The 230686-nt window shown below is 54.4% G+C and carries 205 protein-coding genes, 4 tRNA genes and 1 pseudogene (2 of these 210 only partly in view); 64 read left to right on the plus strand and 146 right to left on the minus strand.

Annotation, left to right across the window (positions count from 1 at the left end; all coding sequences use genetic code 11):
• The 7 genes from EYC82_RS03935 to EYC82_RS03965 all read left to right on the plus strand — a co-directional run.
• Positions 1–387 carry the 3' portion of a pseudouridine synthase gene (locus EYC82_RS03935; RefSeq protein ID WP_279248244.1) on the plus strand. The gene continues 186 nt to the left of window position 1, outside the view, so only the last 387 of its 573 coding nucleotides appear in the window; its start codon lies off the left edge, out of view; the stop codon is at positions 385–387.
• Positions 388–840, plus strand: coding sequence for an NUDIX hydrolase (locus EYC82_RS03940; protein ID WP_279248245.1), 453 nt, complete (start codon positions 388–390; stop codon positions 838–840).
• The gene (gene mnmA, locus EYC82_RS03945) at positions 837–1934 is read left to right on the plus strand and encodes a tRNA 2-thiouridine(34) synthase MnmA (RefSeq protein WP_279248246.1); all 1098 of its coding nucleotides are present in this window, start codon (positions 837–839) and stop codon (positions 1932–1934) included. Before EYC82_RS03940 ends, mnmA begins: the two co-directional genes overlap by 4 nt.
• Before the next feature lie 177 nt (positions 1935–2111).
• On the plus strand, positions 2112–2756 hold the full coding sequence (hflD, locus tag EYC82_RS03950; protein WP_279248247.1) for a high frequency lysogenization protein HflD: 645 nt from the start codon (positions 2112–2114) through the stop codon (positions 2754–2756).
• A gap of 28 nt (positions 2757–2784) precedes the next feature.
• The gene (gene purB / locus EYC82_RS03955) at positions 2785–4158 is read left to right on the plus strand and encodes an adenylosuccinate lyase (RefSeq protein WP_279248248.1); all 1374 of its coding nucleotides are present in this window, start codon (positions 2785–2787) and stop codon (positions 4156–4158) included.
• Positions 4159–4162: 4 nt separating this feature from the next.
• Positions 4163–5290 (plus strand): cupin domain-containing protein, encoded by a 1128-nt coding sequence (locus EYC82_RS03960; protein ID WP_279248249.1) that lies wholly within the window; start codon positions 4163–4165, stop codon positions 5288–5290.
• Positions 5280–5768, plus strand: coding sequence for a DUF7931 domain-containing protein (locus tag EYC82_RS03965; RefSeq protein WP_279248250.1), 489 nt, complete (start codon positions 5280–5282; stop codon positions 5766–5768). The genes EYC82_RS03960 and EYC82_RS03965 overlap by 11 nt, the downstream gene beginning before the upstream one ends.
• 319 nt (positions 5769–6087) lie before the next feature.
• Here the strand turns inward: EYC82_RS03965 and EYC82_RS03970 are convergent, their stop codons facing one another.
• Entirely contained in the window at positions 6088–6960 is an 873-nt protein-coding gene (locus EYC82_RS03970) for an HpcH/HpaI aldolase/citrate lyase family protein (RefSeq protein ID WP_279248251.1), read from the minus strand.
• 212 nt (positions 6961–7172) lie between these two features.
• On the opposite strand from EYC82_RS03970, the gene EYC82_RS03975 reads away from it, so the two are divergent.
• From EYC82_RS03975 to EYC82_RS04000, 6 genes are all read left to right on the plus strand, one after another.
• Complete coding sequence (locus EYC82_RS03975; RefSeq protein ID WP_279248252.1) at positions 7173–8855, plus strand: acyl-CoA dehydrogenase family protein; 1683 nt, start codon at positions 7173–7175, stop codon at positions 8853–8855.
• Between the two features lie 10 nt (positions 8856–8865).
• Positions 8866–10038, plus strand: coding sequence for a MaoC family dehydratase (locus tag EYC82_RS03980; RefSeq protein ID WP_279248253.1), 1173 nt, complete (start codon positions 8866–8868; stop codon positions 10036–10038).
• Between the two features lie 11 nt (positions 10039–10049).
• Entirely contained in the window at positions 10050–12050 is a 2001-nt protein-coding gene (locus tag EYC82_RS03985) for a methylmalonyl-CoA mutase family protein (protein WP_279248254.1), read from the plus strand.
• A 2-nt stretch (positions 12051–12052) separates the two neighbouring features.
• Positions 12053–13054: a methylmalonyl Co-A mutase-associated GTPase MeaB gene (gene meaB, locus EYC82_RS03990; RefSeq protein ID WP_279248255.1), complete on the plus strand. Its 1002-nt coding sequence runs from the start codon at positions 12053–12055 to the stop codon at positions 13052–13054.
• Positions 13055–13073: 19 nt separating this feature from the next.
• Positions 13074–14123, plus strand: coding sequence for an HpcH/HpaI aldolase/citrate lyase family protein (locus EYC82_RS03995; RefSeq protein WP_279248256.1), 1050 nt, complete (start codon positions 13074–13076; stop codon positions 14121–14123).
• Positions 14124–14199: 76 nt separating this feature from the next.
• Entirely contained in the window at positions 14200–14949 is a 750-nt protein-coding gene (locus EYC82_RS04000) for a S1 family peptidase (RefSeq protein ID WP_279248257.1), read from the plus strand.
• A 109-nt stretch (positions 14950–15058) separates the two neighbouring features.
• Here the strand turns inward: EYC82_RS04000 and meaB (EYC82_RS04005) are convergent, their stop codons facing one another.
• The 5 genes from meaB (EYC82_RS04005) to EYC82_RS04025 form a co-directional block, all read right to left on the minus strand.
• Positions 15059–16012: a methylmalonyl Co-A mutase-associated GTPase MeaB gene (meaB, locus tag EYC82_RS04005; protein ID WP_279248258.1), complete on the minus strand. Its 954-nt coding sequence runs from the start codon at positions 16010–16012 to the stop codon at positions 15059–15061.
• Positions 16013–16318: 306 nt separating this feature from the next.
• A complete protein-coding gene (gene scpA, locus EYC82_RS04010) occupies positions 16319–18478 on the minus strand; it encodes a methylmalonyl-CoA mutase (protein ID WP_279248259.1) in 2160 nt (719 codons plus the stop codon).
• A 110-nt stretch (positions 18479–18588) separates the two neighbouring features.
• Positions 18589–19002: a methylmalonyl-CoA epimerase gene (gene mce, locus EYC82_RS04015; RefSeq protein ID WP_279248260.1), complete on the minus strand. Its 414-nt coding sequence runs from the start codon at positions 19000–19002 to the stop codon at positions 18589–18591.
• Positions 19003–19014: 12 nt separating this feature from the next.
• Positions 19015–21831, minus strand: coding sequence for an ATP-binding protein (locus tag EYC82_RS04020; protein ID WP_279248261.1), 2817 nt, complete (start codon positions 21829–21831; stop codon positions 19015–19017).
• A 35-nt stretch (positions 21832–21866) separates the two neighbouring features.
• The gene (locus EYC82_RS04025) at positions 21867–23600 is read right to left on the minus strand and encodes an acyl-CoA carboxylase subunit beta (protein WP_279248262.1); all 1734 of its coding nucleotides are present in this window, start codon (positions 23598–23600) and stop codon (positions 21867–21869) included.
• A gap of 276 nt (positions 23601–23876) precedes the next feature.
• Between EYC82_RS04025 and pabB the strand changes: the two genes are divergently transcribed.
• Entirely contained in the window at positions 23877–25313 is a 1437-nt protein-coding gene (pabB, locus tag EYC82_RS04030) for an aminodeoxychorismate synthase component I (protein ID WP_279248263.1), read from the plus strand.
• Here pabB and thrH read toward each other — a convergent pair.
• From thrH to EYC82_RS04070, 8 genes are all read right to left on the minus strand, one after another.
• Positions 25254–25871: a bifunctional phosphoserine phosphatase/homoserine phosphotransferase ThrH gene (gene thrH / locus EYC82_RS04035; protein WP_279248264.1), complete on the minus strand. Its 618-nt coding sequence runs from the start codon at positions 25869–25871 to the stop codon at positions 25254–25256. The genes pabB and thrH overlap by 60 nt on opposite strands.
• A 116-nt stretch (positions 25872–25987) precedes the next feature.
• Positions 25988–26962, minus strand: coding sequence for an HTH-type transcriptional regulator CysB (gene cysB, locus EYC82_RS04040; protein WP_279248265.1), 975 nt, complete (start codon positions 26960–26962; stop codon positions 25988–25990).
• 114 nt (positions 26963–27076) lie between these two features.
• Positions 27077–27976 carry a 5'-nucleotidase gene (locus EYC82_RS04045; RefSeq protein WP_279248266.1) on the minus strand — a complete coding sequence of 300 codons (900 nt, stop codon included), beginning with the start codon at positions 27974–27976 and terminating at the stop codon, positions 27077–27079.
• Positions 27977–28029: 53 nt separating this feature from the next.
• A complete protein-coding gene (locus EYC82_RS04050) occupies positions 28030–30174 on the minus strand; it encodes an acetyl-CoA hydrolase/transferase C-terminal domain-containing protein (protein WP_279248267.1) in 2145 nt (714 codons plus the stop codon).
• A gap of 47 nt (positions 30175–30221) precedes the next feature.
• On the minus strand, positions 30222–31562 hold the full coding sequence (locus EYC82_RS04055) for an alanine/glycine:cation symporter family protein (RefSeq protein WP_423243912.1): 1341 nt from the start codon (positions 31560–31562) through the stop codon (positions 30222–30224).
• A 23-nt stretch (positions 31563–31585) separates the two neighbouring features.
• On the minus strand, positions 31586–32596 hold the full coding sequence (locus EYC82_RS04060) for a 1-aminocyclopropane-1-carboxylate deaminase/D-cysteine desulfhydrase (RefSeq protein WP_279248269.1): 1011 nt from the start codon (positions 32594–32596) through the stop codon (positions 31586–31588).
• A 2-nt stretch (positions 32597–32598) separates the two neighbouring features.
• Positions 32599–32934, minus strand: coding sequence for a preprotein translocase subunit YajC (yajC, locus tag EYC82_RS04065; RefSeq protein WP_279248270.1), 336 nt, complete (start codon positions 32932–32934; stop codon positions 32599–32601).
• Positions 32935–33094: 160 nt separating this feature from the next.
• On the minus strand, positions 33095–33877 hold the full coding sequence (locus tag EYC82_RS04070) for an exodeoxyribonuclease III (RefSeq protein WP_279248271.1): 783 nt from the start codon (positions 33875–33877) through the stop codon (positions 33095–33097).
• Positions 33878–34035: 158 nt separating this feature from the next.
• Here EYC82_RS04070 and EYC82_RS04075 point away from each other — a divergent pair, with 158 nt between their 5' ends.
• Positions 34036–34566: a MarR family winged helix-turn-helix transcriptional regulator gene (locus EYC82_RS04075; RefSeq protein ID WP_279248272.1), complete on the plus strand. Its 531-nt coding sequence runs from the start codon at positions 34036–34038 to the stop codon at positions 34564–34566.
• 153 nt (positions 34567–34719) lie between these two features.
• Here the strand turns inward: EYC82_RS04075 and EYC82_RS04080 are convergent, their stop codons facing one another.
• The 10 genes from EYC82_RS04080 to moaC all read right to left on the minus strand — a co-directional run bounded on the left by EYC82_RS04080 (position 34720) and on the right by moaC (position 40960).
• Positions 34720–35172, minus strand: a complete 453-nt coding sequence (locus EYC82_RS04080; protein WP_279248273.1) for a nuclear transport factor 2 family protein — start codon at positions 35170–35172, stop codon at positions 34720–34722.
• A gap of 3 nt (positions 35173–35175) precedes the next feature.
• Complete coding sequence (locus tag EYC82_RS04085) at positions 35176–35937, minus strand: glutathione S-transferase family protein (RefSeq protein WP_279248274.1); 762 nt, start codon at positions 35935–35937, stop codon at positions 35176–35178.
• 9 nt (positions 35938–35946) lie between these two features.
• The gene (locus EYC82_RS04090) at positions 35947–36816 is read right to left on the minus strand and encodes an amidohydrolase family protein (RefSeq protein WP_279248275.1); all 870 of its coding nucleotides are present in this window, start codon (positions 36814–36816) and stop codon (positions 35947–35949) included.
• A gap of 85 nt (positions 36817–36901) precedes the next feature.
• On the minus strand, positions 36902–37993 hold the full coding sequence (locus tag EYC82_RS04095) for an MBL fold metallo-hydrolase (RefSeq protein ID WP_279248276.1): 1092 nt from the start codon (positions 37991–37993) through the stop codon (positions 36902–36904).
• A 9-nt stretch (positions 37994–38002) separates the two neighbouring features.
• Entirely contained in the window at positions 38003–38479 is a 477-nt protein-coding gene (gene bcp, locus EYC82_RS04100) for a thioredoxin-dependent thiol peroxidase (protein ID WP_279248277.1), read from the minus strand.
• Positions 38480–38539: 60 nt separating this feature from the next.
• Positions 38540–39085, minus strand: coding sequence for an NUDIX hydrolase (locus EYC82_RS04105; protein ID WP_279248278.1), 546 nt, complete (start codon positions 39083–39085; stop codon positions 38540–38542).
• A gap of 85 nt (positions 39086–39170) precedes the next feature.
• Positions 39171–39647: a flavin reductase family protein gene (locus EYC82_RS04110; RefSeq protein WP_279248279.1), complete on the minus strand. Its 477-nt coding sequence runs from the start codon at positions 39645–39647 to the stop codon at positions 39171–39173.
• Positions 39648–39730: 83 nt separating this feature from the next.
• Positions 39731–40213, minus strand: a complete 483-nt coding sequence (gene moaE / locus EYC82_RS04115) for a molybdopterin synthase catalytic subunit MoaE (protein WP_279248280.1) — start codon at positions 40211–40213, stop codon at positions 39731–39733.
• Position 40214: 1 nt separating this feature from the next.
• The gene (locus EYC82_RS04120) at positions 40215–40469 is read right to left on the minus strand and encodes a MoaD/ThiS family protein (protein ID WP_279248281.1); all 255 of its coding nucleotides are present in this window, start codon (positions 40467–40469) and stop codon (positions 40215–40217) included.
• Complete coding sequence (gene moaC / locus EYC82_RS04125) at positions 40466–40960, minus strand: cyclic pyranopterin monophosphate synthase MoaC (RefSeq protein WP_279248282.1); 495 nt, start codon at positions 40958–40960, stop codon at positions 40466–40468. The genes EYC82_RS04120 and moaC overlap by 4 nt, the downstream gene beginning before the upstream one ends.
• Before the next feature lie 155 nt (positions 40961–41115).
• Between moaC and EYC82_RS04130 the strand changes: the two genes are divergently transcribed.
• Positions 41116–42132 (plus strand): LLM class F420-dependent oxidoreductase, encoded by a 1017-nt coding sequence (locus EYC82_RS04130; RefSeq protein ID WP_279248283.1) that lies wholly within the window; start codon positions 41116–41118, stop codon positions 42130–42132.
• 31 nt (positions 42133–42163) lie between these two features.
• Here the strand turns inward: EYC82_RS04130 and EYC82_RS04135 are convergent, their stop codons facing one another.
• The 5 genes from EYC82_RS04135 to EYC82_RS04155 all read right to left on the minus strand — a co-directional run bounded on the left by EYC82_RS04135 (position 42164) and on the right by EYC82_RS04155 (position 45847).
• Positions 42164–43111 carry a D-Ala-D-Ala carboxypeptidase family metallohydrolase gene (locus EYC82_RS04135; protein WP_279248284.1) on the minus strand — a complete coding sequence of 316 codons (948 nt, stop codon included), beginning with the start codon at positions 43109–43111 and terminating at the stop codon, positions 42164–42166.
• 79 nt (positions 43112–43190) lie between these two features.
• Positions 43191–43278, minus strand: a tRNA-Ser gene (locus tag EYC82_RS04140).
• Between the two features lie 55 nt (positions 43279–43333).
• Positions 43334–44155, minus strand: a complete 822-nt coding sequence (queF, locus tag EYC82_RS04145; RefSeq protein ID WP_279248285.1) for an NADPH-dependent 7-cyano-7-deazaguanine reductase QueF — start codon at positions 44153–44155, stop codon at positions 43334–43336.
• 4 nt (positions 44156–44159) lie between these two features.
• Positions 44160–44933, minus strand: coding sequence for an ABC transporter permease (locus EYC82_RS04150; protein ID WP_279248286.1), 774 nt, complete (start codon positions 44931–44933; stop codon positions 44160–44162).
• Positions 44930–45847, minus strand: coding sequence for an ABC transporter ATP-binding protein (locus EYC82_RS04155; protein WP_279248287.1), 918 nt, complete (start codon positions 45845–45847; stop codon positions 44930–44932). The genes EYC82_RS04150 and EYC82_RS04155 overlap by 4 nt, the downstream gene beginning before the upstream one ends.
• Before the next feature lie 71 nt (positions 45848–45918).
• On the opposite strand from EYC82_RS04155, the gene EYC82_RS04160 reads away from it, so the two are divergent.
• From EYC82_RS04160 to EYC82_RS04170, 3 genes are all read left to right on the plus strand, one after another.
• Positions 45919–46302, plus strand: coding sequence for a PA2817 family protein (locus EYC82_RS04160; protein ID WP_279248288.1), 384 nt, complete (start codon positions 45919–45921; stop codon positions 46300–46302).
• Positions 46303–46368: 66 nt separating this feature from the next.
• Positions 46369–46444 (plus strand) — tRNA-Glu (locus EYC82_RS04165).
• 200 nt (positions 46445–46644) lie between these two features.
• Positions 46645–46720: transfer RNA gene (locus tag EYC82_RS04170), tRNA-Gly, on the plus strand.
• 32 nt (positions 46721–46752) lie between these two features.
• Here the strand turns inward: EYC82_RS04170 and msrB are convergent.
• Complete coding sequence (gene msrB, locus EYC82_RS04175; RefSeq protein WP_279248289.1) at positions 46753–47148, minus strand: peptide-methionine (R)-S-oxide reductase MsrB; 396 nt, start codon at positions 47146–47148, stop codon at positions 46753–46755.
• Between the two features lie 78 nt (positions 47149–47226).
• On the opposite strand from msrB, the gene EYC82_RS04180 reads away from it, so the two are divergent.
• On the plus strand, positions 47227–47691 hold the full coding sequence (locus EYC82_RS04180) for a hypothetical protein (protein WP_279248290.1): 465 nt from the start codon (positions 47227–47229) through the stop codon (positions 47689–47691).
• On the opposite strand, the gene EYC82_RS04185 is transcribed toward EYC82_RS04180, so the two are convergent.
• From EYC82_RS04185 to EYC82_RS04205, 5 genes are read right to left on the minus strand one after another with little or no spacing between them, the layout of a single operon-like run.
• Complete coding sequence (locus EYC82_RS04185; protein WP_279248291.1) at positions 47692–48825, minus strand: ATP-NAD kinase family protein; 1134 nt, start codon at positions 48823–48825, stop codon at positions 47692–47694.
• On the minus strand, positions 48818–49963 hold the full coding sequence (locus EYC82_RS04190) for a 4-phosphoerythronate dehydrogenase (RefSeq protein WP_279248292.1): 1146 nt from the start codon (positions 49961–49963) through the stop codon (positions 48818–48820). The genes EYC82_RS04185 and EYC82_RS04190 overlap by 8 nt, the downstream gene beginning before the upstream one ends.
• Before the next feature lie 24 nt (positions 49964–49987).
• Positions 49988–50572, minus strand: a complete 585-nt coding sequence (locus EYC82_RS04195) for an elongation factor P hydroxylase (protein WP_279248293.1) — start codon at positions 50570–50572, stop codon at positions 49988–49990.
• Complete coding sequence (gene tusA / locus EYC82_RS04200) at positions 50572–50814, minus strand: sulfurtransferase TusA (RefSeq protein WP_279248294.1); 243 nt, start codon at positions 50812–50814, stop codon at positions 50572–50574. The genes EYC82_RS04195 and tusA overlap by 1 nt, the downstream gene beginning before the upstream one ends.
• A 12-nt stretch (positions 50815–50826) precedes the next feature.
• Entirely contained in the window at positions 50827–51069 is a 243-nt protein-coding gene (locus EYC82_RS04205) for a YheU family protein (protein WP_279248295.1), read from the minus strand.
• Positions 51070–51142: 73 nt separating this feature from the next.
• Here EYC82_RS04205 and EYC82_RS04210 point away from each other — a divergent pair, with 73 nt between their 5' ends.
• Positions 51143–51658, plus strand: coding sequence for a glycine cleavage system transcriptional repressor (locus EYC82_RS04210; RefSeq protein WP_279248296.1), 516 nt, complete (start codon positions 51143–51145; stop codon positions 51656–51658).
• A 5-nt stretch (positions 51659–51663) separates the two neighbouring features.
• Here EYC82_RS04210 and EYC82_RS04215 read toward each other — a convergent pair whose 3' ends face one another.
• From EYC82_RS04215 to prmB, 3 genes are read right to left on the minus strand one after another with little or no spacing between them, the layout of a single operon-like run.
• Positions 51664–51888, minus strand: coding sequence for a hypothetical protein (locus EYC82_RS04215; protein ID WP_279248297.1), 225 nt, complete (start codon positions 51886–51888; stop codon positions 51664–51666).
• 14 nt (positions 51889–51902) lie between these two features.
• A complete protein-coding gene (gene aroC / locus EYC82_RS04220) occupies positions 51903–53018 on the minus strand; it encodes a chorismate synthase (protein ID WP_279248298.1) in 1116 nt (371 codons plus the stop codon).
• Positions 53019–53062: 44 nt separating this feature from the next.
• Complete coding sequence (gene prmB, locus EYC82_RS04225) at positions 53063–53986, minus strand: 50S ribosomal protein L3 N(5)-glutamine methyltransferase (RefSeq protein WP_279248299.1); 924 nt, start codon at positions 53984–53986, stop codon at positions 53063–53065.
• 143 nt (positions 53987–54129) lie between these two features.
• Here prmB and folE point away from each other — a divergent pair, with 143 nt between their 5' ends.
• A complete protein-coding gene (gene folE, locus EYC82_RS04230) occupies positions 54130–54672 on the plus strand; it encodes a GTP cyclohydrolase I FolE (protein WP_279248300.1) in 543 nt (180 codons plus the stop codon).
• A 2-nt stretch (positions 54673–54674) separates the two neighbouring features.
• Here the strand turns inward: folE and EYC82_RS04235 are convergent, their stop codons facing one another.
• From EYC82_RS04235 to sdhC, 13 genes are all read right to left on the minus strand, one after another.
• Complete coding sequence (locus EYC82_RS04235; protein WP_279248301.1) at positions 54675–55256, minus strand: DUF4892 domain-containing protein; 582 nt, start codon at positions 55254–55256, stop codon at positions 54675–54677.
• 20 nt (positions 55257–55276) lie between these two features.
• A complete protein-coding gene (locus tag EYC82_RS04240) occupies positions 55277–56140 on the minus strand; it encodes an alpha/beta fold hydrolase (protein ID WP_279248302.1) in 864 nt (287 codons plus the stop codon).
• A complete protein-coding gene (locus tag EYC82_RS04245) occupies positions 56140–56646 on the minus strand; it encodes a SixA phosphatase family protein (RefSeq protein ID WP_279248303.1) in 507 nt (168 codons plus the stop codon). Before EYC82_RS04245 ends, EYC82_RS04240 begins: the two co-directional genes overlap by 1 nt.
• A 164-nt stretch (positions 56647–56810) precedes the next feature.
• A complete protein-coding gene (gene htpG, locus EYC82_RS04250) occupies positions 56811–58736 on the minus strand; it encodes a molecular chaperone HtpG (protein WP_279248304.1) in 1926 nt (641 codons plus the stop codon).
• Positions 58737–58940: 204 nt separating this feature from the next.
• Positions 58941–59813 carry a succinate--CoA ligase subunit alpha gene (sucD, locus tag EYC82_RS04255; RefSeq protein ID WP_279248305.1) on the minus strand — a complete coding sequence of 291 codons (873 nt, stop codon included), beginning with the start codon at positions 59811–59813 and terminating at the stop codon, positions 58941–58943.
• Positions 59813–60982 carry an ADP-forming succinate--CoA ligase subunit beta gene (gene sucC / locus EYC82_RS04260; RefSeq protein ID WP_279248306.1) on the minus strand — a complete coding sequence of 390 codons (1170 nt, stop codon included), beginning with the start codon at positions 60980–60982 and terminating at the stop codon, positions 59813–59815. The genes sucD and sucC overlap by 1 nt, the downstream gene beginning before the upstream one ends.
• A gap of 112 nt (positions 60983–61094) precedes the next feature.
• Positions 61095–62531, minus strand: coding sequence for a dihydrolipoyl dehydrogenase (gene lpdA, locus EYC82_RS04265; protein WP_279248307.1), 1437 nt, complete (start codon positions 62529–62531; stop codon positions 61095–61097).
• 55 nt (positions 62532–62586) lie between these two features.
• Positions 62587–63813 carry a 2-oxoglutarate dehydrogenase complex dihydrolipoyllysine-residue succinyltransferase gene (odhB, locus tag EYC82_RS04270; RefSeq protein ID WP_279250649.1) on the minus strand — a complete coding sequence of 409 codons (1227 nt, stop codon included), beginning with the start codon at positions 63811–63813 and terminating at the stop codon, positions 62587–62589.
• A 26-nt stretch (positions 63814–63839) separates the two neighbouring features.
• Complete coding sequence (locus EYC82_RS04275; RefSeq protein WP_279248308.1) at positions 63840–66695, minus strand: 2-oxoglutarate dehydrogenase E1 component; 2856 nt, start codon at positions 66693–66695, stop codon at positions 63840–63842.
• 192 nt (positions 66696–66887) lie between these two features.
• A complete protein-coding gene (locus tag EYC82_RS04280) occupies positions 66888–67592 on the minus strand; it encodes a succinate dehydrogenase iron-sulfur subunit (RefSeq protein WP_279248309.1) in 705 nt (234 codons plus the stop codon).
• Between the two features lie 12 nt (positions 67593–67604).
• Entirely contained in the window at positions 67605–69377 is a 1773-nt protein-coding gene (gene sdhA / locus EYC82_RS04285; RefSeq protein ID WP_279248310.1) for a succinate dehydrogenase flavoprotein subunit, read from the minus strand.
• A 2-nt stretch (positions 69378–69379) separates the two neighbouring features.
• Entirely contained in the window at positions 69380–69742 is a 363-nt protein-coding gene (gene sdhD, locus EYC82_RS04290; protein ID WP_279248311.1) for a succinate dehydrogenase, hydrophobic membrane anchor protein, read from the minus strand.
• On the minus strand, positions 69736–70110 hold the full coding sequence (sdhC, locus tag EYC82_RS04295; RefSeq protein WP_279248312.1) for a succinate dehydrogenase, cytochrome b556 subunit: 375 nt from the start codon (positions 70108–70110) through the stop codon (positions 69736–69738). Before sdhC ends, sdhD begins: the two co-directional genes overlap by 7 nt.
• 451 nt (positions 70111–70561) lie before the next feature.
• Between sdhC and gltA the strand changes: the two genes are divergently transcribed.
• Together gltA and EYC82_RS04305 are read left to right on the plus strand one after the other, a co-directional pair.
• Positions 70562–71851 carry a citrate synthase gene (gene gltA, locus EYC82_RS04300; RefSeq protein WP_279248313.1) on the plus strand — a complete coding sequence of 430 codons (1290 nt, stop codon included), beginning with the start codon at positions 70562–70564 and terminating at the stop codon, positions 71849–71851.
• Between the two features lie 79 nt (positions 71852–71930).
• Complete coding sequence (locus tag EYC82_RS04305; RefSeq protein ID WP_279248314.1) at positions 71931–73055, plus strand: beta-ketoacyl-ACP synthase III; 1125 nt, start codon at positions 71931–71933, stop codon at positions 73053–73055.
• A gap of 1 nt (position 73056) precedes the next feature.
• On the opposite strand, the gene hisC is transcribed toward EYC82_RS04305, so the two are convergent.
• The 27 genes from hisC to ttcA all read right to left on the minus strand — a co-directional run bounded on the left by hisC (position 73057) and on the right by ttcA (position 103723).
• Positions 73057–74115, minus strand: a complete 1059-nt coding sequence (hisC, locus tag EYC82_RS04310) for a histidinol-phosphate transaminase (protein ID WP_279248315.1) — start codon at positions 74113–74115, stop codon at positions 73057–73059.
• A gap of 72 nt (positions 74116–74187) precedes the next feature.
• Positions 74188–74263 (minus strand) — tRNA-Glu (locus EYC82_RS04315).
• A gap of 111 nt (positions 74264–74374) precedes the next feature.
• Positions 74375–75625 carry a putative porin gene (locus EYC82_RS04320; protein WP_279248316.1) on the minus strand — a complete coding sequence of 417 codons (1251 nt, stop codon included), beginning with the start codon at positions 75623–75625 and terminating at the stop codon, positions 74375–74377.
• Between the two features lie 324 nt (positions 75626–75949).
• Positions 75950–76696 carry a phosphate ABC transporter ATP-binding protein PstB gene (gene pstB, locus EYC82_RS04325; protein WP_279250650.1) on the minus strand — a complete coding sequence of 249 codons (747 nt, stop codon included), beginning with the start codon at positions 76694–76696 and terminating at the stop codon, positions 75950–75952.
• Positions 76697–76870: 174 nt separating this feature from the next.
• Positions 76871–78160: a phosphate ABC transporter permease PstA gene (gene pstA / locus EYC82_RS04330; protein ID WP_279248317.1), complete on the minus strand. Its 1290-nt coding sequence runs from the start codon at positions 78158–78160 to the stop codon at positions 76871–76873.
• Positions 78153–79538 carry a phosphate ABC transporter permease subunit PstC gene (gene pstC, locus EYC82_RS04335; protein WP_279248318.1) on the minus strand — a complete coding sequence of 462 codons (1386 nt, stop codon included), beginning with the start codon at positions 79536–79538 and terminating at the stop codon, positions 78153–78155. Before pstC ends, pstA begins: the two co-directional genes overlap by 8 nt.
• A 99-nt stretch (positions 79539–79637) precedes the next feature.
• Positions 79638–80792, minus strand: coding sequence for a substrate-binding domain-containing protein (locus EYC82_RS04340; protein ID WP_423243895.1), 1155 nt, complete (start codon positions 80790–80792; stop codon positions 79638–79640).
• Between the two features lie 136 nt (positions 80793–80928).
• A complete protein-coding gene (gene phoU / locus EYC82_RS04345) occupies positions 80929–81648 on the minus strand; it encodes a phosphate signaling complex protein PhoU (protein ID WP_279248319.1) in 720 nt (239 codons plus the stop codon).
• 4 nt (positions 81649–81652) lie between these two features.
• Entirely contained in the window at positions 81653–82924 is a 1272-nt protein-coding gene (gene phoR / locus EYC82_RS04350; protein WP_279248320.1) for a phosphate regulon sensor histidine kinase PhoR, read from the minus strand.
• Between the two features lie 9 nt (positions 82925–82933).
• A complete protein-coding gene (phoB, locus tag EYC82_RS04355) occupies positions 82934–83653 on the minus strand; it encodes a phosphate regulon transcriptional regulator PhoB (protein ID WP_279248321.1) in 720 nt (239 codons plus the stop codon).
• Between the two features lie 227 nt (positions 83654–83880).
• Complete coding sequence (locus tag EYC82_RS04360) at positions 83881–84933, minus strand: 2-oxoacid:ferredoxin oxidoreductase subunit beta (RefSeq protein WP_279248322.1); 1053 nt, start codon at positions 84931–84933, stop codon at positions 83881–83883.
• Positions 84930–86792, minus strand: a complete 1863-nt coding sequence (locus EYC82_RS04365; protein WP_279248323.1) for a 2-oxoacid:acceptor oxidoreductase subunit alpha — start codon at positions 86790–86792, stop codon at positions 84930–84932. Before EYC82_RS04365 ends, EYC82_RS04360 begins: the two co-directional genes overlap by 4 nt.
• A complete protein-coding gene (locus EYC82_RS04370) occupies positions 86789–88567 on the minus strand; it encodes an FAD-dependent oxidoreductase (protein ID WP_279248324.1) in 1779 nt (592 codons plus the stop codon). The genes EYC82_RS04365 and EYC82_RS04370 overlap by 4 nt, the downstream gene beginning before the upstream one ends.
• Positions 88568–88754: 187 nt before the next feature.
• Positions 88755–89348, minus strand: coding sequence for a transglycosylase SLT domain-containing protein (locus EYC82_RS04375; protein WP_279250652.1), 594 nt, complete (start codon positions 89346–89348; stop codon positions 88755–88757).
• 14 nt (positions 89349–89362) lie between these two features.
• The gene (ligA, locus tag EYC82_RS04380; protein WP_279248325.1) at positions 89363–91396 is read right to left on the minus strand and encodes an NAD-dependent DNA ligase LigA; all 2034 of its coding nucleotides are present in this window, start codon (positions 91394–91396) and stop codon (positions 89363–89365) included.
• An 11-nt stretch (positions 91397–91407) separates the two neighbouring features.
• Complete coding sequence (gene zipA, locus EYC82_RS04385) at positions 91408–92253, minus strand: cell division protein ZipA (RefSeq protein WP_279248326.1); 846 nt, start codon at positions 92251–92253, stop codon at positions 91408–91410.
• A 27-nt stretch (positions 92254–92280) separates the two neighbouring features.
• Complete coding sequence (smc, locus tag EYC82_RS04390; protein WP_279248327.1) at positions 92281–95778, minus strand: chromosome segregation protein SMC; 3498 nt, start codon at positions 95776–95778, stop codon at positions 92281–92283.
• A 182-nt stretch (positions 95779–95960) separates the two neighbouring features.
• Positions 95961–97166 (minus strand): c-type cytochrome biogenesis protein CcmI, encoded by a 1206-nt coding sequence (ccmI, locus tag EYC82_RS04395; protein WP_279248328.1) that lies wholly within the window; start codon positions 97164–97166, stop codon positions 95961–95963.
• A complete protein-coding gene (locus EYC82_RS04400; protein WP_341475050.1) occupies positions 97163–97636 on the minus strand; it encodes a cytochrome c-type biogenesis protein in 474 nt (157 codons plus the stop codon). The genes ccmI and EYC82_RS04400 overlap by 4 nt, the downstream gene beginning before the upstream one ends.
• Positions 97636–98175: a DsbE family thiol:disulfide interchange protein gene (locus tag EYC82_RS04405; protein ID WP_279248329.1), complete on the minus strand. Its 540-nt coding sequence runs from the start codon at positions 98173–98175 to the stop codon at positions 97636–97638. Before EYC82_RS04405 ends, EYC82_RS04400 begins: the two co-directional genes overlap by 1 nt.
• A complete protein-coding gene (locus EYC82_RS04410; protein ID WP_279248330.1) occupies positions 98165–100126 on the minus strand; it encodes a heme lyase CcmF/NrfE family subunit in 1962 nt (653 codons plus the stop codon). The genes EYC82_RS04405 and EYC82_RS04410 overlap by 11 nt, the downstream gene beginning before the upstream one ends.
• Positions 100123–100572: a cytochrome c maturation protein CcmE gene (gene ccmE, locus EYC82_RS04415; RefSeq protein ID WP_279248331.1), complete on the minus strand. Its 450-nt coding sequence runs from the start codon at positions 100570–100572 to the stop codon at positions 100123–100125. The genes EYC82_RS04410 and ccmE overlap by 4 nt, the downstream gene beginning before the upstream one ends.
• Positions 100572–100772, minus strand: coding sequence for a heme exporter protein CcmD (ccmD, locus tag EYC82_RS04420; protein ID WP_279248332.1), 201 nt, complete (start codon positions 100770–100772; stop codon positions 100572–100574). The genes ccmE and ccmD overlap by 1 nt, the downstream gene beginning before the upstream one ends.
• Positions 100772–101518 (minus strand): heme ABC transporter permease, encoded by a 747-nt coding sequence (locus EYC82_RS04425; RefSeq protein ID WP_279248333.1) that lies wholly within the window; start codon positions 101516–101518, stop codon positions 100772–100774. Before EYC82_RS04425 ends, ccmD begins: the two co-directional genes overlap by 1 nt.
• Positions 101519–101580: 62 nt before the next feature.
• Entirely contained in the window at positions 101581–102267 is a 687-nt protein-coding gene (gene ccmB, locus EYC82_RS04430; protein WP_479722992.1) for a heme exporter protein CcmB, read from the minus strand.
• Entirely contained in the window at positions 102264–102881 is a 618-nt protein-coding gene (ccmA, locus tag EYC82_RS04435; RefSeq protein ID WP_279248334.1) for a cytochrome c biogenesis heme-transporting ATPase CcmA, read from the minus strand. The genes ccmB and ccmA overlap by 4 nt, the downstream gene beginning before the upstream one ends.
• Entirely contained in the window at positions 102878–103723 is an 846-nt protein-coding gene (gene ttcA / locus EYC82_RS04440; RefSeq protein ID WP_279248335.1) for a tRNA 2-thiocytidine(32) synthetase TtcA, read from the minus strand. Before ttcA ends, ccmA begins: the two co-directional genes overlap by 4 nt.
• 230 nt (positions 103724–103953) lie before the next feature.
• Between ttcA and EYC82_RS04445 the strand changes: the two genes are divergently transcribed.
• Together EYC82_RS04445 and EYC82_RS04450 are read left to right on the plus strand one after the other, a co-directional pair.
• The gene (locus tag EYC82_RS04445; protein WP_279248336.1) at positions 103954–104934 is read left to right on the plus strand and encodes a malate dehydrogenase; all 981 of its coding nucleotides are present in this window, start codon (positions 103954–103956) and stop codon (positions 104932–104934) included.
• A 78-nt stretch (positions 104935–105012) separates the two neighbouring features.
• Entirely contained in the window at positions 105013–105633 is a 621-nt protein-coding gene (locus EYC82_RS04450) for a TetR/AcrR family transcriptional regulator (RefSeq protein ID WP_279248337.1), read from the plus strand.
• 79 nt (positions 105634–105712) lie between these two features.
• Here EYC82_RS04450 and EYC82_RS04455 read toward each other — a convergent pair whose 3' ends face one another.
• Together EYC82_RS04455 and EYC82_RS04460 are read right to left on the minus strand one after the other, a co-directional pair.
• Positions 105713–108166 (minus strand): ABC transporter permease, encoded by a 2454-nt coding sequence (locus EYC82_RS04455; protein ID WP_279248338.1) that lies wholly within the window; start codon positions 108164–108166, stop codon positions 105713–105715.
• Between the two features lie 27 nt (positions 108167–108193).
• On the minus strand, positions 108194–108856 hold the full coding sequence (locus EYC82_RS04460) for an ABC transporter ATP-binding protein (RefSeq protein WP_279248339.1): 663 nt from the start codon (positions 108854–108856) through the stop codon (positions 108194–108196).
• On the opposite strand from EYC82_RS04460, the gene EYC82_RS04465 reads away from it, so the two are divergent.
• From EYC82_RS04465 to EYC82_RS04495, 7 genes are all read left to right on the plus strand, one after another.
• Positions 108855–109496, plus strand: a complete 642-nt coding sequence (locus EYC82_RS04465; protein ID WP_279248340.1) for an arylesterase — start codon at positions 108855–108857, stop codon at positions 109494–109496. The two genes, EYC82_RS04460 and EYC82_RS04465, sit on opposite strands and share 2 nt — an antisense overlap.
• On the plus strand, positions 109493–110782 hold the full coding sequence (locus tag EYC82_RS04470; RefSeq protein ID WP_279248341.1) for an adenosylmethionine--8-amino-7-oxononanoate transaminase: 1290 nt from the start codon (positions 109493–109495) through the stop codon (positions 110780–110782). Before EYC82_RS04465 ends, EYC82_RS04470 begins: the two co-directional genes overlap by 4 nt.
• Before the next feature lie 206 nt (positions 110783–110988).
• The gene (locus EYC82_RS04475; RefSeq protein WP_279248342.1) at positions 110989–111843 is read left to right on the plus strand and encodes an ion transporter; all 855 of its coding nucleotides are present in this window, start codon (positions 110989–110991) and stop codon (positions 111841–111843) included.
• 155 nt (positions 111844–111998) lie between these two features.
• Positions 111999–114134, plus strand: coding sequence for a YgiQ family radical SAM protein (locus EYC82_RS04480; RefSeq protein WP_279248343.1), 2136 nt, complete (start codon positions 111999–112001; stop codon positions 114132–114134).
• A 44-nt stretch (positions 114135–114178) separates the two neighbouring features.
• A complete protein-coding gene (locus EYC82_RS04485) occupies positions 114179–114736 on the plus strand; it encodes a YtfJ family protein (protein ID WP_279248344.1) in 558 nt (185 codons plus the stop codon).
• Between the two features lie 61 nt (positions 114737–114797).
• On the plus strand, positions 114798–115949 hold the full coding sequence (locus EYC82_RS04490; RefSeq protein ID WP_279248345.1) for an efflux RND transporter periplasmic adaptor subunit: 1152 nt from the start codon (positions 114798–114800) through the stop codon (positions 115947–115949).
• Between the two features lie 7 nt (positions 115950–115956).
• On the plus strand, positions 115957–119133 hold the full coding sequence (locus EYC82_RS04495; protein WP_279248346.1) for an efflux RND transporter permease subunit: 3177 nt from the start codon (positions 115957–115959) through the stop codon (positions 119131–119133).
• 44 nt (positions 119134–119177) lie between these two features.
• Here the strand turns inward: EYC82_RS04495 and hrpB are convergent, their stop codons facing one another.
• Positions 119178–121736 carry an ATP-dependent helicase HrpB gene (gene hrpB, locus EYC82_RS04500; RefSeq protein WP_279248347.1) on the minus strand — a complete coding sequence of 853 codons (2559 nt, stop codon included), beginning with the start codon at positions 121734–121736 and terminating at the stop codon, positions 119178–119180.
• Between the two features lie 171 nt (positions 121737–121907).
• Here hrpB and EYC82_RS04505 point away from each other — a divergent pair, with 171 nt between their 5' ends.
• Complete coding sequence (locus EYC82_RS04505; protein ID WP_279248348.1) at positions 121908–122468, plus strand: NnrU family protein; 561 nt, start codon at positions 121908–121910, stop codon at positions 122466–122468.
• 19 nt (positions 122469–122487) lie between these two features.
• Here EYC82_RS04505 and EYC82_RS04510 read toward each other — a convergent pair whose 3' ends face one another.
• The 8 genes from EYC82_RS04510 to EYC82_RS04545 form a co-directional block, all read right to left on the minus strand.
• Positions 122488–123453: a transglutaminase-like domain-containing protein gene (locus tag EYC82_RS04510; protein ID WP_279248349.1), complete on the minus strand. Its 966-nt coding sequence runs from the start codon at positions 123451–123453 to the stop codon at positions 122488–122490.
• 79 nt (positions 123454–123532) lie between these two features.
• Complete coding sequence (locus tag EYC82_RS04515) at positions 123533–124381, minus strand: SDR family oxidoreductase (RefSeq protein ID WP_279248350.1); 849 nt, start codon at positions 124379–124381, stop codon at positions 123533–123535.
• A gap of 136 nt (positions 124382–124517) precedes the next feature.
• Positions 124518–125885 carry an MATE family efflux transporter gene (locus EYC82_RS04520; RefSeq protein WP_279248351.1) on the minus strand — a complete coding sequence of 456 codons (1368 nt, stop codon included), beginning with the start codon at positions 125883–125885 and terminating at the stop codon, positions 124518–124520.
• 181 nt (positions 125886–126066) lie between these two features.
• Positions 126067–127086 carry a glycosyltransferase family 2 protein gene (locus EYC82_RS04525; RefSeq protein ID WP_279248352.1) on the minus strand — a complete coding sequence of 340 codons (1020 nt, stop codon included), beginning with the start codon at positions 127084–127086 and terminating at the stop codon, positions 126067–126069.
• Positions 127087–127147: 61 nt separating this feature from the next.
• Positions 127148–128347, minus strand: coding sequence for a glycosyltransferase family 4 protein (locus EYC82_RS04530; RefSeq protein WP_279248353.1), 1200 nt, complete (start codon positions 128345–128347; stop codon positions 127148–127150).
• 71 nt (positions 128348–128418) lie between these two features.
• Positions 128419–129897 (minus strand): FAD-dependent oxidoreductase, encoded by a 1479-nt coding sequence (locus EYC82_RS04535; RefSeq protein WP_279248354.1) that lies wholly within the window; start codon positions 129895–129897, stop codon positions 128419–128421.
• A gap of 13 nt (positions 129898–129910) precedes the next feature.
• Positions 129911–130552 carry a hypothetical protein gene (locus EYC82_RS04540; RefSeq protein ID WP_279248355.1) on the minus strand — a complete coding sequence of 214 codons (642 nt, stop codon included), beginning with the start codon at positions 130550–130552 and terminating at the stop codon, positions 129911–129913.
• 31 nt (positions 130553–130583) lie between these two features.
• Entirely contained in the window at positions 130584–130934 is a 351-nt protein-coding gene (locus EYC82_RS04545; RefSeq protein WP_279248356.1) for a hypothetical protein, read from the minus strand.
• A gap of 293 nt (positions 130935–131227) precedes the next feature.
• Here EYC82_RS04545 and EYC82_RS04550 point away from each other — a divergent pair, with 293 nt between their 5' ends.
• Complete coding sequence (locus EYC82_RS04550) at positions 131228–132520, plus strand: spinster family MFS transporter (protein WP_279248357.1); 1293 nt, start codon at positions 131228–131230, stop codon at positions 132518–132520.
• A 9-nt stretch (positions 132521–132529) separates the two neighbouring features.
• Here the strand turns inward: EYC82_RS04550 and trpS are convergent, their stop codons facing one another.
• From trpS to tsaB, 5 genes are all read right to left on the minus strand, one after another.
• Entirely contained in the window at positions 132530–133540 is a 1011-nt protein-coding gene (trpS, locus tag EYC82_RS04555; RefSeq protein WP_279248358.1) for a tryptophan--tRNA ligase, read from the minus strand.
• Between the two features lie 46 nt (positions 133541–133586).
• The gene (locus EYC82_RS04560; protein WP_279248359.1) at positions 133587–134708 is read right to left on the minus strand and encodes a tRNA-queuosine alpha-mannosyltransferase domain-containing protein; all 1122 of its coding nucleotides are present in this window, start codon (positions 134706–134708) and stop codon (positions 133587–133589) included.
• Positions 134709–134715: 7 nt separating this feature from the next.
• The gene (locus EYC82_RS04565) at positions 134716–136026 is read right to left on the minus strand and encodes a M18 family aminopeptidase (protein WP_279248360.1); all 1311 of its coding nucleotides are present in this window, start codon (positions 136024–136026) and stop codon (positions 134716–134718) included.
• Between the two features lie 126 nt (positions 136027–136152).
• Positions 136153–136953 (minus strand): undecaprenyl-diphosphate phosphatase, encoded by an 801-nt coding sequence (locus tag EYC82_RS04570; protein ID WP_279248361.1) that lies wholly within the window; start codon positions 136951–136953, stop codon positions 136153–136155.
• Complete coding sequence (tsaB, locus tag EYC82_RS04575; RefSeq protein ID WP_279248362.1) at positions 136953–137654, minus strand: tRNA (adenosine(37)-N6)-threonylcarbamoyltransferase complex dimerization subunit type 1 TsaB; 702 nt, start codon at positions 137652–137654, stop codon at positions 136953–136955. The genes EYC82_RS04570 and tsaB overlap by 1 nt, the downstream gene beginning before the upstream one ends.
• 136 nt (positions 137655–137790) lie before the next feature.
• Between tsaB and mobA the strand changes: the two genes are divergently transcribed.
• Positions 137791–138363, plus strand: coding sequence for a molybdenum cofactor guanylyltransferase MobA (mobA, locus tag EYC82_RS04580; RefSeq protein ID WP_279248363.1), 573 nt, complete (start codon positions 137791–137793; stop codon positions 138361–138363).
• A 113-nt stretch (positions 138364–138476) separates the two neighbouring features.
• Here mobA and EYC82_RS04585 read toward each other — a convergent pair whose 3' ends face one another.
• From EYC82_RS04585 to rpoE, 16 genes are all read right to left on the minus strand, one after another.
• On the minus strand, positions 138477–138995 hold the full coding sequence (locus EYC82_RS04585) for a hypothetical protein (RefSeq protein WP_279248364.1): 519 nt from the start codon (positions 138993–138995) through the stop codon (positions 138477–138479).
• A 187-nt stretch (positions 138996–139182) separates the two neighbouring features.
• Positions 139183–139830 carry an adenylate kinase gene (gene adk, locus EYC82_RS04590; RefSeq protein WP_279248365.1) on the minus strand — a complete coding sequence of 216 codons (648 nt, stop codon included), beginning with the start codon at positions 139828–139830 and terminating at the stop codon, positions 139183–139185.
• A 111-nt stretch (positions 139831–139941) separates the two neighbouring features.
• On the minus strand, positions 139942–140748 hold the full coding sequence (gene mazG, locus EYC82_RS04595) for a nucleoside triphosphate pyrophosphohydrolase (protein ID WP_279248366.1): 807 nt from the start codon (positions 140746–140748) through the stop codon (positions 139942–139944).
• 14 nt (positions 140749–140762) lie between these two features.
• Positions 140763–142991: a RelA/SpoT family protein gene (locus tag EYC82_RS04600; RefSeq protein ID WP_279248367.1), complete on the minus strand. Its 2229-nt coding sequence runs from the start codon at positions 142989–142991 to the stop codon at positions 140763–140765.
• Between the two features lie 6 nt (positions 142992–142997).
• On the minus strand, positions 142998–143903 hold the full coding sequence (gene cysM, locus EYC82_RS04605) for a cysteine synthase CysM (RefSeq protein ID WP_279248368.1): 906 nt from the start codon (positions 143901–143903) through the stop codon (positions 142998–143000).
• A 101-nt stretch (positions 143904–144004) separates the two neighbouring features.
• The gene (gene recO / locus EYC82_RS04610; protein WP_279248369.1) at positions 144005–144796 is read right to left on the minus strand and encodes a DNA repair protein RecO; all 792 of its coding nucleotides are present in this window, start codon (positions 144794–144796) and stop codon (positions 144005–144007) included.
• 17 nt (positions 144797–144813) lie between these two features.
• Entirely contained in the window at positions 144814–145716 is a 903-nt protein-coding gene (era, locus tag EYC82_RS04615) for a GTPase Era (protein WP_279248370.1), read from the minus strand.
• A complete protein-coding gene (rnc, locus tag EYC82_RS04620; RefSeq protein WP_279248371.1) occupies positions 145706–146380 on the minus strand; it encodes a ribonuclease III in 675 nt (224 codons plus the stop codon). Before rnc ends, era begins: the two co-directional genes overlap by 11 nt.
• Before the next feature lie 6 nt (positions 146381–146386).
• Positions 146387–146785: a DUF4845 domain-containing protein gene (locus tag EYC82_RS04625; RefSeq protein WP_279248372.1), complete on the minus strand. Its 399-nt coding sequence runs from the start codon at positions 146783–146785 to the stop codon at positions 146387–146389.
• 26 nt (positions 146786–146811) lie between these two features.
• On the minus strand, positions 146812–147654 hold the full coding sequence (gene lepB, locus EYC82_RS04630; protein WP_279248373.1) for a signal peptidase I: 843 nt from the start codon (positions 147652–147654) through the stop codon (positions 146812–146814).
• A 3-nt stretch (positions 147655–147657) separates the two neighbouring features.
• Positions 147658–149457, minus strand: coding sequence for a translation elongation factor 4 (lepA, locus tag EYC82_RS04635; protein WP_279248374.1), 1800 nt, complete (start codon positions 149455–149457; stop codon positions 147658–147660).
• Positions 149458–149587: 130 nt separating this feature from the next.
• Entirely contained in the window at positions 149588–150982 is a 1395-nt protein-coding gene (locus EYC82_RS04640; protein WP_279248375.1) for a Do family serine endopeptidase, read from the minus strand.
• A 44-nt stretch (positions 150983–151026) separates the two neighbouring features.
• Positions 151027–151503, minus strand: coding sequence for a SoxR reducing system RseC family protein (locus tag EYC82_RS04645; RefSeq protein WP_279248376.1), 477 nt, complete (start codon positions 151501–151503; stop codon positions 151027–151029).
• A 1-nt stretch (position 151504) separates the two neighbouring features.
• On the minus strand, positions 151505–152470 hold the full coding sequence (locus tag EYC82_RS04650) for a MucB/RseB C-terminal domain-containing protein (protein ID WP_279248377.1): 966 nt from the start codon (positions 152468–152470) through the stop codon (positions 151505–151507).
• Positions 152471–152479: 9 nt separating this feature from the next.
• Entirely contained in the window at positions 152480–153088 is a 609-nt protein-coding gene (locus EYC82_RS04655) for a sigma-E factor negative regulatory protein (protein ID WP_279248378.1), read from the minus strand.
• A gap of 92 nt (positions 153089–153180) precedes the next feature.
• Entirely contained in the window at positions 153181–153765 is a 585-nt protein-coding gene (gene rpoE, locus EYC82_RS04660) for an RNA polymerase sigma factor RpoE (protein ID WP_279248379.1), read from the minus strand.
• A 267-nt stretch (positions 153766–154032) separates the two neighbouring features.
• Here rpoE and nadB point away from each other — a divergent pair, with 267 nt between their 5' ends.
• On the plus strand, positions 154033–155625 hold the full coding sequence (gene nadB / locus EYC82_RS04665) for an L-aspartate oxidase (RefSeq protein WP_279248380.1): 1593 nt from the start codon (positions 154033–154035) through the stop codon (positions 155623–155625).
• Here nadB and EYC82_RS04670 read toward each other — a convergent pair.
• The gene (locus EYC82_RS04670) at positions 155614–155988 is read right to left on the minus strand and encodes a protein YgfX (protein ID WP_279248381.1); all 375 of its coding nucleotides are present in this window, start codon (positions 155986–155988) and stop codon (positions 155614–155616) included. The two genes, nadB and EYC82_RS04670, sit on opposite strands and share 12 nt — an antisense overlap.
• Before the next feature lie 31 nt (positions 155989–156019).
• Positions 156020–156286, minus strand: coding sequence for an FAD assembly factor SdhE (locus EYC82_RS04675; RefSeq protein WP_279248382.1), 267 nt, complete (start codon positions 156284–156286; stop codon positions 156020–156022).
• Between the two features lie 123 nt (positions 156287–156409).
• On the opposite strand from EYC82_RS04675, the gene ygfZ reads away from it, so the two are divergent.
• Complete coding sequence (gene ygfZ, locus EYC82_RS04680; RefSeq protein WP_279248383.1) at positions 156410–157357, plus strand: CAF17-like 4Fe-4S cluster assembly/insertion protein YgfZ; 948 nt, start codon at positions 156410–156412, stop codon at positions 157355–157357.
• Positions 157358–157412: 55 nt separating this feature from the next.
• On the opposite strand, the gene ung is transcribed toward ygfZ, so the two are convergent.
• The 6 genes from ung to npdG form a co-directional block, all read right to left on the minus strand.
• Positions 157413–158108: a uracil-DNA glycosylase gene (gene ung, locus EYC82_RS04685; protein WP_279248384.1), complete on the minus strand. Its 696-nt coding sequence runs from the start codon at positions 158106–158108 to the stop codon at positions 157413–157415.
• A gap of 13 nt (positions 158109–158121) precedes the next feature.
• Positions 158122–160671, minus strand: a complete 2550-nt coding sequence (gene cofH / locus EYC82_RS04690) for a 5-amino-6-(D-ribitylamino)uracil--L-tyrosine 4-hydroxyphenyl transferase CofH (protein WP_279248385.1) — start codon at positions 160669–160671, stop codon at positions 158122–158124.
• Positions 160668–161399 (minus strand): 2-phospho-L-lactate guanylyltransferase, encoded by a 732-nt coding sequence (gene cofC, locus EYC82_RS04695; protein ID WP_279248386.1) that lies wholly within the window; start codon positions 161397–161399, stop codon positions 160668–160670. Before cofC ends, cofH begins: the two co-directional genes overlap by 4 nt.
• Positions 161400–161405: 6 nt before the next feature.
• Positions 161406–162347, minus strand: a complete 942-nt coding sequence (cofD, locus tag EYC82_RS04700; RefSeq protein ID WP_279248387.1) for a 2-phospho-L-lactate transferase — start codon at positions 162345–162347, stop codon at positions 161406–161408.
• A 26-nt stretch (positions 162348–162373) separates the two neighbouring features.
• On the minus strand, positions 162374–163141 hold the full coding sequence (gene cofE, locus EYC82_RS04705) for a coenzyme F420-0:L-glutamate ligase (RefSeq protein ID WP_279248388.1): 768 nt from the start codon (positions 163139–163141) through the stop codon (positions 162374–162376).
• An 83-nt stretch (positions 163142–163224) separates the two neighbouring features.
• Positions 163225–163905, minus strand: coding sequence for an NADPH-dependent F420 reductase (gene npdG / locus EYC82_RS04710; RefSeq protein WP_279248389.1), 681 nt, complete (start codon positions 163903–163905; stop codon positions 163225–163227).
• A gap of 225 nt (positions 163906–164130) precedes the next feature.
• Between npdG and EYC82_RS04715 the strand changes: the two genes are divergently transcribed.
• The 4 genes and pseudogenes from EYC82_RS04715 to fnr all read left to right on the plus strand — a co-directional run bounded on the left by EYC82_RS04715 (position 164131) and on the right by fnr (position 170381).
• Positions 164131–164913 carry an SDR family oxidoreductase gene (locus tag EYC82_RS04715; protein ID WP_279248390.1) on the plus strand — a complete coding sequence of 261 codons (783 nt, stop codon included), beginning with the start codon at positions 164131–164133 and terminating at the stop codon, positions 164911–164913.
• A 205-nt stretch (positions 164914–165118) separates the two neighbouring features.
• Entirely contained in the window at positions 165119–168349 is a 3231-nt protein-coding gene (locus tag EYC82_RS04720; RefSeq protein WP_279248391.1) for a DUF1631 family protein, read from the plus strand.
• On the plus strand, positions 168346–169518 hold the full coding sequence (locus tag EYC82_RS04725; RefSeq protein WP_279248392.1) for a helix-turn-helix transcriptional regulator: 1173 nt from the start codon (positions 168346–168348) through the stop codon (positions 169516–169518). Before EYC82_RS04720 ends, EYC82_RS04725 begins: the two co-directional genes overlap by 4 nt.
• Before the next feature lie 110 nt (positions 169519–169628).
• Positions 169629–170381: pseudogene (fnr, locus tag EYC82_RS04730) on the plus strand (fumarate/nitrate reduction transcriptional regulator Fnr).
• Between the two features lie 275 nt (positions 170382–170656).
• Here fnr and EYC82_RS04735 read toward each other — a convergent pair.
• The gene (locus tag EYC82_RS04735; RefSeq protein ID WP_279248393.1) at positions 170657–171673 is read right to left on the minus strand and encodes an aldo/keto reductase; all 1017 of its coding nucleotides are present in this window, start codon (positions 171671–171673) and stop codon (positions 170657–170659) included.
• A 149-nt stretch (positions 171674–171822) separates the two neighbouring features.
• On the opposite strand from EYC82_RS04735, the gene EYC82_RS04740 reads away from it, so the two are divergent.
• Genes EYC82_RS04740 through EYC82_RS04750 form a run of 3 tightly spaced genes read left to right on the plus strand, consistent with a single transcriptional unit; the run spans position 171823 to position 174634 of the window.
• The gene (locus EYC82_RS04740; RefSeq protein WP_279248394.1) at positions 171823–174045 is read left to right on the plus strand and encodes an intermembrane phospholipid transport YdbH family protein; all 2223 of its coding nucleotides are present in this window, start codon (positions 171823–171825) and stop codon (positions 174043–174045) included.
• 58 nt (positions 174046–174103) lie between these two features.
• Complete coding sequence (locus EYC82_RS04745) at positions 174104–174286, plus strand: YnbE family lipoprotein (RefSeq protein ID WP_279248395.1); 183 nt, start codon at positions 174104–174106, stop codon at positions 174284–174286.
• A gap of 12 nt (positions 174287–174298) precedes the next feature.
• Positions 174299–174634 (plus strand): YdbL family probable chaperone protein, encoded by a 336-nt coding sequence (locus tag EYC82_RS04750; RefSeq protein ID WP_279248396.1) that lies wholly within the window; start codon positions 174299–174301, stop codon positions 174632–174634.
• Between the two features lie 61 nt (positions 174635–174695).
• Here EYC82_RS04750 and dmpG read toward each other — a convergent pair whose 3' ends face one another.
• The 6 genes from dmpG to EYC82_RS04780 form a co-directional block, all read right to left on the minus strand.
• Entirely contained in the window at positions 174696–175733 is a 1038-nt protein-coding gene (gene dmpG, locus EYC82_RS04755) for a 4-hydroxy-2-oxovalerate aldolase (RefSeq protein WP_279248397.1), read from the minus strand.
• A 65-nt stretch (positions 175734–175798) separates the two neighbouring features.
• On the minus strand, positions 175799–176707 hold the full coding sequence (locus EYC82_RS04760) for an acetaldehyde dehydrogenase (acetylating) (RefSeq protein ID WP_279248398.1): 909 nt from the start codon (positions 176705–176707) through the stop codon (positions 175799–175801).
• A 125-nt stretch (positions 176708–176832) separates the two neighbouring features.
• Positions 176833–177624, minus strand: a complete 792-nt coding sequence (locus EYC82_RS04765; RefSeq protein WP_279248399.1) for a fumarylacetoacetate hydrolase family protein — start codon at positions 177622–177624, stop codon at positions 176833–176835.
• Between the two features lie 33 nt (positions 177625–177657).
• Positions 177658–178491, minus strand: coding sequence for an alpha/beta fold hydrolase (locus EYC82_RS04770; protein WP_279248400.1), 834 nt, complete (start codon positions 178489–178491; stop codon positions 177658–177660).
• A gap of 26 nt (positions 178492–178517) precedes the next feature.
• A complete protein-coding gene (locus EYC82_RS04775) occupies positions 178518–179744 on the minus strand; it encodes an acyl-CoA dehydrogenase family protein (RefSeq protein WP_279248401.1) in 1227 nt (408 codons plus the stop codon).
• A gap of 81 nt (positions 179745–179825) precedes the next feature.
• Complete coding sequence (locus tag EYC82_RS04780; RefSeq protein WP_279248402.1) at positions 179826–180689, minus strand: SDR family NAD(P)-dependent oxidoreductase; 864 nt, start codon at positions 180687–180689, stop codon at positions 179826–179828.
• A 213-nt stretch (positions 180690–180902) separates the two neighbouring features.
• On the opposite strand from EYC82_RS04780, the gene EYC82_RS04785 reads away from it, so the two are divergent.
• A complete protein-coding gene (locus tag EYC82_RS04785) occupies positions 180903–181694 on the plus strand; it encodes a trypsin-like serine peptidase (RefSeq protein ID WP_279248403.1) in 792 nt (263 codons plus the stop codon).
• Positions 181695–181706: 12 nt separating this feature from the next.
• Here EYC82_RS04785 and trhO read toward each other — a convergent pair whose 3' ends face one another.
• From trhO to EYC82_RS04800, 3 genes are all read right to left on the minus strand, one after another.
• Positions 181707–182654 carry an oxygen-dependent tRNA uridine(34) hydroxylase TrhO gene (trhO, locus tag EYC82_RS04790; protein ID WP_279248404.1) on the minus strand — a complete coding sequence of 316 codons (948 nt, stop codon included), beginning with the start codon at positions 182652–182654 and terminating at the stop codon, positions 181707–181709.
• Positions 182655–182663: 9 nt separating this feature from the next.
• Positions 182664–182984, minus strand: coding sequence for a BolA/IbaG family iron-sulfur metabolism protein (locus tag EYC82_RS04795; protein WP_279248405.1), 321 nt, complete (start codon positions 182982–182984; stop codon positions 182664–182666).
• Positions 182985–183058: 74 nt separating this feature from the next.
• Positions 183059–184099: an AraC family transcriptional regulator gene (locus tag EYC82_RS04800; RefSeq protein ID WP_279248406.1), complete on the minus strand. Its 1041-nt coding sequence runs from the start codon at positions 184097–184099 to the stop codon at positions 183059–183061.
• A gap of 129 nt (positions 184100–184228) precedes the next feature.
• Between EYC82_RS04800 and EYC82_RS04805 the strand changes: the two genes are divergently transcribed.
• A complete protein-coding gene (locus tag EYC82_RS04805; protein ID WP_279248407.1) occupies positions 184229–184999 on the plus strand; it encodes a hypothetical protein in 771 nt (256 codons plus the stop codon).
• An 18-nt stretch (positions 185000–185017) separates the two neighbouring features.
• Here EYC82_RS04805 and EYC82_RS04810 read toward each other — a convergent pair whose 3' ends face one another.
• Positions 185018–186403 (minus strand): sensor histidine kinase, encoded by a 1386-nt coding sequence (locus EYC82_RS04810; RefSeq protein ID WP_279248408.1) that lies wholly within the window; start codon positions 186401–186403, stop codon positions 185018–185020.
• 10 nt (positions 186404–186413) lie between these two features.
• Positions 186414–187100: a response regulator transcription factor gene (locus EYC82_RS04815; protein ID WP_279248409.1), complete on the minus strand. Its 687-nt coding sequence runs from the start codon at positions 187098–187100 to the stop codon at positions 186414–186416.
• A gap of 112 nt (positions 187101–187212) precedes the next feature.
• Here EYC82_RS04815 and EYC82_RS04820 point away from each other — a divergent pair, with 112 nt between their 5' ends.
• The 6 genes from EYC82_RS04820 to EYC82_RS18260 all read left to right on the plus strand — a co-directional run bounded on the left by EYC82_RS04820 (position 187213) and on the right by EYC82_RS18260 (position 193545).
• A complete protein-coding gene (locus EYC82_RS04820; protein WP_279248410.1) occupies positions 187213–187686 on the plus strand; it encodes an RDD family protein in 474 nt (157 codons plus the stop codon).
• 123 nt (positions 187687–187809) lie between these two features.
• Entirely contained in the window at positions 187810–189309 is a 1500-nt protein-coding gene (locus EYC82_RS04825; RefSeq protein ID WP_279248411.1) for a leucyl aminopeptidase, read from the plus strand.
• Positions 189306–189725 carry a DNA polymerase III subunit chi gene (locus EYC82_RS04830; RefSeq protein WP_279248412.1) on the plus strand — a complete coding sequence of 140 codons (420 nt, stop codon included), beginning with the start codon at positions 189306–189308 and terminating at the stop codon, positions 189723–189725. Before EYC82_RS04825 ends, EYC82_RS04830 begins: the two co-directional genes overlap by 4 nt.
• A 112-nt stretch (positions 189726–189837) precedes the next feature.
• Entirely contained in the window at positions 189838–192603 is a 2766-nt protein-coding gene (locus tag EYC82_RS04835; protein ID WP_279248413.1) for a valine--tRNA ligase, read from the plus strand.
• Between the two features lie 85 nt (positions 192604–192688).
• On the plus strand, positions 192689–192901 hold the full coding sequence (locus EYC82_RS04840) for a cold-shock protein (RefSeq protein ID WP_279248414.1): 213 nt from the start codon (positions 192689–192691) through the stop codon (positions 192899–192901).
• Positions 192902–193113: 212 nt separating this feature from the next.
• A complete protein-coding gene (locus EYC82_RS18260) occupies positions 193114–193545 on the plus strand; it encodes a cold-shock protein (protein WP_479722993.1) in 432 nt (143 codons plus the stop codon).
• 4 nt (positions 193546–193549) lie between these two features.
• Here the strand turns inward: EYC82_RS18260 and EYC82_RS04850 are convergent, their stop codons facing one another.
• Positions 193550–194209: a TetR/AcrR family transcriptional regulator gene (locus EYC82_RS04850; RefSeq protein WP_279248415.1), complete on the minus strand. Its 660-nt coding sequence runs from the start codon at positions 194207–194209 to the stop codon at positions 193550–193552.
• A gap of 160 nt (positions 194210–194369) precedes the next feature.
• Between EYC82_RS04850 and EYC82_RS04855 the strand changes: the two genes are divergently transcribed.
• The 7 genes from EYC82_RS04855 (at position 194370) to EYC82_RS04885 (ending at position 205234) form a co-directional block, all read left to right on the plus strand.
• Entirely contained in the window at positions 194370–196424 is a 2055-nt protein-coding gene (locus EYC82_RS04855; RefSeq protein ID WP_279248416.1) for a DUF3604 domain-containing protein, read from the plus strand.
• The gene (locus EYC82_RS04860; RefSeq protein ID WP_279248417.1) at positions 196421–197044 is read left to right on the plus strand and encodes a class I SAM-dependent methyltransferase; all 624 of its coding nucleotides are present in this window, start codon (positions 196421–196423) and stop codon (positions 197042–197044) included. Before EYC82_RS04855 ends, EYC82_RS04860 begins: the two co-directional genes overlap by 4 nt.
• Before the next feature lie 319 nt (positions 197045–197363).
• On the plus strand, positions 197364–199043 hold the full coding sequence (locus EYC82_RS04865; protein WP_279248418.1) for a WS/DGAT/MGAT family O-acyltransferase: 1680 nt from the start codon (positions 197364–197366) through the stop codon (positions 199041–199043).
• Positions 199044–199596: 553 nt separating this feature from the next.
• Positions 199597–200400 carry a TatD family hydrolase gene (locus EYC82_RS04870; protein WP_279248419.1) on the plus strand — a complete coding sequence of 268 codons (804 nt, stop codon included), beginning with the start codon at positions 199597–199599 and terminating at the stop codon, positions 200398–200400.
• 127 nt (positions 200401–200527) lie between these two features.
• On the plus strand, positions 200528–203290 hold the full coding sequence (gene rapA / locus EYC82_RS04875; protein ID WP_279248420.1) for an RNA polymerase-associated protein RapA: 2763 nt from the start codon (positions 200528–200530) through the stop codon (positions 203288–203290).
• Between the two features lie 53 nt (positions 203291–203343).
• A complete protein-coding gene (gmd, locus tag EYC82_RS04880) occupies positions 203344–204384 on the plus strand; it encodes a GDP-mannose 4,6-dehydratase (RefSeq protein WP_279248421.1) in 1041 nt (346 codons plus the stop codon).
• Positions 204377–205234 carry a GDP-mannose 4,6-dehydratase gene (locus EYC82_RS04885; protein ID WP_279248422.1) on the plus strand — a complete coding sequence of 286 codons (858 nt, stop codon included), beginning with the start codon at positions 204377–204379 and terminating at the stop codon, positions 205232–205234. The genes gmd and EYC82_RS04885 overlap by 8 nt, the downstream gene beginning before the upstream one ends.
• Before the next feature lie 18 nt (positions 205235–205252).
• Here EYC82_RS04885 and EYC82_RS04890 read toward each other — a convergent pair whose 3' ends face one another.
• The 3 genes from EYC82_RS04890 to EYC82_RS04900 are packed head-to-tail and all read right to left on the minus strand — an operon-like array spanning position 205253 to position 208925.
• Positions 205253–206434, minus strand: a complete 1182-nt coding sequence (locus tag EYC82_RS04890) for a glycosyltransferase family 4 protein (protein ID WP_279248423.1) — start codon at positions 206432–206434, stop codon at positions 205253–205255.
• A gap of 29 nt (positions 206435–206463) precedes the next feature.
• A complete protein-coding gene (locus tag EYC82_RS04895; RefSeq protein ID WP_279248424.1) occupies positions 206464–208578 on the minus strand; it encodes a glycosyltransferase in 2115 nt (704 codons plus the stop codon).
• The gene (locus tag EYC82_RS04900) at positions 208575–208925 is read right to left on the minus strand and encodes a hypothetical protein (RefSeq protein WP_279248425.1); all 351 of its coding nucleotides are present in this window, start codon (positions 208923–208925) and stop codon (positions 208575–208577) included. The genes EYC82_RS04895 and EYC82_RS04900 overlap by 4 nt, the downstream gene beginning before the upstream one ends.
• A gap of 546 nt (positions 208926–209471) precedes the next feature.
• Between EYC82_RS04900 and EYC82_RS04905 the strand changes: the two genes are divergently transcribed.
• Positions 209472–210470: a hypothetical protein gene (locus EYC82_RS04905; RefSeq protein ID WP_279248426.1), complete on the plus strand. Its 999-nt coding sequence runs from the start codon at positions 209472–209474 to the stop codon at positions 210468–210470.
• Positions 210471–210477: 7 nt separating this feature from the next.
• Here the strand turns inward: EYC82_RS04905 and EYC82_RS04910 are convergent, their stop codons facing one another.
• Together EYC82_RS04910 and EYC82_RS04915 are read right to left on the minus strand one after the other, a co-directional pair.
• The gene (locus EYC82_RS04910) at positions 210478–212115 is read right to left on the minus strand and encodes a YciI family protein (RefSeq protein WP_279248427.1); all 1638 of its coding nucleotides are present in this window, start codon (positions 212113–212115) and stop codon (positions 210478–210480) included.
• Complete coding sequence (locus EYC82_RS04915; protein ID WP_279248428.1) at positions 212112–213587, minus strand: YciI family protein; 1476 nt, start codon at positions 213585–213587, stop codon at positions 212112–212114. Before EYC82_RS04915 ends, EYC82_RS04910 begins: the two co-directional genes overlap by 4 nt.
• 234 nt (positions 213588–213821) lie before the next feature.
• Here EYC82_RS04915 and EYC82_RS04920 point away from each other — a divergent pair, with 234 nt between their 5' ends.
• Positions 213822–215846: an oxidoreductase gene (locus EYC82_RS04920; protein ID WP_279248429.1), complete on the plus strand. Its 2025-nt coding sequence runs from the start codon at positions 213822–213824 to the stop codon at positions 215844–215846.
• Between the two features lie 5 nt (positions 215847–215851).
• Here EYC82_RS04920 and EYC82_RS04925 read toward each other — a convergent pair whose 3' ends face one another.
• Entirely contained in the window at positions 215852–217102 is a 1251-nt protein-coding gene (locus EYC82_RS04925) for a phytanoyl-CoA dioxygenase family protein (protein ID WP_279248430.1), read from the minus strand.
• A 204-nt stretch (positions 217103–217306) separates the two neighbouring features.
• Between EYC82_RS04925 and EYC82_RS04930 the strand changes: the two genes are divergently transcribed.
• Entirely contained in the window at positions 217307–218086 is a 780-nt protein-coding gene (locus tag EYC82_RS04930; protein WP_279248431.1) for a hypothetical protein, read from the plus strand.
• A gap of 357 nt (positions 218087–218443) precedes the next feature.
• On the opposite strand, the gene EYC82_RS04935 is transcribed toward EYC82_RS04930, so the two are convergent.
• The 8 genes from EYC82_RS04935 to EYC82_RS04970 form a co-directional block, all read right to left on the minus strand.
• Positions 218444–218752 carry a putative signal transducing protein gene (locus tag EYC82_RS04935; protein WP_279248432.1) on the minus strand — a complete coding sequence of 103 codons (309 nt, stop codon included), beginning with the start codon at positions 218750–218752 and terminating at the stop codon, positions 218444–218446.
• Between the two features lie 113 nt (positions 218753–218865).
• Positions 218866–219486 (minus strand): DUF2894 domain-containing protein, encoded by a 621-nt coding sequence (locus tag EYC82_RS04940; RefSeq protein ID WP_279248433.1) that lies wholly within the window; start codon positions 219484–219486, stop codon positions 218866–218868.
• A 19-nt stretch (positions 219487–219505) separates the two neighbouring features.
• The gene (locus EYC82_RS04945; RefSeq protein ID WP_279248434.1) at positions 219506–220135 is read right to left on the minus strand and encodes an OmpA family protein; all 630 of its coding nucleotides are present in this window, start codon (positions 220133–220135) and stop codon (positions 219506–219508) included.
• Positions 220135–222045: a coiled-coil domain-containing protein gene (locus EYC82_RS04950; RefSeq protein WP_279248435.1), complete on the minus strand. Its 1911-nt coding sequence runs from the start codon at positions 222043–222045 to the stop codon at positions 220135–220137. Before EYC82_RS04950 ends, EYC82_RS04945 begins: the two co-directional genes overlap by 1 nt.
• A 3-nt stretch (positions 222046–222048) precedes the next feature.
• A complete protein-coding gene (locus EYC82_RS04955) occupies positions 222049–222786 on the minus strand; it encodes a DUF3348 family protein (protein WP_279248436.1) in 738 nt (245 codons plus the stop codon).
• 346 nt (positions 222787–223132) lie between these two features.
• Positions 223133–224440: an NADH:flavin oxidoreductase/NADH oxidase family protein gene (locus tag EYC82_RS04960; RefSeq protein WP_279248437.1), complete on the minus strand. Its 1308-nt coding sequence runs from the start codon at positions 224438–224440 to the stop codon at positions 223133–223135.
• A 224-nt stretch (positions 224441–224664) separates the two neighbouring features.
• Entirely contained in the window at positions 224665–226110 is a 1446-nt protein-coding gene (locus EYC82_RS04965) for an alpha/beta hydrolase domain-containing protein (RefSeq protein WP_279248438.1), read from the minus strand.
• Positions 226111–226236: 126 nt separating this feature from the next.
• A complete protein-coding gene (locus EYC82_RS04970) occupies positions 226237–227928 on the minus strand; it encodes an alkaline phosphatase family protein (protein WP_279248439.1) in 1692 nt (563 codons plus the stop codon).
• Positions 227929–228167: 239 nt separating this feature from the next.
• Here EYC82_RS04970 and EYC82_RS04975 point away from each other — a divergent pair, with 239 nt between their 5' ends.
• On the plus strand, positions 228168–229166 hold the full coding sequence (locus EYC82_RS04975) for a CE1 family esterase (RefSeq protein WP_279248440.1): 999 nt from the start codon (positions 228168–228170) through the stop codon (positions 229164–229166).
• A gap of 272 nt (positions 229167–229438) precedes the next feature.
• Here the strand turns inward: EYC82_RS04975 and EYC82_RS04980 are convergent, their stop codons facing one another.
• Positions 229439–230686, minus strand: partial view of a B12-binding domain-containing radical SAM protein gene (locus EYC82_RS04980; RefSeq protein WP_279248441.1) — the 3' portion only. It continues 387 nt past the right edge of the window; only the last 1248 of its 1635 coding nucleotides appear in the window; its start codon lies beyond the right edge, outside the window; its stop codon occupies positions 229439–229441.

Here is a 230686-nt window from a genome sequence, read left to right on the forward strand (position 1 = left end):
AGCCCGGAGCATACATTGTGGAAGACCTATTATGTACAGGTGGAGGGCGAGCCCGATCAGCGTGCGCTGGAACAGCTGACACGGGGAGTGACGCTCAAGGACGGACTGACGCGCCCCGCGCGGGTGTCACGGATAGCGACCCCTGACCTGTGGTTGCGCGACCCGCCGATAAGAGTGCGCAAGACCGTGCCTGACAGTTGGCTGCAGATATCTATTCACGAAGGGCGCAATCGACAGGTCCGCCGCATGACTGCCGCAGTTGGCCATCCCACGCTGCGATTGGTGCGCGTAAGCATCGGCCAGTGGACAGTTGACGGCCTGCCACCCGGCCATTTCAGCGAACTGGAGGCGCGCTTGCCAGTCAAAAACAGACGCGGGAGACGTTAAGTGGAGAACTGGGCTGTACATGCCACGGTGGCGTGCGTCGTAGAGCGAGATGGCTGTTACCTGATGGTCGAGGAGCGCGACAAAGCCACCGGGGAGATGGTATTCAACCAGCCTGCGGGACATCTCGAGGATGGCGAATCCCTTATCGAGGCGGTCCACCGCGAGACGCTGGAGGAAACCGGTTGGCGAATACAACTGCGGGGGGTTATCGGCCTGAGCCTCTATCGCGTGCCAACACGGGGCAATACGTATTTTCGCACGACCTTTCTCGCCGATGCACTCGATCGGGTCACGGGAGCAACGATAGATCCAGACATCCACGCGGTGCACTGGCTTTCCTATGAGGAAATTCGCAACTACTCTGATAAACTGCGTAGCCCAGTCGTACTTGAGGTCATTGAGCGCCACCGCGGCGGTCTCTGCTACCCCCTGGACCTGATACAAAATCGATGAGCCTGAATAGCGCGAGTAAAGTCATAGTTGGTATGTCCGGTGGCGTTGATTCCTCCGTTACTGCGCTTTTGTTGAAAGAGCAAGGCTATACGGTGGAGGGCCTCTTCATGAAAAATTGGGAAGAGGATGATGGGACTGAATACTGCAGCGCCAAGGAGGATTTTGCTGATGCGCGCGCAGTCGCTGACGCACTGGATATTCCCTTGCACGGTGCGAACTTCGCCGCTGAGTATTGGGATGACGTGTTCGCGCACTTCCTGGCGGAGTATGAGGCCGGTCGGACGCCCAATCCGGATATACTGTGTAACCGTGAAATCAAGTTCCGCGCGTTTTTGGAGTACGCCTTGCACCTGGGAGCTGATCACATAGCCACAGGACACTATGTGCGACGCGGAGAATCCGGGCAACGCACCACTCTGCTCAAAGGTTTGGATCGGAATAAAGATCAAAGTTATTTTTTGCATGCAGTCGGCTGTCGTGAGCTGGGCATGACGCTATTTCCTTTGGGCGAAACAGACAAGTCGGACGTGCGTGCTCTCGCTGAAAAAAACGCGTTAACGACAGCGAAGAAAAAAGATTCCACCGGCATATGCTTTATTGGCGAGCGCCGCTTTAGCGACTTTTTAAAGCAGTATTTACCCGCACGGCCCGGTCAGATTCACAGCCTCAACGGTGAGCGCCTGGGCACCCACCAGGGGCTTATGTACCACACCATAGGCCAGCGTCAGGGCCTGCGCATCGGCGGGCGAAGCAACCATGCCGAGGCCCCTTGGTACGTGGTGGAAAAAAATCTGGAAGACAATGTGTTGCGTGTGGCTCAGGGCAATGACCATCCCGCCCTGTTTAAATCAGGGCTCCGAGTAAGCGAGATATTCTGGGTAGCCGGTGAACCACCGGCCCTGCCAATGAAGTGCGCTGCGAAGGTACGCTACCGACAGCCCGATCAGGACTGCTTGCTGCAGGCACTCAAGCACGGCGGGTACCGCGTGACATTTAGCGCACCGCAGAGGGCTATTACGCCCGGCCAGTCCGTGGTCTTCTACCAGGGTGACCTGTGTCTCGGCGGAGGGGTCATAGAACACACCGAAACCTAGGCCATTTTGCCGGACAAGTGCTCTTGCGCTGCAGTGATAGCCACACCCACCGATCGACCATTGAGCGTTATTGGTGCATGCTACCGTTGGCGCGATACACCGCAGCGGCACTATCACTCACCATAGCCGCAGCCCCGTGGGCAGCTCTCGACAAACGTGTAAAGAGATCACAACTGAATGGATAAAAACGTTCTCTCACAACTGCAACAGCAGGCCGTCGCACTTGCCGGTGTGGCACAGGCAGCGCGACTGGTAGACCAGATATCCAAAACGGGAAGTTACCCCCCCGATTTTGTAGAGGCCTCGGTGCACAGCCTGTTTGTATTTGAACCCGACAGCGCAGAGGATTTGTACAACGGCATAAGCGGTGTCAAGCTAGGACTGCATAATCTATGCTCCTTGCTCGCCGACAAGCACGCCACAGAAAACCAAAATCTAACGCGCTATGTGTTCAGTCTGCTATACCTCGAACGTAAATTTTCCGCGAATCAGGAAATGATGTCAGTCGTAAGAGCTCGGCTGGAGCACACCAGCTTCCGGGCTGAACATTTCTCCAGTCATGTAAATGAACTCTGCCAAAGCGTTTCAGGCATTTATCAGGATACTCTAAGCAAGCAACGCTTTCGCATAAAGGTGACCGGAAGTCCGCAACACCTTCAGGACGACCGTAACGCGGATATCATTCGCGCCCTGCTGCTATCGGGCATAAGAGCTGCTTTCCTCTGGCGCCAGCTGGGCGGGCGCCGCTGGTCATTACTGCTGCGACGCAGGAAGCTTCTGCAAGCGTCCCAAAGCCTGTCACGCGGACTGGGCGTGGTGTAAACTGCGTGCTTTAAGCAAGGAGTCAATCATGGATCTCTCGACACTGACAGCGGTCTCCCCTGTCGATGGCCGCTATGGGGGTAAAACCGCTGAACTAAGGGAATTCTTCAGTGAGTTCGGCCTGATCAAGCGGCGCGTGCTGGTCGAAGTGCGCTGGCTGCGACACCTGGCCGCGCTACCTGACATCACTGAAGTACCGCCTTTTTCTGATGCCGCAGAGCAACAACTCGAGAGCATGGCCCTGTCATTCAGTCTCGATGATGCGCTTCGCATCAAGGAAATCGAGCAAACTACCAATCATGATGTGAAGGCTGTCGAATACTTTATCAAGGAACGGTTCGGTGGTAATGAAGAGTTACAGGCCATTGGCGAATTTGTGCATTTTGCCTGCACCTCGGAAGATATCAACAACCTGTCCCATGCGCTGATGCTGCAGGACGGTGTTACTCAAGTGATTTTGCCCGCTATGCAGGGCTTGTGTAACGATTTGCGAGCCCTCGCGATCAGCACGGCTGAGTCGCCCATGGTATCGCGCACCCACGGGCAAACGGCAAGCCCCACCACCATGGGCAAAGAAATAGCGAACGTCGTAGCACGTCTGGAGCGTCAGCTTAACCACCTGACGACTGTCGAATACCTGGGCAAGATCAACGGCGCCGTGGGAAACTACAATGCTCATATGAGCGCCTACCCCGAGGTGGACTGGCAGGCCGGAGCGCAGCAATTTGTGGAGGGGCTGGGCCTCACTTTTAATCCCTATACCACTCAGATTGAACCCCACGACTACATTGCCGAGTTGTTTGATGCCATTGCTCGCTTCAACACGATTATTATCGATTTTAATCGTGACATCTGGGCTTATATTTCCCTCGGTTATTTTCGCCAGCAAACTGTCGAAGGCGAGATCGGCTCCTCCACCATGCCGCACAAGGTTAATCCTATCGACTTCGAGAACTCGGAGGGCAACCTGGGACTGGCTAACGCGATCCTCGTTCACCTCGGTGCCAAACTACCCGTAAGCCGCTGGCAGCGGGATCTCACCGACAGCACAGTCCTGCGCAATATGGGTGTCGGTCTGGGCTACAGCTTGATCGCCTATCAGTCCACTGCCAAGGGAATTGCTAAATTGCGGCTGGATGAAGACTGCCTATCGCAAGACCTCGAAAACAGCTGGGAAGTATTGGCCGAGCCAATCCAAACCGTCATGCGTCGCTACGGCATTGAAAAGCCTTACGAAAAGCTCAAGGAACTCACTCGAGGGCAAGACATGAGCAAGCAAACGATCCAGCAATTTGTTCACGCACTGGATCTGCCCGAAGCCGCAAAAGACGAGTTACTCGCCCTGACACCCCACAATTATATTGGCAACGCAATCGCCCAAGCCAAAGCCATCGATTTATAAAACAATGAGTCCCCGTTGGCAGCTCAATCTCGACCGGGCGTCTTTTCTTGAGCAGTACTGGCAGCGCAGGCCTCTGCTGGTCAGGGGGGCTATTGAGGGGTTTGTGCCGCCCATTGATGCCAATGAACTCGCCGGCCTTGCTATGGAAGAGGAGGTGGAGGCGCGGATTATCGAACAACACAACGGGCGCTGGCAGCTGGAGCACGGCCCGTTTGCCGATAACGCCTACCAGCGGTCTGCTCCATGGACACTGCTGGTGCAATCCGTCGACCATTATATTCCCGACGTCGAGGGTCTGCGGAGGATGGTTGATTTCATCCCTCAATGGCGTGCAGACGACGTGATGGTGAGTTACGCAGCAGACGGGGGCAGCGTCGGACCTCACTATGACAATTATGATGTGTTTTTGCTGCAGGGCGAAGGCGAGCGCCTGTGGCAGCTGGGCCAAAACTGTGATGAGTCCAGCCGTCTGCTGCCCCATGATGAGCTGCGTATTCTGGAGAAATTTACAGTTAAGCAAGAATTTCTTTTGCAGTGCGGCGATATGCTCTACGTACCCCCAGGTCTCGCTCATTGGGGCGTAGCTCGGGGAGAATGCACGACTTTTTCACTGGGTTTCCGTGCTCCACGAATCCTAGATATGGTGTCACGATGGGCTGACCAGCTGGTCGAATCTATTGAGGGCGCCGAGTTTTATCAAGACCCGGAACGAGATACCTCAATCCGTCCTGGGGAGATTTCTGCCAAGGACGTGCACCAGGTTCGGGAAACCATGCGCAAAGCTTTGGAATCGGTGAAAGATGAGCATTGGTTTGGCGAGCTGGTTACTGAGCCCCGCAGCGAACCCCCTCCGCTGGATGGCGACGCGAGAGCGTATTGGGCCAGCGGTTTTTCTCAGGTCGAGTTGTTGGGCGCCGCACGTCTGGCTTGGCAACATCAGCCGAACAATGCTGTACAGGTCTATGCCAATGGTGTTAGCCGAACGTTCGCAGCCTCAGTTATTCCCATTCTTGAACAACTATGCGGTAACGGCTCGTTCCGGATCGAACAATCAAAGAACAATAAAGCACCAAATGATAGATCGGCGCTGTTTGAATTTCTGCTAGAAACCGGTGTGATCCATGTCCAATGAGGAATACGCATCCGGAGTCGAATATCCAAAACCCTTCGATGCGCTCGCGGTGTCGCTTTGCCGCAGCGCGACTCGGTGTATACGTATACTCAGTCCCAACCTCGATCCGGCTGTATTTAATACCGATGACCTGACTAATGCTGTCAGCGCCCTGGCCCGGGATACTCGTCAAACTGAGGTTCGCATTCTGGTAAGCGACACTCGTATGGCGTTCAGGAGCGGTCACAGGCTACTTGCGTTAGCGAGACGACTGCCCAGCTCTGTTCCATTACGCTCGCTGCAAGAGCATCCAGACTGGAACGGCGAAACTGTGGTAATCCGGGATCATGACGGGCTCCTTTACAGACACGGCAAAGATCATTCAGGTGGTTTCTACGAACCCGATTCCCGCGTGGCAACGCAGCGCCACCTCGAGTTTTTCGATGTCCTATGGCGCTTGAGTGCAGAAGATCCCGAGCTCCGATCCATGCGCCTCTGAACAATAGTACCCAAGCGTGAAAAATTCATGCTTTGAAGCAGTCGATGCTTATAACCGCCCACTGAGCGCGGCACCGATGATACCTGAATCCACGTCCCCACTAGAAACGCCAATCTGCGAAGCAGAAAAAATAACCACTGTAAAAACAAAAACGTTTAGACCATAGCCACCGAACCCAAACCCGATCAAACGCAAAAAAAGCAGCACGACCTGCGACTCATGCAGGCCTGGATAAACCGACTGCAGACCGAAAACTCAGCCGTCGATAACAAGCACGTTTTGACACCGCGTTAGAAAATGGTTTGAGTGCTAAACGCACTCAGGTCATTTGTTCGATTGCTTCCGCCAACGCAAGTTGCCGCCGAGCTTCTTCTACATGCAGATTTTCAACAAGCCGACCCTTGACCACAACGACGGCCTTACCCTGCGCTTGCGCTTCTTCAAAGCCAGCGATTACATCACGCGCTGCAGTGATCTCCGCCGCGTCGGGTGCGAAGGTGCCGTTGGTGACAGCGATTTGTTTGGGGTGTATCAAACTTTTGCCGTCGAAGCCAAGATCCCGCCCTTGCTCGCAGGAGTAGCGGAGCATTTCCTCGTCTTCGAGATCCAGTTGTACGCCATCGATTATGGTCAACTCGTGAGCCCGCGCGGCATACACGCAGAGGTTTAACGCACCGATAAAGCCGAGGCGATCGCGGGTATGGCGAACCCGCGTATCTTTCGACAGATCCGATGTGCCCATTACCATGCCGACGACGCGAGGATGCGCTGCGGCGATTTCACCGATATTCAGCATGCAATGGGGTGTTTCCGCCATCAGCCAGATGCCAATGTTCTTTGAGCAACCAGCTCCATCAATGGCCGCGATAGCGTCGGTAACATCGCTTGCAAAATTGATTTTGGGAACCAGCAAACCATCGGGGGCCGTAGCGAAGCCACTGACCGCGGCGATATCGTCATGCCCCCATTCGGTATCGAGTCCATTAATCCTTACGATAAGCTCGCGATGGCCATAGCCTCCTTCCGCCAACGCCGTACCGATCTGCTCTCGCGCCAGTTCCTTGGCATCGGGCGCCACGGCGTCCTCAAGATCGAGGATCAAGCCGTCTGCAGGTAACGACCGGGCCTTATCCAGAGCCCGGGCATTGGACCCCGGCATATATAACAGCGAGCGGCGAGGCCTGATCTTCATGGTCTGATTCCTTGGGTTAACCGTGGTTGTTTCGAGTAGTGGGACACACAGCATACAAAAGTGAGCGAACAGCGGGCAAGATAATCCAGTCATTTACTCGTGCCTTCTAGTTGTTTAATCGACACTGAGCCACTAAAATCGCGGTTTGATTCATTGAACCACTATCGCCATGTCGCGTCAGCCTCACCGGCGTCTTATCAGGCAGGATTTCTATGTCACTTCAATTCCCGGAACCAGACCATGCGCTGGGCCAGGCACAAGCCGCTATCGCAGCACTTTCCACTCTGATTGATCAGGCCCTTACCGGTCTGAAGCCGACCGTTAGCGAAAACGGTAAACTTTCACCGTCAAAGTTGGACCGTCATCAACTGGCCTGCTACGACATTGCCCTCTGCTGGTCCGAATGCACGGCAGCGACGTTCATGCTTTCCCACGCTGCACGGGTCAAGGCCGAGGGTCAATGTGATTTGTCCCTGCGGCTAACGGCGCTGTTTTGTGCTGAAACCCTGTCCTCTGCCCTTGGGCGTCTACGTCTCCGCCCGGCGGATTACGGACTCGAAATGGACGTTATTCTGGAGATAGAGACCAACGCAGCGCTCTGCGACTTCATTGCGACTCAGATGGCGTCGGCTAATATCGCCGAAATTGGCCGCCAACTGCAGGAAAATCAGGGCGACCTGGGCCCGGACTTACTGGGCGAACACCACACCATGATGCGCGATACCTTTCAACGCTTTACCGATGATGTGGTAATGCCGCTGGCGGAAAAAATTCATCGAGAAGACCTGATTATCCCCGAAACCATCCTCGACCCCTTGCGAGAGATGGGCATGTTCGGCCTGTCTATCCCCGAGAGCTACGGCGGCCTGCAGGAAAACGATGAGGAAGACACACTAGGAATGATCGTGGTGACCGAGGAGCTCTCAAGGGGATCACTGGGCGGTGCCGGCAGCCTGATCACGCGCCCGGAGATTTTGTCCAGAGCGCTTCTCAAAGGGGGCACTGAAGCTCAGAAACAGCATTGGCTGCCTCGCCTCGCTGTGGGCGACCCGCTGTGCGCAGTTGCCGTCACAGAACCCAACTACGGCTCGGATGTAGCGGCAGTAAAACTCAAGGCGGAAGCGACCGAGGGTGGATGGACACTGAACGGCGCCAAAACGTGGTGTACTTTCGGTGGAAAAGCAGGTGTTCTTCTGGTCCTCGCCAGAACTGACCCCGACGCCTCGCTCGGGCATAAGGGTCTATCAATGTTTCTCGTTGAAAAACCGTCCAGCGATGGCCATGAATTCGAAGTGATGCAAAATAGCGGCGGTAAGCTAACAGGACGGGCTATCGCGACCCTGGGCTACCGCGGCATGCATTCGTTTGAGCTATTTTTCGATGATTTTTTTGTGCCGGCAGACAATATGTTGGGAGGCGCGGCAGGTGAAGGCAAGGGGTTTTACTACGCCATGGCCGGCTTCGCGGGCGGGCGTATTCAAACAGCAGCCCGTGCGGTCGGTCTGATGAGAGCAGCGTTTGACAAGTCGCTCTCCTACGCCGGTGAGCGGGTAGTATTCGGTGAACCGATTGGTAACTACCAGCTAACCCAGGTCAAACTGGCCTACATGGGCGCCCGACTGCTAGCCTGCCGACAAATTACCTATGATGTGGCGAAGCTAATGGACTCCGGTGAGGGCGATATGGAGGCCAGCGCGGCGAAAATCTTCGCAAGCAAGACTTCAGAATGGCTAACCAGGGAAGCGCTGCAAATTCATGGCGGCATGGGTTACGCTGAAGAAACGCCGGTAAGCCGGTACTTTGCTGATGCTCGCGTGCTATCCATTTTTGAGGGCGCGGAGGAAACGTTGGCGCTGAAGGTAATCGCCAGAGCTCTTCTGGAAAAGACGGCATAAGGGGCTACCCGTGAGCATTACTGTCAATTTGCCGTCGCAGCAGGAACTATCTCCGACTGTCGACGTGGATTTAGAGCGAGTGCGCAGGCCGCAGTATGGTCGTTATCTGGATGAACTTGAACCCGGACAAACGTTTGAGCACCCGCGCGGCTTTACCTTCACACGCGGCAACATACTCCTATTCTCGCGCACCTTTATGCAGGCCAACCCACTCTACTTGAATGCCCAGTATGCCACTGAGCTCGGTTTTTCCGATCTGCCAGCCAGCCCGCAAATGGTTTTCAATGTTGTCCTCTCACTCGGCGTGCAAAACGATTCCGAGAAAGCCATTGCGAACCTCGGCTACTATGACGTGCAGTTTCTGCGCCCCGTGTATCCCGGCGATACACTGCGAGCCTTTACTCGGGTACTGGAGCGTAAGGACCGTGGACCGGACAAGCCCGGTATTGCGCGTATTCGCACAGTGGGTGTCAACCAGACCAATAATGTCGTGCTGCAATACGAACGCAAGGTCATGGTGGCCTGGCGCGGCGACCGATTGCCCACAACTCCGGCAGCCACACCCTCGATGCCATTCCCTGACGAGCCTTTGTCGCAGGTTGACCTTCCACTCTCGGGGGCTGCAGTAACCGGAGTTCTCAGCGGGCCGAACACCGCTGTCGAAGACTTCTCTTGCGGCGATATAATTGTACACGCCAACGGCCGCTCCATTACCGAAGAGCACATGGCCCTTACTTATCTTGTAGGCAACAGCCACCCATTGCACTTTGATGGAGAATACTCACGGTCGCTGAGTGGCAAAATGAGCGGCAACCCTATTGTATACGGGGGACTCGTATTTGCATGGCTGGAGGGACTGGCAAGCAGGGATATCAGCGAACGTTCGGTCTGGGAGCTGGGCTTCACAGAGGGCTACCACACCCAACCGGTCTTCGCAGGAGATACCCTGGGCGCGCTGAGTCGCGTCCTCGCGGTAGAAGAAGCTGCAGGTCTGCATGGCTATGGTATCGTGACAACTCAATTGATAGGGGTGAAAAATTTGACGGCCGCCGCTGCGCTCGATAAATACGCAGAGGATTTATTTATAAAAGAAGATAGCAAGCGCGCCCTCGGCAAAGAAAAAATCAGTGATAAGATATTTGAAATCGAAAGGCGCCTGTTGCTGACGCGCCGTTCTCAGTGAGGAATGAACCGGTGATCAAGGAAACGATTCAGCGTGACCGCCCATGGCTGATGCGTACTTACTCCGGCCACTCTTCGGCCCGGGCCTCTAACGAGCTTTACCGCACCAATTTAAGTAGAGGCCAGACAGGCCTTTCAGTCGCCTTTGATCTGCCAACACAAACCGGATATGACTCCGATCATCCCCTTGCCAGAGGTGAGGTCGGAAAAGTTGGTGTGCCCATCGATCATATCGGCGATATGGAAGCGCTGTTTGACGAGATCCCCCTGGGCCAAATGAATACTTCGATGACAATCAATGCCACGGCACCTTGGTTGCTGGCCCTTTACATCGCGGTCGCCGAGCGTCAGGGTGTTGATCCTGCGAGCCTGCAAGGCACCACACAAAACGACGTACTTAAGGAATACCTTTCGCGGGGGACTTATATTTTTCCGCCCAGCCCCTCGGTGCGCCTCACGACTGATCTTATTGTGTATACGGTCGAACATATACCGAAATGGAACCCGACCAATATTTGCAGCTATCATCTGCAAGAAGCAGGTGCCACGCCGACGCAGGAACTTGCCTATGCCCTGTCCAGCGCGATTGCCATTCTCGATGCAGTGCGCGATTCCGGTCAGGTCAGCGCAGATCGCTTCCACAACGTCGTGGGCAGGATTTCTTTTTTCGTCAATGCAGGCATCAGGTTTGTCGAAGAAACATGCAAAATGCGCGCATTTGTGCAGCTGTGGGATGACCTGGCGAGCGAGCGCTACGGGGTGGAAGACCCCAAAAAACGTCGCTTTCGCTATGGCGTACAGGTTAATTCGCTCGGCTTAACTGAATCACAACCAGAAAACAACGTGCAGCGCATTGTGCTTGAGATGTTGGCCGTCACACTGTCAAAAAATGCCCGGGCCCGAGCAATTCAGTTGCCCGCCTGGAACGAGGCACTTGGATTACCTCGCCCCTGGGATCAGCAATGGGCGCTACGTATGCAACAGGTTCTCGCGCTGGAAACGGATTTACTGGAGTACGGCGACCTGCTGGACGGTTCGCCGGTCATCGAGACAAAAGTGTCAGAGATGATAGCCAGTGCGCAACAAGAAATGAGCGAGATTGATTCACGCGGCGGTATGGTGGCCTGCATTGAGAGCGGCTACGTCAAGCGAGAACTGGTGGAAAGCCACACCCGTCGTATGCTTGGTATAGAGAGTGGCGAGCTGCCAATCGTCGGCGTGAACTGCTTCAAAGAAAGCGCACAATCACCACTTACGGCGGGAGATGAATCAGGCATCCTGCATGTGGATAGTGCGGTGGAGCAAGAACAAATCGCCTCGCTGAAAGCTTTTCGGGCAAATCGTTCCGAGATCGACGTAGCCGCCGCACTTGAGGCGTTGCGCGCGGCCGCCAAGAGTGGCGAAAATATTATGCCCGCCTCAATCACCTGCGCAAAAGCCGGCGTCACTACCGGCGAATGGAGCGAGGAACTGCGCCAGATTTTTGGTGAATACCGCGCTCCTACTGGCGTAGACATCAACCGCGCTCAGCAAGGCTCGAGTGAAGCACTCGACCTCACCAGAGTTCGCGTGCAGCGCACAGGTGAGGAACTGGGTCGTCCACTGCGCTTGCTGATTGGCAAGCCCGGCCTCGATGGGCACAGTAACGGCGCGGAGCAGATCGCCGTCAAAGGGCGTGATGCCGGATTCGAAATCGTCTACGAAGGCATTCGCCTGACGCCGGCCCAAATAGCGCGAGCTGCGCAGGAGGAAGGCGTACATCTTATCGGGCTGTCTGTTCTCTCCGGCAGTCACCTTGAACTCGTTGAGGCGATTCATTTGGAGCTCACTGCCATTGGCGCGAGCGATATACCGATAGTTCTTGGTGGAATTATCCCCGAGGACGATGCACAGCTCCTCATAAAAAAGGGCCTAAAAGCTGTATTCACGCCCAAGGACGTGGATATGAATGAGATCATGGATCGCATGGTGGATATTATTCGCGAAACAAACGGGCTGGAGCCCGACGTCTGATCTTGTCTTCTCAGTCCGACGATAGCCGCCAGGTCGACGAACTTGCCGCGGGCGTGCAGCGAGGAGAACGGCGCGCTCTGGCAGAGGCTTTGAACCTGCTGGATGATCGAAGAGACTCCTCCCGGGCGCGGTCGGCGGAACTGGTTCATCTGCTGCAGGGGGACACCCTTGCTCCTGGCGCGCACATGATCGGCATGACCGGCCCGCCGGGGGTCGGAAAGTCCAGCCTGGGCGCCTGCCTTATCACCGAGTGGCGACGGCGCGGATTGACTGTCGGCGTCTTGGCGGTGGACCCATCCAGCCCCCTCAGTGGCGGTGCTCTGCTGGGTGATCGACTGCGTCTCCACTCTAATCCCGACGACCGCGGCGTATTCTTTCGCTCACTCTCCAGTCGCGGCCATTATGGAGGTCTCAGCGCCGAGGTCTGGCCAATGTGCCAGGTAATGGCCTCTGCCTTTGATATCGTTATGATCGAAACCGTAGGCGTCGGGCAACGGGAAATCGATATATCTCGAATGTGCGATACCACCTGCGTCATCGCCCAACCTGGATCAGGTGACAGCATCCAGTCATTGAAAGCGGGCATTTTGGAGGTGCCTCACATACTGGTGGTCAACAAGGCCGATATGGGTGCCATGGCGACGCGCACAGCATCAGAACTCGCAGGCGCCCTGACATCAGAGCACCCGGATGGTGCGTGGCGCGTGCCGGTATTATCGACTTCCGCCACGCAGGGAAGCGGCATTTCCGAACTGGTAGATTGTCTTGAAGCTCACTTCCAGACCCTGTTGCAAAACAAGTTACTGAAACACCGGCGCAGAGGCTACCAGGCGTATTGGATTGTGAATCGCCTGCAGGAAGAGTTCGGTGCCCACGGCGTCGAGCGACTGGGAGGCGAAGCCGCTATTGTTGAACAAATTCAATCAGAAATACCTGATCTTTATCGGCAGTACGATGCACTGCGCCGGCAACTGGCCGATCGCAGCCCAACTATCAAATCATAGAAAGCAGCGGAGATACCTTATGCGCAGTCCACGTGATTTCTTTAAGCCCTTGGCATTGGGCGCACCGCAACCCCTGGCGGATATACCCGTGCGCCCCTCTCGCATGATTCATTTTTTTGACCCCAGTAATCCCAAGATGGCGGAGAAGGCGCCGAGTATCGCAAGCAGAGTGGATATTTTGCTCGGCAATATGGAGGACGCTGTCGCTATCGACAACAAGGAGGCTGCACGCGAAGGTTTTATTCGAATCGCCAGAGAAAATGACTTTGGCGATACGCAGCTATGGACACGCATTAACAGCCTCGACAGCCCCTGGTTTCTCGATGACATTCACCGTATCGTAACTGAAGTGGGTGACAAGATAGATGTGATTATGCTGCCCAAGATTCAGGGCGCATGGGATATCCACTACGCTGATCAACTGTTGGCTCAGCTGGAAGCGCGAGCCGGCATCCAGCGACCGATACTGCTGCACTGTATTCTCGAAACGGCACTCGGCGTGGCCAACGTGGAATCGATTGCCAATGCCAGTCCTCGCATTCAGGGCATGAGCCTTGGGCCTGCCGATTTGGCCGCATCTCGACGCATGAAGACAACTCGCATAGGTGGCGGTCATCCCGGCTACTTGGTCAGGGACGACCCCGATGCCGACAACCCCGAGGCACCGCGCACGGCCCACCAGCAGGATCTTTGGCACTACACCATCGGGCGAATGGTCGATGCGTGTGTCAGTGTTGGTGCACTGCCCTTTTATGGACCATTCGGGGCGATTGATGATCCAACAGGCTGCGAAGATCAGTTCCGCAATGCCTTTCTGATGGGTTGTGTCGGTGCCTGGTCCTTACACCCAAGCCAGATAGACATAGCAAAGACCGTGTTTAGTCCACCTGCCGACGAAGTGCTTTGGGCAAAACGCGTTCTCGAGGCGCTCCCGGATGGCAGTGGCGCCGTTATGGTGGACGGAAAAATGCAGGACGACGCTTCATGGAAACAGTGCAAGGTAATGGTAGACCTGGCCAAGCTGATAGCAGACAGCGACCCCGCGTTAAAGAAAGCGTATGGTTTCTAGACTTCGCGTTCGGGCTCGGTCACGAGGGGCAGCCCCAACTGCTTCGGCATCTTCGCTCGTCGCACTTGTCTGTGCCTTGATACTGGGCCCAGTCTGGCAGCCCGCTTATGCTGATAGCCTGCCCGATACGATCGATAGGATTCGCCCCAGTATTGTAGGCGTTGGAACCGCCTACCCGCCCCGTCAACCCAATCGCAAGGGAGATACTGTCTCCTACCACGGTACTGGTTTTGTCGTGGGAAACGGCAAACAAATAATTACGAATGCTCATGTTGTAGCGATGAAACTCGATCAGAAAAACAGACAATCGCTCGCTATATTCACCGGACATGGCACAGATGCGACCGTCCGGTTCGCCCAGCTGGTCAGCACCGACCATGAGCACGACCTCGCCCTGCTCAGCTTCAAGGGAGGCGCCCTGCCCGCTTTGACGCTAGGCGACTCCAGTCGCGTTCGCGAGGGGCAAGACATTGCGTTTACCGGCTTTCCGATTGGTGTTGTGCTGGGCCTATACCCGGTTACACACCGGGGTATAGTCGCCGCTATTTCGCCTTTGGCGCGCCCTATGGAGAAGGCGCGATCGATAAATCCGGCTCAGAGGCATCGCCTGCGCAACCCTTACGATGTGTTTCAACTGGATGGGACCGCGTATCCTGGCAACAGCGGAAGCCCTGTTTACCTGCCGGGAACTGGCGAGGTTATCGGCGTTATTAACAGTGTGGCCGTAAAAAAGACAAAGGAATCACTGTTAAAAAATCCGTCCGGGATCACCTATGCGATTCCTGCAAGCCACATCCAAGTACTTTTCGACGCGGTCCCACAGTAGGCCTCCTGCACAGTCGATAAAGCAATCCGACGACCCCGATGCGCCACAGACTATCGGGTTTGCATAGAGTTGCAGCCACCGCCCACGACCGGCGATCAACTCGCCTGAACTACAGTTTTGCCATGACAGCGCGCACCGCCGCAAAAGCAGTTACTTCCTCGCGCTCTACGGCCTCCTCGAGCTCTGGCAACATTGCCTTTACCGCGGTGTTTTGCGATAGCTTCTGCAACAGCATTTCATTCATTAACTCTCTCATCCAGTCACTGTTCTGTCGAGACCGCTTCGTTGCTATAGCCCGATCAGCGTCAGACTGAAATTCACACAGCATCGCCCAAACGCTATCGATATTGACACCCTGCAATGCAGAGCAGGTCATCACTCGAGGCTCCCAGCTACTGGTATGGCGCAGCAGGCTCATAGCGCTGATGTACTGTCGTTGCGTCATCGTCGCAAGAGATTCGCTCTCACCATCTGCCTTGTTGATGACCAGTGCATCGGCGACCTCCATAATACCTTTTTTGATGCCCTGTAACTCGTCACCCCCGCCGGGAAGCATGAGCACCATAAAGAAGTCCACCATGCCAGCCACCTGGTATTCCGACTGACCTACTCCCACGGTCTCTACCAGTATTACGTCATAGCCTGCAGCCTCGCAAAGTATCATGCTCTCCCGGGTCTTCTGCGCGACGCCACCGAGAGCGCCTGAAGCTGGAGTCGGCCGAATAAAGGCCTCCTCCCGGCGTGACAGCTCTTCCATACGGGTCTTGTCTCCCAGGATAGAGCCTCCTGCGATGGGTGAACTGGGATCGACCGCCAGCACGGCAACACGCTTGCCTTGCTCAATCAGGTAAAGCCCGAATACCTCTATAAAGGTAGACTTGCCTACTCCGGGAACTCCCGTAATGCCTATGCGTAAGCTGTTGCCGCTATGGGGCAAAAGTTTCTCCAGTAAATCCTGCGCCTGGTCCCGGTGAGCATCCAACGTGCTCTCTATCAACGTGATCGCTTTGGCGAGAGCGCGGCGATTTCCGGCGAGGATTGGCTGTATCTCGTAACTTTTCATAGGGCTTGGATTATACACGGTTGCTGTGCGTTGACGCCTCGTTCCTGTTCACAACTAGGAAATGCTAGCACGAAGCAAGGCTGTCACTGCGGCTTCGCATCACAAATTGGCGCAATACCTGATAGAAACCGACTGTCACCTCAACGATAAACAAGCGGCGTAAACGGCATGTTAAAGCAGATAATCGCGAAAATACGCGTGTTGGAATCGCCTGTTGAAGCGGGCTCTGAACATCGCAATAGAGCCGCCATCGAACGCTTATTGTGGAAGACGCTCGGAACGCGTCATGCGCGCTCGTCAGCGCTACTATTTATTCTGCGCGGCCTTGACGGCATCAAGCACCTCCCGAGCACTCTGAGGAATCGGTGTGCCTGGACCGAAGACGCACTTGACCCCCGACTGGAACAGGAACTCGTAATCCTGCTTCGGAATCACCCCTCCAGCGATTACCACAATATCGGCAGCCCCTTGTTTTTTCAGTTCTTCCACTAGTTGAGGAACCAGCGTCTTGTGTCCCGCTGCAAGAGAGGAGGCGCCAACAACATGCACATCGTTCTCTACGGCCTGACGAGCGACTTCCTCTGGCGTTGAAAACATAGGGGAGAGATCAATATCGAAACCAACATCGGCAAAAGCGGTGGCGACTACTTTGGCACCCCTGTCATGTCCATCCTGCCCCATTTTGCAGACCAGCATGCGTGGGCGCCGACCGTTTTCTTCCACAAACATATCAATTTCTGCGCTAATCCCACGCCATGAATCGTCTTTATCGAAGGCAGCTCCGTAAACACCTGAAACCGTTTGCGCCTGGGCCTTGAAACGTCCAAATTCTTTTTCCATTGCAAAAGACACCTCTCCTACGGTGGCACGGCGCCGGGTCGCCTCAACGGCTAATGCCAGCAGGTTACCGGATCCGGAGGCAGCACATTGCCGTATCTCTTCCAGAACAGCTTCCACTGCTTTCTCGTCGCGATTCGAGCGAATGGACGCCAGCCGCTCCAGTTGCGCCTTACGCACTGCGTCATTGTCAATCTCGAGGATTTCAACGTCATCCTCTTCCGCTAACTGGTACTTATTCACTCCCACGATAACATCATCGCCACGATCGATGCGCGCTTGTTTTTTTGCTGCAGCCTCTTCGATACGTAGCTTCGGCATACCCGTCTCAATCGCCTTGGCCATACCGCCAGCCGCCTCTACTTCCTCTATCAATTCCCACGCTTTGTCCGCGATCTCCTGCGTCAGACTTTCCATGAGATATGAGCCGCCCCAGGGGTCAACCACCTTGGTTATTCCTGTTTCTTCTTGGATTATGAGCTGCGTATTTCGCGCAATGCGTGCAGAAAATTCAGTTGGCAGTGCGATCGCCTCATCGAGCGCGTTGGTATGTAAAGACTGGGTACCACCAAATACCGCCGCCATGGCTTCAACAGTGGTTCGCACAACGTTATTGTATGGATCCTGCTCCGTCAATGACCAGCCAGATGTCTGGCTATGCGTGCGCAGCATAGAACTTTTGGGGTTCTGCGGATTGAATTCACCAACGATACGCGTCCATAACAAGCGGGCCGCGCGCATTTTGGCAATTTCCATGTAAAAGTTCATACCAATGCCCCAAAAGAAGGACAGGCGTGGTGCAAAATCATCGATACCAAGACCCGCATTCACAGCCGTGCGGATGTACTCCTTGCCATCTGCCAGCGTGTACGCCAGCTCCAGCGCCGCGTTAGCGCCCGCCTCTTGTATATGGTAACCGGAAATCGAGATCGTGTTGAACCGGGGCATGTGTTCTGAACAGTAAGCGATAATGTCGCCGATGATTTTCATACTCGGCGCGGGCGGATAGATATAGGTATTTCTTACCATGAACTCTTTGAGGATGTCGTTTTGGATGGTCCCCGCAAGATCTTTCTGCGCGACTCCCTGCTCTTCAGCCGCCACGATATAACCGGCAAGCACCGGCAGTACCGCGCCATTCATTGTCATGGATACAGACACTTTATCGAGCGGTATTTCATCGAACAGGATTTTCATATCCTCGACGGAATCGATAGCTACGCCCGCCTTGCCAACGTCGCCGGTGACACGAGGATGATCCGAGTCGTAACCCCGGTGCGTCGCAAGATCAAAGGCTACCGAAATACCCTGACCACCAGCTGCAAGGGCTTTACGGTAGAAGGCATTAGACTCCTCCGCCGTCGAAAATCCCGCGTATTGCCTGATTGTCCAAGGACGCCCAGCGTACATAGTTGCCTGAGGGCCGCGAATGTAGGGCGACATCCCCGGCATCGTATCAGTGTACTCAAGCGCCTCGGTGTCTGCCTCGGTGTAAAGCGCTTTTACTGGAATCCCCTCGGCGGTTTGCCAAGTCAACTCATCCGGGCTCTTTCCCTTGAGTTGTTTCGTGGCCAACTCAGCCCATTCGGCTGTGGTGGCCCTTGACTTATCGTAAATATCTTTGCTCATTCGATGTACCCCAAAAAAGGTATTAAGCGCTGAAAGTAAGCCGCCCTAAGGTGCCGGTGCGCGCCGAGGTGTGCTCTTTGAATACAGAAAGGCGAAACACCACGGCCTTTTTAGTGGCTGTCTCCAGACGGCTGATTGATTTCTATAAGCACGCCATCACAGCTCTTGGGATGGATAAAAATCACCATCGAATCGTGAGCGCCACGCGAAGGCTTTTCAGAGAGGAACTGGTAACCCTTCTCGCGCAAGCGCTGCACGTCTGCTTCAATATCATCCGAGCGGAAACAGAGGTGGTGCAATCCGCCGCCCTTTTTTTCCAAAAACGTTTTTACTGGACCCTCATTGTCCAAAGGATGTATCAATTCGATATTCGTAGGTGGCAAGGGAATGAACGCCGCCTTGGTCTTGGCCTCCACCACATCTTCTGTGCCTCCCAGATCGAGACCGAAATCCTCACAAAAACGCGCAATGGCTTTCTCGAGATCCGGCACGGCAATTGCTATATGGTCCAGTGCTGTAATCATGTCCTGTGTCCTCTACAACTGAGCCAAAAACTGGCCGGTTATGTTCTTCCGCCGAGCCGCTTGCTCCTCGGGTGTTATCTGCACCAAGACCTCGTCAGGCTCAATCTTGAAGATAGTCTGCCCCTTGCTGATAATCATACCATCCGACTCTACCAGCACCTCTTTGATAGTGCCTGAAAATGGCGCGTACACTTTGTTAAACATTTTCATCACCTCAACAATAAACAGCGGGTCCCCCGCCTCGAAGTGATCACCCTTGCTTACGTACACCTCGTGCTCTGGAGTTTCGCGCGAATAAAACATCCCGCCACTCTCCGCAAGAATTTCATCCGAATTAGCTACTGGCGGCGGCACCAGCACCTTGGCCATTAGCTCCTGATGCGTTTCATCGGTGAGACGCTCGGGTATATTGATAGTCAGGTTAGGGTTAACGGTCAGATCGTAGTAGCCCGTAGCCTCGGCAATGCTCGGCAGCGCTGCGAGCACATCAGCACCTGCCTGGAATCCAATATGGGCTGCGCGAACCTGTCTCCAGATACGTTTACTAAGGCCTTTTGGCGGGTCTTGCGCGTCGAGCAACGTGTTCAATTCCACCCAGTCCTGGGCATCGAGGCGGTTAGTTAGCTCGTTATAAAATTTGAGCGCATCTTGTAATATGTCATTGTCATGATCCCATATCATGGTAGCGGCTGGAGGGTTGTCGCCAGGCACAAAATCCATGTTCAGAAAATGATAGGTATCCGCCAATAGCGCGATGGGGTTTTCGTTCCAGCTAATTTTCCCGTCGATCAACGTGTAACAGTCTCGATTGACGCTGAGCCATCCCGCCATGATATGAGGCTCACTAATGAGCAATTCCAAAGGCCGAAGGTAAAGGCTTTCTTTGCTCTGCAGCACTTGTGCCATAGATGTCGCTTCACCGCCTTGCAGTTCCGACAGCTCGTTAGCGCAAATAGTCTTATAGGCCATTCGCACATCCAGATCGTTAGCGCGCTCTTTCAGTTCGCCTATCGCTGTCAAATAAGGAACGATAAAACGCGTGGTGGGCCGCGCATTAATATTTTGACCGATAAACCAATTCACCAGGCCGTAGTGAAACTCAAGGTTAGTGGCCAGATCCTGGCCACGCATTCGCGTCTGACGAATTGTCTCTGCCATCTGCTCATACGTATCCAGACGAGTTTCCCCAACAGTGAGGAGCAGCGCAATGTTAGAGTCATAGGCGCCCGCCAGCGTGTATTTCATGAAAACGTCGGTATCAGGATTGTGCAGGCTGATTCCCTGATCGTCACGGATCTCGCGCTCGGTAGCATCACTCCACGATTCAATGACACCGCCCGCATGTGGTTGAAGTGCCTGATTGGTCGCATTGAGACGCGCTTCAACGCTGTCGTTGTATCGTGGGACGCGCGTCGGCTTCGGCAATTTCGGTCCGTGAGCAGCGAGCAAGACCATTGCCTCAACCAAAGACTCTACGGTAAAGCTGTCTGCACTGTTGTCCGGATTGACGAAATGTAAAGCATAACAAAGCTCCGTTACGCGGTGCTCCACCTGTATCCTGGTATTCATTTCCATAAAGAAATGCTTATCGCGGTCGACAATACACTCGAAGGTGGAAACAGAATCCAGACCGACTGCAGCGCCAAATGCCGCCGCTTCATTCTCCATTGCTATCAATGTTTTTAAATCCTGCTTGAGGATGCGAGCCTCCTCGGTTTGACCTGAAGCCTCAGCTTGATCAATAGCTCTTTGCAGTGATTCAACAGTGACTGAAACCTCCAGCAGTTTTTGCTCGTGCATTTGCAGTGAGCAGTCCCGCCCACCCATCGTTATACTCCAGTCACCATTACCGATAACCTGAATTTCGTTGTGCCGAGTGGTTTCTATATTCAATTCCACGAGGACATTTTTATTGTCCCCTACGCCGGTAGTTTTTACCTCGTTAAGAATCTCGCGCACCATCTCTGGCGTGCGTGCCGATTCGCCAATACCGAGAATACGCTGACCTTTGCCACCACCACCACTGATAGCCTTAAGACGAACCCGATTTTCGGGATACTCTGCGGTCATTTTATCAACGGCCTCAGTGAGTGCATCACACAGCTCATCCACCGTGTAAATATCTATGCCTTTCTCATAGGAGGCTGATAAAACAATATCCGCTTTATCTGCCAGCTCGACGTGACTGTCTTCCAGCGTTTTGTCGGGCACATTCAGCCCATGGGCCTTCACCAGCGCCTTGAGCGCGGCAACGTCCGGGTGCTTTTTCAGGAGTGCAAGCGCGGTGCCGTTGTCGATGCCGGGTGTTACCGATACGCCGCATTTGAGCGCAGTACGTTTTGCCTCGTCCTTTAAGCCTGCATCATGCACCGTGCGCGAACAGGGACCGATAAAATTCAGACCAGCCTTCTCCATGGCGGCAACCATGGTTTGGTCTTCCGCCATAAAACCATAGCCAGCAAATATCGCGTTATAATCGTTATCTCTTGCGATATTAATGATCTGCTCAATACGTTGCTCACGCTCTTCTTTGTTTGCGCCGCTGTAATCCGGTACGCGGTGTACGCGGTCTGGATTAGTTAGCGATCGCAGTTCAGGCGCCAGTGCATTGCGGTAAACAATTGAGTCCTTTTCCGACAGCAATATACCAAAGTGCTCAATGCCCATCTCAGCAAAGGTATCCATGGCCTCTTTGCGGATAGGCCCCCTGCAAATAATCAATGGTCGAATTCCGCCGCAATCAAATTGCCGAACCCAAGCCGAGGTCGCTCGGCCCAAGCGGCGATCACTATGCACGAGCGGATTGTTTAAATAAAATTCGTTAGACACGACATTTTCCTCTATTGCGGTGCCGCAATAATCGACTAGTGGAATTCGCGCTGCACTGCCTGCAGCGGCTCCGCCTGATAACGACGCAGATAAAACGCCATATTCTCCGCCAACACTCGTCGCAAATCTGAAGGCATAACTATTTGGGAAATAGACCCCAGGCTGAGCGCCTCGTTAGGGTTCATCAGTTCCTGCTCATAGCGCTGCACTAATAACGCCTCTTCTGACTTGACCCAGTCATCAATGAGTTGCTGCGCTGTCTCGGCCGCTTGATTTTTTGATAGGCCTGCAGAGAGTTGAGCCTGCGTCTCCGCCTCGACCCTCTTCTTCACTGAACCGCGAATCTTGCGCAACTCATCCTTGTATACGTACTCCACCCCGGCCGGCCCCATGACCGCCACACGGGTTGTAGGCAAGGCCACCACGAAGTCAGCGCCCGTGGGGACACTGTTAAACGAAGCGTACGCGCCGCCAAACGCATTGCGCACGAGAACCAGGAATCGAGGGGTTCGCAAGTCAACGATGGCGTCCAACATAGCCCTGCCTGCCTGCACGATGCCTCCAGCCTCTTGTTCTTTACCTGGCAGAAAACCGGTGGTGTCTTCCAGAAAAATCATGGGAATGTTGTAAAGATTGCAAAAGCGTATGAAGCGCGCATTTTTGTATGAGGCATCGATATCGATCTGACCGGAGGCTACAGCGGAGTTATTCGCTACGAACCCGATCACATTGCCGCCCATTCGCCCAAGAGCACAAACCGTGTTGCGGGCACGATCAGGCTGCACCTCAAGAAAATCACCATGATCGCACAACTGTTGTATGAGGATTGTAATATCGATGGGCGTGTTAAAACCCGTCGGCGAGTTAAATGCTTTTTTGAGTAATATATCAATGTCCCAGGTCTTGCGATCAAAAGGGTCAGAACTGGCTTGGGGAGGAGACATCTCGCCGTTATAGCTAGGCAGGTAATTCAATAACTCACGCACCTTGCGCAGGGCGGCAACCTCGTCCTTCACGACAAAGTCGGTTACTCCACTCTGGCTGTGGACGCCAGGACCCCCTAACTCTTCAGGCGTGACATCCTCTCCCAGCACTGACTTGACCACGCCGGGGCCTGTTAGACCAAAAAACGTATCTTTAGGCTGAATCAGGAAGCTACCCTGCCTCGGCAAGTAAGAACCGCCCCCCGCATTGAATCCAAACATACACATAATGCTCGGAACGATGCCGCTGATCTTACGCAGCGCGGCAAATGCCTCGGCGTAACCGTCAAGTCCACCGATACCGGCTGGAATATAGGCACCCGCGCTGTCATTAAGGCCCACAACGGGAATACGTTGCTGGGCGGCGAGCTCAAACAGGCGCGCCAGTTTGGCGCCATTCGTGGCATCCATAGAACCAGCACGCACCGTAAAATCGTGGCCGTAAAGGGCGACGTCCCGACCGTTGACCTTGATCACTGCTGTTACCAGCGAGGCACCATCCAGATTCGGACCCCAGTTTTGATAGAGCACTGTCGGCGGCTCATCGCTCAGATAGCGAATTCGCTCCCATACGGTCATACGGCCTTTCTGGTGCTGACGTTGGACGTTCTTGACGCCTGCGGTGACGTGAGGGCGCTGTTGCAGCTCCCAGCCCGCCTTCATGGACTCCTCGTAGGGCCCCGGTTCCGATGCAATTTGCCCCGGCACCCGGAACTCTTTCTCATTGTCCCGGGCGAAGGGATTGTGCAGTGTCGCTGCGAGGTCGGTGCTGCTTTTTTTTGTCATAATTCCTATGATCCAAACATTACCCAAGGCGCCTATTGGAGGGCCTGCGCCATTCCCCAGGAAAGCGCCCCGGTTGCAAGTCATGGTGAGCAGGCTTAGGATGCGAATCTACAAGAAATTCGGGGTGTCACAGTAATTTGCCGGGCGTTTAAAGTCAATTGAGACGGGCCTTGCATTTCTGTTCTTTTCAACGCAGATGCTTGTTATTTCACCGCAGATCAGCGATTTATACCACCCCACCCGGGCTTGTGCCCACAAGGACTACCAGACAGTGCGATGAGCAAATCGGCCCACCTAGAAGAAATACCGTACTTCGCCGACAGTTGCGAGTTATTTGAGCGTATTCGCGACCTGCCCAGGGCGGTCTTTCTCGACAGCAGCTTTCCGCATGCGGCGTCCGGCCGCTACGATCTGTTGGCTGCGAATCCCTCTGCCACAGACCTGCCACACCTTAGCGCGGGTGCAGGGGAAGCGGCCTGTCGCAACTGGTTTAACGAGCTGGCCCGTTTTCATCAGACACACTATCACGGCATACAGCCGGTCTCACCGGACATTCCCTTCTGTGGAGGCATACTGGGATACCTCGGTTACGGGCTCGGCGAAACGCTGCACGATATCAACTCCAGTCACACGCCCTCCAACAACGCCAGCGCCCAACTGTGTGCTTATGACTGGGGCATTGTGCAGGATCACCTGCTGCAGCGCTCTGTTCTCGTTTGCCTGCCACAGGTCAGCACTGCGGAGAGGGCCGACCTGTTGTCGAGATTACGGAGTGCAGCCACACGACAAGAAAGCGACCTTGTCATTACTGCGCCCTTCGCATCCAACGTTACGGCGGATCAGTACCGCGAGGCCTTTGAGCGTGTGCAGGCCTATATCCACGCCGGAGACTGCTACCAGGTAAACCTGAGCCAGTGCTATAGCAGCGGCTATCGCGGTGATCCGTGGGCAGCTTACCGCACTCTCCGCCGGGTCGCAGCTGCGCCTTTTTCGGCCTACCTGACACTGCCCGACAGCCAGGTTCTGACCTGTTTATCACCGGAACGCTTTCTTTCCCTGCATGGTCAGAGGGTAGAGACATCACCCATAAAAGGCACTCGCCCACGGTATGCGGATCGAGAATTAGACGAGCTTGCCCGCCGGGAATTGGGCGCCAGCGCCAAAGACAGAGCCGAAAACCTGATGATCGTCGACCTGCTACGCAACGATTTGGGGCGCAGCTGCGTAACCGGGAGCATCCATGTCGACCGTTTGTTTGAGTTGCAGAGTTATCCAACCGTGCATCACCTGGTCAGCACCATTGGTGGCGACTTACAGCCCGATCGAGGTCCCTGGGAGCTGCTGCGAGACAGCTTCCCCGGAGGATCTATTACGGGCGCACCGAAACGACGCGCGATGGAGATCATCGCGGAGCTTGAGCCGCATTCCCGCGAGGCCTATTGCGGCTCCGTGCTCTACATCAGTGCAGACGGACGCATGGACAGCAATATCGCTATCCGCAGCCTGTTATGGTCAGGCCGGGAGGTCCACTGCTGGGGCGGTGGCGGCATCGTGGCGGATTCAGCATGGCAACAGGAATACCAGGAGTCCTGGGACAAGGTTGGTAAATTACTCGGCGCGCTCGAACAAAACCACAGACGCCGGGAACGCGAATCAGGGGTCCAGCCGACGGTCACTGGCCTCCAGGAAAGCCCCCTTGAGCGCTTCCAATGAATCCACTGCCTGAAACTGGGGAAACTCCTCGATCACATTTTGCGGGGCGTGTATCAAAAAGCCCACGTCCGCCTCGCTGAGCATGGTGGTATCGTTATACGAGTCGCCCGCCGCCAGTACACGGTAATTCAAACTGTGCAGCGCCTTCACCGAGGCACGTTTAGGATCTTCCTGGCGCAGTTTGTAATCTACAACCCTCCCCTCCTCATCCGTAACAAGGCGATGGCAGAAAAGCGTTGGCCAGTGCAACTGGCGCATAAGCGGCTGCGAAAATTCATAAAATGTATCTGACAAGATGATCACCTGAAAACGCTCCCGTAACCAACCGATAAAATCAACAGCGCCGGGTAGCGGCTGCAGTGTGCCAATCACGTCCTGTATATCGTCGATCTTCAAACCGTGCCGATCGAGCAGCTCCAGACGCTGTTTCATAAGCACATTGTAATCGGGAATATCGCGGGTGGTCGCTTTTAGCTCCTCGATACCGGTGCGCTCTGCGAACGCTATCCAGACCTCGGGTACAAGCACTCCTTCAAGGTCCAGGCAAACCAATTCCACGATGTATTCTCCCAGTGCACAAGTAAGATAAGACGACGCGACAATCTAACCATTGTGGCCCGCCATACACAAGCCCTTGACGATTGAGACAGGCCGTTACCCGCGTGCCGACCTGACTAATAAACCGGCAGTTCGAGGTGTGAAAACAAATCGGCGAGCTCCGCTTTTGACTTACAACCAAAAGCGTCCGTAATTAGTTCACGTGACAGATGAGGCGCGAACTGCGCAATAAAATCGTACATATAACCCCGTAAAAATGTATCTCTCCGGCAGCCAATCTGCGTAATACTGCTGGCGAATAAATGGCTTGCATCAATCGCTACGAGATCACTGTCGATGCTCTCGTCGTGAGCCATACCTGCGATGATCCCGATGCCCAGCCCCAAACGCACATAGGTTTTAATTACATCGGCATCGGTCGCGGTAAAAACGACCTTAGGCACGAGCCCTTCTGCCATGAAGGCATCATCGAGTTTGGAGCGACCGGTAAAGCCAAAGACATAGGTGACGATTGGATGGGCTGCGACGTCCTGCAAAGTGATCTGTGATACCTGCGCCAGCGGATGATTTTTTGGCACCAGTATGCAACGGTTCCAACGGTAGCAAGGCATCATAATAAGGTTGGAAAACAACTCCAACGCCTCCGTCGCAATCGCAAAGTCAACAGTGCCATCCGACGCCATCTCAGAAATCTGCATCGGCGTGCCCTGATGCATATGCAGCGCAACATCCGGGTATTCGTCTATAAACCCCTTGATCGTGTCGGGCAACGCATAGCGCGCCTGCGTATGAGTAGTGGCAATGGACAGACTACCTTTTTTCTCGTCAGCGAACTCCTCTGCAACTTGCCGGATACTTTTCACCTTGAAAAGCACCTCTTCAGCGGCCCCGAGAATGGCTTCGCCCGCGGGCGTGACATGGGTAAGATGCTTACCGCTCCGCGCAAAAATCTCCACGCCAAGCTCATCCTCAAGCAGTCTGATTTGCTTACTGATACCCGGCTGGGAGGTATACAGGCTTTGTGCAGTTGCTGAGACATTTAAGTCGTGGTGTGCCACTTCCCATATATAACGCAACTGCTGAAGTTTCATATCGATCTCCGCGATAAAGCGCCGGATTGTGTGACGCAGACTGTCCTTCCTTATAAAGGATAGACATAGATTGACACATTTGCCAAATCAAAAGTAATAAAGGCGCAGGGTGATTCAGCGGTTTGCAACGCCGTGGGGTACGTGTCCGGTTGCCACATGGGGACTCGCCAAATCGCAGTGAGTCTGCTGGTCGTCGAAGAATACATCCGCCTGGTAAGCCCTTAGAAACTCGGTCTTGTTGAGCCCGCCCAGAAAGATGGACTCGTCGATGCGAATGTTCCAGGCACGCAGAGTACGAATCACCCGTTCATGCGCGGGCGCTGAGCGGGCCGTAACCAGCGCCGTTCGTATAGGGGCCTCTGTCGGGGGAAAAGCCTGCTGCAATCGATGCAAAGCCGCAAGAAAAGGCTTGAATGGACCCCCTCTCAATGGCTCTCTGGCCGCCGCCTGCTCGCTCGCGGTGAAGGCTTCGAGGCCATCGCGCTTGTAGACCTGCTCTGCCTCGTCGGAGAACACAACTGCATCACCATCGAAAGCGAAACGCAATAACTCACTCTCTGAGGCACCTGCACCTCGAGACACCAGCGTCGCTGCCGCCACACCATTATCCAGGGCACGGCGCACATCCTGCGCCTCACTCGAAAGGAATAATTTACAGCCAAACGCATTAATATAACGCCAGGGACTTTCTCCGCCACAAAACGCGGCCCGGGTGATATCCAGCTCGTAGTGCTGAATGGAGTTAAAAATGCGCAGTCCTGTGTCCGCGCTATTCCGTGACAGCAAGACCACCTCTACCTGGCAGGACGGGTCGAGCGTGCCGTTGAGACGGAGCAGCTTTTGCACCAACGGAAACCCTTCTCCGGGCGTTAGAGGCTCCTCTTCCCGCGCCACCTGATACTCGGAATAGGCCTGCAGACCGTCCTCCTCGAAAACATGATGACTGTCGTCAAGATTAAACAGGGCACGAGAGGAAATCGCGACGACCAATTTGTCATTTATTTCACTCGGCATACTCACAGGATACCGACTTGTTCAAGCAACCGCCAGCAAACACCCCAGGCAGATCAACTGACCTTTAGCACGCCTCGCTCCTCCAGTTGCAGCAGCAATAGCTGCTGCAATATAAATTCGCGGGTTGTATCGGGGTGATCGAGTTGAACCCGCTCGAGGAATGGCCTTGCCGCTTCCGCATCCGCCCGATGCAAAAGCGCCCGAAACGTATTGGCGATAAAATGTGCAGGGTCATGGCTGAGCGACTTGATCGCTTTCAAACTGGCCGCCAGAGCGAGCTCCTGCTCACTAAGGTCTGTGCCAAAGGGGTAATCAGGCAGCATCCCGGCCTTGCGGTACGGCGCCATAATAGCGGTGAGATGCTCTGGCGTATTCCTCTTTGCCGATTCCGGCAACGCATAATCCTGCGGGATTTTGCCGCGATCACGGGCCGCTATCAGCAGATCTTCCTGGAAGCGGCCGTCTGCGATATTAATGAGACGACGGGCGACCTCTCCGTCACTTTGACCTCTCAGATCAGCCACTCCGTACTCAGTCACGACAATATCCCGGAGGTGGCGCGGGATAGTGGTGTAGCCATAGCTCGACACCACATTCGACTGCAGTTGCTTGCCCTCGCCGCGAGTACTGCGAATACACAGAATAGAGCGCGCCCCGGGGAGATCATGAGCCATTGCCACAAAATTATATTGCCCACCTACACCGCTGATAACGGTACCGTCCTCCAGCGCATCAGAGGCTACCGATCCGTCCAGCGATACCAACATACCCGTATTAATGAAGCGCGCACCCTGACGCTGTGCGCTGTAAAGCGGATAATCGAGTAACAATTGATTGGTGCGCCGCACGCCTGTCATACAGATTTCCTTGCGCTGCCTCGGCGTCAGGTCGCGCAGCCGCTGATAAAAATCCCGCGGGCCGAGAAAAAATCCCGCGTGCAGCAGCCGTCCGTTACGCAGAACGTCTCCATCAACCATGGCCAGAAGGGCATCACGCACTTCTGCATCATCCATGTCGTTGGGCATACCGCTGCCATCTATGGATAAGCGGTCGCCGCCAAGCTTGACCTCTGCCGGCAAGATACCCCAGTGTTGCAAATGTTCCAGGCTACCCTTATCCAACTGACGCGGCATAAGGCCGTGTTCCCGAGCGTAGACGAATAAGCGCTCGTCAATTCGTTTTGAAATACTGCCTTCATTAATGCCCTGTTGCAGCGTCAAATTGTCATACACCCTGCGCTTAACGACACCGCGCTCGACCAGGTGAAGAACGCCGTTCACCAGCATTTCAGTAGAGACATAAAGCCCCTTGCTGAACGCCTCGCAATGGCGTGGCGTTGATTTGGCACGATCCAGCTTATCGAGCAATGAAGAGTAAGCCTCACCCTTCTCCTCACGCAGGATACAGACCTGTGCAAGTGCATCGCCCAATGCACCAATACCGATCTGCAGGGTGCCTCCGTCGGGAATCAGGCTGCTTGCATGCATCGCCATAGCGTAGTCACGAGCGGGCACTGACGCGTTGGGCACCGCAAAAAGCGTACGGTCATATGCTTTATTGCGCACCACCAGATCAAAGGCGTTGACGGGCACCTCGGCATCCAGTTCCATGTAGGGCAAGTCTGCATGGATTTGGGCAAGACACAGTGGGCGCCGCCGTGACGCGCGCGGCAGATCCAGTATTTCGAGGCTCAAATCAGCATTACTGGACAGACTCAGAGCAAGCCCCTCCTCCTCGTCACGACAGGCAACAAGCTGCACCAGAACATTAACGCCAAGATCCAACATATCGCGGGCGATATGAGTGTAATTGCTGGCAATATAGCTGCGCTGAGCGGCAGGCCTGCCCTTCATCGATCCCGCGCGCAGATAGAGTTCAGTCACGCGGATATTGTCGGGCAGACGAGCATCGCGGTAAGGGGCGTAAAAACTGAGCTCCTCGTAGTCCCCGAACAAGCGCTGTCGCAACGGTGCTAAAAATGCAGCTTCCAGGTCGCTCGCTGGCTTCGGCACCTCAAGGCAAAGTGCGGTGACGATGTGCAAAGATAGCGTCGGGTCAGAAAGTGCTCGCTCATAAAATGCGTTAAGAAGTTGTACTGGTTTGCCCAACCCCAGCGGCGCAGCAATAACCAGGTCTTTGCCCTGCCGCTCAATGGTTCGCTCCACACATTCCTGCGTGCTATTCAGTATTTCCGCCATGAAAACGCTCCCGATAACTCGCGCGACTTCTCCTGTGAGGCAAGGTGTTAGTGCGTCTGCCCTTGCGGCTGGACCCGATATTCACGCGTCAAGCGAAATACCAATGGCGCCAGCAAAATTAATGCAATCAGGTTGGGAATAGCCATAAGCGCATTGAGTGTGTCCGCTATTAACCATACCGTACTCAGCTTAAACACCGTGCCGACCGGCACCGCCAGTACCCAGGCAACCCGGAAAGGCACTATGGCGCCGGTGCCGAACAGAAATACCATGCAGCGCTCACCGTAAAAAGACCAGCCAATTATAGTGGTGAACGCGAACAGGCATAACCCGGTAGCGACCATATAATCACCGCCTGGCAATGCGGTGGAAAAAGCCATACTGGTGAGACTGGCTCCGCTTACACCGCTGGGCCACACATCGGTTATCACAATCACCAGACCGGTAATCGTACAAATAATCAGCGTATCGATAAACGTGCCCAACATTGCGATCATACCCTGTTCCACCGGCTGATTGGTGCGTGCGGCCGCATGGGCTATGGGTGCGGAACCCAGCCCCGCCTCGTTGGAGAAAATACCTCGCGCTACACCCCAGCGCAGCGCCGCCCAAACAGTGGCCCCGGCAAAACCGCCGGTGGCGGCCGTAGGACTGAATGCCGATGCTACGATCGTACTCAAAGCGTCAGGCACTTCCGTTATGTTCAACAAAACAATGCCCAAGCCCGCGATCAGGTAAGCCAGCGCCATAAAGGGCACCAGCAGGCTCGCCACACTGGCAATACGTCGAATTCCACCCAGCACCACCGCTCCCACGAGGACCATGAGCGTCAGGCCAGCGGCAAGCGGTGGCACCCCGAATGTGCTCTCCATGACATCTGCCACTGAATTGGACTGCACCGTGTTGGCAATACCGAATCCGGCCAGACTGCCAAAAATAGCAAACGCTACGCCCAGAGGACGCCAACGGCGATGCAGGCCGTTGCGGATGTAATACATCGGACCGCCGCAGTAATTACCCTGGCCATCCCGCTCTCTGAACTGCACGGCACAGACGGCTTCTGCATACTTGGTCGCCATCCCGAACAGGGCGGTCATCCACATCCAGAACAGGGCGCCCGGGCCACCCAGCGCGATGGCTGTCGCAACGCCGGCGATATTGCCGGTGCCTATCGTCGCTGACAGAGAGGTCATCAATGCGCTGAAAGGCGGGATATCACCCGCTGCGTTGCTCGACCGCCCTCGCAATAATAATTTAATGCCATCGGGAATGCGGCGCAGAGGCATAAAGCGCAGACCGATTGTGAGGTAGATGCCCGTCCCCAATAACAGTGCCAACATGGCAGGGCCCCAAACCAGTCCATTCAGCTCTTCAATAAACTCCGTGATTGCTCTGCTCCTGCCTTATTATTTTATCGTGTGCCGCGGAGGGCACCCTGCATAGCAGCGCGCTGCGGGAACAGGCCAAAAACACCACCGGTATGCAAAAAGACGATGTCCTTGCAGCCCTCAAAACGCCCGGCAGCAATTTCTGCAACCATACCGGAGAAGGCCTTGCCGGTGTAGACCGGATCCAGCACCAGCCCTTCCAATCGACACAACTCCGCCATCAACTCGAACACCGCGGTATCTGCCGCCGCATATCCCTTGCCTACATAGCCGTCCAATACCCTCGGGCTAATCTCGACAGCGGGTACATCAGAATAGCGCTGACGCCAGTCCGCCGCATCCTGCGCCACCTTGCGCAGGAAATAGTCTTCGTCATCGCAGACATTCACGCCCCAGATCGTCGCAGGCAGACGGTGCAATGCTGCACCCAGTGTGAGACCTGTTTGAGTGCCACCGGAACCTGTCGCGGTAACGACGTGAGCCTCTGCAATGCCCGCCGCGCTAAAGTCCTGCGATAGCTCCTCGCACGCGGCGATGTATCCCCACACACCGACACCATCGCTACCACCCGTGGGGATTACCAGCGCCTTCTTGCCCTCTGCCGCATAATGCGCCTGCCACTGCGCCAACAAGCTATCGATTTCCTCGCGATACTGTATCGCCGGATAGCAACTGACCCTGGCGCCAGCCAGATAATCGAGAAGTAGGTTGCCGTCGTTTTCGGCCGGCGCGTCGCCCCGCAGAACAAGATGAACATCGAGGCCCAGCTGCGCCCCTGCGAACGCAGTCGCGCGACAATGATTACTTTGCAGGCCGCCACAGGTAATCAAGGTGTCGCAGCCGTTATCAATCGCATGGGCAGCAATGAATTCCAGCTTGCGGACCTTGTTACCGCTCAGGGTGCAACCGGTCAAGTCATCACGCTTGACCCAGAGGCGATGACCCCGACCCCACTGTCTCGATGCGCGCTCCAGAAACTGCAGCGGCGTCGGTATTTGAGCCAGGTCTATCCTGCGCGGGTAGGACAGGGCCATCCTCAGCCGATTTCTTTCAGCGTTCCCTTGGGCAGCACCGCGTGCACGTGCACGCGCTGGAACTTCATATCCACATTATTCGCGACGGTCAGCACCATGTAGTTATCATCCAGCGCTGTGACCTTGCCAAGAATACCGGAACTGGTTGCCACCTCATCACCCTTGGACAGCGCGGAGACCAGCTCGGTATGCTCCTTCTGGCGCTTGCGTTGAGGGCGTATGGCGATGAAATAAAACAGGACGAACAGTCCAACCAGGAAAAAAATCTGGAACATATCCCCACCTGGCTGGGACGTTCCGGCTTCTTGAGCGTGGGCACTGGCAATAAAAAAGCTCATCAGGACAATCTCTCGGCTGCGGCTCTTCTCAGAGCGTTAAAATCGCCGCTAATTTACAATGTTTAAGGCGCGCCCGCAACGAAGCGCCAAGGCCGCGCCCTGGCGCTCGACAACCAGCCAGAGCAAACCGCGTTGTCGACCACCTCCATTGTCAAAAGCCTCACGCTTTGATATCGAGGTGGTAGTCCATAATTTGAGGCGCATGGTCCGAAAAACGCTCCTCTTTGTAGATATCCGACGCGCGTACCGCATCCACCAGACCAGGTGTAATCACCTGGTAATCTAACCGCCAACCCACATTTTTAGCCCAGGCCTGCCCCCGGTTCGACCACCAGGTGTATTGGTCCGGCTCGTTATTGACCAGTCGAAACGAGTCTACGTAGCCTACCTCGTCATATAAAACATCAAGCCAGGCTCTTTCTTCCGGCAGAAAGCCCGAATTTTTCTGGTTACTGCGCCAGTTCTTGAGGTCGATGTTCTGGTGACAAATATTCCAGTCAGCACAGATGATGAATTCCCTTCGCTTGCGACGTAACCCTCGCAGGTGATCAAGAAAGAGTTCCATAAACCGCATTTTTTTGGCCAGCACCTCTTCACTGGATGATCCTGATGGCATGTAGAGAGAGATCACGCTGAGTCCTTCATAGTCCGCCTGAAGGTATCTCCCCTCGGAATCGAGCGGGTCCCAGCCGAGTCTAGTCACCACTTTCCTTGGCTTTACCCGGCTGTACAGTGCGGTGCCGCTATACCCTTTTTTTATCGCGTCATTGTAGTAGCAGTGATAACCACGCGGAGAAAACACGGGGTCACCCAGCTGGTCACGCTGTGCCTTGGTCTCTTGAATACACACCACGTCTGCATTTACCCTGCTCAGCCAGTCAAAGAAGCCTTTGCGGGCTGCCGCACGTATGCCATTGGTATTGCACGTAATTATTCGGGCCATAGCGCATTCTTCCGAAGCATGAAGTGCGTCGCAGTGTAGCGGATGCGCGCCTCGTGAATCAATTATGCGCTCTGTGAGCCACCGGACATGACAGATTGCTGAAAGCGTCTAAACTATAGCTCGGCAGGTAATAATGAGACGCTCCTCTGGAGGCCATCGTGGACCAGTCAGTCGCAGAACAGAACCAGGCAGCAGCCAGTCTGCTATCAAATAACCTGCCCCGCCTCCTGCGCGAATTCTCCCGCGATTTTGAACGTCGCATACGACAGGGCCTCTCGGCGCGAGGACACGAGCAAATTCGACCTGCGCACAATGTGGTGTTCGCCAATCTCGGCGCAGGTGCTGTCAGAGTAACGGAGCTCGCAAGACGCGCACAGGTCACCCAGCAAGCCATGGGCAAAATGCTTAAGGAACTCGAGCGAATGGGCTATATCTCACGGGGCATCGACAATGGCGACAAGCGCGCCAAGGAAATACAGCTTACCGCGCGAGGCCTCGACCTGATAGCGCAGAGTATCGAGGTCATAAACGAGGTTTGCGCGCACTATGCTTCAAAAGCAGGGCCGGAGAGGCTAACCGCTCTGGAACAACAATTACGCGATGTTGTCGGTCATTTGGCACTTGATTACCTGCCGGCCGCCTGGACCGAGCAACCTCTGACGCCCGCAGACCCCTGTAAGACACCCTGACTGGACGGCCTACCCTTGTGCGCCGATCACCGCTTTAGCGTTTGTGTGGTGCTCTCCTCGCCTTGTATTGCTCTATTGATCACAGCTCCAAACTACTCGGGACCAGGGCGACGTAGGCGCGATCCACTAGCAGGCCACATCGCGCCTCGCGGATTACAGGTTCATGAAGTCCGGGGTATTAAAAACCCAGCTTTTTACCTCCTCTCGCCGCGATATCCGCCAGCCCCGCGTCGTACGCCGATACTCATCGACGTACCAAAGCCCGAGAAAGTAGGTTTGGTTATCACTGCCGGCCACTACCATTTCCATCGGGTTGAAACACATAACGCGCCCCGTTGCGCTGTCAGCGTCTACCTTGATCTGAACGTTGGCATTGAGATGCTGGGAGTTGGGAAACAGCGCATCGGTGAGCGCAGAGTTGAGAAACTCGAGCGTGGTATCTACATCACCCACACTGCCACCCATAACACCATAATCAATGTGGGCGTCTTCGGTAAAAACGTCATCACGCAGACGATCGATCTGCTTGGTGTCAATTAGTTCGGCGTAACGAAATACCAGATCCTGAATTTCGAAACGGTCGGATAATTCTTGTTGCGATAACATAGTTCAATCCTCGAGATAATCCAGCGGCGTCGTAATGTGGCGCTCAAACATCATGTCGCGATGCGCCACAAGACGAGAGGTCAGGCCTGCAAGCACCGCGTCTGACGCGTTACTCCACGCCGTCCGCATCCACTCCGACATAGGGTTGACTGCCTGCGGCAGCGGCTCGAGCATGCCCGAAAATGCAGCCCAGTGGAAATCCGTGGCGCAGGGCACAGCGCCCAGGAAGTAGTCCCCGTCTTGAGCCAGCGCCCTATCCAGCACCGCACAAATATCGACCAACTTCCCATCGGCTTCGGCTAACGCGTGATCAGACCATCCGTATTTTTCACTTAGACGCAAGATAGCTTCTGGAGGTTCATCCATCCCCATCAACGGCGCTAGCATGTGCAGGCGTCGGTTCCACCCCAGTCCGTCGACACCAGCGATCAGGTTAGATAGCCCGATCACCTGCAACTTGCTTGCGGCATCCTGCGGCAGCAGTGGTTTGTGCGGTGAAAGCCGATCAATGAAGCTAATCAGATCCAGCCAATGCGATACGGGCGGAAGATCATCCTGCACCGCTGCGGGTGCCGAGGTTTGCCCCGTCCAATCGCGCAGCGCGGTGTTTGCCCCGCCACCATCCTGGTGGACGGGCACATACGCCAGTCCCTTGTGCTGGAGCATATATTTTGCGGCCTCCCCCCACGGGCCAGGCACACCAGCCGTTAATACCAGGCGCAGTCCCGGCAATTGACGCGCCTCATTTACCGGCAAATATTTCATCAGCGTTGCCTATTGATCGAGTTTAAAGACACGTACGGCGTTATCACGCAGGAACTTGGGCCACACCTCGTCCCGCAACGGCACATCCGGCATCTCCCGAAAAATCCTGTCCAGAGACAAACCCATGGGAAAGTAACCCGCGTACATGACCTGTCCGCTGCCGCGTTTATTGGCGAAGTCAATAATATCGGGGGGATAGTATTTAGGGGCAAACGCACTCGTCATATAGTGTAAATTTGGATACTTCAGCATCATTTTCCAAGCCACATCAGTCCAGGGCTCACAACCATGGCGAGTCACCACACGTAGCTCAGGGAAAAACCACAGCACCTCATCCAGCAACTCCATTTTTTGCGGACCAAAGGGTACACGGGGACCGGGCACACCCATGCAGGGGCAGAAGGGAATATCCAGCTCTACCAGTTTGGCGTATATCGGGTACCATTTTTTATCGTTTACGGGCACCGGCGGAGAGATCATCGCCGGGGAAGCGGTCACCGCCTTTATATCGAACTTTTCGTGCATGTGTACAATCTTGCGCACCTCCTCCATCCCGCGGTTGGGGTTGGCCTCGTAGGAGGCAAAAAAACGATCCGGGTGCTGCCGCAGGGCTTTCTCCTGCAACTCACTGAACCCCAGCCCGATCATCGCGCGTGCGATGCCGTGCTTATCCATCTGCCCCAGCGTGTAGGCGATGTAATCCTCATGCTTACCCGTGTCCGGAATATCCTTGAACATGTACTGAGCGGGCATGTTGAACATATCGTGGCTTTCACGGTCCAGCAGTAAGGGTTTTATCCAGTCGTAAAAACTGCTGTTATCATCCCCGGGAATCGCGAGCATCAGGTCAATGATTCCAATTTCGCTGGGCATGGGCATGGTGTTGACTCCTTCTGACATAGCGGGGGACGCGCTTCTCGCAATTACCGGAGATAGTCTACCTAAGTAATTGTTATATATCTATTTATACTCTTATCGGCGCGTCATTTTTAGCCCCGTGGTCGCGTTTGCGCAGACGCAGAGGCAGCGTGTCATCCGCGGACAGGTACCGGTAACAACCCGACTCATCGATATGCCGCTGTAACTGGCCACGCTGATGCAGATAGTTGAGGTGTGCAATACACTCTCCCAGAGCCAACCCCAGATTTTGCCCATCCAGCGGACGCTTGAACATCACCGGTAGCAAGTCCATGGCACTGCGATCCGATTCGACACAGGCTTCTTCAAGCGCCAGCAGATGGTCCTCGTGGTGTTCAACCAGGTAACGCAGGCGCTCATGCAGGCCATAGAACGGCGTATTGTGAGCGGGCAAAACCAGAGCGTCCGCAGGCAGCAAATCCTGCAGATGCTCGAGCGAGTTAAACCACTCCTTGAGAGGATTGCCCTCCGGTTCGGACCCCGCAACGCTGATGTTTGATGTAATCCGAGGAATGACCTGATCACCCGAAATAAGGATATTAAGCGCGCTGCAATACAGACAGGCATGCTCCGGAGAGTGGCCTCGACCGATCACCACTTGCCAGCGATTACCATTGATCGTAAGGAATGCCCCGTCAGTCAGTCGGCGGAATGAGGTGGGCATAGGCTTCGTAATGGCGGACAGTCCCTTAAAACTTTCTACAGCCGCCTTCACCTGGTCTGCGTTCCGTCCTGAGCGCAGCAGATTTAGCTCTGTCTCCCAGTTGAAATGATCCTTGCCTGTGCGACCGAAGGCCAGCCCGACGTAGTATTCCGCCTCAGTCATGTAAAAAGGCACACGCCACCGCTCACACAGCCAACCCGCCATCCCGGTATGATCCGGATGATAATGCGTCGACAGTACAGCCTTGACCGGCTTCTCCTGAAAATACTGTTCGAACACGCCTTCCCACAGCTCCTGCGTCGGTCCGAGGGCGATACCGGTGTCTATAATCCACCAGCCATCGTCATCCTCAAGCAGATAAAGGTTAATATGGTCAAGGGCCATTGGCAGCGGCATACGCAGCCAAAGTATCCCTGGTGAGATTTCTCTGACTGCGCCGAAGTCGGGCGCGTCTTCAAACAAATAACTCAGCATAAGATCAACTTACAGCCCAAGGTCTTTTATCAGGGCGATTACGTCATCGTCATGGCTCTTGGTCTTGACCTTGTCCATGATGTGTTTAAGGCGCCCATCCTTGCCGATGATGAACGTGGTGCGAAGAACACCCATGAATTCTCGGCCCATAAATTTCTTCAAACCCCAAGCTCCGTACTTATCTGTTACCACATGGCCTTCGTCCGATAGCAAGGTGAAATTAAGGTCCTGCTTGTCGACAAAGCGTCCTAATTTAGCCACTGGGTCAGGGCTTATGCCAAGCACTACGGTATGGAGCTTCGCCAGAGCCTGCTTGCTGTCCCGAATGCCGCAGGCTTGCACAGTGCAACCCGGCGTCATGGCCTTCGGATAAAAGTACAGCACGACATTTTTCTCACCTCGAAATTGCTTGAGACTTACCTTCTCACCGGACTGGTCCAGCAATGTCAGCGCGGGCGCAATATTGCCTATTTTGGGAAACGCCATTGACTCTACATCCTCTCAGTTTTTCGCGCCCAAGGCGGACAACGAAACGGGTCATGCTCTTTATTTTGGTCGAGGCCGGTGATCGACAGACGACACCCGGACCGGGTAGTTATCGCGCTCCGCATCGGGAAAATATTCTTTTAGCGTCTGTGAGATCACAGGAAAGGCTATGTTATCCCAGGGAATCTCGCTTTCTGCATAAAGACATGTATCGAGGCTTTCGGGACCGGCACTGTGCTCGCCCGCAACCAGCTCGCAGCGATAAAACATGTAGACCTGGTTGATATAGGGCACATCAAACACCCTGTAAAGCTCTGTGTTTTCGACCTTGGCCCTCGCTTCTTCCCAGGTTTCTCTAGCGGCTCCCTGTACGCTGGTTTCACCGTTTTCCATAAATCCCGCTGGCAACGTCCAGTAATTCCTGCGCGGCTCTATCGCTCTCAGGCAAAGCAGAATCTTACCCTCATACACGGGCAAGCAACCCACGATCACACGAGGATTACTGTAGTGTATGACCTCGCAACTGCTACAAACGTGGCGCTCCCTGTCGTCTCCCTCGGGAATCCGCAGGACCACAGTGTTACCGCAATGGGGGCAAAATTTCATCAGGAACAGCTTCCAGCAAACAGGAGCAATATTATAAGGGCTAGAGGGGGAATAACACAGTCTGTTGTGGCGCCCCGGCGAGATCTTACCGCAATTCGCGGTAGTGGCCGCTGGCAAATAGCAGGGGCTCACCGCTCGGACGCTGCTGCATATCTCGTATTCGACCCACAATAATGAGGTGATCTCCGCCCTGGTGGGTTGCGTCGAGCTCGCACTCAAGCGTCACCAGTGCGTGTCGGATTTCGGGAGAACCATGCTTGCCCAGGCGGTAATGAGAGGGGTCCAGCTCGTGCTGCCCCTTTTTGGCGTATTGATTGGACAGTGCCTGCTGCTCGGTACTGAGAACATTGATGGTAAAATGTCGTGGACGTGCAAAAATCTCATACACATCCGAGTTATTTTGCAGTGACCACAGCACCAGGGGCGGATCCAGAGACACCGATGAAAAAGAATTGGCTGTCATGCCCATAGCACGTCCGTCCTCTGCAACAGCGGTAATCAAAGTGACACCTGTCGCGAAACGCCCCAGGGCATTCCGTAATTCGCGACTATCAATACTCATTTATCGTGTTCTCCCTTGTTATTTATATTCATCGTGTATTTGAGCCCACCAGCGGACCGCAGCACATCCCCCATTCAGGCTATCTAGGGCGTGTGCTGCTCGCTCCAGCGCGCCGCGCGCGCTGCATCGGTGTCGCGGACAGATACCCATTTGACCCCCGCCGGACCGCGTTCTTTTTTCCAGAAAGGCGCGCGGGTTTTCAGATAATCCATGACAAATTCACAAGCGCTGAAGGCCGCCTCGCGGTGGGCGGCAGATATCCCGACCCAGACTATCCTGTCGCCGGGACTCAAGGTACCGACCCGATGCACAACACTTGCGCATAAGAGTGGCCAGCGCGTGCCCGCCTGCTGCAGTATCTGCTCTATGCTGCGTTCTGTCATTCCGGGATAATGCTCAAGCGTCAAGGTGTCGACTTCCTCGCCCTCGTTATCGCGTCGCACGTAGCCGGTAAAGGTCGCCAAAGCACCTTCCTTACACGTCCCGCCCATGGTTTCTGCCTGGAGTTGGGCAATATCAAAGTCCTCTTCCTGCACAGCGACTTGCGTTATTACGGCATCTATCATGTCAGCCACCGGTTACCGGCGGAAAGTACGCCACCTCATCACCATCACGAATGACACAATCATCGTCGGTAATCGCCTGGTTCACTGCCACGATCAGGTTGTCCTGGTTCAGCACCGTGCGCCAGACGGGACCGCGCTCCGCGCATAGCGCCTCCGTTAATGCCTCCAGATGCAGCCCATCGCCAGGCCAGGGTATGTCCAGCGCGTCGCAATCGAGCGCCTCTCTCACGCTGGCAAAGAAAAAAACCTTGATCATTCGATTGGGCTCTTTGGGTCGCGTTGCCAGGTGCCGGATTTACCCCCCGCCTTGTAGCTGACCGCGATACCGTGAATTTCCATGCTACGGTCTACCGCCTTACACATATCATATATTGTCAGTGCCGCTACCGAGGCCGCGGTAAGCGCCTCCATCTCAACACCGGTTTTCCCGGAGACCTTGCAGGTCGCCTCTATCTGCACCTGGCTCTGCCCGACATCCAACGTAAATGTAACCATCACGGAATTCAACATAAGGGGATGGCACAGCGGTATCAGGTCAGCACATTTTTTGGCCGCCTGGATACCAGCCACTCTCGCCACTGGCAAGACATCACCCTTCTTGTTTGCCCCGGGCTCAAGCAAAGCCATGGTCTGTGGCTGCATAGACACCAGCGCCGTTGCAACGGCAATTCGCTCAGTCTCGGCCTTGCTGCCGATATCCACCATACGGGCAGCACCCTGTTCATCGAGGTGGGTCAATTGGCTCATAGCACGCTCCGGCATTCAGGTGATCAGAGTCTATCCAATGAAGGGGCTTAAGGACAATCCGGTTGAGCGGACATGTCAGAGAATTTGGCCGAAAAGTACTTACCGCAGCGGCGAGCAATAGCGTAAGGTTAGGCGTTTTAAGCAGGAGATGCGGCGTGGCGAAACTTTCCCTTGGATTGCAACTGGGTTATTGGGGGCAACTTGCCCCGGGCAATGCGCATGTCGAGCTAGCGCAAGAGGCGGAGCGCCTGGGGTACGATTCCGTTTGGATGGCGGAATCCTGGGGTAATGACTGTTTCACACCTCTTTCATGGATAGGAGCACACACCAGCACACTTCGCCTGGGTACCGCGGTTGCGCAATTGTCTGCACGCACTCCGACGGCCTGTGCGATGGCCACACTGGCGCTCGATCATCTCTCAGGAGGTCGCATGGTCCTCGGTCTGGGCGTCTCCGGCCCGCAGGTGGTAGAGGGGTGGTACGGACAGCCCTACAGCAAGCCGGTCACGCGCACCCGGGAATATGTCGAAATCATCCGAAAGGTACTGGCCAGAGAAGCTCCGGTCACTAACGACGGGGAGTTTTACCCGCTGCCATACAACGGACCGGGCGCCTGGGGCATGGGCAAGCCGCTCAAGCCGATTACCCACCCACTGCGAGCTGACGTGCCTATTTTCATCGGCGCAGAAGGACCGAAGAACGTCACCCAGACGGCAGAAATCGCCGATGGCTGGCTGCCCCTTTACTACAGTCCCTACCGTCAGGAGGTTTATGCCGATCAACTGGTGAACGCCAAACCAGGATTTGAAGTGGCTCCCACCGTGATGGCAGTCATGAACGACGACCTGGAGCAAGCACTCTACCCTGTAAAAGCCATGCTGGGGTTCTATATTGGCGGCATGGGCTCCGCAAAACGCAATTTTCACAAGGAACTCATGGCGCGCATGGGTTTTCCCGACGAAGCGGAACAAATCCAGAAGCTATTTTTCGAGGGTAAGCGGGACGAGGCTATCGCCGTGGTGCCAGACGCATTCGCCGACGAAATTTCTCTGTGCGGCCCCAGGGACCGAATCAAGGAGAAACTGAAAGACTGGGAAGATAGCCCGGTGACAACACTGCTTATTAGCGGCGACATCGACCTGCTGCGCGGCATGGCAGAACTGACGCTCTAACTCCAACACCGGGGCCGGACATCCGGCCTCGCTACCACCTCGCCCTGTAACCCCGGGTATCGACATGCACAAAACCACTGTGTCGACTGGTTTTATAGTATCGACCAATTCCGCCAGTGGGCCCGTCATATCCTGCGTGCTCCCGATAATCTTCAACAATGTCAAATAACATATCGACGTCTTTACGGTCGCTATCACCATCTCCATCGAGGTCATCCATCAAGCCGTCTTTGTTCACGTCAACATAAAAATCGAGCGCATCGCCATAGACATGCCTGCTTGCGGCCACGTTACCAATGAGGCTGTTGTAATAAGGCGTTCGATACCCACTGATAATTCCGAAGGTCTCTATCGGGTAGCCCGCGCGCTGCACCGCGCCCACCAGTCCCTCTAACAGCACCAGCAGCTCCTCCGACAGGGCAAGGTATTTTGGAAACGTTGACTCCTGCTTGCAAAGAAACTGCCCGAGAGTGAAATGATCTGACAGGGGTATATCCAGCATTTCCCGCGTGACTCGAACATAGAGCCTGGGCGAGCGGTACAACTGTGGGTATTCACTGTGGCCGGAAGGAAGCGGCCCGATGCGGTAACCCTCGAGAGACTCCTGCTGCGGCGTTAGCACGGTGCCGACAAACACATTCAACGTCGTGGCCTCGCCGCCATCCGGGTATTCAAGCTCGAAGTAATACAGGCCCGACTCCTGCGGCGCGCTGAATCGCCATATGCCGGTCGCGGGAGGTTTAATCTCCACCCCTTCAAAACGAATGTGCAACTTACTTGTGTCGTAATCGATGAGATCAAGCGACAGGATCTCACCGGGCACAGCGAAAAGACTAAACGTCTCCTGCTTTACTTGACTGCCGCCCAGCGCCAGTGATAATCCCTTCGCCTGTGTCTCAGGAAAAGATATTGCGGCAACAACACAGAACAATAATCTGCTCAGAAGCCTCTCGTGCAGTTTAATGCCTTTTTCGGCCACTGCTTACCTCTCGCTGACAATGGCTCTGAAAAAACGGTGTTGGACGAGCCGAGAGAAATCGCGGGCGGACGAAATCATGTGGCGGTGAGGGAGGGATTCGAACCCTCGAACGGTTGCCCGTTACACACTTTCCAGGCGTGCGCCTTCGACCACTCGGCCACCTCACCGTAAGCGCGCGCATGATACCACAGGACTAGACGGTTTGAAGCCCTGCGACCCGAACTACTGGCGAGCGATACGGCCCTGAGCCCGCGCATCGAGTTCGCTCGATCTAAACGGCGTGATGTCGAGACCGCCACGGCGCGTGTAAAAGGCCTGCAGGTGTAAAAAATCTGGCGCCAGTAAGTGATAGATGTCTAGGAATATGCGTTCTGCGCACTGCTCATGAAACTCCTGATGCTGCCGATAGCTTACGATGTATTGCAGTAAGGTACCCCGATCAAGCCTTGGACCGCGGTAATGCAGCCACAGTGTCGCCCAGTCCGGTTGTCCCGTGATGGGACAAAGAGAACGCATCAAATGGCTGAACAACCGCTCTTCAACCCAAGCATCCCCATCAATTCTAAGGCTTACAGCACAGCCGCTTTCCGGATCAGCGCAGGCCTCGCTGTCGATACAATCACCCGCCAGTGCAGCACCGCTTATACTCTGATCATTTACCCCCCACAGCTCAAGCGACACTGACACACCAGCCACAGCGCCGACATCGGAGATCACCGTCGCACTGAAGGCCTCCTCGGATTCGAAGCGCATATTATTGAGTGAATTCAGATAGAGCTTCAACGACTTTGATTCAACCAAATTGGGAGAATCTGCAGGCACTGTAAATCGACCTACCCTCGCCTCGGGTTTTCCCTCGAGATTCAGCCACGACAGCTCGTAGGCATGCCATAGGTCAACGCCGTGAAAAGGCAAAGGACCGTTTATGAGAAGAGAATCACGGCCGAACTGACGGGGCATCGGGTGGAGTAATTCGGGTGAGTAAACATCCACCACGGGCGTAACCTTACCCAGCAGCATACCCTTGCTGTCGTCGCCTTCCAACGCTCTACTGCCGCAGACGAGTGCCGGTGCGCAACAGATACATACTGTACGCAAAGGCCAAAATGGTGAAGCCAATGATCATAGTGAACGCAAAGGCAAGGCTCACATCAGAAACTCCCAACACGCCGTAACGAAACGCATTGACTACATACACCAATGGATTCAGCTTCGACACATTGGCCCAGAATTCGGGCAGCAAATCCATCGAATAAAACACGCCACCGAGGTATATAAGCGGCGTGAGCACGAACACGGGAACAATTGAGATGTCATCAAAGCTGTTAGCATAGACAGCATTGATAAATCCCGCCAAAGCAAAAAGCGTCGAGGTCAGGACAACGACCACAACGACGATAAAATAACTGTGGATCTTGAGTTCGGTAAAAAATAATGACACGAGTGTCACAACCACCGCTACCAAAATACCCCGGGTGACGCCTCCAACAACATAGCCCATCAATATCACAACGTTAGAAACCGGTGATACCAATAACTCCTCGACCGAGTGACTGAATTTGGAGCCAAAAAAAGACGACACTACGTTGGAATATGAATTGGTAACAATCGCCATCATAATGAGCCCCGGCACGACGAATTCCATATAGGTGAAGCCACCCATTTCGCCGATTCGTGAGCCGATTAGCGTGCCAAAGATAACAAAATAAAGGGACATTGTGATGGCCGACGGTAGCAGCGTCTGGGTCCATATCCGCAGGTAACGCGAGATTTCCTTGCGCACAATAGTAACGAACGCAATCCATTGCTCATAGGTATTCATGCAACACCATCGATCAGATTAACAAACATTTCTTCCAGCCTGTTGGCACGGTTACGCATGCTGCTTATGTGTATACCATGGCCATCGAGTGCCGCAAAAACTGCGTTAATGTTCTGCCCTTTTTGCACATCGACCTCCAGGGTATGGCTATCTACCCTTCGGGTATTGAATACCTCAATATTGATGTCGCCTGGCAGTTCCTCGACGCAATCAAGAATGAAGGTTTCCTGATGCAGGCGACTCACCAAATCTTTGATTGAGGAGTTCTCCACGATCTCGCCGTGATTAATGATAGCGATGTGCCGACACAAAGCTTCCGCTTCTTCGAGGTAGTGTGTGGTAAGAATAATCGTGGTGCCCTGCTCGTTAATCTTTTCAAGGAACTCCCACATTGCCCGTCGCATTTCGATATCCACACCGGCGGTCGGCTCGTCGAGGATCAATAGTCGAGGCTCATGCACCAGAGCCCGGGCAATCATCAAGCGTCTTTTCATGCCCCCGGAAAGCATTCTAGCCTGCACATCTCGCTGCTCCCAGAGACCCAGCTCACGAAGATACTTTTCCGCCTGTTTACGTGCCTGCGTAGCCGGCAAGCCATAATATCCAGCCTGGTTGATAACGATATCGAGAGGCTTCTCGAACTGATTAAAATTGAACTCCTGAGGCACAATGCCGATGAAGCGCTTGGCTGCGGGAAAGTTCTCATCGATGTCAATATCGAACACCGAGACGCGGCCCCCTGACTTGGCTACCAGAGAACAAATAATCCCTATGGTCGTCGATTTGCCAGCGCCATTTGGGCCCAATAACGCAAAAAAATCGCCCTGTTCTACGCTCAGGCTGATGCCCTTGAGGGCCTCAAAGCCATTGTCGTAAACTTTGCTAAGGTTCTCTATACTCAGTGCTGGCAACATTGTTGTGATTGCACCCTGTTTCATCAAGCGCGTAATTGTACCCGTATTTCTGTTTCTTAACGACTCCGCCCATGAATGATGATCAATATCTAAAACACAACCTGTCCGTCCTGGAGGCGTTTTCAGCGGCGCTGGCGACGCGTACTCGAGAACTGCCGGATGGTCATCCACTGCATGAACTGGCACGGGAGTTCCGGGCACTCAGCGAGACGCAAACGAACCTTTACCCCCAAGGACACACGCTAGTTGCCCGACTTTTCAATACCTTTAACGAATTTGCCCCGACCTTTCCCCGCTCACTTCTCTGGTTTTTCGGGGGCGACTGCCTCCACTATCTCACGGATGAGGAAATCAGCCAGTTCCAGCAGCTAGATGAGCTGCGACTGGCGGCGGCAGAACGCGGGGAAGTCCTCGATCTGGAGCAGGCGCGAGCGGCAAACGACACACTGCACTGAGCAGTGCGGGCTTGACGCCAACGCCCGCTCTACCTACAATGCGCGCCTCCTGATGGAGACCGTTGCGTCCCCTTCGTCTAGTGGCCTAGGACACTGCCCTTTCACGGCGGTAACAGGGGTTCGAACCCCCTAGGGGACGCCATTCATCAGCACGCCGCCTCCACGGGATCCGTCTACGGTAACAATGACGCCTCCAAGGCCGGAGCAGAGCGAATACGGCGATGGTTGAAACGCAAATGCGCTGGAATAGCTCAGTTGGTAGAGCGCAACCTTGTCAAGGTTGAGGCGGGGCGCGCAGCCTCGACGGTTCCGGCGGCCACGGCGGTGTTTAAACGTAGATGCGCGGGAATAGCTCAGTTGGTAGAGCGCAACCTTGCCAAGGTTGAGGTCGCCGGTTCGAACCCGGTTTCCCGCTCCAATGCCGCAACTCAAGATCGCGTTATCGTGACATCAACCGTCTGAGTCTTCACGCTTGGCCAATTCAAGCGATGCACTGTTAATACAGTAGCGAAGTCCCGTAGGCGCAGGGCCATCCTCGAACACATGCCCAAGGTGCGCGCCGCAGGCTTTGCACAATACCTCAACACGTGTCATACCGTGACTTCGATCGTGCTCCTCCTCGACGGCATCAGACGTTTTGGGCTGGTAGAAGCTCGGCCAACCGGAACCCGAATCATACTTGGTATTGGATTCAAAAAGCGCCTCCCCACAGCAGCGGCACAGATAAGCGCCCTCCTCTTTCGTATCACAATACTCGCCTGTGAATGCTCGCTCTGTGCCCTTCTCCCGGCAAATATGATACTGCTCGGGGGTCAGTTTCTCTCGCCAGTATTTCTCATCCTGCATAATAACACCCTTGCTAGCTCGCTTAATTTCTCTAGCGTACACTAGCGCCTACCAACACTCTAGCCACCGTGAGAATTCATGTCCGACATTCACATTGATGATTTCTACCGTGATTCAGCGAAGATACTGGTTCGCTTGTATGCCACATTTCCGACGCCTATTACGCTTTATGTAGAAGACATCAGTGGTCCAGATGAGCCGGACGAATTCGGCTTACACCACCCTCGATTTGAATCCTGCTTTAGTACCATGATATGGCTGGCGCAACATGATTACCTGCATTTTGACGAATTGCTGCGTAAAGAGGCGATGGACCGAGTAGTCCTCACTCAGAAAGCGTTTCTGATACTTGCAGGATCATCTCTAGCCAACGAACCGCATAACAACGTGCCTCCGGAGGCCCCGCCGAGTATCGCCGATCGCCTCAACACTCAGATTGCACAGCTACGAAATGCCTTGAACGAGGGATCAAGCATTCAACTGAAAGAGGCAATAACGAACGTGCTCTCTCATCCGAATGTCGGCGACTCACCGACGCCCTGACTACTCGACGCGGTAAATCACGTAATCGTCATAGCCCGTGTTGACCCTGATCAAACCCCGTAATGTCCGGTCCAGCAAGGGATCATTCGTATCCAACAGCAGTGGGCGCGAGGCCAAACCTGCGATTTTTGATTTGCTCGCAACGATATTGATATTGTCACTACCAACCGCCCGTATCACAGCGGGTGAAATTTGTTGATTGCCGCGCCCGAACAGGTGGCCCTGCCCTCCTATGACGGTCACAATCATACTGAAAGGCCCGTTGCTGCTTTCGATGAGAGACAGCAACGACGCCTCGTCGGCGTCAGCAAGAAGCAACTCTCCATCGCGCACAACATCCACACCCAGCAACGTGCATGGCAGTCTTAATTCTTCCATGATAGCCGCCGTAGTGGAGCCCGGCCCAACCAGATAAGTTCTGTCTGGCTCCATTTTTTCTACCTGCCAAGCTGCAATTTCAGCAGCGGCCAGCTGTTGATCTTCCCTGCCGCCCAACTTCGTCTGTTGTAAGAATGAACCCTCACACGGCACCAATAACTCTCCGTAAAAACGACTCCGGACCGTGTCAAGACGAAAAGCCTCCTCATCGATATCTCTCACGTCACGCCTTTTTAAATCTACAAGGCCGCCACGAGACAGTACTACCATGAGATCGCCTGCCGCCTCCGGCGAGACTGCAAATACGCCTGAGTGCATTTTTACCCCTGCAGGGATACCAAGCACGGGCGTATCACTGCCTACCGCATCAAGAATATCCCTGGCAGTTCCATCGCCGCCAACGAACACCAGCAAATCCACATTCGCAGCCTGCAGAGACACCGCTGCGTCACGGGTATCGCCAGCGTCACTGAGCCCGTCCGAGGGCGATCCCAGTACGCTTGCATCAAAACCTGCTTCACGCAGTACATCTTCACCCATGGACCCACCCCAACAACTGAATTGCAGGGATACCTTGACGCTCCGAATTCTATCGAGGCTGCGCCGGCAGCGCTGTGCTGCCCTACTAGTCTGACCTTTCTGCAGGCTATCGGCTATTTCACGGACTGCCTCGCCATCGCTCCCTTTGAGAGCCAGACCACCACCAAGGCCCGCCAGTGGATTGACAAGCAGACCGACGTGTAGCGTTTTACCCACTGCTGGCCTCTCCCTCGTAAATCTCGCAGCCGAGTGCATGTAAGGTGGCAAGATCCGAGAATCCCGCCGGCAATTTTATTCTGGCGAGCGCCAACTCCCGGCGCGCCGGATAGTTTTTGCGCATATAGTCGAAGTGTTCGGATATTCTGTCCGAACCACCGCCCCTCAAGCGCCGGTCATCCTCACGAACATCGTAATGGGCATGCACTAAAGCCCGAATGAGTGCTGCGCCGGAAAGGCCATCCGCAAGCACCCACGGTGCCTGCCCCTCAGTCGCGTGGTGCGGCGCAAGTTCTGAAATCCCTCGCGCCATTGCCATCGCGCTTGCCAGCATGTGCGTGGCAACAATCTTACTGTCGAGGCTGTAACCGGCTATATGAGGGGTCGCCAGGGTAACCTGTTTCAATAACGCTATATTGATGTGCGGCTCATCTTCCCAGACATCCAGCACAGTCAGTAAATCGTTGCCAGCCTTCAGATGCGCGAGCAACGCCAGACTGTCTATGACTTCACCGCGGCTGGCGTTAATCAGCAGCGCACCGGGTTGCAGCAGCGGCAAAGTGTCCCGATTAAGCAAGTGCCGACTCGGATAAGGCGCTTTGTCCGTTAAGGCGGGATGCAAGCACACTACGTTACAGGCGAGTGCCTCCTCTAGGTCAACCGCTCCCGACACGTCGTCACGGTCCAACCACGGGTCGTAAACACGGCAGGCAATGCCCAGAGCGTGAAACCGCATCGCCAGTGCCTTCCCGACAAAGCCGTATCCGACAATTCCGCAGGCTTCACCCGCTAGCAGTCGCTCCAACCTGTCATCAACAGACGCGATCGCCGATAGGACGTACTCGACCACCGAGTTTGCGTTTGCGCCGCCAGCGTAGGCAAAGTGGATACCGGAATTATGCAAATAGCTCACGTCGATATGGTCTATGCCACTGGTTGCACTGCCGACGAAACGGACCGGCGTGCCGCTCAAGAGCGACTCGTTCACAGTAGTTACGGAACGAACCAGCAGCGCATCCGTGTCGACTAACTGGCTGCGCGTGAGGCTTCTGCCGGAGAAACGCTGCACGCGCCCAAATGGTCCGAGTACGTGCTCAGCACCCGGTATATTTTCATCGACGAGCATTCTGAGAACCACAATCTACACCACTCCGTCTGTCACCTAGTCGAAATCAGACAAATTCAGCTGCAGCTTATGTAGCGGCAGACAATTATCAAATTCTGCGCAAAGGGCCGAGTAAAAGCGATTGGCTCGCTCGGGCAAACCAGCGTCACGCCAAAAGCGAGCTTGTTTGACAATAGCGGCTTGAAACGCAGCACTATCGAGGAGGCTCTGTCGAGACAGTGTGAGATTGTCTAGACTGACACGAAAGCGCCAATGGCAGGCTCTGGAGAAAATCCACTCCAGAGCCTGCGGCTTGTATTCGACCGACTCGAAGACCTGTTGCTGCGCAGCGCTGCGATCGTCGCCACTGTACCAGTACCCAAAATCAAGCTCTTGTCTCCGTGCTGCTCCAGCAAGACACCAGTGGGCCGTCTCGTGCAAGGCGCTGGCAAAGTAGTCATGCCGGTAATAAACGGTGTGATGTACATGAGCCTTGTCCAATGGCTGGTAAAGAGGCTCGTTCGCACCACCAATCAGCACAGTGTTGAACTCATCAAAGAAGCAGGCCTCGAATACTCGGCACAGTCTGGTTGCATCATGATTTAGCATGGCCTTGTCCGCCAACTCGGTGGCATGCCCCATCAGTCCGCAGCCTGTTTACGCAACAAGTAGTGAAACTCGTCTTCCACGCGGGCTTGCCTGAGCAACTCATGCCCGAGAAAGGTACAAAACTTCGGAATATCTCGCTCTGTAGAGGGATCTGTAGCCACGACATGCAGGGTTTCGCCTACCGCAATATCCCGAATGCGATTATGCAACAGCATCACGGGTTCCGGACACAGAAGCCCCGTGGCATCAAGAACATGATCAGGGTCTTTATCCATGTTGTTAGTCTATCAGTTACCGAGCAGCTGTTCTGCTTCTGCGGCTGGCAACAAATCCCACTGTTCGGACTCCATATCGTACAGAAGTTTGAGTTCGCCAGAATCCAGCTGCCGTCGCAAGCGACTCACTTTGTCGTCCAGTGACAGCTCGTGCATGCCGTAATCTGTGCCCTCGCGATTGACATAGTTCTGCAGCACTGCGTTCAAAGTTTCATCCTCAAGTTTTTCCGGAGGAATCTGTAAAAATTCAGCCATGGGCTCCTGTGGATGAAGTCGTTCCGGTTGCACGCTAATATATAGCCTGATGCGAGACAAGTGGAGAGTTCCTATGCATTGTTCCTACATTATTACGTTCATCAGTGATGACAGGCCCGGCCTGGTGGAGACTATTGCCAATACCGTCAGAAAGTGTGATGGCAACTGGCAGGAGAGCAGGCTATCCCAACTGGGCGGCAAGTTCGCAGGACTGATTCTCGTCTCTGTGCCCCAGAGTGGGGCGGCGGCGCTGGTGCAGGCGTTGTCGGACCTAAATCAGGGAGACATCAGTGTCAGCGTAACCGAAACCGCCAAAAAGACGACATCACCCGACGTACGTACGGTTTCACTCAGCATTATCGGCCCAGATCGCAGTGGCATTGTGCAAGAGGTCTCCCGCGCCCTTGCTGGGCATCGCATCAACGTCATTGAAATGGATAGCAAGGTCAGCAGCGCGCCCATGAGCGCCGAAATGCTGTTCGAGGCCCGCATTAGCGCCTCGGTACCGGAGATACTGAATGTCGAACAGTTGCGGAATAGCCTCGATAGTATTGCAGATCAGATGACGCTGGAGATCGAAATAGCCTGAGGGAATCAGGACCCTCCTCCACTGAACAACTTGCGAAGAGCGACCCACAGGCCTGCACAAAAACCCGCCAGCAGAATAACGCCTGCCACTACCCACAGAACACCGACAAAAAAAGTCAGCATATCCTCAGGGGAGATATCGAAGTTACGAATCGCAGCCCAGATAAGCACGGCAAGCGACAACACACTGAGCACCAGAGTGCGATGAAAACGTCGGGTCGCTTTACTCACCAGATGAGACCCCCTCAGTCAGCAACACCAGTGCCGTTAGAGGCTGGCAATACCGGCGTTTGCGCCTCGACGTCCATATTCTGAGCCCGGTGACGCAGTGCATGGTCCATTAACACGATCGCCAACATTGCCTCTGCGATGGGAGTGGCGCGAATACCCACGCAGGGGTCGTGCCGTCCATGGGTCGCAACCTCTGCCGCCTCACCTTGAGTATCAATCGTCGCACCGGGCAGCCGAATACTGGACGTGGGTTTGAGTGCAAGGCTTACGGTGATATCCTGGCCGCTGCTGATACCCCCCAATATTCCACCCGCGTTGTTGCTTGAAAACCCTTCCGGCGTCATTAAATCTCGATGCACACTACCCTCTTGCTCGACCGCTGAGAAACCGGCCCCAATTTCCACGCCCTTAACCGCGTTAATACCCATCATTGCTGCCGCAATATCTGCGTCTAGTCGATCAAAAACGGGTTCTCCGAGCCCGGGAAGCAGTCCGCTTGCCACTACGTTAATACGTGCCCCCGCTGACTCACCCCGCTTCATAAGATCCGCCATAAACGCTTCCATTTCGGAAATCTTGTCTGGGTCAGGGCAGAAGAAAGGATTTTCCTCCACGTGTTCCCACTGCACTTTATCTATCGCAATGGGGCCCAGCTGAGCGAGATATCCCTTTATCTGAATGCCATAACGGGCGGCGAGATACTTCTTCGCAATAGCACCCGCTGCCACCCGCATGGCTGTCTCTCTAGCGGAAGAACGCCCCCCTCCTCGGTAGTCCCGAAAACCGTATTTCTGCGTGTAGGTATAGTCTGCGTGAGCGGGACGGAAGGTATCCTTGATATTGCCATAATCCTTGGACTTCTGATCTGTATTTTCAATCAGCAGCCCGATCGGGGTACCTGTCGTAACACCCTCGAAAACCCCCGACAGGATACGCACTTCATCTGCCTCCCTGCGCTGTGTAGTGAAGCGTGAGGTGCCGGGTTTACGGCGATTCAGGTCAGTCTGCATATCGGCAGTATCCAGCGGCAGACCGGGCGGGCAACCATCCACGATGCAACCCAACGCGGGCCCGTGGCTTTCCCCGAAACTGGTTACCGTAAACAGTTTACCAATCGTGTTTCCCGCCATGATTTGTACCGAAATCCAATTCAATATTCAGTCGTATTATAAGCCTAATCCTGCCAGCAATCGCCGTACTTTTGCAGCTCCTGAGCCGACATGACAAATACGCCCTCTCCTCCGTCCTCACAGTCTATCCAGGTGAAAGGTATGGTGGGAAAGCACCTGTCCAGGCTTCGCCAGCTGTGTCCGACCTCACCGATAATAAGCCCGGTCTCTGTGAGAAACTCCCTCGCACTCCCAAGTATGCGCCGAGTCAGGTCCAATCCGTCCGCGCCTGAGGCAAGCGCCAGCGCCGGCTCGGCGTGGTATTCTCTCGGCATAGCCTCAAGCTCAAGCGAATCGACGTAAGGAGGGTTGGTAAGAATAATATCGTATCGAGTGTCATCAAGATCTGCGAAGCCATCTGATTGGATGATGCGGACCCGCTCTTGAGGCAACTCAAGACGCACCCGATTGTCATGGCTCAGCGCAAGTGCATCCCGGTCAATATCCACAAGATCCACACGGCAATTCGGATAATAATGCGCTACAGCAAGACCGATACAACCGCCACCACAGCACAGATCCAAAATCCGGCGCGGCTCGGGACCAAAATACCACGGTTGAAACCCATTCAATATCAGCTCTGCTAAAGGCGAACGCGGAACGATGGCGCGCTCGTCGCATAGAAATTCCAAGCCAGCAAACCAGGCGCGCCCCAGCAGGTAAGGCAGTGGAACTTGTTCGTGTATGCGCCTATGCAGAAGAGCAAGCAATTCTGTCTGTTGCGACGGCCGTATCTCACGGTGAAGCACCTCCTGCCCCGAATCTGTCGGCAGCTGCGCCACCGCCAGCACCAGTTGCACGGCCTCGTCCCAGGCGTTGTCCGTGCCGTGACCAAAGAAGGCATCACTGCTTTCAAGTTCTCTGCAGCAATAATCAATGGCCTCGCCAAGTTTGATCGGGACTGTAGTTTCGCGATTGCTAAAAGACATAGCTGCAGTGTAGCCGAAACTGGTCCGGCGGCGTATTGCATCTAGGTGGGCGAAGCTCTAAATCGCTACAACATACGCTGTTTGCCATGCCTACCGCGGGTTGATACCATTTGCGGCCATTTTTCCTATCCGGAGCCGCTCAATTGGAACAGCACTGGGCAAAAATTATCGAATCCATGGGCGAAGACCTGGAGCGTCCAGGCTTAGTGGATACGCCTAAGCGGGCCGCCAAGGCGTATGCCTTTCTGACGAGAGGTTACAGTCAATCGGTGGACGAGGTGGTCAATAACGCTCTTTTTCCCTCCGATTCCAGCGAAATGATAGTGGTGGAAGACATCGAGATGTACTCGTTGTGTGAACACCATATGCTGCCATTCATCGGAAAATGCCACGTCGCTTACATACCGACAGGGCAGGTTCTCGGCTTGTCCAAGGTTGCTCGCATTGTGGATGTATTCGCCCGACGCCTGCAGATTCAGGAATCGCTCACGTCTCAGATCGCCGAAACAATCATGTCCGTCACCAATGCCGAAGGCGTAGGTGTGATTATCGAGGCACAGCATATGTGTATGATGATGCGCGGCGTCGAGAAACAGAACTCAAGAATGAAAACGTCATCCATGCTTGGATCGTTCCGCAGCGAACAAAAAACGAGGGAAGAGTTTTTATCCTTACTGCAGCGCTAGCTCTATTCGGACGCTTTCTTCTCGACACGTAACAATTCCATGCGCAGGTACTGCCTGTCTTCGGTTCGGGCAGCGCTATACATTAGCAGCCGATATTCTGGATCTCCGGTGAGGCGATAAATACTATAACGTTGCATATCCTCTCGCCCGTACAGCACTCTCTCCCGGAACACTCGATTCGCCCACTGAGCGCTGTGGCCGCACGCCCGCCCCGCGCAATAAAATAACTTCTCAGCCGCCGGGTCAGCGGCCAACTCATCTTGAATGCCTGACATAACCTGTGATGCTGTGAAGCCATCCAGAATTTGCCATGTATATCCAATCAGCAAGCCACTAAGCCGCTCGCTGTTTTTGAAACGCCATTCGCCCCTAACTTTCTTTAACGCGCCCAGTGGCACCTCGTAGCCAATTACATCGCGACGAAATGAAGAAACTTCGACTGCATGTGGGAAAGAAATCAGCCGTGAGAGGTAATCATTTTCTGGGCCTTCATCTGTCGCGGCAAAGAGCCGCGGCATACTGACCAGAATAATCAATACACAAAAAGCGAGACGAGATAGGCGCACTAGGTTAAGTAATTTCATATTTTTACGCTCGGTTCACCTCATACCAAGAAGGCAAGAATACGCTTTGCCACATCAGCGGTGGCGGACTCCATATGGAAATGGTGCCCTCCTTCAACCTCTTCTACCAGCACTGACGGAATATACTCCTTCGCCTGCTGCACCATATCGGGCATTCTACGAGCATTGGTCTGAGCCGCCATGAGAAGTGTCGGCATTTCCAAGCCTGACAATACTGCCCGAATCTGGCCATCAGTCAACTTTACTGCCGATGCACCATGCAGCCGTGGATCTGCGGTCCAGGTCAGACCCCGTTGACAGCCTCGGACACTGCGTTTGACCAACATTTCAGCCGCTGCCCTGGACAAGCCCGTGCGACAACGGGAATCGATCGCGGCTTCAACAGAAGAAAACACCCTGTTGTCCCGGCCCAACAATGCCGGCTTTTCGATGAGAGCTCTACGAAGCTGTTGCGGGAACTGCTCAGCCACTACTGGCCCCGGCGAGAGTGCATCCAGCATAATTAGCTTTTCCACCCGTTCGGGAAAACTACTAGCCAACAGTGTACTGATAATCGCGCCCCTTGAATGGCCTATCAGATTAAAACGGTCCCAGCCCAGGGCATCTGCCACACCGAGCACCTCGGGCAGGTCATCCCATATCTGATAGCTGGCATCCGCTGAGCGCCAGTCGCTCTGTCCATGACCTGTCAGATCCAGAGCGATCACATGGTATCCTTGCAGCAGAGGCGCTACACACGCGAAGCTGGCGGCATTATCGAGCCAGCCATGCAGGGCGAGCAACGGGGCCTCTGCCGGGTCACCCCAGCTAAGCCCTGAAATTGCCAGCCCATTCACCTCGAAGCGTCTCGCCCTCGCCTGCCGTGAAGATTCCGCTTGAGTCATTAGATACCCACCTCGTACTCAGGCGGCATGGCCCAAAAAACGGTTTGACCGCATGCCGCAGCAACGACATCCATGGTTATTGTAGCGAGGCCCCCCGGGTGCAAAGGAGGAACTGCAGCGCCTTTCTCGCCGACGTACCAGCTCACCAAGTTAGACACTAGAGGCTGGTGAGACACCAGCACAACATGACATCTGTGGTCTCTCCCATCGAAGTCGCGCAACAGGGTCTGGTCAATAGTCGCAATGCTGCTCTGCGGCGCAAGCCAGTAGGCTTCACCACCCGTCGCATGGGTGAAGGCAGATTCGATCATTTCAGCAGTTTGGGCAGTGCGCTCGTAAGGGCTGTGCAAAATATGTGTCGGCTGAGGCAGGCGACGATTAGCGCAGGCGCGATAGAACTGCTGACAGCCGAAACCTATGTCTTCACGACCGCCAGGTGTCAGCTCGCGCTGACGGTCCACTGAACCACTCTCCGCCTCGCCATGTCGCCAGATCGTGAGAATCATTATCTTCCTTCCACCGCCCCGCTTAGCCACCATGGATCATAACATCCAATAGACTGGCGAACGTGTGAAAATACAGGCCTCGCCCCCAGCCAACCGCCTGTTTTGCGGGGCGGGGGAAAGTGGACACGATGGGCGACTAATGAACCGCGACTCAGAACACTGCGCTAGTCCTGCCCCAGTTCGACCAAAAGCTTGTTCAGCCGCGAAACAAAGGCAGTTGGATCCTCCAATTGCCCTCCTTCGACAAGAGTCGCCTGGTCAAGCACAATATGCGCGAGGTCGGCAAAGCGTGCCTCGTCCGCCTCCTGGTCAAGGAGTTTGGCCAGCGCATGTGCTGGATTGACCTCAAGTATCGGCTTCGACTCGGGTACGTCCTGTCCTGCAGCCTCCATGATACGCCGCATCTGCGCGCCCATATCGAAGTCTCCCACCACAAGACAGGCAACGGAATCTGTCAGCCGCGCAGTAGCGCGCACTTCACTCACATCCTCTTTCAAAACCTCCGCAAGACGCTCTACAAGCGCTTCAGACTCCTTGTTGAGCTTCTCTTGCTGCGCCTTCTCCTCCTCCGAATCTATGTCCAGTTCCAAGGCACCACGCCCTACATCCTGAAAAGACTTACCATCGAATTCCTGCAGTTGATTCATGAGCCAATCGTCAACACGATCACTCAGCAGCAATACTTCGATACCTTTTTTCCTGAATACTTCCAAGTGTGGACTCTTCTTCGCGGTGATGAAATTTTCCGCAACCACGTAATAGATTTTTTCCTGCGAATCCTGCATACGAGAAACATAATCCTCGAGAGACTGATCCTGCTCCTCATTGTCTGTATGGGTCGTACTAAAGCGCAGTAGCTTGGCGATTTTCTCCTTGTTTGCCATATCCTCCGCCGGACCTTCCTTTAACACAGGACCAAACTGTTGCCAGAAGGCAGCGTATTTCTCGGCGTCATCAGACTTGGCCATCTTGGACAACATATCCAACACCCGTTTCGTCAGAGCAGAGCGCATTGACTCAACGGCAGGATCTTTCTGTAAAATTTCTCGAGAGACATTCAGGGACAGGTCGTTCGAATCGACAACCCCTTTTACGAACCGCAGGTACAACGGCAAAAACTGCTCCGCCTCATCCATAATGAAAGTACGCTGGACATACAGTTTCAAGCCACGAGACATCTCCCGGTTCCACAGGTCGAATGGTGCCTTCGCAGGGATATAGAGCAGGCTCGTATATTCCAGCTTGCCCTCAACCTTGTTATGGCTCCACAACAACGGATCCTCAAAATCGTGTGACACATGCTTGTAGAACTCTTGATACTCTTCGTTGCTGACCTCGCTGCGCGAGCGGGTCCAAAGCGCAGTAGCTGAGTTAACAGATTCAAACTCCGGCTCAGACTGAACAGTTTCCGATTCTTCCTCGTCTTCTGCTGGGGGTGCTGGTGGTGCCTGCATCAAAACCGGGACTGAAATATGATCTGAATACTTCTTGATGATACTGCGCACGCGCCAATCATCAGAAAATTCAGCGCAGTCGGACTTCAGGAACAGGGTAATGCTGGTTCCCCTGGCGCTCCTATCCCTTGCCTCTACAGAGAAGTCAGCTTCACCCTGTGAATCCCACAGCACGCCCTCGGACGCATCAGCTCCCGCTTTACGGGTGTGGACCTCGACACGGTCTGCGACAATAAACGCTGAATAAAAACCAACGCCAAACTGACCAATCAGCTGGGAATCTTTTTGCTCATCACCGGTGAGACTTTCGAGAAAGGCAGCAGTACCGGATTTCGCTATTGTGCCAAGATGTTCAATGACGTCTTCTCGACTCATCCCGATACCATTGTCGCTAATCGTCAATGTGTTTGCGTCCTTATCGAGCTCTACACGCACCTCGTAATTGCTATCTCCTTGCAGCAGAGACTCATCCGATAACGAAGCAAAACGTAACTTGTCGATCGCATCACTGGCATTCGATATCAACTCACGCAGAAAGATCTCCCGGTTGCTGTACAGGGAGTGGATCATCAGGTGGAGCAGTTGTTTCGCCTCGGTTTGAAAGCCAAGAGTCTCTTTCTTTACATCAGCCGTCATGGAAACCTCATCATAGGTTATTGATTGTTAGAAACTTTATCCAGGGTCATTACATTGGGGCCGCCGTACGATTTTTCAAGCCTCGCCGGCCATCTGTGTAAAAAAAATCGTTCAATTGCCTTGTGGTGCAGCCCCACAAACTTCTTTCGAGCGAAAAAAAAGGCCCGCGACTAACGGGCCCCTCTATTGCTGCGAACTACCCGCCTACCAACCTGTGATCTCCTTCAGACCAGTGCCAATATCGGCGAGACTGCGCACGGTTTTCACTCCGGCATCCTCAAGCGCCGCAAACTTCTCGGCAGCAGTGCCCTTGCCGCCGGAAATGATCGCACCTGCGTGCCCCATCCGCTTTCCTTTCGGGGCTGTCACACCGGCAATGTAGGACACAACCGGCTTGGTAACATTGGCCTTGATGAAGGCCGCAGCTTCCTCCTCCGCGGTGCCTCCGATTTCCCCAATCATAACGATAGCCTCAGTCCTGGAGTCGTCCTGAAACATTTGCAGGATGTCGATAAAATTAGATCCGGGGATGGGATCGCCGCCAATGCCAACGCAGGTCGATTGCCCAAATCCAGCGTCCGTAGTTTGCTTGACCGCTTCATAAGTCAAAGTACCCGAGCGCGACACGATACCGACCTTACCCGCGAGATGGATGTCGGCAGGCATGATGCCGATCTTGCACTCGTCAGGCGTGATCACACCAGGACAGTTGGGGCCGATCAGACGAACACCGAGATCATCACAGCGCACCTTCGCTTCCAGCATATCCAGCGTAGGGATACCTTCTGTGATACACACAATCAGTTTGACACCACCATTAGCGGCTTCGAGTATGGAATCTTTGCAGAAGGCGGCGGGCACATAAATAACCGATGCATCAGCGCCAGTTGCCTCCACTGCCTCGGAAACCGTGTTGAAGACCGGGAGCCCCAAATGCTCCTGGCCACCCTTACCCGGGGTTACACCACCCACCATTTTGGTGCCGTAGGCAATAGCCTGCTCGGAATGAAACGTGCCTTGAGACCCAGTAAAGCCCTGGCAGATAACCTTGGTGTTCCTATCAATCAGAATACTCATTATGCGGTTCCTCCCGCTGCTTTGACCGCCTGCTGCGCAGCGTCCGTCAGACTGCTTGCAGCGATAATGTTCAATCCGCTTTCGGCCAACACTTTGCGACCAAGTTCGGCGTTATTGCCTTCCAGGCGAACGACCACGGGAACCTCAACGCCGATTTCCTCTACCGCACCGATCACGCCCTCAGCAATGAGGTCGCAGCGAACAATACCTCCAAAAATATTTATCAGCACAGCCTTCACCTTGTCGTCTGACAAAATGATCTTGAATGCTTCGGAAACACGCTCCTTGGTCGCGCCGCCCCCGACATCAAGAAAATTAGCAGGAAAACCGCCATGCAATGCCACAATATCCATGGTACCCATCGCCAGGCCCGCACCGTTAACCATGCAACCAATATTGCCGTCCAGCGCTACGTAGTTCAGCTCCCACTCCGCAGCATGCGCTTCTCGTTCGTCTTCCTGCGAGGGGTCGTGCATTTTACTAACAGCAGACTGTCGATAAAGCGCATTGCTATCGACACCGATCTTGGCATCGAGACAATGCAAGTTACCTTCATCGGTAATGACAAGCGGATTAATCTCAATGAGTGCAAGGTCTTTTTCTTCAAACATCCGGGCAAGACCGATGAAGATTTTTACAAATTGCTTGATTTGATCGCCAGAGAGACCCAGTTTAAACGCTAACTCTCGTCCCTGATAAGGCTGCGGTCCTGCCAATGGATCTATAGTCGCCCTCAGAATTTTTTCCGGCGTTTCCTCTGCGACTTTCTCAATCTCAACACCGCCCTCGGTAGAGGCCATGAAGACGACACGACGCGAAGATCGGTCAACAACCGCGCCGAGGTACAACTCTTCTGCAATGTCGGTACACGTTTCAACCAGAATCTTGCTAACGGGTTGTCCCGCTTCGTCAGTCTGGTATGTGACCAGTCGTTGACCCAACCACTGTTTAGCGAAGGCCTCAATCTCTGCGGCTTCCTTGACCAGCTTTACTCCGCCTGCCTTGCCACGACCGCCCGCGTGCACCTGGGCTTTGACCACCCACATTTCACCGCCAATCTTTTTTGCAGCCGCCACCGCCTCTTCGGGCGTATCAACCGCGTAGCCTTTTGACACCGGCAATCCATACTCGGCAAACAATTGTTTGCCCTGATACTCATGAAGGTTCATGTTTTATCCCGTTGTTTCCAGATGATTACTGTTTAAAGCCAAAGCGACTGAAACTGCCGCTGACCATTTTTTGAATACGCTGCTCGCCTAGCGACCGCAGGTATCCCCCCCCTTAACGCTTTTTCCTGTTGGCGATATGAATCGCCTGCCCATCGACCGCCAATGCCGCCTCATGGACTGCTTCTGATAGCGTTGGATGACCGAACACTGTCAACGCCAAATCTTCCGCACTTGAACCAAACTCCATTGCAATGACCACCTGTTGTACCAGGTCGGCAGCAGATGCCCCCACTATGTGACAGCCCAGAATGCGATCTGTTTCTGCATCCGCTATCATCTTTACCATGCCGTCTGCGTCGTTTGCGGCCAATGCTCTACCACTGGCGGCAAACGGGAAAACACCCACCTTGCAATCAATACCCTCCCCTTTGAGCTCCTGCTCTGTTTTTCCCACAGCTGCTATCTCAGGGTGGGTATAGACAACCGACGGGACACAGTCATAATTCATTTGCGCCGAGTTGCCCGCAATTCGCTCAACCACCATAATGCCCTCTTCCGACCCCTTGTGAGCCAGCATCGGGCCACGCACTATATCACCAACCGCATAGACATGGGGCGCCTCCGTCTCACAATTATCGTTGACGTATATATATCCTCGCTCGTCCAGAGTGATGCCACTGTCAGGCTCGAAAAGCCCTTCGGAACGAGGCCTGCGCCCAACCGCCACGATAAGCTTGTCGAACACCTCTGTCTGCTCGCCGTCGCTGTTAGAATAGGTTACGTGTACAGCGCAATCCTTCACCTCGGCACCCGTAACTCGAGCGCCCAGCCGAATGTCGAGACCCTGTTTCTTAAAGATTTTCCCCGATTCCCTCGCAATCTGCTCATCCATCATTGGCAGAAAATCGTCAAGAGCCTCCAGCATCACTACTTCCGAACCCAATCTGCGCCAGACACTGCCAAGCTCAAGACCAATGACGCCGGCGCCAATAACACCCAGACGTCCGGGTACCTCGGACAATTTGAGTGCGCCGGTTGAATCGATGATGTACTCGTCGTCGATGGGCGCAGGGGGAATCTCTACAGGAACAGATCCTGCGGCGATTATAATGTGACCCGCTTCAATGATCTGCACCGCGCCTTCACGATCGGTAATCTCTACCTTGGTCCCAGCTAATACTTTCGCTGTGCCAGCAATCGCCGTCACGCCATTGTGCTTAAACAAGCCCGCAATACCGCCTGTCAATTGAGATACGATCTTGTCCTTACGCGACAGCATCGCGGCAACGTTAATCTCGGGCTTGCCAACATCAATGCCATGAATATCGAGATTATCGCGGGTATCTGCATACTTTTGGCTACTGTCCAAAAGCGCCTTGGACGGTATACAACCGACGTTTAGACACGTGCCACCAAGTTGTAACTTATCTCCGTCGCCCAACCACTGCTCCACACAGGCCGTATTCATCCCTAATTGAGACGCTTTAATGGCCGCTACGTAGCCCGCAGGGCCCGATCCAATTATCACAACATCGAACTTTACCGACATATCACTTCCTAGTAGTTCATCAATAAATTAAGTCTTTCGGACGCCCGGCATTTTGCTAAAGCTGTAATAGAATCCTGGCTGGATCTTCAATCAGATCCTTGATTGCCACCAGAAACTGCACTGCAGTCTTGCCGTCGATGATACGGTGATCATACGTCAGTGCCAGGTACATCATTGGCTGTATGACAATCTCACCATCGACTGCCATCGGGCGGTCCTGAATTTTATGCATACCCAATATCCCTGTCTGAGGCGGATTCAAAATGGGCGTAGAGAGCAAAGAACCAAATACCCCACCATTGGTGACGGTAAACGTGCCTCCAGTAATATCGTCAATACTTAATTTATTATCTCGCGCACGCTGGCCGAGGTCTCTAACAGCGGCCTCTACATCGGCAAGACTCATAAAGTCTGCGTCGCGAAGAACAGGCACAACCAGGCCCGTTTCAGTGGAAACCGCCACACCGATATCCTGGTAACCGTGGTATACGATATCGTGATCATCTATGGACGCATTTACAGCGGGATAGCGCTTCAAAGCTTCACAGGCTGCCTTAACGAAAAAACCCATGAACCCAAGGCGAGTGCCGTGGTGGGTTTTCTCAAACTGCTCTTTGTACTTGCTGCGCAGCGCCATCACGGGCGCCATGTTGACCTCATTAAATGTGCTCAACATCGCCGTTTGTTGAGTTGCATCGAGCAGACGCTCAGCTATTTTTGCCCGCATTCGGGTCATAGGCACGCGTTTTTCCACTCGCTCACTGGAATGCCCAACCGGCTCAGCGGGGAGTGCCTGCTGCTCAGGTACCTGCGGCGCGTCCTCTTTAGCCGCCATGTACGCGACCACATCCTCCTTGGTAATACGGCCACTTTTTCCAGTGCCGCTGATTTCGCTCACAACGAGGCTGTGTTCGTCCACAAGCTGCCTTGCTGCCGGCCCAAGCTGAGCACTGGAGACAATCTCCTCCGGCTCTGCGCCGTCGCTGGTGACTGCCGCAGAATTGTTCGCGGAAGCAGACCCGGGCATCGCGGGCTTCTCAACTGCTCCGGCCTCAATGGTTGCGAGTAACTGCTGACTCTGCACGATATCGCCCTGCTGGACATGAATCGCCTTGATCACGCCGTCCTGAGGTGACACAACCTCGAGAACGACCTTATCCGTTTCGATCTCGACGATCAGCTCATCGCGCGATACTGAATCACCCTCTGACTTATGCCAAGTCGCTACCTCGCCGTCAGAGACCGACTCGGGGAAAACGGGCGCCTTGATTTCGATAGCCATCATACTCCTTTGAAACGCTCTCGCGCTCAGTGGCCCCAGGGTATATCACCCAGAGATTCATCAATAAAATTATTAAGCTGCTCCATGTGCAGCGCCATATAACCTGCAGCCGGTGCCGCTGATGAATCACGGCCCACATAGCGCAAATAAACATCGACCTTGTGGCGATGTATCACGCGACGAATATGATGCTGGCTGGAATACCAGGCGCCCTGATTCATTGGCTCCTCCTGACACCAGATGGCGTCCACCACGTTGGGGTACTGCCGGCATGTCTTCAGTAGCTCCGCCTCGGGGAAGGGATATAATTGCTCTAACCTGAGGATAGCAATATCATTGATGCCCCTCTCGCGCCGCGCTGCGCGCAGGTCATAAAATACCTTGCCACTACAAAGCACGAGCCTCTTAACCTGCGATTTATCGAGGTCATCGGTCTCGTCGAGTACATTGTGGAAGCGACCTTCGGAAAGCTCTTCCAGGGAAGATACCGCCTCTTTATGACGCAGCAGGCTCTTCGGTGACATCACTACCAGCGGTTTGCGTAAAGGACGTATGGCTTGCCGCCGAAGCATATGAAATACCTGGGCGGGCGTGGTGGGCATACACACCTGAATATTGTGCTCCGCCGATAGTTGTAAAAAACGCTCAAGCCGGGCCGAGGAATGCTCTGGCCCCTGGCCTTCATACCCGTGTGGCAACAACATAGTCAGCCCGCATAAGCGTGACCACTTGTGTTCTCCACTCGTGATGAACTGATCGATAACGACTTGCGCGCCATTGGCGAAATCGCCAAATTGCGCTTCCCAGATTACCATTCCCTGCGGCATTGTTGTGGCATAACCATATTCGAAGGCCAATACAGCCTCTTCCGAGAGCAATGAGTCGTAACTGATAAAACTCGCTTGCTCTTCCGCGATATGCTGCAACGGCGTGTAGGCACTACCGTCGTTTTGATTGTGTAGCACCGCATGCCTGTGTGAAAAAGTACCCCGCCCCACATCCTGCCCGGTTAGCCTGATGGGATAGCCATCCTTTAACAGTGACGCATAGGCAAGGTTTTCTGCAAAACCCCAATTAACTGCCATAGCCCCGGCGCCCATTTTACGCCGATCCTCCAGAATCTTTGCGACCTGGCGCTGCAATGGAAAACTCTCCGGCGGTGCGTTGATCTGCTGCGCGAGGGACTGCATCTCCTGCATATCCATCGTGGTATCGCACTCCAGCGTCCAGTCGTGGCCCAGATAAGGAGACCAGTCGACAAACAGTGTCTTGTTAGGCTCGGAGACTAGCGTCGCGACCAGCGGTGCGCCACGGTCAAGGGCGTCACGATAACGATCCACAAGATTCTGCACCTCTCCTTCGCTGATCAGGCCTCGTTCGATCAGTCTGGCGGCATAAAGCTTGCGGGTGGTTTCGTGTTCGCTGATTTTCTGGTACATCAAAGGCTGTGTGGCGGATGGCTCGTCGGCCTCGTTATGGCCGCGCCGACGGTAGCAAATCAAATCGATAACCACGTCTTTTTTAAATTCGGTGCGATAATCGACAGCCATCTGTGTCACGAACAGCACCGCTTCCGGGTCATCTGCGTTGACATGAAAAATCGGTGCCTGAACCATCTTGGCAACGTCTGTGCAGTACTCCGTTGAGCGAGCGTCTTCACGTTTGTGGGTGGTAAAACCCACCTGATTATTCAGTACTATGTGTATCGTGCCGCCAGTGCGGTAGGCCCGCGTCTGCGACATCTGAAAGGTTTCCATGACAACACCCTGCCCGGCAAACGCGGCGTCACCGTGAATGACTATCGGCACAACCAACTCTCCTCCCTTGTCCTCACGGCGCTCCTGCCTCGCCCTGACCGAACCCTCCACGACCGGTGAGACAATCTCGAGATGCGACGGATTGAAGGCCAGGGCCAGGTGCACCTCTCCGCCTGGCGTCATGACATTGGATGAGAAGCCCTGATGGTATTTCACATCGCCAGAACTTTCGTACTCCACCTTGCCTTCGAACTCCGCAAATAGCTCTGACGGATTTTTACCAAGGATATTGATAAGGACGTTTAGCCGACCCCTGTGAGCCATCCCAATAACGATCTCCTGCGCCTTGTAGGCGCCGGTGCGTTGCACGGCCTCAGATAACATGGGTATAAGGCTCTCACCTCCCTCAAGACCGAAGCGCTTGGTGCCGGGATATTTCGATGCCAGTGACTTCTCCAGTCCCTCAGCGTTTATAAGATGGGTCAGAAGATTGAGACACACCTCTTCGCTGTAGTCTGGAGACGAGCGGACCGACTCCATACGCCGCATCACCCAGTGCCGCTCCTGGGTATCGACGATATGCATAAATTCCGCGCCGATGGTGTTGCAGTAGGTTTCTTCCAGTGCGGTATAGATTTCACCCAACGGCGCATCTGCTTTACCGATATGCAAACTACCGGCCTGAAATACCGTCTCGAAATCAGCGGACGACAGCTCATGAAAGGCTAACTCAAGGTCTGCAACGTGCTCACGTTCCGCCAGTCCCAGCGGGTCAAGCTGAGCCTTTTGGTGACCCCTTAAACGATACGCGGCAATGAGTTGTAATACGCGAACCTGCTTGCGCTCGTAGTCTGTTGCCTGCGAGTCATGCTGGACAGTCGCTTCGGTTCGTACCCGCATCTTGCTGATCTGGGCAAAACGTTCCCGAATGACAGAATGAGGGACATCACCCATTTGAATGACGTCAGAAGGTACGGTGGGGAGTTTGTCAAAGTAGTCGCGCCACTGCTCTGCGACGGCATTAGGATCCTTAAGGTATTCCTCATACAGCCCCTCCACGTAGGTTGCATTACCCCCGGCAATATGGGAGCTCTGCCATAACACATCCATGGAGTTACTGTGCATCACGATCCCCCCGGGGCTCGCTCATTGACGTTCAAATACTTCTTTCGCCTGCGACCTTGCGACCGCGCTGCATGCGGCACCGCCCTCGGCAAACTGCAGCTATCACCTACCGCGGTGATTCGAACTGCTAAAGCACTCGCAATAAATTTAAATAATCTATTAATTTCAGACGCTTACAGCGCCTTCTTAATACTACGTTGCGCGTGATAATAGCATATTGCGTATGTGACCAATCGCCCGCGTCGGGTTCAGCCCCTTGGGACACACGTTGACGCAATTTTGTATTCCATGGCAGCGAAACACGCTAAACGGATCATCCAGCTTGGCCAGGCGCTCGTCCGTCGCAAGGTCACGCGAATCAGCTAGGAAACGATAAGCCTGCAACAGGCCTGCCGGGCCAATGAACCGATCGGGGTTCCACCAAAATGACGGACAGGAGGTTGAACAACAGGCACAGAGGATGCACTCGTACAGGCCATCCAGCTTTTCGCGCTGCTCGGGAGACTGCAGACGTTCTATTGCAGGCGTAGGCGTGTCATTTTGCAGGTAGGGCTGGATCTTTTCGTACTGTGCGTAAAACATGCCCATGTCAACAACCAGATCACGAATAACAGGCAGACCCGGCAGAGGTCGCAGCACCAGCTTATTGTCTTTCACAACGCTGGACAGTGGCGTAATGCAGGCCAACCCGTTGACGCCATTGATATTCATGCCGTCAGAACCACAGACCCCTTCGCGGCAGGAACGCCGGTAAGCAAAACTGGTATCTCCGGCTTTGATCATTTCCATCACGTCGAGGACCATTAAATCCTTACCGCCGGTGTCGACCTGCACGTCATGCATGGAAGGCTCGGCGTCGGTATCCGGGTTGTAGCGATAAATACTGACTTGCAACATGGTTCAGACCCCTTAATAAGTGCGCACTTTAGGCTGGAACGTTTCAACGGTCGTCGGCTCGAAGTTAACACTGCGCTTTCCGACGCGCTTATCGGATGGGAAATACATGGAGTGGAAGAGCCAGTTTTCATCATCCCGTTCCTGGAAATCATCCCGGGCATGGGCACCTCTACTTTCCTTTCGTTCCTCTGCCGTAATGGCCGTCGCCTCAGCGACTTCGAAAAGATTGTGGAGCTCGAGTGCCTCAATACGAGCGGTATTGAACACCTGGCTCTTGTCTGCCAGTTGAAGGTTTGCCATGCGTTCGCGTATTTGACCCAGTTTCTCGATCCCTTCCCGCATGAATTTCTCATTGCGAAAAACGCCGAAGTGATTCTGCATAACACCCTGAAGCTCCGCTCGCATGCCTGCAACGTTCTCATCGCCAGTTGAGTTATTCAGATCATTCAAGCGAGACATCGCCTGCTCAAGATCGGTTTCTGATGCATCACGCATCTCAATGCCATCCCGCAGGGACTTCTCAATATGAAGCCCGGAAGCACGGCCAAACACCACAAGATCAAGCAATGAATTGCCGCCCAGACGATTTGCCCCATGCACCGAGACACACGCTACCTCACCGCAGGCGTAGAGCCCCGGGATAATCTTATCCTCGCCATTTGGTCCTTCGGTGAGCGCCTGACCGTGAATATTTGTAGGTATACCCCCCATCATGTAATGACAGGTAGGCACCACCGGAATAGGCTCTTTCACAGGATCCGCATGGGCGAAGGTTCGTGAAAGTTCGCAAATCCCCGGCAACCTGCTTTCCAGCACATCCTCGCCAAGGTGATCAAGTTTCAGGTGAACGTGATCACCTTGCGGACCACAGCCTCTTCCTTCGAGAATTTCCAGCACCATAGAGCGTGCAACAACATCACGGCCAGCGAGGTCCTTGGCGTTTGGCGCATAGCGCTCCATAAAACGCTCACCATCTTTATTGACCAGGTAACCACCCTCACCTCGACATCCTTCTGTGACAAGCGTACCGGCTCCAGCAATACCGGTGGGGTGAAACTGCCACATTTCTATATCCTGCACGGGGAATCCCGCTCGCAGGGCCATACCGATGCCGTCGCCCGTGTTTATGTGGGCGTTGGTGGTAGACGCATAAATACGCCCGGCGCCGCCGGTGGCAAATACCGTTGCTTTGGATTTTACGTAGACGGTTTCTCCCGTCTCCATGCAAATAGCGATCACGCCAACAACGGCGCCGTCCTGGTTCTTCACGATGTCTGTGGCGTACCACTCGTTAAAAAACTGTGTCTTATTTTTCAGGTTCCCTTGGTAGAGGGTATGCAGCAGTGCGTGGCCAGTCCGGTCAGCGGCAGCACACGTGCGCGCTGCTTGCCCGCCCTCGCCGAAATTCTTGGACTGGCCGCCAAAGGGCCGTTGATAGATTCGGCCCTCCTCTGTGCGGGAGAAAGGAAGACCCATGTGCTCGAGCTCATACACCGCCTCTGGACCAACGCTACACATGTATTCGATGGCATCCTGGTCACCGATATAGTCGGACCCTTTCACCGTATCGTACATGTGCCAACGCCAATCGTCCTGGGGATCGTCAGAGGCAATCGCACACGTGATGCCACCCTGTGCGGACACGGTATGAGAGCGCGTGGGGAACACCTTCGAAATTACCGCAGTCTTGAAGCCTGACTGTGCCATTTGAAGTGCTGCGCGCATGCCTGCGCCGCCCCCGCCCACAATCACGCCATCGAAAGAAATAGTACGCAGTGCAGCCATTTTTAAAGCCCCCACACAATCTGGATGCCCCAGACCACATATGTAAACATGATGATTCCACTCGCAGCTTGCGCGATAAAACGCAACACGTTGCCCAAACGACCCATCAAACGCTCTGTTAAATAGTCGGTAAACACAGCCCACAAACCTACCCAAGCATGCATCGCCAAAGACAGCAGAGCTAGCAAACTGAAAATACGCATCCAAGTTTGCTGGTAAAGCGCTGACCACTCTTCGTAGCTGGGATCACCCATTACTACAAACACTACACATACCGCGTAAGCCAGCAGAATCACGCCACTGACCCTCTGGAAGAGCCAGTCATAGAGACCTGATCGACCCATACTAGTGACTGCAGTTACCATATCCAAACCCCTGCCAAACCAATGAGTATCAGCGAAATAGAGACCAGAATTTTGACGCCGATAATGCCGCCTTCCATGGTCTCCCCAATGCCGAAATCCATAATGAGATGCTTTACTCCGGCCAGTGAGTGGTATATCAACCCGGAGAGAATTGCCCACAACACGACCTTGGTCAACGGGTGGGCGAGGCCTTCCTTGAGAGTCGCAAAGGTCTCCTCACTGGCCAAACTCAGGTCCAGACCCCACAGCAATACCGCCATGCCGGCAAACAGGAACACCCCGCTCGCTCGGTGCGTGATGGAGGCCCAGGCGGTTATTGGGAGCCTCATGGAGCCTATATCCAGATTTACGGGGCGATTATCTTTCACAATTTAGATACCGTTTCGTGACGCCCAAGGGGCGAGATTATCGGGCGACCACACAAAATTTCGCTTTACCATTCGAAGCTCTGCCGGATACGCAAAAACGCGCGAGATTATAGGCAGTTATGGCGATGAATACAAACCTGATACGCGCTGTCACCACGATTGGATGGGTGTTGCCACCGGGCAATTTTCCTCCTACAGACCGCATCGACATATTCGCTCGGTAAAGTCGACTACAGGAGGAGTCACCTCGGCTAAATCATCACGCCCCCATCCGCTTCTCTCCCCCCTCCGCTATGACTGCGATTACTGCGTGGAGGGCGGTCGTTCATCAGCACTGGCCGCCGCAGTGGAATTGAGACTCGATAGCGCCATGGCTGGCTCACCGAATTGACAAAAAGTTCCGACACTTTATAGTGGTTCACCGCGATCATGCACTACTTTAGGACCCCTTATGAGCGACAAGAAGGCCTCTTTAACGATCGATGGTGAAAACGAAACGATCGAACTCCCAATATACTCTGGCACGCTCGGTCCCGATGTAGTGGATGTGGGCGGCCTGACGGCTCAAGGGATGTTCACGTTTGACCCTGGTTTCGTCTCTACCGCCTCTTGTGAGTCGCAAATCACCTTTATCAACGGGAACGAGGGCATACTGCTCCACCGGGGATATCCCATCGAACAATTGGCGGAACACTCGGATTATCTGGAAACGTGCTACCTGCTGCTGTACGGGGAGCTTCCCACCGAGGCGCAGAAGAAAGAGTTCGTGGGAACGGTGCAGAAGCACACCATGGTCAATGAGCAAATCTGCACGTTTTTTAACGGTTTTCGACGAGATGCTCACCCCATGGCTATTGTCTGCGGGGTGGTGGGCGCACTATCAGCCTTTTACCATGATTCTCTTGAGATTTCAGATGAGCATCACCGCCAAATAGCGGCCTATCGCTTAATTGCCAAAATGCCTACTATCGCCGCCATGAGTTACAAATACTCCGTAGGCCAGCCCTTCATGTACCCGGACAACAGCCTCGGCTACGCAGAAAACTTCCTTCACATGATGTTTGGCAACCCCTGCGAGCCCAGTAAAATCAGCCCGGTGCTGGCAAAAGCGATGGACAGAATCTTCTTGCTGCATGCAGACCACGAACAAAATGCATCGACCTCCACTGTGCGTTTGGCGGGCTCCTCAGGTGCCAACCCGTTTGCCTGCATCGCAGCTGGTATAGCTGCCTTGTGGGGACCTTCTCATGGCGGCGCAAATGAGGCGGTATTGGACATGCTCGAGGAGATCGGCGACGTATCGCGCATCGATGAGTTTGTTGAGCGCGCCAAAGATAAAAATGATCCTTTTCGATTAATGGGCTTCGGGCACCGGGTCTACAAAAACTTTGACCCTCGCGCGAGTGTCATGAAACAGACGGCTGACGAAGTACTTGCCGAGCTCGGCATTGAGGATGATCCACTGCTGGAAATTGCAAAGCGGCTCGAAGAAATAGCACTATCAGATGAATATTTTATCCAGAAGAAACTCTATCCGAATGTAGACTTCTACTCCGGCATCATTCTCAAAGCAATCGGTATACCAACAAGTATGTTCACGGTCATTTTTGCCGTGGGACGAACCGTAGGATGGATCGCTCACTGGAATGAGATGATCAGTGGTAGCTACCGCATAGGCAGGCCCAGACAGTTATATACTGGATACACCAAGCGGGATTTCACGCCGGTCGATAAGCGCTAAAAAATCGCCTTGGTGACAGGCTTAACACTAATCCGTGGCGGTGCGCTCTGCGCGGTGTAATAAATAGGGGGCGCCATTCATGCTTGACATCGTTATTAGCGGAACAGGGCTCTACACTCCACCAGAGGCTATTTCCAACGACGAGCTAGTCGAGGCGTTCAACCGTTATGTAGCCGCCTTTAATGACGAGCACGCAGATGACATTGCCGCATCTCGGATCGAGCCACTGCAGGCCTCGTCTGCAGATTTTGTAGAAAAAGCATCGGGCATCAAATCGCGCTATGTCGTCAATAGAAGTGGAATTCTCGATCCACAGCGACTCACACCGCGCATTGCCGAACGCCCCAACGAAGCGCAAAGCGTACAATGTGAAATCGCGGTGGCAGCGGCTCGAGAGGCGATGGATCAAGCGGGTAAATCTGCTGCAGATATCGATGCTGTTATCGTTGCGGCCTCTAATATGCAGCGTCCCTATCCGGCGATAGCGATAGAAGTGCAAGATGCTCTGGGCATCACCGGATGGGGCTTCGATATGAATGTAGCGTGCTCTTCTGCAACCTTCGGCATCCAGCAGGCCAGAGATTCTGTTCGATCGGGCAGTGCAAGAGCCGTTCTGATTGTTAATCCGGAAATTTGCAGTGGCCACCTCAACTTTCGAGACCGTGATTCTCACTTCATTTTCGGCGACGTGTGCACGGCAATCGTTGTCGAAGGGCTTGAAACTGCGTCGGGTGCGGAGCGTTACGGGATCGTCGATACAAGACTGCAAACCATTTACTCAAATAACATTCGTAATAATTTTGGCTTCCTCAACCGCGGAGACGACTCGAGTATCGGGGCAACAGATAAGCTGTTTGTTCAGGAGGGGAGAAAGGTTTTTAAAGAGGTCTGCCCTGTTGTTGCAGATCAGATTCTGGGTCAACTGAGCGACCTCGACATTTTACCTGATCAACTGCGCCGTCTTTGGCTACATCAGGCAAACCTGAGCATGAATCAGCTCATCTCTAAACGTGTACTCGGGCGCGTTGCGTCCGAAGTTGAAGCGCCCACGATTCTGGATGAGTATGCCAATACGAGTTCAGCGGGCTCAGTCATCGCATTTCATAAGCACCGTTCCGGTCTCATCGAGGGCGATCTCGGCGTACTGTGCTCCTTCGGAGCGGGTTACAGCGTTGGCAGCGTCATACTGCAGAAGCTTGCATAACTCACTTTATTAGCTCGTCAAGCGCCTCGAGTAAAGCGTTGTTCGCCTCGTCAGCAGCCACACTGATGCGCAGAAAGTTATCAATCCTATCGCGCTCAAAATGCCGCACAATGATCCCGTGCTCCCGCAACCCCTGAAAAAGGGATTTGGCAGATTGGTCGCGGTGTCTTGCAAACACAAAATTTGCATGCGACGGCAACACATCGAAGTGCCGGGCAAGTAAACCTTCCGTAAGCTTTCGTCGAGAATCGACGATGCGGCCGCAACACTCCGCAAAGTATTCCTCATCGCCAATAGCCGCCAGCGCTGCCCTCTGGGCAAGGACATCCAGCGGGTAGGAGTTAAACGAATTTTTAACTCTATTCAGTCCTTCAATCAAGGCTGGATCACCCATTGCAAAACCCACACGCAAACCCGCAAGCGAACGTGATTTAGAAAGGGTCTGGACCACCAGCAGGTTATCAAAATCCGGGATTAACTGAGCCGCCGATTCGCCGCCGAAATCGATATAGGCTTCATCGATAACGACAACAGAGTCTCTGCAGCGCTCCAGCAGGGCGCGGATCGACTCCAGACTCATGAGTATCCCAGTCGGTGCGTTGGGATTGGGAATAATAATCCCGCCGTTTTTTGCCGGATATGCCGACGGATCAATTGTGAAATCGTCGCATACCGGCACTGTCTCGTAAGCGATCTCAAAAAGACCGGCCCAAACTGGGTAAAAGCTGTAGCTAATGTCGGGAAAATACAGCGGCAAATCGTGCTTAAGCAGGCTCATAAAGCACAGTGCGATCACCTCATCAGAGCCGTTACCGAGGAATACAGAGTGAGGCTCCAATCCGTTACGGGCAGCAATTGCCTCACGTAGAGCGCAGGATTCAGGATCGGGGTAACGCCGCAAGTCGTCATCGCTGGCACTGGATATTGCCTCACGCACGCTTGGGGACGGCGGATACGGGCTTTCGTTAGTATTGAGCTTAACAAGGCGCTGATCAAGAGGCTGCTCGCCTGGAACATAGGGCGTAAGTGCCCCGGTGACTTTGCTCCAGTAACGACTCATGGCTGCAAGCTCTCCTCGCCTCTGCTAGCCCAAAAAGCGGCAAGCCCGGTGGTCGCCCGAGCTTGAAGAATGTGGCGTCCCCTAGGGGGTTCGAACCCCTGTTACCGCCGTGAAAGGGCAGTGTCCTGGACCACTAGACGAAGGGGACGCATTGATTTTCCTCACGGAAAAACCGCGCCATTGTACCGTAGCCCCGCAACGATGCAAGGTGCTTGAATCTGCACACTGCCCCCGGGTCCGGCCACAGGCCACATCTTGATTAGTATTTAAAGAGAGTATCAATCTGCAGACGCTTGTAATCTGCATTGTCACCCAAATCGACACCGCGCTTATTGTAAAAATACGTTGCCGCAAATGACCACTGGCTATCGATCGCATACTTTGCCGCGAACTTGCTGCCCTTGCCATCACTGCCGCCCCCGGCAAAATCGGAGTCTGTGAAAAGTCCAAGCACTGCATCTGCCTCAAGATCCTCGTACTGATACTGAAGCTGCCAACTACCGGGCTTCTTGGCTTCCCCTAGCTTCACGCCGGCGACATAGCCAGAATCGAACTCATCTGCGGCACTATTCTTAACATACTCACCGTAAACGTTTAATGGGATGTCGAATACCTGCAGAGCGATGTCCAGAGAGCCACTTGCCACCTGGTAGTCAAACTCATAAACGGTTTCCCCGTCCTTTTGTACAGTCGAGTTGCCGAAGAAGTCGTCGTCATAAATAGTCCTGCGCCCCTTACTCGGAAAATCGAGATAGGCGGCTGACGCGGTTAAGGTCAAACCATCGGAGATTTCGAATGCACCACCGAGCTGCGCCCCCCAAATTCCATCATTATCCCTCGCACTGTCACTTTCGATAAACGAATAAGAAGCGTTGGCAAAAAAAGTGTCGTTAGCCCACTGCACTGCCAGCCCCTCAGGCCTGAAATCACTGTCCCATATGAGCTGGCTCTTTTGTACCCTGTAGTATGGGTTAGCGAATTTGCCCGCGGTAAGTGCGGTATTCTCCAAACCTGTCCAGGTGGCGTAGGCAAGATCGAGGCGCACGTCTTTGGTTGAGCCCCCTCCCCCGAGGGTCTCGTTTGTTGATACCGGATCATCCCCACCGGTGGCCATGCCGAAGCCGACTTCTGCGGTATCGGTGATTTTTGCCACCAGGGCGGGGCGCGCACGAATGCGATTTCGATCGCGATCATCCCTGTCGTCCTGACGAATGTCCTCGTAGCGGTAGCGAAAATCCCCCTTCCACTTTATTCGCTCAGCCCATGAAGAGGCATCGTCGCGAGACTTAAGGGCGGCTACCTCGGCATTGGTTGCCTCCAAGTCTTCAACAGTAACAGCGCTGCGCGCCGCGCGCAGTTGTCGATTCTCAACCTCTAGCGCGTTTATTCGCTCATTCATAGCCGCAAACTGGGCCTTAAACTGCGCCCACTCGGCGTCCGGTATTCCCGCTCTCACTCCCACGCTCAGCAGCAGTAAGAGGGCTCCAGCAACAGCTGATTTCGTATTCATTTTCATGATCCTCTTTAAAAGTCTTCGCGATGCATTGCTCACCACACGCATCAGCGATAAAGACTAAAGCGATAACATGACACTTTTATGAAATATGACGATTTTTCGGTGACGTATTTGTTAAATAGCCATCAACTACGTAATGAAGAGTGCGAGTGGCAGCGGTATAAAAGCAAAACACAAATTGCGGAGGCGGCGGCATCGCCTACGCGACAAGAAATCAGGTGGCTACAGGGCGAGCGACCCCTCTGGCATCACGCATCGCCGGGGGCTCCCGGGCAAGTCAGCAACGTCTGTCAAGACGGATCCTCCCTGGGGGCCGCGTCAGCCGAAGCGGCCGGTTATGTAGTTTTCCGTCAATTGATGCTGTGGGAGAGTGAAAATTTCCTTGGTTTCCCCAACCTCGATGAGCTCCCCGAGATGAAAATAGGCCGTGCGCTGTGAAACACGGGCGGCCTGCTGCATTGAGTGGGTAACAATAGCGATCGTATAATTTGCCTTTAGCTCGCTCATCAGTTCCTCGATTCGTGCTGTGGCGATCGGGTCCAGCGCCGAACAGGGCTCATCCATCAGGATGATTTCAGGACTGACTGCAATTGCTCTGGCTATGCACAGGCGCTGCTGCTGCCCGCCGGAAAGCCCTGTTCCGGGCTTGTCCAACTGGTCCTTAACCTCATCAAACAGGCTCGCACGACGAAGACTACTCTCCACTATCTCGTCCATTGTCGCTTTGTTTTGAGCAAGCCCATGAATCTTGGGACCATAAGCGACGTTTTCATAAATCGACTTAGGAAATGGATTTGGCTTCTGAAACACCATCCCCACTCGTGCACGTAGCAATACGGTATCCCGCTCTTTTTGATAGATATCTTCACCGTCCAATGTGATTTTCCCTTCTACCCGACACGCTGGAATTATGTCGTTCATGCGATTAAGAGTACGCAGGAAAGTCGACTTGCCACAGCCCGACGGACCAATCATAGCGAGAATTTCATTCTGAGCTATATCAAGCGATATATTGGTGATCGCCTGCTTCTCGCCGTAGAAGACATTAACATTACGGGCGGACATTTTGGCGTGCTTCACAAAAGGACTTCCGATCGTTTCCTGGCCGCGGGCATCGGGATCGAGATGAAGCGACTCCACGCTGCTGCCATTCTCTGCCGAATGAGCGTTGGCAACCGTCCGGTTCGTAACGTTTTTATCAGCTCCCATACCCTCAAAATTCTCCATCTTTGACGCCATTTATTTCCGCTCGAATCGCCTGCGCAGGTAAACTGCTGCTGCATTCATCATAATCAAAAATGCCATCAGTACCATAATCGCCGCTGAGGTTTTTTCAGTAAATCCGCGCTCTGGGCTATCGGCCCAAAGAAAAATCTGCACAGGTAACACTGTAGCGGGATCTGTCACGCCAGCAGGCACCTCCATGATAAAAGCTACCATGCCAATCATCAGCAAAGGCGCTGTCTCACCGAGGGCCTGCGCCATGCCAATAATTGAACCCGTTAAAATCCCTGGCATCGCAACGGGCAGCACATGGTGCAAAATCGTTTGCAATTTAGATGCGCCTACTCCCAGCGCAGCCTCATGAATCGACGGAGGTACTGCCTGTATGGCCGCCCTCGATGTGATAATTATCGTCGGCAAGGTCATTAAGGCTAACACTATACCTCCGACCAGCGGCGCCGAACGGGGCAACTCGAAAAAATTGATAAATACTGCCAAGCCCAGCAAGCCAAAAACAATGGAGGGAACCGCAGCCAGGTTGTTAATATTAATCTCGATGACATCCGTCAACCGATTCTTGGGCGCGAATTCTTCCAGATAAATGGCGGCCATGACCCCAATCGGAAACGCCAAACAAAAGGTCACCAGCAGGGTATATAACGAACCCACCAATGCCGCTTTGATTCCCGCTAACTCAGGCTCTCTGGAATCACCCGCAAGAAAAAACGTTGTATTAAAGCGTAACTCAGTCCTCCCCTCCTCACGCAGAGTATTCAGCCACCTCATCTGTACATCTTTTACCTTGCGCTCTGCCTCCTCCGTGGCGGCCGTTACCTGTCCCTTCAAATAGCTGCTCGCCTCGGAATGAGCCAGAAGCCAGATGTTCCGTTTCTTCCCGACTAATGCGGGATCGGCAACCACCATATCGCGCAGCGAATACTCCGCGCCAATGCTGATCAAACGATAAAGGCGCCGCTTCTCTGCGCGAATGGAGACGTCCGGAAACATCTCCCGCAAACTGAGTTTTATAACAGCGCCGTAGTCCGCGCGCGCCAGGTCTTCTGACGTAAAATCTTGAGGCAGTTCAAGGCTTTCCCGATCAAAGTCAACCGTCACCTTGATGTAGTGCTGTGTAAATGCGGGAGTTCCCTTAATGATAATGTCTGCAAGCAACAGAAACAGAAAAACAAATCCTGCAAGAACAGCCAGCATCCCATACAAGCGGAACCTTCGCTCACGAGCATAGCGCTTGCGTAACGATGCCTGTATCAACGCAGTTGTGCGGTAGTCCTCATTCTTATTCATACTGTTCTCGATACCGCCTTACTACATAAAGAGCGACGATGTTCAGCAGTAAGGTGACAAAAAACAGGACAAGCCCCAGCGCAAAGGCAGCGAGGGTCTTTGGACTGTCGAATTCCTGATCGCCGACAAGCAAGGTAACAATTTGTACTGTAATCGTTGTCACTGCCTCCAGTGGGTTAATTGTCAGCTTGGCAGATAATCCAGCCGCCATGACCACGATCATGGTCTCCCCAATAGCGCGGGATGCAGCAAGGAGAATACCACCAACAATGCCGGGCAGAGCAGCGGGGAGAACCACGCGCCTGATTGTTTCGCTCATCGTTGCGCCCATACCAAGGGAAGCCTCCCTCAAGCTATCAGGCACTGCATTAATAATATCGTCTGACAGGGACATCACGAACGGGATTATCATAATCCCCATCACCAAGCCGGCAGCCAGAGCACTTTCTGAGGCCACACTCAGGCCCATTGACTCACCCAGGCGCCTGATAAACGGTGCGACCGTGAGAGCGGCGAAGAAACCGTAGACCACCGTAGGCACGCCAGCGAGGACTTCCAGCACAGGCTTGGTCACTGCACGAAAGCGTCTGGACGCATACTCGCTGAGATAAATGGCCGACATCAACCCGACGGGTACGGCTATGAACAGGGCAACGATGGAAATCAGCAAGGTACCAACCAGCAAGGGTATAAAGCCAAACGACCCCGAGGCCCCCACCTGATCGGATCGGATTGCCATCTGGGGACTCCACTGCAAACCAAACAGAAAATCGATAACGGGTACGGCCTGAAAAAAGCGAACCGCCTCAAACAATACAGACAGAACAATCCCCAGAGTCGTTAGTACAGCGATAAAGGAACAGATAAAAAGCATCCATTCCAGCATATTCTCCACATGGTTACGCGCACGCAGAGTCGGCTTGATCCGCCTGAGAGCCAACAAAGCGCCTGCAACAGCAGCCACGAGCACAACAATGATTTTTTTGTAGGCAAGCGAAGCGGATATCTCGCGGTAATGTTGCGCCGCCGCTACCTGCGCCTCATCGAGGCCAGCCTCATCAATCTGGTCCAACGCAAAACTTTGCAGCTGGTTATAGTAGAGACCCAGTTGATCGGTGCTCAAAGCGCGCACCTCTGGTGTTAGACCCGAAATGACCGAACTATAGATTAGACTACTTTCGAGTCCGGTCCAGACCAGCAGGATTGCGACAGAAGGTAAAAAGGCCCAGGCAGCCGCCATATAACCATAATGCTTTGGGAGCGAATGTAGAGAAGCACCACCGCGCGTCTTGGCTATTAGCTGAGAACGCGTTCGCCCCAGAAAAAAGCTGACGACACAAAAGGCGATCAATACCAGAAACGCTGTGATTGTCTGCATTACGCTACAGTGCCTTCAGTGACCTGACCGTATATCATTTATATAAAATCTCACCGCGCACCCCGACTGAGCGTGTTTGAAACGGCCAGTACGGCTTAGCTACATTTCCAGCTGTCTAAGGGTTTTAATGTCTTCCCGGACTGCATCGCGCTCGGCATTCTCCAGCGGAATCAAACCCCGTTCCGTAAGATAACCGTCCTCGCCCATAGCCCGGTTGGAGGTGAACTCTACGGCATATTCCTGGATACCCGGAATTTTCCCGACATGTGCCCCCTTGATATAGAAATACAGTGGACGTGATACCGGATAATTACCACTGGCTATACTTTCGAAACTAGGGGCTACTCCGTCCACCACCGAACCCTGAACTTTGTCCCCATTCTCCTCAAGAAAGCTGTAACCAAAAATACCCACCGCATTCGGGTTGGCTTCCAGTTTCTGTACAATCAGGTTGTCATTTTCACCAGCTTCAATATAAACGCCATCCTCGCGCACCGCATAAACTAATGCCTTGAAAACGTCCTTGCCTTTCGGCGCCTTGCCTTTACTCTGAGCTATTGCATCGTATACGGCACCAGATACACCCAGTTTTTTCATGACCGTTCTGATTTCACTCTCCTGGTCTGCCCCTAGTTTGTAAAGGAATTTAAGGTCGCCATTGGACTTAGCGCCTCCGGCCATGGCTAGTTCCACAAACGCATCACGCGTTCCGGAAGTGGGCGGCGGGCCCAGAACCTCGATGTTAACGGCCGGCAACTGCGGATTAACATCCTTCCAGGTGTTGTACGGATTGGCGATCAATTCACTGTTCTTGCCCGGCACATCCTTGGCCAGGGCAAGGTAGACGTCGCGCAGACTCAGCGTCAACTGGGGGGCCTTTGCAGAGTTAGCGATCGCGATTCCATCGTACCCCACTAACACCTCGACGACATTGTCAACGCCGTTGGACTGGCAGTTATCAAATTCACTTTTTTTAATGCGTCGCGAAGCATTCGTCACATCAGGCGTGTTAGCTCCAACACCGGAACAAAACAGCTTCAAACCGCCACCAGTGCCAGTAGACTCGATTTTTGGTGATTTGAAATCTGTCGATCTACCAAACCGCTCAGCGACAACAGTGGCAAACGGATAAACAGTTGAGGAGCCCACGATGCTGATTGTATCGCGGCTTGCTGCAGGAGCAGTGGTAGACGCTCCCAGCAAAGCTGCCACGGCCGCTGATTGGAAGAGCATTATGACGTTCGTTTTCATCATTTAAAGACTCCAGTAATTAGTGGTTTTGAGTATCCGCTAATGCGCACTGGTGCAGTCTAATTCCGCTTTGTTACGTTTTCGTTACAGCAACTGTAAAAGACCAAACTAGACAGCCGCTGCCGCCTGTTAATCGTTTTTAACCTTTTGGGGCATGCTCATGAAGACCATCGAGGCCGCCATGCCTCACATCGGCGCCCTTCACAAGATATACCAAATGCTCGGCGATATTTGTCGCGTGATCGCCTATCCGCTCCAGGCTCCGCAGCGCCCACATCTCATTTAATATCACCCCAATTTTTCGCGAATCTTCAAGCATGAATGTCGCCAGACTACGCATCGCAGATCCGTACTGTCGGTCGACCTCTTCGTCACCCCTGACCACGTCAACGGCCTGCTCCACTTCCAGCCGCGCGAACGCATCCAGGGCTCGATGCAACATACTGCCTACAAGCTCGCCGATCTGGCGCACTTCCGCAAAATTAGAGGGAGATATGCCGTCGTCAGACATTCTTATCGTTTGCTGTGCAATTTTTGCGGCCTCGTCGCCAATGCGTTCGAGGTCAGTATTAACCTTGATAATTGCGATCACCAAACGCAAGTCGCTTGCCGTGGGCTGCCGTCTCGCGATGATAGTGGCACAGGCATCGTCAATCGACATCTCCATCTGGTTGATCTCTGCATCGCGATCAATGATGGCTTGCGCTTCACCCGTATCCATCTGTAAAAGCGCATTGATCGCGCTCGTAAGCTGCTGCTCTACGGCTCCGCCCATGGACAACATCTGGTTACGGAGTGACTCAAGCTCCGTATTGAATGTCGCGGAAATATGATGCTGGTAATCTTCTTTTTTAAGCAATGCGCTATCCTCCAGAGGAAAAAATGAGGCTAAAAGTGCTGCCTTCGCCAATTCGGCTCTCTATAAGCAAACGCGCGCCGTGCGCAGCTGCTACATGCTTGACGATTGCAAGCCCCAGACCAGTCCCGCCAGTGGCGGAATTACGGCTGTCATCGACTCTGTAAAAGCGTTCTGTCAGGCGCGGCAGATGGACAGCGTCAATGCCAATTCCCGCATCGCTAACGCTCAATTTACTTTTATCGTGCTCTTCAAACCATGAAATAGTGACGGCGCTGTTCTCACCACTGTATTTTATCGCGTTAATCACGAGATTCGAGACAGCGCTGTATAGTTGTTGATAGCTGCCTATCACCGAGCGCTTACTCGATAACTCAAGGAGTAAGGTCGCCTTCGGGTACGCATCTCCCAGCTCGTCCCGTAACTCCTGCAGCAAGCCTCCTATATCGACCGCCTCATCCATTCTCGCACTTTGACCGCTTTCAATTTTCGACAGCCACAAAAGGTCGTGCAGGACGCTCTCCATCCGATGAGCCTGCTGACCCATTTGATTCAGGGGTCTTCGGTAGCGCTGCGGTAAATCTTCACCATTGGCCTCTATCGTTCCGAGATACCCAGTGATTACTGTTAACGGAGTTCGAAGTTCGTGGGAAACATTGGCAACAAAATCACTGCGCATCTTTTCCATGCGCACCGAGTCGCTTACATCACGGATGAAGAGCACGCGATCACCTTCCCCAAAATGCGTAATTTCGACACGAAGGAAAACTTTCTCACCTCCCCCTGTTGCTTCAAACTGCAGTGGCTCAGAATAATCCTGTGCCAGAAAATAGTCGGCAAACTCCGGGCCGCGCACCAGGTTAGTCAGTCGTTGTCCAGTGTCTTCAGGGTAGCGCAGCCCCAGTAGTGGCTCTGCCGATCGATTAAACCAGGCAATAATACCGTCTTCACCTACCATGACAACACCATCGCGAATGACGGCGAGAGAGCTCTGCATGTATTCTATTGTAGATTGCAATTGCGCTTGCACCTGGTCACTCTTTCGCTGATGAAAGTAGATCAGGGCGAGTAAATCGCTACATATACCGCTCGTGTCCGGGACATTCTGCTCCGGATCACTCAGCCAACGCTGTACCTTATCTATTTCGTATAGCCAAAAACAAATGACTGCCGACAGGGTGATCATCACCGCAGTCGCCGTGTATCCGTATATCCAACCCAGCATTGCTGCACCAAGAACCAGTAAGGCGATTTTCAGTCCAGCTTTGAGGCCACTCATCTCACTGGATCAATCGAGTTGTAAAGTGGCATTGGGAGAGAAGCGATACCCCGTGCCACGCACCGTTTGAATGACGGATGAGTAATCTCCCCACGGAGATTGCAAGGCCTTGCGTAATCGCCGGATATGAACATCCACCGTGCGCTCCTCTATGTAAACATTCACGCCCCAGACCTGATCCAGCAGCTGACCCCGCGTATACGCCCGCTCAGGGTGCGACATAAAAAACTGTAGTAAATTGAATTCAGTGGGGCCCATGACTACAGCGTGCTCTCGAATAAATACGCGCATGCTCCGGGCATCCAGCAGCAGGTCACGGACCTGATACTTGCTTCCCTCGACACTCGCTCCCGAGCCCGTGCGCCGTAGCAAGGCCTTGATACGTGCTATTAGCTCGCGTGGTGCAAAGGGTTTCGTAATGTAATCATCTGCACCCACATCCAGGCCATGAATAACATTATCCTCAGTAGTTTTTGCAGTCAGCATGATAACGGGTATTTCCCCCGTCAACTCCTCACGCTTCAGTCGCCGCAGAAGCTCGAGCCCACTTCCGCCGGGCAGCATCCAGTCCAACAGCACGATGGACGGCCGCTCGTCAACGATGAGCTGGTATGCCTGTTGAATATTTTCTGCTTCGATACACTCAAAATCAGCCATCTCGAGGGCGAGGCGAATCATATCCCTGATAGCACATTCATCATCGACTATTAGTACTTTCGTTGAATCCATACAGCCCAACGCCCTCGACCTCCCCGAACACCGCATTAAAAACGGGAATTATGACAATTACATTACACGCGGGGTCTCAATGGCAAAACGGACTGAAAAAACCCTTTGAGGTAGCTCAGCCGAGACCACTGAAGGTTGCTAGCGTGCCGCGTAGACAACAGGCCATACTCCGCGAGGAAGTGCAATCGCCAAGCCTGTCAGGGGCGGCTGTGGAGCGCAGCTGACAGCTAGCGAAGGCTCGCGTTAATGTTCACAAGCATTTTGTTACCGGGGCACAGATCTACCTCTTCGAGCTCGTTGAGCGGCCGTTGAGACGTCTCGATGACCTCGTGCAGATCGCGTGAATCCTTGTTCATATAGATGAGCCCCGTAAGAATGTTACCCTCATTGCGGTGCTCTTCGAGGGCCCCCATCGCGGAGCGACGACTAAACGGGTCAAAAGAATCATCCACTTTGTAAAGGTGGATACTGGAACCGTCGTGGAGGGTCACCTCGTGACTGCTACCAGGCTCGTACTCCGTGGTAATTTCCTTATGCATGGGTACGAAGTCGATAGTGCCAGTAGCCTCCGAATGTTCTCGAACAAACTCGTAGCTTTTTGTAGAGGCCAGATTGTTGTTAAAGGTGACACAGGGCGAGATCACATCTATCAATGCAAACCCACGGTGAGACATTGCGGCCTTGATAAGAGGCACAAGTTGCTCCTTGTCACCAGAAAAGCTGCGGCCTATAAAAGTTGCCCCCATCTGCAAAGCGGTACCGCAGAGATCGATGGAGCTGTATAGATTCGGATCACCCTTCTTGCTCGCTGAACCCCTGTCTGCCGTGGCGGAATCTTGTCCTTTGGTCAGACCATAGCAACCATTATTCATAATGATATACACCATATTCAGGTTACGCCGCGCCACATGCGCAAACTGACCCATTCCTATGGATGCGGTATCTCCATCACCTGATACTCCCATGTACAACAGATCGCGATTCGCCAGTGCAGCACCTGTAACGACAGACGGCATACGGCCGTGCACCGAATTAAAACCGTGTGAATTACCGAGGAAATATGTCGGCGTCTTGGAAGAGCAACCAATCCCCGAAAGTTTCGCGATTTTATGCGGCTCAATCGACAGTTCATGACACGCACGCACAATAGCGCCACTAATCGAATCATGACCACAGCCAGCGCACAGCGTTGAAATAGCGCCTTCGTAGTCCGCCTTGGTATAGCCAAGGTCATTCACCGGCAGCTCGGGGTGCCTAAATTTTGGTAGCTGATAACTCATAATGTTTCTCCCACCCCGCTCAGTGAGGCCTTGCGATGAAGTGGTAACACGTTGTCACCGTTGAGATGCTTTTTAATCTGCTTGCGAATGTTCCGAGCACTGATCGGCGTACCATCGAAGCAGAGAACAGATTTAAGTATATCCGGCCCAAACTCGAACTCTGCCATTAGCAGGGTGCGCAATTGAGCATCGCGATTTTGCTCAATAACAAACACTTGAACGTGACTCTCAATAAACTGCTGCACTTCGCTGTTGAAAGGAAATGCGCGAACACGCATCGCATTCATAAAAATGCCTTCTTCCGCAAGATAATCGAGTGCTTCCCTCGAGGATTCCTCACTGGTACCGAAATACAGCACCGCCGTATCTGTCTCGTGACCACAGTCAACGGTTACCGGGGCTGGCACATGTTCATTAATCGTATCCCACTTGCGCAACAACCGGAGCATATTCGCTTCGTAGTCCTCTCCGTTCTCAGAGTAAACCGCGTATTCGTTGCGGGAGGTGCCCCGCGTGAAAAAGGAGCCTCTGGTCGGGTGAGTGCCGGGATAAGTGCGATAGCAGATGGCATCGCCATCGACATCAAGATACCGTCCAAACTCCGTTCCCGCCTCCAACTCCTCCTCGGTCATGACCTTACCCCGATCATATTTACGCTCGTCATCCCAGGAAAGCGGCTCCGACATGTTGTCATTCATGCCCAGATCGAGATCACTCATCAGAATAATCGGTGTCTGCAGACGCTCTGCCAAGTCAAATGCTTGTGCTCCGAAATCGAAACACTCTTTAGGTGTTGAGGGAAACAGTAGCACCTGCTTGGTGTCACCGTGGGAGGCATAGGCGCACGCCAAAACATCCGATTGCTGGGTGCGCGTTGGCATGCCGGTGGAAGGGCCCGCTCGCTGCACGTTGAACAAAACCGTAGGAATCTCTGCAAAGTATGCCAGCCCGAGAAATTCGCTCATCAGTGAAACACCAGGGCCCGAGGTTGCTGTAAATGCCCTCGACCCATTCCAACTCGCGCCAATAGCCATCCCAATAGCCGCAAGCTCATCCTCACCTTGCACGATGGCATAGTTTCGACGCCCTGTGCCTGGGTCGATTCTCACCCGCTTGGCATATTTTTCGAACGCATCGACAACGGAGGTAGAGGGCGTAATTGGGTACCAGGCCGCGACAGTGGCTCCACCGTACAGAGCTCCAAGACCCAGCGCCTCGTTACCATCCAGTAATATCTTGTCACCGACCATATCACTGTGTTCTACACGAATACTGATAGGGCATTCGACATTCGCCCGGGCATACTGATGTCCCAGCTCTAACGCATGAATATTTGGCAACACCAGGTTTTTCTTGCCCTTGAACTGATCTTCCACCAGCCCGGTCAGCACTTTAAAATCGATGTCCAGCAATGCCGCTAGCGCACCAACATAAATAACATTCTTGAATAACTGGCGTTGCCGCGGATCGTCGTATTCTTTATTACAAATCCGCGTCAGGGGCAGGCCAATAATACTAATATCATTGCGATGCTGGCGCAGGTCGAGTGGCTTGGTATTGTCATAGATGAAATAGCCGCCCGGCTCAACCTCGCGTATATCATCGGCCATGCTCTGCGGATTCACCGATAACGCAATATCTACACCCCCGCGGCGACCAAGATAGCCTTTGTCACTCACCCTCACCTCATACCAGGTCGGGAGTCCCTGAATATTCGATGGAAAAATATTCTTGGGCGATACAGGCACGCCCATGCGGAATATGGCTTTCGCAAAGAGACTGTTGGCACTAGCAGAACCCGTGCCGTTCACGTTAGCGAACTTAATGACGAAGTCGTTGACCGACTCTATAGACTTCATAGTGGTTGATCCGCTTTGCTGACACTGTAGAGAAATTTTTGCATGTCCCACGCTGTAGTCGGACAACGCTCCGCGCACAAACCACAGTGCAAACAGACATTTTCGTCCTTCACCATGACTCGCATGGTGGGTAAATCTGCCGAGACATAGAGATCCTGCGCAAGGTTACCTGCAGGAGCGGATAACCGGCTGCGGAGATCCTCTTCGGCCCCATTTGAGGTGAAGGAAATGCAATCCGTTGGACATATATCCACACACGCATCGCATTCGATACAGCGCACTTCGTCGAAAACCGTTTGCACATCACAGTTGAGACAGCGCTCCGCTTCCTTGAAGCCCGTCGATTGGTCAAAACCGAGCTCCACCTCCATTTTTCGATCGGTCAGCGTCTTCTCCAGTGGTGCTAGCGGGACCTTGTAACGTTGATCCATGGCAATATCATTGTCATAACTCCACTCGTGCACACCCATTTTCTGGCTGCCCTGAGACACCCGCGGAGAGGGCCGGTCATTGACATCATCACCGCGACAAAAAAGATCAATACTAACGGCCGCCTGATGTCCGTGAGCGACAGCAGTGATCACATTTTCAGGGCCAAAAGCGGCATCTCCGCCAAAAAAAACTTTTTCATTTGTGGACTGAAAGGTGCTTTCATTAACGACCGGCATATCCCACTTGTCGAACTCGATCCCGAGATCTCTCTCTATCCACGGAAACGTATTTTCTTGGCCGATCGCCATGAGCACATGGTCGGCCTCCATGAACACCAGATCTTCTCCAGTCGGCACCAAAGAACGCTTGCCTGCTTCATCATAGCGCGCCTCGACTTTTTCGAATCTCATACCTTTCAAGCGCCCATCTTCAACCACGAAATCCTTGGGCACGTGGTTGTTATATATAGGAATACCTTCATGTTGAGCATCCTCTTTTTCCCAAGGCGACGCTTTCATATCCTCATAAGGGCTGCGCACAACGACTCGAACATCCTCACCGCCAAGACGACGAGACGTGCGGCAACAGTCCATAGCGGTATTGCCGCCGCCGAGCACCAACACGCGCTTGCCGATTGAATCCGTATGTTCGAAAGCGACGCTGGAGAGCCACTCAATGCCAAGACTTACACTATCCATAGCATCCTCCAGGCCTGGCAGGTTGAGACCTTTCCCGCGCGGGGCACCGGTTCCAACGAACACCGCATCATAGTTTTTTTGGAGTATTTCCTTGAGGCTATCGACTTCAATATTGAAGGTCACATTAATGCCCATCTCGAGTATGTAGTTGACCTCCTCATTCAATACCTTTTCGGGAAGCCGAAAAGCAGGTATCTGACTGCGCATCATGCCTCCACCGGCGAACTGATTGTCGTAGACATCTATCTCGTATCCCAGCGGCGCGAGACCACGAGCAACAGTCAGCGATGCAGGGCCTGCCCCGATTAGCGCAATACGCTTGCCATTCTTTTTCTTGGGAATGACGGGCAGGCGATCCGAGATATCTCCTTTGTTATCTGCCGCGACACGCTTCAGGCGACAAATTGCCACCGGCTCTTCCTCGACCCTGACACGGCGGCAAGCAGGCTCGCACGGGCGGTCACAGGTGCGCCCAAGAATACCCGGGAAAACGTTCGACTCCCAATTCACCATGTAGGCATCGGTATACCTCTCCGCGGCGATCAGGCGTATGTATTCGGGAACGGGTGTATGCGCCGGACAGGCATACTGACAATCTACTACCTTATGGAAGTATTCTGGATCCTTGATATTGGTCGGTTTCACAGGCCATGCTCGTCATAGGGATAGAAAAAGCACTTAACTAGAGCTCATCGAGTAACAGACGAGAATTGTTGCATATGTCAAGCACCATTTCATCAGGATGGCCCTGCGATTTGCGTTACTTTTCCGACACTTAGGCAATGATAATGCAACGGGTATCCCATCCTGAACCAGACTTTCCTCGCCACATCTAAAACCAGTCAAAAAAACCACCACTCTGCAGATCTTCCTCGCAAAAAGTGAGCTGGGCCTGATAACTCTCAGCTCTGGACTGCACTTTTCGGGCCACACCCATAAGCCAGGCTTTACTTTTGTAGGTTGAGCGGTTGTAGCCTCCATGCCCCTCGTGGTACGCGAGATAAAGCCCGTATGTATCCTGTGGTGATATGCCACTACGCCTCACGGACTGGTAGTTGTACCAACCAATAAAATCCACCGCATCGGAAAAGTCATCGCGATCAGCCCCAAAGCGCCCGGCATCTTTCTTATAATCACTCCACGTTCCCGTTTTGGCCTGTGGGTAGCCGTAGGCATTCGAGAGTCGTGGCCCGGGAATGAAGCCCAAAAGTTTCTTCCGCGGTGGCCTCGCATCCGCCTGAAACCGCGATTCCTGATGCATGATCGCCATCATCACGGGAATGGGGCTGCCCCATTCCTCGCTCGCATCTGCCGCATCGTCGTACCACTCATCCTTCTCTTCAAAAATTGCACAAATATTATTCACATCCCGCGGCGGCGACGTCGTACAGCCCGTCAACAAAAGCCCTAAAAGCAACAATGTCATGCCGCGCAAAAACGTCACAGGAGAATGCCATGCGACGCGAACACAGCCAGCAGTGCAGTCTCGTCGATGATCTTAACACCCAGCTCCTGAGCCTTTATCAGTTTAGAACCGGCTCCCGGCCCGGCTACAATGCAATCTGTTTTTGCGGAGACACTGCCCGCGACTTTGGCACCAATAGCAAGCAAGTGTGCTTTGGCCTCTGTGCGTGACAGCTGCTCGAGTTTCCCGGTTACCACCCAAGTCTGCCCCGACAGGGGCTGCATAGACGATCGAGCCTTCTCTACATCGGGCCAGCTGACCCCGGCACTGCGCAGCTGCGCCACTACGTCCATGCTCGACAAAGAATCGAAAAACTGTCGCACGTGATCCGCAACGACAGGCCCCACATCGTCTACATCCAACAATTGATCCTCGGAAGCGGAAACCAGCGCCTCCCAACTGCCAAAATGCAACGCTAAACTTCTGGCAGTCGCCTCACCGACTTCTCGAATACCCAGGGCAAAGATGAAACGAGAAAGTGCTGTGCGCTTGCTCGCTTCGACTGCCTGTAGAATGTTATCAGCAGATTTCTCTCCCATGCGCTCAAGCCCCTGCAGCACCTCACGTGAGAGCGTGTAAAGCCCGGCAACATTCTCAACCAGCCCCTCGTCCACCAATTGCTCTACCAGCTTGTCACCCAGACCATCGACATCCATTGCACGCCTGGACACATAGTGCTTGATAGCGGCTTTCTGCTGAGCAGCACAGACAAGGCCACCGACACATCGCCAAACCGCCTCACCGTCCTCACGCTCCAGCTTCGAATCGCAAACGGGGCAACGGATCGGAAACGTCACCGCGCGAGCATTAGGCGGGCGCCGATCCAAAACCACGGACGCCACCTGCGGAATCACGTCACCAGCCCGACGTACGATAACCGTGTCACCGATGCACAGACCCAGGCGCTCAATCTCATCGCCGTTATGCAACGTTGCATTGCTCACAGTCACACCGCCAACGAATACCGGCTCTAATCGCGCCACTGGCGTGATCGCACCTGTGCGGCCCACCTGGAACTCAACGTCGAGCACAGCAGTCAGCTCTTCCTGTGCCGGAAACTTGCGCGCAACAGCCCAGCGCGGCGCGCGGGAAACAAAACCCAACCGCGCCTGCAATTCGAGCTTGTTGACCTTGAATACGATACCGTCGATGTCATAAGCAAGGCGGTCACGCCTCTCGGCCATTTGTTGGTAATAATCATCGCAGGCGCCAATACCCCTGACCACCACAGACTCCGGGTTAACCTTGAGGCCCCAGCTGCGGAGTCGCTCCAAAACGTCTGCGTGTCGTTCAGGGAGCTCGCCGCCCTCGACTCTCCCGACGCTGTAGCAGCACATATCCAGCGGCCGAGATGCAGTTACTCGTGGGTCGAGCTGACGCAAACTACCCGCGGCGGCATTGCGCGGATTAACAAATGGCCTACCTCCCTGCTCTCGAGCGGCGCGATTCAACGCCTCGAAGCCCTCACGTGGCATATAAATCTCCCCACGTACCTCCAACACCGCGGGCACACCATCTCCCCGCAGACGCAATGGAATCGCATGAATAGTGCGTACGTTGTGTGTGATGTCCTCGCCGGTCGCTCCGTCACCCCGTGTGGCTGCGCGCTCCAGACAACCATTGTTGTAAAGCAGGCTAACCGCTATCCCATCCAACTTGGGCTCACAGGCAAACTCCAGTTCAATATCGCTCTGTTCGAGTCGCTCCAATACGCGCCGATTGAACGCCAACATATCGCTCTGGTCAAAGGCATTTTCGAGGGAGAGCATCGGCACTTCATGGGCGACTTGCGTAAATTGCTCGAGCGCCTGCCCACCCACGCGCTGCGAGGGAGAATCGTTTGTCTGACATTCGGGGTGCTGCTCTTCCAGACTCAGCAGGCGCTGCATCGCCCTATCGTACTCGGCGTCCGGTACCGATGGCTGATCGAGCACGTAATATTGGTGGTTCCAGGCATCCAGCTGCTCTCGAAGAGACTCTACTTCCTGCAGTGTATCCGCGGAGGACATGGACTCGACTCTTAGCGGGCCCTGGCCAGTTGACGCCGTTCCAACTCGCGAATTTGCTGCCGTGAGTGTTCGATAGTCTGCTGGGTCAGGACACTGCGGGACTCATCCAGTACATCTGCTTTGAGGTTGCGCGCCACCGCCTGAGCGGTTTCGAGCATGTAGTCGAACGCCTTCATCATGTCCTCCGGTCCGGGCAGCGTCAGAAAGAAAACGAGACCCGGGGTGGCTAAATCAGACATATTGTCGATATCGAAAACCCCCGGCTGCATCATGTTGGCGACACTGAACTGTATTGCCCCGCGGCCCGCTTCGAATTCGGAGCGGTGAAAAAAGCTCATGTCGCCAAAGCGAAGATCACAGGCTAATAATATCTGCAGAATATCATCGCCTTTCAAGCCGGTTTTCTCACGCGCCAGAACATTGAGCATAAACACCTCGGGCGCCACTTCTCCCCGGGGTAACCTCCCTGCGCTCCCGCGGCTAGCCTTTTCGGCTTCACCCCCCGTGGATGCTCCCTCAAGACGATCAATATCGTCTGGCGCCTCGCCGGAAGGCCCCGAGGCCGTCATGCCAGAAATGAGGGTTTCGCTGCTTTCACCACCCACGTCAGACCCGCCGCCAAACCGCACTCTCTCTAAAATATCCCCGCGGTCTACTATTCGTCCGCCCCCGTTGGGCAGCTCTGCAAACAAGCCAATATCTACCTCTCTCTCCGAGGGCAATTCTTCTGGATCTACCAGCTTCATGCGTACCTGGGCTTTTCTCTCCCGGCTCACCCTCCGCCAGGCATCCAACAAAACGGCCAATATCAGGACAACGCCAAATATGACCATCAAATCTCGTACTGTAAATTCCATGTGTCCCGTTACGCCTCGCCAAACACCCTAACTCGCGGCCAAGGCCGCTGCTTCGTCGACATCGACCGACACGAGGCGAGAAACGCCGGGCTCGTGCATAGTGACGCCCATCAGTTGGTCGGCGAACTCCATCGTTATCTTGTTATGAGTAATGTAGATGAACTGCACCTTGTCTGACATCTCTTTCACGAGGCGAACATAGCGGCCGGTATTCGCATCATCCAACGGCGCGTCAACCTCGTCCAGAATACAAAACGGCGCTGGATTGAGCTGAAAAATGGAAAATACCAGCGCTATCGCTGTCAGCGCTTTCTCACCGCCGGACAAGAGATGGATGGTAGCGTTCTTCTTCCCCGGAGGGCGCGCCATAATCGTAATGCCCGTATCGAGAAGATCATCTCCTGTCATCTCCAGATACGCACTACCCCCGCCGAATACACGAGGAAACAGTTCACCCAAACCGGAGTTCACCTTCTCAAAGGTTTCACGGAAACGATTGCGCGTCTCTTTGTCGATCTTGCGGATGGCCGATTCGAGCGTCTGCAGTGCTGTCACCAAATCTTCATTTTGAGCGTCGAGATAGTTTTTTCTCTCTGACTGCAGGGTGTATTCGTCAATTGCCGCAAGGTTGATCGGGCCGAGACGAGTGATACGATTGACCAACTTTTCCAACGCCTGCTGCCAGTCTGCCTCGTTAGCGTCTTCCGGCATACCCTTAAGAACGTCTTCGAGAACCTGCTCCTCCTCGGCGAGCTGCTTAGTAATGCCATTTCGTTCCACCTGCAGCGTTTGATCCTCAATGCGCTTCTTCTCCAGCTCACTGCGCACGACTCCGGCCCTCTGCTCAATCGCCGCTCTCTCCTGCTCCGCGTCGCGCATCTTCTGCTCAACCTCAACGACGAGTTCTCTGGCGGCACTCAACTCGCCCTCGGCCTCTAGCCGCAGCGCTAGTTGCTGTTCAAGCGCCTCGTTAAGACCAGGCAGCGGCTCATCGTTTTCCTTGCGTCCATCTACCAGCGTTTCCTTTCGCTCACGCAGAATGGTTACCTGACGATCAAAGCGCTCTATCGATTCCTTGATTGCGTTTATCTGTGTATCGAGTGACTGATGACGCATAGCCACCTCATGAGCGCCATCTTTATCGCTCCGTGCCTTATGGCGCGCGACTTCGAGGGCCTCTCGCACTTCATCGCGGCTCGACATCAATCTCTCCCGACGCTGCGAGTCGGCCTCCATACTCTCAATAGAGTCTGCCAAGGTGCTCCGTGCCTCGGCGATCGCTTTCTGCTCCTGAGTGAACTGTGACTGTGCCTCCGTCATCTCGGTGGCAATGCGATCGCTGCGAAGCTTAATTTGCTCGGTTTTCGCCTGATGAGCCGACACTCGCGCGCTCAGGTCAGCATGTTCGCGCGTAGCGGTCTGCAGGGCACTCTGGCAGCTCTGCCGCTGGGCCTCCAACTGCGTAAGGCGTTCATCCGCGGAGTGTAATGCAGCGGAAAGCTCAGTCTCCCTCGTCTCCTGCTGCTCAAGATCCGCTCCGAGTGAGTCAAGCTCTTCCTGTCGACGAATAACACCGGCATCACCGTCTGACAATCGCGCCACGCGCAGCCAGTTTTTACCGATCCAAATACCTTCCGGCGTAATAATAGACTCGTCATCAGCCAGTGATGCGCGCTGACCAAGGGCCTGCCCGAGGTCTTCAGCGGTCCTGATGCCCGCCAATAATGCATCTGCCCGTCCATCACTTTGCACCCGACATGCCAGATAGCCGGGTTTCGCCGGCACTCCCTCGGCTGCGTCCAACAACATCAACTGCCCTTGTTGAAGGGTTTCCAGCTGGCCTTTCAACGCACTGATATCGTCAACACAAACAGCCTGCAGATAGTCACCCAGCACGGTTTCAACCGCCAACTGCCAACCCTCGTCTACCCGCATGAGATCCAGCAGCCGTGTATTGTCATCGAGTTGCCGCGCTTCCAACCAGTCCGCGACACCCTGGTCACCGTCTTCTCGCGCCGCCTGTTGCAAAGCTTCGAGCGACGCACTGCGCCCCCGCATCTGCTGCAAGGCCGAGCGCACCTGATTGAGCTCTGCCGCCAGAGAATTACTTTCTTCCCGACATTCTGCCAGTGAAGACACGATAGCCCCTGATTGTTCTTCCTGATCCGCCATGGCCTTTTCCACCGCGCTCAACTCATCACTCAGACCATTGCTATCATCGCTACCTGGTATCGTATCAAGGGTCTGCTTTTCCGCCCCCAACAATTCCATGCGCTCCTGCAAGCGCTGTAATACCTGCTCCAGATGCTGGATACGCGACTGCTGGACCTCTGCCTGCTGTCGAGGCTCTGCCGCGTTCTGGTTAAACTCGTCCCACTGATGCTGCCATTTGTGCATGGCCTCTTCCGATTCCAGCAGGGCTTTCGATGAATCCTTCTCAACGCCCTCAAGACGCTGCATATCCGGGCGTATAGATACAATATCCTGCTCCCAGCGCGTCAGCTTTTCGCGGTCCTCACCGAGGTGGTCCTCCGCCTCTTCAAGGTTTGTGCCCGTTTCTGCAAGGTCTTCCTGCAGCTGTCGAGCACGCTCCTGATGATGCTTGATCGTCTGCTCGATACGCGCGACCTCCGAGCCCAGCGAGTAAAAATTTGCCTGCACCTTGTTGAAGGCATCGGTGCGGTCCGCCTGCGCAACGCGGTGCTGTTCAATTTGTGTATCCACGCTCTGATGTTCAGAGTGAATTGATTCGAGCTTCACCTCCAGGTCGCCTACGGAATGCGCTGCTACCTTGATCTTCTTATCAAGCGCCTCACACTGCAGTGCTAGCAGTTGCGCTTTCAGTTCACGCTCTTCGCTTTTCAGATCGGTGTATTTTTCGGCTGCCTGCGCCTGGCGCTGCAAGTGTTGCAATTGCCTTTCCAGCTCATCGCGCAAATCCGTAAGACGCTCCAGGTTCTCCTTGGTGCGACGCATCCGACTCTCGGTTTCCTTGCGCCGTTCCTTGTACTTTGATATCCCGGCCGCCTCTTCGATAAAAACGCGCAACTCTTCGGGCTTCGACTCGATCAGGCGGCTGATCATGCCCTGCTCTATGATGGCGTAACTTCGAGGACCCAGACCCGTTCCAAGGAAGATATCGGTGATGTCGCGACGGCGACATCGCGTACCGTTGAGGTAGTATTCAGACTGGCCCTCGCGCACGACCTGGCGCTTGGTCGATATCTCGGAATAACTGGCAAACTCTCCACCGACCCGTCCCTCGCTATTATCGAATACCAACTCTATCGATGCCTGGCCGACCGGCTGGCGGTTAACCGAGCCGTTAAAGATGACGTCCGACATGGACTCACCGCGCAGGTTTTTGGCTGAACTTTCGCCCATGACCCAGCGCACCGCGTCAATAATGTTGGATTTCCCGCAGCCATTGGGACCTACGACTGCACACATATTGCTCGGAAAGTTCACCGACGTCGGATCGACGAATGACTTGAACCCCGCTAGCTTAATCGACTTTAGTCTCATATTGCTTTAAGAATCCGCCCTAAGTTAATGTTTTTTATATATTTTTGACGAAATGAGCACGTATTGATCTCAACAGCAACACACAACATCTAGTGTATAGACTTTAATCTAACAACACTATGCTTGAAAAGTGGAATTATGGGTTTTCACTGTCACGCGCCCGATTGGCGCGCAGGAACCGCTTATTGAACGTCGCTTGGCCGCAGCAAAACCTCTATCGGCTCACCCTCGGCAGACGGAGTGACACCCACTACCTCCCCCAGCCAGCGAGCGCTGCTTTCTCCGGGACGGCCGTCGGCTGACACCTGCACGGCTACGATGACCTCGCCGGTCCGGGATAGCTTCTGGCCGGCCATGGAATGGCGATCGTCAAGCCTGACCGTCAGGGGCAGTGTAATGCCCTGCAAGCGCTGTACCGCGATCGGCATTCGGCTCCCTGATGACGCGCTTCGTGCAAGTATGAACACGGTGTCAGAGGGCGCAATCGTTACGCCCTCCGGTGCGGTCACCCTTACCGTTATCCCGGTTGCGGCCGGATCGGCTTGCCTGTCCCGCTCCGCAGCGGATTCGCCCGCTTCCTCCCCGAGTGCCAGTCGAGCTGCATCCAGCACCGAACGAATCATGTTGGCATTTTCCGATCCGGGCGTTTCCATCGCCAGCAGGCGCTCCCAGTAGCCGATGGCCGCGGCGTAGTCGCCCTGTTCGTAAAGCGCCATGCCCAGCATCCCCAGTGCAGTGCGCTGCTGAGGATCGACGGCAAGCGCCTGCTCAGCGCGCAGTCTCGCCTCGTCAGTCAGGGTTCGACCTGCCGCGAAAAACTCTGCCTGTGCTGAATAGGCAAGTATCTGCGCGTCCTCAGGGACCTCTCTAAGCATCTGACGGTAGTTTTCCCGCGCGCGATCGTATTCCTGCTGGCCAATGTAATAACGGCCCAGCAGGGACAGATAATGCAGGTTATTCGGGCGTTTTATGCTGCGTTGCTCGACGTCGGTGATGAGTTGCCGCATCTCGGAGGGTGAAGAGGACGCACCGATACCTTGCAGGCGCTGGGCCAGCTCCACATCGGCAGCAGCGCCAAGCTCGTAATACAACAACCCAGCACCCAGGCCGACCAGCGGCAGTAAAAACCACACCGAAAAGGCGGTCGTAGCAGCGAGAGCGGGGCGCTCCTCATCATGCCTGTGCTCGTCCTCCAACAGGCGCAGGCGCGCATCTTCGAGCAACACACTCTCACCCTGCGACTCCAACTCCTGCTTGCGCTGCCGATACCATGCCAGGTTTGCCGCGTCGAGTTCTGCCTCGGTACTCCCGGAACGACGCCTAGGAAACAGGAAAAAAACACCACTGAAGACAACCAGCCCTGCACACGCCAGTATAAAAGTCGTCAAGATTCCCGCTCCGCTTTCTCGAGCAGTTGATCAAGTCGCGCCCGCTCGTCAGGCCCTAGCGCCGCTGATGCTTTGCCCGTGCCTTTGCGAGAGCGCAGAACAAGCAACATGATCACCATACCGGCCAGCAATAACAGCCCAGGCGCCGCCCACAGCAGGAGGGAAACACCGCCAAACCGAGGCCTGTAGCGCACAAACTCACCATAGCGTGCGACCATATAGTCCAGAATCTCTCCGTCCGACGCCCCGGCCTGCAACTGTTGGTGGAGCAGCTTGCGTAAATCCTGTGATATCGGTGCATTGGAGTCGGCTATATTCTGGTTCTGGCACTTGGGGCAACGCAGCTCCTGGCTCAGCCTATAATAGCGCTGCTCTAGCTCAGGGGCATCGAACTGGTAAGTCTCGATAACAGTCCAGGCCGACGGTGCCGCACACAACATCACCACCAACGCAAGGCGCATCCACATCATCAGGGTTGCGCCTCCCCGCCCAAGCTCAGGTAAAGCGGCTCCAATGTGGACCGCCACGCGCGCTCGTCCACCACACCCACGTGACGATAGCGGATAACACCCTGTGCATCGATCAGATAGGTTTCCGGTGCACCATAAACACCAAGATCCAATCCCAGCGAACCCTCGCGATCGACAATATTAAACCGGTAGGGGTCACCCAGTTGCTGCAACCAGCGCTGCGCCGCTGCATCCTCGTCCTTGTAATTCAGCCCGTATATCGGCACACCCCGCGCAGCCAGCTGCAGAAGATAGGGATGCTCAACCCGACAAGAGGGACACCAGGTCGCCCAGACATTGAGCAGGCCGACACGCCCTGCCAGGTTTCCTGCCGACAGTCTTTCATACGCGCCAAGCTTTGGTAGGTCAAACGCGGGAAAGGGATGATCAATCAGCGCAGAGGGCATCTCTCTTGGATCCAGCGAGAGACCCCTGAAAAGAAACAGTGCCAACACGGTAAATAGTATCAGCGGCAAGAAAAGCTTGAGCCTATGACCCATGCGCCAATGCCCTGCTGGAAACAGCGTCGCGCTGACGACGGTACCGCTTGTCCGCAGCCGCGGTTATGGCGCCGACAGCCATGAATATTGCGCCAAGCCACATCCAGCGGACCAGCGGCTTATAATGCAGGCGCATCGCCCAGGCGCCCTCTTCACCGACTGGCTCACCCATCGCGACATAGAGATCCCGCATCAACCCTGCATCAATCGCGGCCTCTGTCATGACCTGCCCCGACGCCGTGTAGCGTCTTTTTTGTGGATTCAGCCGCGCAACAAGCCGCCCTTCACTGTAGACCTCGAAGCGAGCCTCGTCGGCGACAAAATTGGGGCCGCTTACACGCGCTACCTCAACAAAGCGGAACTCGTAGTCTGCCAGTGTGCGACTGTCACCTGGCGACATCTTGAGATCGTGCTCCTGTGAATACTGACTGGTTGCCACAACCCCCACCACACAAATCGCGAAACCCAGATGCGCAATCACCATACCGAGGTACGAGGGCGTCAAGCGACGAATGCCCCTTGCACGCCCGCCCATGCGGCGCCAACAGTCCTGAGCCAGCCCTATGGCAAGCCAGGCGGCGAGCAAGACCGCGAGGGCGACCCAAATATTGTAAGGGGCATGCAGGAACGGCAGTGTCACACCGCAGAGGAGCGCAACCAGAGCAGGTATACCCAATTCGGTACGCCAGCGCGCCAGTGTGTCGCCCTTCCAGCGCGATACCGGCCCCATGCCCATGAAGGGCATCAACAGCGCCATAAGCGGGACAAAAACGGCATTAAAATAAGGCGGCCCCACTGACACTTTTCCCTGCCCCAATGCATCGACAATAAGCGGGAACAACGTGCCAAACAACACAGTGAGGGTCGTTACCAGGAATATAACGTTATTGAGCAGCAGCAAGCTCTCCCGTGATACCCAGGCAAAACTCAACCGGCTGCTGACAGCCGGCGCCCTGAAAGCATACAAAGTCAGTGAGCCGCCCACCACCAGCGCAAGAAAGACAAGAATGAACATGCCACGAGCGGGATCGGTTGCAAATGCGTGTACCGAGGTGAGAACACCCGAACGCACCAGGAAAGTGCCCAACAAACTGAGCGCAAAGGCAAAGATTGCAAGCAGCACAGTCCAGCTCTTGAACAGGCCACGCTTTTCCGTTGCCGCGAGCGAGTGTATCAATGCTGTACCAGCCAGCCAGGGCATGAAGGACGCATTTTCGACCGGGTCCCAAAACCACCAACCTCCCCAGCCTAACTCGTAGTAGGCCCACCAGCTGCCGAGCATAATGCCAAGACTCAGAAAACCCCAGGCAATGTTCGTCCAGGGCCTGGACCAGCGCGCCCAGGAGGCATCGAGGCGGCCGCCCCACAGCGCTGCGATTGCGAAAGCAAAGGCCACGGAAAAACCAACGTAACCCATATACAGCAGCGGCGGATGTATAATCAAGCCGGGGTCTTGCAATAGCGGATTAAGGTCGCTGCCATCCAATGGCGACAGCGGTAGAAGGCGAGCAAACGGGTTCGAGGTAAAAAGGGTAAACGACAGGAACCCTATAGCAATAGCGCCCATCACAGATAACACGCGAGACAGCATCAACAGTGGCAGCTGTGGACTGAAAACTGCCACCGCTGAGGTCCACATTGCGAGTATCAACGCCCACAGCAGCAGAGATCCCTCGTGATTGCCCCACACCGCAGAAAATTTGTACATTGCTGGCAGCAGACTGTTGCTGTGCGAGGCCACCAGAGCAACAGAAAAATCATCCTGCAGGAAAGCGGTGCTCAGACAGGCAAAACTGATGGCCACGAACACGAACTGCCCCACTGCAAGCCCAGGGGCGAGCGCCATGACAACCGCATTTCCGCGCCATACGCCCCAAGCCGGCAGTGCGACGAGCAACACTGCGAGGCACAGCGCGATGATAAGGGCGAAGTGGCCCACTTCAGGAATCATCGGGTCTGCCCCTTCTTGTCATATCCGGATTTTTCCAGTGCCTCGGCCACCTCCGGCGGCATATAGTTTTCATCGTGCTTTGCCAGCACTTCATTCGCTTGCAGCACCCCGTTCTCATCAAGCTTGCCCGCGGCAACAGCCCCCTGACCCTCGCCGAAGAGGTCAGGCAAAATACCTGCATACACCACCGGAACCTGCGCTTCATAATCGGTTAACGTAAAGGTGACTTCCAGACTGTCCTGACTTCGCTGCACACTGTCCTCCAGCACCATCCCACCCACCCGGATAGACTGACCTATAGGCGCCCCGCCAGCAGCCACTTCCGCAGGAGGAAAAAATAAATTGATATTGCCTCGCAAGGCGTAAGTCACCAAAGCTGCCGCGACACTGGAAAATACGACCAGAAATAGAACGAGGATCAGTCGCTGCCTGCGCACAGGATGCATTAGCGAGGCCCCTCCCGGTTAGCATGACCACTTTCCTGCCGAGCCAGCTCAGTGGCAACCCGGTGTAACAATCGCCGTCGGCGCAATGTGGGCAGCAGCAGTATCGCGCTGACAATCAACAGCGTCACAAGGTAGGCGACCCACACGAAACTACCGTGGCCATCCATAGACAGGGCCGATTGCACACTATCGAAATACATCAGTGCGCCCCATCCTGCTCAACCAGCTTGCGGACCCAGGCGGTGCGAGACTCTCGCTGCAATAGCTCCGCGCGCATATTCATCAGCAGACAACAGGTAAAGAGCGCATAAAACGCGCCGATCATGAGCAGTAACGGATACAGCATGCTGCTGTCAATGGCGGACTCCCCGGAAAACTTAATGGACGCCGGCTGATGGAGGCTGTACCACCAGTCAACCGATTTATAAATGATCGGAATATTAACCATACCAACGAGAGACAATATCGCACACGCTCTCCCAGCGGCCACTTTATTGTCAAAGGCCTCATAAAGCGCGACCACGCCCAAATAGAGAAACAACAGTATCAACATAGACGTAATTCTGGCGTCCCATTCCCACCAGGTACCCCACGTGGGCTTACCCCAGAGAGCACCCGTAAATAATGCGATGAAGGTCAGTGCCGCTCCGATAGGCGCAGCCGCTTTCATCGCAACATCGGCCATTTTCATACGCCAGATCAGGCTAACAGCGCCTGCGATTGCCATCACATAGTAGCCAGCTAGCGCGACAACCGCAGACGGCACGTGAATATAAATAATGCGATAACTGTTTCCCTGACGAAAATCGGGTGAAGTGAACAATAGACCCCAGGCTGCGCCCGCTAACAATGCCATGATCGTGATGGGCAACAACCAGCGCACGATAGTACCTGCGATACCATACAACCACGGAGGGGAGCCTAACTTATGAAAAAAAGACCACATAGCAGTGTGATTATACAGTCCCTTGTGTGCCGCACCAATGCGGGAAACCAATGGGCGCGGATTCAGGCATCGATGCTAATGCGCAAACCGGCAGCGGTCGCCAGCGGGCCTAACGCAACAGCCAGCGACAGCATAGCGCCCAGCAGGGCCAAAAATGGTCCCGCAGGGGCCCCTGACACTGCGGCCTGCACCGCCGCAGTGCCGAAAATAAGCACCGGGATGTAAAGCGGAAGAATCAGCAGTGAAATGAGCATTCCACCGCGTTTCAGCCCGACAGTTAACGCTGCGCCAATACCACCCACCAGGCTGAGCACCGCAGTACCCAACGCCAGACTGGCCATCAATGTACCCACAGCCGCCGCCGGCAAGTTCAACATCAAAGCGAAGACTGGCGATACGAGTGCCAACAGCAACCCTGTTACCATCCAATGTGCGCACAGGTAAGCAAGAACTGACAGATAAAGCGGTTGTGGTGCCAACAGCAACTGCTCAAGGCTGCCATCGTCGAAATCGCTGCGAAATACGCTGTCAGAGGTGAGCAGACTGGACAGTAGAGCAATAATCCACAGAGCGCCCGGCGCAATTATGGCGAGCTGTTCGCTGGCCGGACCGATACCGAGAGGAAACATCGCCACAACGATAGCGAAAAATACCAAAGGATTGCCTATTTCGATGGGGCGGCGAATCGCCAGAGACACCTGTCGCCGCAACAACATCAAACAAAACTGCAATGTTGTCGGTGTACTCACGATATCCGCGCGCCATCGAGAGACAGGTGATGGACAGCATGGTCGACCTGCAATGGCTGATGAGATGTCACAACAACCGCGCCGCCATGCGCTACGTGCGTTCCAATCCTGTCCTGCAACTCACTCACCCCGACTGCATCGATGGCAGTAAAGGGTTCGTCCAGCAACCACAGCCGTGTATCGCTGAGAAAAAGTCGAGCGAGGTTCACCCGCCGTTGCTGTCCCGCTGATAGTGCATGGCTAGGCGTATCTTCAAAGCCGCAGAGGCCCACACGTTGCAGCGCCTGTTCGATTTGCTGATTCGCAAAAGCACACCCACCACTGACGTGCCAAGACAGGTTTTCCCGTGCACTGAGCAAGCCTTTTACCGCCGCCTGGTGCCCGACATACAAGGGGGCTTCGGCCCGGCTGACCAACCCATCGAAGCCGTAACGAGACAGGCCGGCAAGAATGCGCAAGAGACTGGTCTTACCCGCTCCATTGCCACCCTCAAGCTGCCATAACTCTCCAGCCCGGATAGCGAAGGAGAGGGATTCAAACAATACTCTTCCGCCACGCACCAGACCGAGACCTGTAACCTCTACCAGTGACTCTCCAACGGCACTGTCTGTCATGGGACAGTGACCGCCGAAACAACGGGAATATGCAGCCTGTCATCACGCTCGACACGCAGGTTATCGAAGTCGAACAAATGACGGTCACCCAGCTGAGAGGGAGACACATTGCACAGACTGCGAAAAATCGTTTCGGTACGCCCCGGATATTCTCGCTCCCAGCCCGCGAGCATTTTTTTCACTTGCTTACGCTGCAAATTCTCCTGGGATCCACACAAGTTGCAGGGAATAATGGGGAATTCCTTATACTGCGCCAGACGCGACAGGTCGGACTCGCGGCAGTAGGCCAACGGCCGAATAACCACATTCTTCTTATCATCACTCAGCAATTTTGGCGGCATCGCCTTTAACTTTCCGGCGAAAAACATATTCAGAAACAGGGTTTCGACAATGTCATCCCGATGATGACCCAAGGCGATGCGGGTCGCACCAATCTGCTCAGCGAAGCCATACAAATTGCCCCGCCGCAGACGGGAACAAAGCCCGCAAGTGGTCTTACCCTCCGGCACGACCTCTTTGACAATGCTGTAGGTATCCTTTTCCAGCACGTAGAACGGGATATTCAAGCGCGACAGGTACGCGGGTAACACCTCTTCTGGAAATCCTGGCTGCTTCTGATCGAGATTGACGGCAACTAGCTCAAAATCCACAGGGGCGCTGCGCTGCAAGCTGATGAGGATATCCAGCATGGCGTAGGAGTCTTTACCTCCTGACACACACACCATCACCTTGTCACCCTGCTCGATCATGCTGTAATCGACGATGGCATTACCTGCGTGGCGCCTCAGGCGTTTTTGCAGCTTGTTGTATTCGAGTTTATCCCGGCGGGAAAGGTCGCGCACGTTGATGGCCGTTAGTGCTTGATTTGCCGAGCATTTTACAAGTCAGGCGGGTGTCGCGTCCAGTGCTGCGAGGCACCACGCACGGCAATCTGGAAAATTGTTCGCCAATCAGGCCCAGCGCGAGCATGCGCCACTCGCGAGATAGAGCGCAATCTTGTAATTTCAATGGTTTGCCTCGACAATGTGCGCCTTCGAAATACTCACACACTATCGACAAGGACGCACCTCCCATGAAACAACCTGTTCGTGTTACCGTCACCGGCGCCGCGGGCCAGATTGGCTATGCACTTCTGTTCCGTATCGCCTCTGGTGCAATGCTCGGTAATGACCAGCCTGTCATCCTTCAGCTGTTGGATATTACTCCTGCCATGGACGCACTAGAAGGTGTGAAAATGGAGTTGGAAGACTGCGCATTCCCTCTGCTGGCAGACATTGTATGTACCGACGATCCTGGCACGGGCTTCAAGGATACGGATTACGCCCTGCTGGTTGGCGCCCGACCCCGCGGCCCAGGCATGGAGCGCAAGGATCTGCTGGAGGCCAATGCCGCGATTTTCTCTGTGCAGGGCAAAGCGATTAACGAACGTGCCAGCCGAAATATAAAAGTCCTTGTTGTGGGCAACCCGGCCAACACCAATGCCCTCATCACGCAACGCAACGCGCCGGATATTAATCCGCGCAACTTTACCGCGATGACACGGCTCGACCACAATCGGGCCAAGACCCAAATTGCGCTCAAAACAGGCAGGACAGTTAACGATATCACCCGCATGACAATCTGGGGCAATCACTCAGCCACCCAGTACCCCGACCTGTTCAATACCCGCGTAGATGGGCAGCCGGCCATTGGGCTAGTCGACCAAGCGTGGTACGAGGAGACGTTCATTCCCACCGTGCAACAGCGCGGAGCTGCAATCATAAAGGCCCGGGGCGCCTCATCGGCTGCCTCTGCCGCCAATGCCGCGATAGACCACATGCGGTCCTGGGCGCTGGGTACCGACGGAGACGACTGGGTGTCCATGGGCGTGCATTCAGACGGCTCTTACGGTATCGAGGAAGGGCTGATCTATTCCTTTCCCTGCCGCTGCTCTGACGGTGATTGGAGTATCGTTCAGGACGTCGAAATAGGCGATTTCAGTCGTGGCAAAATGTCAGCAACAGAGCGTGAGCTCGCTGAAGAGAGGGATGGCGTAAAGCATTTATTACCGTAGCCCGTGACAACCGCGTTCGCTCTGAAAAAAGGGATAGAGTATTGCTCTGTCCCTTTTTTTTTGCGATAACCTTGTTTTATGACTGACACCTCGACGCAAAAAAACTATCACCATGGCAACCTCAGGGCTGAACTCCTTGAAGCTGCAATCAACCAGTTACGCAATGCTGAAGTTGAAGAGCTGAGCCTACGCGCGCTCGCGCGCGACCTGGGGGTATCGCAGACTGCGCCCTATCGACACTTCTCAGACAAGGGTGAGTTGCTGGCCGCTATGGCTGCCCGCGGCTACCGTGACCTTTTGACGGCCCTGCAACGATCGAGTGAAACCTGCAATGGCCTGCCTGGCGAACAACTCATTGCATTTGCGCACGCCTACGTGAACTACGCTGCCGCCAATCCACAGCTGTTCAAACTCATCTTTGGCCCCGCCACTCAACCTGCCGAGAAGTATCCCGAACTGCGGGCCGCCAGTCGCGACACACTGCGTCTGGTACAGGACATACTGCAGCAGGGTATCGACGCAGGGGCCTTTCAACAGGGCGAAAATGCCGCCTATCTCGCGAATGCAGGCTGGTCTGGCATCCATGGCCTGGCCACGCTGCTGATTGACACACCGGGGTTATTCGAACGCTATATTGACCTGAAAAGGCAGGTGGACCTGAGTGTAGGGATATTCATCGAGGGTATCAGTACGCACTGAAGACCACTGGCAGCGCTGCACGCAATGCGGCCCAGCCTGCCCCGTGTGATCTCTGCTAAACCCCCACAAAAACTGAATCTCAGATATCCCGTAACACCACGAGCGGCGACACCGAGACGACGCGCCGACAGCAATAGACACCCAATCCACCGATCAAAAGCGCGCCAAATGCCAAGCCGATAGGCCAGATCCAGGGGGCGGGTGTGTACACCATGTCCATCGCGTGCGTTTGCAAAATGTAGACAGACAGCTCAGCCCCAACCACCGCCAGCAGGCCTGCAAACAGGCCCATCGTTACAAATTCGATGAGCAGTCCTCCCAGGATCAGTTGACGAGATGCCCCGAGCGCGCGGAGGATAGCGCTCTCCTGCATCCTTGCATCCACTGAGGCCTGCACCCCGGCAACCAGCACCAGGGCACCTGCACCCAGAATGACCGCCAGTACCAGATTAATTGCGGCAGTTACCTGATTGATAATAGTACGAATCTGTTCGATAACCGCATCCATTTCGACGACGGTGACTGTCGGGAACTCGCGGATAAACTCATTGAGGAAACGTTTTTCCGATCGCCCCAAATGAAAACTTGTCATAAACGTCGCCGGGAACTCTGTTAACAGCGCGGGCGGAAAGACCAGATAAAAGTTGGGTTGCATGGACTGCCAATCCAGCTGGCGCACGCTGCTCACCCTGGCAACAAACGCCTCTGCACCCACGAGAAAAGCCACTTCATCCCCAACCGAAATGTCCATACGCTCGGCAAACTCGTCCTCCAGGGACACCAGGGCTTCACGCGTGCCCGGCTCCCACCATTGACCCGCAACCAGCAGGTTGTCCGGGGGAAGCTGCTCCGACCAGGTGAAATTGACCTCTCGCTGTCGGCGATTTTCTTTTACGTCCTGCGTAGTCGGCAAATCCGCACCGTTCACGGACATAATCCGCCCGCGGATCATTGGAAAAAACGGTTGGGTCTTGATTTTTTGTTGCCGCAGCGTCGCCTCAATCGCCTGTACTTCGTCGGCGACAACGTTGACCATAAAGTGATTCGGTACGTCCTCAGGCAACTGGGTTTGCCATTCATCGATGAGCGACGTTCTTACCAGAAGCAGCATCAACAGCAACATGATCGCCATGGCGAAGATCACCACCTGCAGTGCATTCGCGGCTCCGCGGCGCTGCAGGCCAGAAAGAGCGAGTCGCCAGATACTTCCCGCACTCATGCCAACCAGCCGGCCGCCGCGAAGCAACAGGAGCGCGAGGCAAAAACCGAGACCCGCCGTGAGGAGCAAGCCGGCCAGCACTGCCATCGTCAGCGCCAGATCCTGGCTGTACCACCACATCAACAGGCTGATTGCGCCCAGTCCCAGCAGGTAGTCCGTCATGGCGCGCCGGCTCTCAAGGGGCATATCACGCCGCAGAACCCTGAGCGGACTGGTATCGCCCAAACGACGCAACGGAGGCCACGCGAAGCAGAGAAGACAGGTCATGGCCGTGGTGGCCCCTATCGCATAGGGTCGCACTCCCGCGGCGCCCGGTTCAAGGGGAAGCTGGTCACCAAAAAGGGTGAAAAACACCGTTTGCAAACTCCACCCGAGCACGCAGCCCAACCCGGTCGCGACACCGCCCAGAATGATCAGGCTCACTCCGTAGAGACGATTGACTCGCTGCGAACTCGCACCAAGGCTCTTGAGTATGGCCACGTAGTCGTGATGCCGTTCACTGAATCGCCTCGCTGCCAACGCCACAGCAACACCGGCCAACACCACGGCCAAACTACCCGAAAGCAACAGGAAGCCCTCTGCGCGCTCAAGCGCGCTGTCGATACCCGGTTGCCCCTCACCCACCTTGACGATCGACTGTCCGTCCGTCAGCAGCGGTTCCAACCAACGATCGAATGTATCCACGGCATCCTGCCCACCTGCATACAGTTGACGGTACTCCACACGACTGCCGGGCTGTACCACGGCGGTCGCTTCAATATCACTGTAGTGCATGATGACGCGAGGGCCAAAGCCATAAAAAGAGGCGCCCTGATCTGGTTCGGTCCTCGCCGCAGCGGCAATGACAAAGTCCTGCTCCCCGATGCCAACCGTCTCCCCGATCGCCACGCCAAGCAGAGGGAACAGGCGGGAATCTAGCCACACTTCACCGGGCAACGGACCTCGCGCAGCGGGCTGCACCTCGCCAAAAGGCACATCACTGGCAGTTAATTCACCCCGCAGTGGGTATCTATCGCTGACCGCCTTGACAGACGCGAGGTACATCTTGTCTTCCCCGGCGTAAACCATCGAGGGAAACTGCAGGGTTTCGGCGTGGCTGAGCCCCTGCGCGGCGGCACGCTGCAACCACTCGGCGGGGAGGCCTCTGCTACTGCGAACCACCATGTCGGCAGCGAGAAAACGATGACTCTCCTGCTCCAGCGCTGACTGCAGGCGGGTAGTGAACGCGCTGATTCCAGACACCACGCCGACGGACAGTACCAGCGCTGCGAGCAGGATACCCAGTTCTCCCCCGCGCCAATCGCGCGCCAGCATCCTTCTCGCCGTGACAGACACGCCCCGCTACTCCGTCACCAGCCTACCGCTGTCGAGGCGCAACCGCCTCTGACAACGCTCGGCAAGCACCAGATCGTGGGTTACCAGCACCAGGGTGGTGCCTTCTTCCCGGTTGAGCTCAAACAGTACCTCGATGATACGCTGCCCCGTCTCGGTGTCGAGATTACCGGTGGGTTCGTCGGCGAACAGAATGGCGGGTTTTGATGCAAAAGCCCGAGCCACCGCCACACGCTGCTGCTCGCCTCCGGACAGCTGCAGTGGATAATGCTCCATCCTGTCATCCAACTCGACTCGCTCAAGGTAATGCCGCGCGAGCGGCCCTGCATCGCTACTGCCTTGCAGCTCCAGCGGTAACATGACGTTTTCGAGCGCAGTGAGGGCAGGGAGAAGCTGGAAGGACTGAAATACAAAGCCGACATAACGCGCCCTGAAGCTCGCTCGGCCGTCTTCGTCCAGCGATCCAAGATCAACATCATTTATAACGACACTGCCGGCGGTAGCGCAGTCCAGCCCGGCCAACAGACCGAGCAATGTTGATTTGCCTGACCCCGACGCGCCCACGACCGCAACGGTCTCGCCCGACTTGATTTCCAGACTAATCCCTTTCAATATCTCCAACTCCTCCCCTGCCATGGGGACTCGCTTCTGGAGATTCTCGCATTTGATCATGCCAACATTTCCTTTTGTATCATTACGCCTCGCGCTGCTGCCTGGATTACTCACCTTGGCGGTGACCGTCCTGGCGCAGACCAGCCCTCCCAGAGTTCTTGTGCTGGGGGATAGTATCAGCGCGGCCTATGGTATGTCTCTGGAACAGGGCTGGGTAACACAAATGTCACAGCGTTTGGCAGACGATGCTGTGGCTGCTGAGATTATTAATGCCAGCATCAGTGGCGAAACCAGCGGTGGCGCACTTAAACGCCTACCGAAACTGCTCAAATCGCACGCGCCAGAGGTAGTCGTTATTGAGATCGGCGGCAACGATGGCTTGCGTGGTTACCCACTGGACAAACTGAAAAAGAATATCGCACGCCTGGTGCGGCTATCCGAAGACGCGGGCGCCCGAACCGTTCTGGTCCCGATGGAAATACCACCCAATTACGGCCGTCGCTATACCACGGGATTCCGCAATCTGTATCCCTCTATTGCCCAAGAAACAGGTGCTACGCTGTCGCCTTTCATCATGGATGGCGTCGCCACGCAGCCCACGCTAATGCAGGATGACGGCATTCACCCTACTGCTGAGGCACAACCACTTCTTGTCGAAAACATGATGTCCACGATCAAGCGAGCCCTGCAAACACCATGACTAACACGTGGGAACAACTGCAAACGGGCGACAGGGAAACCATTTGGCACCCATACTCTCCCTCCACTGCCGCGGCGGAAATTTTTCCTGTAACACGTGCGGACGGTGTCAGGCTGCAGCTTGCCGATGAGCGACAACTGATCGACGGGATGTCGTCCTGGTGGTGCGCCATCCACGGCTATAACCACCCAGCACTCAACGATGCCGTGACAACCCAGCTAAACGAAATGTCCCACGTTATGTTTGGCGGATTGACCCACCCTCCCGCGGTAGCGCTGGCCCGTCTGCTGGTAGACATCACACCAGCTGAGCTGACCCGGGTTTTCTTCAGCGATTCGGGCTCTGTTGCAGTGGAAGTGGCCATCAAGATGGCAATCCAGTTTTGGCATGGCATCGGCAAACCACGAAAACGCAAGTTGGTGGCGCTGCGCAACGCTTACCACGGTGACACCTGCGGCGCGATGTCCCTGTGCGACCCGGTGACCGGCATGCATCATCTTTTCGGCGACACGCTGACGCAACAGCTCTTTGCCCCGCAACCGGCATGCAGATTCGGAGAAAAATACGAGGTGCAGCACCTTCGGGGCATGGATGACTTGTTAACGGTTCACGCAGATGACATCGCAGCGGTGATTGTCGAGCCTGTGGTTCAGGGCGCTGGAGGCATGTATTTCTACGCACCGGAGTACCTTGTGCACTTACAGGCGCTGTGCGCGAGACACGACGTGCTCCTTATCTTCGACGAAATCGCTACAGGCTTTGGTCGCACGGGAAAACTGTTTGCGATGGAACATGCCGGGGTTACGCCGGATATAGTGTGCCTCGGCAAAGCTCTGACCGGCGGCTACATGACCCTAGCTGCAACGCTCTGCAACGACAGAATCTGCAGGGGAATAGACCGCAGCGAGGTGGGGGCGTTCATGCACGGCCCCACTTTCATGGCAAATCCTCTCGCCTGCGCCGCCGCCATTGCGAGCATTAAACTGCTACTGTCGCAGCCGTGGCAACGTCGATTAAAGGAGATCGAAAAAAATCTTGCCGATGGGCTGGAGCCTGCCCGCGAGCTGCGCAATGTCGCAGACGTCAGGGTACTGGGTGGTATCGGTGTCATTGAGCTTACCAGCCCTGTCAACATGGCGAAGGTGCAACCGCTGTTCGTCGAGCAGGGTGTTTGGGTCAGGCCCTTTGGTAAGCTCGTGTACACGATGCCCGCTTACATAATGGATAGCGATGATGTCGCCACTCTGACAAGTGCGATGGTCAACGTCGTCGCCCAAATTCAATAGTGACCGCGCTTACCTGCAACTGCTACCGGGGTCTAACCGGTGCCGGCGAGGACACCACCGTGCGAGTAGCGTGGTGACTGCCCCGGCGCAATGGGCATCGGCCAACATTCAATTGTTGGAGATTTGTGCCGCGCGATTGTACAAATGAGACTGCGTCTAATATAGTGTGAGGCCTCTTCGTGGCCACGGTGCGGTTACCGATTCTGATGTCAAAACGGCAACAAACGCCACTGCAGAAAAAGTTCTACGACGTTATATTCGGCACCGAGACCACGGCCGGGCAAGCGTTCGATATCGCACTAATCATTGTAATTCTTGCCAGCGTAGTGATTATCATGCTGGATTCCGTAATTTCGCTCTCTGCGCAATACGGTTCGCTATTTCTGCAACTTGAATGGCTGTTTACGATCCTCTTTACCCTCGAGTACTCTATCCGGATTTGGTGTGCGCCCAATCGCAGGGCTTACGCCAAGAGCACCTACGGCATCATCGATCTGCTCGCCGTGCTGCCGACCTATGTTGCGTTGCTTATCCCACAAACTTCCCCCCTACTCATCATTCGCCTATTGCGCATCCTGCGCATATTTCGGGTGCTGCGACTGCTTTCCCTGTTGCGAGAAGCCAATCACCTCGCGGCTGCCCTGCAGCGTTCGGCAAGAAAAATCTTTGTTTTTTTTGCCATGATGATGATCCTGACTACCCTCTTTGGCTGTTTGGTTTACGTGGCAGAGGGCGGCAATAACGGATTTGAGAACATCCCTCGTAGTATTTACTGGGCCATTGTGACAATCACAACCGTAGGCTATGGGGACGTTGTTCCTCAGACCTCCATGGGGCGCGCTATCGCATCCGTCGGCATGCTGGTCGGATACGCTGTTATCGCTGTGCCAACAGGCATCGTCACGGCCGAACTGACCGTCTCCCAGCAAGCGCGTGAAGATCGAGAGACACGCCAATCACGCAATTGCAGTAATTGCGCCAATGTAGAAACAGATCGTGACGCGCACTATTGCCGCACCTGTGGTACCGCGCTACCGAAACCGGGCCACGAGCCAGAATAATCCCCCCGACCAGACGCTCTGGGGCAGTAAACCGCAACTCCGCGCCGTATTAGCACATTACTGCCGATAAATGGGCGGCACAGCCTGCCGCGTCGTGCCTGTCACCACCGCCGGTGTATTGCTATAATACGGCACCGACTCCTAGGCGCGACCCCATGGCAACACCCCTCTTTTCCTATCGCAAATTCTGGGCGGAGTGCCTTGGTCCTGCTCCCGAGCTGCCTATGTCTCGTGCTGAAATGGACGCACTGGGGTGGGACAGCTGCGACATCATTGTCGTAACGGGCGATGCTTACGTTGATCACCCCAGCTTTGGAATGGCGGTTATTGGTAGGCTGTTAGAGGCACAGGGGTTCCGTGTAGGGATTATTGCCCAGCCTGACTGGAGCAACACCCGGGACTTCGAAGCTCTGGGACAACCCAATCTTTTTTTCGGCGTTGCAGCCGGCAACATGGACTCCATGATCAACCGCTACACCGCCGACAAAAAGCGGCGTAATGACGATGCCTACACCCCAGGCAATACAGGAGACAAACGGCCGGACCGAGCCGTTATTGTCTATAGCCAGCGGCTGAGAGAAGCATTTCGTGGTGTGCCGCTGGTGATAGGCAGTATTGAAGCGAGCCTTCGGCGAATCGCGCATTATGACTACTGGAGCGACAAGATACGTCGCTCTATATTGCTGGACAGCCGCGCTGACTTGTTACTCTATGGCAACGCAGAGCGCGCGATTGTCGATATCGCACACCGCATGGCAGGCGGTGAGACAATACATCAAATTCGCGATCTGCGCGGCACAGCCTTCGTACGCAAGCGTGTTCCTGAACACTGGCAGATTATTGACTCAACCAGTATCGACGTTATCGGACCCGTTCAGGCACCCTTGAACCCCTACGCAGAGATCCCTGTCGAGCAGTGCGAACAGGAGAAGAGCCCCGAGGTAGCCGCTCAACCGGTTACTCTCCTGGAACGCAGTGACAATGCTACCGGACTCTGCGTTATTCGCATTCCCTCCTTCGATCAGGTGCGTGAAGACCCCGCCCTTTACGCTCACGCCTCGCGCATCCTGCACAAAGAGACCAATCCATATAATGCCCGACCACTGGTGCAGGCCCATGGCGATCGTGAGGTCTGGCTTAATGCGCCCCCCATCCCACTCGAAACCGGGGAGCTGGATCAGGTGTTCGAACTGCCCTACACACGACTTCCGCACACCCGCTACGGCGATGAGAAGATCAGTGCCTATGAGATGATTCGCCATTCAATCAATATCATGCGTGGCTGCTTTGGCGGCTGCACTTTCTGCTCCATCACTGAACACGAGGGGCGCATCATCCAGAATCGTTCCGAGGATTCAATTCTTCGTGAAATCGAGCAGATTCGTGACACGTCACCGGCTTTTACGGGCGTCATTTCTGATCTGGGCGGTCCGACCGCCAACATGTGGCGCGTGGCCTGCAAGAGCAAAGAGATAGAAGCGCAATGTCGCAAGCTCAGCTGCGTATTTCCTTCTATATGCAAAAATTTGAATACTGATCAGACGCCCCTGGTCAACCTTTACCGTAAGGCTCGTAAAGTACCGGGCGTGAAGAAAGTGCTGATAGCCTCCGGGGTGCGCTACGACCTTGCGGTAGAGACGCCTGAATACGTAGAAGAACTGGTCACACACCACGTGGGGGGATACCTCAAAATCGCACCAGAGCATACGGAGGATGGCCCTCTTTCGCTCATGATGAAGCCGGGGATTGGCACCTACGAGCGCTTCAGGTCGATGTTCGAAAAGTACTCCAAGGCTGCGGGGAAAAAACAGTTCCTTATCCCCTACTTCATTGCTGCGCACCCTGGCACCAGTGACCTCGACATGATGCATCTCGCGCTGTGGCTGAAAAAAAACAAATACCGAGCGGACCAGGTGCAAACCTACTATCCCTCACCGATGGCCACCGCAACGGCGATGTATCACAGCGGATTAAACCCGCTACAGAGAGTGCGACGTTCTTCATCCAGCATTGCATCGATCAAGGGTCTGTCGCAGCGCAAGCTGCACAAGGCTTTTCTTAGGTATCACGACCCCGATAACTGGCCTGTTTTGCGACGAGCACTGAAGAAACTGGGTCGCGCAGACCTGATCGGCAACGGGCAACACCAATTGATACCCACTCGGCAGCCGGCAAAGAGACATCAGACTGTGAGCAACAGCGCCAACACGTTCACAACGCAACATCTCGGCCTCCCCAGGGTACCGAACCAATCCGGGCGCACGCCCCCCCGCAGCAAGCGACGAGGCTGAACACTCAATCTTCCCAATATTCTAAAATAAAAGGAGCATCACCCATGACACCATTACGCGTAATCGCAGCCTTGCTGCTGGCCATTACCACCACAAGCAGCGTTGCCTCCGCGCCCACTCCGGGCGCTCCCTTACCCTCTCTAGAGATAACGGAGCGAGGTGAGCTGACGATGGAGGGCGATGACTTTGAATTCATCCCCTGGGACTCCGATACGCCACGGAATACGGTGCACGTCATTCAGTATTTCGGCGCGACACTTGGTGATCGCGATGTTTTCAAGCCGTTTACCGATATGTTGGAGGCCAAGCTGGAGCCAGGTTCTGTGCACGTGTCCACGGTTCTCAACCTGGACGCTGCAGTATGGGGCACTACAGGATTCGTTGTTTCAGAACTGAAGAAAAACAAACAGCAACATCCCAGCGCAACCATGGTTCTGGACGCAGATGGAGAGGGTGTTGATACCTGGGCATTGGGCGAGGCTGGAACCGGCCTGATCATTATGGATAAAGCCGGCATCGTGCGGTACTTTTCTCTGGGCTCGCCTGACGAGAACGCACTGGCGACGACACTCGAACTCATCAAAACACTCTCGGGCAGCTGAGCGCGCTTCCTGTAGCCCAGGCACATTGAGCTAAATATTCGCGGGAACGGCAAGGCTATTTATGATGGTGATGCACAAAAAGCTGCTCTACCCAATCGTCCTGTTAGTGTGCGGTTTCCTCGCTGCTTACCTGATCTCGATCAGTAGCCCTGAAGTCGTACCGCAACCTTACGAACCCATTGTTCCAACTGTGCGGGTGGTTACCGCGCAAGAGTCCACCGAATACCTGGGAATAAACTCGCAGGGCACGGTACAACCCCGCAGCCAGAGTGAGCTGATCCCTGAGGTCTCGGGCCGAGTGACATGGATATCACCCTCTCTGGTCAATGGCGGATCCTTCAAAGATGGGGACGTACTGTTACGCATTGACGATGCCGATTACCTGACGTTGCTGGAGCGCAGTGAAGCCAGCCTGCAACGCGCGGACGTAGAGTACACCCTGGCCAACGATGAACTGGAGCGACTCATCAGTCTGCACGGGCGCCAACTAGCCAGTCAACAGCAATTGGACACCGCAAGGCGGGCAGCTCGAGTCAACAAGGCAAATCTGCGAGATGCCACGGCCGCACTGGAGCAGGCCCACCGCGACCTCTCTCGCACAGAGCTCAAATCCCCCTTTGATGGCCTGGTGCGCAGCGAACAGGTTGACCTGGGGCAGTTCGTCACGCGCGGGCAGAGCATCGGTACTATGTACGCCACCGATTATGTAGAGGTGCGACTTCCTATCTCCGCAGACCAGCTGGGATTCCTCGGGTTGCCTATCTCAACCCGGGGACTGATCCCCGCAGAGCTTAGGCCCCCTGTCACTATCGCGGCCGACTTTGGCGATACGCGTCTTGTTTGGGACGGGCAGCTGGTGCGGCTGGAAGCAGAGTTTGATGAACGCTCCCGCATGGTCTACGGCGTCGCGCGACTGCAGCTGGATGAAGATGAGGAGAGCCCCATAGTCCCGGTAGGCCTGTTCGTACAGGCAGCCATACAGGGCCGTAATGTCGAAGGGGTCATTCGTCTGCCGCGCTCTGCAATGCGCGACGATAACCAAATAATGGTTGTGGATTCGGACAATCGCCTGCGCTTCCGCCAAATCTCTCTCCTGCGTTTGGAGCACGACGACATACTGGTGCAAGAGGGACTCGAAGATGGTGAACTGGTGTGCGTGTCTCCCCTGCAAACTGTTGTTGATGGCATGCGTGTAAGCACGGTACTCGAATAAGGCGGTCATGCAGAAGCTCATACCCTGGTTTGTCAATAACGCAGTAGCCGCCAATCTGTTAATGCTAATACTGATTGCCGGTGGCCTACTTGCGCTGCCTCAAACACATCAGGAGGAGTTTCCCACTCTCGACGTTGATGCTGTGAACATTCAGGTTCCCTACCTCGGCGCCGCACCCGCCGAAGTAGAATCCGCCGTTTGCGTGCGGATAGAAGAGGCTATAGAGGGCACGGAGGGCATCGACAAGGTCGTCTCGGAAGCCTCTGAGGGATACTGCTCTGTGACCGTTGAACTTGTCGCAGGGGTTGATAAGACAAAGGCCTCTAACGATATCAAAAGCAAGGTCGATGCAATCGACTCCTTTCCTGCTGAAACCGAGCGTCCCGTCACTCGGGAAATCAGTATTCTGGCAACGGTATTTCAGATCGCTATTTCGGGCCCTGCCGATGAGCGCACACTCAAACTGGTTGGCGAGAAGATACGGGACGATATTGCTGCACTTCCCGGCGTATCGCAGGCTGTCCTGCAGTTCTCCCGGCCTTACGAGATATCAGTCGAGGTCTCAGAACAGACACTGCGCCGTCACGGCCTCACACTGGCTGCTATCGGTCAGGCAATAGCGGAGAGTTCACTCGATGTGCCGGGCGGCTCGATAAGAACAGAGGCGGGAGAAATATTGTTGCGCACGCGCGGCCAGGCATATAGCGGGCGCGAGTTTGACGACATCGTCGTCCTCACCCGTATGGACGGCACCAGCGTCACTTTGGGCGAAATTGCGACTGTTATCGACGGTTTTGAAGACAGTGATCTACAGGCACGATTCGACGGTGACCCCGCGGTCTCTGTTAAGGTTTCCCGTGTTGGCGAGGAAGACATTATGCTTATCGCCAAGCGGGTTAAAGCCTACCTGGTGCGAGCACAAGAGGAGGCTCCGGAGGGTATCGAACTGACGATATGGCAGGATGAGTCTCAAGACCTGGTAGATCGCCTGGACACCCTCTCGCGCAACGCCGTCAGCGGATTGCTACTCGTCCTGCTGGTTCTTACGCTGTTTCTTCGTTTTCGCCTCGCGATGTGGGTGGCTGCGGGCATTCCCATCGCGCTGCTTGGGGCTGTTGCCCTGTTTCCGCTAACCGGCACATCGATCAGCACCATGACGGTGATGGCTTTCATTCTTGTACTGGGCATCCTGGTTGATGACGCTATCGTGGTAGGGGAGCGTGTCTATGCCCATGAGCAGATGGGAAAACCGAGGCTGGAAGCAGCTAGCGTCGGCACCCTTGAGGTTTCCCTCCCGGTCTTCTTTGGCGTGCTCACAACCATGGCAACCTTTCTGCCTATACTCAGCATACCCGGTCCCATCGGAGGATTTTATCGACCTCTGGGGTATACCGTAATGCTGGCACTGGTTTTCAGCTTGGTGGAATCACAGCTCATCCTGCCCTCACACCTGGCCCACCGCGGTCGAAAAAAGCGTGGATTATCCAATCCCTTGGTGCGTAAATGGCAGACGTTGCAGGAACATCTCTCTGCCGCCATGGAGCGCGTAGCAAGCCATTATTACCTGCGGGCGATTAATACGGCCTTGCAATGGCGCTATCTGACGCTCAGTGCCGGGCTGGTTGTGCTGCTTATCACCGCATCACTCTTTGTCAGCGGCCGCATGCAGTTTCAGTTTTTTCCAGCCGTTGAAGGTACCCATCTTTACGCCACGCTGACCATGCCGGAAGGGACGCCAGTAGAAAAAACTGCAGAAGCGGTAGAGCAGATCGAGGAAGCGGCAGAACGATTACGGCAGGAGCTCGATATCAACCTCCCCGATGGGGAGCCCAGCAATATTTCGCATATTTTTAGTAGCATTGGTTCATTCATCCCAAAGGGCAGTATTAATAGTCGCGGGCAATCCCAGAGCAATCTCGCGGAGATCGGTATTGAACTGAATCTCCCCCGGGACTACAGCGGCGTATCCACTAAACAATACGCTAATCGATGGCGCGCCCTAACCGGCGGAATACCCGATGCAGTGGAGCTGGGCTTCACCTCGGAGGCCTTTGGCATGGGGAAGGCAATTTCATTTGAACTCTACGGAAAAGATTTTAACGAGCTGCGCGACGCCGCTGCCGAGCTGCGCATAGCTCTACAGGGATACAACGGTGTCATGGACGTGAGCGATTCCTTCCGCGGCGGCAAGCAGGAAGTGCAACTGACCCTGCTACCAGAGGCGCGTAATCTGGGTTTAACGCAGAATGATCTCGGGCAGCAAATCCGCCAGGCATTTTATGGCTACGAGGCACAACGATTGCAACGCGGCAAAGATGATATCCGTGTAATGGTGCGTTTTCCCGAGGATGAAAGGCGCTCATTGGGAGACCTCGAGTCCATGCGTATCCGCACCTCAGAGGGCATAGAGGTGCCGATTAGCAGCGTGGCGACGGCATCACTCGCCCGAGGTTACACAACTATACGACGCATGGACGGCCGTCGGGTCGTCACGGTAACAGCCGATGTCAATCGCACCATAACCACGCCGGAAACGGTCATCGGGGCCATCACAGGTCAGGCACTAGACGATATTTTGTCTCGCTACCCTGGTGTTAGTTTTGCGCTAGCCGGGGAAGCCGAGGAACGCAGCGAGTCGATGGGTGCCCTGGTGAGTACGGCGATGCTGGCCCTGCTTATCATTTACGCCCTGCTCGCCATTCCGCTGAAATCTTATCTGCAACCATTGGTCATTATGAGCGTCATCCCTTTTGGTGCGGTGGGAGCGATCCTGGGCCACTTGCTGCTTGGCATGCCTCTGGTCTTTTTCTCCCTGCTGGGAATCGTTGCGCTGTCAGGCGTCGTGGTCAATGCTAGCTTGGTGCTCGTCGATTGTATCAACAAGCATCGCGCTACCGGTGAAAGCGTTATGTGGGCGGTAAGCCATGCCGGGAGTGTACGCTTTCGCCCCATCGTTTTGACTAGCATTACTACCTTTGTTGGCCTCATACCCATTATGTCGGACAAGACCATCTCGACACAGATTTTCACGCCCATGGCTGTATCCCTGGCTTTTGGCGTACTGCTGGGCACGGTTATCACCCTTTTTCTGGTGCCCTGCTTTTATCTCGTACTCGAGGACTTGGGCGCTTTCATGAATCGTTTTCGCACTGTAGACGACGACCCAACCCCGCAGCAGCAGTAGGCCGCACGCGGTGCAGGTGGCAGGGTGCCGCAGTGAACTCGCGGTTAGCTGACGCGCTTTCCTGTTGAACGGGTAGGTTCTGCAGTAAGTGGATCGTTCGGCCAGGGGTGCTTCGGATAGCGTCCGCGCATTTCCCGTCTGACCTCGTCATAACCCGTACGCCAGAAACCGGCAAGGTCCTGAGTTACCTGAAGGGGGCGCTGAGCCGGAGAGAGCAAATGGATCAACAGCAGCACCCGCCCCTCTGCTACTGACGGCGTCTCTTCACAGCCGAACATTTCCTGCAACTTGACCGCAAGCACCGGTGGCTCCTCACAGTAGTCGATCCTAATGCTGCTACCAGATGGCGCAACCCAGCGTTCAGGTGCCAGACGCTCCAGCTCAAGAGGCAACGGCCATGCCAGTAGGGCACGCAGGATATGCTTCATATCAAGCTTCTGAAAATCTTCCAGACGACTGACTGAATCAAGGTACGGTAGTAGCCAGGTGTCCAATGTCGCCAGCAGGGCGGCATCAGACATATCCGGCCACGGATTTTCTTCATCAGGCCCAGCATTGCGATGCAACAGCATTATCCTGGCACGCCATTGCTGCAGGTTCGGACTCCATGGAAGTATCCCGAGACCTTTTTTACGCACTACTCCAAGGAGCGACTGCGCTCGCGCAGCACGGGGAATATCCTGCATCCGCTCCCGGAACAAGGAAATACTGCCTACCATACCGCGACGCTCTGCCACAAATCGCCCGGCACGATCATCCCATTCGACACACTCCTGCTGTTGTACCACGGGGGACAGTATCTCCGAAAAGCAGGCGGGATTGAGGCGTACGGCACTGTAGATTTTGTCGATAGGCTGCCCGACCTTACCCCCCAAATCGGACACCGCAATCCATTCGTTGCCCGCTAGGCTATCACCGTCAGTCAGTACAGCTCGTCTGCCATTGGCCAGCTGGTACTTCACTCCGCCGGGTGACTGGAGTCGAGCAATGCGATCGGGGTATGCACTGGCGATCAGCACACCGAGTGTATCTTCCCCTTCAACGGAAACGCCGAACTTACGCGATTGGTGTACATCACGCGCAAGACGCCCGTAACGTCGCGCCTGCTTCCAGATCCTTTTGAACCAGCCCTGAAACGCTGACGGGCAGCGCGACTCACCCATGAGAATATCCAGCGCAGGCACAATATCCACGCCGTGCGATGAGAGGGGATTACGCTCGGACAAAACAGCCGCCAACAGGCACGCCGTTTCGAGGCTTTGGATATCGCAACCCACTAGCAACATGTGGGCAAGCCGAGGATGCAGTGGCATCTGGGCCAGACGCACACCGTGCGGCGTCAGCTGAAACCGTCCCTCATTATTTTTGAAGGCCGCACCGCATTGCTCCAACGTGCCGAGAGCCTGTCTGTAGGGCGCTTCCGGTGGCGACTGCGACCAGCGCAACTCTTTCGGATCCTGTACTCCCCAGGACAGTAACTGGAGGGCCATAGGAGCGAGATCTGATTGCAAGATCTCTGGCGTAGCGCGCGCCTCGAGGCGTTCATGCTGCTCCTCGCTCCAGAGACGATAACACACACCCGGCGCCAGCCGCCCGGCACGACCAAGGCGCTGTTCGGCCGAGGCTCGGGATACCCGCCGGGTGGTCAAGCGGGTAATGCCGCTTACAGGATCAAATACAGGCTCTCGCGCGAGGCCTGAATCAACCACCACATTGACACCTTCAATTGTCAGGCTCGTTTCTGCAACATTGGTAGCCAGTACAATTTTACGTTCGCCAGCGGGTGCAGGCGAAATTGCGCGCTGCTGCTGCTCCAGCGGCAGACCGCCGTACAGTGGCCGCAGCTGAATGGTTGCGTCATATGGCGCAAGCAGCCCGCTCAATGCTCTGCCCACCTCATTAATTTCGCGCTGACCGGGCAGAAACACCAGTAGACTGCCGGTCTGCTCCTGCAGCGCGCGCTGTATTGCTTTTACCAGGTACGTGACGACAGGGTCACGCAATGAACGTGCGCCGAGGTAACACTCCTTGACAGGAAACTGACGCCCTTCTGCGGTGATGAGCGGCGCACCGCCTAGCAGCGAGGACACTCCGCTACCATCAAGCGTCGCAGACATTACCAACAACTTCAAGGGCGGGCCTTCACGCAGCATACCGCGCCCATGCAGACAGAGTGCCAAGCACAGATCGGAATCGAGATTGCGCTCATGAAATTCATCAAAAATCACCAGCCCCACGTCTTCAAGGCCCGGGTCACGCTGCAGGCGCTGGGTAAGAATACCCTCCGTGATCACTTCAATCCGGGTGCTCTCACTGACCCGGCTCTCCATGCGAATGCGATAGCCCACTGTCTGACCCACTTCCTCGGCGAGCAGCATGGACATCCAATGGGCCGCTGCGCGCGCTGCGATGCGCCTCGGCTCCAGTACAAGAATCTTGCGGGCACCGAGCCATGGCTGGTTCAACAGACCAATAGGGATAAGTGTCGTTTTGCCGGCACCGGGAGGCGCCTGCAGCACGGCCTCGTCTGCCACTCTCAGACACTCTTTTAGTTCATCGAGGGCGGCACTGATAGGTAGCTGATCAATTGTTTGCTGTCGCATCGCCCGATTCTATCGAAGCGAGACAGCAACGACTAGCAGGAAATATGCCCCGAGAGGGTTGTTTTGGGCAACTGCCAGGTTACTCTCTGCGAGCGACCTCAACCGGTCGAGCTTGCCACTGCCAGTCGTTGTGGTCTAATGATGCAGTGATAGTTCACAAGGAAACGAACAATGGCAATGCTGGTGCTAGGCGTTCTGCTATTCGCTTGCGTACATTTTGTCCCTTCCCTCACCCAGGGGTTCAAATCTACGGCTATAGAAAAGATCGGCGAGGATGGCTATAAGGGCATCTTCTCTTTAGTACTGCTGAGCTCCTTCGCATTGATGATTTTCGGGTGGCGCAGCACGGTGCCTACACACCTGTATATACCCCCTGCCGCCCTTCACCAGCCCGCGCTATTCGTACTCGCGCTGGCCTTCTGGCTGATGGCCGTCAGTCAGCGGGCGTCGCGCTTACGGCTGATTGTACGCCACCCTCAACTCGCCGGCGTTGCTCTGTGGGGCGCAAGCCACCTGTTACTGAATGGAGACAGCCGCGCCGTAGTCCTGTTTGGCGGCCTCGCATCCTGGGCGCTCTGTGAGATGTGCGCTATCAACCGACGTGAAGGCGGTTGGATCAAAAATGAGACGCCAACCTGGGCCAGCGAAGGGGTTAGCCTGCTAATTGCAGCGATCACCATCGCGGTTGTGGTCTACATTCACCCCTGGCTTAGCGGTGTTCCTGTAGGGTAATCGCTGGCAAAAGCGGATGTTACAGCCCTGGCAGATCGCGGTAAGAAAACCGTGTTTTGATCTTTCCCGGCCATGGCTCCCCTGCCACTTCAGCATAGGGGTAAATAAAGTAATTAAGTGGCTGCTTCCGACTCGCTTCTGACAGGACGAGATCCCTGCCCGAACTGAAATGGATGCGATCAGCAGGATTACCGCCATACAGTGCCTCTCGCATTTCCGGGTGTTTCGCTGCTTCAGACGCGTCTATAGGCAACCATCCTGTCTCAGGCAAGTAAAAATGTACCCAACAATGGTAGCCGCCGATTTGCCCCTCGGGGCGGTCGGCAGGCACCGGAAAGCCGATCTCAAACTGGGCAGGAATACCCTCGCTGCGCGCCAGTGATATAAACAGAGCGTGAAAATCCGTGCAATTCCCATAGCGCTCGTTACACGCCCAGAACGCATCTCCATTGCCCCACCCACTGCCGGTTTTTTTATAGTCAACATTGTCCACAACCCAATCGTAGATCGCTCGTGCCGTGGCTGCACTCGATTCGTTCGAACGATTAGCGTAAATTTCCTTAAGAATCGGCTGCAGGATTTCGTGATTAACCGGCACCAGCAAATCGGCCTCCAGTGCTCTCAGGCGCTGCGATTCAGCCAGCTCCCCTGCGCCATAGGCCTCCACGGCTTGGCGTGCCAGTGTCCACGATAATCTAGCCTCCAGCGGGGTGCTGTCTCCCGCGTCGCGCCGCAAATGATAGTAACGATTGCCATGTATCGCTTCCTCGCCGATGCCCCCTTGCCAGGTACTTTGCAACGACTGCGTCAGGATTTTTTGACCAATCGAATTTGAAGGAATGGGCACGTATACCTCAACCGCTTCCCCTTGCGGAAAATCACTATTGAGCACCTCATAAATAAATTCAAAATGACGCTCCTCAGCATGCGCACAAAACGCGGGAATCGCCAGGCAGCAAAGAATGGTAGTCAGAAAGTGACGCATGAATCTGAGCCTTGCATAAACAATCACGGTGTAACCGTGCTGCTCCCTATGACCCGCACCTCGCACATATCCGCCCACGCTACAGAGGATAATGAAAGTCGAGAATCTGTTCAGTATAGTCCCACAACCGCGCCGCAGCCGCTTCGTCACGGGCCCACCGGCGCGGCTTAACCGCCTTACAGTTCACAAAATACTCTCCGCTTACCTCCGTGACTTCTTCGCTGCTACATAAGTACAGCGACGTCTCAGCACCCTTCTCAGGCGTGCGAAAGAACGGCTTGAGCAACAGTGGCAGCACCTTCCCCATGAGGCCGCTGTTCTGAGTGCCAAGAGAGGTAGAAACAGCGCCGGGATGAAGGCAGTTTACCGTAATATGGTCATCGGCCAGGAGTTGAGCGAGATGACGCGTAAAGAGAATATTGGCTAGCTTGGAGCGACCGTACTCGTGAAACGTGCTGTATTTTTTTTGTGCCTGCATATCGTTGTATCCCATGTCCTTAACGAAAGCGTGGGCGCCGGATGATACGTTCACAATGCGCGCAGCCCGGCCACTCCGCAACGCCGGTAGCAGCAGACCCGTTAACAAAAAGGGAGCAAAATGATTGACCGCCAGCGTCTCCTCGTAACCTTGCGCACTCTCTTTGCGTGACGTATTCACAATACCCGCGTTATTTAACAACACGTCGAGGGTTTCGTTACGCAGCAGAAATGTCTTCGCCGCTTCGCGCACACTGGCAAGATCCGCCATGTCCATAATGATAATAGAGACTTCTCCGCCATGCTCGCGGATATCCCTTTCAAGTATCGCCGCCTTCTCCGGGCTGCGACAAAACAAGGTGAGTCGCGCACCTCGACGGGCCAGCTCGATACTCGCCGCTCGCCCAATGCCGGCAGTTGCCCCCGTTACAGCGATGTGCCTTCCCCTCATAAAAACCTCGGTCATCGATACATTGACTTTTACTCTAACGGAATCACGTTGGCAGCGAAAGCCGGCACTGCCGGGACGCTTATCGCGGACTGCTCTCGGCAAACAGAAAGCTGACCGAACGCCGGGGGATTCGAATCTACTCCTGCATTACGCTGGCCAACCGATCCGGCTGACGCCACTTGCCACCGACCAGTCTGTAAAGGTAGAGCATAGCTAGCACCAGCAACATAACAACAAATACCCACCAGGAGATTAACGGTCCATAGCCGTAGACCACGATCACGAAATACTGGGCGATCAGCATTAACCAGTGTACCGACGTGGACGTCACCATTATCCAGCGAGTGTCACCTGCGCCACGCAGTGCACCACCTGAAATGAGTATCGTGGCATCTGCCAGCATATACGTTACCAGCCCGATCATCATCTGGGTCGCAAGTATCCGAACGTCGGCGAAGTTTTCCTCACCGGTATTAAATACTTCGACCAACTCAGGCCGAAAAAGGAGAAAAAGGATGGCCAAAATTCCCGAATAACTAAACGCGATGATAAACCCGGAAGAAATAATCTGAGTGGCTCGTTGCATGTCCCCTGCTCCGACGAATCGACCTATCATGCTCATGACGCCGATATTCAGGCCGATCATCGGAATGAAAGAAAGAAAATCCCAGTTGAAGACGATGGCCATCGCGGCACCCTCAACAACGCCATAGGACTGGAACAACAATAAAAACATGTTGAACGTTGCAATGTTCATAAAAGACTCGAGCCCCGACGGCATACCCAGACGCAGGTAGCGCCGCATAATGCTCTTATCCAGCACCAGAGAGCCGTTTACCTTGAACTGCGAACGATGGTTTCTGGAGAGATAAAACAGCAAAAACACACCCGTGCTGAACAGAGTAGCCACAATCGTTCCGATGCCGGCACCCGCTATGCCCATCTCAGGCATACCCCATTTTCCAAATATCAACATCCAGGAAAGTGGAATATTAAGTGCCGCACCGAGGAGATCAGCCACCATGACCACGCGGGTTCGGCCTATCCCCGAAAAGTAACTGGCCAAACATGCTTTAATCAGCGTAAAAACACTACCTGCCATCAATATCTGAAAGTAAAGAGACTCGAGAGGTACTTGCCGGGAATCGTGTCCCATCAACTTGAAGGCGTCTCCACCGTACCAACCCATCAGCAGCAGCAGCGGTGTGCTAGCCAGTGCTATCAATACGCCTTGAGTAACCACGCGTGGACACTTGGCGTAGTCGCCCGTGCCGTAGTATTGGGCAACCAGCGCGTTTCCGTACGTAATCAGCCCCATAAAGAGAGAAAAACAGACAAACGACGCTACACCGCCGCCTAATGCAGCTGCGATGTGAGCGGAGTCTATGAAGGACATGAACAGACGATCGGTAAATATCATCGCCGCAAATGCACCCTGCGACACTACCATTGGCAGTGACAGCCTCAGCAGCTCTCGCAGCGTTTTCAGTGAAATGTTTTTCACAGTTTGCCTGTTATTCGGCGGATCGAAGCGCCTGACTTTATAGAATCAGCGCACCTTTACTGCACGCCAGTCTGGAATAGCCATATTTTCCCGATTGTGCAACAAAAAGAAAAGTACTCATAGGCGAGCACACGTGTGGGCAACCTACTGGACCTACCAGAGACAAACTCAGCTGAAATTTTTAAGAAAGTGGCTCGAGACGAAAAAGTCGGCCAATAGTTCGCTCAAGAACCACCCAGGCAAACGCCGAAGCGCTATAAAGGTAATAGACCTGGTGAAATAGTACGGCCCGCAACGCAAAAAACAGACCGCCGCGCCGATTAAAAAAGAGGGCAATTTCCCAGTTGCCAAGCAACACCAACAAAACAGGCACAAGCAAAAGGGAAAAGCTGAGATAACCGAAGAACCAACCGAGCAATGAAAGGAGCAATATTCCAGCCAGGATCGCCCTTATCTGCTCTGACATACCGACATTGAGATCATTGGGAATGCCATCACCAGCACTCATAATCAGACGGGACCAGGGAATGGCGCGCCTGAATATCTCAGTATGAATGAGATTCACGAATCGCCAGATTTTTAAATGCGTACACTGAACATCCCGCAACAGCCGAATTCTACCACCGTCATTTATGAGCCGGTGTCCGAGCTCTATGTCTTCGATGGACGGATACTTGTATCGTTCAACATTAAATCCGCCTGTGCTGAGAAATGCCTCACGCAAAATCGCGCCACAACCAGACCAAAACGTCTGAGCTTCCTCGTTTGCGCGGTGATGGTAATAATGGTGTACAAGATTCTTGTAGCGGGAGAAAAAGTTCTGTGCAGGCGGGTTACTGTCATAGGAGCCAAATACGGCGACGACACCCGGATGTTCAAAACCTTTCAGCAGAGCGCGGGCCGCATCCGGGTGCACCACCACGTCCGCGTCTACGAACCACAAAACATTTCCCTCAGCGACTTCTGCCGCCTGGTTTCTCGCACCGCCAGGCCCGAGACGCCCGCCAGAATATAATACCCTGGCACCCGCTTCTCGCGCCATAATGTCACTGCCATCCGTTGATCCGTCGTCGATTACAATCACCTCGAGGACTTCGCTGCACCGTTGCATATCGATTAGCGGTGGCAAGCTGTCGGAAAGGAAGCCGGTACCATTGAACACCGGCATAATGACGCTGATTGATAATGGCTCTTCTAACACGCTAAAACTCTCCAAACCCCATTTACTGTAACCGACTTGCACCGATCGACATAGGACCTCATCATACTGACGTCTCTGGTTTTTCTCTCTCGTGCATGGCCTCTAGGTGCTGCAACGTCAAACGCGCCACCCGTTCCCAGCTAAACTGCCCTGCCCGGCTCACCGCGGAATGTGCCAATTGCTCTCGCAGACTCGTATTTTCGACCATCTCGATAAGCGCCGCACTTATGGACTCAATATCAAATGGATCAAAGTATAAACCCGCATCTCCAACCACCTCAGGCAGCGAACCGCGATCGCTTGACAGAACGGGCGCACCACACGCCATAGCTTCGACAGCAGGCAGCCCAAACCCTTCTGAGTACGATGGCATAGCAGCGGCCAGTGCACTATTGTAGATTGCGACGAGGTCCTCGTCTGGCACATAGCCACTGAAATGAACCCTTTCCCGCAGCATTGAACTGCACCGCACCCGATCGTACAAGCTTTCATAATTAGAGAAAAATCCAGCTCCCGTGAAGTCACCCACCAGAGCGAAGTGCAGGTCCTGCACCCTGCCTTGTGAAAGGGCTCGCTCAAAACCATCCAGTAAGCCATGAAGATTCTTATGCGGTGCGAGACCGCCTACAAACACGATAAAAGGGACGTCTAGCGGCAGCTTTGCGCGCACCTTTGCATCATCTATCAGAACTTTGTCCCCTATCACATGGAACCGCGGATTCGGCGCGCAACTCGTCACATCGATGGCTTCGGGATTCACTCCGATATATTCGATAATTTCCTCTTTAGCGGCATTTGATATGGTCAAGATGCGGTCACTAGCCCAAATCGCCCCTTTGATCTTCAGAGTCCAAAGGAGACGACTGCGCCAACCGGGAAAAATCAACTCTGGATAGTGCTCAGCAATGGCATCCATCACAGTAAGCATCGTGGGGAAGCGGCGTGAGACTGGATACCACGAATAAACCGCAGGGAAGAAGAAAGCATCCAATGCATAACGAGATACTGCTCGAGACATCCGCAGCATATCGACAGGCGAACGGTTACTGTCTGCGACAGCGGCCTCTGTCGTTGGCCGCGAGGTTTTGACTTGCACGACCTCTACATTAGAGATGCTCTCTAATTCCATCAATGGCTGGTCAGTGAAGAGGTAATAATAGTGGGGGGAATCAAGCTGAAAAAGCGCTGTGAGAGTGTCACGAGTGAATCGGCCAAACCCGCGATTATTCCGCCAGCAGGTAGCGTCAATTCCGATTTTCAATCCAAAAATCCTTCTTATCGGTTAGCGGCATACCTAAATACTGGACTCCGAATACTGGCGAAAGGGAGCAATTACTTGCACTCCCCCTCAACCTGGTAGAAGTCCCTCGCCGGCTCTTTGGCACTCTTGATCTCGTGGTATTCGGGCTCAGTATTAACATCCATATAATCTACGTCCTGGCCAAGAATCTTTCGACCCAGCAACAAACCCATTTCAATAGAGTGATCCGCGTTGTTATAGCGATGGGTCCCGCCCCTGCCCACCAAGTGCAAACCCTCGAACTGGCCCAGGAATTCATGGATAACAGCAATCTTGTCCGCGTAATCCAGGTCGTAGACAGGATAGGCCTGCAATGAACGTACACACGAGAAGTCGATAACCTCGGAGGCTTTGATGAACCCGAGCTTGTCCTCAAGATCCTCCACGCAACGCTGGCCCACCTGTTCGTCAGTCATTTCCCATATATGATCGTCTTTGGTGCAAAAGCATTCCAGAACCAGTGAAGTCGTCGACTGATCAGGCACCATAGCAGGACTCCAGTTCTTGGGCTCGTGCAGGCGTCCGAACAGAATATCCTCGTCCTGCACATACAGCCAGGTATCGATCGATACGCGCTCTTTCCTCAAAATAACGTTCACCGTGATCAACGCCCGAAAGGTGAGCCCCTTCGCAGCATCAATTACCTCCTGACTACAAGAGGGGTTCTGCATAATTCTGGGCAGGACACCCAGAGGGATGGTGGATACTACCTTTGAAGCATTGACTGACTGCTCCTCGCCGTTATCTTTTTTATAAACCACCTCGAAGTCATTGGGGCCGCGGTAATTGATGCGAGTGACCGTAGACTCGAGCAGAATCTCGTTGGCCTCGCCTTGGTCGAGTATATCCTCCGCCATTCGCTGGGGTATGCGGACATAGCCGTCACGTGGGTACATGAATTCTTCAATGAGGCTCTCATTGTCAGACTTTGTTTGCAGCAACGACTCCTGAATTACGGTCCAGATCGACAAACCAGCACTGCGCTGGGACACCCAGTCGGAAGACAATTTTTCGCAGGGCAGCCCCCAGACTTTTTCACTGTAACGACGGAAAAACATGTCGTACAGCTTGCCACCAAACTGCGCTACATAGGCATCCTTCATGTTGTCGATGCTTTTATTAAATATGGAGTATTGCACGGCAGACAGGAGGTAGGTGACCCCTGCATGCATGATGGTAAAGACCCCCGCATTCTTTATAACGTTCAAAATACTTATCGGGTAGCTGTAGTAGCCGCCGTCATAGTATATGCGGCTAATCCTCTCTACCCATACGATTTCGTCACCCATTAATCTCCGAAACCAGGTGTTCAGATCCTCATTCTTGGTAAACCAGCGATGTCCTCCTAAATCGAACTTATATCCCTTGTGCACATTGGTATTGCACAAACCACCGACAAAGTCGTTTCTGTCAAGTACGGACACTTGCACGCCGCTGGCACTCAACTCGTGACCAGTGGCCAGGCCAGCAGGACCCGCGCCGAGGATTACTACATGTTCATCGTCTTTCATGTATATGAGACCATCAGTGCGGCTTATGCCGCAGTTTCACAATTTTGTTATAAATCGTTGCCAACAACACGCTAGCGATAAAAACGAGGCCAAATACCTCTGCCGCGCCTAGTAACCCGCCCAAAATGCTGACGCTGTAACCCGGAACATAATTTGCCAGTAACGCCGCGTGTACGCTCTCGCCTGCCGTGCCTCGCAATACCAACCAGGCAGTAGAACAAAATAATCCTATTGCGGCGATTGCCCCCAATGCCAGGCCCAGACTGACACCGTGCAGCCGCAGCACCGACGGCTTCAGTACCGGATTATCCGTAGGCATTGTGCTCAGCAAGCTGTCTGCAACCCGCGTGCCCAATACACGGCCATACAGTCGGTAACTCAACCAACTACAGGTACCGAAATAAACAAACGCCCAGAGCGCCCCGACCCAGGCACCGCTACTGGTTACCGAATAACCGGGGAAAAAAATCGCGAGCAAACTGAGATAATTGCTGGAGTCCACGCCCCATTTGGCAATGGATGCATGCGTCGCGATGTAAGTAATCACCGCAGCCAGAGTGCCGGCCGTCAGACCCAACATCATCGCATTGAATCGAATCGCCGCGTCAAGCAGCTTCAAGTTCACCCCTTGCAGGTCGTCATTGGCAGTTTGCATAGTCTCGTATATCCCCATTTGTGCAATGGCCTCAATCTGCCAGCTCAGCAGAACTAATCAACATCACACCCAGGGCGATGTAGTGCGTCATGTTCCAGTAAACAGCGGCCGCAAAACCGACAAGCCCACCAATAAAGAAACCATACAGCGCACCGATAAAACCGCCCTGCCAACTCACCGCGTAACCGGGAAGATAATTCGCCAGATCCTGCAAATGAGTACCCACCGGATAATTCTCCGGCACGGGCTGCAACAGCAACACTGCAGTGGCCAGGAATAGCGCTAGCGCGACAAGGATTCCAACGGCCACGGTCATTGCCGGCACGTCCATCTTGGCAAAAACAGCAGACAGGATTTCATGATCTCGTACCTGACGATTCACCACACAAAATTCTCCTACATTAAGATAAGCTACTGTAGTATAAAAGCCCGTTAATGACGACGCTTTACCGCACTATCTCGCTCTGCGACCTGACCCCATGACCCGATGGCGATGGCAAAATCACAGGCGTACGTTTTTATATGTCTTGATACACGCCAATAACAATGGCATATAAGGCGTTGAAAAAAAAGCTTTTGATTACCGCTTCTAGCCACCAAGAGAAGAAACGCGGGAATTTGTGAATTACGTCACTAAGCAGGCAGAGCTAAAAGGTCGCCGGAAACAGGGCTAAAATGAAGCAAGAACTGAGCAACCCCTACCAGTCCGCGGCAACGCGTCGCTACGCCCTAGTGCTACTGACCGTGGTCTACGCATTTAATTTTATCGACCGCCAACTACTGGCGATATTGCAGGAATCGATCAAGGCGGACCTCGGCCTTTCAGACGGTCAACTGGGACTGCTGGCGGGCTTTGCCTTTGCCATTTTTTATGTCACCGCCGGCATTCCCATCGCGCGTTGGGCAGACCGCTCCAACCGTCGTAATATCGTCGCTGGCGCGGTATTTCTGTGGAGCTTTATGACAGCTGTCAGCGGCTTTGCCCAGAATTATGTGCAACTACTGTTAGCCCGTATCGGTGTTGGTGTGGGCGAAGCGGGGGGCAGTCCACCGTCCCATTCAATAATTTCCGATATTTTCCCGCCTGAGAAACGTGCAAGCGCCATGGGGTTTTACTCCACCGGGGTAAACATTGGCATTCTCTTTGGCTTTTTGCTCGGTGGCTGGCTGAACGAATTTTTTGGCTGGCGCGTCGCTTTTATCGTGGTGGGCATACCGGGGATTTTTATAGCACTACTGGTGCGCGCAACACTGGCAGAGCCGATGCGAGGGCTTAGCGAGAACAAGCACACCGCACCGGCGGAGCCGTCACCGAGCCTCGGACAAACATTGAACATTCTTTGGAGTAGGCGGTCATTCCGGCATATGTCATTCGCCGCAGCGCTGAATGCATTTTGTGGCTACAGCACCGCTAGCTGGACCGCCTCTTTCATGATTCGCTCCCACAGTATGTCCACCGGAGAATTGGGCACATGGCTTGCTATGATCTCAGGCGTGGGCGGCGCTATTGGCGTCATCGCTGGCGGAATACTGGCAGATAAATTGGCCCTGCGGGACAAACGCTGGTACGTCTGGGTGCCCGCCGTTGCAGGTGTTATATCGGTGCCGTTCATGGCGGCAGTCTACATTGCTGACACGGCCTACATGGCATTAATCCTGTCCATCATCCCAGGCCTATTGCACAACGTGTACCTCGGCAGCACCATTGCCACAACCCACGGTCTCGTTGGCCTGCGCATGCGCGCCTTAGCATCGGCGATACTGTTCCTGATCCTGAATATTATCGGACTGGGACTCGGGCCCCTGTTGGTCGGTATGCTCAGTGATTTATTGCAGGCCAGCGAGGGAGCGCACTCACTGCGACAAGCCATGCTCTATTTATTGCCGCCGATTATGGTCTGGTCAACAGTCCACTTCTTGCTGGCTGCCCGGTCTCTCCGTGCAGACCTTGAGCGAGCGCCAGCCTAAGGCTTTGCTCTAGCCGACGATTGAGCCTATGCCGACGGCAGCTCGCACTTTCTCCATCAGCGGAACGCTGTAGTCTCTAGCGCGCTGCGCGCCCGCTTGAAGAACCCTCTCAATATGTTCAGGGTCATTCAGCAGCTCCCGATAGCGCACGCGTGCGTCAGCCAGCTCATTGTTAACCAGCTCAAACAACTGCTTCTTCGCCTCGCCCCAGGCGATACCGTTAGCAAACTCATCACGCATTCGCTCCGTTTCCGATTCAGACGCAAAGGCTGCCCACACCTGAAATACAGTCGACTCGTCAGGGTCCTTGGGTTCACCGGGCTCAAGTAGATTGGTTTTAATCTTGTTGATCGCCTTACGCAGAGGCTTTTCTTCTAAAAACAAAGGAATTGTATTGTTGTAGCTCTTGCTCATCTTGCGGCCATCCAGACCCTGCAAAACAGCAACACTGTCATCAACAACGGCCTCGGGCAGCGTGAACAAGTCCTCGAAATTGTGGTTGAAGCGCTGCGCAATATCACGGGCCATTTCGACATGTTGGATCTGGTCTCGCCCTACTGGAATTTTGCCGCCGTTAAACATCAGGATGTCGGCCGCCATCAGCACTGGGTAACTAAAAAGACCCACAGTGACGGCATGATCAGGGTCTTCACCCGCCTCCTCATTGGCGCTCACCGCCGCCTTGTAAGCATGCGCGCGATTCATCAAGCCCTTGGCCGCGTTACAGCACAAAATCCAGGTGAGTTCAGGTATCTGAGGTATATCGGACTGCCGGTAAAACACGGCCTTTTGTGTATCTAGCCCGAGCGCCATCCATGTCGCGGCAATTTCTTTGCTCGATTGACGAATCAAAGCAGGATCCTGGCATTTGATCAGTGCGTGGTAATCAGCAAGGAAAAAAAATGACTCGGCGCCTGCGGTGTTTGCCGCCTCAATCGAAGGCCGAATAGCGCCCACGTAGTTCCCCAGATGAGGCGTGCCTGTAGTTGTGATTCCAGTGAGTACACGTTCCGTCGACATTTTTTCCACACGCCCGCAAAAGGCGCAATCATACTGGGATTAATCGCTACTGACCATCCCGACACCAGGCTACGCCGGACAATTCGCGAGTGTAGTTGTCCAGCAAGGACTGTCGAGTAAACGCAGAGACATCAGGAGCACTGAAATCTCCACTGGCCAGGGTCATTATGAGGTCGGCAGCCCCCGCCGCTTCCTGAACCGGATGATCGGGCAGCGATGGGTAGCACCAGTGTTCACCATAAATCTCCGGATAAACCAGACGCCCGGGCACCACAGGCCGGCAGCCGAGCGCGACGGCGCCCATTAGCGCCAAGCCCTGAAACTCGTGCACCGCGGTAGACAGCACGATGTCTGCAGCAGCTTGTATGCCTCGGTATTGTGATTCATCGGCGAGGAAACCGAAATGCACCAGGCGATGTGTGAAGCGGGTTCGTATTTGCTCGAACTCAGGGGGTGATTGCCGAAACTGCTGTCCGGTCACGGCGAGTTCGTAATGAAGTCCTGCGGCCTCAAGGTGCTCAAGCGTGTGCAGTAACCCCACTCCGCCCTTGTCGTGCTCGAAGCGCCCCACCCAAAGCAGCCGCAGCGGTTTGTCACGTCCACCCGGTGCGGTTGACGGCCAGTAGTCGACGGGCCGAGGCATCAGTCCGTTATCGAAAGGGACGGGTAATAATGCCGATTTCGCACGCAGGCTGGCCTCAATGCCAGGGGGGACCATATCAGGCATTTTGCGCAATAGCTCATCAGTACCGGCCATAAAGGTATCTCGGTTGAACTTTGAATTGAACAACAAGCGGTCCGCAGCCATCGCCGTGTAAATACTGGTTATCTGCGCTTCGAGAGGGCTATAACGCTGCCTACCCGGCGGATAGGCGAACTGATTCTCATGAAAGTAAACCACTGTTGGTACGGCCGTCAGTGCCGGCACCAGCCCACGCAGTGTTGCCAGATCGACCATTGAGGTCGCGAGGAGGAGTTCGCGGGGCGAGTCGAGTACTGCCCGCTCGTTAACAGACCAGGTCATGGCGTTACCGCGAATGCGCCAACTGAAATAGCGCGGCGGGAGATTCAATTCACACCAATCCCAATCGGGCAACATCGAGAGTACTGCCGTCTGCCAATGGCGATGACTGCGGGCAGCGTAAGCCGAAAGCAGGAGTGCCTTCACCGCAAGCTCATGCTGCGCTCAAGGGCCCCGCATAATTATAAAAGCCACGCAGAATTCGACACAGGCCCCATGCATCCTCCGCCCCGGCAAGTTCCCGAACAGAATGCATGCCGAGGGTGGGCACACCGACGTCCAGTGTCTTGACCCCCGTCATGGCTGCGGTCAGGGGACCTATCGTGCTGCCGCAGCGCATGTCATTGCGCACTACGAACGACTGCACAGGCACGCTTTCGCGAGCGGCGAGCATTCGAAACAGTCCGCTGGTTTCACTATTGGTGGCGTAGCGCTGGCTCGCATTCACCTTAATAACCGGCCCTTCGTTCATTCTTGGCCCATGATTACCGTCGTGACGATTGGCAAAGTTGGGATGCACCGCGTGCGCATTATCCGTCGACACCATGAAAGAGTGCTCAACGAGCGCGGCATGCGCCTCTGTACCCCCAGCCAGCCGTTGCAGGCAAGAGGCCAGCAGCGGGCCACTGGCCCCGGAGGCCGAAACACTGCCCACTTCCTCATGATCGTTACAGACCAGCAGCGTGGTTTGGGATCCATCGCTTTGCAGCAAGGCCTCTACACCGGTGAAGCAACTGAGCAGGTTATCGAGTCTCGCGGAGGCGATAAACTGCTTGCGCAGGCCTATAACGGCAGGCAGCTGTGTATCGTAGAACGACAACTCGAAGTCCAGAATCTGCTCTATCTCTGCGCCGGAGTGTTCTTTTCTGATTTGCATGGCCAGCATGTCTCGCAGTGACATGCCCTCACTGGCGGTCTGGCACAGTACTGGGACAATAGCGGTCTGCGCATTCACCTCACGTTTTCTGTTGGCATCGCTATCCAGATGTATTGCAAGACTCGGAATGGTTGCTATCGCATCGCGAAAATCGACCAAGGCGGCCCGCAATGTACCCCGCGGGCACAGGTAGCTGACCCGACCAGCCAACGACAGGTCGCGGTCAAACCAGGGGTTTAACAACGCGCCACCGTAAACCTGCACACCCAGTTGAAACAGTCCCTCTGATTCAATCTCTGGAGACGGCTTCACCATAAGGCAGGGACTGTCAGTGTGGGCGCCCACCATGCGCACGCCCCGCTCGGGCCCCACTTCCCGCCCATAGCGAAATGCCACGATCGAACCATGATTATGGACCAGAAAGTAACCTCCGCCCGGCTCCAGCGCCCACGGCTTGTCCTGAGCCAGCTGAATAAATCCAGCCTGTTGCAAACGCGATACCGTAAGCCCCACCGCGTGATAGGGTGTGGTTGCTCGAGAGAGAAACATGCATAACGCTTGATTAAATTCGTCCTGTGTATCAATCATCTTATGATTAACCTCCTCGTAGAGGATTAAAATGTCCACCCCGCACTAGTCGTCCACCAATGACGGGCTACGGCAGAACGCTCGGCACCCCGCGGGCACATTGTACAGTCATGATCGCAGGCCCGGTTAAATGAGCCACAGGGCGTAGAGCACCGCCGCAAGCCCCACCCGGTAATACACAAAAGGCATCAGCCCCACGCGGTCCAGCAGGCGCAGGAAGACCGCTATGCAGAGGTACGCAGTAAACCCCGAAACAACGGTACCGAGCCCGAGCGCAGCCCAATCAACCGGGGTGGTGCTGCCCAGCAAATCGAGTAACTGCAAAAGCCCGGCCCCACCTATGACCGGTATAGAGACTAAAAAAGAAAACCGCGCACTACTCTGCCGATCGAGACCGAGACACATTGCTGCAGTCATCGTAATACCTGACCGCGAGACACCAGGGATTACCGCAAGGGCCTGCGCCAGGCCGATGAGCAATACTACCCCCAAGCTCAATGAACGGCCTTGACCCGGGTCTGCGGAAACCCGGTCGGCAACCGCCAATAGCACGCCAAATGCAAGGGTGGTTGTCGCTATAACGGGAATAGCACGCAGGTTGGCCTCTATAAAGTCAGACCCTATAACACCTACCAGACCTACGGGAACAGAGGCTGCCAGCAGGTACCAAACCAGACGACTGTCCTCACTGCCGGCGCCACCGCTAATGGATTGCAACCAGCATCCCGCCATACGCAACAGGTCAGCGCGGTAATAAAATAAAACAGCGGCAAGCGTCCCGACATGCACTGCCACATCAAACGCCAAGCCCTGATCGGCCCATCCAAGCATCAAAGAGGGCAAAAGCAGATGGGCAGAACTTGAAATGGGCAGAAACTCGGTGAGCCCCTGCAGAATTGCGAGGAAAATGACCTGAAGCGTCTCCATCAATGCGACCTACCCTGCTCGTCCAGTTTTTTCCAGTTGATTTCGTCCCTGACATACATAGGCTGCGCGGCACCCGGCGCCTGCACCGCGCCTCGATCAAACGCCTCCTGCGCAATCGGTATCATGTTCCGTGCACTGGGTAACAACCCGGGACTACAGTAATCGATATTGGCACTCAACGCTGCCTTCTCGAGCAAGGTGCAGCCATTACCAACCGCGCGTAAGCTATCGTAGCGATCAAATTCAAGATCGGAGGGTCGGCAGGCCAGAGGGCCTTCAATGAGCCTCGGCAATTCGCCATCAAGCTGGTATATCGCGCTATAGACTTCTTGAATGCGCGCATCCACGACCGCGAGAACCGTGTCACCCGGTGAAACATCTCCTGCATGAAGCGCTGATTGCACCAGCGTTGCCAAGGTAGGAACCGCCACAACAGGCAATGAAGAACTGAACGCCAAACCCTGAGCCGCGCCCGCCGCAATCCTGAGCCCCGTAAACGATCCAGGCCCCACCCCATAAGCAATACAGTCCACGCCTTGCTCTCGTAAATTCCCTGGGGTTAACAGCTCGCGCAGCTGCTGAAAAAGCAAATTGTTGTGCCTTCTTGGCGCTATCTCATGCCGCTCGCTTATTTCACCGCCCCGTAACAGGGCAACTGAACATGCGTCTGTCGCCGTTTCGATGGCTAGAATTCCAGTCATATCGCTCCGACTCCCCTCAATGCTTCCTATACCCACATGGCGCATGAACTGTTACCGTTACAATCCGAATTATCCCATAGCTCGTAGCTGGCAAGAACTGTTACCGGGCCAAAAAGACATCTTGTATTAATATCCGATGAATTCGCACACCAGTATTACGGGGCTCGTCCTCGCAGGAGGACAAGGGCGACGGGTTGGCCATCGAGACAAGGGATTGATCGAATGGCAGGGACAAGCGCTTATCGCCCACGTCTGCGAACGGTTTCGACCACAGGTCGATGAACTCATCATCAGCTGCAATCGCAATCACGACCATTACCGCCATTACGCCGACCAACTAATCTCCGATACGCAGAACAACTCTCGCGGTCCACTTGCGGGGCTTGAAGCCGCCATTCCAGTTGTGCACTCTCCACTTCTCGCGATTGTCCCCTGCGATATACCTATGCTGGATCAAAATCTGGTAAAACGTTTGAAAACAGCCCTGCTGCAACCAGCCGACGACCCGGTCGATGTCAGCTACGCCCATGATGGAGAACGCGATCAATATCTGTGCGTGCTGATGCGTCGCGAGTGCCTGCACAGCGTAAAAGAATACCTGAGAGACGGTGGGCGCTCGGTACGCGACTGGTACACACAGCAGCGCACTGCGGCTGTCGACTTTTCCAACTGCACCGCGTCGTTTCATAATATCAATACGTTGAACTGAGTCAGAAACGACTTCACGCCCACTCCGCGGGCACTTTCACACCAAACAAGCCCTTAAAAACGCGAAAACCCGCTGAGATTGCTCTCAGCGGGTTAGTTTTCAGCCCCAGCGCACTACCTTCTACGTGCTGCTTTACGCTTAGCTTTTGCTTTAGGCTTTTTCTTGGCCTTGGGCTTAGCTTTTGCTTTGGGCTTTTTCTTGGCCTTGGGCTTGGCTTTTGCTTTAGGCTTTTTCTTGGCCTTGGGCTTGGCTTTTGCTTTAGGCTTTTTCTTGGCCTTGGGCTTGGCTTTTGCTTTAGGCTTTTTCTTGGCCTTGGGCTTGGCTTTTGCTTTGGGCTTTTTCTTGGCCTTGGGCTTAGCTTTTGCTTTAGGCTTTTTCTTGGCCTTGGGCTTAGCTTTTGCTTTAGGCTTTTTCTTGGCCTTGGGCTTGGCTTTTGCTTTGGGCTTTTTCTTGGCCTTGGGCTTGGCTTTTGCTTTAGGCTTTTTCTTGGCCTTGGGCTTGGCTTTTGCTTTAGGCTTTTTCTTGGCCTTGGGCTTAGCTTTTGCTTTAGGCTTTTTCTTGGCCTTCGGCTTGGCTCTCGCCTTCGGTTTGGCTTTCGCCTTTCTAACAGCTTTCTTCTTAGCAGTTGCCATTACGCATCTCTCCAGACAGTTAATGGGGGTCACGCCTGATCAAAAGTAGCAACAATGCAATAGACTTACAATAGGCTAAAGTGTAGAAAATTCGCATGCTCGATTTCCACAATTCCAAATTATTTGTCTGCAAAAACCAAGATTGACCCGATGAAACTTTTTTACACTGCAGTAAAAGTGACGCTGACTATTTTTGCAACGAAGAAAATACTGCGTCACGAATTGAATCAACACTACCAACGCCATCAATGCGATGATAAGAAGGCGCCTCATCAGACTGCATATTCTGGTAGAAATCCACAAGCGGGCTAGTCTGATCGTGATACACCTGCAGACGCTTGCGCACCGTTTCCGCGCTGTCATCATCCCTTTGGACCAAGGGCTCACCGGTTACATCGTCCACACCTTCTTTTTCCGGCGGATTAAAGCTTACGTGGTAAACCCGGCCTGAGCCCGGATGCACTCTGCGGCCACTGAGGCGACTAACGATTTCTTCATCCAAAACGGCAATCTCAACAACATGGTCAATAGAAACTCCAGCATTTACCATTGCTTCCGCCTGGGGGATCGTCCTGGGGAAACCATCGAAAAGAAACCCGTTCGCACAATCAGCCTGCGTAATACGATCTTTAACCAACCCGATAATGACCTCGTCAGGCACGAGACCCCCCGCATCCATCACCTTTTTTGCCTTCAACCCCAACTCAGTCTCGGCTTTGACTGCCGCACGCAGCATATCTCCGGTGGATATCTGCGGGATATCGTATTTCTCACAGATATAATGGGCTTGCGTTCCTTTACCGGCGCCAGGGGCGCCCAACAGGATTACTCGCATTAACTATCCCCTATCGCTAGTACGTTAAAAGGTTGATTGCGACTGAACCAGCAGCGCGGCATGGAAAGAGCGCTAACATACACAGCGCGCCCGTTAGTGACAAGTCTCTGGTCAGGAGCCCTTGGCTAGCTCCCACAGTTCGTCCAGCTGATCATCATTCATGTCAATAATCTCACGGCCACCCTGCTTCGCGGCAGCCTCCATCCGGCGAAAACGCTTCTCAAACTTGCTGGTTGAACGACGCAGCATCGATTCTGCGTCCAGGCCCAGGTGTCGGGAAACATTGACACAGCTGTACAGGACATCGCCCATTTCGTCAGCGATTTCTGCCGCGACGCCTGCGTCAATCGCGCTGCGCAGCTCTTCAATTTCATCTTCGAGCCTGATAATGACATCGGCCACATCATTCCAATCAAAGTTAACCCCGGCCGCACGTTTCTGGACTTTCTGGGCGCGCGGCAATGCGGGTAACGCATGGGGTATATCGGCCAGAATGCCCTCTTCCTGCCGCGCCCTGCGCTCCATCTGTTTAATCTCTTCCCAGCTCGACTTCACGTCCGCTACTGAACTGCGCTCGCTCACCACCCCCTCTATTTCTGCATCGGCGAATACGTGGGGATGCCTGCGAAGCAACTTCTCGACCAAGTTATTGACCACCCCCGCAAAGGAAAATAATGCACGTTCTTCTCCCAGTTGGGCGTAGAAAACAACCTGGAAGAGCACATCTCCCAGTTCCTCCGCCACATGAGGGTAATCGCTGCTTTCGATTGCCTCCACAAGCTCGTAACATTCCTCAAGCGTAGACGACACTATGCTATGAAAATCTTGACCTATGTCCCAGGGACAACCGGTTTGCGGATCACGCAAACGCTGCATCACTCTCAGCAGGTCAGCAATGGTATATTCATACTCCTGCATAGGGTGTTGTGACCTCAACCCGACTGCCGGGCCACAGAGATGACGTTTTTCAGACGCCCAATGCGTTCCAAAAGCTTTGATAGGGACGCCAGTTCCGGCAATTCTACGCACAGACGCATGGATGCCGTGGCGGTCGCACGATGAGTTTGCGTGTTAATACTGATGACATTGATGCGCGCATTAGCACATAGTGCAGTGATATCGCGCAATAATCCCTGTCGATCATGGGCGGTGATACCAATATCAACCTCATAGTGCTCACTGGCCTCATCGCCCCACTCCAATTCAATCAGCCGGCCGAGAGCCCCTTTCCGCATCCGCACAACTCTTGCGCAATCGGTAAGATGCACACTCACACCCTTGCCCTGAGTGATATAACCAACAATGGCATCCCCCGGCAGGGGTTTACAGCATCCGGCCATGTGCATGCGCAGATTGCCAGCCCCGGCCATATGAACACCGTCACGATTTTGGCCCGCTGCGGTTACCGTCATCCGCAGTTGCGTTTCAGGTGCCCGCTCGACCAGTTCCTGAGCTGCATTCAATACCGCTGACGAGGACATGTCGCTGCAACCGACCGCCGCGAACATGTCCTCGACCGTATTACACTGTACTTTTCGCGCTATACGTTGATAATCGAGGCTTGTCAGGGCCAGTCGCTTGAACTCGCGCTCCAGCAGGTGTCGACCTGTTGTTATATTGTCTTCCCTGGCCCGACTCTTGAACCAGTCCTGCGCCTTCGCCCGCGCTCGAGAGGTCTTCAGATACCCCAACTCTGCTTGCAGCCAATCGCGTCGCGGGACCGCCTCGTCACCCGTCAGAATCTCTACGCGCTCCCCGGTGTTTAACTCGTAGGTCAGCGGCACAAGAGCGCCATTCACCTTGGCGCCACGACAGCGGTGACCTATTTCTGTATGCACGTGATAGGCAAAGTCCAGTGGCGTGGCGCCGCATGCCAAATTAACCACATCCCCATTGGGGGTGAAGGCGTAAACGCGATCCTGCGCCATGTTGAAGCTGAATTGTTCAGCGACGGACTCGGAATCACCCGTTTCCTCATGCCAGTCCAGCACTTGACGCAACCAGGCAATTTTCTCCTCATAGGTGCTAGCCAGGCCATTTTCGCCATCTGAGCCTTTGTACCGCCAGTGTGCGCAAACGCCCAATTCAGCCTCCTCGTCCATTTTTTCGGTGCGTATCTGTATCTCGAGAGTCTTGCCTGCGGGACCAATCACCGCGGTATGAAGAGAGCGATAGCCGTTTTCCTTCGGATGGGCGACGTAGTCATCGAATTCATTAGGTATATTGCGCCACAGTCCATGGACCAAGCCCAGTGTGGCGTAGCAATCCTGAACTTCAGGAACAAGAATACGAACAGCGCGTATATCAAATACCTGAGAGAAACCAATCCCCTTGCGCTGCATCTTTCGCCAAATGCTGTAAATATGCTTGGCTCGCCCGATAATCTCGAACTCTAAACCCGCCTGCTCCAGAATTCGGGTTAACTCTTCTTTGACCGTCGCAATAAACTGATCTCGCTCCAGGCGCTTGCCATCCAGCAACCCGGCAATCTTGCGATAGGATTCGGGATGTATGTAGCGGAAGGAAAGATCCTCCAGCTCCCACTTCAAGTGGCCGATGCCCAGCCGGTGAGCGAGGGGCGCATAGACATCAAATACCTCTCTCCCCACCTGGCGACGGCGCTGCTCATCCTCTTTTACGGAGCGAATGGCACAGGTACGCTCGGCCAGTTTTATCAGCGCCACTCTTACGTCATCGACCATGGCGACTAGCATCTTGCGGACGTTGTCTTTTTGACCATGGGCCTGGCCCAATACAGGGTTATCTGTTTGTAAACGCAGATCGCCGACTGCAGCCATACGCAGCACGCCATCAATGAGGCCGGCAACACCGCCGCCGAATTGACTGCGAACATCCTCCTCGGACAGCCGCTGCTCACGTACCGGACGGTAAAGAATACCTGCCAGCAGACACTCCACTCCCACATGCAGATCCGCCAGTATGGTGGCTATATCCAAACCCGCGACCAAACAATTAGGCTCTCCAGACCAATCTCCTGAATCCACCGGCGCCACTTTTTCCACTCTCTGCAGTAGCTGACACGCTGTCAGCAATTGCCTCTGCTCATCGGGTTCCATGGTGGTGGGTAGGTGATTTATCCAGGCACTGAAATCAATATCACCGTGATCATCGACAAGGGTCTGCTGGCGGACATGGACCATAGTCGTCTACGCCTTCTCGCCCTGCCCAAAGACACCGGTCGACAGGTATCGGTCGCCCCTGTCACAAATAATGGCGACAATGACAGCATTCTCAAGCTCCGCGGACAGGCGCAGAGCGGCGGCTATCGACCCGCCGGAGGAGACTCCGCAGAATATGCCTTCTTCCCTTGCCAGTCGGCGCATCACATGCTCGGACTCTTCCTGCGAAATATCAATCACTGTGTCGACCCGGGGGGCCTCGTAGATTTTTGGCAGGTAGGCTTCAGGCCAACGACGAATACCGGGAATGCTGGAACCTTCAAGCGGCTGCAGGCCCACGATTTGTATTGCCGGATTTTGTTGTTTCAAGTAACTGGAACAACCCATGATCGTACCCGTTGTGCCCATTGAACTCACAAAATGCGTAACGCTGCCCCCAGTTTGCTGCCAAATTTCCGGACCCGTGCCGACAAAATGAGCCCGCGGATTGTCGGGGTTGCCAAACTGATCCAAAACACGGCCACGCCCCTCTGACTGCATCGTTAATGCAAGGTCTCGTGCGCCCTCCATTCCCTCTCGCTGGGAAACTTCCACCAGCTCAGCGCCGTAGGCTGACATGGCTTGCTTGCGCTCGTCGCTCATATGAGAAGGCATCACCAGCACCAGATGATAGCCTCGAATAGCCGCGGCCATTGCCAAAGCAATGCCTGTGTTTCCGCTCGTCGCCTCGATCAGGGTGTCTCCCGGCTTGATATCTCCGCGCAGCTCAGCTTCACGGATCATGCTTAAAGCGGGACGGTCCTTCACTGATCCGGCGGGGTTATTGCCCTCCAGCTTGGCTAGCAGCGTGTTGCTGGTATGACCCGGCAGTCTCTGCAATCGCACAAGGGGGGTATTGCCAACAAAGGCTTCTATCGTGGGGTAGTCTGGCATGGGTTCGTCGCTTACATCGAGGCCCTAATTATATCGAAATTAGGGGGCCGGGGGCATGCTGATTTTTTGGCCCCATTCCTGCGCCAAAATACGAGACGGCGTTATTCCTCGTCCTGCGGACCTGACGCCGCTCCCGGCCTCTTCCACGCCCCCCTGGCAAACAGTTGACGGCTTTTAAGCGGCTCCTCTCCCAGATGAGCCGCCAGAGCTTCTCGCATCAGGGTGCGTGCGGTCTGCCGGACATGCCCTTCAATTTCACCACGCGCCATCGCCAGCAAATCCGTGCCGGGCAAATCCGTGCCGGGCAAATCCGCGCCGGGCGAGTCCGCGCCGGGCGAATCATCCGACGACTCACCGGCACGACGGCGCACAAGACCGGCGCCGGGCTGGTAATGGTAAAAGGCCTCTGGACGTACAGGCAACCCTGTTACTCCCTCGATCGTCAGTTCGAGCCGGTAACCCAATTCCTCCAATAGACGCATCTCAAACAGGCGTAATCCCACATCTATCATCTGCAGATGAGCCAGTTGCTGCACCGTATCGTTATAGGCAGCGAAAAGGCGGGGATGAGGATCATCACGGTGTAACAGACGTACCAGCAACTCATTCACGTAGAGTCCGCTGAACAAGCGATCTCCTACCAGCTCAACCCGCCCGGGCGCAGACTCGACACTGCGCAGCGTCTTTAACTCATTACCCCCGGAAAAGGACAGAAGCAGCGGGATAAACGGTTGCAATAATCCTGCCTTGCTACCTTTGCGAGTCTGTCTTCGCGCGCCTTTTGCCACCAGCCCAACGCGACCGAATTCCGCGGTGAACACGTCCAACAGCGCACTGCTGTCACCATAGGGCCTGCTGTGAATCACGTAACCCGGCTGCAGATTGACGCGCATATCAGTTGCCCGAGTAATTACTGATCGTCGTAGCCAAGGCTGCGCAGCGCGCGCTCGTCGTCTGACCACCCGGATTTGACCTTGACCCAGAGGCGAAGCATTACCTGATTGTCAAATAGCCTCTCCATATCTGACCGTGCCTCACTACCGATAGAGCGCAAGCGAGCGCCTTTCTCACCGATCAGTATTTTCTTCTGCCCCTTGCGCTCGACAAAAATCAACGCCGAAATATGCAAGATGCCCTCTTCCTGAGCAAAATCCTCAATCTCCACCGTAACGGTGTAAGGCAGTTCATCGCCCAACTGCCTGACGATTTTCTCCCGCACGATCTCCGAGGCCAGGAAGCGCTGACTGCGATCTGTCAGCTGGTCTTCCGGGAAAAAAAATACAGAGGCAGGTAGCCTTTTGACTATTTCGTCTTCAAGAGCAACTACATTGTGCTGCCGCAGGGCAGACACCGGCAGGATTGCCTCAAATCCAGCTTTTGACGACAGCTGCTCCAGATGAGGCAGAAGCTCTCGCTTGTCTTCCAACAAATCGACTTTATTCACAACCAGCAATACAGGCACCTCGATGCCCTGCAGCTGATCCAGCACCCATTCGTCTTCAGAAGTCCAGGCCGTGCGATCCACCACAAACAACACTAAATCGACGTCGCGGATCGCAGAGGACGCCGCCCGATTCATATACCGATTGATGGCCTTGTCTGCATCTTGATGCAGACCCGGTGTGTCAACGAAGATGATCTGCGCGTGTCCCTCTGTTTTTATGCCAAGGACCTGATGACGCGTGGTCTGCGGCTTGCGCGAGGTAATACTGATTTTTTGCCCGAGCAGATGATTCAGCAGCGTAGATTTTCCGACATTGGGCCGACCTATAATAGCGACATAACCGCAGCGAGTGGCGGCTTCAGCGACCATGAGCGAGTAACTTCTCCAGTACTCTACTGGCAGCGTCCATCTCAGCCTTGCGCCGACTGGAGCCCTTCCCGCTTGCGTCAATGGAGCGCTGTGGTATCTGACAAATCACCTTGAACTGCCTGTCATGATCTGCGCCCGCGGTCTCCACTACTGCATACTCTGGCAGGGGCTCTCCCCTGTGCTGCAGAAATTCCTGCAGGCGAGTCTTGGCGTCTTTGGCACCCGGAGACAGTTGCTCTAGTCGCGCTTCGAACAGCTTGTGCACACAGCCCTGACACTCTGCATAGCCTCCGTCGAGAAAGAGTGCACCAAGGATCGCCTCTAGCGCATCTGCGAGTATCGAAGCGCGTCTATGACCACCACTTTTTTTCTCTCCGGAGCCAAACTTGAGATACTCCCCCAGGGACATCTCGCGGGCGACTTCGGCAAGCGTATCACCCTTCACCAACGCGGCGCGCATGCGACTGAGCTCGCCCTCCCGGGACTCAGGGAAGGCACGAAAGAGCATTTCTGCGATAACGTGATTCAGAATAGAGTCGCCAAGAAACTCCAATCGCTCATTATTGCGGCCCCCTGCGCTACGGTGGGTCAGGGCGAGCTCGAGCAATCCAGGGTCTCTAAACTCATACCCTATGATTTTCTGCAAAAGGAGGCTATCAGTCATTGGCCTTTAAGGGGGCGTCGTGAGCGGTGTCGGATCACCAATTTCAAACAGCAGATCATCAAACTTGAGAACGGCATCGATACGCCACAGGATAGGCATTCTGACTTCATAGCGAGCATCGATATAGTGCTTGCCCTTTTTTCGATAAACCTCCACTTCCTTCCAATTTAACTCATAGATCTGGTTCGTATTGAAGGTGTAATCCACCTTACGGCGGATTTCCGAGCTACTTTTTTCTACCGACTCCGGATCCTTGACGATATCGACAACAATATCCCTGATCGATATGAATTCGGAATACGGCGGTATCATCTTTATAATGCACATGGCGAAAAAACCGAGCATCGCCAAGACACCTAATATTCCAACAATACCCATGCCGTGCTGTCGACTACGCGTAATCATGATACCCCCAGTCACACCTCTTTTATTTATTGTATCGCACCAACACGACTGAAACTGGGCACACTCAAAAAGCGGTCCCAATGCATCCAGATTGCAAATGCCTTTCCGACAATATCACCCTCCGGCACCTGGCCCCACACTCTGCTATCGCTACTATTATCACGATTGTCACCCATCATGAAATAGTGGCCTGGCTTAACAAGCTCAGAAAAATCCGCTCCCCTGCGGTGAATATCAACTTGCATTAGATGATCTGATGCACCCAATTTTTCGAGGCCCACCTGCAGACGTGAGGTTGATTTATCAGTTAACAGCTCCCGCGGAAGCAGCTCACCGTTTACATATAGCTGCTTATCTTTGTACGTTACCGTGTCTCCAGGCAGGCCAATGACCCGTTTTATAAAGTAGGTATCGTTCATGTGAGGCGGAAAAAAAACCATTACATCGCCCCGCTCGGGCTCGTTGAGGGACAGTACCTTTGTTCGTATCACTGGGAGACGAATGCCGTAGGTGAATTTATTAACCAGTATGTAATCACCGACTTCCAGCGTCGGCACCATCGAGGACGAAGGAATCTGAAAAGGCTCCACCAGAAACGACCGCAATATGAAAACAACGAAAAGCACCGGGAAAAACGAGCGCGCATACTCTACAGGAAGAGGCTCCTTAGCCTTCGCCAGATACTTCTCATTGTATTCGAGAGCATCACGGCTCCCTTTTTCGTCCCAGCGAGGATATCTGGCCTGCAAGTCCTCGACAATCCGTCTTCGCCCCGGCGCAAAAAACAGGCTATCAAGCAACCACAGAAGACCGCTAACAAAAACCAGTAACACCAAAATAAGGGGGAAATCCAGCGTGAAGTCGCTCATTGATCAACCATCCACTTTAAGTACGGCCAAAAACGCCGACTGTGGAATTTCTACACGTCCTACCTGCTTCATCCGCTTTTTCCCCGCCTTCTGTTTATCCAGCAATTTACGTTTGCGACTGACATCACCGCCGTAGCACTTCGCCGTTACATTCTTGCGTAATGCCTTAACGGTTTGTCTTGCCACAATTTTTCCGCCCACAGCGGCCTGTATAGCAACATCAAACATTTGCCGAGGAATAAGCTCCTTCATCTTCTCCGTCAACGCTCTACCCCGTGACTGGACATGGTCTCGATGAACGATTACGGCCAGCGCATCAACCCGCTCCCCGTTGATTAGCACATCCAGACGGGACAGCGTTGCCGCCTGAAAACGCTCGAACGCATAATCAAGGGAGGCATAGCCCCGACTAACTGATTTCAGGCGGTCAAAAAAGTCGAGCACAACCTCAGCCATAGGAATATCGTATACCACCGAAACTTGTGTCCCTAAAAACTGCATATCATGCTGAGCGCCGCGCTTTTCGACGCACAGCGTAATCACATTGCCAAGATACTCCTGAGGCACGAGAATATTGCAGCGCGCTATCGGCTCACGCATTTCCTCAATATCCGCCATATCTGGAAGAGCCGACGGATTATCAACCAGTACAATATCGCCGCTTTTGTTCAGCACTTCATATATTACGGTTGGTGCTGTCGTAATAAGATCGAGATTGTACTCACGCTCCAGACGCTCCTGAATGATTTCCATATGAAGCATGCCAAGAAACCCACAACGAAATCCAAACCCCAGAGCGTCTGAACTCTCCGGCTCATATTCAAGCGAGGCGTCATTGAGAGTCAGCTTGGCCAGTGCGTCTCGGAAGTCCTCATAATCATCGGAAGAGATCGTGAAGATGCCCGCATAAACCTGCGGCTTCACGCGCTGGAAGCCGGGTAACGGTGAGACATCGGCCTGTTTCGCGTGCACTAGCGTATCGCCCACCGGGGCCCCATGGATATCCTTGACGCCCGCCACGACAAAGCCGACTTCGCCGGCGCGCAGACAATCCTGCTCCACCCGCTTGGGAGTAAAAATACCCAGGCTATCGACTTGCTGAGCCCTTCCAACAGAGTGGGCGATGATCTTGTCGCGCCTCTTTAGCACGCCCTGCTTCACGCGCACCAGTGAGACGACACCCAGATAGTTATCAAACCAGGAATCAATAATCAGGGCCTGCAAGGGCGCGTCACGATCACCCTCTGGCGGCGGTATGGACCGGACGATACCTTCCAGAGCATCCTCAATACCGAGGCCAGACTTCGCACTCACCAGACAGGCATCGCTGGCATTGATCCCAATAATTTCCTCGATCTCAAGCTTCACCTTGTCCGGATCGGCCTGTGGCAGGTCCATCTTGTTCAGAATGGGCAATACTTCCAAGCCCTGCTCAATCGCGGTGTAGCAGTTCGCGACTGATTGCGCCTCTACCCCCTGCCCCGCATCGACAACCAGCAGGGCACCCTCGCAGGCGGCGAGAGAACGCGATACTTCGTAGGAGAAATCCACGTGACCCGGTGTATCAATAAAATTAAGTTGGTAGGTGTTGCCATCCTGAGCCGGATAATCCAGCGTGACACTCTGGGCCTTGATTGTAATACCCCTCTCGCGCTCAATGTCCATTGAGTCGAGAACCTGCTCATCCATTTCGCGATCACTGAGACCGCCGCAATGCTGTATAAAGCGATCCGCCAGAGTCGACTTACCATGGTCGATATGGGCAATAATAGAAAAATTGCGGATGAGGTTGAGGTCGCTCACTCGTAAGCTCGATTAGCTGTTTGACGGTTTGAAGTAACAAAAAAGGCTCGCGATTGTACCTCAACGTGGCAGCCACCGCCATGACTCCCCTCGACAGAGGCGCCCACGCTCGAGCCTGTCGGCTCCTCGCTCAGTCCGGTACTTTGAGTCCGATGAACAGGGGCGAACCCTGACGGATCAGGCGCAGCGGCACGGATTGCCCGCCCTTAAGCTTTTCGACGACTTTCTCGAACACCTTCACGCTCTTTATCGGCTGAGTGTCCACCAGAGTGATGAGGTCTCCCACCCTGACGCCTGCCTCTGCGGCGGAGGAGCCAGGCACTACGCCGCGAACAATGACGCCGCCGCTGATGCCGTTCTGCTCCAGGTTCTGCGCATCGACCGCTTCAACCGTCATTCCCAGCCTACCGCCGCTGGCAGCATCAGACTTACCGTTGCTGCTGGCCTGACGCTCATCCGCGCCCAACCCGCCGACCTTTACGTCCCGCGTAAGTCGCTTCCTGTCGCGGACAATCTCAACCTCGACGTCTTTGCCTGGCGTGATCAAACCAACGATATGTGGCAGCGACGCAGAAGTGGGTATCGAGCTACCATCAAATGTCACGATAATATCGCCACTTTCAAGGCCTGCATCCTCTGCCGGACTGCCCGGCGATACAGAGACCACCAGAGCGCCCTCGGGCCTGTCCAGACCGAATGAATCCGCCAAACTCTTATCAACATCCTGTATTGTTACGCCCAACCAACCTCGAGTCACACGACCCGTTTCCTTGAGTTGTTCCACCACGTTCCGAGCGACAGGTGCGGGCACGGCAAACGACAGACCAATAGACCCGCCGCTACGTGTAAAAATCTGCGAATTGACGCCGACGACTTTTCCTTTGAGGTTGAATAAAGGCCCCCCCGAATTCCCCGGGTTAATCGCCACGTCGGATTGTATGAAGGGCACATAATTCTCGTTTTCGCGGGTAGGCAAACTGCGCCCTTTTGCGCTGATAATGCCCGCGGATACAGAATAATCGAGGCCGAACGGGCTGCCAATAGCCAATACCCATTCACCGACTTCCAGTGCATCGTCATCGGCGAGCTCCACCATCGGCAGGTCTGAGCCGTCAATCCGCAACAGCGCGAGATCGGAGCGCGGGTCCGTGCCCACAATTTCAGCCGTGTACTCACTGCGATCAATCATTCGCACGAGTACACTATCCGCCCCTTCTACAACATGATTATTAGTCACGATGTAGCCATCTTCGGAGATGATGAAACCGGACCCCAGGCCCATGCGTTCCTGCCCCGGCGGCGGGCCGTCCCTGAACTCAAAAAATCTGCGCAGTTCCTCAGGGATTTGGGGGTTACCGTCAACGGGACCCGGCTCCGCCTGTTCTACCAAAATCTTGACAACCGCGGGCGATTTCTCGCGCACGATATCGGTGAAATCGGGCAACCCGCTGAGTGCCAATGAGGCGCCAGACCACAGGATCAGCCATGCAAGAGACGTACTTTTAAACAGCGCTTCAACATTCATAAGAAACAATCCAGAGAAATAACGGTTACGCATCTATTTACGATTTAAACCTGAGAATAATGGGGTGCTACGGCCACCACACGCCCTTGCAACAGCGGCTGGTAGGCAGGGTCATCATGGTGACGGACTGCATGCCAACGAACCAACCCCAGACTGACAAGAAACCCCCCTACAGCGCCCAGTAAAGCAGCCGAATCCTGCATCTGTGGCAGCCACGCGGCAGCTCCTGCGGCACCCGCAAGCAGACCGACAATAGGAACCAGGTAGGCAACCATTGAGCCCCGCAAGATGACCTCTTCCGGAATACTGAAACGCACTTCGTCATCAACCCGGTAATCCTGTATCGACTGTTCTCCCGGCAGCACCCGAATATACCCCCGCTTGCCATCGGTCATTCTGTTGAGAATCCCGTGCCCACATCCTTTCTGCACTGAACAGGCACCGCAGGTGCTCTTGCGTACTGTTTCCACCCAAAGCCCGCCGGGCTCCACCGCAACCACACGCCCATTCTCCGTCAGCATTTCAACGCACCCACATAACTGAATCAGCTACCATTCGAGCGGTGGACAATGGCACCTCGCCAATCACCGTCACCAGCACCGGACTATCGGCAAGGCGCATACCACGGGTGTACGTGGTTGTACCACCCTGCTTTACATGCCCTTCGCCCGGCGGCATATCTTGGTCAAGTGTCTCAAGAAAGACCGAAAATGCCGCCAACCCGTCAGTATAAGTCTTACGGCGGCTTGCACCAACAGAGTACTCTGTTGCAGTGAACCCATCGGGAACCCACATTAATGACCAGGCTTTTTTCAGAGCAGTGTCGGGCTGAGCTTTTGACGAGCCTCGGTGCAGGGCGTCGTGGGTTATATCTGCGACCGCCGAAGCCGCTACCGGCGCGTCATAAGACAACTGCGCAAACTGCATGACCTCCAGCGTGCGCTGAGCCGGGTTGAGAGTAAGCACCTTCAGCAGCAGACCCGTCGCCTCGTCGAGGGAAAAAACGTAACCGAAACGGTACAAATCCCTGGGCTTGGCTCTGATCGTGATCGCCTTGCGACCCGCCACTCTTTCGCCCTCGGCAATCTCGAACCGGTACTGCTGCGCAATACCACAGGAATCCTCGGCCGGGCTCGCATGCAACAGCTGCAGCCCCGGGTGGGTACAATCTAACGGATGGTGCGCTCGCTGCACCTGGGCGCCTCTGCCGGTCAACTCAGTCAGCACCTCCCGACTGCTTCCATCCGCCACCGAATGAGACACCTGCACCACCTTCATCTCCTGGCCGCGCTGCAAGGTCACCACGCCCTGATAGTCGACCTCCCGAGCGGAGTGCGCCATCTTGTCCAACCACTCCAGCGCTGCTGCATCGCCCTCAGGGCAGGTCGCGGCAAATACATTACCCGCAACCGGGACCAAAACAGCCAATACCGGCAACAGCACCAGGAAATAGTGCCTACCGTATTGTTTTCGCGAAGTCAGATTCAATCGACAGCCCTATTCAGTAATGCGAGACACGCGAGCAAAAGGTAACAGACCCTGCGGCGAATTGAGCGCTGACTGCTCGGCATGCAGTTGCATGTACATGTCGTGCCTGCGTCGCGCCAGATCGTCGTAAGCGGTGCGTGTTAGGGGGTTCAATACAGGCACAGGTCTGGTTCCGTAACTTGCCATCACGGGGACTGCTCCTGCAGATTCGAGCACACCGACGGGGGTCGACGCAGACACAAACGCGGGCTCGCCGGCATCGACTTCTCCTGAGCCCAACTGCACCAATTGCTGCCCCCCGATGACAACCGTGGCCGCCACAGACGCCGCTACCGCAAGGCTGGCAAGCGGACGATAAAAGCGCTCTTTCGCTGTCTTTTTTGCCCCGGCCTCATCGTGCAGCGCCTCGCGCACTTGCACAGAGACATCAAGCCCCCGGTGCGCGAGTTCGTGGCCCTGCAACACGTGCTTTACCACCGAGTATCGAGCCCATGTCTCGCGTAAGCCGGCGCCTGACTCAGGCCCCGTCTCTGATTCCGAGAGCAAGCGTCTTATCTCGAGCTCGCTGGCTTCATCATCCAGCAAGGCCGACAGGGCCTCCCTCGATTTCTCATTCATAAGACCTTCCCATCTTTGTCGCTGTGTACTCGACCCGTGCAATCCGCAACGACATGACCGCCCACTCAACTTCATCGTTTGCCAACATCGCTCTAGCCCTCTCCGCTTATCTGCTGCCTGACGCGTGTATCAATAGATTCGCGCCCCCGAAATATACGCGATCGAACAGTACCCACAGGGCATTCCATCACCTCCGCGATTTCCTCATAGCTGAGTCCGTCGAATTCCCTCAGGGTGACCGCCGTACGTAAATCCTCGGGAAGATCTGCCAGGGCCGTCTCCACAACCTGCTTCAACTCCGCACCGAACAGTGCACTTTCCGGAGTTTCGATCTCCCGTAAGCTGCTGCCACTCTCATAGTATTCTGCATCTTCGACCTCGACATCCTTTCCCGGGGGGCGCCTGGAACGGGACACGAGATAATTTTTAGAGGTATTGATCGCAATACGGTACAGCCAGGTATAAAAAGCGCTATCACCTCTGAAATTCGGTAATGCCCTGTAGGCTTTGATAAATGCCTCCTGAGCAACATCCTGCACCTCGTCCGCATCGCGCACATAGCGACCAATCAAACTAAAAATCTTGTGTTGGTATTTTAATACCAGCAGATCAAACGCTCGCGTGTCACCGCGCTGCACCCTCTCAACCAATTGTTGATCAGTCGCCGTGGCTGTCATGTCCCTCTCCCGCCCATGACACTTGCCGCTTGCAACTGCTGCCACCAAACCAACCTCGGTACTGATAGACAACAAATTTCTTTATTAGTTCTTGCACTCAGGCTAAAACGCGGCCTGTCACAGTCCGCGATAGCAAAAGTTTCCCTTCGGTTTTTTTTCGTATTTCCCACGAGGTCGTATATACTCGGCGTTAAAATTTCGCGTCGATGCTAAGTCTTTGAGTCTTATAATATATTTAGTGCCGCTGGGCGGCAAGGCCAAGGTGTCATGACGGCCGTTTACGAGCACGATGTGCTAGTTATTGGCAGTGGCGCCGCAGGGCTGACTCTGGCGCTGCATCTCAGCGCCGACTACCGCGTCGCCCTTTTATCCAAGGCCGAGCTCAACCAGGGATCTACCTACTGGGCCCAGGGGGGTATGGCCGCCGTCTTGCACAACCGCGACACGGTGGACTCCCACGTGGCCGATACGCTTGCTGCTGGCGCGGGTCTCTGCCACCGAGACGCTGTAGAGTTTACCGTGAAAAACAGCCGCCACTGTGTCGAATGGCTAGTCTCACAGGGCGTGGACTTCGACCTTCGTCAAAGTGCTGACCAGCGTGGCCGGGAATTCCACCTCACCAGGGAGGGCGGACATAGCCACAGGCGAATCATTCACGCCGCTGATCGCACCGGTCGCGCTATTTCCGAAGTTCTGTCAGACCGCGCCATGGCGTCAGATAATATCACTATTTACACGCATCGCACCGCGGTCGACCTCGTGGTTGGCGATGGGCGCTGCCAGGGCGCCTACATCCTCGACCAAACCACCGGTCATGTAGAGCTCTTCCAGGCTAAATCGGTGGTTCTCGCCACCGGCGGAGCCAGCAAGGTCTATCTCTACACCAGCAACCCCGATGGCGCCAGCGGTGACGGGATTGCCATGGCCTGGCGCGCGGGCTGCAGGGTGGCTAACCTCGAATTCAACCAATTCCACCCGACCTGCCTGTATCATCCGGAAGCAAAGTCATTCCTGGTGACCGAAGCGATCCGCGGCGAGGGGGGTAGACTACTGCTACCTGATGGCCACCGATTCATGCCAGATTTCGACTCGCGCGGTGAGCTCGCACCTCGCGACGTGGTGGCCAGGGCCATCGATCATGAAATGAAGCGTCTCGGCGCCGACTGCCTGTTTCTCGATATCTCGCACCAATCGAAAGACTTCCTGCGCAGCCATTTTCCCACCATCATGGAGCGCTGCGCAGAACTCGGCATCGATATCAGCCAGGAACCCATTCCAGTGGTGCCGGCCGCCCACTATACGTGCGGCGGCATACTGGTCGATCAGCACAGTCGCACCGATCTGAGTGGTCTTTACGCTGTGGGTGAATCATCCTGCACCGGACTGCACGGCGCGAATCGCATGGCCAGCAATTCACTACTGGAGTGTATCGTCTACGCGGAGTCCGCAGCCAATCACATTATCGAAAACATGCACCGCATTGCAGCACCCAGCATCGCTCCTGCGTGGGACGAAAGCCAGGTGACCGACTCGGATGAGGACGTCGTGATCTCCCACAACTGGGACGAGCTGCGCCGTTTCATGTGGGACTATGTGGGCATTGTCAGAACAGACAAGCGATTGCAACGGGCGCTGCACAGAGTCGACCTGCTGCAAACTGAAATCGCCGACTACTACGGTAACTATAAGGTCAGTAATGACCTACTGGAATTGAGAAACCTGGCGATGGTTGCGGAACTCATGATCCGCTGTGCCATTTCTCGCCAGGAAAGCCGAGGCCTGCACTACACACTGGACTATCCGCAAAGCATGCCCGTCGCGCGAGACACTATTTTGCAGCCCGGCGTGTCACCGCCCTGAACCCGGCTTACGATCGCACCTCGCCGCCAGCTCCGACCGCACCTGCAAACGGCGCCACTGCGCGCGTGGCACACTATCCCGGAAGATCCAAAGACGCGTTGCGCGGCCCCCGGAAAGTTCTACGACCGCCAAAAAAATCAACCAAGGCGTTGCGACAGGCCCAGCCAAAAGCTTGACAGGCAAGGTCGCGGTGCCTCGCAAGAGCATCCAGTTACCCCGGCGCCATACAAGACCCAAACCCCGCGCACGGTCGACACCCAGGCGCCTCATCAGACCAACAGCAAGCAGTGACAGAAACAGACTTTCATAGGTATACCCGCGCAGGAGCAGAAGGCCAATTGCGCCTGTTTCGGCGACAATCAACGTTCCCGCCAGTGAATGCCGCAGACGGGAGTTACCTATCTGCAGGCACAGTTCGGGCGAACTTGAGTATTTGCTTGATGATAGCGGCAAGCTCTTTATCCTCAGGCGCCTCTCGCTGTAGCAGCCAGGAAAACAATTCCTGATCCTCGCGCAACATCAAGCGCTGAAAAATCGCGCGATCGGAGTCACTGAGCTCAGAGTAGCGCTGGTTCACAAAAGGCTCCAGAACAAGGTCAAGCTCGAGCATGCCGCGCCTTGCGGCCCACTGCATTCGGCGTACTTCTTCCTGATCGATCATAGTGCTGATTCCGCGACGAAGGCATATCAAATGTGCTCAGTATAACGCCGAGTTGCCTCAAGAGTACTGACATACGCCAAGACAGCCCGTATTATTCCGTCGAGACCTGTGAGGATACCAAGAGTGAATTGCCAGTTTGCCCGATTAAATAGCGAGGCCCTATTGCATATCAGTGGGCCCGACACCCTGACTTTTCTCCAGGGACAAACCAGTTGTGACACCCGCGAATTGAGCCCGGAGCATGCGCTGCCCGGCATCTACTGCACGCCCAAGGGCAGGACTGTCTGCGATTTTCTACTTTGCGAGCTGGGAGAAGATCATTTTGCCCTGCGCCTGCGGCGCGAAATCCGCCCGTCCAGTGCCGCTGCTTTTGGCAAATACATTATTTTTTCCAAGGCCACACTGGAGGATAACCGGGATGACTGGACCGTTATCGGCATTTGGGGGAAGGATGCCCGCAGCGTTCTTTCCGGCCTATTCGGGACGGTACCCGAGCAGCGCTACAGAACCACTGGCGGCGAGGGCTTCCTGCTCGTACAGGTAGACGATGCGGGGGATTCGTACGAGTGCTACCTGCGAAAAGACAGGGCGGCATCTATCACCTCTGGGCTACGCAGTGAGGCTCAAGAGAGCGACGAGGCGCACTGGGAGTGCGCCCAGATCCCGGGTGGGGTCGTGCGCATCACTGAGGCACTGATCGAGGAATTTGTACCACAGACACTGAATTACGACCTAACCGGGCATATCAGCTTCAAAAAAGGCTGCTACACGGGACAGGAGGTAGTGGCGCGCCTGCATTATCGCGGCACGCCGAAGCGACGCACCTTTTTGGGTACAGTGCCCACCTCAACATTATGCAAACCCGGTAGCCTTGTTTACGCCAGCGGCTCAGACAAGGCGATCGGGAGCGTCGTGAACTGTGCCAAGGACGCAGATACGTATCAATTATTGTTGGAAGCGGTTACAGCAGCCGTCCCGCAAGGACTGCATATCGACAGCGAACAAGGCGCTGATGTGCAGCTGGAAAAGCTGCCCTATGTGACCACCAGCGAACAGGAGAGCGTGCAATAAAAGCCTCGCCGCGGTAAATCGATCACGCCATGGTGATTGCAGTCGCCCACAAACACTAATCCGGAATGCGCCAATCCACCGGCGCTGAGCCCTGACTGACGAGGTATTCATTCGCTGCGACAAAATGCCCACAGCCAAAAAAGCCACGGTGTGCACTCAGCGGTGAGGGATGCGGCGCCTTCAGCACACAGTGACGATCCGCGTCGATTTTCTGGCCCTTACGCTGGGCGTAGCCGCCCCACAGCAGGAACACAACACCAGCGCGCTGCGCGTTCACCACTTCGATGACGCGGTCAGTGAACAATTCCCATCCCTTGCCTTGGTGGGAGGCCGCACGACCGCTCTCCACTGACAACACGCTGTTTAACAGCAGAACACCCTGCTCCGCCCAAGACCCTAGATAGCCATGGACCGGAATGGGAAAGCCCAGCTCGGCGTTCATCTCCTTGTAAATATTCTGCAGTGACGGGGGAACAGCCACGCCGGGCCTGACCGAAAAGCACAGGCCATGGGCCTGACCCTCACCGTGGTAGGGGTCCTGCCCGAGGATTACAACCTTGACCCGCGGCAAGGGTGTCTGCCTGAAAGCCTCAAAAAGCTCATTGCCCTGCGGGAAAATGCGTTTACCCGCACGTTTTTCCTGTTCGAGAAACGTGCGTAATTGCTGCATATAGGGCTGTTCAAACTCTCCCGCCAGCGGTCGCAACCAACTCGACTCAAGGTCAATAGTTCTTGTACGGGAACCCGGCACAGTCGTCACCGCACTAGTTACAGGCAGCCATCAGGACAACATGTTCATACAGGCTTGCTTCCGGGCTTCGCTGCCGCACGTGCAGGGGGGTGATGTCTGCAAGCGCTATACCATGTTGCGCTGAGCGCAATCGTTTGTTGCGCTGCTCGCGGGCGGCTGGAGCCGAGGAAATCGGCTTGAGTGGCACGGCGGAAAAGGCGGATGCCTTGCGCTCAGCGGGCGCTTCGCCATAAAGCGTCGTACGCATCAGGGGAGTCCGACCGGCCGCAAGAATCCGCCTTTCCAAATCAGACGGCTCCCATTCCTGCCCATGGCCGGACCCGGCTGCACGGGTAATGCTTTCGTTCATCAATGATCCACCGAGATCATTGGCGCCGGCATTCAAACAGGCCACCACACCCTCGCGGCCCATCTTGACCCAAGAGGACTGAATATTATCGATCAATCCATGAAACACCAGTCGGGCCACGGCGTGCATCAACACGGCCTCGCGAAAGCTTGGGCCTCGACGCGACAAGCCCTTGAGGTACATGGGGGCCTCCATATGAACATAGGGTAAAGGCACGAACTCTGTGAAACCGCCGGTGCGCTGCTGCAAGCGACGAATTTCCATTAGATGTCTGGCCCAATGATGCGGTCGATCAATATGACCATACATAATGGTCGCGGTGGTCCTAAACCCTTCCTGGTGAGCGGCCTCCATAACCTGGAGCCATTGCGCCGTGTTGAGCTTGTCGGGGCAGAGCAGCGCGCGCACCTCGTCATGCAATACTTCTGCCGCAGTCCCCGGCAGCGTATTCAAACCCGCCTTGCGCAGGCGTTTGAGGAAAGCGGGCACACCAATACCCAATGTCGCCGCACCCTGCTGCACCTCCAACGGAGAGAAGGCGTGAATGTGCATACCCGGCGCCGCGCGCTGCACCGTCGCAAGGATATCGAGATACGTCTGCCCGGTGTAATCCGGGTGAATACCACCCTGAAGGCACACCTCTGTAGCGCCGCGCTCCCAGGCCTCAGCGGCACGCAGCGCCAGTTCTTCAGCGGAGATATCATAAGGCCTGCCGCGCAAATCCTCACTCAATTTGCCCTTCGAGAAGGCACAGAACTGGCACTTGAAGTAACACACATTGGTGTAATTGATATTGCGATTAACCACATAGCTAACCGTCTCACCGTGCACGGTCCGACGCAGCTGATCCGCCCTTGCAACAACATAGGAAAAATCGGAACCCCGGGCCTCGAAAAGACGTGTCACATCGCTTTCCTGCAGACTATCGCTGCGCTCGCATCGCAGCACAATATCGCGAATGGAGGAGGACACCTTATCTGCAGAAGGGTGCTCCGCTAACAGGCGAGCCTCTATGTCAGGCACCGCGTGCTCTTCGCCTGGCACCCAACCATCTCGCCGTGCAAAACCCGAGGCGTCCGACAGATGCATAACACTCTCGCATACATTCTCATCCAGCCAACGCTGAGGCGCGGTCACATAACGCGGATAGATTGTGAGACGCTGCTCGAGGAACTTCCCGGCCGCCGCCGTCTCACCGGCGAGCCGGTCCAGGTGCGGCCAGGGTGCTTCAGGATTGACATGATCCGGAGTCAGTGGCGATACGCCGCCCCAATCGTTAATACCCGCGGCCACGAGCTGCGGGAGTACGCCAGGGCTCAGATTGGGCGGTGCCTGAATATTCATCCCCTCGCCGAACACTAATCGCGCTACCGCGATTGTCCACAGCAAATCCTCCAGGTCCGGCTCAGGTGCACTGGACATCAGCGTAGCGGGCTTGGCCCTGAAGTTCTGGATGATAATTTCCTGCAGGTGACCATATCGCCGATGAATTTGGCGCAAAGCCAGCAAGGACTCGATACGCTCGAGACGCGTTTCACCAATACCGATGAGAATACCCGATGTAAAGGGAACGCTGGCCTGCCCCGCTAGCTCCAGCGTCTTGAGCCGACGTTCGGGCTGTTTGTCGGGCGAGCCATAGTGCGGCATGCCCTTCTCACAGAGGCGGGGCGAAGCAGATTCCAGCATAATACCCATAGACGCACTGACCGGACGCAGCATTGCTATTTCCCGCTCATCCATACACCCGGCATTGATGTGCGGCAGCAGACCGGTGTCTGACAGCACTCGGGCAGCAACTTCCCTCACGTATTCAAGCGTGGTCTCAAACCCCATGGCCTGCAGGGCTTTGCGCGCGGCACTGTAACGCAACTCAGGACGCTCACCGAGCGTAAACAAGGCCTCCTGACAACCCATCGCCTCTCCCCGACGACACAGCTCTATGACGTCCTCGACGGGCATATAGGCCTGCTCGATTTTTCGTGGCGTCTGCGCGAACGTGCAGTAGTGGCATACATCGCGGCACAGTTGCGTAAGGGGGATGAATACCTTGCGCGAGTAAGTCATCACATTGCCATGGCCGCGGTCGCGCAGACTACCAGCAAGCGCAACCAGTTCCGCCGTATCCTGCCAATCTGCCAGCGACAAGATATGCTCGTCATCAAGCTCAATGCCCTGCAGCACATCGCGTCGCAGGTTTTTCCAATCCGGCTTCAAGGCGCAGCCTCCCACTTTTCACCCTGCGCACTACTCGCTGCAGGGGGTAAACTGTCTAGAGCAATACCAACCCTTGCGCCCCACTGGGTGGTGCACAGTAGTCGGGCTGTATGGCTGCTGCTTGTGCGAGACATACGACTCATTAGGTACTTCAAATCCTGTGGTTCATCAATATCACATCCTATACCGGCCCGGTGAACCACAGACGCGGCGATGCCTGCCTCGGAGGCGCCAGCCCGGTGTCGGGAACAGCTGTCTGCACCGAAACGGAACTCGGGCAGGGCCTGCCCGGAAAATGCCAGCAGGTTAGTGCCGCTTCCACGCCGGTCGGGACCGATAACGAGGCCGCCATGTTGCGACTGTTGGAGAATGACCGCATCGATATCCGCCGCACTCAGCAGCGGCAGATCGGCGTGCAACACCAGCAGTGTGTTGTCGGCCTCAGTGCGCATGCGGGTCGCAGCCGCGTCGATGACAGGGTTAAGGCCGCGACACCCCAAGGATGCTTCCGACCAACATTCTGCGCCATAAACGGCGCAAAGTGCCTCTGCTCCCGGGTCATCGGACACCATCACTACCCGCGAAATCTCATCGCTTTGGCGCAGGGAGAACAGAACATCCTCCGCCATCGCCTGCGCCAGTGCGCGGCGCTCTGCGGGACGCAACAGTCCGGCAAGTCTGGACTTGGCCTCAACCAGATCCTTCAGCGGCAACAACGCCTGCGCCATAACGGTCTATCCCTCCACCAGATCAAGGACTGCATGGGCCAGTGACTGTTTATCGTCCCGGGTTTTCATTACCGTTGACGCGACCACCACATTCACTCCTGGCTCGTCTATGCTAGACGCTAGTGTAGCGTCACTCGCGTCGATTACGAAATTATTCACCAGCCCGGGATAATGCCGACAATAATGCGCCAGGACCCCAAGGGCGGTAACCGGTACGCCCAACTCCGCCATCATCTTGGCAGCGGGACCTTTGATGGCAATACCCGCTACAATTGGCGATACCAGAGTAACCGGCGCCGGATTATCCGCCAGGGCTTGCCACAAACCAGGCAACTGGAGAATGGGGTCGATACTGACAAACGGATTTGAGGGACATACCACAATCTGAGAAAACGCCCCATTGCGAAGCAGCGTCATCACCTCGCGATTAGGACGTGCGTTGCCGATCCCTTCAAAACTGAAACCCGTCACCTCGGGCTGACAACGCTGCTCCACGAAATAGCGCTGGAAGGGCAAGCTCTCACTGCGACAGTGAACAGTGGTTCGCACAGGGTCTGAGGACATCGGGTGCACTCTGCTGGCGACCCCCAGCTGGCTTGCCAGTTCATTAATGACAGCCGTCAGGGCCTGTCCACCGGCAAGACGATGCGTGCGCCAGAGGTGCGTGGCAAGATCCTTATCACCCAGTTGGAACCAAGTCTCACCGCCCAGTTGAGCGAGCGCTTCCAGCATATGCCAGCTCTCACCTTCGAGACCCCAGCCCTGCGAGGGGTTTGCCTTACCGGCTAAGGTATACAACAACGTGTCGATATCAGGAGATATGTGCAGGCCAAGGTGTTCAAAGTCATCTCCGGTATTGACCAGTACATGCAATTCACCAGCGGGAAGCACATCTTCTAACCCCAGCGCCAGCTTTGCTCCCCCTACACCGCCCGAAAGTGCAAGCACGGATCTCTTCGCGGCATGGTCTATCATCAACGAAAGAGATCTTGCGACGGATCGCGCAGCAGGCTCGCGGAGCCTTCATCGGAGACCGCAAGCCCCGCTCCCCTCGCCAGAACCACTGGACAGGCCTCCGCCGCCTGGCCCATAACCAACGAAGCCGCCGCCGCTAGCTCATCGGCCACAGCTGGCTCGGTGACCTCTAGCACATTACCGAACATATCCGTCTCACCCACCTGGTTATTGAGAGGCTGCAGACCTGCTGTGCCTATGGCAAGCCCCAGTGTGCCGTTGCGCCAGGCACGCCCCATGCTGTCATTGATAATTACCTGTGGCGCCAGGCCAGTGCGAGCTGCAAGACCGTCTCGCAATGCCCTGGCCGAGGCATCGGGGTCGACGGGAAGCAACAGCAGTCTGGGATCTCCGCTCACCTGAACAATGTTGGATTTATCAATTCCGGCGTTGGCATGCACATAGCCATTGCGATGTTCCACAATGATCACCCCGGAGCGAACCCGCAACACCTCACGGCTTTCGTCGAGGATAACCTGTACCTGCCGAGCATCTTTATCCGCGCGCTTAGCAAGTGCTTCCGCCTCGGGCGTCACCGAAACTTCGGCAAGACGCACGTAGCGATTCTCCGCCTTGGAAACAATCTTCTGTGCTAGAACCACAACGTCGCCAACCTCGAGAGACAGCTCATTGCTCTGAAGCGCGCAAACAATCTGATCGACAAGATCATCGCCAGGCGCCACTGCCGGAAAACCAAGCAGGGGAATGAGTTCCAATCGACCAGCCACAGGAACCTCTTTAAGCGCCCACTGGCACAATATCGAGAGTGTGAATATGCATGTTATGCCCTCACAGTTTCAACCGTTGCAGGCTAGTCTTCTATCCCGGTTATCTTGATGCCGGCATGGCACCCATAACGCTTGTTAATCGTGATCAGGACAGATGTCAGCGCTTCGGCGGCTGCGGCATTGTTGATCATTCCCGCGTGGAACCCGCGCATGCCAGCCGCTTCCACCAAAGTGATTACTGCCTCTCTGGCGTCTTTCTTGTTACCGCTGACCAGTACATCACAATTGAGACCACTGCCCTCCTGCAAATGTGCTGCTGCGACATTCTGGAAAGCCGACACCACGCTCACATCGTCACCCAGCAAGGCCTGAGCGATCTGACCAGCGCTGCCCCCCTCGGGTAGCTGCACACGCGCCACCTTGGGCGGCACCAGCGGCACGGTCACATCGATAAGAATCTTGCCCTGCAATGCGGCCTGCACCAACTCCAGCGTGCTGGATTGATGACTGAAGGGCACTGTCAGCGTAACAATATCCGCAGCTTGCGCCGCCGCGAGATTTTCCGCTGAGCGTACGCTGAGCTCAGTGACACCGCGCTCCGCCATGACCTCACGCAAATCGGCCACTGCCGTATCGGCCTTCTCCTGGTTACGAGACCCAATGATGACCTCGTAGCCCGCCTGGGCCCAGCGTCGGGCCAATCCTGTTCCTAAATCCCCTGTGCCGCCCAGGATGGCGAGCACGGGTAAACTGTTTGTTGCCATAGTGTTTACTTCCCGATGAGGACCGGTGGACTGCTGGTACAGTAATTGCGACCGGTAGTGAAATGTCCCGCTTACTTACAATGGAGCGTCAGCCTGAAATGTCCAGGTCGAGGAAATTCCGATAGGATACGCTCAGCCCGAGCATAGTATGTAAATCATGGCGTGATCTCAAGCGCGACAAACAATTGCGGACCACCCTTGGTATCCGTCTTCAGGAGTCAGATTATGGATAATGCGCTGGATTTCAGCGGCAAGGCCGTCATCGTAACCGGTGGCGGGAAAGGCGTCGGCAAGGGGATATCCGAGATCTTTCTGAGCGCGGGGGCCGATGTGCTTATCTGCGGCCGTTCCGAACCGGAAAAACTCCCCTCCAGCGGTGATCGTAGCGCCGTTTTCACGGCGTGTGATGTCCGCGACTTTAATCAGGTCGAGGCTTGCATTGATCTGGCGATGGAACGTTTCGGGCGACTCGACGTGCTGGTCAACAACGCGGGAGGAGCCCCCTACGCCGAGGCTGCCACCGCCTCGCCGCGCTTTTCCGAGTCCATCATTCGACTCAATCTGATTGCCCCGTTAAATTTCAGTCAGGCCGCCAACCGGGTAATGCAGGAGCAGGCATCCGGCGGAAGTATCATCAACATAGCCAGCGTTAGCACTATTCGCCCGTCCCCGGGCACCGCCGCCTACGGAGCCGCCAAAGCGGGACTGGTAAACCTCGGCAGCTCGCTCGCTGTCGAATGGGCGCCTAAGGTGAGGGTCAATGCTCTTGTTGTCGGTCTGGTGGAAACTGAGCAATCCCACCTGCATTACGGTGATGAGGCCGGGCTGGCGGCCGTCGCCGCTACAGTGCCACTTGAAAGGATGGCGGTTCCCGCCGATATCGGAAATGCCTGCCTATTCCTGGCATCCCCCCTCGCCGCTTACGTTAGCGGCACCAGTTTCGCAGTCCACGGAGGGGGAGAGAAACCTGCCTTTATGAGCGCTTCCAGCGCAGAAACCCCCCGATAAACAAACGTTATTGTCGCAACCCACGTGCTTCGCGATATACTTGCAAAAGATCGTCAAGCTCAAGCCTTGACCTTGGCTGACCTCCTGGCGGCAGTGAATCGGCCGTGGCAGACGGCGCTGGCAAGGCGACTCGCAAGAGCCTGACAATAACGAGAACTGAACGTCACTACCGCACGGACCGAACAGTCGCACCGCGAGAGGTTTAATGCCCCATACTTCGGCAAATGATGGCCACTTGCTCGCCGCCCTTGTTCTGGACAACGCCGTGCAGCTGAGCGGCCGGGTGTCGACGCTGTTCGACGGGCGATTGCGTCTGGATAATATCGACGTCCTCTCCACATCTGACCTGGAACCAGCGCGGCCGATTGAGCCGGACTCCTGTGGCATCCTGACCATTGCCGAGGCCAGGGGCGCGGGTACCAGCCTGGACCCGGTGCGGGTTAATATCTCCGGTACCATTGAAACGGGCCTCACGCTCGAATTTACTCGCGCTCAACATACGCTCGCATCTCGCTACCGGGACGCTATCACGGGCGCCAGCGCCGCCCAGGCCCGCGTCATGGATGACACTACAACAGGCACCGGCACACTGAATGATGCGATAAGCTCACAACGCAATGAGCAGCCTCGTCAACTGGGCGAGCAACTCAGCCACGCGGTTGGCGACATCAACCCAACCGACCTTTTTAGCTCTGTTATCGGCGCACTCAACTTTAAGCGCGAGGCAGAGGGCCTCCTTGACGGCGGCTCCCTCTCCGACGGCGTCGCAATGAGCGGAACCTGGGGCGGCGCAACGGTTCCCAGTGCACAACTCGATCAGTCGAAGTTGACCGATGCTCACTCTATCGCCCGGGCGCTTACTGATTTGCAGCGCAACTCCAGTGCTCGCGGGGATGTGCAGCAATGTAAATCACTCCGTACCTATCTCGCGGATCATAGGGAGGAGCTCACGGAGCTGCGAAACAGCAGCGGTCTCACAACAGAGAGCCTCAACCAGCTGGATCTGGTAGACAACCTATTTGAAACAATTAAATCTAACGTAGATGTCAGCCCCGATCTAAAGCAATCTCTGGGAAATCTGCAGATACCACTGACTAAACTTGCACTTCTCGATGACACGTTCTTTCTGGACTACAGACATGCAGCACGTGCCGTAATAGACAAGCTTTCAGTTCTCGCGGCATCGGCAAATTTTCCCAACAAGGCACTTGAAGACAGAATCAACCATATTATTGATACTATCGTCGCCGACTATGAAAGTGATGGTTCTGTTTTTCAATTCTCGCTGAAACAAATTGACTTACTGGTCAAGCAGCAGGAGCGCGACATGGCCAGGAATATCGATCGGGTCATCCGTGTGCAGGAAGGACAACAGAGGCTTGAAGAAGCCAAACGCGCCGTCCGCCTGGTCCTGGGTGAACGCATAAAATCCCCTCGCGCTCCGAGAGTGCTCTGCGATCTCGTCGACAACGGTTGGCGTGACCTACTGGTGCTGACGCATGTGCGAGAGGGCGATGAGAGCAAAGGCTGGCAAGAACAGATTAAAGCGCTGGACCTTTTGTGCTTTTGGCTTGATCAGCGCTTGCGCGGTGCTGAGGCAGAAGAACTTATTGCGCAACGCCTGACAGAAGCAGAACCCATTCTCGAGCGACTTGGGCAACAGATATCCAAAGCGCTGCCTATCTGCATGATTCACGAGGAGCTGCTTGATGAAATACGAGATATTCTCGCGGGCAATCTGGACGCGGGCTTGACCGATTTCAGCGATCAAGAGTGGGCAGCGACTCCTCATGCGCGCGATCTTCGCGCGAAAGTAGAAGATCTTCCAAGACTGCGTCGCTGGGTCAAACGAGCTGAGCAACTAGATATCAATAGCTGGCTTAACTATCTCGACGATGATGGTCAAAAAAAGCGCATGCAATTAGCGTGGATGAGCAAAGAAAAAGACCGTTTCATTTTTGTGAATGAACGCGGCCAGAAGGTTTCCGACATGAGCACGATTCGTCTGGCGCGCCAGCTCAGTCGAGGCATGCAACCGCCCTCCCCCTCGTCGTCTGAAAAACTGTCAGTGGTAGACCAGAGCATGTACCAAACGCTTGAGCATGTACAAAAAACCCTGAGCTTCGATCGCAACCACGATAAACTAACGAGATTGATCAATCGCGGCACGATTTACGACCAGATAAAACGGGCGCTGCGACACAGCCAAACGAAGCGCTCCCAGCACGCCGTGCTGTACATAAATATTGACAACTTTCATCTCGTTAACGAGGTGTACGACAGGGTAGTTGGCGACCAGATATTACTGGAATTCGCCAGGCTCCTGGCTCAGCTGCATAGCAAAAAGTCTTCTTCCGCCCGGCTAGACGGAGATGAGTTCGTAGTTCTTTTACTTGATCACACCAGTGAACAGGCGCAGCGCGTTGCGGCACAGATCTGCGATGATATTTCATCCGGCTCTGTCGATATCGATGGCGAAAACGTTAGCTTTACGGTATCGATTGGAGTCGCTTCGATCCGCGAGCACAGCAGCGACGCTCAGGAAGTCACAAGTGCCGCCCGTTCCGCCATGCAGCGCGCCAAGCAGACGGGGCGTAACAGAGTGGTACCCTACGAGGAAGAGCACGCGAAAGTCACTGACTATCGAATTCAAAAAAGCCAAACGCGGCAGGATCTTGAGGACGCAATTTCTGCAGAACGCTTTCGCCTCCGAGCGCAGCCAATAAAGCAGACGGTCCTGAGTGATCGCTCGATTTCCACATTACATTACGAGATATTGCTTGGCGTGGTAAACAGCGATGGTTCGCTGTCACCCCCGGGGGATTTTATTCAGTCCGCCGAACGGTACGGATTCATGACACTGATTGATCGATGGGTGGTTAAAGAATCTTTTAGATGGATCAGCCAACTAATGGATGAACAGAAGGTATTACCTCATCTCTCAATAAATCTGTCAGGTGCAAGTGTCACCGACGACACCTTCATGGAATATCTGCTGGATCAAATTTCAGAATTCGGGGTCGGCACAAGCCGCCTGTGCTTTGAAATCACGGAAGCGGGAACGATTTCTAATCTGGTGAAGGCAGCGGATTTTGTACGGGCATTCAGAAACATTGGCTGCAAATTCTCGATTGATGACTTTGGCACGGGACTCGCCAGTCACGTCTACCTGCGCGAACTACCGGTCGACTATGTAAAAATTGACGGCAGCTTCATTACCGGCATTGATACGAATCGAAGTGACTATGCCATGGCTCAATCGATAAACGATCTCGCGCATTTTCTTGGTCAGAAAACAATCGCCGAGTCCGTTGAAACGGACAGTATAATTGCGAAGCTGGAGGAACTTGGCGTCGACTACATTCAGGGCTGGGGAGTTGGATATCCCAAGCCTTTAGCAGAAGTCACGGACGACCTTTCCAATCTCGAAAAATGAAATCAAAAGATATCGACACTGATTACAACCAGCTTATCGGCCTTGTCTATGAAGGCGCACTGGAAGCTCGACCTTGGCAAAGTGCCCTACCCGCACTGAGGGAAGCCATGGACGCACAGGTAGTTTCCCTCGTGCTGCGCCCTCCTACTGATAATGACCAGGGCGTAATTCTCAACTGCATTAGGCCAGAGACAGGGAGTGAAATTACCTCGTCCAGACTAGCTGATTCCAGCGACTGGGAAGTTAGCGCGTATCGAGAGCAGTTTTTTTCTCTCGATCCGTTTATAAACCTGCCCCTCGATAAGGTAATAGCGCTCGAGGACATACTGCCGGACACCGAGCTTATATCCTCCGATTATTATCAGCACTATCTCAAGCCAATAAATCTTTTCCGGATTCTAGGTGTCGATACTGCCGAACCGGGGGGAATGATTGCGCGTTTGCGAATCTCCCGCCGCGAAAGTGAGGATGGCTTTAAACGCAGCGAGCGGGAACTTCTGGAGTTTGTCACGCCGCATCTTCGCAGAGCCATCGAGATCTACGCGAGACTGAATCGCATGACAGCGGAGCGAGACGTGTATGCGGGGGCGGTCGACCAGCTGTCAGTAGCCAGCATCATTCTCGATGAACAGGGAAAGTTACTCACGACTAACGCAGTTGGACGAGCGCTTCTTGATCAGGGCGCCGGACTGAGCCTACGGGATGGCCGCCTAATGATCGAGGGACGGGAATTTAACAAAGAACTGCAATCGGCATTAGCGACCATTATCAAAGCTCAACAAAATGGTGAAACATCTGTAGTCCGTGCATTACGCGTTCCTCGACCAGGGGTGAGATCTGACCTTGGCCTGGTAATAAAACCCGTACCACTGTCGGAATGGAGTGAGGGCCAGTCGAGTCCATCGGCTGCTGTTTTTATCAGCGATCCGGACCTCAAGGAATCGACCTCTCGCCAGGTTTTGGGAGAGCTTTTCGAACTCACACCGGCAGAGGCTAATCTGGCCACATTGCTCGCACGAGGGCTTAGCCTCGCGCAGGTATCCGATGCGCAGCACATTTCGCAGCACACGGCGCGAGCGCAACTGAAATCGATCTTCGCTAAGATGGGCGTATCAAGACAGGCCGAACTTGTTCGACTTGTTCTAAAAAGCGTAGCCTCGCTCGGCTAACAGCGCAAACAAAACTCATCAGCAGTAGCGTGAAAAGTATTGAGCATCCCTGCTGCCGGCGATTTCAAGTATCGCTTTCTGCGCGGATAATCCGGAAGACCTTTAAAAATATGGCAAGCAGCCCCATTGTCGTGGACAAGACCTTGCACGCCTGCTCCCACAATTTCCAGATCAGCTGCGGTAACTGCAGGCTCAACAGCATTTGTCTGCCGCTGGCTCTCGATAGTGAAGATGTGTCACAGCTGGATGAAATTATCCAGCGCAGCTCACCCTTACAGAAGGGAGAACACCTTTACCGGCAGGATCAGCCATTCGAATCTGTTTTTGCGGTACGATCAGGGACAGTTAAGGCCTATCGGACGACCGATGACGGCAAAGAGCAGATCACCGGATTTTATTTCCCCGGTGAGGTGCTTGGCATGGATGGCATCAGTAACGACCTTCACGCATCGTCCGCCAAGGCACTGGAAACAGCTGCCGTTTGCGAAGTTTCTTTTTTCCTCTCTCGAGAACCTCGGTCGGGAAATGCCTCAGCTACAGCGACATTTTGTGCAACTGATGAGCCGAGAGATTACCAAGGACCAGGTGCTCATTACGCTGTTGAGTAAAAATTCTGCCTACGAACGAGTGGCAGCGCTTCTCTTAAGCATTTCATCCCGCAATGCAAGGCGAAAACTGAGCGCAGCACAATTTCGCCTACCGATGTCCAGAGCAGACATAGGGAACTATCTGGGTATCACTGTGGAGACAGTGAGTCGCGTTCTGACTCGAATGCAAAAAGAAATATACTTCGAGTGAACAATAAAGAGATTGAAATTATCACCATCGACGGCGTACGCGAAATGGCAAATCTCACAGTGTAGCCAATCAGGCGCCGTATACTGCGCCGACTGCGACCAGTGGATGCTTCGACTATGATGAAGTGCCGCCAAACTAAACAACGTGATAAGTTATCGGATTGTTGTGTCGCGACAGACAGCAAAATTATCGCCTGAATGGGCACAAACCTGGGCATCAGCATGACCGGATGAGCGCCGCCCCCCAGCCCCGTCACAGCAACGAGCGTGCAGCTAAGCCACCCTGTCAGAGCACCGCTAGCTCAACGAACATTGACTTAACGAAAGTCCACCGGCAAAAATCACCCCATAGGATAGGGAATATCGCGTGACACGCGATTAATCCTTTTCAGCGTCTCACCGTCTAGCAACACGTCCGCGGCGGCCAGCAGCTCGGCTACCTGTGCTGCGCTGGTTGCACCCACAATGGTCGACGCGACAAAATCATGCTGCTTGCTCCATGCAACCGCCATAGTCACTACTGACATACCGATGTCCGCCGCTATCTCGTCAAAGCGGTGCGCCGAAGCCAGCGTCTTATCATTCACGAATCGCTGCATCATGCTCTTCTGGCGAGCAGGAGCATCGCGATAATGCGTGAAACGGGCGCCATCAGGAAACGCGCCATCATTATATTTACCGCTCAGGACACCACCCGCGATGGGCGAGTAAGGCAGCAAACTCACCTCCTCCTCCCTGCAAGCCTGCGCCAATTCATCCTCGAAGCGCCGATTATTGAGGCTAAAGTTATTTTGGATCGTTTCGTAGCGAGCCAGACCGTGCAGATCAGAGGCCCAAAGATTCTTGGTCAGGCCCCAGGTTGATTCATTACTACAGCCCAGCACGCGCACCTTACCCGCTTGCACCAGCTCATCAAGCACCCTTACGGTCTCTTCCTGCGGGAACCCCCAGTCCGGCCAGTGCGTCTGGTAAAGGTCAATGTAATCCGTGCCAAGGCGCCTGAGGCTGGTTTCCACTGCTCGCATAATGTGGTGACGATCCAGGCCGGTCTTGCCGCCGCGCAGGGGAGCCTCCATCCAGGTATGGCTGGGACCAGCAACCTTGGAAGCGATAATCAATTTATCGCGCTCTCTGGTTTTTATCCACCGTCCAACAATATCCTCTGTTAAGCCTGCATATTTTATATCCGGTGGAACCGGATACATCTCGGCAGTGTCGTAAAAGTCCACCCCCGCTTCATACGCCATATCCATAATGCGGAACGATGTCTTTTCATCGGCCTGATTGCCAAACGTCATCGTTCCCATGCAAATATCCGACACCACGACGGCACTCTTACCCAAACGCTTTCGGTTCACTCTGCCCCATCCTCAAAAGTACTTAGCAACAAGCGGATTACTATAAGCGAGAGTATAGCGATTGCCTAGAGCGAGCGGAGCGCAGACACAACCATAGGAGTAACAAACCGGCTAGTTACTCTGAACCTCGCGTCTATTACAATGACACCATGACACTGGCCAACCTAATACGTTACAGCCTGTTACTTGTGGTCGCCTTGTGCATGGCTTTAGCTGTTTACGTCTACAACAATGTCGATAGCGTCATGCGATCGGTCACCATTCGATTACTGCAAGACTACGGCGTCACAGATGTCCGTCCGGTGAATATACACTGGCAGAAGAACCGGCTAATGCTGGATAGTCTATGGCTGAAGGGTCGGCAGAACGACATGGGCTATACGCTGTCTTTTATCGATATAGACATCGCCTACCAATGGCGCGAGCTCCTTGGACAACAACTGAAGGCAGTTCGCGTTAAATCTTTTGACATCGCTATTACCGACATGACAACGGAAACCTCTTCGATCTCCGAGAAAACTCTCGATTTTACCCAATTTAGACCGCGGACCGTTATTTCTGCGCTACCAATGGTCACCCTCAGTATTGATGCCTGGCGCTTACGCTACCAGAAAAATAATGCTTTCGCGTTCTCCAGCGCAGGCAGTTTGCACTTTGACAACAGCCTGCAGCTGGATTTGCACACCGTGTTGTCGGGCGCAAATATTACAGGGCGGATAACCGCGGATACGAATGAGCATACGCTTGTCGATATCAGAGTCGCAGGTGACAACGGGAAAATCGCGGCGTTCAAGGCAAATATTGATAGCCGCAATGGCCCGTGGCGTTGGGCATTTGAGGGGGATTGGCAGCAAGACGCGCTGTTAGCATGGCTTGACACCCTGCATCTCGACTTTGAGTTACCTCCTCTGCCGATCACCACTGCAAACCCAGGCGCAGGCCACGGTAGCTTTTCTGGACTTGTCGAGCATCCGGAAATCATTCAGCTTGATCCAGTGAGGCCAAACATCGCAGCGGCCGACGTCGAGGCCTCTCTTGAACTATCGGCAATCGTCGAATCCGTCGCCTACCCGACCATACTCAACGACCTATCTGGAAAGACAGAAGTCAGCCTCACTCTGCAGCAGGGGCAATTACTAGTCGCTCTCCTTATGACCGATACGGTAATTACAAGAGTGGGAGGCGATTACTCAGTCGAGCTAGCGGCCATGAGCTTTAACAGCGAAATAGACACCATACCCGCGCTCACTGTCCGCTCACGCGCCGAAGGCGAACTGCTCATTCAACACAACAGCAAGCGGTCTCCGTTAGTCGTCTTTTCGTTTGAACAGGCAGGATCGCTTGACGATTTAACATACAAAGTGAATGCTGCGCTCGCAGAATCAGCGCTCACCCTTGGCATCAGTGGAGAATTTGACCTATGGACGGGGCAAGGCGGGCACAGGTTCGCGCTCCACTCTGAAAACCTGTCCCGATTGAATGCGCAGGCACTACCAGCGGTGTGGGATTGGCTTTCCCTATCTTCCATGCCTGATATTCACAGCGGCGAACTGCAGTTGGATACCACGCTGCAGACCCGTGACTACGATCTAAGCGAATGGTCACAGACATCACGACTGCGCATTGAGGGCTTCTCGGTAACGTACGACGGTTACAGTGTTGAGCAAGCCTCACTCACGACTCAGTGGACTGGATCGAGCGAGTGGCTCAGCCTCCAACCTTTAGAGGTCGCTATTGACGGGATAGATGCAGGCTTTGCTATTGGCAGCGTAAGCCTGACCGCTGCAATGGTAGATCCCACCCCTGTACTAGCTCCGGAACTCAATATCCAAGCGTTCTCAGCAGAGGTATTCGGCGGCAAGGTATTTCTCGAAACGCCAGCCACCTGGAACTTTTCGGCACACAGTAACGGCGCGAGTCTGCAGGTTGAAGGCTGGGAACTGGCGCAAATCGTTGCTCTCCAGCAAAATCAGGATATTGCTGCACAAGGAACAATTCGGGGTACTCTGCCAATCGCCTTCAGCGATGGCCGTCTGATCGTCAGCAACGGCTATCTGAACGCACTACCCCCCGGAGGGACTATTCGTTACGACAGTGGCGATACAAGTCGCAACCTTGGCAATAACAGGCAACTCGGACTGGCACTGGACCTATTAAGTGACTTTCGTTACGAGACACTAGAAAGCGAGGTCGACCTGGATGATCAAGGCAACCTGGTGCTTGGCCTGTCCCTGGGCGGGCGCAACCCAAGCCACTATGGTGGCCAGGAAGTGAAGTTTAACATCAGGGTGGAACAAAACCTCGATCCACTATTACAAAGCCTACGCTTAAGTGATACCTTGACTCGGAGTATTGAGAATCGCTTGCATTGATGTTTATCCGTGTGCCTTTAACGAACACCCAGAGCCGCACACAACGGAGAACTCCATTATGAGAACCCCTGTTACTCTATCTTTACTTCTGTCTGCAATCGCTTGCTCTCCCACCGTGCAAGTTGCACCGCCCTCCGAACCGATTACGATAAATCTGAACGTGAAGATCGAGCATGAAATTCGAGTACAAGTCGACGAAGAATTAGATGACCTTTTTTCCAACGACAGCGCACTTTTCTAGGAGACATTAACGATGTTAATACCACGTCCGGCGAGGCCAGCCTTCGTCACAGCCACCCTTATCACACTGCTCTCTGTGGCCGCTTTCGCAGAGGATTTGGGAACCGCCAAGTCCAAAGGACTGGTCGGTGAAACAAACAGTGGCTACGTTGCAGCCGTCGAACCCTCTGACAAAGTCAATGCACTTGTGACCGACATTAACCAGCAGCGCAAAGCGCGTTACTCAGCCATTGCGAAGGAAAATAACATCAGCCTGAACGCGGTAGAAGCCAGAGCTGGCCTGAAAGCCATCGAAAAAACGCCTGACGGTCATTACGTCAATACGGGAGAGGGCTGGCAAAAAAAGTAAACAACACATTGTTTGGCCGGGTCGCCTAAGGCCGTGAAAAAATGCCTTACTTGCGTGGCGCCTAAAGCGCACCCTTTTCTTTTTCCCTCGCCATGTCCAGAGCCAGATCTTCGATCATATCTTCCTGACCACCAACAGTGCGCCTGCGCCCCAACTCGACCAGGATATCCCGACTAGACAGTCCGTATTTTTCGGCGCTGCGTTTTGCAAACAGCAGAAAAGAAGAGTAGACCCCCGCCCAACCCAGCGTCAGCGAGTCTCGATCTACACGCACCATGTGGTCCATGAGAGGCACTATCAAGTCCTCCGCTATATCCATAGCTTTGAACAGGTCAATGCCGGTTTTCACGCCCATCCTGTCGCAAACCGCAAGGAATACCTCCAGGGGCGTATTGCCCGCGCCCGCACCAAGCCCCGCAAGCGAGCCATCTATTCTGTTCGCGCCGGCATCCACTGCGGCCAGTGAATTAGCAATTCCCATGGCAAGATTGTGGTGACCATGGAAGCCCAGCTCGGTCTCAGGACGCAGTTCTGCGCGCGCCAGAGAGACACGTGAAGTCACATCATCGGGCAGCATATATCCTGCGCTATCCGTAATGTAGACACAGTTCGCGCCGAAGTCCTCCATCATTTTTAGCTGCACGATGAGTTCTTCTGGCTCAATCATGTGCGCCATCATTAAAAAACCCACCGTATCGAGCTCGGGATATTGCGCAGCCATGTTGAGGTGCTGCTCTGAAACATCTGCCTCTGTGCAGTGCGTGGCTATGCGGATAGTAGATATACCGCACCCCACCGCCATTTTTAAATGGTCCACCGTTCCAATACCGGGCAGCAGCAGAGCCGAGATGCCGGCATTCTTTACCGCTTTACAAACGGCCGTAAGATACTCTTCATCAGATGCGGCTGGAAAGCCGTAATTGACGGAAGCGCCTCCAAGGCCATCCCCGTGGGTTACTTCGATCAGGGGGACACCAGCCTCGTCCATCGCCGCAGCAATAGTGACCATCTGCTGCACTGTGATCTGATGCTGCTTTGGGTGCATTCCATCACGAAGACACATGTCGTGCACTGTGATTTTCTTGCCATTCAAATCCATTGCTTTGATCTCGAATAAAGGTATTTAGGATGATCAGGAAGCGTGCTCAGCAACGCACGAGTTACTCAGGCAGCAACCGGCGTAAAACGGCCCGACAAAATTTCCTCGGCGTACATTTCACCGGTGCGTAGACCGGCGGCAGTCATAATATCCAGGTTACCGGCATATTTGGGCAGAAAGTCACCCAAACCTTCCACCTCCATGTAGATGGAAACCCTATTGCCGTCGAACACAGGCCCGTTTTTTAGCGTATAACCCGGGACGTACTTCTGCACCTCCGCAATCATCGCGTGCACAGACTGTGTTATCGCATCCTGATCGGGCGCGTCCACCGTCAGGCAGTGCACCGTGTCACGCATGATTAACGGGGGCTCAGCGGGATTAATGACGATAATCGCCTTGCCACGTTCAGCCCCACCCACTTTCTCGATACCGGTAGCGGTCGTGCGAGTAAATTCATCAATATTTTTACGTGTACCGGGGCCCGCAGATTTGCTGCTGACAGTAGCTACAATTTCACCATAGTCCACAGGCTGCACCTGGCTGACTGCCGCAACAAGCGGGATGGTCGCCTGTCCACCACAGGTCACCATATTCACATTCATAGCGCGCGCCTCGACCGCTTGCTCAAGATTTACCGGGGGAACACAAAACGGGCCTATTGCAGCTGGGGTGAGGTCGATCATCACGGCCCCCTGTCCATTCACCTTCCGACTGTTCTCCGCATGCACGTAAGCGGAAGTCGCATCAAAGCAAATTTGTACTCCGTCATCACGCATGAATGGCAGCATACCATCGACGCCATCTGCCGTTGTCTTTAGACCCATTTCCACCGCCCTGGCCAGCCCCGGCGAATCGGACACTACGCCCACCATCCAAACAGGTTCGATAAAGTCACTGCGCATAGCTTTCATTAGCAAATCAGTGCCGATATTGCCGGGGCCAATGATGGCCGCTTTCACTTTCTTACTCATTGCTTTTCTCTATAGTTTAATATTCGACACATACCGCCGTGACACATATCAGACAGCCTCTTGCGCACTGACGCGAAGTTTAACTGAAATGAGCGCAGTGAAAAGGAGGTGTAACAGCTAAATACCTAAGAAAAGGCACAACTACACCCCCCTATGCCCGCAATCTCGAGGGACATCTTGTCCCCCGCTTGCACAGGGATGAGAGGTGCCAGCGAACCTGACAGGATGAGCTCACCTGCCTTAAACGGAATCCCGAACTCACCCAGGGTATTGGCCAACCACGCCACGGCAGTCAGTGGGTTACCCTGTACTGCACTCCCGAGACCCTCGGAATGAAACTCGCCATTCTTGAATATCTGCATTTTCAAATTAGGCAGATCAAAATCCCTGGGATTTACCTCATTCTTACCCAGCACATAGACACCGCAAGAGGCGTTGTCTGCAACGGTATCCTGTATCTTGATATTCCAATCGTGAATCCGGGAATCGACGATTTCGAAACAGGGCATGATTGTTGCGGTAGCATCAAGGACATCCTGCTCTGTTACTCCCGGGCCCGAAAGATCCGCCTTGAGGCGAAACGCGATTTCACCCTCGGCCCTCGGCTGAATCATATTGCCTGCAATTGGAATAACAGCTTTATCGGCGAACTCCATTCTATCCGTTAGAAATCCAAAGTCGGGTTGGAATACTCCGAGCATATCCTGCACGGGTTTACTGGTAACACCGATTTTTTTACCTACGATTCGTTCCGAGTCACATTTAACGCGCTGGCTCACCATGCGCAATGAAATATGATAGGCATCCTCGATAGTGATCCCCTCTTCCCTCTCCGTAAGGGGCGCAAGCGTCGATTGGCTGCGCAAGGCAGCGTAAAGTTCATCGCCTAGACTGCGAATTTTATTCTGATCCATCATCAATCAACATTCCTTCGTGGAGTGCAGAGCGCGCTAGCTGTGTTGCAAAAAATCGAGGCACATCCGGTTAAACATATCCTCGTGCTCAACCATCACCCAGTGCCCGCACTCTGTCACCAGAATAAACCTGAGATCCTTCATATTTTTCGCCATTGCCATAATGCCATTCTCCGGCATCATCTGTTCATCCATACCCCAGAACCCAAGCACGGGACAGTCAATCTCCGCCAGGCGATCCACAAGAACGGGCACCTTCATGGTTGCCATGACATGGCCATTCATAATCTCCATAATTTGCATGCGTTCGGCCACTAATTCATCCGTGGCATGCTCCGGGTTATACATCAAGCCAGTCGAGAACAGATCCTTCATGACCGCTGGCGTCACCGGGTCACCGGAACCGAATACAGCGAATACCTTCTGCATACCCGGCATTTGTTGATAGTCACTGAGTTCACTGAGGCCCCCGGGAGCCATGAGCACCAGTTTCTCCACCAGATCGGGGTAGTCAAGTGTCAGGCCCAGAGCGACAGCACCACCCAGTGAGTTACCCACCAAGGTACATCTTTCCACACCCGCTGTATCAAGCGTCTGTTTGATGCACTCAACAAAAAAAGACAGGGGATGGTCTACATCCGTGGGCTTATCAGAAAAACCGTAACCAATGTGGTCAGGAATAATGCAGCGATACCCGGCGGCAACCAGATGCCGGTAATTCCCTTTGAAATTGCTGTAGCCACTGGCGCCGGGGCCTGAGCCATGAAGGAAAACGACAACCTCGCCCGCACCTTCATCGAGGTAGTGAATACGGTAGCCATTGGCACACTCTGCATAACTGCCCTCCGGGAGTAATCCATTTTTTTTCATACTGTCTCCGTATCAAGCCAGCACCGCTAGAGTGCAAAGTCGCGATTTTCCTCACCAAACAGCACCCCGCCCATATTCATGGCGAAGGGTTTGCTGTGATTAGCCACGTGGGCCTGACTGGCAAGTATGTCTAGATGAAAAGTCAGCAGATCACTATCTCGGCGAATACCGCCGCTACCGGCGGCTTTGAGCATCTTGCTGGAGAGCGCCAGGCAACGGTCTGCCACCACCGCAGAATCATAGCGGTAGCGCACACGATCTTCGATCGGAATAGGTACACCCGATCGGCAACACGCCATCATCTCATCGAAGTTGCGAATCATGGTCAGCTTCATCTCTTCGAAGTCTGTTTTGACCTCAGTGGCGATAACCCGCGCGAAAGGATCGTCCTTCATTTTGTTAGGGCCCACCTGGCGTGTCTTAGCGACCTCTACAAACGCATCCAAGGCACCCTGAAGCGCGCCCAGCGTAGCGGTGCATACCGCACGAACGAATACCTGCATAAAAGGCATACGATAAAGTGGCGCTGTGTTCACCGCGTTACCGGGGTTATCACAGAGAAACCCATCCATCGATTTATGTGTCCTGTATTCTGGTACAAATGCGTCTTCTACCACGACGTCGTGACTGCCGGTGCCTTGCAGGCCCACCACATCCCAGTTGTGAACAATCTCATAGTCGCTGATCGGCACTAGAAAAGTGCGGTAGTTCGCCATGTCAAACGGCGCTTCGGGCGTGGGGACGACGGCCCCCAAAAAAGCCCATTTGCAGTGCTCGGCGCCGCTGGAGAAGCTCCAGCGACCGCTCAAGCGATAACCCCCGTCGACCACTTTTACCTTACCCACTGGCGCATATGAGGAGGAGATAAGAACCGAGGGATCATCCGCCCACACATCCTGCGCTGCCTGATCGTCAAAAACCGCAAGCTGCCAATTATGCACAGCAATGACGCCAAGAATCCATGCGCTCGATGGACAAAAACGTGCTACTTCCAGTCCCACCGCGTAGAACACCTGCGGATCCATGGCGTAGCCGCCCCACTGCTCCGGCTGCAGAATCCTGAAGAACCCAGCCTCGCGAAACTGCGCTACCGTCTCGTCAGGCACCCGCTGATCGCGGCTGGCCCTGGCGCTGCGCTCACGCAGCGCCGGACCCATGGCCGTAGCTGCCGCTACCAATTCCTGCGCGCGGGAGCTTTCGAGCCCGTAGGGATTTACTGCATCATTCTGAAGTGCTTCGGTTATGGCAATCATCGTTTACTCCTCTGGTTCTATCTTACCTTTAAAGTATAGAGCTAACCGCATGGATGCAGCATCCTCCATATGGGGTATCACCTACTCTACTATAGCGTCCCCAAACGTCGTGGGCGGCCCAAAAAAGGCACGGTGCGATGGCGGTGTCTCACCCGACATATCGGTGATACCGTATTCTTGCGCCAGTTCCGCACCGATCCATACCTGTCCGCTTTTATCCATGCGTTGCGGATCGAGGGCAAGCGCATCAATAATACGCCCGGTAAACGCCGGTGTTTCGGCGGTGGCCATCAAGTCGGCGTATTTGTCAGGATCCGCCTCGAACACTCGCAGCGAGCGCTCCGTCAGCAATAGTCCCATCCAGACAGACACCACCGCCACATTAAAGGGTCGGAAATCAACCGCCATATCATGCGACATTTTATCCACGGCCGCTTTGCCAGCACCATATGCAGGCCCATGCATATAAATACGCCCGCCAAAGGAGGAGGTATTGACCACTAAACCCTCGCCATTAGCCTGCAGCAGGGGCGCTGCGAACCAGCTGGCAACGTAATGGGACCGCATGCCCACGTTCCAAAGCTCGGTCAGGGCCAGCGGCTTGTCCCAGAAAGGACCAGAAGTGACGAGGTCATCGTGCAGGCTGGTCGCATTGTTAACGAGGATATCCAGCCGTCCATGCTCTTCATCCACCCGCTCGAACAACTCGCGTACCACCTCGTCATCAGCATGATCGCAGAGCACAGGAACACCTTTACCGCCGGCGGCAGTAACTGCATCCGCCGTTACCTGAACAGTGCCGGGGAGCGTCGCATCACCCTCATTGCGGGTGCGGCCGGTGACGTAGACAGTCGCACCGGTTTCACCAAGGGCTATAGCAATCCCCTTGCCAGCCCCGCGACTCGCGCCGGTTACCACCGCGATCCGGTTCTGCTTTAGTCCCATAGTATTACCTCCGGCGCTGATGAACTTGTTTGCGAACTGCCATCCCTATTGTACGGCGCTGCACCACCATCCGCAGGAATAACTTGACCCTGTTAACATGCCCTGCGACAGTGCGAGCCACAATCGCTGCATGAGATATCGTAGGCAAGTAAGGACGACGGTTTAACCGCTTAGCCTACGTGTAACGTCTACAGGCGCCAAGGAAAAAACACCGTGCAGCCGTCATTTACCCTTACTTTCGCCGCTTGTGTTGCACGTCAGATCCGCCGTAAATTCCGCGCGAAAGTTTCCTTTCTATGCCTTTTGCTTCTCTCCAGCACCACGTTAATACACGCTGACGACAATCGTCAGGTCTATTCATCTCGCCACCAGCCCTGGCTTCAGGCAGTGGGTAAATTGCGGGTGCCGGGGCAGCGTTATGAGCAAGGGCGCACCAAACACTACGTGGAAGACTGCAGTGCGACGCTGGTTGCAAGGCGTGGCCGTACGCAGGCGGATATCATCGTGACGGCATGGCACTGCCTCGAGTATTACCGCGATCTTAGCCGGCCAATCGTTTTCTCTACCCGCACTGGCTCCGGCGAACCCCTTTACAGGGAGGCACGAAGACTGGTCGACGGGGGCGGAATGCACGCGGACTGGGCTGTGCTGGCGCTGGCTAAGGCGATACCTGTGGATCGGGTGCCGCACCTGACGGTGACGCAGGACCTACCAAATAAAGAACACCCCGTCATAATGGCAGGATACTCGCGCGACTCAGGCCTTGGAAAGCATGGCACGGTGCTTACCTTTGATCCAGCTTGCGCCATCGTCAGGGAACACCTGTCCTGGGGGTCCACCAACTGCAGGGCCTACAAAGGGTCATCCGGTGGAGCGGTCATCCAGCTGCGGCCGGGGGGCAGCGCCTCAATGGTTGGGGTTATTTCGCAGGGTAACGGCGAAGGGACCAGTCTTTACGTCCCCGCGGCGAATTTTCGTTCCTCGGTTGCCCGGTATCTCGATTAGCATGATGCGCCGTTACGTGCCGTCACTTGGCACGCATTGACGGCCTGGAGGAGCGCTGCCCACGTGCTTCTCCCCACGCAGGGAGGCCAATTCCACCTGCTTCTGTCGCTCGCGGAAACGTACTTTTTGATCCGGGCTGAGACTGTCAAAACAATATGGACAGGCCACTCCCCGCTCGTAGAATTCGGACTGCTTGTCCTCCAGTGTTATTGGATGGCGACAGCCATAGCACTGATCATACTGACCTTTTTCGAGCGCATGATTGACGGCAACCCGGTTATCGAAGACAAAACACTCACCCTCCCAGGTGCTCTCCTCCTCCGGCACCTCCTCGAGGTATTTCAGGATGCCGCCCTGCAGATGGTAGACCTCTTCGAAGCCCTCTTTCAACATGAAGGCAGACGCCTTTTCACAACGTATCCCTCCGGTGCAGAACATCGCGACCTTTTTGTGCACCAGGGGGTCCAGATGCTCACGGACATAGGCTGGAAACTCACGGAAATTTATCGTCCGAGGATCTACCGCATCACGGAACGTACCGATATCACATTCGTAGTCATTCCGGGTATCAAGCAATAAAACCTCCGGATCCAACACCAGACTATTCCAGTCTCGCGGAGTCACATAGCTGCCAACGCAATCATTCGGGTCGAGACCGGCAACCCCCATGGTAACAATTTCTCGTTTGAGCTTCACTTTCATACGATGAAATGGCATACGCTGATCACTGGATTCCTTGTGCTCAAGGTCTGCCATTCTTTCGTCACTGCGTAAATAATCCAGGACGCGATCAATGGCCTCCCGGCTGCCGGCAATGGTGCCGTTAATTCCCTCCTGCGCCAGCAGCAAGGTCCCGAGCGTGCCCGCCTCGCGACAGACATCCAGAAGCGGCTCTCTCAAATCGCGAAAATTATGCAGGGTGACAAATTTGTAAAGGGCTGCGACTACTGTGGGTTTCACCGCACCACCTCAGGCACCATCCGTGTTGCTTCCGCCCAGACACTCGGGAGACTCCGGTGCAGCTTTTTGGCGCTGTCGCCACTCATTGGGGGAATAGGTATGCAAAGCCAGGGCATGCACAGGACCCGCCATCTGCCCTGCCAAAGCAGCGTAGACGCTCTGGTGGCGAGCAACACGAGCCAAGTGGTCAAACTCTGCACTTACCAGCACCACACGGAAATGGGTCTCCGAATTCGGCGGCACATTATGCTGCGAACTCTCGTTGACTATCTCGAGGAAGTCCGGAGAAAACGCAAGCCTGAGCTGTTTTTCGATATCCTGCTGCACCATCTCTACTTTTTCTGCCTGTTGCGGATCAATAACTCACAATTATAACCAACTTGTGAAACTCCTGACAGCGCGACTCAAGCGCTACGGCCTTTGCGGCTGGCACGAAACTGACCAGGCGTGGACCCTGTCCACTTTTTAAAGGATCGATGAAAAGCACTTGGGTCAGTGAAACCCATCTGCAAGGCCACTTCATTAATCGACAAGTCCAGCCTGTCCAGGCACAGTTTCGACGCGTCACAGCGCGCCTCATCCTTTAACTGCTGGAATGTAGTCCCCTCACGCTTGAGGCGGCGACGTAATGTCGGAGCAGACATATTCAATGCGCTGCTGATTGTTTCAAAGCCGGGGAAACCCTCGCTGAAGTCGTGGCCAATCATTGCCTTGACCTGCGCTGACAGGTTATCGCTATCAGATCCACTTTCCATAACGAGCAACTGATACGGAGCCGTCCGCAGGAATTCCCTCAGGGAGTGTTCAGTATGCACCACCGGCCACGACAGGCAGGCGCTGTCAAAATACAGCAAGTCGCTTTGCTGATTAAAATACAAGGGGCAACCAAACAACTCCTCGTACTTTTCCTGACGTTCCGGCACATCCCCGGCAAAGTCCACACGCTTGAGCTCAATCGGACGCCCGCACAACCAGCCAAAGAACCGATGCCAGAGCGAGAGACCGTAGGCATCGGGTGCACCTACCCTCGGACGACCCTCACGCACCATTGTGCGATATCCCACGCGGGCAAACTGATCACTGAAGTTAGCGTATAGCTGGCTGCGCTCGTCAAAGAATGTGCGATAAAACTCCGATGAACGCTGGATTGCCTCTCCGAGGTTACCGCAAGAAATGATGCAATAACACATCATGCGAAAGGCACCCGGTGCAACCAGTTCGCTCCCCGTTGTACCAAACGTTTCATCCTGCAACAGACTCAACACGCCCTGATACACACGGGAGTACTGCATGGCGCTGATTTCGGAGCGGTAACCCGGATGAGCTTTATCCAGTGGGTCGAAATCAAGGCCTGCATTGGTCAATATCGTTGTGAAATCATAGCCTCGGTCACCCACCATGCGCAGCAGGGTACAGACGAAACGGGTGGGAACTCGATCACTCATAGGAAGACTAGACATCAATAGAGGCCGAAATAATAACAGAAGCCCTGCGCCGGGGTCAGGTAGCGGTAAAAATTCGCCCTTTCAGTGCTGTAGCTGCCTGAGACCCGAAACACGCACCGGAGTATACTGGTGAGCAGAAAATTGCTGAGAATGCCCATGAGCGAGCGCTACGATATTTGTTTCTCTGGACAAGTGCTGGAGGGGCACGATGCCGAAACTGTCCGCGCCAGACTGGCGAAGCTGTTCAAGGCGGATCGTGCAACTCTCGACAAGTTGTTCAGTGGCAGGACGCAAATTATCAAGCGCGGCTGCGACAAGGCCACCGCTTTACAATACAAAAAGGCCATGGAAAACGCTGGAGCTCAACCCATTTTTCGAGCGAGCGCCAAGCCGAATGATAAAACCCCCAGCCAGGAGGCTCTCGGCAGCGCGGCGACGCCCAGCAGCATTGCGACATCCGCTGACACACAGAACAGCGGTATTACCCTTGCCCCGCCTCAAAGCGATGTACTCAGAGACAGCGAACGGCAGGTTGTCGTCGAGCGAAAAGTTGACACCTCAATGTTACAGCTAAACGAAGCGGGCTCCCTGCTAACGAGCACGCCGCCGGCTCCGATAACGCTAGTCAATACAGACCACATCAGCGTTGCGGAAGCCGGCGCGGAAATCCCTAACCTGTTATCGCCGGAGGCGCCCCCAATACCGAGCACCGATGACATTCAGCTTACCGCGGTAGGCGGGGATATGAGCGGTCTCGCCCCTGCAGCAGCAGAGGCGCCACGAGTCGACTTATCGGGCTTGCGCATCGAACCACCCGGTAGCGACATTCTTGAAAAGCACCAGCGCCGCAGCACCCGCGGAAAAATCCCACCCACCGATCACCTGTCAATCAAAGACTAAGAGTCCGCAGCAGCGGGCCTAGCCCGCTACCGCAGGCAGTTTGATGCGCACCTGCAGCCCGGGATTTGCGCTGCCCAGCTCAACGGAGCCGAAGTGGTACTGCGCGATCGCCTGCACAAGACTAAGACCAAGGCCGTGGCCTGGCAATTCAGTTCGACTCGATTCAACACGGTAAAAACGGCGAAAAACATTTTTTCGTTCCACCACAGGAATACCGGGGCCAGAGTCAGAAATGACCACGCCATGCCCCGCACTGCCAGCAGTACCGACTCGCAACTGCACCCGTATGTCGCCACCCGAAGGGGTATACTTGATAGCATTGTCCAGCACGTTGGCAAACATCTGCACAAGCAAATCAGCCTCGCCTTTGCAGAGGCCCGGTTGCGGAGCATCAAGCGTCAGATCGATATTCCGCTCCAACGCCAACGGTTCATAAAGCTCTACAGCATCACGTAACAACGCCCGCAGTTCAACGTTGCTGCCATCGACCAGTCGGCTACCCGATTCCAGCGTGGAAATACGCAACAGTGCGTTGAATGACGACAGCAGATCGTCGCACTCTTCAATAATACCGTCGAGCTGGGTCGCATCCTGCCCGTCTAACCGACCCTCCAACTGACTCAGATTATTACGCATCCGCGTCAGCGGGGTACGCAGGTCGTGAGCGATGTTGTCAGATACACGGCGAACACCCTGCATTAATGAATCCATCTGCTCCAGCATCTGATTCATTACTTCAGCCAGCGCTCTGACGTAGCCTTTTTCACCCTCCACCTGTAAGCGCCGCTCCGCACCACCTCTCACAATACGCGAGATATCCCTGTTGAGCAGCTCAACCCGGTTCAGTGCCCGTGCCGCACTAAAAAAACCACCAGTGATGCCGAGCACCAGCATCACGCTCATTACCAGGATCAACGTCCGAAAGACCAGCTTGCCCTGCTCAACAATATCGTCGTAACCGCGGGCAACAATGGCGGAATACCCATCACCAAGACCCCGCGGGTGAGCAAGAAACTCCACGTCCACAGATTCGCCCCAATTTTGCAAAGCCATCTCAAAACCCAGCCAGCCGTCGTCAAACTCCCGATATCGGGGAGACTGGGGTAAATCTCCAAGCACCTTCTCTCCCCCATTGTCCGTAATCAAATAGTAGAAACGATTGACTGAGGGAGAACTGAGTTGATCCTCTATATATTGCTGTACGCCTGGCATCTGCTGGCCACTGTAGACCAGCTGCAGTGTTTCGAGCTCATCGAGTACGCTTTCACCGAGCTCCCTGAACGAGGAGTAACTAAAATAGATGTAGAGGGCCACGACGAGCATGAAGACGGTGGCGCTGAGCACGGTTACATATTTCACAATGTAACGAAACGTCAGGCTGTTAACGACATCTTTTATCTGCACGGCAGCGCGCTCAAGTGTCCAGTTGCGGCCCCAGCCTGTAGCCGGCGCCCCTCACAGTATTGAGCAGAGGGAATTCAAAGTCTTTGTCTATCTTCTGACGCAGCCTTGAGACATGGACATCGATAACATTTGTCTGCGGATCGAAATGATAACCCCATACGTGCTCCAGCAGCATCGCCCGGGTGACAACCTGGCCCGCATGACGCATTAGGTACTCCAGTAGTTTGTACTCTCGCGGCTGCAGAGTAATCGCAACCTTTTCACGCTGCACATGCTGCTTGAGTAAATCCATGGAGAGACCCTCCACCTCCAACACGGTCTGCAACTCAGCTTCCGGCACTACTCGACGCACCAACACGTCGAGTCGGGCCAATAGCTCAGCCATAGCAAAAGGCTTAACAAGGTAATCATCAGCGCCACCGTGCAGACCCTGCACCCGGTCATCAACGTCGCCCAGTGCGCTCAGCATAAGTGCCGGAGTAGTATCGCCGTCAGCACGTAGCGTATTAATCAGCGTGATGCCGTCCATCCTGGGCATCATACGATCCACGACCATAACGTCGTAGGTGCCATCAGCCGCGGCCGCCCTGCCCTCTACCCCGTCTGGAGCGTGATTGCAGTTGTGCCCCGCGGCCGTCAGTTCGTTGACGATGAACTCCGCCACTTGTTTATCGTCTTCCACGAGAAGAATATTCATGCAAAATCCCACCTTGATCTGCAATGTAGCACGGGGTGAAAGTCGCACTCAATTTACAATTCGTTAAGGTAGCAAACCATCCTGTTTCGAACTTTAGTGCTAGAATCGCTGCATGCCAGCCCCGGACACGCCAATGCACCCCTCCCTGTTTAGACGATTGACGGCCATGCTCTACGATTCTCTGCTGATTGTCGCATTGGTATTTGTGGTGAACGGTGCTGTATTGGGTATTATGGCTAACATCGGAGTAGCCGAAGACCACACCTTGCGGCCATGGCAGGCCCAGATTCTGACGCTGGCCTGTATCGTTATATTTTTTACCCTCTTCTGGATAAAGAGCGGTCAAACCCTGGGCATGCAGGCCTGGCGCATCAAGCTGGTGGATTTTCACGGCAACACACCTTCCGTCGCGCTGGCCATGCTGCGCTGCGCCGGGGCGCTGCTGTCCGCTGCCTGTTTTGGCCTCGGCTTTCTCTGGTGCCTTGTAGATCCGAACAAAAGGTACTGGCACGATTATCTGTCTCATACCGAACTGATACTACTGCCCAAAAAGGACAAAAAAACGTCGGGCGATGATGAAGCCTGACTGCGCTGATCTGTTCCGGTTCAGTTTACACGCACAGAAGCTTACACTGGGACAATCAAGGCGGGCCATTAATCACCCGCGCCGCGGCACACTGTATGCCACCCACTGAATAGAGGATTCGAAATGACAGCCATCACCTTTACAGCCCGTGACGTCAAGGATGCCGCAAGCGCCAAGACGCAGTGCGCGATATTACCTCTTTTCGAGGGTGAGAAGCTGTTAGGGCCAGCACTGGAGATTGATCGCGGCGCCTCCGGTGCGATCACAGCCGCACTGGCTCTGGGTGATTTCAGGGCCAAAAGAGGCCAGAGCCTCATGCTCCCCGGGAGCGGAGGCGCCAAGCGAATCCTGCTGATCGGTTGTGGCGAAGGCGACTCCTTTGATCGTGCCGCAGCGCGCCGCTTTTGCCAGACGATCTGCGGCGCGCTGCGGGATAAAGCTGCGAGTGACGCAATGCTTCACCTCGCTGGACTGCACCTTCGCAAAAAAGACATTCGGTGGGCATTGAACTACCTCGCGACCCATTGCACCCGATCGGCCTACCGCTACGGCAAGACGCTCTCCAGGCCCCCTGCCCCTTGGAAACTCAAGCGCTTGATCGTCAACACAGCCGGCAGCCTTGGCGCTAACGCCGCGGCCACTGCAATGAACCAGGGGCGAGCCGTGGGCGCAGGTATTAACGATGCGCGTGAACTGGCTAACCTGCCAGGCAACGTCTGCACTCCCACTTATCTTGCGAAACACGCACGCAGCATGGGCCGAGGTAATACCCGTCTGACAGTGAGCGTTCTGGAAGAGAAAAAAATGCGTGAGCTCGGAATGGGGTCACTTCTGTCTGTATCGGCCGGCAGTGAGCAACCGGCCAAACTGATCGCGATGCAATATAAAGGTGCAAAAGCATCGGAAAAGCCCTATGTACTCGTTGGCAAGGGTATTACGTTTGACAGCGGCGGAATCTCACTGAAGCCCGGCGCCAAGATGGATGAGATGAAGTTTGACATGGGCGGCGCCGCCAGCGTCTTCGGAACAATGCGAGCTCTCGTAGAGCTTGAATTACCCATAAATGTAGTCGGATTGATCGCAGCTGCAGAGAACATGCCCAGCAGCCGCGCGACCAAACCGGGCGACGTGGTAACCAGCATGTCCGGCAAAACTATCGAAATTCTCAACACTGACGCAGAAGGCCGACTGGTGTTGTGCGATGCGCTCACTTTTGCCGCCCGATACAAGCCAGCCGCAGTCATTGATATTGCAACTCTCACCGGCGCCTGTGTGGTCGCGCTGGGGTCTCACGCATCTGCGCTGTTCGCTAACGACGAAACTCTGGCAGAACAGTTACTGGACGCAGGAACGGAAGCGCACGACCGAGCGTGGCGTATGCCACTATGGGATGAATACCAGGGGCAACTGAAGAGTAATTTTGCCGATATCGCAAATATTGGTGGCCCCGGTGGAGGAAGTATTACCGCTGCGTGTTTTCTGTCGCGCTTTGCCGAGCATTACAAGTGGGCTCACCTTGATATTGCGGGCTCCGCTTGGAATAGCGCGCCAAAGGGCGCAACCGGCCGCCCGGTTGCGCTTCTTATCCAATATCTCATGGACCGGGCGAGCAAACAGGGATGACGCTGGTCGGCTTTTATGTCGTGCAGTCGACCCAACCGGGAGACCGCATGCGGGTTGCGGCCAGATTGGCAGACAAAGCTTTCAGTCGCGGCCACAAAATATTTATCAATGCCTCAGATGAGACTGAGGCAAAGCAACTGGATGAGCTGCTGTGGAGCTTTCGGGCCAGCAGCTTCCTGCCACACGGTTTATTCGGCCAGGAACATGCCGAAACCATTGGCATTGGCTGGGGCCAGGATCCCGACCAGCACAACGACCTGTTAATCAATCTGCAGCTGGCTATTCCTCCTTTTTTCAGCCGCTTTGCCCGTGTCGCAGAAATCGTAACTCAGGAACCTGCCAGCCTCGATGCACAACGGCAATCGTGGAAATTTTATCGAGAACGAGGTTACCAACTGGAAAAGCACGATCTTTAACCCGTTGCGGCCAATTCCGGTAAGCTTCACGCTAACGTATAATCGCGCTGCGTTGCGCTCATGGGGCACTGCCCCACACGAAACCCAATAGTATTTCGGGACCCATCCTCCTATGGACAAGACATTCCAACCCTCAGAGATCGAATCCCGCTGGTATCAAGAGTGGGAGGAGAAAGGTTATTTTTCTCCACAGGGAGGAGATGAGCCCTACTGCATTATGATCCCGCCGCCCAATGTAACGGGTAGCCTGCACATGGGCCATGGGTTTCAGGAGGCCATCATGGACGCGCTGATCCGCTATCACCGGATGCGTGGCTACAACACCCTGTGGCAGGTCGGTACAGACCATGCGGGAATCGCCACCCAGATGGTCGTGGAGCGCCAACTGGAAGCCCAGGGAATTAATCGCCACGATCTGGGCCGTGACAAGTTTGTTGAGAAAGTATGGGAATGGAAAGAGGAATCCGGCGGCACAATCACCCGCCAGCTGCGCAGACTGGGGTCATCGCTGGATTGGTCGCGGGAGCGATTCACCATGGATTCCGGCCTGAGTGATGCAGTGCAGGAAGTGTTCATTCGTCTGTACAAGGAAGGACTGATTTACCGCGGACAACGCCTGGTCAACTGGGATCCGGCACTGCACACGGCGATCTCCGATCTCGAAGTCATCTCAACCGAACAGAAAGGGCACCTCTGGCACTTTCGCTACCCGCTCGCCGAAGGTGAGGAGCACATCGTGGTCGCCACAACGCGACCGGAGACCATGCTGGGAGATACCGCGGTCGCGGTTCATCCCGATGACGAACGCTATGCCCACCTGATTGGTCGTAAGATTAAACTGCCATTGACCGATCGGGAAATCCCTATCATCGCTGACAACCATGTTGATCGAGAGTTTGGTAGTGGTTGCGTGAAAATTACCCCCGCACACGACTTCAACGACTATGATATGGGCACACGGCACGGGTTGCCTATGATTAATATTTTCACTGAGGATGCATGCATCAACGATGCCGCCCCTGAAAAATATCGAGGCATGGATCGCTTCGACGCCCGTAAAAAAATTGTAGAAGATCTCGAGTCGCTCGGCCTGCTGCAAAAAACCGTCGACCACGTAATGATGGTCCCCAAGGGGGACCGCTCAAATGTTGTTATCGAACCATTCTTGACCGATCAATGGTACGTAGACGCAAAAAAATTGGCGGAACCCGCTATCAAGGCCGTTGAGGATGGCGACATTCAGTTTGTACCCAGCCAATGGGAAAACACCTATTTTTCATGGATGCGGGACATACAGGACTGGTGCATCAGCCGGCAACTATGGTGGGGCCACAGAATTCCTGCCTGGTATGACAATAAAGGCAATATTTATGTCGGTGAAAACGAGGAAGCCTTGCGCAAAGAACATGGCCTTGCAATGAACATTGAGCTCACGCAGGACGAAGATGTTCTCGACACCTGGTTCTCCTCGGCACTGTGGACTTTCTCCACCCTTGGCTGGCCCGAAGAAACGGAAGATCTGGCTACATTCCATCCCAGTACGGTTCTTGTTACAGGCTTCGACATCATCTTTTTTTGGGTCGCGCGAATGATTATGATGACGTTGCATCTCCGCAAGGAAGTGCCCTTTCATACGGTTTACGTACACGGCCTTGTCAGGGACAACGAAGGCCAGAAAATGTCCAAGTCCAAGGGCAATGTACTGGACCCTATCGACCTTATTGATGGAATCGACCTTGAAACTCTCGTAACCAAGCGCACCGCCGGCATGATGCAACCCCAGCTGGCTGCCCGAGTCGAGAAAATGACCCGCAAACAATTTCCCGATGGCATCGCTGCTTATGGCACCGACGCCCTGAGGTATACCTATTATTCGTTAGCCTCCACGGGGCGAGACATAAAGTTCGATATCGGACGCATCGAGGGATATCGAAATTTTTGCAATAAAATCTGGAATGCCGCCCGCTATGTGCTGTTGAATTGCGAAAACGAGGACTGCGGAGCCAATTCTTCATCCACCGTACACCTCAGCCTCGCGGACCAATGGATAATCAGCAAACTGCAGGAAACCGCAACCGAGGTGGAGGGTGCAGTTTCCAGTTATCGCTTTGATTTGGCGAGCCAGTCGCTGTATGAGTTCATCTGGAATGAATACTGTGATTGGTATCTGGAGCTGTCCAAGCCCATCCTGTGGGACGAAGACGCATCACCTGAGGCGAAACGCGGCACACGACAGACGTTGCTGCGCGTAATGGAGAGCAGCCTGAGGTTACTGCATCCCATGATGCCTTTTATCACCGAAGAGATCTGGCAAACCATTGCCCCACTGGCGGGTTGCAGTGGCCCCACGCTGATGTTGCAAGCGTATCCGCAGGGAAAGCCGGAGCTGGTAAATCAAGCCGCGTGCGCTGATATCGAGTGGCTCAAGTCGGTTATTGACGGCATCAGGAATATCCGGGGCGAAATGAACATACCCCCCTCAAAGGCGATACCTGTATTACTTCGAAACGGCAATGAAAACGACCGGACAAGGCTGCAGCAAAATTCGCGATACCTGAAAAAGCTGGCTAAACTCGCCAGCGTTGATTGGTTGCCCGAAGGCGAGGAACCTTTCGCGGCGACCGCGCTGGCTGGCGACCTCGAGATTTTGGTCCCCATGGCGGACCTCATTGACAAGGCAGCGGAGATTTCACGACTCGACCGCGAGATTGACAAGCTGAAAAGTGATATCAGCCGTCTGGGCAATAAGTTGGGCAACCAGTCCTTTGTAGATAAAGCCCCGCCGGCAGTCGTTGCCAAAGAACAAGAGAAATTACAATCTCAGCAGCACGCCCTGGAAACGCTCGAAAAACAACGGCAAAGAATACAGCAATTTTGACCGCAGCAGGATGAACATGCTGTGCCGCTGGGTGTAGAGCGCGAACCAGGAATAATAATAAACAGCCAATAAGCCGAGGTAGTGCATGAGTGAGCGAATAAACGGTACCGTGAAATGGTTCAATAGCGCCAAGGGATTTGGCTTCATTGCCAGAGAAGAACACGAAGATGATGTATTTGTTCATTTCCGCTCAATTCAAGGCGACGGATTTCGCACCCTGAACGAGGGCCAGGCAGTAGAGTTTACGCTCGTAGAAGGCCCCAAGGGGTTTCAGGCTGAGGATGTACTCAAGCTATAGCCACTCGTACCAAATGTCTTGCGCGCGCTTCTGCTAGAAATGCCATTATTTTGGCAAGCGAGGGCAGAGGCCTACAGCGAGAAATATCATCACTACGCAAATTCGATAGGCTGTATTTGTTACGCGACGCGCACAAGTTGCTCCATTGGTGTTAGACTTCCCGCCTTTAATACCGTGCGGTCCATGCACGGGCCATTATTGTGAGGAATCCAATGAGCCTAATTGCCAAGCTGTGTATCAGTTTCGTTATCACTGCCATCGCCACTGCTATCTGCACCATGATGCTGGATGGCGCGCCTGTGCAGTTTTTTGACCTGCGTATAGCAATCGCGTTTTTTGCATCGACGACGGCCACTGCCATTATCGTCGGCGCTATCACCGCCCAATCTCAGACTAATCCAGACATTGTAGCAACCAGCCCCTCCAGTGACACGGGGCAACGGGATCAAGGCACTGTCAAATGGTTTAACGTCTCGAAAGGGTTCGGCTTTATTGTGAAGGAAGATGGCGAAGAGATATTTGTACACTTTCGCTCAATCCGCGGAGAAGGCCGCCGCAGTCTGAGAGATGGCGAAGCCGTCAACTTCATTACCACTGATAGCGAAAAAGGTCCCCAGGCCGAGGACGTTGTGGCAGAGCGCTGAGTGTCTAGACGCGGGGAACCGTCCCAAACACTCCCTGCCAGTAAAGCTGGATCATTCTTGCACCCTCCTGCAACAGTAGCTCGGACGATGCCCCGCGTTCTTCAAGCATCATCTCCACAATGGCGTAACCGAGATCAATGGAGAGGTGCGCCTGCGTCTTGACCAGTTCATCCTGTTCACGGTCCAGTAAAGGGGCTACCGTCAACGCAAACTGATCTGCTATGAGACGATGAGAGTCAAGGCGTAATTCTTGTAGCGGAGTGACTGCACGCAGTGCCTGAACGATTTCACGGCCACCCGTTGCCTGCTCCGTGACATAATGCGTTTGCTGCAAAAGGACATGGACATTGTCCAGCAGAGTTCGAGGATCTCCTTGCTGCAGGTAATCGTCAAACCACTGCTGAAATACCGCATTCTGCTTGTCCATCAGGCGAGCGCCAAGCGCATGCAGCACAGCATATTTGTTGGGAAAGTATCGATAAACTGCCGGAACGGTAATGCCGGCGCGCTCGGCCACCAGATTAGTAGAGATGCGCTCAACGCCTACTTCAACCAAGAGCGCTGCCGCCGACTCCAGTATGGACTCGTAAGTGCGCTTTGCTCTGGCTTGCTGGGGCTTGTTTTTTTCCAGCAACTCGACCCGCTGCCTGCTAGGCTCTGTCATTTATCAATTCCTGTCATGCGTGTCTTCAAGCCACGGAATCGTAACCCAGCGAAGAAAGCTCCGCCAGTTATCTCCTGTTACGGGAACAACACAAACTCTGGCGTCACAGCTGCGGCAATGACACAATGCCAAGCTGAAAGGATAACTCCTGGATCGATTCATGACGTCAAGCCCTTCATGGCAAACTCATCGCCGCATTTCGACGGGACTTCTGTCGACTATCCTGTTTATGCTTTCAACCGTCGCAGCATCTTCTATCGCCTTTGAGCGCACGGAAAGTCGCGAGCCTTGCAGTGAATTCAACTCATCAAAACGTCCGATGTTTGGTGATCTTCACGTGCACACCAGACTGTCTTTCGACAGCTATGTGTCCAGTCAACGTAATGATCCAGATACAGCGTATCGTTATGCGAGGGGCGAGGCCATTACGCTGCCAGACGAAGATGGCAACCAGACCGTGATCGCAAAAATTCAACGGCCGCTGGATTATACCGCCGTAACGGATCACGCGGAGTTTTTGGGCCCCATAAACCTTTGCACCACAAATTCAAGTAGGCCCGTCTATTGGTTTCCCGCCTGCATTGCCACCCGCAGTGATAATTTTTATATTCAGTTACTGGCAGCTAATTACTGGGTCAACCTCGGTGTAACCGGCACGGCTCAGCAGAAGGAAGAATCAGTCGTATGTACTATTGACGACTGCAATATGGCTCACCACGAGGCCTGGCAGCAAATTCAGGAGGCGGCAGAACGTCACTATGATCGCTCCTCTGATTGCGCATTTACGACCTTCGTTGGCTACGAGTACACGGATGCACCCGATTTCTCCAATCTTCACCGCAATGTGATATTCCGCAATGAAAATGTAACCTCAACAGCGATTTCTACCTACGACACTGGATCAAAAAATTACCCGGAGCTGTGGCGGCGCCTGCGCCGGGAATGCAGCAGTGGTACTGCAGGGTGTGATGTCATATCTATCCCGCATAACTCCAATCTGAGCAGGGGCCTGATGTTCTCTGATCCAGCCAACGAAGAGGACGCACTCAATCGGCTGTATTTTGAGCCCCTGGTGGAACTTGTTCAGCACAAGGCGGCCAGTGAATGCCGTTTCGATCGTCTGCTGGGCCTTGGCGTCGCAACCGAAGATGAGCTGTGCGACTTTGAACAGACCGAGACCGATAACCTCTCTATGCTAGGCTCGATTTTTGGAGAGTTACGCACTGACGAGGCCGCCCCGGTAGCCATTGGCGATTTCGGCCGGCGCAACATGGTGCGCAACGTTCTTAAGGATGGCTTACAGCTTGAAAAGGAGAGTGGCATAAACCCCTTCAAGCTGGGCTTTATCGGCAGCACGGATACCCACAGCGCCACACCAGGCGCAGCGGAGGAAGACAACTATGTCGGACATCTCGGCAGGCGCGATTCTGGCTATCGCAACGTGCAGGACCACTTTTTTGATAACCCGGGCGGACTCGCCGTAGTGTGGGCCGAGGAGAACTCCCGCGACAGTATTTTTGCAGGCATGCGCGCACGAGAGACCTACGCCACCAGTGGGACACGGCCCCTCGTGCGTTTTTTTGCCGGCGCGAAATACGCCGCCGACATGTGCAGTGATCAACAGATGGTCGAAAAAGCCTATGCGGGGGGCGTGCCCATGGGTGGAGAGGTTTTTGGGTACCGTGATAGCCCAGTTTTCCTGGTCAGTGCCAGCAAGGATGTTGGCAGCCCGGGACACCCGGGTACCGATTTACAGCGTATCCAGATAATCAAGGGCTGGCTGGACAATCAGGGACGCACACATGAGAGAGTGTTCGACGTGGCAGGGAGCGCCAGTCAAAAGGCTGGCGTCGATCCCGAAAACTGCGCCACTGTGGGTAAGGGCCACTCACAACTTTGCCGCGTTTGGCGAGATCCGGATTATCAACAGGGCCAGCGCGCCTTCTATTACGCCCGTGTGCTCGAAAACCCCAGTTGCCGTTGGAGCACCCTGCAGTGCCAGGCAGCCGGTGTAAACCCCTTCGATCAGAATTGCAGCGCCCAGGCCGAGAGAAAAAATATAGCATCAAGGGATGCCGGTGCCATTGGCGATGTCTGGGGGAAATGTTGCCTCAATCCCGATAATGAACCGTTTTATTCGCCCACGCTGCAGGAACGCGCGTGGACCTCTCCCATTTGGGTCAACCCTTCGCAAAACAACGAGGCATCGCTTTGAAGAAGCACAACACCAAGACCGCATACCGAATCCACGGCGCAGTTCTGCCAACCAGTTCCCATCCGGCTATTCGCGCAGTCAAACGCCAGACCGATGCGCCCTCCATTCACGGCAACAAACTTTGGAAATCCAGCCGCCTGGTTATAGATTACTTGACTAAAAACCCACCGGAGCACAGCAAGCGGGTGCTCGACGTCGGGTGTGGTTGGGGCATTTCCGGTATCTGGTGTGCCAAGACGCTGGGCTCAAAAGTTACCTCTATGGATGCCGACCCCAGTGTATTTCCATTTTTAGACGTGACGGCCGATCTTAACGGCGTGAAGACCAAACACCTAGTGTCTCGCTTCGAAGACCTGACCGTAAAAAAACTATCTAAATACGACATACTGATCGGCGCGGATATTTGTTTCTGGGATGAACTGGTAAAACCAGTGTCAAATATGGTGAAGCGTGCTGTCAAAGCCGGCGTCAAGCAAATTATTATTGCGGACCCTGAACGAGATCCCTTTTTCGAAGTGGCGGCGCGATGCGAAAAGCGCTATCAGGCTGAAACCATCGAGTGGGAAACTCGTGGCTCGGTGAAAGCGCGAGGATCGCTGCTAATTATTGAGAACCACTGAACGGAGCCCTGCCCTGTATCAGGTTGCCCAGAGTCCATTCGCTATGGGGCACACTGCCCCATTTATGCCAAAAAGTTGAATTACTGCCCCATTTGCTTTGTCAGGGCTTAACATTACAGCCGCGTGGTGATATAAAGCCGACCCGTTTGGCGCCGTGGGGTTAATGGCAGCCTGACGACAGCCCTATTTCAGGAATATGGGCGAAACCAACACACCACAATCGTTAAAAACCTGTTTCCCTGTGCCTTGTGAGTGAGAAATCGCGGAAACTGGACTATGTTTAAACTGTAGCCTATCAACTCGGACGCTTTGAAAACACATGAAACAACTGGGAATACTCGACTCCGCCTTCGTTAATCTGGAACAGACCAACACACCGCAACACGTTGGCGGCATGGGCATATACGATCCGTCTACCGCGCCGGGAGGCTTTGTAAGGTTCAAGGACGTCATTGCAAGCTTTGAGCGACGCTTGGGGAGCATGCCCCTGTTTCGAACTCGACTGGTAGAAGTCCCCGGTGGGCTCGATCGCCCCTACTGGGTGAAGGATGCCAACTTTGATGTGGAGTTTCATTTAAGACACATCGCCCTGCCCGCGCCCGGAGACTGGCGGCAACTGTGCATCCAGACCGCTCGACTGCATTCCCGCCCGCTGGATATGGCGCGTCCGCTTTGGGAGGCTTACATCATCGAGGGCCTGGATAATATTCCCAACCTGCCCAAGGGCTGCTTTGCCGTCTACACTAAAATGCACCACTCACTGGTTGACGGCGCAGGTGGCGCATCCTTTATGACGGCGCTTCACGATCTGGTACCCGACCCTGAAGATAGTCACGCTGGTGACTCAGAGCCTCGACTTGTAGACACGATACCTTCTGTTAGTGAATTACTGACCAAGGCCACGATTAATAGCGTCAAGAATACGGCGCAGCTCGTCACCGGAACCGCGCGCAGCGCTCGGGATTTAACCCAGTACGTCGCCGATGTTGCACTTAAGAAAATCCCTGCACCGGATGTGTCCGCCCCCAAAACAATTTTGAACAAGCCGGTAGGCCCACACCGCGTGTTCGACGCCGCTGAATTTCCGTTAGAGGGCTTCAAGGACATTAAAAACGCTGTAGGGGTCAAGGTCAATGATGTTGCGCTAGGCATCATTGCGGGAGCATTAAAACAGTACCTCGAGGAAAAAGGTGCGACTCCCGCCTCGGGATCTCTCGCTACGGGAATACCGCTTAACATGCGGACACGACGTGGCACTACTGAAGAGAACAATCAGGTCGGATCTATTTTTGCTTCCCTGCACACAGATGTAGATGACCCTGTTGAACGCCTGCATGCCATTGGACTATCGACCGAAGAAGCCAAGAAAAGCGGTGAAGCGAGTCCGATGGTGGACGCGCTGATGCTGGCCGGTGTTTTGTCGCCGATGGTCTCAAAATCTGTTGCCCGCTTCTGGTCACGTAACGAACTCTCACGGCATATACCGCTCAATATTTCCACCTGCATATCCAACGTGCCCGGCCCCGATTTTCCTCTCTATTGCGCCGGGGCCCGCATGGTCGACTACTACGGCCTGGGTGTTCTAACACCCGGCATGGGCATCTTTCACCTCGTATTTAGCTATGCGGGGAAAATCACTCTGTCAGTCTTGGCTGATCGAGATATCATACCTGACCCTGAACGCTATCACGACTGCCTTGTCGCTTCTTATGAGGAGTTGTACGCTGCCGCAATAAAACTGGGGCCAGGACGACCGCGCAACGCCGATGTGGCGGCCAAAGCTAAAATCCGCTCACCCAAGCGCAAACGCACTGTCAGTAAAAAGTCCTCCAAGACCTCTACCGCCGGCAAGACTCGTTCGAGGTCAAACGCGGCGCGAGCGGACGGGAAAAAGGTAACCAAGAAGAATCGCAGTAAGCCCAGCGGCATAAACGGGGCGAGTCCCGCCAAGAGCCCGATGCAGGCAGCCGCCCGCAACGAACCCACCAATCCCGCCTGACCAGACTGCGAGACACGCCTCAAAAACTCGCCACCGGCGGGCTTGATCCGCGCAACGTGGTCTGAGCGCCTAAATGATTGAGTGACCGCGCTACCATGAGAAACGCGGGCGATGAGCACTGGCAGTGTCTCCAGTCGGTGGTAGACTCAGATCGACGCGAGTGACTCTGCAACGCACTGGAAATACACAGTGTCTGTACCGCCATGATCGCAGCGGCATATATTTTTCGAGAAGTAACACTTAAAGTACTGTTATTTATGTATTATTTTTATTTATAGGGCCAGCCCAAGTCAGGCACCACACGCTACTGCGTGCTCACCCCTGCCTCTGCCGGCATCTTCAGGACAGGGTCAATGAAATTAACGGACTGCCAATCACCGACGGGGTTATCATCAACCTCGATTGAACGCTGGACACGGACACGCCTAAGGCTCCTCTGTGACTGCACAGCCGGCTAGCCTCTATTGGCTTGCTGAAGCCCTCGCAGATTTTTGCGAGCAAATCAAAATCCGCGCGGATAAAAATGTCCTCCTGCCGACAACCGAAGAACATTATGAGCAAAAAAAAACGCGACATACCGCAATTTCAAACGCCAATCATTGAGACCCATTGCCACCTGGATTATCTTGACGTCGAGCAACTGGCGGGAATCCTTAAAAAATCCTTTGAGGTGGGTATAGAGCGCATTGTCACTATCGCGGTCTCTCCCGATAACCTCGAAAAAGTGATGGCACTCACACGTGAGTCATCTGCTATCTGGGGCACACAGGGTATCCATCCGCATGAGGCCAATCACTACAATACGAATGTTGAGGAAATGATCAGAGCGAATGCACAGAACCCGCGCATTCTTGCCATTGGAGAAATCGGCCTGGATTATTATTACGATCATGTCGATCGCAGCATCCAGCGCAACGCTTTTGAACGCCAGTTGGAACTGGCAGCCGAACTGGATCTGCCCGTTGTGATCCACAGCAGGGACGCGGATAAAGACACTCAGGATATCCTGCAGAGCTACAGCGGCCGACTCCCGCGAAAGGGCGTGATACACAGCTTCACCTCCTCAAGGGCACTCGCAGAATACTGCCTTTCCGAGGGTTTCTTTTTGGGGTTTAACGGCATTACCACCTTCAATAAAGCCGATAACGTGCGTGAAGTGGTCAGCATTACTCCGGTGGAACAACTGATCCTGGAAACCGACGCACCCTATCTCACACCGGTACCTTATCGAGGCAAACCCAACGCACCCTACTACCTCCCCTTCATCGCGGAGAAAATCGCCCAGGTCAAGGATATTGCAGTGGAGGAATTGTTGCAGCGAGCATATGACAACAGCCTATCGCTGTTTTTTCGGTAATAGAATTCCAGCACGTACCACCCACCCCGCTTGCGAGGGTAATTGAAGCACTAGCCCGCTTTCGGTGATAGACTACGCGCCGTTTGAGCAAAGCACTGGGCCTTTCATTCGGTAACGAGCATCTTTGATGGAGTACATTATCGGACAGCGGTGGGTCAGCCACGCCGACGCCCAGTTAGGGCTTGGCATCGTGGTTGATGTCGAGGATCGCCGGGTTACTCTCGCTTTCCCCGCCGTGGAGGAAGAGAGAACCTATGCCATCGACAATGCCCCTCTCACACGGCTGCGCTTCAAGCCCGGCGATCACCTCTCTACCGTGGACGAGGTCGACTTGCTGGTGACAGCCGTGCATGAGCAACAGGGACTACTGGTTTACGTCGGTTCGGATCATCATGACAAGGAGGTCGCGGTATCCGAGCTAGAACTGGATGCCTTTGTACAGCTGACGACACCACAGCAGCGTCTGCTCAACGGTCACTTCGACACGCACAGCGATTTTGCCCTGCGCGTCGCCACATTCACGCATGCCGACCGCCTGCAGCGGTCTCGCATCCGAGGCCTCGCTGGCTTTCGCGCGAGCCTGCTGCCCCACCAGATCTATATCGCTAGCGAAGTGGGTAAAAGGCACGCTCCCAGGGTCCTCCTGGCCGACGAGGTGGGGCTGGGAAAAACCATTGAAGCCGGCATGATCATACATCACCAGTTACTGACCGGCCGAGCGTCCAGAATTCTGATACTAGTGCCTCCCACTCTGCTACATCAGTGGCTGGTAGAAATGCTGCGGCGGTTCAATCTACATTTCGCACTATTCGACGAAGAGCGTATTGCTAGCCTCTCTGAGGGCAATCCTTTCGAAAGTGAGCAGCTCGTACTGACCAGTCTCGACATACTGACATCAAATTCCCAGTTACAGACCGAGGCACTTGCGGCACAGTGGGACATTGTCGCTATCGATGAGGCGCACCATCTGCAATGGACACCGGAGGAATCGGGGGCAGACTACTTATTCGTCGAGGCATTGGCACAGCAGACCGCCGGCCTGCTGCTACTGACAGCAACGCCAGAACAAATTGGTCAAGCCAGTCATTTCGCTCGTCTACGCCTGCTCGACCCGTCACGCTTTCACGATTTACAGCGCTTTTGTGACGAGGAGAATCAGTACCGTCACTGGAGTGATATGGTGGAAGCCCTTGAAGCTGGGCAAACGGTCGAGGAACTGCCCGACGGTCTTGACCCTGAGGCGGCTGCAGGCAGCCTTGTAGAGCAAATTCTCGACCGGCACGGAACCGGACGTGTACTGTTCAGAAATACCCGCAGCGCCATATCTGGCTTCCCGCGCCGCGTATTGCACCCCGCACCTCTCTCCGCCCCCGCAGAGTATTCATGTATAAACGACGAGCTACAGCTCAATCTCTACCCCGAGCTGCGCTACGACAATGACACCTGGTTATCGTCAGACCCGCGCGTGAGCTGGCTGGAAGCGACATTAAAATCTCTAAGGCCAGCCAAGGTGCTGGTGATATGTGCTCATGCCGAGACTGCCATTGCACTTGAACACTATCTGCATCTGCGGGCCGGTATTCGCTCATCGGCCTTCTACGAGGGCTTGTCGATCATCGAGCGTGATCGTGCTGCCGCCTACTTCGCTGATGAGACCAGCGGAGCCCAAACGCTGGTCTGCTCCGAGATAGGCAGTGAGGGCCGGAACTTCCAGTTCGCTCATCACCTCGTCCTGTTTGACCTGCCTCTGAATCCCGACCTCCTTGAACAGCGAATCGGTCGGCTCGACCGTATTGGTCAAGAGCATGACGTAGAAATTCACGTTCCCTACCTTGAGCACACGGCGCAAGAGACTCTATTTCAGTGGTACGACCGTGGCCTTAATCTGTTCAAAGAAAGCTGTTCAGCCGGTTTCATGATTTTCGAGACATTCCAGACAAGGCTGTACAAGCAACTAAAGCAAAGAGACACCGGCTTTGACAAGCTCATCGACGACAGCGCCGAATTTACAGTGCAAACGCGTAATGAACTAAGAGAAGGCCGAGACAAACTACTGGAACGCAACTCCTGTAAGCCGAAAATAGCCGGAGAACTGATCGAGGAAATAGCCGCATCTGATACAGATGGCTCTCTCGAACCCTATCTTGAAAGCCTATGCGACGCCTTCGGCGTCGACCAAGAATTCCACTCTGAGCAAAGCCTGATTTTAAGGCCTTCTGAGCACATGCTCACAGGCCACTTCCCGTATCTCAAGGAAGAAGGCACGAGCATTACCTTCCAGCGTGAACGTGCCCTTGCCCGAGAGGATATGGAATTTTTAAACTGGGAGCACCCCATGATCATCGAGGCGATGGATATGGTGCACTCAACCGAGCTGGGCAACGCGGCCCTCGGCACGCTCAAACTGAAAGGCGTAGCACCAGGGACCATGCTCCTCGAAGTTCTTTATACGATTAACTGTATAGCACCACGTTCACTCCAGGTAGAGCGATTCCTGCCATTGAGTCCGATGCGCCTGCTGGTAGACGCTCGCGGCAAAGATCTGGCCAAAATTGTTCCCCATGAGCGCCTTAACGAGTTCATTGAGAAGGTTAAAAAATCGACAGCTTTGGCGATCATCAAACAAGTTGGCGACGACGTGGAACATAAGATGTCGCTCGCCAAGGACCTCGCACAGGAAAGACTTGCTCAGATTCTCTCGGAGTCAGAAAAATCTATGAGAGAAACGCTGGATGCGGAGTTGCTGCGCCTTATTGCCCTGCGCGAGGTTAATCAATCGATTAGGCAGGAAGAGATAGATCACCTTCGCTATCGCATGGACGAGTGCGCAATCCATATTCAGCACGCCAATTTGCAATTGCAGGCGCTGCGCCTGATTATTACCACCTGAGTAATTTGGTGAGCTCGTATAACGGGGTAAGCCATTAACGTGGCCAAGAAACTATGAAAAAAGCGCTTGTAACGGGTATCACCGGCCAGGATGGCGCCTATCTGGCGAAGCTTCTGCTGAGCAAAGGCTACTGTGTCATCGGCACCTACCGTCGCACAAGTTCGGTCAATTTTTGGCGTATAGAAGAGCTCGGCATCGCAACCCACGACAATCTCCAATTAGTCGAACACGATGTTACAGATCTATCCAGTTGCATCCGTCTCGTCGCACAAAAAGAACCTGACGAAATCTACAATCTCGCCGCACAAAGTTTTGTCGGAGTCTCTTTTGAACAACCCATAACAACGGGAGAGATCACCGGCCTGGGTGCGGTCAACCTGCTTGAATCCATTCGTATCGTCAATCGGGATATTCGCTTCTACCAGGCATCAACCTCGGAAATGTTCGGCAAAGCACAGGAAATGCCTCAGTCAGAAAAAACACCATTTTATCCCCGTAGCCCCTATGGTGCAGCCAAGCTATATGCTCACTGGATGACGGTAAACTACCGCGAGTCCTACGATATTTTCGCCACCAGTGGCATCCTGTTCAATCATGAATCGCCATTGCGCGGGAAGGAATTCGTAACGCGAAAGATCAGCGATTCAGTCGCACGCATCAAACTTGGCCAGCTGGATTCGCTCGAGCTTGGCAACCTGGACGCGAGACGTGACTGGGGTTTTGCCGAAGATTACGTACTGGGCATGTACCACATGTTGCAAGCGGAACACGCCGATACTTTTGTGCTAGCCACGGGACGAACACAAAGCATCAGAGATTTCGTCAACATGTCGTTTGCCGCTGTCGATATCATACTGGAGTGGCACGGCGAAAGTGAGGAGGAATACGCATCCGATAGCAGCGGCCGCAGGCTTGTTAGCGTTAACCCGAAATACTATCGTCCCGCGGAAGTCGACACGCTGATTGGCGACGCTACCGCGGCAAAATCTCAGCTTGGCTGGGCACCAAAGATAGGATTGGAGCAGTTGTGCGAGATGATGGTCAAGTCAGACCTGCGACGCAACGAGGCGGGCAGTCCCCACTCAAATGGGTAAGTCGCTTCTCCTAACCGGATCGGACGGCTTTACGGGTCAGCACTTTTCATCTGCCGCACGCGCGCGCAGCTACGAAGTTTACGACCTATCCTCTAATCTAGTGAATGGAAGAGATGTCGCTGAAGAGCTGAAGAATAGACAGTTTGACCACGTAGTGCACTTGGCAGCAATAGCCGCTGTAACGCATGAGGACGAGCACGAGCTCTATGACGTCAATCTTTTTGGAACACTGAATCTACTCGACGCGCTCTCACGGCAAGCTACACCGCCAAAAAAAATATTGCTGGCCAGCAGTGCTAATGTCTACGGCAACGCTATCAGCAACCCGATTTGTGAGACAGCAGAGGCAGCTCCCGTAAACCATTACGCCATGAGCAAACTGGCTGCAGAATACCTTACTCGTAATTATCAGGACACACTCCCTATCGCTATACTCCGGCCTTTCAACTATACCGGGCGGGGACACGATGAGCGCTTCGTCATTCCCAAACTCATCCAACATTTCAAGGACCGGGCGGCGCAGATAGAGCTCGGTAATATTTCTGTCAGACGGGAGTTCAATGACGTACGTTCGATCTGCGAAATCTACCTCGATCTCCTCGATCACGCGGAAGCGGGCGAAGTTTACAATATCTGCAGTGGCACGACTTACTGTCTTTCCGAAATAACCGAACTGCTCTCAAGGCTAACGGGGCACGAGATAGAAATTAGAGTAAATCCTGCCTTCGTGCGCAAGAACGAAGTCTACGAACTGTGCGGAGATCCCAAAAAACTTCGCACATGTCTTGGCTCCATTGAATACCGCCCGCTAGAAGAGACCCTGCAATGGATGCTCACTCAAGGAAACTAGCGCCAGGACCAGACACGATTACGTTATAGTGCGATAAATCGCCAGAGTCTCATCGGCACAGCGCGTCCACGAAAACTTTCCCGCCTGCTCACGTCCTCGCGCCGCCCAGCCAGCCCTCTCTTCCGGACTCTCCAATAATCGTTCCAGATGGAAGGCCAGCTCTTCCGCGTCGCCGGTATCACAAAGCACACAAGCGCCCTCTGCAAACTCCGCCATAGAGGTACCCGCGCGACAAATAACAGGAACACCGCTGCGCATTGCATCCAGCACCGGCAACCCGAAACCCTCGTAAACAGACGGATAGGAAAACACTGAAGCACCTGAAAAAAGATACGGCAGCAGATCAGCCTGCACATAACCGAGGTGGTGGACCGTGCCCTCCTTGATAAATGCCTCTATCCTGTCCACCAGGCCACTATTCCTCCATCCGGATGAACCCGTAATCACCAATGGGAAGGCTTGGCGTAGATTCAATGGCAGAAGGCTCCAAGCGTCCAATAACACATCGATACCCTTGCGGGGCTCAAGGGTAGCGGTCAGCAATACATACTGTTTTTGTTTCAGGCCCAGAGGCGTGAGAGCACTCTGCACATCGTCCCCCGAGCGAGGTTTATACCTGTCATCAACACCCTCGTAAATCGTAACGACTTTGTCCTCGCTAACACGGTAGTGCTCAAGAAGCTCCTCTCGAATAATATTCGATACGGTAATGATGCGGTCCGCGCGGTCCAGTGTTGCGGCCAGATTATTCCCAAGCCAATCGATGACGTTGGAGGAATGGCAATCGGGATAGCGAATATGTGATAAATCATGCACAGTGGTGACGCTGGGGCCAGCGTAGGGTTTCAATATATAGTTTGTTTCGTGGTAAATCGCATCCGGCATGGCGTTCGCATAACCCTCGAAGCGCCAGTCCATGATGGAATCGTAGAGTGCCTTCGTACCAGGAATATGGCCAACAGCTAACCTTATTTCGCCCGCCAGCTTTTCCCATGCGCTGTGGCTATCGTGTCCGCCACGAGCCTTTAGCGCCGTCGTTGCATCAAGTTGCTCGCGGCCCGACTGCCAATGCGTACCGGTAAAACACTCTATTTTATCAAAGCAGTTTCGCTTCAAGTATTGCTCAAGAAGATAAAATGAGTAATTGCCCACGCCTGTTATCGGCGGCCTCAGGGCCTCTGCATTGAATATCAGGTTCACGGTAGATTTATCCGTCTCGCCATAGACAATCAGCCAGGGCCTGGCAGTTGATCAACACCCAGCAGCTGTAACTCAACATCATGCAAAAGGCTTTCCACACTGCGGGTAAATACCTCATGGTTAAACACTTTACTGCGATCGAAGGCTTGTTGAGCCATCTTTTTCAGCAAGGCGTCGTCGATGAGAAGTCGTGCTGTAAAATCCTGCAACTGCCCCAGATTCGAAAAACGAAATCCGGATTTTTCGCTCACGACAATCTCGCGCTGCCCCCCACCGTCGATCACGATGGGCACACAATAATTTTGCATGGATTCTACTGTGGTCATGCCAAAATGTTCGACCCGCTCAGGTAACGACTCATTTAGCCCACAGGCATGCCAGAAAATCGCTGCCCGACGATACAAATCCTTCACTTCTTCAACCAGAATATTCGGCTTTATCTCTATCGAACAACCCGACTCGCGAGCCGCAGCCTGCACGGTTTCGAGATAAGTATTTTCTTCACCACTTCCACCGACGAGGACCAATTTCCAGTCAGATGTCTCCCGGGGATACGTCTTACAAAGCTCGCTGTACGCCTGCACCAGCTCCAACTGTTTTTTACTGCCGGCGAGCTCAAAACGAGACACTGACAATATAATGCGTTCTTTGATATCGGGCCTACTCTCTGGGTTGTACATATTGATAGGTGGATAAATACGTCGCTTATCGCGAAGCTGCCAGCGTTTATCCACCCATTCGCCGGTATAGTCACCGTTAATAACAAGATGATCGTACTTCTCGACCTGAAAAAAACGACCCCGCTCCTGATCAGGAAAATGACAAACGAAAATGGACACCGGCGACAGCGGATTGACTTTTCCCAACATATTCGCGTTTACAAAAATATCGTAGTTGAGTGTCTCCCGGGCAATCACATCAAAAGTATTGCTATTCTGGGTTAGCACCATATGCTCGTTGGGGGTGTGTACTTTTTTCTTGTCAAAGAAAGGAATATTGATAACCTTGACGTCGCTTTTCGCCAAATCGATATCGAACCATTCTCGATAGTCCTCCAGAGCAACCTCGCGATTAAATATATATGTGACGTCATAGCGCTGCTGCATGATCGCTGCCATTTCCGCCACATACCGCTGCCCTCCGCCTGCGAAGTGACCCGCGTGATCATATATCCCGACCCGTATTTTTCTGAGCTCCAGCACGACCTCCAACTGAGTGAAAAAGGTGTAAGCGCTTACATCCCCGATGTAGCCTGGAAGACATTTTCGCAGCGAATTCAGAACCTGAAGGACAGTGCTGGTATCGTGAAGTTGATACAGCGTGCGTATAGCTTGCAAAAGGCTGCGACAGAGAAGGTCGTATTCTTCTTTCTTAAAAAAATGGGAGGACGGAATACAACTAGCCAACTCTAAGGGATAGTGCTTTGCCACAAACAGGAATCTATTGCGGGTACAAAAATAGTCGCACAGAGCGTCAGAAGAGCTGCCATGGTATTGATGATATAAAATGCTGTGAGGCGAATACCACAACTTCCACCCATGGTCGCGACAGCGCACGCTGTAGTCCACATCCTCCATAAACATGATGAAGCTCTCATCCCAGGAACCCACCTCTTCCAAGCATTCCCTGCGAAACATAACGGAGCCTCCCGTCACGTAGTTTCGCTCAACCGATTTACTGTAGCGGTCTGAATCCTCTTCTTCAAAACCGATATCACGGAAATAGAAGTGTTCGACCTCCTCCACCCCGACACTGTTTATCAGCTGGCTATCACTAAAAAAAATCTTACTCTGAACTGCCCCGATTCTTTGATCTGTCTGGAATACCTGCAAAAACCCCTGCACCCAGCCAGAATCAACAGTAGCGTCGTTGTTTGATATGACGATAAAATCGCCAGTGGCCGACGCAATACCAAGATTGAGAGCCCTTGCATAATTATTTTGATCGTTCTTAAGAAGGCGCACACCGGCATACTCAGATTCGAGTAATGCCAGAGTGCCGTCAGTTGAACCATTGTCTACGACCAAAACCTCGAGTGAAAAGTCTGTCGGCGTAATCGCAAAAACTGAATCCAGATAATGAGCAATAAATTCAACAGCGTTATAAGTGACCGTGATCACTGAAACACTTACAGGGCTACTCATAGTGAGTGCCTATCCCGCACATCCAGAGAGGAGACAATGCTCTTCAATTCCACAGCGACGGCATTAGGGTCTGCTGCGGCATGCAGCGGCTTCGGCATGACACGGCATGTTGGACACGGGCTTGGCGGAATAATCCTGCGCCGATTTGCATAATTGGAACCCTCAACCTGGCTGTCATCAAGCAATCGCGCCAATCGAATCCATTCCCGCATATCTTCCATGCGATAATGTATTTCCAGGAAAATACTTTTCAGGATTAACTTTAAGTCACCTTTTTTGATCATCCAGATTGCGTTTGCAGCGCGCTCCCTGAAATAATCGAGTTTTCTAGCCCACTTGGATGACATTACTAACCCCTTAAACCCTTAAACCCTTAAACCCTTAAACCCTTAAACCACCGACTGTAAGCACATTATAGGCACACCATTCTCTGCCTGATCCAGGCTCTTCCTGCCGCGCGTGCCGCATTATTGACCCCAATAGATATGGGCCGCAACAGCTGCTTGCAACCCACTAGCCCTCACTCATTCAATCCATCGCCGTGCATTTTCGCTCATGACGAAATTGTACAGCGATACGCGTTCCTCTGACAAACAACCCGTTCAGCTCGCCAAGTCACTCCACGAAATAGCCGAGAAATCCCTGCAATTTGTCTACAGCATAGTTTAATGGAGTGGACGTTACCTTCATCTAAGTGCAATATTGACTCCCGTCAAAGCTGTGCTGCCTTTTTCGTCGCGCCCGAACACTGTGTCATAACGGCCTTACAACAGACTATGCGTCAACATCTGAAAACCATAAGAGAAAAGGCCCATCTTTATGCCAGATACAGAATTCGGCCATTAGCCGATCTGGGAAAAGTCTTCGCTAGGCTACTCGGTAAAATGGGGCCGATGGCTCGAAAATCTTATGCCTGCTGTATCGAGCGGCAGGTAAGGTCTGAGCTGCGATGGATCAGTAAAAAGGACATAGGCGAAAAAAACTACTTTGGCCTCATGTCCCTGTATCCCGGGCTAAAGCGAATATTTTTTGTACATATCCCGAAGTGCGGCGGAACGTCGATAAGACAGAACCTCGTGGAGAGCTACGGCGTTGCCCCCATTCCTTTAACATCGCCAGGAACGATCCAACAATCCGTCCAATTTATGGTGTCCTCTGCATACCGCAGAGGCGTCTTAAAGGATATTGGTTCGCGTGACGAAGTCCACCAGCAGGACAACAGCCAAAGGTCTACATACCTCAGGGTACTCGTTGCCTTTATGGTTGCAACGAACCCCCGCTACTTATTCATACTCGGACACCAGCGGGCAAAAGAACTCGCTCCACTTTACCGCGGAGCGCCCGACCTGATATTCAGCACGGTACGCGAGCCCGTAGCAATGCTGCGTAGCCTGGTCAATTACCGCGTGTTCCACACACTCGCCAATCAGAACAGGCGAGACTCCCAAGAACTACTAGATTTATTCAACTGCACGATTGAGGAGTTCAATGTTTTGCTTAAATCAGACCCCAGGGTACTGGTTTCGAAAATCCTCTCAGCCAACAAGGCCTCGCTGGCCTCCTACCTTGCGCTGGATGACAACACTGACCCGGACGCTGTCTGGTCAGGCATCTGTAATCACGGCATCTATATTGCGCACGTCAGCGAACAGAACGAGTTCCAAAAAGCGCTATTCGGAAAACAGCCACGGGCGCTGCACAAAAACGCCACAGATACCAATGTTGATTTTATCGAATCGTTTAACGCGTGCTTACAAGACGAATGGATCAGGCCCCATATCGACAAAGACTCAGCAGAGCTATACAAGCGTTTCGTAGAAAAGGGCATCATCGGTTTTTGGAAAAACGGCGGCAGTCCTGAGAGTTATCGCCGGCTGCTCCGAGACACCTGAAAGCCTACTAAAATTTTTCTACTTTAAATAACTCAACAGATCCACCTCCCTCAAGGTGGGGGCAGGTCTCCGCAATCGCTACCGCCTCTTGCGTCGAACGGGCCTTGAATAACGAATATGACTCCACAGCCGGCTCATTATTCCTCGCCGTCCTGTCACTAGATGCAGACGTCATGATTTCGCTCAGAGGAAGTACTCTGTGTGTACCACTCGGAACATTCAGAGAACGCATCCACTCAGAGAGCCGTTGACTCGTCTCCGGGGTGATGTCGCGAACCACTCCCTGATCACTGCTCCCGCGCAAAAGAATTATGAAAGCCTGATCGACCGGCCCACCCTGTTCCTGTTCTTCTGCCTGTTTTTCACTGTAACTCTGCAACTTCACCCGAATACCTGGCAAATCTGGTGACACAGCGTGGGCCAGAGTCATAAGTCGAAAAGCTGTTGAGGTATCAGTCCACTCCACTAGCATTGCAGCACGACGCAACAAACGCCCGTCGTCTTCGCTCATAACAACCTCGACACCACCGCTCAGCACCTCCTCCGCAACCTCGACGACATCTCGCACACTGACAACAATTGCCCGCCAGAAGTCTTGATAATCTGCTGCGGAAAATGAGTGCTTTTTATCTGCATCGAGCACCTTGAACAAACTGTTAAGTACCGGCAGCAGCCCTCTATCAATAGGTGTTACTGCCTCTCCTGACCGCTCTGGAGGGGCGAACAAAGTATCACTCGTAGGAAAATATTCGCATCGCAGTTTTTCGTTGCTTTCAGAAAAACTTTCATAGATAGCCTCGCGTCGTTCGAACGCTATCTGTTGACCCTTGCCGGTCATCTTTTGAGCGATAACGTCCCGACATGCTTGCAAAACTACCTTATCAGGATCATCGATTTCGTCGGCAGGGAATTGCATATTTAACGCCCGACTCAGAGCCTGCCCCATGGGCATGAGCGACTCGTTTACGCTACGGATAGTCGTATCCAATTTAGCAACAATCTCAGGATCGATCCTGAAAGCGAAATCTGCGAGCAGATTTTCATCGAAAAAACGACTCCGGTCGAACACAGCGGCTTGAACCGCCTCACGACCAAAGAATCGCGCCCAATTTTGCAACACCTCATAATAATTGAAGTAATACGTCTGCGGTTTGCAGCGGCGTAGAAATTCGTGAAACGAATACGTTGCGCCCGACTTCATACTGGTGGAATACCAGGATTCGCACGTATCCGCTTGTTCGCGCAAGTAGCAAAGAATACGCACCTCATCGAAATACTGACCCAGTAGTATCTTAAGCTTTTGCATTTCGCTATCTTCACGCAGGCGCGAATGAAAATGCTCACTGGAAATAATTACCGTATGGATAGTCCGGGGTAATGACTTTAGCTCATCATCAAAACGTTTTATGAAGTCACGCTTGAAAGACTCCAGCTGCTGACCCGTCTCCATAGACTGCAAGCGGTAGAAATCGTTAAAGCGGGGCCCATCAGAGCAATATAACGGGAGCGCCCAGTGGTTATGCGTACCCGCACTCTGCAAATAATGGTAACCATTGGATCGCAGCGCGCTCCGGTTCTTGTTAAGAAACAACTGTATCGAGGAGGTACCCGTTTTCTCAGTGCCGATATGGACAATAACTTTCAACCTGCTGCTCCACCCTCTGATTCCACACGTTTTGTAGCATACCCTTGGTGTAGCTGAATTACATGAGATACCTCCAGCACACCCCCAATAGTGAGAAGAGGACATTTCTCTGCAAGCGCAATGACCGTGTCAATATCCTCGGCTTCGATAATCGAATAACCCGACATTGGCGGCCTATCGCCCGCCTGTTTCCGCAACGCGCCATCCAGAACGCGCTTGTCTTCCAGTGGATTGATCGTATTACCGACCGCACATGGCGCTATCAGGTCCAGCCATACATGAAAACGATCCACGAACGATGAGTCTTCAGAATGAATCTCAGCCGAATTGACATCATGGAAATAGCTCACCAGGAATCGTGGCAAAAGGGGCACACGAGCGATTATCGGCGGTTCCTCCTCAATGTCGCGCTGGTCAACAGCTGACTGCATCGTGCATGCGCGCTCGATCAATGGCAATACTTCGCCGTCAGCGTATTTTACGATCACCACAGCAAAACTCTTCAAAAAATCCACGAAATCCTGCTGCTGCGCTTCCCCAGGCTCGAATGCCCGCGCCCATTCCAGAATCTGCTCATAGTCTGCTTTGCCCGGCACAGCCACTGCAGTACTGGGGGCCTGCGAAAAATTATCGGCCACCAACGGTGGCTGCAGTGCGAACTGGTTGTTAATCCATTGCACCGCCACCTCTGAATCCTCTCTTACACGCTCTACGAGTGCGGCATCGTAATAGACAGGCGACCTTATATCGGGAGCTTGTGAAATCACAAAATTAGAGATCTGCGTAGAAAATGCGCCGTTGTGCAGCGCGTTGATCCGCCGCAGAACCTCCACCTCCTTAAAGGAAAGACTGCGGTTTACCCTCATGTTTAGCGGTTTAAGGGCATCTGTTGCGATACCCGTTACTCCGGCGAAAGAGGAATAAATATCTTTTTTCGCAGAATCGTAATTCAGGACATTCACCCGCTCGCCAAATACCTCAAAATAACGAACAAGGCTGTCGTGAAATGCTGCGAAATCCAGATCTTCACTTTTCGCACCAAAACTGTGTGTATGAGATGCCCGCTTCACGAATTGTACATAAGTAGAGTAGAGCCATTCGTAGACACTCCTGACGTAAGCGACGATCGTCACTTCAATAGCGTTTCTGTTACAGATATCCTTTATTGTCTCGATCTTCGGGAGACTTAAGCCTTGCAGCAGTTCGCAGCTGACGATAGCCACTGTATTGCCTGGAGTAAAAAAATAAGTGGAGGTCAATAACTCTTCGATGCGGTCAAAATCCTGATCAACACAAGCGTGATGCAACGCGATACCGTTTCCGGACAAACTCTCTCCAAATTTCACCTCTGGTACGATGTCGGCGTAATCAATACCTTGTCGAGCAATTAATTCTGCATTCAGCGACAACCAGGACTGCAACGCGGACGATCCGGTCTTGCCGAGGCCAATATGTAAATACAGTTGTTTCATTGATATTCCTCTGCACCCCGGCACTATCCATCACCAGTGGGTTCGTTTCCCCATCTTTTGGCTAAAAAAGTAAAGGAAAACTGTTACGTGAGTCTACTATGCAGTTACCCATGCGCCAAATCAGGTCTGCGAGCTTACTGTCCTCGCCAGGTACGAAATTGTTCAGCATGGGGTATTATTCCCTCTCAATTCTCCGTCACGCCAACCTAGAAGCGCACAAACAGTGAAATCGTTATGAGTGATCGCTTTTCCAAACTACTCTCTCCTATCGACATTGGGACAATGCGCCTTAAAAACCGTATGGTGATGTCTCCTATGACCACGGCTTACTGCAATGACGATCAGACACCGAGCGAGCGACTGATCGGCCATTTCGAGGCCCGCGCCCGCGGCGGCGTAGGATTGATCACGCTGGAATTAGTCACCGTTGATGTAAAACACCCCTATATGCACCGTTCCATGACGCTGGGAGAGGATCGCTTCATCGACAAGCACCGCCGGCTCGTCGAAGCCGTTCACCAACACGGTGCAAAAGTACAGCCGCAGATCAGCCATACGGGGCCCGAGAGCGTTGCCTTAATGTTCGGCGGCGATCAACCTGTTGGGCCGTCCGTCGCCGTGGCGCCCGTATGGGGCTGGCATTCACGTGAACTGAAGGCAGACGAGCTAGCGGATATTGCCATACAGTATGGCGAAGCCGCCAGGCGCGCGCGGGAAGCCGGTTACGACGGTATCGAACTGCACGCGGCGCATTGCTACAACCTGCTGGGATCTTTCCTGTCACCATTAAGAAACAAGCGGACCGACGACTACTCGGCTTTTCGGCTCGAGACACGCACACGCTTTATGGTAGAAGTGCTGGAGCAAATTAGTGCCCGCGCCGGAGTTGATTTTCCAGTAACACTGAGTATTTCCGGCTACGAACGAGCGCCGGGGGGGCGTAGCCTCGATGATACGCAGGCCATCGCCCCAACTCTGGTCGAGGCGGGTGTGAAATGCTTCCGAGTCAGCGGCGGCATCAGCGATGCCCTGGTGACCCAAATGGTAAGCCGCACAGAGGCGGGGCCAGCATTGAATGCGGCTAATGCGGAGTCCATCCGCAATGTAGTCAATGTGCCTGTCATGGCGGTGGGACGCATTCACGACCCCGACCTGGCGGAGTCGATAATTCGTAACGGACAGGCTGACCTTGTGGCTATGGCACGCCCTCTCCTCGCCGATCCGGAACTACCCAATAAGGTTGCGAGCGGGCGGACAGGAGACATAAGACCCTGCATATCATGCGAAGGCTGCATTGACTCAATGCAGACCCACGATGACTTACGCTGCGCCGTAAACCCCTTGTCAGGCCGCGAGCATTCACTAGCGTCTATGCCTGCGCCGACAGCCTCACCCTTCCATCTGGTCGTGATAGGCGGCGGCCCTGCAGGCATGGAAGCTGCGCGACAGGCCGCTGCATCGGGCTACCGCGTCACGCTAGTGGAGCAGCAGCGACACCTCGGGGGTTCGCTGCTGCTGGCATCGACCGTACACGCCGCTAACGAGGCTTTTCTCGATTACCTGAAGTCACAGATGAACCGATTACCCATACAACTTCAACTGGGAACACCCGCCAGCGTAGAGTCCATCAGCCAACTCGTTCCGGATGCCGTCATCGTAGCCACCGGGGCAAAAATAGCGACATCAGCCATACCCGGCATGAATTCACCCGGAGTAATGACTGGTGCACAACTGCGGCAGCGTATGCTCGACGCACCGGCATTTGTCCAGGCCTTGCTTCGCCCGAGATGGCTCCGAGCGACGAGCAAGCTGTGGATGCCCATCGGAAAACGAGTTGCGATTGTCGGTGCTGACCTTGCAGCGGTAGAACTTGCAGAGTTTCTTGCTCACCGAAAACGACGAGTTCACTTGCTTGACTCCGGGACAAAGATCGCGCCAGAAGTGGGGAAAAAAAGACGCGCAGAGCACATGGATCGACTTGATCGCCTGCAAGTGACGGTTAATACACGAGTAGACATAGAGCGAATAAAATCGTCCGGTATTGTTATACTCTCGGGCAACGGAACACGACGAGAACTGTTTACCGATACTGTTTTGGTTACAGGAGAACCCATACCGGATACAAGTCTGTGCGAGGCGATACGGGGTGCGGGGTTTCGTGTCAAGGCAATAGGTGACTGCTGTGGAGTGGGATTGATAGCCGGCGCCACCCGGGATGCCGCAGAAGCGATTACTGGGCTCGGCCAGAATCACTGGTAGGCACCCTACTCTTGGAAATCTGCCTTGGCATAATGTTGCGTTGTAAGAATATGGCCATCATGATCGTAGAGATCAGTGCTCATATGCTCACTGAAAAGGGGAGCTATTCGTTTGGGGCAATAATGCGTTACAAAACTTTTTCGTGTTGTGTCGCACGACACAGGGTTTCCACCATGCACAAGATCTGCATGCCAAATCAGGACGTCACCTTTTTTTGCCTCGAGCACCTGTTTTTTCAGTCCCGTGTGCTTTACACGGCGCTGCAAACTGGCCACGTGCTGCTCCACCTCAATCCTGTCTACCGTAAAGCCAGATCGCTCCGCCTCAACAATACTCTTGAAACGTCCGTTGTATAAAAAATCAGGAAACTGATGGCTGCCGGGGTAATAGAATAGTTCTCCCGCGCCGATAGTCACATCCTCCAGGGCGATCCAACTGGCCGCGAACTGCCGGGGAATCGTATAGGGAACGTAGGCTGAATCCTGATGCCCCTCCTGTCCCGAACCGCGCATAAAACCCAGCGACTGGGAGGCGAAGGCCTTACTTTCAAAAATTAGCCCCAGAAACTCACTGATTCCATCCGCAAACATCATTTCTCGTGCCGCGGGAGAAAAATGATGCATATCAATCGCTTTAGCGGCGTGCGTCTGGACCCCTGGCTGCCACGATACCAGCCCTTCCTCATCAAGCGCGTGACACTCAAAGCGCAGCATCGGCATGTCGCCCGCATAGGCTCGATCCATATCTGCCACGACCCTATCCACCAGCGACTCGGATATTGCGCCTGCCATGATCACATAGCCATTCTGCATCCAATGTTGCACCAGTTCGCACTGCTGAGGTGTTAACTGGCCGGTTTCGAGCTTACCTGCCAGCACATCTGCCCCATTGGCCAAATCAGGCCATAGGCCGCCAAAGGGTGATTGCAGCAACGCCGCATCGTCCGAGCGCTTGCCCAGGTAATGCGGCAGGAAGCCCCTTGCCTTACCAATACGCAGGTAGTGATCCCGGGGGCCTGCCGCCAGGCCTGACTCTATCTCCCGCAGGACAACAGGGTAAGCCCTGAGGTAATAGGCGTCATCAAAATGGTAATCTACAATGAAGGCGCGACGGCCTTCTGCGCGACCGTAGTGCTCATAGTGCCACCATGCGCTTTCAATCCACCCTGCCTCCAGCGCCCTGTGGACATCCGCATAGTAGCCAGCGTAAGCAGATTCGTCGAATATGTCTCGATTCAGGGTCGCTTCGTTATTCATGATGCTTGCTTCCCATCACCGACCCCTTTGAGTGCGTCCTGCTTTTACAATGTTACGACCAGTATGCCACACCATATCTTAACAGAACCGCACTAAGCTGGAATATTCGCGCCGGCCAATCTAACATGTGGGCTGCAACGATTGCGGCGCAAGTCACCGTGATTTCGAGAACAAACCAGCACTACCGTCAACAGGACAATCATTATGATCCGAAGTTTCCTCGCTGTTTTCGTATTCGCGGCGTGTAGTACAACGTGGGGGCAGAATTCTCCGCAGGAAGCGTCCGTTTACATCCCAGTCGAACCCTGCCGTATTATCGACACTCGCAATTCAGCAATGGGGGTAATGCTGGCAAATACATCCCGAGACTTCTTTGTGCAAAGCTCAGATAACGTCTTGGGCAACCAGGGAGGCGCTGATTGCCCCAACCCCAGGGCAGCGAGTGGTGAGCAGCCAGTGGCTCTCGCCGCCTACATTGTCGCCGTCCCAGCGGAATCATCCACCGGAAACGGGATCCTTAGCGCCTACCCCTCAGATTTGCCTCCCCCGGCCAGAGGTGCCGGTGCGACCGTCAACTTCAATGCAGGCCAGATAATCGGTAACACGACGATCGCCACCCTCTGTAACGCCAACGAAACAGACTGCCCCGATGGCGGAACGTTGGGCATTCTGGCACGGGACACGGATGAGCACGTCGTGGTAGACGTACAGGGATACTTTTTCCCCCGAGCGGGAGTGCCCGGTTATCAACTGGTATCCAACGGTTTTGCCGCGGCTAACAGTTCAGTCGCCGTGGGCCAGGTCGAGTGTCCTAGCGATAAAAAAGTGCTGGGCGGCGGGGCCACTGCCTTGGACCCCAACTGGTTTCTGGACAGTAGCCTCCCACTGAACAATGGGGAAGGTTGGCAGGTGCGCTATAGAAGTAACGGACAAAATTTCAGCGTGCGCGGCCAGACGTGGGCCATTTGCGCTTCGGTCGATTGAGCATCCTAGACCGATACCATGCATTGTCTAAACGCATCTGCACCCAATAGACGCCCCCCAAGTGGCGGGGATAGGGATGGATTTGACGCTGAAAGTCGTGGAGCAAAACGCGTTGGCTTTATAGACTGACGCCGTCACGTCAGATAGAAGTACTGCATGATGATATTTGCAATCGCACTCTTTGCTACAGGTATTTTTGCAGCCTGGCTGCTGGTCTGTTTCAAGCCTGCAGAAGTCACCCCTCGCAACAGCGAGTAGGCGATGTACCACGACGTGGTTATCAGCGTATTCAAGGCCTGCTGTGACCACCAAGATGCGCGTACTCTGCGCTTAAAAAGCTTACCCGTTCGGCGTCACCTAGTGAGCAATATCCTCGCCGCAATGCCAGCAGGTGTCAAACGTAGCCGGGTTGTTGGTCTCGCATTGACCGCAATTCCAGTCCGGGCAATCTACCGGCCGCTGCATGGCCTCTACAATCTCCAGCGCTTGATCCACAGCGCGCTCCCGCGACACCCATAGCTCCGGCCAAGCATTGATAGGGGCAATTTCCCCTATCGCCCCTGACGCATATTCATTGCGCAATTCGCTGTCGATTCCAGCATGCCGCAGTAAGCTGGCGGCTTGAACCACTATTGCCAAGTTAGGGTGCGTATACACCAATTTCATCAATCACCTACCTTTCGGCACGACCTGCTAACTTACAGAGTAACTGCCTAAGAGGCATTTGGCACACTGCACTGCTCCGCCATGCCTGCACCACCCTGTCGTCCATGCAACAATCACTGCCCCCTGGAGCGGGATTTTCCAGCAGCATCAAGCCACAGTAGCGTGTCCGAATACGCAATGAAACGCTCCAAATAAGCCGGTGATAATTGCCCCATCAAGTGCAAAGAATCTGTAACAAGTTTCTGCGGATTCAACGGACCCGACTCGTCATGGATTTCACGACTGGCCTGCGCTACGCGACGTTGGGCACCAAATTCAGTGAGCGCGGTGCGCACATAGCGCATGGCTTTGAGTTCCGGCATGCGGCCCGGCGGCTGCGCGAGGTTATCCACAGCCGCGAAGCCCTCCATCAGATTCAGCTCCTGCTGCTGCAACACATCATCGAACTCGGCAGAATTGCCGACTTCGAGGCCATCGAGCCGCGCAGTCAGTTCCGCGACATCCATGGCCGGCCGGAGAGGATGTGCCGCTGACATTGATGCCGCCAGCGCATCCTCCCGTAATGCTCCCTCGCGACAAATCTGCAGCAGGGCCTCCGCACGCTCCCGCAGCGCATTTTGCACAGCACCGCCACTAACGCGAGCACGCTTCAAAATATACAAAAGCTGCCTGCGCCGAGTTGCAGCTAACGTACCGCTTCCTGCAGCAGACCAATCAGACAGCTCCGATTCCATATCGTCTATCCATAAAGCCTTAACCATCGCCGGACGACCTCGGCACAGGGGCAATCTCTACACGACGGTTCAAGGCCCGACCTTTGCCATTCTGGTTATCTGCCACCGGCTGGCTGTCACCAAAGGCGGCAGCGAATACCAGGTCTGCTGGCATACCTGCTTCGATCAACGCCCGTGTAACCGTCAGGGCACGCTGTGCCGAAAGCTCCCAGTTGTCCTCGAACTGCAGGTTACCGCGCTGGATAGGCAAGTCATCGGTAAAGCCACTGATCATAAGCAATTCGCGACGGCTACCCAGATACGTTTTGAGAGGTCTCACCAAGCTGGCCAGCAGTGTCTGCCCGTCTGCCTGCAGCACATTCGAATTCAAATCAAACAGCACGGAGCCACTGATACCGATACGACCCTCATTCACGGTGATCCGCCCCATAGCAAGCGGATCTGCCAGGGCTACCTCCAGCGCTTCACGCCGCTGCTCTGCCTGTTCACGACGCACAATTTCTTCGTCCAGCGAAGCGCTCAACTGCAACTGGTAACCAACCACCCACACCAGAATGAGCACAAACACGCCGAGTAGTGCTGACATAAGATCGCCGAAAACCGCCCAAACCGGAGTCTCCTCGGATAACTCTGTTTGCAACTCGTCCACTAGCTTGCCTCGGCGGCAAACAGATCGGGCGTCCCGACCCTGCGCAGCTCGTCAATAATTTCTCTTTGCGATAACATGCTTTGGTCGATGATCTCCCGGGCCTGAGCGACGTAATAGCCCATCTGCTCGTTGCTGCGCGCACTCGCCCCTTCCAAACCCTGCTCAATGCGACCAAGATTATTTATCAGTTTATCGTTTGCAAGAGCGAACTGTTCTACCGCTGCCCCTACCGCACTCCCAAAGCTGGCCACCTCCGTCGCACTAGCCGCTACATCGACGGCAACAGCCGAGACCCTGGCGACCTCGCTCTCCACCCGCACACCCAAACTCTCGCCCATGTCTTTGAGCACACTGTGCGAGCTCGCCGCAAGTTCAACTACGGCCTCCTGTTGCTGCAGAGAATTCGACTGTAACGATTCAACCAGCCCACTCAGTTGCTCCATTACTTGCAACCGCTCCCCCAACAGACCGTTGTCCCGCGCCAGCGTATTGCCCATCGCTTCTTGCAGACTCACAAGCAATTCTGTCGCGGCTTTTGGCCCCTCCGCTGCCGTCTCAAGTAATCGACTCACAGGCACTTCCAGTCCAGCTCCGAGATGACCCAGTTGTTCAGTCACCACAATTTCCAGATTTGCGAGCCGCTCAACTGCCGCGTCGCCGCGGCTCGCCTCAGCCCGGCTGAGTGCTTCAAGCTGTGCTGACAGTTCGGTGAAAAATAGCTGCTGCTGCTTTACCAGGCCTTCACCACGCTGCGCCTCTGCGACATGTAATGCCTCCAGTTTTTCCGATAGCGTTTCACTCAGTTGTTCTATACGTTCTCCCTGCTCACGGGCCCATACCTCTTCACCTTCTACCCGCGCCGTCAGTAGCGCTTCACTCACGTTACGCTGTTCCGACAGCGTGTTACTGAGGGTCTCGCTAATACGCGCGCTGCTCATATCGAGTTGCTCACCCACGGCAGCTACTTGCGAGGCCAGTCCATCAGCCAGCGATTGCTGCGTGGCTTTCGCTTCCTCTGAGAGCTGCGTAAACGTCTTGCGCAGCACCGGAGCAATGCCCTCACCTGCCAGCCTTGCACCCTGGGCCAAGCCCTGCCGCAACGACTTGTCGACGGTATCGGCCAGCGCTGTGAAGTCCTCTCCCGCTGACTGTAAGAACGATTCCTGATTGTGCACCAAGGTGGTGTTCAATGTGGTACCCAAGACCTCCAGGTGTCGCCCCATCGCGGACAGCTGTGCCACCAGTTGCGGCAGCGCCTCTGCCTGGTTTTGCATTGCTTTGTAGGTCTCCTGCCGGCTGTGCACCAGTGAATGCTTTCGCCACGTACTGGCAATAACAGCATCCAACTGCCGTGTGGCCAAAATACGCTCACGCCGGCTTAGCGTCGCGCCAAGACCCAGCGCTGCGGATGCCGCCACACCTGCGACCGAGGTTCCAAACGCCAGCCCCAGCCCTTCAATTGGTGCCGCCAGTCCATTGCGAACAGCCGCGAGGTCCGCGCTGCCAGTGAGCGCCAGCACGGCGCCCTCCAGTGTTACGACCATACCAACAAAGGTTCCCAATAAACCGAGCATGACCAGGAGGCCCACCAGGTATGGCGCAAATACGGGCGCGGGAAGGCCCACGGGCTCCCCTTCTATCCGTAACCGAACGGCAGCGCGAAGGGACGGATGCAGCCGTGCAAGCCAGGCTGGCAAGCCCTCCTCTGCGCTTGCACGATCGAGACCCTTCACCAGGCTGGCAGTTTCGCGCCTGAACTGCAGCAATTCGGATACCCCCAGCACAAACACCAGTCCAATTATCACCGTCACCGCTAACGCCAACGTATCTTTACCGAGAAATCCTGCGGCAACCCAAGTAATGGCGCCCGCGCCGAGAAGAAATGCTACGCTAAAGAGAAGTCTGTTCATTAATTAATCCATCATTCCATCGTGAAGTGCCTCAACCAGACCCTGCAACGGGAGCAGGCGGGCTTCCACCTCGGCCAGCAACAGGTTCTGAATATCGGCGCGTAATTTACCTAACTGCATAAGCCAGAAGTCGGCCTGGTAGGACTTGCCATCCAGTTGTTCTAAACAGTCAGAGCGCAGGGTAACCACGTGCCGGGCCAGCAGCGCTGGAACCGCACCGAAGTACCCTCTTAAATGATTTCCCATGGCCGCCCCCAACGCACCATCTAGCGCAGCCAGCTGCTGCAGACCCGACGATATGCCGGCCACATCAGCACGAATGGCAGTATGCAAGCGCAAAACCGCATAGCTGATCTCACTCTGCTGAGCGCGGTAAAACGCGCTGTAGGCGTCCGGGGCAGTCGCCTCGGCCTCAAGGGTAGTCGCCGTTACTGTGGGAAAGCGGATGCGGCTTGCAGTCTCCCCGGGCACGCAGGCTTGCAGTATCGCGTTGATAATCGCCGCACGTCCGGCGAGGAAGTCCCTGCGGATGCTCGCAGGATCGACCACACCGGGTTCGAAGACGAGCTCTTTCAGACCCGACTGAGCATTGGCCAATTTGACCGAATCCCCGAGATCAATAAGAGTGCCCAGACGGCGGCTGAACTGATGACCACTATCATGCGATGGCGTGTCGATTAACGCGGCGAGGGAGCGAACCAGCCGAGTGCTGTGCAGTGAAGTGGGTGAAAATTGGGGCATAAATACTGTGTCGGCAGCGACAAGATGCCGCCCTGGATTAAGGGTCTATTGAGACACGCCGCCGAATTCCGGGCGCTTCTGGTTCCCGGAGCAGTGGCAACATCTGGTGCTTTCTAAAGGCTAATACTACTAGATAGTGGGTGTTGTGATCAATCACTCCGACACTGCCCATGCAACAAATAGTGACTTTGCGCGCCTGATAATCGATCCGCCTCCGGCGGCATGACGTGACACAACACAGCCTTACACCTGTCGAGCTGTAATGGGGCTGGACGAGCCAACCAGACTGCTTCGGGTTACTGCACGCCCTCAGAATTTGCAAGGTCTACAACCAGTGGCGACGGACCTAAAGCCGCGGCGAGCCCTGCTTTCGCGCAGCAAGCCAACGCTTCTGGTGCCTCATCACTTTCAGCGCGGCGGTGAAAACACGCATGTTAGCGTCGGGGGCGCCGCTCTCCCCGATTTGACTCAACTGCGCGTAATACCAGAACTGGATTCCGAACGTTCCCAGTGTGCGTAGCGCATCGGATTGATTCAGAAACGAGAGCCAGAAAGGCCACATAGCTAGACCATCTTCAAAGCGAGGGAGCTCTTCTCGGCCCTCGAGAATCTGACGGGGCGCGTCGCCCACTACACACATGGGACGGCCTATGCCGATCAGGTCTGCGCCGCCTTGCTCTAGCGCATTCTCCATACTGTCGCGTCGGCGAAACCCTCCAGTTACCATTAGCGGTATCGATACCGTCTTTTGCATCGCCAGAGCAAAGTCGACAAAGTAGGCTTCTCGAATTCTGGTTGATTCCTGCAATTCCTGCTCGTCGGCCTCTTCCATACCGGTGACGCCCAACAGCCGCGGCTGCTCATAAGTGCCCCCGGATATCTCAACTAAATCTACACTGGCCGTTTCAAGCCAGCGAACAACCTGCTGGCTCTCTTCGAAATCGAATCCTCCCTTCTGAAAATCGGCGCTGTTAAGTTTGACTGAAACCGGAAAAGAGCTACCTACCGCACCACGGACATTATCCACGATATCCAGCAGCAGACGCGCACGATTCTCCAGGCAGCCACCGAACTCATCGTTACGCAAGTTGGTTCGAGGGCTGAGAAATTGGGACAAAAGGTAGCCATGTGCAGCATGTATCTGCACTCCCGTAAAGCCAGCCGCCTTAACAGTAGCAGCGCAGCGGGTAAAACCCTGCACTATGTCCGCGATCTCTGCCCTTGTAAGAGGCTCTGGTGTACCGAACTGCCCTCCAGGCAATCCCACTTTGACTGCCGAGGGGGCTTTCGGCCGGGGATTCACCGGCTTCTGTGTCTGCCTTCCGGCATGACTAATTTGGGCCCAAAAATGATTGCCACCGCGCGTTGCAACAGTCGCCCAGCGCCGCAATGCCGTCAGCATCATGTCATCTGCTTCACTCTCGATCACCACGTTACCAGGACGCTCAAGGTGATCTCCATCAACAATAATGTTTCCGGATAGCAGCAGGCCTGCACCGCCATCACTCCAAAACCCATATAGCCGCTCCAGCTCAGGCGTTGGAATACCCTGTGGTGAGGCAAGACCCTCGGTCATAGCGGCCTTCGCGATGCGGTTGGGTATCACTGCTCCACAAGGCAGCTTTAGTGGTTCTGCAAGACAGTTTTTACTCACGTTGTCTCCGCCACACCATCAATGCAACCGCAGAAGCGCTTTAACAACAACGCGTTTATTGGTGCGTGCATACCTTTTGCAATGTGTAGTGGCAGTATCATGTCGAACCTTTTCAGCAGGCAGGCATTCCCGCCAACTGCGCGCGTCCGCTGGCAATCATTTATTGTATAGCGCCGCGTTAGCGGCAAGAGCGTCGCCAAAGTTATCTCAAAAACGCATACAGTTCAGTCAAAAATATCGAGCTGAGCTGCGTATTCAATGATCAGAGACGCATCTTCAGCCAGAAGAAACCCATTCGCAACAGCATCGTTGGTAGAGGCCGTTACGGCATTCAGATACGCGTCATTATCAGCGTACAGCGTCGCAATAGTGTTTGCATCGAACAGCTTTGTCGTACCGAAAAGTCGATTGCAAAAGCCAAAACTCTCCGAAGAATTGCCCTCGCCGGATAACGTTGCAAGTGGCGCATCGACAAAAGACGTCCTGATACCACCCAAGGCAATCCCCAAATCATCGCGAGACAAAGCAGGTATCGCTTCGTCGACGACAAGCCGATCCGCTATCGTGGGTAACGTGCCCTCGACGACCCATGCTGCAAGAGATGCGATGGCGGCCTTGACCAAAAAGTGCTGTGGCCCGGTATTTATCGGCTTGTCACAGAACAGCGGAGCCTCAAATACAGCGGCTATATTTGGGTCATCACCATTATCAGAGCGATTTGCAACCGTTATATAGTGATCTGCATGTGCAGTGCCGGCGGTCTCCCACAAGCGGAAGTAGTCTGAATCCTCCTGCCTGTTCAAGTAGGAACTAAGCGCCACTACATCAGATTCTGTTTGCAGCATCATCACAGGTCTTTGCAAATCACCCCTAATCAAGACGATCTCTGGTGCGGATATATCCGCCTGTGGCGATTGCGACAAGGGCGCACTGCTGTAATAGCGGCTATGAATAAAGTAGCCATCGTACATCTCATCCTGTTTGGAAAGTGCATTAGCGTACGTTAGCAGGCGAAACGCCGACTGTGATTCGCCTGCCGCTATAAGCGCGTCAAAGCCAAGCGAACCAAGAAGCCCTTCATCAGAATTACTCCTGATCAAATTCCCGATCTGCGAAAACATCGAATAAGAAAAACTGTCTCCGGGATGATTCATTGTCGAGTATCGCTCAGGACTCGTTTCCTTCAAAGTTTCTACACCGCGCGCTTGAGCAGATACGCCGATCCACGCGTAGCCACTGCGCGTGAGCTCGGTATGTGCCAGCATCCAGTCATTCGCCAAGTCTGACCCTGCTGAGACATTCAACCACTCCACAATTACTACCCCGTTATAATTCGCAGGGTTGGACGGTCTGAATACGACAACTCGTGTTTTATAATCAGCAACCTCAGCGGCTTGAACTTGCCATTCTCCGGAAGACGTTAGCTCATTCACATTGGTATAAGATTCAGCTATTCCGGAAACAAAATATTCTGCTTTTTCGTAACCGCGGTCATCAAAAAACGGGCCAGGCAATAACGCATTTCCAGCAGTAGGACTGCTGAATTCAGGCAAAGAAACCGTATTATTGGAGGAATTGTCGTTGTCGTTGTCGCTGTTGCTGCAACCGGTCAGGGCCGCAACCAGCGCAAAAAACAATCCGAAATAATTAAAAAGTGCGGCGAATTTCATTGTAAGTATCCATGTTTGGCTAAAGTGAACGCAGGTCGAAATCCATTATCGAGAAAACCTCAATGGACACACTGACCAAGCCGAGTTTGTCAGATTTGGACTCCTAGCACTAATCCGGCGTGACGGCTAACGTATTTTTTTTACAGGGAGCACCTCAAACAGCGCCTCACCAACTGACCCCGAAGGTGCCTCTATCTCGAGTATATTCGCCATGGTGCTGGCAATATCATAGGGCGTGACAGCTCGACTGACCCGTGCCGATTTAACGCCGGTGCCGGCAAACACGATGGGTACATGACGATCATAATGCCAGGGAGAACCATGGGTAGCAGCCACGGTGAGACCGTCAAAGTCAGCAATAAATTCCTGAGATCCAAATACCACGTGCACATCCCCTGATCGCTCCGCAAGGTAACTGGCTGCCACCATGTTCGCCACAGGACTGTCCGGAAGGCGGCCTGCCGCAATATCGACAGCTGCAAACGCAGTGAATACCTCCGGGCGCTGCATCAACAGTTCTGCAACGTCACGCTGTATCTCTGCGAGATCCAGACCCTCGGCGGCTATTAAACGCTGATCCAAATAAACATACGGAGTGAAAAAGGTCTTTACCAGATCGACATCGACACCAGACGCTTGGCGCAATGCCTCGTTCAATGCCACGGTATCGAAATATTCCGGATCTACATGCTCTACGTCATCACCGAGCGACCGAAGGTAGCCGGGCACTTCCGGGCCCCCATGATCTGCCGATAGAACGATGAGTGTATTCTCCAACCCCACCTTTTCATCGATAAAGGCGAATAACTCAGCCAGAGTGCGGTCTAACCGAAGCAGGTTATCCTCCATTTCGAGACTGGAGGAACCAAAAAGATGCCCTATGTAATCAGTGGAGGAAAAACTGACTGACAGGTAGTCGGGTATCGCGTCCTGCCCCAACCTCTCGGCGTTCACCAGAGCTTTCACGAAGTCCAGTGTAAGCTCGTCTCCCGCAGGGCTGACCGTAAGCAAAGTGGTGAAATATTTATCGTTGCGCGCTCCCCAAGAGTGGGGAAAAGTCCTGTTAAACCCGGGGAAATTAGTTTCCCATGGGCTGTCGTCCTCTGACAGTTTTTGATAGCTATCTGGACTATTTAGCAAGGTCCAGCTGCTCCCTGCATACTCATTCAGCTTACCCGCGCCATTCCACTCCGAAACCCAGTCTGGGTATGCATCATAGTAGAAATTGGAAGTCACAAAATTTCCCAAGGACTTTGAGAACCAGAACGCCTTGCCTGATCTTCCCGCGAGTGGCACGGCACCCCGGTCCTTGACCGAGACTCCGAATATCTTGCTCTCTCCGCCATAGCGGTTTGCGAGCTCGTCGGAAAACGTTGAGCTAAGTATGCCGCGCGGCGATCGTCCATCGGTAGACGCAACTCGCTGGGTAGGGTCTATCTCACGCGATTTATCAACACCGGCGTCGGCACTCAGCAGTGCATAGCGAGGATCTTCAATATTGTAGACAAGCTCGCTGCTGCCGCGATCAAACCATATGTTGCCCACCATGCCATGCACCGCTGGAACCGCTCCCGTAGCCAGTGATGTATGACCGACAATGGTTTCAGTATTGGCGTGCTGATAAGCGGCGTTGGTGAACCAAACGCCTTTGTCTGCCAAGTAACGGAACCCACCTTCGCCAAACTGCTCCATGTGTCGCCAGGGCAGATCCCCTCGCAGCTGATCCACTGTTATTTGCAACACGAGTCGCGGCTGTGCCGACACCGGCGCGGCGCCAACTACACTTAATAACAGTAGCAATAATAAGTGTTTCGACATAGACAATTTCGACGCATTAACCAGCGGGGTGACAAGTTTAGAGCCCACCGCTCCGAATGAAAACCCCTAAAAGGGTGTATTCCCGTTGCAGCGGCTTACCGAATCAGCTTACTCGGCCTGAGTCTGCCCGACGCGCTGCATTACGGGAAATCTAAATAGGGGGTTTTGACGTAAAATCTGTTATACCTACACGGCACAACACTATCAGACACCTCACACATACCATGGACAATCTGATTATGCGTTTAGCAAACAGCACGCCGGCGTTAGGCTTGATAACGACCGCAGCACTACTATTATTCACGTTGACCGCTTGCTCTGGCAGTAGCAACTCAACATCACTAGCCGCACCCGCAGCCAGTGAACCGCTTCTCAGCGGCTGCAGCGACTCAAACAGCTGCGCCTCAAACCCGCCATTGGCAATCGGTGGGGACAGGTTGGCAACAGTCCACATTCCCAGTGACTACGATTCAAATACCCGCTATCCCCTGCTGGTTGTACTGCACGGATTTGGCGCTACCGGTGCTATCGAGTCCCTTTATCTTGGCTTCACCCAGGGCGTGGACGCAGGGCAATATGTATTGATAACGCCAGACGGTACGCTAAATACCAACAGCGATCGCTTTTGGAACGCAACACCAGCCTGTTGCGCATTTGATGACACTGATCGTAGCGTTGATGACGTCGCCTACATCAGAGCCCTGGTCGAAGAAGCCGCTTCGACTTACAGTATCGACACCAGCCGGGTTGCACTTTACGGCCACTCCAACGGTGGCTTTATGGCTTTGCGTCTGGCCTGTGAAGCATCAGACATCGTCACCACGGTGATTAGCCTGGCAGGGTCTACCTGGGAGAACGCAGAATCCTGCAAGCCCGCTAAATATCCCGTCTCGGTACTGCTTCTGCATGGCACAGCCGATGAAACCATTCCCTACGAGGGCAAACCCGGCAGCTATCCCGACGCTCCTGAAACCTCCAAGCGATTTGCGGAACTGGCTGGTTGCGAACCACGAGCACCCGAATTGTTGCCCGATGTCGACATCGACGGCACCGTTCCCAACGCCGAAACAGAACGACTCCTGTACACAGGCTGCGCGCAGGGCACTGAGGTTGCGCTATGGACCATCAATGAGGGGCCACACATACCGATCCCATGGACAGAGGATGCCTACACACTGACAACACAATGGCTTACTGAGCATCCACGCGCACTGAGTACCTTTGCTACCGCTCAATAATTGTGCAGATACTACCCCTGACGCTCTCACATCCCGCCGGAGCGCCTCCGCATTGGTGAGCTAACGCGCAGCGCAATTGTTCACCATATTTGCGGAGGCATCGACTCTCGTCGCCTGAAGAAACCGCTAGCTGACAATAAGTGGGTATATACGCCCTGCAACAAGGTCTGGCGTACCACTGGCAATCAGCGTCTCCGCTAGCTCGAATGAGTAGCCACTTGAAGCCCAGATCAGGCACCTCGGAACACTACAATGTGGGATCCATGGCCGCATTAGTTGATCTCTACGACCTCGACCAGCGTTTCCCGACGATGCCTAATCGGTCGTGCCGGCCTATCCATTTTGGGGATCACTTTATTCCACCAGAAATCCACTAATCCTACTTTCCATGCGGCGTAGCCGATATAGCCAGGAATCGTCGAGAAGTCCAAGTGGCGGAGGTGGTCAATAGCACGCTTTACAAAATAGATCAGGCGAAGAACCATCGCAGTGAGCGGATACAGCGATTGCTCTTCCGAACTTGCGTGAACGCGTTTCAGCAAGCGATCAAACAACCAGCGCGGCGGCTGCCAGATGACCAGAAGATAAAGCAGCATGTTGCCCATACGGGGCGGAATGTTGATATAACTGGACGATATCTCCTCGATGTCCACTCCCGCTTCCCGCAGCGCCTTCTCCATGTTTGTATTAGGAATTGCCCGCAGCGAGTAGATATTGAGCGTAAATGGACGCCCGAATGCATATATCATCTCCAGAGTGTCGACGACATCCTGCCGGGTCTCTATCGGGTTATCCATGATGATGTCGTAGGCAGGTGGTATCTGGAACTTCGGCGCGAACCCGGCACAGACGTGAGATGCCGCCAGCACATCTTCAGGCGGTGTGGGCCGCTGGTAAAAATCGAGTATGCGCTGGGAACCACTCTGCACGCCCATGCGAATGCGGTTCATACCTCCCCAAGTGAGCACCTGCAACTTGTCCTGTCGCACATAGTTTGGGATCACCCCATAGACCGCGAATGGAATTCCGACTTCCTCACGCCAAATCTCAGCGAATTCTGCGAGTTGGTCATAGGGTATTGCCATAAAACTGTCGTCGTGGAAACAAACGGTGCTGAGGTAGGGCTGCGTCTGTAATGCGGCTTTTATCTCGGCCACCGCATACCGAGCACTGGGGTGACGCAGCTTTCGGTAGCCCACATCGTTTTCGATGAACTTTGTATTGCCGCAGTAGGTGCATTTGAAGGGGCAACCGATTGACCACACGGTATTGAACGCGAGTCCGTTAAATCGCAATCGGTCATGCATGCCCATGGGACGAAAACCACTCCCGACCTCGTAAAGGTATTCCTCACCGCCGTGGCGGGCGAAAGGCAGGGCCTCCATGTCTTCCGAGGTCTGCAATGATAGAAAATCATTGCGAATGACCTCATCATTCTGTCTGAACCAAAAGTTTTTCGTCTCTGTGTAATCTCTGCCGTTACTGAAGGCCTCATAAAACTGCTCAAAGGCGAACTCCCC

Source organism: Candidatus Marimicrobium litorale (assembly GCF_026262645.1).
Taxonomy (GTDB): Bacteria; Pseudomonadota; Gammaproteobacteria; order Pseudomonadales; family Halieaceae; genus Marimicrobium; species Marimicrobium litorale.

Excerpts from the sequence above, each read along its gene's own strand:
- mnmA (WP_279248246.1), top strand. The coding sequence starts at position 837 with ATGAGCCTGAATAGCGCGAGTAAAGTCATAGTTGGTATGTCCGGTGGC.
- hflD (WP_279248247.1), top strand. The coding sequence starts at position 2,112 with ATGGATAAAAACGTTCTCTCACAACTGCAACAGCAGGCCGTCGCACTT.
- purB (WP_279248248.1), top strand. The coding sequence starts at position 2,785 with ATGGATCTCTCGACACTGACAGCGGTCTCCCCTGTCGATGGCCGCTAT.
- EYC82_RS03960 (WP_279248249.1), top strand. The coding sequence starts at position 4,163 with ATGAGTCCCCGTTGGCAGCTCAATCTCGACCGGGCGTCTTTTCTTGAG.
- EYC82_RS03965 (WP_279248250.1), top strand. The coding sequence starts at position 5,280 with ATGTCCAATGAGGAATACGCATCCGGAGTCGAATATCCAAAACCCTTC.
- EYC82_RS03970 (WP_279248251.1), bottom strand. The coding sequence starts at position 6,960 with ATGAAGATCAGGCCTCGCCGCTCGCTGTTATATATGCCGGGGTCCAAT.
- EYC82_RS03975 (WP_279248252.1), top strand. The coding sequence starts at position 7,173 with ATGTCACTTCAATTCCCGGAACCAGACCATGCGCTGGGCCAGGCACAA.
- EYC82_RS03995 (WP_279248256.1), top strand. The coding sequence starts at position 13,074 with ATGCGCAGTCCACGTGATTTCTTTAAGCCCTTGGCATTGGGCGCACCG.
- meaB (WP_279248258.1), bottom strand. The coding sequence starts at position 16,012 with ATGAAAAGTTACGAGATACAGCCAATCCTCGCCGGAAATCGCCGCGCT.
- scpA (WP_279248259.1), bottom strand. The coding sequence starts at position 18,478 with ATGAGCAAAGATATTTACGATAAGTCAAGGGCCACCACAGCCGAATGG.
- mce (WP_279248260.1), bottom strand. The coding sequence starts at position 19,002 with ATGATTACAGCACTGGACCATATAGCAATTGCCGTGCCGGATCTCGAG.
- EYC82_RS04025 (WP_279248262.1), bottom strand. The coding sequence starts at position 23,600 with ATGACAAAAAAAAGCAGCACCGACCTCGCAGCGACACTGCACAATCCC.
- pabB (WP_279248263.1), top strand. The coding sequence starts at position 23,877 with ATGAGCAAATCGGCCCACCTAGAAGAAATACCGTACTTCGCCGACAGT.
- cysB (WP_279248265.1), bottom strand. The coding sequence starts at position 26,962 with ATGAAACTTCAGCAGTTGCGTTATATATGGGAAGTGGCACACCACGAC.
- EYC82_RS04045 (WP_279248266.1), bottom strand. The coding sequence starts at position 27,976 with ATGCCGAGTGAAATAAATGACAAATTGGTCGTCGCGATTTCCTCTCGT.
- EYC82_RS04050 (WP_279248267.1), bottom strand. The coding sequence starts at position 30,174 with ATGGCGGAAATACTGAATAGCACGCAGGAATGTGTGGAGCGAACCATT.
- EYC82_RS04060 (WP_279248269.1), bottom strand. The coding sequence starts at position 32,596 with ATGGCCCTGTCCTACCCGCGCAGGATAGACCTGGCTCAAATACCGACG.
- yajC (WP_279248270.1), bottom strand. The coding sequence starts at position 32,934 with ATGAGCTTTTTTATTGCCAGTGCCCACGCTCAAGAAGCCGGAACGTCC.
- EYC82_RS04070 (WP_279248271.1), bottom strand. The coding sequence starts at position 33,877 with ATGGCCCGAATAATTACGTGCAATACCAATGGCATACGTGCGGCAGCC.
- EYC82_RS04080 (WP_279248273.1), bottom strand. The coding sequence starts at position 35,172 with ATGTTATCGCAACAAGAATTATCCGACCGTTTCGAAATTCAGGATCTG.
- EYC82_RS04085 (WP_279248274.1), bottom strand. The coding sequence starts at position 35,937 with ATGAAATATTTGCCGGTAAATGAGGCGCGTCAATTGCCGGGACTGCGC.
- EYC82_RS04090 (WP_279248275.1), bottom strand. The coding sequence starts at position 36,816 with ATGCCCATGCCCAGCGAAATTGGAATCATTGACCTGATGCTCGCGATT.
- EYC82_RS04095 (WP_279248276.1), bottom strand. The coding sequence starts at position 37,993 with ATGCTGAGTTATTTGTTTGAAGACGCGCCCGACTTCGGCGCAGTCAGA.
- bcp (WP_279248277.1), bottom strand. The coding sequence starts at position 38,479 with ATGGCGTTTCCCAAAATAGGCAATATTGCGCCCGCGCTGACATTGCTG.
- EYC82_RS04105 (WP_279248278.1), bottom strand. The coding sequence starts at position 39,085 with ATGAAATTTTGCCCCCATTGCGGTAACACTGTGGTCCTGCGGATTCCC.
- EYC82_RS04110 (WP_279248279.1), bottom strand. The coding sequence starts at position 39,647 with ATGAGTATTGATAGTCGCGAATTACGGAATGCCCTGGGGCGTTTCGCG.
- moaE (WP_279248280.1), bottom strand. The coding sequence starts at position 40,213 with ATGATAGATGCCGTAATAACGCAAGTCGCTGTGCAGGAAGAGGACTTT.
- EYC82_RS04120 (WP_279248281.1), bottom strand. The coding sequence starts at position 40,469 with ATGATCAAGGTTTTTTTCTTTGCCAGCGTGAGAGAGGCGCTCGATTGC.
- moaC (WP_279248282.1), bottom strand. The coding sequence starts at position 40,960 with ATGAGCCAATTGACCCACCTCGATGAACAGGGTGCTGCCCGTATGGTG.
- EYC82_RS04150 (WP_279248286.1), bottom strand. The coding sequence starts at position 44,933 with ATGAATACCTATGAGCAATGGATTGCGTTCGTTACTATTGTGCGCAAG.
- EYC82_RS04155 (WP_279248287.1), bottom strand. The coding sequence starts at position 45,847 with ATGTTGCCAGCACTGAGTATAGAGAACCTTAGCAAAGTTTACGACAAT.
- EYC82_RS04160 (WP_279248288.1), top strand. The coding sequence starts at position 45,919 with ATGAATGATGATCAATATCTAAAACACAACCTGTCCGTCCTGGAGGCG.
- msrB (WP_279248289.1), bottom strand. The coding sequence starts at position 47,148 with ATGCAGGATGAGAAATACTGGCGAGAGAAACTGACCCCCGAGCAGTAT.
- EYC82_RS04180 (WP_279248290.1), top strand. The coding sequence starts at position 47,227 with ATGTCCGACATTCACATTGATGATTTCTACCGTGATTCAGCGAAGATA.
- EYC82_RS04195 (WP_279248293.1), bottom strand. The coding sequence starts at position 50,572 with ATGGGGCATGCCACCGAGTTGGCGGACAAGGCCATGCTAAATCATGAT.
- tusA (WP_279248294.1), bottom strand. The coding sequence starts at position 50,814 with ATGGATAAAGACCCTGATCATGTTCTTGATGCCACGGGGCTTCTGTGT.
- EYC82_RS04205 (WP_279248295.1), bottom strand. The coding sequence starts at position 51,069 with ATGGCTGAATTTTTACAGATTCCTCCGGAAAAACTTGAGGATGAAACT.
- EYC82_RS04210 (WP_279248296.1), top strand. The coding sequence starts at position 51,143 with ATGCATTGTTCCTACATTATTACGTTCATCAGTGATGACAGGCCCGGC.
- aroC (WP_279248298.1), bottom strand. The coding sequence starts at position 53,018 with ATGGCGGGAAACACGATTGGTAAACTGTTTACGGTAACCAGTTTCGGG.
- prmB (WP_279248299.1), bottom strand. The coding sequence starts at position 53,986 with ATGTCTTTTAGCAATCGCGAAACTACAGTCCCGATCAAACTTGGCGAG.
- EYC82_RS04235 (WP_279248301.1), bottom strand. The coding sequence starts at position 55,256 with ATGAAATTACTTAACCTAGTGCGCCTATCTCGTCTCGCTTTTTGTGTA.
- EYC82_RS04240 (WP_279248302.1), bottom strand. The coding sequence starts at position 56,140 with ATGACTCAAGCGGAATCTTCACGGCAGGCGAGGGCGAGACGCTTCGAG.
- EYC82_RS04245 (WP_279248303.1), bottom strand. The coding sequence starts at position 56,646 with ATGATTCTCACGATCTGGCGACATGGCGAGGCGGAGAGTGGTTCAGTG.
- htpG (WP_279248304.1), bottom strand. The coding sequence starts at position 58,736 with ATGACGGCTGATGTAAAGAAAGAGACTCTTGGCTTTCAAACCGAGGCG.
- sucD (WP_279248305.1), bottom strand. The coding sequence starts at position 59,813 with ATGAGTATTCTGATTGATAGGAACACCAAGGTTATCTGCCAGGGCTTT.
- sucC (WP_279248306.1), bottom strand. The coding sequence starts at position 60,982 with ATGAACCTTCATGAGTATCAGGGCAAACAATTGTTTGCCGAGTATGGA.
- lpdA (WP_279248307.1), bottom strand. The coding sequence starts at position 62,531 with ATGTCGGTAAAGTTCGATGTTGTGATAATTGGATCGGGCCCTGCGGGC.
- odhB (WP_279250649.1), bottom strand. The coding sequence starts at position 63,813 with ATGGCTATCGAAATCAAGGCGCCCGTTTTCCCCGAGTCGGTCTCTGAC.
- EYC82_RS04275 (WP_279248308.1), bottom strand. The coding sequence starts at position 66,695 with ATGCACAGTAACTCCATGGATGTGTTATGGCAGAGCTCCCATATTGCC.
- EYC82_RS04280 (WP_279248309.1), bottom strand. The coding sequence starts at position 67,592 with ATGTTGCAAGTCAGTATTTATCGCTACAACCCGGATACCGACGCCGAG.
- sdhA (WP_279248310.1), bottom strand. The coding sequence starts at position 69,377 with ATGGCTGCACTGCGTACTATTTCTTTCGATGGCGTGATTGTGGGCGGG.
- sdhD (WP_279248311.1), bottom strand. The coding sequence starts at position 69,742 with ATGGTAACTGCAGTCACTAGTATGGGTCGATCAGGTCTCTATGACTGG.
- gltA (WP_279248313.1), top strand. The coding sequence starts at position 70,562 with ATGAGCGACAAGAAGGCCTCTTTAACGATCGATGGTGAAAACGAAACG.
- EYC82_RS04305 (WP_279248314.1), top strand. The coding sequence starts at position 71,931 with ATGCTTGACATCGTTATTAGCGGAACAGGGCTCTACACTCCACCAGAG.
- hisC (WP_279248315.1), bottom strand. The coding sequence starts at position 74,115 with ATGAGTCGTTACTGGAGCAAAGTCACCGGGGCACTTACGCCCTATGTT.
- EYC82_RS04320 (WP_279248316.1), bottom strand. The coding sequence starts at position 75,625 with ATGAATACGAAATCAGCTGTTGCTGGAGCCCTCTTACTGCTGCTGAGC.
- pstB (WP_279250650.1), bottom strand. The coding sequence starts at position 76,696 with ATGTCCGCCCGTAATGTTAATGTCTTCTACGGCGAGAAGCAGGCGATC.
- pstA (WP_279248317.1), bottom strand. The coding sequence starts at position 78,160 with ATGAATAAGAATGAGGACTACCGCACAACTGCGTTGATACAGGCATCG.
- pstC (WP_279248318.1), bottom strand. The coding sequence starts at position 79,538 with ATGCAGACAATCACAGCGTTTCTGGTATTGATCGCCTTTTGTGTCGTC.
- EYC82_RS04340 (WP_423243895.1), bottom strand. The coding sequence starts at position 80,792 with ATGATGAAAACGAACGTCATAATGCTCTTCCAATCAGCGGCCGTGGCA.
- phoR (WP_279248320.1), bottom strand. The coding sequence starts at position 82,924 with ATGAGTGGCCTCAAAGCTGGACTGAAAATCGCCTTACTGGTTCTTGGT.
- phoB (WP_279248321.1), bottom strand. The coding sequence starts at position 83,653 with ATGGATTCAACGAAAGTACTAATAGTCGATGATGAATGTGCTATCAGG.
- EYC82_RS04360 (WP_279248322.1), bottom strand. The coding sequence starts at position 84,933 with ATGAGTTATCAGCTACCAAAATTTAGGCACCCCGAGCTGCCGGTGAAT.
- EYC82_RS04365 (WP_279248323.1), bottom strand. The coding sequence starts at position 86,792 with ATGAAGTCTATAGAGTCGGTCAACGACTTCGTCATTAAGTTCGCTAAC.
- EYC82_RS04375 (WP_279250652.1), bottom strand. The coding sequence starts at position 89,348 with ATGACATTGTTGCTTTTAGGGCTTTTGTTGACGGGCTGTACGACGTCG.
- ligA (WP_279248325.1), bottom strand. The coding sequence starts at position 91,396 with ATGTCCTCCGCGGATACACTGCAGGAAGTAGAGTCTCTTCGAGAGCAG.
- zipA (WP_279248326.1), bottom strand. The coding sequence starts at position 92,253 with ATGGAATTTACAGTACGAGATTTGATGGTCATATTTGGCGTTGTCCTG.
- smc (WP_279248327.1), bottom strand. The coding sequence starts at position 95,778 with ATGAGACTAAAGTCGATTAAGCTAGCGGGGTTCAAGTCATTCGTCGAT.
- EYC82_RS04400 (WP_341475050.1), bottom strand. The coding sequence starts at position 97,636 with ATGATGTGGATGCGCCTTGCGTTGGTGGTGATGTTGTGTGCGGCACCG.
- EYC82_RS04405 (WP_279248329.1), bottom strand. The coding sequence starts at position 98,175 with ATGGGTCATAGGCTCAAGCTTTTCTTGCCGCTGATACTATTTACCGTG.
- EYC82_RS04410 (WP_279248330.1), bottom strand. The coding sequence starts at position 100,126 with ATGATTCCTGAAGTGGGCCACTTCGCCCTTATCATCGCGCTGTGCCTC.
- ccmE (WP_279248331.1), bottom strand. The coding sequence starts at position 100,572 with ATGCATCCTGTGCGCAGGCAGCGACTGATCCTCGTTCTATTTCTGGTC.
- ccmD (WP_279248332.1), bottom strand. The coding sequence starts at position 100,772 with ATGTATTTCGATAGTGTGCAATCGGCCCTGTCTATGGATGGCCACGGT.
- EYC82_RS04425 (WP_279248333.1), bottom strand. The coding sequence starts at position 101,518 with ATGTGGTCTTTTTTTCATAAGTTAGGCTCCCCTCCGTGGTTGTATGGT.
- ccmA (WP_279248334.1), bottom strand. The coding sequence starts at position 102,881 with ATGACAGACAGTGCCGTTGGAGAGTCACTGGTAGAGGTTACAGGTCTC.
- EYC82_RS04445 (WP_279248336.1), top strand. The coding sequence starts at position 103,954 with ATGAAACAACCTGTTCGTGTTACCGTCACCGGCGCCGCGGGCCAGATT.
- EYC82_RS04450 (WP_279248337.1), top strand. The coding sequence starts at position 105,013 with ATGACTGACACCTCGACGCAAAAAAACTATCACCATGGCAACCTCAGG.
- EYC82_RS04455 (WP_279248338.1), bottom strand. The coding sequence starts at position 108,166 with ATGCTGGCGCGCGATTGGCGCGGGGGAGAACTGGGTATCCTGCTCGCA.
- EYC82_RS04465 (WP_279248340.1), top strand. The coding sequence starts at position 108,855 with ATGCCAACATTTCCTTTTGTATCATTACGCCTCGCGCTGCTGCCTGGA.
- EYC82_RS04460 (WP_279248339.1), bottom strand. The coding sequence starts at position 108,856 with ATGATCAAATGCGAGAATCTCCAGAAGCGAGTCCCCATGGCAGGGGAG.
- EYC82_RS04470 (WP_279248341.1), top strand. The coding sequence starts at position 109,493 with ATGACTAACACGTGGGAACAACTGCAAACGGGCGACAGGGAAACCATT.
- EYC82_RS04475 (WP_279248342.1), top strand. The coding sequence starts at position 110,989 with ATGTCAAAACGGCAACAAACGCCACTGCAGAAAAAGTTCTACGACGTT.
- EYC82_RS04480 (WP_279248343.1), top strand. The coding sequence starts at position 111,999 with ATGGCAACACCCCTCTTTTCCTATCGCAAATTCTGGGCGGAGTGCCTT.
- EYC82_RS04485 (WP_279248344.1), top strand. The coding sequence starts at position 114,179 with ATGACACCATTACGCGTAATCGCAGCCTTGCTGCTGGCCATTACCACC.
- EYC82_RS04490 (WP_279248345.1), top strand. The coding sequence starts at position 114,798 with ATGATGGTGATGCACAAAAAGCTGCTCTACCCAATCGTCCTGTTAGTG.
- EYC82_RS04495 (WP_279248346.1), top strand. The coding sequence starts at position 115,957 with ATGCAGAAGCTCATACCCTGGTTTGTCAATAACGCAGTAGCCGCCAAT.
- hrpB (WP_279248347.1), bottom strand. The coding sequence starts at position 121,736 with ATGCGACAGCAAACAATTGATCAGCTACCTATCAGTGCCGCCCTCGAT.
- EYC82_RS04505 (WP_279248348.1), top strand. The coding sequence starts at position 121,908 with ATGGCAATGCTGGTGCTAGGCGTTCTGCTATTCGCTTGCGTACATTTT.
- EYC82_RS04510 (WP_279248349.1), bottom strand. The coding sequence starts at position 123,453 with ATGCGTCACTTTCTGACTACCATTCTTTGCTGCCTGGCGATTCCCGCG.
- EYC82_RS04515 (WP_279248350.1), bottom strand. The coding sequence starts at position 124,381 with ATGAGGGGAAGGCACATCGCTGTAACGGGGGCAACTGCCGGCATTGGG.
- EYC82_RS04535 (WP_279248354.1), bottom strand. The coding sequence starts at position 129,897 with ATGAAAGACGATGAACATGTAGTAATCCTCGGCGCGGGTCCTGCTGGC.
- EYC82_RS04540 (WP_279248355.1), bottom strand. The coding sequence starts at position 130,552 with ATGCAAACTGCCAATGACGACCTGCAAGGGGTGAACTTGAAGCTGCTT.
- EYC82_RS04550 (WP_279248357.1), top strand. The coding sequence starts at position 131,228 with ATGAAGCAAGAACTGAGCAACCCCTACCAGTCCGCGGCAACGCGTCGC.
- trpS (WP_279248358.1), bottom strand. The coding sequence starts at position 133,540 with ATGTCGACGGAACGTGTACTCACTGGAATCACAACTACAGGCACGCCT.
- EYC82_RS04565 (WP_279248360.1), bottom strand. The coding sequence starts at position 136,026 with ATGATTGATACACAGGACGAATTTAATCAAGCGTTATGCATGTTTCTC.
- EYC82_RS04570 (WP_279248361.1), bottom strand. The coding sequence starts at position 136,953 with ATGGAGACGCTTCAGGTCATTTTCCTCGCAATTCTGCAGGGGCTCACC.
- tsaB (WP_279248362.1), bottom strand. The coding sequence starts at position 137,654 with ATGACTGGAATTCTAGCCATCGAAACGGCGACAGACGCATGTTCAGTT.
- mobA (WP_279248363.1), top strand. The coding sequence starts at position 137,791 with ATGAATTCGCACACCAGTATTACGGGGCTCGTCCTCGCAGGAGGACAA.
- EYC82_RS04585 (WP_279248364.1), bottom strand. The coding sequence starts at position 138,995 with ATGGCAACTGCTAAGAAGAAAGCTGTTAGAAAGGCGAAAGCCAAACCG.
- adk (WP_279248365.1), bottom strand. The coding sequence starts at position 139,830 with ATGCGAGTAATCCTGTTGGGCGCCCCTGGCGCCGGTAAAGGAACGCAA.
- mazG (WP_279248366.1), bottom strand. The coding sequence starts at position 140,748 with ATGCAGGAGTATGAATATACCATTGCTGACCTGCTGAGAGTGATGCAG.
- EYC82_RS04600 (WP_279248367.1), bottom strand. The coding sequence starts at position 142,991 with ATGGTCCATGTCCGCCAGCAGACCCTTGTCGATGATCACGGTGATATT.
- cysM (WP_279248368.1), bottom strand. The coding sequence starts at position 143,903 with ATGCCAGACTACCCCACGATAGAAGCCTTTGTTGGCAATACCCCCCTT.
- recO (WP_279248369.1), bottom strand. The coding sequence starts at position 144,796 with ATGCGCGTCAATCTGCAGCCGGGTTACGTGATTCACAGCAGGCCCTAT.
- era (WP_279248370.1), bottom strand. The coding sequence starts at position 145,716 with ATGGTCGCTGAAGCCGCCACTCGCTGCGGTTATGTCGCTATTATAGGT.
- rnc (WP_279248371.1), bottom strand. The coding sequence starts at position 146,380 with ATGACTGATAGCCTCCTTTTGCAGAAAATCATAGGGTATGAGTTTAGA.
- EYC82_RS04625 (WP_279248372.1), bottom strand. The coding sequence starts at position 146,785 with ATGATTACGCGTAGTCGACAGCACGGCATGGGTATTGTTGGAATATTA.
- lepB (WP_279248373.1), bottom strand. The coding sequence starts at position 147,654 with ATGAGCGACTTCACGCTGGATTTCCCCCTTATTTTGGTGTTACTGGTT.
- EYC82_RS04640 (WP_279248375.1), bottom strand. The coding sequence starts at position 150,982 with ATGAATGTTGAAGCGCTGTTTAAAAGTACGTCTCTTGCATGGCTGATC.
- EYC82_RS04645 (WP_279248376.1), bottom strand. The coding sequence starts at position 151,503 with ATGCTGACGGAGAATGGGCGTGTGGTTGCGGTGGAGCCCGGCGGGCTT.
- EYC82_RS04655 (WP_279248378.1), bottom strand. The coding sequence starts at position 153,088 with ATGAATGAGAAATCGAGGGAGGCCCTGTCGGCCTTGCTGGATGATGAA.
- rpoE (WP_279248379.1), bottom strand. The coding sequence starts at position 153,765 with ATGACAGCCACGGCGACTGATCAACAATTGGTTGAGAGGGTGCAGCGC.
- nadB (WP_279248380.1), top strand. The coding sequence starts at position 154,033 with ATGACGGCCGTTTACGAGCACGATGTGCTAGTTATTGGCAGTGGCGCC.
- EYC82_RS04675 (WP_279248382.1), bottom strand. The coding sequence starts at position 156,286 with ATGATCGATCAGGAAGAAGTACGCCGAATGCAGTGGGCCGCAAGGCGC.
- cofC (WP_279248386.1), bottom strand. The coding sequence starts at position 161,399 with ATGGCGCAGGCGTTGTTGCCGCTGAAGGATCTGGTTGAGGCCAAGTCC.
- npdG (WP_279248389.1), bottom strand. The coding sequence starts at position 163,905 with ATGGCAACAAACAGTTTACCCGTGCTCGCCATCCTGGGCGGCACAGGG.
- EYC82_RS04715 (WP_279248390.1), top strand. The coding sequence starts at position 164,131 with ATGGATAATGCGCTGGATTTCAGCGGCAAGGCCGTCATCGTAACCGGT.
- EYC82_RS04720 (WP_279248391.1), top strand. The coding sequence starts at position 165,119 with ATGCCCCATACTTCGGCAAATGATGGCCACTTGCTCGCCGCCCTTGTT.
- EYC82_RS04725 (WP_279248392.1), top strand. The coding sequence starts at position 168,346 with ATGAAATCAAAAGATATCGACACTGATTACAACCAGCTTATCGGCCTT.
- EYC82_RS04740 (WP_279248394.1), top strand. The coding sequence starts at position 171,823 with ATGACACTGGCCAACCTAATACGTTACAGCCTGTTACTTGTGGTCGCC.
- EYC82_RS04745 (WP_279248395.1), top strand. The coding sequence starts at position 174,104 with ATGAGAACCCCTGTTACTCTATCTTTACTTCTGTCTGCAATCGCTTGC.
- EYC82_RS04750 (WP_279248396.1), top strand. The coding sequence starts at position 174,299 with ATGTTAATACCACGTCCGGCGAGGCCAGCCTTCGTCACAGCCACCCTT.
- dmpG (WP_279248397.1), bottom strand. The coding sequence starts at position 175,733 with ATGGATTTGAATGGCAAGAAAATCACAGTGCACGACATGTGTCTTCGT.
- EYC82_RS04760 (WP_279248398.1), bottom strand. The coding sequence starts at position 176,707 with ATGAGTAAGAAAGTGAAAGCGGCCATCATTGGCCCCGGCAATATCGGC.
- EYC82_RS04765 (WP_279248399.1), bottom strand. The coding sequence starts at position 177,624 with ATGATGGATCAGAATAAAATTCGCAGTCTAGGCGATGAACTTTACGCT.
- EYC82_RS04770 (WP_279248400.1), bottom strand. The coding sequence starts at position 178,491 with ATGAAAAAAAATGGATTACTCCCGGAGGGCAGTTATGCAGAGTGTGCC.
- EYC82_RS04775 (WP_279248401.1), bottom strand. The coding sequence starts at position 179,744 with ATGATTGCCATAACCGAAGCACTTCAGAATGATGCAGTAAATCCCTAC.
- EYC82_RS04780 (WP_279248402.1), bottom strand. The coding sequence starts at position 180,689 with ATGGGACTAAAGCAGAACCGGATCGCGGTGGTAACCGGCGCGAGTCGC.
- EYC82_RS04795 (WP_279248405.1), bottom strand. The coding sequence starts at position 182,984 with ATGGTGCAGCAGGATATCGAAAAACAGCTCAGGCTTGCGTTTTCTCCG.
- EYC82_RS04800 (WP_279248406.1), bottom strand. The coding sequence starts at position 184,099 with ATGAGTGATCGAGTTCCCACCCGTTTCGTCTGTACCCTGCTGCGCATG.
- EYC82_RS04815 (WP_279248409.1), bottom strand. The coding sequence starts at position 187,100 with ATGAATATTCTTCTCGTGGAAGACGATAAACAAGTGGCGGAGTTCATC.
- EYC82_RS04820 (WP_279248410.1), top strand. The coding sequence starts at position 187,213 with ATGCCAGCCCCGGACACGCCAATGCACCCCTCCCTGTTTAGACGATTG.
- EYC82_RS04825 (WP_279248411.1), top strand. The coding sequence starts at position 187,810 with ATGACAGCCATCACCTTTACAGCCCGTGACGTCAAGGATGCCGCAAGC.
- EYC82_RS04830 (WP_279248412.1), top strand. The coding sequence starts at position 189,306 with ATGACGCTGGTCGGCTTTTATGTCGTGCAGTCGACCCAACCGGGAGAC.
- EYC82_RS04835 (WP_279248413.1), top strand. The coding sequence starts at position 189,838 with ATGGACAAGACATTCCAACCCTCAGAGATCGAATCCCGCTGGTATCAA.
- EYC82_RS04840 (WP_279248414.1), top strand. The coding sequence starts at position 192,689 with ATGAGTGAGCGAATAAACGGTACCGTGAAATGGTTCAATAGCGCCAAG.
- EYC82_RS18260 (WP_479722993.1), top strand. The coding sequence starts at position 193,114 with ATGAGCCTAATTGCCAAGCTGTGTATCAGTTTCGTTATCACTGCCATC.
- EYC82_RS04850 (WP_279248415.1), bottom strand. The coding sequence starts at position 194,209 with ATGACAGAGCCTAGCAGGCAGCGGGTCGAGTTGCTGGAAAAAAACAAG.
- EYC82_RS04855 (WP_279248416.1), top strand. The coding sequence starts at position 194,370 with ATGACGTCAAGCCCTTCATGGCAAACTCATCGCCGCATTTCGACGGGA.
- EYC82_RS04865 (WP_279248418.1), top strand. The coding sequence starts at position 197,364 with ATGAAACAACTGGGAATACTCGACTCCGCCTTCGTTAATCTGGAACAG.
- EYC82_RS04870 (WP_279248419.1), top strand. The coding sequence starts at position 199,597 with ATGAGCAAAAAAAAACGCGACATACCGCAATTTCAAACGCCAATCATT.
- rapA (WP_279248420.1), top strand. The coding sequence starts at position 200,528 with ATGGAGTACATTATCGGACAGCGGTGGGTCAGCCACGCCGACGCCCAG.
- gmd (WP_279248421.1), top strand. The coding sequence starts at position 203,344 with ATGAAAAAAGCGCTTGTAACGGGTATCACCGGCCAGGATGGCGCCTAT.
- EYC82_RS04885 (WP_279248422.1), top strand. The coding sequence starts at position 204,377 with ATGGGTAAGTCGCTTCTCCTAACCGGATCGGACGGCTTTACGGGTCAG.
- EYC82_RS04895 (WP_279248424.1), bottom strand. The coding sequence starts at position 208,578 with ATGAGTAGCCCTGTAAGTGTTTCAGTGATCACGGTCACTTATAACGCT.
- EYC82_RS04900 (WP_279248425.1), bottom strand. The coding sequence starts at position 208,925 with ATGTCATCCAAGTGGGCTAGAAAACTCGATTATTTCAGGGAGCGCGCT.
- EYC82_RS04905 (WP_279248426.1), top strand. The coding sequence starts at position 209,472 with ATGGCTCGAAAATCTTATGCCTGCTGTATCGAGCGGCAGGTAAGGTCT.
- EYC82_RS04915 (WP_279248428.1), bottom strand. The coding sequence starts at position 213,587 with ATGAAACAACTGTATTTACATATTGGCCTCGGCAAGACCGGATCGTCC.
- EYC82_RS04920 (WP_279248429.1), top strand. The coding sequence starts at position 213,822 with ATGAGTGATCGCTTTTCCAAACTACTCTCTCCTATCGACATTGGGACA.
- EYC82_RS04925 (WP_279248430.1), bottom strand. The coding sequence starts at position 217,102 with ATGAATAACGAAGCGACCCTGAATCGAGACATATTCGACGAATCTGCT.
- EYC82_RS04930 (WP_279248431.1), top strand. The coding sequence starts at position 217,307 with ATGATCCGAAGTTTCCTCGCTGTTTTCGTATTCGCGGCGTGTAGTACA.
- EYC82_RS04935 (WP_279248432.1), bottom strand. The coding sequence starts at position 218,752 with ATGAAATTGGTGTATACGCACCCTAACTTGGCAATAGTGGTTCAAGCC.
- EYC82_RS04940 (WP_279248433.1), bottom strand. The coding sequence starts at position 219,486 with ATGGAATCGGAGCTGTCTGATTGGTCTGCTGCAGGAAGCGGTACGTTA.
- EYC82_RS04950 (WP_279248435.1), bottom strand. The coding sequence starts at position 222,045 with ATGAACAGACTTCTCTTTAGCGTAGCATTTCTTCTCGGCGCGGGCGCC.
- EYC82_RS04955 (WP_279248436.1), bottom strand. The coding sequence starts at position 222,786 with ATGCCCCAATTTTCACCCACTTCACTGCACAGCACTCGGCTGGTTCGC.
- EYC82_RS04965 (WP_279248438.1), bottom strand. The coding sequence starts at position 226,110 with ATGAAATTCGCCGCACTTTTTAATTATTTCGGATTGTTTTTTGCGCTG.
- EYC82_RS04970 (WP_279248439.1), bottom strand. The coding sequence starts at position 227,928 with ATGTCGAAACACTTATTATTGCTACTGTTATTAAGTGTAGTTGGCGCC.
- EYC82_RS04975 (WP_279248440.1), top strand. The coding sequence starts at position 228,168 with ATGCGTTTAGCAAACAGCACGCCGGCGTTAGGCTTGATAACGACCGCA.